Source organism: Pseudoalteromonas sp. P1-9 (assembly GCF_001399975.1).
In the GTDB taxonomy this organism is placed as follows: domain Bacteria; phylum Pseudomonadota; class Gammaproteobacteria; order Enterobacterales; family Alteromonadaceae; genus Pseudoalteromonas.
This window is the reverse complement of the sequence record NZ_LKBD01000005.1, coordinates 1-226,813: the sequence shown is the minus strand read 5'-3', so window position 1 is coordinate 226,813 and position 226,813 is coordinate 1. Positions and strand designations below refer to the sequence as shown.

Sequence of the window (226,813 nt, the reverse complement as noted above, 5' to 3'; positions counted from 1 at the left end):
AACTTACTACAGACATGCTGAAGAACTGGAAAAGAAATGGGGAGTTAATATTCGTAAAGTATCGCCTTATCACCAGACCACCTAACGTACATTACAGGTTTTTAGGTGTAACGTCATTGCTTATCAACCTATATCAATTCTTTAGTGCAATTTTCGAATTATGTTCTTAACTATATAAAGAATAAATTATTTTATAAATTACGTTTTACATGAGTGACATAAAAAAACAACGTCAATTACTCAGCATATACACAATCGCGGTTATTGTAACTGCTATTGCGCTTACATTTGTCTCACTGTATTTTTATAGTCAGGTTGATAAGCAATGGCGTTTGTATTCAACTGATGCACAGCAAGTATACTCATTACATGACAAGCTTATGCAAAAAATGGGATACGGCGGATTCATTCATAATTTTAAAAATTTAGTATTACGTAAAGACATAGACCGTTACCTGCCATTACTTAATCAAAACCTACAAGACATAAAGTTTACTTTAGAAAGGCTTAAGCAGTTTAATCAGTATACGCCTGAGTCAATTAATATCATTGGCAAAACGGTTAATGCCTACGAACAAAAGCTAAATGTCGTTTTAGTTATGGTTAGCCAAGACAAAACCAGTGAACAAATTGATGCTGTTGTTAAAGTGGATGATTTACCCGAACTTAAAGCGCTTGCACAGTTTGATAGTGAACTTAAATCTCGTTTAACAAAGGAAGGAAAATTAATTAACAACCACTTTTCTGTGGCCTATAGCGTTCATATTGCCAGTATTGTGATTTTTCTTTGTTTGTTCGCTATTTATTTTATTAAATTAATATCAGCAAATAATAAAGAACACGAACTAACAAATAAAGCTTTGGAAGGCGCGCGCGTTAAATCCGATTTTCTAGCAAATATGAGTCATGAAATTAGAACACCGCTGAATGGCATTATGGGATCATTACAATTACTACAAGGTAATTTAAAGCAAGTTAAAAACATCGACTTAGCTTCAAAGGCGCTATTCTCGTGTAGAGCTTTATTGACAATTATTAATGATATTTTGGATTTTTCTAAAATTGAAGCTAAGCGGATCAATATTGAACAGGTTGATTTTTCTTTGGTTGACGTTTTAGAAAGTTTGTCGTCAAACGTTTTACCGTTAGCGACCGAAAAACGCATTTCGTTTACCATAGAAAGAGATAAAAACATAAGTGATTTATGGATTGGCGATCCGGTTCGTGTCGGTCAAATCTTACTTAATTTAACGTCAAACGCAGTGAAATTTACAGAAACCGGTGGTGTTACGGTGTCAGTTTGCCGCAAACAATTACATAACATTAACGGCGTGAGTTTTGAGGTAACCGATACAGGGATTGGCATGAGTGAAGACGCTTTACTTCAACTTTTTGAACGATTCACCCAAGCCGAGTTGAGTATTACCCGCAAGTTTGGTGGCACCGGTTTAGGAATGGCAATTACGAAAAGCCTCGTCACTATAATGGAAGGGGAAATCAGCGCAACAAGCACCATTAACCAAGGTACGCAGGTGTCTGTATTTTTACCATTAACGCAAAGCAAAAAAATACACTGGTGTGTGAAGAACAAACAATTACCCCACCCGATTTAAATCACCTATCAATTTTAATAGCGGAAGATAACGCACTTAACACCGTTATTATCAAAGCTATGATGGAGGCAACCAATGCAACACTTCACTTTGTCACTAACGGCGCTGATGCAGTTGAACAATTTACAGCGTTATCACCCGATTTAATTTTAATGGATATTCAAATACCGAAAATGGATGGCATGGAGGCGTGTCGTCGTATAAAAAGCGAAAATGCCGATGTTCCAATCATTGCGATAACGGCGAATATGATGAAAAACGATGTATTGAACTATCACCGCATCGGCTTCAATAGCCACATCGCTAAGCCAATTGATAAAAACGTGTTGTATAAAACCTTAAAAGGCTTTGTTGATAACTCAAATGTACTGGATGACTAAGAATCGTAAGTTTCTTGTATCGCTTTGATATGCTTAATATGTTGTTCAGACGCAGCATCAATATTGTTGAATTGGCTTTCTAACATGCCAGTACTTACGCCTACTGCGATAATAAGTGCTGATGCAATCGTAACGGATACCTTGGTGGTACGAGAGGTATTAGTAAAGAAATAATAAACGAGCCAAAGCAGGAATAAGTAAACAACAATCTGCCAAGCATAATTAAAAAGGGACTGAACTAAATCCATAGTATGTACTTCTTTACTAATCGTGAAGTTATTCTACCAAGAAGCGAATTTAAATTCCTATTTATTTTTGCCCGCTTTCTTAGCTAAGAATTTCCCAAAGAGATTGAGTAACAAAACAAACAGAATTACTACAGAGAGTAACGCAAGTAATTTCATAATAAGCACTGACTATTTATTCATAGATTCTACAAAACTACCCTACTTATTTTCACTTTACTAGTTTTAGCGTTAAATACATTTGTGTGTGTAAATTAGATATAGGTATTAGAAAATAAACTATTTATGAAGTGTTAATAGCGTATTGCCAAATAAGTGGCAGTGTATAAATTAAGCAAAGTGGTTGTTTTGAAATATAGAATTCGTTTTTATGATTGTGAATTTTGGCAAAATCTCTACAATATACCCCTTTAAATGCGTCGTTAATCATCTCAATTACTATTGATTGAGGTCACTGGCTATCGTTCAGCCATATTTAGGAAGTAACATGATTTCCAAAGAAGCCACTCTTGTAAAAGAAGCGCTTATTGCTAAGGGGTTAGAAACACCTCTCAAAGACGTAGGCCTTAGTTCAGAACAAAAATATGACAAACTAAAAGGCTTATTTACAGAAGTTGTTGATACACTCGGGCTTGATCTTAATGATGATAGCCTAGCCGAAACGCCACATCGCATTGCAAAAATGTATGTGCATGAGATTTTTTCGGGGCTTGATTACGAAACCTTTCCAAAAATTGCGTTAATTGAAAATAAAATGCAAGTAGATGAAATGGTTAAAGTGAATAACATTTCACTAACGAGTACCTGTGAGCATCATTTTGTTACCATCGATGGTTACGCCAAGGTCGCTTATATTCCAAATGAAAAGATCATCGGTCTGTCTAAAATCAATCGTATTGTGCGCTTTTTTGCTAAGCGCCCTCAAGTACAAGAGCGATTAACACAGCAAATACTCATTGCTTTACAAGCCTTGCTTGAAACTGACAATGTTGCAGTATCAATTAACGCAACTCACTATTGTGTTAAAAGCCGTGGTGTAATGGATGCCACGTCTGAAACATCAACCACTGCATTAGGTGGCGATTTCAAAACCAATAGCAATACTCGCGCTGAGTTCTTAGCGAATTAATACAAAAAAAGGTGTGATTAAAAATCACACCTTTTTTAATTAAATACAATTTTACTTTAGCTTGCAGTATTAATGCTTTTCACAAACTCAGTGACTGGCATGCCATTACACGTAAGTGCTTTAACATTCTTGCTTCGCTTCGCAACCGCTTTAACACCAAGCTTAGCCGCTTTTGCACATAATTGCGTCTCGTCACTATCATCTACTAAATTAAACTCTTGCGTTGAGTTTTGATTTTCTTTTTGCGTTTTCGCAAAGGTTTTAAGTGAAACGCCATTACACGCGATATCTGAATAATGTTCACTGATAAATACGCCCTGCTCTTTTGCAAATGCTTTAGCAGCTTGAAATCCATTCGTTTTGGCTACATTACATACAGAAGTATAGAATGTATCTTTAGACACATCGTTGCTTGCAAAGGCAAATGACGACATAGTGAGAGTAAGTACTGAAATTAACTTAAGCATAATATAGCTCCTAAATGAATTTTGAGCGAATTATATACACTAAATTTAGTTTAACAATGGAAAATATAGCTAAAACCAAACTGTCTACAAATTAAACTAACTCAGTGATCATTAAGCTCACATCATTAACAAGCTGTTTTCATATTAACGATGAAATTAGCAAGCTAAAGGTGACCAATTTGCAAAAAGTATTTAAGTTAACCATTTTGATGATAAGCGTCTGGTGTTTAAATGTTGCAGCCAGTAGTTATTGTGATAACACTCGCTCTGCCTCACATACTCAGAAAAATACAGTTACGGTAATGAGCGCCAACATCGCCCACGGGCGCGGTACCAATTTCTCTCAGATAACCAGCTCAATTGAGCAGATTAAAACAAATTTAAACGCGATTGCGACAAGGGTGGATCAAATTAATCCCGATATTGTCGCTTTTCAAGAAATCGACAAGGCGTCTTGGTGGAGCGGTCAATTTAGTCATGTTGATTACTTATTAAAACGAACAAATTTTCAAAATTACGTCGCTACGAGTCATGTAAACTCCTGGTGGGGAGACTATGGAACCGCACTTTTTTCTAAACTTCCGCTTATAAATTGTGATGGCATTACGTTTGCCCCAAGTTGGCCTACAACTAATAAGGGCTTTAGTTACGCTAAGGTTAATTTAAATAAGCAAACTCAAGATATCATTCTGGTTTCTTTGCATTTAGATTTCTCGAGAGCATCAGTACGTAATAAGCAAATTAAGGAACTTCTTACCAAACTTAAAAATTTGGACGCCCCAATTATAATTATGGGCGACTTTAATACCGATTGGCGTTGGCAAAATTCAATCGTTAAAACCTTATCAGATAACTATGGCTTACGTATTTATAACGCACAGTCAAATATACTAAATACCTTTGGTACAAAAAGACTGGATTGGATAATGGTATCTAAACACTTTACTTTTAAGTCATATTTCAATGTTGAAGGCACTTTATCTGATCATGCCTTTGTTGTTGCGGAGCTTGAATTCAATGACCTATAAAATATTTGCCCATAGAGCTATGCCGCTTGAGGTAAAATTTTTAATAAACGAGATAAAACAAAGCAATTGTTCGTTTATACGCAATGGCGTTCCCCATTCAGCGAAACGTGCCGCTGAGCACCTAACATTAAAATATAATAATGGAAAATCATACGCACAAAACGGCAAATCCTTTATTAAAAACCTCGCAACTAAAAGCGCGTGGACGGGTATAGCCTATAAGATAAAATGTCCTAATAAAGAAGCTGTTAACAGTAATGAGTGGTTAAATAGTAAACAGATCGATTTTAAAAAATCAACGCAAAACCGCTAAATTACTTGCATTGGCAGTATATTACTGTATAGTGCACCAACTCCGGCAAGCGCTGTGTTTTGGGACTTTATCAGCCAATCGTCGGAATGAACGCTAAATTACGCGTTAACTGTGTGACGAGGTAAAGACCAAACATAACTAAAATAGCTAACGCTATTTGGGTGCTATATGCTGCCATGTATATTTCTACATTTTGGCCTCTACCTCCGTGTATCTTATTTAGGCGAAAGCCGCAAAAAAGTTGAGTAGTAGATGTCAAACGACAAAATTTTATTCGAAGAACTAAACCTTCCTACCCCTATTCTAAGTGCAATTACAGAACTTGGTTTTGTAGAGCCAACTCCAATCCAACAACAGTCAATTCCGGCATTATTAGCAGGTAAAGATGTACTAGGTGAAGCGCAAACAGGTACAGGTAAAACTGCAGCATTTGGTTTACCACTACTAGCACGCCTAGATGCAAACCTAAACGCACCACAAATGTTAGTGGTATGTCCTACACGTGAGCTTGCTATTCAGGTAGCAGAAGCAATTACAGATTTCGCTAAAAACATTCGCGGCTTAAATATTGCGACTGTTTACGGTGGCCAATCTTATACTATCCAAAACCGCGATCTAAAACGTGGCCCACAAATTGTTGTAGGTACACCAGGTCGTATGATGGACCACATTGAAAAAGGTCGTTTAAACCTAGACAACCTAAAAGCATGTGTATTAGATGAAGCAGACGAAATGCTTAACATGGGTTTCTTAGACGATATCGAATGGATCTTAGACCATGTGCCAGAAGATACGCAGATGGCGTTCTTCTCTGCAACTATGCCAGCACCTATTAAAAAAATTACGTCTCAGTTCTTAACTGATCCTGTTCACGTTAAAATTGCTGTTGAAAAACAAGCAAAAGCTAACATCACACAACGTGCATGGCGTGTAGGTGCTATTGGTAAAACAGCGGGTCTAGAGCGTATTGCAGAAGTTGTTGATTACGATGCAATGATTGTATTCGTACGTACTCGTAACGACACACTAACGCTAGCCGAGCACCTTGTAAACAAAGGCTTCAAGGCAGCAGCACTAAATGGTGATATGCAGCAGCAAGACCGTGAACGCATCGTTGACCAACTTAAAAATGGTCGTATTCACATTCTAATTGCAACCGATGTTGTAGCGCGTGGTCTTGACGTACCACGTATCAGCCACGTAATTAACTACGACTTACCATTTGATAGTGAATCATATGTTCACCGTATTGGTCGTACTGGTCGTGCCGGTCGTGAAGGTGAAGCGATTTTATTTGCATCACACCGTGAAATGCGCCTTCTTAACCGTCTAGAACGTGCAACTGAAGGTCAGATCACGCCATTCGAAATGCCTGATGCAAGCCAATTAAGCAAACACCGCATTGAAAAAACAAAAGAAAAGCTACTAAGCGTTGCAGCAAGCCCGAACCTTGAAAAATACACTGAGGTACTTGCAAAGTTCACTGAAGAAAGTGAAATTACAACGGAACAATTAGCAGCTGCAATGTTGTATCAACTACAGCAAAAACTACCACTATTCCCACAAGCGGATCCGGTAGATAAGCGTGGCGCACGTGATGGTCGTCGTGAAGGTGGCCGTGAGCGCGGCGGCAGAGATGGTCGTCGTGAAGGCGGTCGTGAACGTCGTAATCCAGGTGATTTCGCTACCTATAAATTTGCAGTTGGTCGTGCACAAGGTGTTAAACCAAGTGACATCGTTGGCGCAATTGCGAATGAAGTACGTATTAATTCTCGAGAAATCGGTAATATCAAACTGTTTGATAACCACTGTCACGTTGAATTACCAAAAACGTTGCCTAGCCAAGGTTTTGAAAAATTAAAGAACGTGACAATTCGTCGTCATAAAATTAACCCAAGCATTGTTGAAGGTGCAAACGCTCAATATGATTCTGAAAATCGTGGTAAGCGTCCACCTCGTAAACGTGAGCGTAGCAACGACGATCGTTCTATTAAAACATTTAAAAAGAAAAGCAGACCAAGAAGAGATGAGCGTTCAATGCCAACGTTTAACTAATTAAGGTTAGCTCCAAAAAAAGCCATGCATTGCATGGCTTTTTTGTTATTAATCACTTACAAATTTCAACAACATAAAACGTGAAATAAACTATTTAGACGCTCATACTGTATATGAATTTAATTTAATAAATATGGCTGTTAGGTGAAATTTGCGTTTAGTATTTCATGCTTCAATTATTACATGTGCACTGGTACTTTTGCCTGCTTGTAGCAGCATAACCAGCGGGCAGCTATTTTCTAACTACACTGAACAACTCACCCCTGCGCGTAACGCATTACAGAGCGCGAAAATACAACAGGCTGCGAGTTTGTTACCAGCACATGCAGCAAATAACGTATCTCATACGCTAGGTCAGCTTGAAAACGCTAGGGTGTTACAACTCACTGAAAATTACGCAGACAGTAAAGTCGCATTTGAAAAGGCCCTACTTCAAATTGATAAACAAAATTTTGCGGCAGATATTGAAATCAGTGAAGGATTGCAAACAACAGCTTCGTTCTTAACTAATGACAATGTAAGAGACTACCGCGTGCCCTACTTTGAACAAACTATGGTGCACACATTACAATCGCTTAACTATGTCGCTTTAAAAAATATAGAAGGTGCGTTGGTAGAAGTTAGACGCGCTAATTTAGTACAGCAACAGGCACTTAAAAAAAACCAAAACGAATTAGAAAAAGCAGCAGCAAAAACATCGTTAGATTTAAACGACCTATACAGCCGCTATCCAACTATGGACGATATGATTGGCTCGGTTAAAAATGGCTTTCAAAATGCGTTTACGTTTTATTTGTCAGGGTTTTTATACGAAGCTACGGGTGAATACAATGCAGCTTATATCGATTACAAACGTGCAATCGATATTTATCCTGAAAACACCTATTTACAGCAAGATATTTTGCGTTTAGCTAAGTACCTTGGCTTTGATGACGAATATAACTATTTCAAAGCGCGATTTAATGCTGAGGCGCTAACAAAGAATAACCAAGTGCCAGTGCTTGTGTTAATAGAGCAAGGCTTAATTCCTGAAAAAAAAGAAGCCCGTATCGATTTGCCAATATTTACATCTCGCGATGATATTCGTTTTTATAGTGTTGCATTACCAAGTTATGCAAATAACCATGAATACGCAGCACCTTTATCTATTAATATTGGCGAACAAACATTACAAAGCGAAACAATCGTTAAATTGACAGCCCTTGCGGCAAAAGATTTAAAGGAGCGTATGCCCGGAATCGTTGCAAGGCAAATAACACGGCTAATCGCAAAAGAGCAATTTAGAAAAAGCGCCGCGCGCAATGGCGGTGATGTTGGCAATATAATCGCAACACTTTACAACCTTGCGAGCGAGCGTGCAGATACTCGCTCGTGGTTAACGCTTGCGAATAATTATCAAATTGCAAAAACGTATCTTACAAGCGGTGAGCATACGCTTTCGATAAATTTAAATGGGATAACACATCCCGTTTCGTTTTCAACAGATGGTAACAAATCCGTTTTGATTAAGGTCGTTAATCTAGGTTCGACACTAAATACAACGGTTTATACGATATAGGTGATGAATATGAAAAACATAATTGGCATTTTAATTTTATTTGCGTTGTTACAAGGTTGTGCCGGCAAGCCCGTCACATCTGGAACAGGAACCGAACAGATCACAGCAAACGATAATTGGCAGGCGCATTTAAAAGTTGATAATCCAAAACTTGCAAAACGATTAGTCATTTCAAATGTACTCACGCGTACAACCAATGGCCTGCTTGACGTAAATTTAGAATTAACCAGCAGCTATAAAAAAACGCAAAACCTGCAGTACCATTTTAATTGGTTTGATAAAGACGGCTTTGTAATTGAGCAAGGTAAAGAGCCGTGGAAGTCATTGCCACTCCACGGTCATCAAGTTGTAAATTTAGGTGCCATTGCACCAACAAAAGACGTTGTGAAATTTCGTTTGTATGTAAGCGAAATCAACGAAACAATTTATCGCTTTTAGTACATAACCTCTGTGCGAAAAATATTAAGGAATTACTATGAAAAACAGTTTACTTACATTAAGCCTATTAACAACATTAGCGATTAGTGGGTGTGCAAACCGAGAAGTGGTGACATATGGCGATGCAACAGAAGTAGAAACAGTCGACATTGGTTTTGGTTCAACCGACTTACAAAAAGTTGCGGCTGAAATGACGGATTCGCTGTTGGTTTCTGCTGCGATGAAAGAGTTTAGTCAAAATGGCAGACCTATCTTTTTCGTTGAACGTATCAAGAACAAAACCAGCGAACACATAGATACAGAATCAATTACAGACTCTATCTCAACAAAACTATTACGCTCTGGAAGCGTGCGTTTTGTTGATATGGCGCGTGTTGAAGCAGCCCGTGAGCAATTAACGTTTCAGCAAGATGGTGGCATGGTAGATCAAAGTAAGGCGATTGCTTTTGGACAGCATGTTGGCGCTGAATATATGTTATATGGCAATCTTTCAAGCATTGTAAAGTTCAACAAAGACAAACAAGATGTTTATTACAAATTCACTATGCGATTAATGGACCTTAAAACTGGCTTAGTTGAATGGGCTGATGAAACAGAGATCCGTAAAAATCGTGAGAAAAAACGTGTAGGTTGGTAATGCTATGAATATGCGCATTTTTGTCATAATTTCGATACTCGTTTTAGCTATAGTGAGTTTTCAAACCCTTGGTTATGAGCGTAATAAAGCGGTTCCCGTAGAAAAAGTGGTTTATGGCAAAGTAGAGACTGTTCGCCATATTACTGATACTGAATTGATACGTGATAAATCAGCTGGTTGGAAACACTTTGGTGGAGCACTGATTGGTGGTGTTATTGGTAACCAATTTGGTGATGGCAGCGGTCAAGTTGCCGCGACCATACTCGGATCAATCATAGGTGCGTCGATAGCTAAAAATAATGTTCCGGATTACAGCCAGCGCACTGTAAAGCTGATTGAAATGATGATTTTAACTGAAGATAAACAACGCGTTATGGTAATACAGGATTACGACAGCCAAATGCAATTTAGCAAAGGCTCATCGGTGAGGGTCGTTTATCTACAGTCAAATACTGTGCGTGTTGATACAGCTTACTGAATAAATTGAAAATATAAGATTGGAATTGCGGCGATTGCCAATACAAGAATAAAGTACAATATAATGTCTTTATGAACAGATCCTTTGCCTTGTGATTTTGCCATTATTAAACTCCTTTTAATGTGACGTTATCATAAGTATAAACTACCTGAAAAGAAAGGGTTAAATATTCTTTTTTATTTGTAGCGCGTTAGATATCGATTTGTTAATTAAGGTAATATTTAGCACCTTTACTAAACTAAGGTGCTAATTTTGTTTTTAACTTTGAGCTTAATGTTTTACTTAAGTTTAATTTTTAAATTTGGTAACGCTGCTTCCAGTTCTATTTCATGACCTAAGCGCAACACTTTAAACGTTACTTTATCGCCACCTTTGAGTGAACGCATATAATTAAGAATATTAAGATAATTTTGCTCTTCACCTGTTAACATATGTGGACCAATAGACAAAACAACATCCCCCCCTAAGATAATCGGATTATTATCGACAATTGCTGGCACGATCCCGCCTCTAAGCCCCAGCTTTTCCGCAAAACTTTGCGTTGTTACTTTTTCAACTAATAACCCTGCACGTTGCGGAATATTAAGTGCTGCAGCCATGACAGGCGTTAAAAATGTGTATTCAAAACCAAACCACACCATAGGTTGCGCGATTAAAATATCTTTAACCATTGCAGTGCTTGCAGCAAAACCAAGACCTTCGTTACCGCCAGAGCGTGATTGGATATAGCTGACAACACCAATTAATTCACCATTCTCTAAGAATAACGGGCCGCCGGAATTACCTTGGTTTATTGCTGCGTCTGTTTGAATAAACTCAATTTTATTAAATCCAGGGCGCTGATAAATGCGTTTACCACTGAAGTGCCCTACTGTTAATGTGTGTTCTAACCCATAAGGCGTGCCAATAACAAACACCTCATTACCAATTTCAGCTTTATTTGAATCTCCCAGTTTTACAAACGGGAAATCAGTTTCGTTGCTGATCAATTTAATTAATGCAATATCCGCAGCTTCAAAGCTAGCCAATACTTTCGCTTTGTAAGTACCGCGTTCTTTTACCGTGACCGTAAGTTCATCTGCACTATTTACTACGTGCGCCGCGGTTAATATTAAGCCTTGTTGATTTATCAGTGTGCCTGAGCCCAAGCTGCTTGCGGTTTTGGTCACTAATTTGTCGTCTTCCGCTCTTACTTCTTGGCTATCTGAATAAATAATAACGACAGATTTATCGAGCTTTTTATAAAGGCTACTATAATCCTTTGAAAAAGTTGAAACACTGACAAGTCCAATCAATAAAAGCACTGACTTAAGTATATTTTTAAACACGACTATTCCTTCGGGTGTAATTGAGTCATGTTATTTTTGAGTGTAATGCAGTTAAAGTAAACAACTAATTTTCAATGCGTTATTTACTAAGTACATTTATTAGAAATGAATAATAACAGAAATGGTTTATTGAAAATTAAAGTAGCGTGCTCAACATTGGTTGAGCACGTTACTTGCTCGTAACTTATAGGCTTTTAGGGTAATCGACACCTAACCACGCTTTAAATAATGCTTTTTGTTTGCGAGACGGTTTTTTAACTAAACTAATTACCTTAGCGCTACTCGCTTTTTCACTCAGTATTAATTTAGTTGAATGTAAGGTGTCACGTCTAAAATAACTGATATCAATTGATTGACCTGGCTTAAAGCGTTTCAGGTATTTATCGAATGGTTCGCTAATTCGTTTACCGTTAATCGCAACAATAATATCGCTAGTGGTTAATCCTGCTTTCCATGCGCTTCCTTCGCGCTTAACTTTATTTATAAATACTTGGCCATCTTTATAATCACCATTTAAATCAGCACTTGCGGCAAAGCTAACGTTTTTTGGATAATCAAACTTAAGGCCAACTGTGTTTAGCATGTCATCAAAATTAAGCGTTGCGGGGCTATCAATATTTTGTTGCCACCACGCGGTGTAATCGTTGCCCGATACCGCTTTTAAAATCGATTTTACATCACCGCTGGTGAATCCTTTTGGCAAAGCAAAATCTTTATAAAGCGCGCGATGAACATCGCGATAACTGACGTCACCATTACTATCTGAAATAAGTTTTACATCTAGCCCCCATGATAACAACGCACCTTCACTGTAAATATTGGTCGAAAAGTTAGTATCATGATCGCCACCTTGATTTATCCACTTATCAAAGCTGGTTTCAGATGCGGATTGAATCGCACGTCCAGGACGTGCAAGATGTTTATTAATATTTTTAGACAAACCCTTAAAGTATTCTTTCAACGTAATAATATCACCACGAATTAGCAATAAGTCGTCAAAATAACTGGTTGAGCCTTCCGCTACCCAGAGCAAATCTGTGTAATTATGGTCTGTATAATCGTAAGGCGTTAAGCCTTGTGGGCGGTACCCTTTTACATTCCAAGTGTGAACAAATTCGTGAGAAGCGGTGGTAATAAATCCTATGTAATCATCTCTTTCACGAAAAGAATCACGCTGACGTTGGATAATCGTTGAGTTGAGATGTTCTGTCGCACCTCTTGCACCACTGGTCGCATGCACCATAAATACGTAACGTTTATATGGGTAGGCGTGCCAAATATCTGAACCTGTTTTAACTAACTTTTTAAGGTCAGTAATCATTTTATCAGTGTCGTAGTTACCTTCACCCCATACAACAAGCTCATAGTCGCGACCATCTACTTGCCATTTGAATAGCTTGTTAATACCGGTTTCGATGGGTGAATCAACAAGAATATCATAATTGTCGGCGACGAATTGATGGGCGTGTTCACCATTTTCCATGCCTGATACACTGCGCCAATCACTTGGTACGTTTAAGTCCACAGTCACCTTTTGGTCACGATAGGCTTCGGAAAACATAAAAAAGCCTGACGCATCAATAAATGCATGGCTATCATCAATATGACGGGAACGCATGCCTAATTCGTTTGCATAAACTTGATAGCTGATTTTTACTTTTTGATTAGGTGTGGTGTTAATTTGCCAAGAGTTAGAATCGATTTTTTGCCAATTTAACGCGTTACCGCTTTCGTCTTGCGCGCTAAATAATCGAATACCGTTTGCCATATCCAGTAATTCATAACGGCCAGTACGCCACGAAGGTAACTTCACGATTAGTTGTTCTGAACCACTCGGAAACTCGGCGCTAACGTTACCTAAATGATGTTCACCTTGTGCAATCGTTAGTTGATAATCAACCTTGGCAAATACCGGATTTGTATAAAATAATGACGCCGTAACAAACGGGAGAAAAGCGGGAATAAAACGTTTCATAAAACCATTAAGTAAAGTAGAAAATTACGTAACCCTAGCAATTTTAACTTTTTAATACCAGCATCTGAGGCAGTCGCCTACTGTTTATGTTCTATATATAGCGATATGACTAATTGAGTAACCATGATGTAACAAAATAATTATAACCGTGAGGTGTGATTATCATTAAATTAGCAATAATCAAGCTACCACAAAATCGCTATACCTGAGAAGATTCAAAACCTTAATCCAAATCATCACAACAATAGATAAGCTAACTATTTAAATTTTATGTATTTAATCGAATAAGAACAAATTCTTAAAAAGCAACTATGCTTTAGTATAAGCATATTTTGACTCGAAATTGATAGCGCATTGAGATAAACTTCAACTGCTCAAAAGAAATAGGTAAAAATTACGGTGTCTCAGCAAGTTAGTATTCTACGCACAAAGTTAGACTCAGCAATCAAAGGGCGTAAACAACTCGAACATGCTTATAAAGTACAAGTTGACTATTTAACTCAATTCATCGCCAAACTATCGTTAGTTTGCAAAGGCTTAGACCTTGAATTAGATAATCGCTTAGCAAAGTATCGCAGTACGATTCAAAAAGGTGTTGATTACGAACAGTTAGTTCCGCTACTTGAAGAGATCTCGAAACTATTTAAAGAGCAAGCCTCTCGCGCAGAAACCAATCTAAAGGCATTACATCAAAGCGTCGACTCCGCTGGTAGAAAGCTTCAGCGCCAGAAAGGGTTGCCTGATGACTTGCGTCGTAATCTTCGCATTTTACTAACAAGTGATTTAGAAAATGTAAAAGCAACCACCGAGTTTATTCCCGTTTTAACGCGCCTTGTAGAAATTTACCATTCGGTATTAGAGAAAAAACACCAAGCTGACGGTAGTGACGCCATAGTAGAATCTGCAGAGCTTGCTCAAGAGTTACAAAATTTACTCAGTGAATTAGCGTTTGAAGGCGAAAGTGGTAAACGCATTGATTCAATAAAACAAAAAGTGTCACAGGAATTTAGTCTACCTGTTTTGCTTGATTGTTGCGTAGAAATTATCCGAATCATTGTTGAGACGATTTCACAAGAACGTGCCTCTGCACAGAAGTTCTTATTTGCAATCAACGAAACGCTAAGTTTATTGCAAGCGAGTTTAATGGAGTCGGTAAAACGCTCTAGCCAAATAAACTCGCAAATGGAAGATTTAAACGCGCAAATTCAGCACAAAATGCACACCATTAGCCAAGATGTTGACGAAGCCCAAAATATTACTACGTTAAAACAGCTTATTTCCGAAAAAATGGAATCGCTGACCGTAGATCTCGCTAATAAAGAGAAACTTGAACAACAAGAACGAGAAGAGCTAGTTACAACGTTAAAAGAAATGGGTAAGCGTGTTGATAAACTCGAGAAAGAAACCGAGCAATATCAAGAGCGTCTAGCCGAGCAACGTTTCAAGAGTTTACAAGATAGCCTGACTCAATTGCCAAATCGCGCTGCGTTTGATGAGCGATTTACTCTTGAATACAACACCTTTAAACGAGACCGTCATGATCTCTGTATTGTCGTTGCAGACATCGACCATTTTAAATCGATTAATGATAATTACGGACACAGTGCTGGCGACAAAACTTTGCAGGTAGTTGCAAAAGCACTCAAAAAAGCAATTCGTGTTACCGACTTTATCGCGCGTTTTGGCGGTGAAGAATTTGTACTTATTATGCCGCATAGCAAGTTAGAGCAAATCTCTGTACCGCTTGAAAAGTTAAGGCGGTCAGTTAAGGCGATTCCATTTAAATTTAAACAAAAATCAGTAACCATTACCATCTCGTTCGGCGCAACTCAGTTAAAAGAAGGCGATTCAATGCAAGAAGCCTTCGACCGTGCAGACGAAGCTTTGTACCAAGCGAAAAATTCAGGACGTGACCGCATTGTTCTAAAAAATTAGCTTGCTTAGTGATGATAAAAAACTATATTTAAATTAAGTGCTTATTATAATTTGCATAATTTAAATATAGTTTAGACGTACAAGGAGTCGCCTATGCAAGTACAGATCAATCCAACAGGCGCGTTAGATTTACTTTCACAATTAGAAGTTGAAGCGCTTAAACGCTCATCAACCAGCGAACTTTATCGTTTATTCCGTAATTGTTCGCTCGCGGTGCTTAATGTCGGCAGCCATACCGATTCCAGTGTTGAAATTTACGATAAATACCAAGACTTTGATATCAACTTACTGTGCCGTGAGCGCGGTATCAAAGTAGAACTTATTAATCCCCCTGAGCATGCATTTGTCGACGGTAAAATTATTACCGGTATTAACGAACATTTACTCGCAGTTATTCGCGACATTGTGTTTATTAAAGACAAATATCAAGACGGCAAAATAAACCTTACGAGTTCATCACACATTACCCATGTTGTATTCGATATGCTGCGCAATGCTCGGGTATTAAAGCCAAGTGAAGATCCCAACATGATCGTATGTTGGGGCGGGCATTCTATTAAAGAGGTTGAATACAAGTACACCAAAGAAGTTGGGTATCAACTAGGCTTACGTAATTTAAACATATGCACTGGGTGTGGACCAGGTGCAATGAAAGGCCCAATGAAAGGCGCCACAATTGGACATGCAAAACAACGTTTTACGCAAAACCGTTACTTAGGGTTAACTGAACCAAGTATTATTGCGGCCGAGCCCCCTAACCCAATTGTTAATCAGCTGGTAATTTTACCTGATATAGAAAAGCGCCTAGAGGCATTTATTCGAACTGCGCATGGTATAATTATTTTTCCGGGCGGTGCAGGCACAGCCGAAGAATTACTTTATTTATTGGGTATTTTGCTTCACCCTGATAACGCAAAACAAGCACTGCCGGTGGTGTTAACAGGCCCTGAATCGTCACGTGCTTATTTTGATGAGCTGGTTAACTTTGTAAAAGAGACCCTTGGCGAAGAAGCTCTCTCTAAATTTAAAGTGATCATTGATGACCCTGAAGCGGTTGGTAAGTATTTTAGTCAAAATATGGCTAACGTTAGAGAGTACCGTAAAGAGCGAGGCGATGCTTACCATTATAACTGGTCTTTGAAAATTGAACCTGAATTTCAATTACCGTTCGAGCCAACACACAAGAATATGGCAAACCTTAATTTAAACTTAAACCAACCGAAAGAGCAACTGGCCGCTAATTTAAGGCGTGCATTTTCTGGCATTGTTGCCGGTAACGTTAAAGATGAAGGCATTAAAGCGATTAAGCGCCATGGTGTGTTTGCACTTTCGGGCGACAAACAATTAATGACTCAAATGGATAAGCTGCTCGCCGCATTTGTAGCACAAGGAAGAATGAAACTACCTGGTGCGGTTTATACCCCCTGCTATCGTATAGAAACTTAATATTCTGAATAAAAACAGGTAAAATGGCGCTTCATTAGCGCCTTTTTTATGTTCATAATTAAGTTCATTTACAACGCGTATTAGTTTTTCTTAACGTTAAGGTATTCATGGCAACTCATTTACTACTTATTGATGCGCTTAATTTAATAAGGCGAATTTATGCTGTTGATAGTCAACAAGCAGGAAATGATGCAAGTTTGGCAGCCAAAAACACCTATTTTAGGGTCGTTAATGCGGCGCGAAAACTGTTAAAAAATACTAACGCAACGCATGCTATTGCCGTGTTTGATGGTGATACAAGCTGGCGCTATCACTATTACGCAGATTACAAACAATCACGAAAGCCAATGCCCAATGAGTTGGCCGACGCACTGCCTAAACTTTACCAAGCATTTTCAGAACTTGGCATAACGGTTTATGTACCTGAGCACGATGAAGCAGACGACGTAATCGCAACACTGGCAAGTAAAGCGTCTACCAATAAAGTGACGTCGACAATAGTCTCTACCGACAAAGGTTTTTTACCTTTACTTGGTGACTATATTCATGTGTATGACTACTTTAAAAGCGAATATATTTCGATTCAGTCTGTAATTGACAAATTTTCGTTAGCCCCCTCACAACTCACGGATTTTTGGGCGCTTAACGGCGATAAAACGAATGATATTCCGGGGGTAAGTGGAATAGGCAAGCAAGGCGCAGTCAATTTATTAACGCAATTCCCGTCAGTTGAAGACGCCCTTTTAGCGGCTGACTATCCAGATGAGTTAAAACGTGTTTTCAACAAGTTAAACGACAATCATGATGCCTATATTCGTGCTAAGCTATTGGTAAGTTTGCGTCAAGATATTCATCTTGGTTTCAGTTTGAAGGCACTACGTTTACCGAGTTCTTAGTATGAATAATAAAATTCTGAAATACATTGTCTTAGGGTTAGGAATTTATGCGATTGCCGCGGGCCTTATTATCAACTTTTATAAAGACGATCCACAAGGCATGTATTGGCAAGACAGGGAATCTTTCAACAAACGCTATCTTAGTAAATTAAAGGCCGACTCTCCTGTATTTTTAGACCAAGTATTCAACAATTTAGGTTCGCCTGACTTAACGTTTGCAAAGCGCAAAGGTGACGACGTATTTCAAATTATCTATTACCGCACGCAGCATGAACATTCTGATGGTATTACGACCAAAGATGAATGCACGGGGATGTTTTTCAAAAATGAACAACTCGTTGCGTGGGGTCCTGGCGCAGAAATTGCGTATGATAGAGTTAATTAACGAAGAATAAGTGAACATTTGAGTGGATTTAGCCCAGCAATTAATGGAGAGCGTGGATAGTTTAGACAAACTATTTAACGTTTATAATGACAAAACCCAATGGCGCTCAGCCTACCCATTACTTGTTGATGCCGCGACACGCATTGAAGAAACATTTCACGCTAATCAACACGTTTCGATAGCAACCCTTGCTGTTTATAACGCAAAGTACAGTTACGCAACTAATTTGATTAGTCGCCAGTGTATTTTAATTTGTATTTTTGCAAAGATAAGCGGTTTAAATCGTATCGCATGCGTAAAATTACTGCAAAGTGCGATATCACATTGTGTATCTATATCTAACGAGCTTAATTGTGTTGCTTCAAAAACTTCGTTAAATGCAAAACAACATGAGCGCTACAAAAATCGTTATCGCTATACCTATCAGTTTATTAAACCGCATTTAAGCAAATTACCGTTATTGCAAACGGGTCTTGTCGCTAAAATAAAACAGCAACCACACTATTCTATCGATAACCGAATTGTGCGTTTAAGTTACGTATTGGCTAAAGCGATTACCTGTGTTTATGATATGCCAGCGCGCACCTTACGTGATGCAATACACACTGTTTATTTAAAGACAACACGTACTGAAGATAAGTCACTTTTAACTGAACTTGGCCAACTATTTAATAACCCATTACCCGGAGAGGCGGTTCGAAACGAAGGACTCGAATTACGTGTATTAGGACAAGTATCAAACAATAAATTGCTTTGTTACCACACCGATAGTAAGTCATTTAAAGAAGTAAAAACCAGTGCACGTGTAGTCAAGCATCGCGTTGCCGCGACGAATCAAATTGAATCGCTTATTGGTTTGTGGCAAAATTTGCCGGAGCTAGTGAAGTTCGTCAACGCACCTCATATTAATGAATACTTTACTACGCATGATTTACATGTAATTCGAAAAGCGGCGCATTTTAGTATTGGAAAATTACTTGGCGAGCTTGCAAAAAATCCAAATGCCAACAAGTTAGTGCTTAATTTAGCACAGCGATTTTCACACAATCCTATATCAGATATTAGGCACGCCATTGCACTGGTAGGCATCGAGCAACTACCTGACTTATTAGAAAATCAGCAGTTATTGCAACGTTTACGTAGTTTAGGAAAGCTCAATTGGCATTACGTTGAAAACCGTGTTTCTGTGTTGATTGCGTTTATTGAAAGCTACAAAATAATCGACCCGCATTTTCCATGTCAAAAAGTCATCAATTACGCATTAAAGTACATTGCATTTACGTTCAAACTGTTTCCGCATGGCATAGTTTTGCCGATAAACACCACTACGCCCAAACACAGCATTACAGATATTAACTCTTTAGTTAATTTCTATGCGTTACATAACCAAGAATTACCTGAGCAGGTAAAATCAAATCCATTTTTTGAAATTAGCCAAAGCGGGTATCAGTTAAGTGAAGGTACAGAGGTACACAGTGCGTGTTTTGTCCACTTAGTACTTTGTAATTTGGTTTACTTAGGCCAAACGTTAGAACAACAACCGGCGCACGTAAAGCAGCAGATGATTTATGCTCAACAACAACTTCAAATAGAAAATTTAGATAATTATTTAACCAAGTTATTAGACTTTAGTCCTGTTAACATGGTTTTATAATTACAAATACCGTCATTTTTACGCCTTTTGTGGATTAATCTGCTAAAAATTGCTATAAATAGCCGTTGAATAATAATATGAGCAAGCATTAATAACTAACCAGTTGGCATTACGATGCTATGCTTGTTCGTGACAATCTCACGTACACAGTTACCCAGCCGGGTAGCTCGATTCAGTTAAAGGAAAATTTAATGTCTAAGCAAACCATTACGGTTATTAAAGGCGATGGTATTGGTCCAAGCATCATTGATTCAGCGCTTGAGATCCTAAATGCAGTTGGTTGCGATTATGAGTATGAATTTGTTGATGCGGGTCTAGCTGCACTAGAAAAGACAGGTGAGCTTTTACCACAAGCTACCCTTGATGCGATCGAACGCAACAAAATCACTTTAAAAGGTCCGCTAACGACACCTGTAGGTGAAGGCTTTACGTCAATTAACGTTACATTACGTAAAAAGTTTAACTTGTACGCTAACGTTCGCCCAGTTAAGTCATTTGAAGGTACTAAAGCGCGTTACGACGACATTGATATCATCACAATCCGTGAAAATACACAGGGTATGTACTCTGGTCTTGGCCAAGTTGTATCTGAAGATGGAACTGAAGCAGAGGCAATGTCAAAGATCACACGTGAAGGTGCTGAGAAAATCGTTACTTTCGCTTACGAACTAGCAAAACGTGAAGGTCGTAAAAAAGTAACTGCTGTACACAAAGCAAACATTCTGAAATCGACATCGGGCCTTTTCTTGAAAGTAGCGCGTGAAGTTGCTGAGCGTTATCCTGAAATTGAATCTGCTGAAATGATTGTAGATGCGACATGTATGAAGCTAGTAATGAACCCAGAAGAATTCGACGTAATGGTTACAACTAACCTATTCGGTGACATCCTTTCTGATTTATGTGCTGGCCTTGTTGGTGGTTTAGGTATGGCACCAGGTGCAAATATTGGTAAAGATGCTGCTATTTTTGAAGCGGTACACGGTAGTGCACCAGATATCGCTGGTAAAAACCTTGCTAACCCAACATCTGTGATTCTTGCGTCTATTCAAATGCTAGAATATTTAGGTGAAGCAGAAAAAGCTGAGCGTATTCGTAAAGCCATTGCTCACGTAATTAAAACAGGTGACCGTACTACTCGCGACTTAGGTGGTAGCCACGGTACGACTGACTTTACCCAAGCAGTTATCGAAGCATTATAATTTATAAAAAGGTGACGTAAGTCACCTTTTTTTATCGCATTTTCTTGCCTTTTACTTTCGTCATTTTAGACTACTACTCGCTGACAATCAGTAAACGAGGACACAATGAAACTAATCAAATCAGCATTAGCTATCGCGCTAGGTTTATCTACAAGCGCTGCCTTTGCTAATGACACACTAACACTAGAAGATTTAACAAAAATCCAATCAGTTGGCCAAACTGCAATTAGCCCAGATGGCGATGCAGTTGCATTTACACGCTCTGTGCCACGTGAAATTTATGTAGAAAAAGATGGTTTTAACTACAGCGAACTTTATCTTACTGACGCGAAAGGTAATGAGCGCCCTTTCATTACTGGTAAAGTAAATATCTCAAGTCTTGAGTATTCTGCTGACGGTAAGTTTGTTTACTTCTTAGCAAAATTTAAAGAAGACAAATTTAAAACCCTTTACCGTATACCGGTAAATGGTGGTCAGTGGCAAAAAGTAATTGCCTTAAAAGGCACGTCAATTTCGTCTTATGATCTAAGCCCAGATAACCAACACGTAGCGATTATTGCAAAGCCGGCTAAACCAAAAACAGACAAAGAATTAGCAAAATTAGGCTTTAAAGCAGAAACTTATGAGCTTGGTTTAACAACAGCAGAGTTAATGGTTGTTGATTTAGCTGTTAACGAAAAGCCAATCGCCCTTGAAGGGTTAGGAATTGACCAATACGTAAGCGATGTTAACTGGTCAAGTGATGCTAAAAAGCTACTAGTTAAAACACAGCCTTCAGCGCTTATCGACGATAAGTACATGAAATCAACATGGCATATCTTTGATCTTTCAAGCAAAAAAGTAGTTACGTCATTTGCAACTGAAGGAAAACTAGGTGCTGCAGAGTTTTCACCTAATGGTAAGTATGTTGCAATTCTTGGTGCACAAGACAAGCACGACCCAGCAACAGGCCGCTTATATTTGGCGGATGCAGAATCAGGTAAAATTGAAAACTGGTTACCTAATTTTGAAGGCCATATCAGCGATTTCGAATGGGCAAATAAATCAAATACTTTGCACTTCGTAGCGCAAATTGATACTGAGAGCTTTATCGCAACAATTAAACCGGGCTCAAGCAAATACAAAACTAAGCTTAAACGCGGTAAATTGATTGCTGGCCGTTTATCCATTTCAGATTCAGATAAGACAGTTGCGTTTGCTGGTCACTCACGTAAACACCCGACTGAAGCGTTTATGTTACGTGGTAAAAAAGATATTCGCGTATCAAATTCAAACGCCTGGTTAAGCGACAAGCGTCTAGCTAAACAAGAAACTATCTCGTTCAAAGCAGAAGATGGTACACGTTTAGATGGCGTACTTGTTTATCCGTTAGATTACCAAGAAGGTACTCGTTATCCGCTTATTATGTCGGTTCACGGTGGCCCTGAAAGTCACGACAAAGATGGATGGGTAACTAACTACTCGCGTCCTGGTCAAGTAGCTGCTGCACGTGGTTACGCAGTACTTTACCCTAACTACCGCGGTTCAACAGGCAAAGGCGTTGACTACTCTAAACTTGGTCAAAATGACTATGCAGGCGAAGAGTTCAACGATCTTGTTCGTTTTAAGCAACACCTTGTCGATAAAGGCTTAGTTGATACTAAACGAGTTGGTATTACAGGTGGTTCATACGGTGGTTATGCATCAGCATGGGCTGCTACAAAACTCACTGAACATTTTGCAACATCGGTAATGTTTGTTGGTGTAACTAACCAATTATCAAAGTTTGGTACTACCGACATTTCGAACGAAATGCACCTCGTACACGCGCGTTCTTACCCTTGGGACAAATGGCAATGGTATTTAGAGCGTTCGCCTATTTATTGGGCTGGTCAATCTAAAACACCATTACTGATCATGCACGGTAAAGACGATCCTCGTGTTCACCCAGCACAATCAATGGAACTTTACCGTTATATGAAAGTACAAGGTAAAGACGTACGCTTAATTTACTACCCAGGCGAAGGTCATGGTAACAAGCGTATGGCTGCTAAATATGATTACAGCCTACGTTTAATGCGTTGGATGGATAACTACTTGTTAAATGGTAAAACTGAAATGCCAGACTACAAGATTGACCACGCAGCAAATTTAAAAGCGAAAAAAGAAGAAAATAAATAATTATTTTCCTATTTGAATAAAGGCCCTATTTGGGTCTTTTTTTATGAGCAAAACACCGAAATAAATTAACGTAATCATTCAGCAATAACAAGTTATTGTATACACTTTAAAAAGATTGCATTTTCAATTCACCAGCAATAAAAGATAACTACAAAAATCACATTTTTAATTTTAATACCGATAATAATGAATTATTTATGTCAATTGAAGAATTCACCGTTGACAACAGTTAACAAAAATAATACAAATACGTTAATCAATTTTTAGAGCAAATTTAAATGACATTATTTCTTCTACTAACAGTCTTCGTCCTGGTCTTAATTAAGTCGCCAGCGGGGAGCTATTAGTTAATTTTGTCATACTGAATTTAATAAGCCCCCGCAACTAGCGGGGGTTTTTTTTATCTACTGCACAGAGGAATGAGGATGGACAGTAATAAAATGTCGGGTGCCGAGCTTGTTGTTAAAGCGTTAAAAGCACTTAAGGTTAAATATATTTTTGGGTATCCCGGTGGTAGCGTATTAGATATTTACGATGCCCTATTTGCCGAGAACGAACTTGATCATATTTTAGTTCGTCACGAGCAAGCTGCCACACATATGGCCGATGGTTTTGCGCGAGCAACAGGTGAAGTCGGCGTTGTACTCGCCACATCGGGACCTGGTGCAACTAATTGCGTTACTGGCATTGCAACTGCTTACATGGATTCAATTCCAATGGTGGTATTATCTGGCCAAGTACCAACCAATTTAATTGGTGATGACGCCTTTCAAGAAACCGATATAGTCGGTTGTTCACGTCCAATCGTAAAACATAGCTTTAACTGTCGTGATACAGAAAAGATCCCAGAAACCCTAGCAAAAGCGTTTTATCTTGCTGCGTCAGGTCGACCTGGTCCCGTTGTTGTGGAACTGCCAAAAGATATATTGAATCCGGCACTTGCATTTGATTACATGATGCCAGATGACATATCGATGCGTTCTTACAGCCCCAATACCAAAGGTCATCCAAAGCAAATCAAAAAAGCAGCATCAGCTATTTTAAATGCTAAACGCCTTGTTATTTACTCTGGTGGCGGCGTTGTATTATCTGACACATCCGAGCAATTAACAGAGCTAGTTGAAAGCTTGAATGCACCTTGTACTAACACCCTAATGGGATTAGGTGGTATTTCAGGCACGCATCCTAACTTTATAGGTATGCTTGGCATGCACGGTAATTTAGAAGCAAACAAAGCAATGGCAAATGCCGATGTTATTCTTGCTTTGGGTGTACGCTTTGATGATCGCGTGACAAATAATGTTAAAAAGTTTTGCCCCAACGCAACGATTGTTCAAGTTGATGTTGACCCGACTTCTATCTCTAAAACCATTCACTGTCATATACCGGTTGTTGGCGATCTTGCGACTGTATTTGCACAACTGCAAAGTGCAATTAATAAAAGCGACGTTCAAATTGACCGCGCTGCGCAAGAAGATTGGTGGCGAAAAATTAATAATTGGCGCGAACAGCGTTGCTTAAGTTTTGAAGCTGACTCTAAGAAAATTAAACCACAAGCAGCAATTAAAGCGCTCTACGAAGTAACCAAGGGTGACGCGTATATTAGTTCAGATGTGGGCCAGCACCAAATGTTCGCCGCGCAACACTATCCTTTTGCAAAACCACGCCAGTGGATTAACTCTGGTGGCCTAGGCACTATGGGCTTTGGTTTCCCTGCGGCCATGGGTGTAAAACTCGCTTTTCCTGAAAAAGAATCAGTGTGTGTTACTGGTGATGGGTCTATTCAAATGAATATTCAAGAATTATCAACCTGTATGCAATATGGCTTGCCCGTAAAAATTGTGTCTTTAAATAACCGTTCACTTGGCATGGTACGCCAATGGCAAGACATGATTTATTCAGGTCGTCATTCGTGTTCTTACATGGAATCCCTGCCTGATTTTGTAAAACTCGCAGAGAGCTATGGTCATATTGGTATACGCATTGACCACCCGAGCGAGCTTAATGAAAAGTTAAAAGAAGCATTTTCCCATAAAGACAAACTGGTATTTATCGACATCAACGTAGATGAAAATGAACACGTGTATCCAATGCAAATTCGTCATGGGTCAGTTGATGAGATGTGGCTGAAAAAAGGAGTAAAAGCATAATGCGTCATATTTTAAGCATTCTTTTAGAAAATGAACCAGGCGCCCTATCACGTATTGTCGGTTTGTTTTCGCAGCGCGCCTACAACATTGACAGCTTAACTGTGGGTCCAACTGATGATGATTCATTATCACGCATCACAATTACCACCACAGGTAATGACCGAATTCTTGAGCAAATCACTAAACAAGTTAATAAATTAGTTGATGTACATAAAGTGATAGACCTGAGTGATGCTAGTCATATTGAACGAGAGTTATTGTTAGTTAAAGTAATGGCTCATGAAGAGAAAACACGTGCGGCCGTAACCCGTGTGGTTGATATTTTCGGTGCCTCTATTTTAGATATGGGTAAAACAACCTACACACTGCAGTTAGTTGGCGCAGTTGATAAGCTCGCATCCTTTATTGATACCTTAAAGAATGAAACTGAGGTGATTGAAGTCGTGCGCTCTGGAGCCGTTGGTTTAAGTCGTGGCGACAAAGCGTTAAGACCAAAGTAGTCATAAAGCGTTTTTAGACAACTACACCTAATGCTAACGAGGTTGGATTAGCCAATGTAAATAACGATGTTGCAGGTTCAGCCTTATTAGCGTGTTTCTACCCTGCACCATTTTATCGAATAATTACCAAATGGGTTTAAGCCACAGAGTTGAATAACAAACAATAAAAAAGGAGCTAAATGCTCCTTTTTAAAGTTATTGGGATGATAACTTTTACAAATTAGTTAACGCTGTCTTTAAGACCTTTACCTGCTTTGAAAGTAGGGATGTTAGCTGCAGCGATTTGAATTTCTTCACCAGTTTGTGGGTTACGGCCAGTGCGCGCAGCACGTGCTTTAACAGAGAAAGTACCGAAACCAACTAGCGCTACAGAGTTACCGTCTTTTAATGATGTAGACACTGCACCAGTGAATGCGTCTAATGCGCGAGCTGCTGCTGCTTTAGAAATTTCTGCATCCGCAGCGATTTTTTCAACTAATTGTGCTTTGTTCATTATAGATTCCTATCTTTATTATTTTGCCTTTGCAGACCCTATAGTTATGCATTTTTTCTGGCTTGGCAATACGTATTTGTCATTTTTTAAACAAATTCACCAAAAAAATTGATTTTAAGTTAGTAATTTAATGATCTTGTTGCTTAAACAGCTTGTTGCTTAGACTTTACAAGCAATTGCGTGGCGATAAAACAAAGCCACAGGCTTACAACCGGTGAAAGTAAAAGGTTTAGAAGGTCTACATAGTTTGCTAAAAAGTAACTTAAATCCATTTTTATCATCCCAGATAGTGAGTATTTATTACTTAGTCGCAGCGAGATCAAAAAAGGTTGAAAAATTAATTATATTTTTAAAACGTAGAGATGACTCGAACAGATTTGAGCTCTTTATGCCGCGTTATAAAATAAAAAACCCGCTAGCCCAGCGGGTTTTTGCTTTTCATAAACTCATAAATACTCGGGATATAAACTTAAAATCATCTTTTAGGCTTTAAGTTAGAATCATCATGCCAAAATTAAACTGAACATTAAGTGAACCAAGTAAAACACGCTAGAATCCGTATTGCCTGAGTGTTAAATTGTAAAAAACAGACAAACGATATCGCAATGGATTTCAAACAGAAAATAAATGCAAAACGACCGTTCAATCAAACAAACAATACAAAAACCGCACTTGAGAGCGATCGTGGACGTATTATAAATAGCGCAGGACTACGACGATTACAGCAAAAAACACAAGTATTCCCTCTTGAACGCAATGCTGCGGTCCGTTCGCGTCTTACCCATTCTCTCGAAGTGCAACAAAATGGCCGGTTTATTGTACAGACCATATTTAATACACTGAGCGAAGCCCAGCTAACCCAATATGGGTTGAAGCCTCTTGAACGAGAGTTAGAAAGTTTAGTTGAAATGGCGTGCTTGATGCACGATATCGGTAATCCAGCGTTTGGTCATTTTGGTGAAGCCGCGATAAATGCTTGGTTTAGTAAATACTTAAAATCTCACCCGCTTTCGAAAGACACTTTTTCTAAAACTATTGGTGAAGATCACCCTCTTTCACCTACGCAAGCGATACTACACGAACTTTGTCATTACGAAGGTAATGCGCAAGCGATACGAAATGTTCACAGCTTATTTGCGCTAAACCTAACCTATTGTCAAACAGCGAGTATCTTAAAATATACTCGCTGTGGCACATTACCCAAACAGCAGGTGCCAGCAAACAAACAGTATTTAATGAAAAAGGTTGGCTATTACTTCAGTGAAAGTGAGTTTATTGAAACCTTATGTAATGAACTTGGCATGAAGTTAGGCCATCGCCATCCTGCCAGTTACATTATGGAAGCAGCTGACGATATTGCTTATTGTCTAGCCGACATAGAAGACGCTGTTGAAAAAGGCTTAATTACCATCCCTTTTTTAATTGACGTCTTAAACACTGAATACCGCCATGTACTATCACTGTTTAATATTGATGACGATGAGCTGGGCTCGTTTATGCAGCGTAAATGCGAACATGCTTACGATTACGCTAAAAAAGAAGCCTACAACATTGAGAATAATTTCTTCATACGCCTGCGAGTCAACTTACTTCACCCGTTAGTAAAACACAGTGCTATTCGTTTTTGCGATAATATTGAACAAATTTTCCATGGTAGCTTTGATGCCTCTCTACTTGAAGATAATAGCTATCAACATGCGATTACGAAAGCCCTTAAGTCAGTCGCGTTTAAATATGTGTTTTGTCATCACGAAGTGCAGCAGCTTGAATTACAAGGACACAAGATTATTACTACGTTGCTTAATGAATATGCGTGTTTGCTCGACTATTCCCGTAACGACTTTAATAAACTACTCGCTGGTGAATTTAATTTTTCGGTTGAATCGCGCTTACTAAACCGAATTTCATCGAAATATCTGTCCGTATATAAAAAATCGGTCGATGCATTGGATGCGTTGAAACAAAACGATCCAATCTACGAGTTTTATTATCGTGCGCGTTTAATACAAGATTTTATCGGCAATATGACTGACCAATTTGCCTATGATACGTACCGAAAACTTATGGTAATTGAGTAGATTTAAACTTAAATTGCGTCGCAAAAAGCGAAAACCTCATAAATCAGCCTTAGTATTCAATAAAAATCAATGAATTAACTAAGGCACGTTCATTGCTCAGATAAAGAAAACGATTATTTGAGTACCTGATATGGCGCAATTTAGTCTCAACGTAGCAAAATCTATTGGAAACGAAATTGGCGAATGGTTTCAAGCAAACATCGCCGACTTTAACACTAGTCTCGCTTCAACCTGTCATTCGACACATCTGTTCGACATTTATATTTGGGGTGATGTTGCTTATCGAAATCAAGACAGGCAAATAACCGCTGATCTACTGAATGGACTAAAAAAGTGTTATACCGGTCGCTCTTGGGTGCTCGTTAACAAAGAAACCCGTATTGTTTACGCAGCGAGTGATGAATTTGGTACTTTCCCGTTACTGGTGTATCAGCATCAACAACATACCATTATTGCAAGCTCGCGAACTGCATTAATCAATTGCTTAGAAGATCAGGTTGAATTTAATCAGACAGCCTTACGTAACCTGCTTGCACTGGGGCAGCTTTTTAACAACGATTGTATAATTAAGCACACCCAACATTTTACAGGTGAATCTCTGATTAAGGTTAACCTTAACAACCACACGCTTGAGAAACAAAAAATACAGGCGCAATATGCTAAATGTTTTAACAAAAACACCAAATATAGCCATGCAAAAGATGCGTTTATTGAAGCAGTAAGAAATTGCTTCAAAAACGATAGTAATCCATTAGTATCTTTGTCAGGCGGTCTGGATTCACGCGCTATATTATCTGCGTGTGAGGTTTTGAACTTGAAACCCGAAGGACTGTGTTATGGCGAAGTTAATAGTACGGATGTTCAGTATGCGATTAAGCTTGCTAATGCATGTAATTTGAAACTGTTCCATTCAAAAAATTCAACAACCCATTTTGATAGACAAACGATAAAAAGAATTACCAAGGCAAGCATTGGCGAAGTCCCGTTTCACCATGCGCATGCATTAATCGACAAGCAACTATTAGATCAAACCCAAGGTCGAACAATTATAACCGGTACTGGCGCAGAAACGTATCGTGCGTTTTATTACGACCGAGGCATGCCAGGTTTTCGTTTCTTCGGTCAGAACTCACTTAACAAATATACAGTGCCCCGCATCACGCGTTACATCAGTGAAGAATTAACAAAACAAACGTGGCCAATTGCTCAACTGCTTTTAAAAGACAGTGTCAGTATTGAAAAAACGGTTAATAATTTTATCAAAGAGCACATCTGCGAGTATGTCGATGCGGCGAAGCAAGCAGATCAGTTTTACTTGAAAGCCCGTTGCCAACGAATGGTTGTCGCTGGGCAGCAATTACTCGACAGTTACTATAATCGCACGCACCCATTTTTAAATGATGAGGTCGTGTGTACGATGTTGAATCTACCTGCCAAGTACAAATTACACAGTGCTTTTCATCGCAAACTAATATCTGATTTATCGCCGAAACTTGCTGCACTACCTTGGGACAAAACCAATAAACCGTTAAACCAGGGTTTAACACTTGGACAAAAATACCCAGGCTTAGTCAGCCGTCTAGGTTTGAACGGGCATTTTGGTAAGCAATCTAAACCTATGTATCAATATGATTATTCGGAAGTTAGTCAAAGCGTATTATTAGCAACCGTTGATTTACTTGGACTTGATGACAACGACAAGGCGGCGCTAATTTCACAAATAAGGCAATATAAGCTTGAGAACTATATAATTGGTTTTGGTCTAGTTTGGCTTAATTGCGTCGACAAAGCGCAAATATTGAAAGCAAGTTAGATGCTACACTTTTTCACAAATTGACAAGCTTATGACAAACCTTGGCCCGAGCTTACTGATATATTATCGCTCGACTGTTTACCACCCCGACCAAAGGTAAATAATTAAACCCTAAAGGCCCAGCTTATAAAGATTCCGAATTACTCAAAGATTGGGCCTTTTTTTGAGTTCCTCTTGTAAGAAACATTACTTCACATAGCTTTGGCGAAAAATGTTAGCGTTTAACGCATTAGCAGCGCTTTGAACTTTAACACTTAGTAAGTATGATGTGTTCTTTGCATCTCAACTAAACAAAAGCGCAATAAATGGCAAATCACTTAACATGTGTAACGCTCGGTTATCATAGTTAGGTAACTTATAAAATTGAAAAAAAACCCGGGATTGCGTAAGGTTAAACAAAACGCCTTTGCAATTTTCACAATGTGTAAGTGTTATTTCATCCAAGTTTTTATCAACAAGTGTATTTGAACATTGCGGGCAACCGTGTTTACTTGCCGTACCTATAGTTGTATTTAAATGTGTTGAAAAAGCACTAAAGGTAAATGTTCCCTTACCATCAAGTGCAGCATAGTACTTTTCAGGTAACCATGAGTAGCCGCATTTACAACCAAAGCCTATTTCCCCATAGCCTTTCCACACCTGAAAATCACATTCTTTACACACACAACGCATTTTTTACTCCTACTCTTTTGATTTAGAAGCGTATTAGAAGCACAATAAATCCGCTTAATTTATGTGTTAAAGGGTGAATTTCGGTGTTGATTGGCTAAGTAGGATGTACATGGGTGTTAAGGTAAGTCCGCTTATATAAACCAAAACCCTAAAGATAAATTTATGGGGTCTCAGCAATTTTTGCGCGTATTAAAAGGATTGAGAGTAGTGTTAGAAAAATAACTATTAACTTACTATCAAGCCCAAGTATCAATATGCTCCTCATCATCTTCACTTGTGTGGTTTTCTTTTGTCGCGTCTTCTTTTTGTTTTTTAAGTTCTGACAGAGTTGCCTCATTCTTTTTAAGGCGTACTTTTGTAGTCTTATTATCGCTCACGCCAACGACATATAAGGTAGATTTGTCCACTGGGTGCACAGTATTAATACGCGGCAAAAATGGGGTTAAGATATCCATAGTTTACTCCTCAAACTTACCTATATATCGGCGAGGTTACAGTTTGCTTTAATATTAACGGTTTAAGCAGTTTAAAGTGATACCATGAGGCTCCAAAAACATGGCTTCTTTCTCAAAATCCGCTTGTAATAAAGGTTGTTCTTGCCACCAATTTTGCTCAAATGTTACATCTATTGCGTGCTCTAAAAACCTGATCTGGTCAATTTTAACAAAATCACATTGACGCTTTTGCGTAAACAACAGTGCTAATCTAAAAATAGAAATCGCCTGCATAAGTTCTTTAAAATCTGTGTTTGATTCAAGCTGTTCAGATTCAAATTTTAATTTCTTTCGATGATTTCGTGCCAATAACGTTAACAGCTGCTGTTCTTCTTGGCTAAAACCAGGCAGTAAACTATTCGCGATTATGTAAGCAGAATGCTTACGAATATTAGAAGAACTTATGCTTAACCCTACTTCATGTATATCTGCAGCAAAAAAAACAATTTGCTGAAGTTGTGTGCTTACATTCCAGCCTTTGTTTGCATATTCAAACAGCCAAGTAAGCATGGTTTTAACACGAGTTGATTGATTTTTATCACAATCAAAACGCTGTGCGAAATTGTCAATACTTTGCTGCTTTAAGTTATGATTATCGCGGCTATCAATTAACTCGTGTAATACACCTTCGCGTAGCGAGAAATCACAATACGATAACGACTTTATATTGAGTAACTCAAAGCACGCAATTGCAATCGCGACAGCCGAACTAATGATCCCTTTACGCTCATCACTCAATCCTGGTAATTCGATATGTTCAATATCACCAAACGAAATCAATTTTTGTTTGATTACGTTTAAGTCAAACAAAGTGATTTGACCATGTTCTGAGTCATTAACGAGTGTGTGCTGCACAATGCTCAAAATTGCTTTAAAACTACCCGATGTGCCAATAGCGCACTGCCAATTTGTATTTTGATAGGCATTAAGAATAGGCTCAATTTCTTGGCTCGCTGCTACAATGGCACGGCTAAAACTATTTTGTGAAATCGTATTGTCTGCAAAGAACATTTGCTGAAATGTTACACATCCCATACTTCGGCTTGCAAGCTGATACGTATTTGCTCCTTTACCAACAATAAATTCGGTACTGCCACCACCAATATCAATTACCAATCTTGTATCGCTATCAGCACGATAATTAGCAACGCCTTGGTAAATTAAACGTGCTTCTTCCAATCCAGAAATTACATCAATATTAAACGGAATGATTTTTTTCGCACGTTGGATAAAGTGATATTTATTTTTTGCTTTTCGTACCGTGTACGTTGCAACGATTTTTACGTGATTAGCATTAAATCCTTGTAGCGTTGTTGCAAATTCTTTTAGTGCTGCTTCAGCACGAATTATCGCGTCATCGCTTAAATTGCCGGTTTCACCTAACCCTTCTGCTAAATGAACTTTTAGTTTTTCTTTGTGTAAGATTTCTAAACGGCCACTTATTTGCCTTGCAACAATCAACTGGAAACTATTCGAACCAATATCTAACGCAGCAATTGTTGCAGTGCTTTTCATTAAGAGTTTTCTCGCTTTTTCAGGTAATCATAAATTGCAATTTGAGAACGAAGTTTCATTTTATTGCCTCTACGAACGTAATGATTTCGTTGGCTAGAGTCAATTAACCGCGCTTTAGCACGGTCTTTAAATTGTAATTCAAGAATATCAATTATTATTTGTTTTAACGCATTATCGTAAATTGGCGTCGCTACTTCAATTCGATGGTCAAGGTTTCGCGTCATCCAATCTGCCGACGAAATATAGACCTTTTCATCACCAGAATTATGAAAAACCATGACTCGAGGGTGCTCTAAAAATCGGTCGATGATACTGATAATGCGAATGTTGTCTGAAATCCCTTTAATATTAGGAATTAAACTGCACATGCCGCGAACAATAATTCGAATTTGCACGCCAAATGTAGAAGCCTCGTAAAGCTTGTCGACCAAGCCAGTATCAACTAAGTTATTTACCTTGAGTGTAATTGCAGCGGGTTGCTTTAATTTTGCTTGGTGTATTTCGCTGTCGATCAATTGATAAATTTTTTCACGTGCATTTACCGGAGAGACCATTAAATGTTCGAAGTTAAACGACTTATAACTGTATTCAATAAAACGGAAAACATCGGTTGCTTCACGAGTTAGGTCAAAATGTTTAGTAAACAAGCTAAAGTCAGTGTAAATATTTGCTGTTTTTTCGTGAAAATTACCAGTACCAATGTGTGCATACTTTTCAATCACACCTTTTTCTTTACGGTACACCAAACATAATTTTGAATGTACTTTTAAACTTGGAATACCAAATATTACTTTAACGCCCGCTTCTTTTAGCAACCGAGACCATTCAATATTATTTTCTTCGTCAAAGCGCGCTTTTAGCTCCACCATCACAGTGACTTTTTTACCATTTCTCGCAGCATTTAGTAACGCACTGATCACCCGCGAATGTTTTGCAACTCGGTAAATGTTGATCTTAATTTGCGTCACTTTAGGGTCGTAACTTGCTTGCCTTAAAAATTCAGTGAGATGATTAAAGGTATGATAGGGATAATAAAGTAAGATATCACCAAGACTAATCGCCTTAAAAACATTGTCTTGCTGGCTAAATTCTTTGTTTTTTAATGCCGGTAATGGACGGTTTTCAAGGTATTTACGCCCAACATTTGGAAAACCGATAAAATCCTTAAAATTACGATATCGTGCCGAACCAATAGTCGAATCATATTGTTTAACACCCAACTTTTTACACAAAATTCGGAGCATTGCTTCGGGCATATCATCGTCATATACCAATCGCGTAGGTTCAGAGTTTAAACGTTGTTTTAGCCCTTTAGACATTTTATCAAGTAAACCTTCGTCTACTTCGTCGTCAAGGTTATACTCAGCATCGCGTGTTAGTTTAAACGCGTAGCCTGAGATGTCATCAAACTTATAAAGCCCAGTAAAAATATCGCGCAAAAAGTATTTTATTAAGTCATCTATTACAACAATGTGCTTGTCTTTTTTGTTACGTTTGCTAGGTAAAATAACAAAGCGATTAATTGTTTGTGGCACTTCAAGTGCTGCATATTGCTCTCGTTCACCATTAAGCGAAACCAATATATAAACACACGAATCATTTAGGTGGATTTTCTTCTCTGGGGCATCACTCACTTTAATCGGCGTCATATGGTCAAGCACGTTATTTATAAAATACTCGCTCAACCATGCGCGTGCAGCCTCATCTAGCTGTTCTGGCTTTGAGATGTAAATATTATAACGCGCTAAATCAATTAAAATTTGTTGGTAAATATCGTCAAACTTCTCGTTGAGCTTGAGTACTTTCTCTTGAATTTCAGCAAGTAACTGAATATGCGTGGAAGGAAGTTTTTTAACTTCATCGAGTAAAATTCTGCGTTTAACATCGGCAACACGCACTTTAAAAAATTCATCAAGATTATTAGAGAATATGCCTAAGAATCGAATGCGTTCAATAATAGGGTTAGTTTGATCTTTTGCCTCTTGTAACACGCGTTCGTTGAAAGACAACCAACTTAATTCTTTTTCAAAATATAACGGCGTAGCCGAGATATTAGATTCCATTTCCATGTAAAACTAATTTATGCAATTAACTTATAGACTAGTTTATGTATTTTTTATTGCACAATTATTACGTATTAACAGTAACTTAAAAATCGCGTCAAGCGGGTCCAATAGAATCAATTTATAATGGCATAGGTTTACATAAGACTTTTTTATCATTTGCACAGCGCGCGCACTTTTTACATACAAAGCGAGGTGTATTAACTAACGCCGCTAGCTTTTCTAGCTTTTGCTCAATTTCTTTGCGCTTCCATTCACACAAAGTTTTACTCACATCTAACCTCAATTAACTAATCTAACGCTGTTGTTGAAACGGCTATTTTATTACCAGACCAAACAAACTAAGTCCAAATTGCACTTTACGCTAAGCCCTAGTAATAAATTAAACACTATTTTATAAAACAAGCGTAATTTGACCTAATACTTTTATTTTTAATTAGGGAGTTTCTGTTGCATTTAAAATGCTCATATTACTTTAATTATCTTTCAACATTAATGTATTAGCTATTGAGTACATTAAAATTACAGTGCTGATAATTTTCCCCTTGATAAGCTGCTTTCTTAATCAAATCTGATACTAATTATTCGACTAATTTTGTCGTCAGGTTAAACGTAAACCGTCAAACAAGACAAAACACCCGATTGACCAACTTAATCTCTAAAACACCCTAAAAATTACAATTTAACTTGTATATACAGGCCTATACAAGCTAATTTTAAAGCGCCAACCAAAAAGGTTAAAGTATTGTTTTTATTAACATGTTATTTTTTGAAATATAGTATTCACAATTAAGATGCTATTTTTTATTGCAAAGCATTAAAATTCATGTTTTTCTATAAATACAAAAGCCAAACAGGCTTATTATTTAAAAGGTTTATATCATGCTAAATACACTGAACACTATTCATCACCATCATACAACGGAGTAGCTTTCAGGTATTTCGCTGGAGGGCTATTCCGAAAATATGTCCTCTGGTAATCAACAAGAATGAGCCCGAGGACAACCTCGGGCTTTTTTGTAGCCCAAATTAAATTTAACGCATTATTAGAATTAAATATTGGGAATGAGAAAATGAGTGATAACAACCGTCTACGCATTGCGATTCAAAAATCAGGGCGTTTATCAAAAGACTGCCAAGACCTACTTAAACAACTGGGTGTAAAACTAAACTTACGTGAACAACGCCTAATTGCACACGCTACAAACATGCCAATTGACGTATTGCGAGTACGTGATGACGATATCCCTGGATTAGTAATGGACGGCGTTTGTGACTTAGGTATCGTCGGCGAAAACGTTCTTGTTGAAAGCCAAGCAGAACGCGCTGCACAAAGCCTAAATGCCGAGGTGACTAAACTTGCAAAACTCGATTTTGGTTATTGCCGCCTCGCACTAGCTTGGCCACAAGAGTTAGGTCAGTTGCCGTTGAGTTGGTTTGAAGGCAAAAAGATTGCGACTACCTATCCTGAAATCTTAAAGCAATATCTTAAAAATCAAGGGATCAATGCATCGACTGTGCTACTTTCAGGATCAGTTGAAGTAGCGCCGCGTGCAGGCCTTGCCGATGCGATTTGTGATTTGGTTTCAACCGGTGCGACACTCGAAGCAAATGGTCTTTTGCAAGGGGAAACCATATTAGAATCAAATGCTTGCTTAATTCAAAATCCTTCAATGGAAAGCCAGCAAAAGCAAGCATTACTTGATACTTTGCTACCTCGTTTAAAAGCGGTTCGCCAAGCTAAAGAAAGTAAATATATTATGCTTCACGCACCTAAAGCGGGATTAGCCGAAATTTGCGAACTATTACCTGGCACGGGTAAACCAACCGTATTATCACTTGCTGGCACTGACGATTTAGTTGCATTGCACATGGTTTCTAGCGAAACGCTTTTCTGGGAAACCATGGAAGCGTTAAAAGAAAAAGGTGCAAGCTCGATTCTTGTGATGCCAATCGAAAAGATGATGGAGTAAACCGTGAACGTTTGGTCACAACTTTCCGCTGCACAACAAGACGCTTTATTGGCGCGCCCTGCTCAACAAGATCAGAGCGCCCTGCAAGCGCGTGTTCAAACCATTATCGAAACCGTCAGAGAAAAAGGCGATAAAGCGCTACTGGATTTTAATCAGCAGTTCGATAATAACCAAAGTGAACAGCTTATTGTGCCACAAAGCGAAATTGATAATTCACAATCGCTACTAAGTGCTGAGTTAAAAACGGCTATTGATATTGCGTTTAACAACATTACTAAATTTCACCAAGCACAATTACCCGTTACGAAAAGCATTGAAACCCAACCCGGTGTGTGTTGCGAGCTGCGTTATCAGCCAATTCAATCCGTTGGGATTTATGTACCGGGTGGTACTGCTCCCCTGCCTTCGTCAGTATTAATGCAAGGTGCCCTTGCAAAATTAAGTGGCGCTCAAACGATTTTGTTAGCAACACCGGTTAAAGGCGATATGGCGATTAATCCTGCCATTTTGTATGCCGCAAAACTGTGTGGGGTGACAACGCTTATTAAATCAGGGGGTGCGGGTGTTATCGCAGCAATGGCGTTCGGAACAGGATCCGTGCCCAAAGTAAATAAAATATTTGGCCCGGGTAACAGCTATGTGACTATGGCGAAACAGTTAGTTGCTCAGCAAGCACAAGGCGTTGCAATTGATATGCCGGCAGGCCCATCGGAAGTGCTTGTGATCGCTGATAAAGGCGCAAACCCCGCCTTTGTTGCTGCAGATTTACTATCACAGGCCGAACACGGTGAAGATTCTCAAGTGGTTTTAGTATCAAACTGCGAAACGTTAATCAACGAAACCAAACGTGAGATTGATGCGCAATTAAGTACGCTTTCGCGTAAGGCGATAGCTCAAAAAGCATTGTTAAACTCGCCGTTCATCTTGGTTGATAGCATTGAACGAGCAATTGAAGTATCGAATCAATATGGACCTGAACACTTAATCGTACAAACTCGCAATGCTGCAGATATTGTAGATAAATTCTATAACGTTGGTTCATTGTTTGTTGGCGATTATACGCCAGAATCAGCTGGCGACTATGCGTCTGGTACAAATCACGTGTTACCAACGTACGGTTATAGCCAAGTTTATTCGGCGCTCAACTTAATGGATTTCTTTAGAACCTATACAGTGCAAACCATTTCAAAGTCTGGATTAGCACAACTTGCAAACAGTATCTTGCCGCTAGCTGAAGCTGAAGGATTAGATGCACACGCAAATGCGGTGTCAATCAGGTTACAGGAGGCCAAATTATGAGCCGTGAATTTGCCCCCGAATATATTCGATCACTAAAAGCGTATAGCTCAGCAAAAAGCGAAAAGCTAACGGGTTCAACCTGGTTAAATGCCAATGAAAGCCCTTATGCAAAAGAGTATGCACTAAATTTAGATAACTTAAATCGTTACCCAGACCCGCAACCTGAAAACGTCATCAACGCATACGCGCGCTATAGCAATCTTTCGTACGAAAACATTTTGATGACACGAGGCGCAGATGAAGGCATTGAGTTATTGGTGCGTACATTTTGTCAAAATGGTAAAGACAGCATCGCACAATTTTTACCGACTTACGGCATGTATAAGGTAACCGCAGAAAGTGCCAATGTTGAGTTAGTAGATTTAAACCAAGCGCTTTTAATAAATGCATCACAGTCTCAACTTTTAGATAGTGTTGGTAACGCCAAGTTGGTATTTGTCTGTAATCCAAATAACCCAACAGGCGACGTGCTTCCACTGTCTCGAATCGAAGAGATTGTAAAAGCGTGTGAAGGTAAAGCTATTGTCGTCGTTGATGAAGCGTATATTGAATTTTGTGAAGAATTTACAGCTGCTGGGTTAATCGAAAAGTATCAAAACCTGGTGGTTTTAAGAACCTTATCAAAGGCATTTGCATTAGCAGGTTTACGCACCGGATTTGTGTTAAGCAATCCAGAGCTAATTAATACCATGCGCAAAGTACTAGCGCCGTACCCTGTCTCAAGTGTGGTTGCCGCAATTGCAGAACAAGCGCTTACAAGCTGCAACATCAGTAGCGTTAGACGCCAAGTGTCTATTATAAACAACAATCGTGCAACACTTATTAATCAGTTATCTGCGTGTAAACACGTGCGTAAGGTACTTCCGAGTTTTGCAAACTTTGTCACAATCCAGCTGAGCGATAAAGCACACATCGCAACGGCAATGGAAAGTGGCTTAATTATGCGCCCTTTTACACTTTATGGCGAAGATAACTGGCTACGCATCAGTATTGGATCAGAACAAGAGCTTAACGTTGTGTTCAACTGGCTAGTAGAAATAAACGGATAATAATTATGGCAGTTCCTTACTTATTTATAGATAGAGACGGTACTTTAGTAGAAGAGCCAGCTATCGATAAACAACTTGATACACTTGAAAAGTTAGTTTTTGAGCCAGGCGTTATACCTGCGCTACTACAACTGCAAGCTGCGGGTTATAAACTGGTTATGGTATCTAACCAAGATGGCTTAGGTACCGATAGTTTCCCACAAGCCGACTTTGACGCACCGCACGATAAAATGATGCAGGTTTTTAGCGCATCAAACATCACTTTTGATGAGGTATTAATTTGCCCCCACTTTGACGATGAAAATTGCACCTGTAGAAAGCCAAAAACCGGATTACTAAAAAATCTGATGCAATCGGGTGTTGTCGATTTAGCTAATTCCTATGTTATTGGCGATCGCCAAACCGACATTCAACTTGCTGAAAACCTGTGTTGTGAAGGTATTTTGTATACAGGCAACTGGCCTGAGATTGTAACTAAACTCACCACGCGTAATCGTATAGGTGAAGTTAATCGCGACACGAGCGAAACCCAAATTTCAGTTAGTGTAAACCTTGATTCGGGCAAACAAGGGGAAGTACAAACAGGGCTGGGCTTTTTTGACCATATGCTCGATCAGATTCGTACCCACAGCAATATCGGCCTTAACATAAACGCGTCTGGTGATTTACACATTGATGAACATCACCTTGTTGAAGACGTTGGTATTGCACTTGGTCAGGCACTTAAACAAGCACTGAGTACCAAAACACAAATTGGCCGCTATGGGTTTTCGTTGCCAATGGATGAGTGTAAAGCAGACGCGCAGATTGATTTATCGGGTCGTGCATCGTTCGTACTAAATGCCAATTTCTCACGTGAAAAAGTGGGCGATATGGATGTACAAATGGTCGAGCACTTTTTCAAAAGCCTTACTGATAATGCGGCAATTAGCTTAATCTTAAGTGTGTCAAAGGGTAATTGTCATCACCAAGTTGAGGGCTTATTTAAAGCGTTTTCACGTGCACTGCGTATGGCTATTGCAAAAGATGTTACACAAACCACTGCCAGTTCTAAAGGATGTTTATGATAGCCATAATTAATACCGGTTGTGCAAACATTAATTCGGTTCGATTTGCGTTTGAGCGTTTAGGCGCTCAGGTTGAAATTATCACAGAACCCGAAAAACTGAACGATTTTCCTCGTGCAGTGCTGCCCGGTGTAGGTCATGCGTCTGTTGCGATGAAACGCTTAATTGATAACAACTGGCAAGATGCTATAAGCAATTACAAAAAGCCTTTATTAGGTATTTGTTTGGGTATGCAGTTAATGTGTGATGAGACTGAAGAAGGTGATGTGAAGACCCTTGGGCTCATTCCTGGAAAATTAAGTGCGCTCAAAAGTAAGAGCCTAACCTTACCGCATATGGGCTGGAATAATTTAGATTTAAAATCAGACCACCCTATTTTAGCGGGTATCAATGCCAACGACCAAGTGTATTACGTGCACAGTTTTGCGCATGTACCAAATCAATACACAGTGGCATCAAGCAATTATAGTACTGAATTTTCGGCTATTATTGCCAAAGATAATTTCATTGGCATGCAATTTCACCCAGAAAAATCAGCCCGCGTTGGTGAACGTTTACTGAAAAACTTTTTAGCGTTATAGGAACAATCATGATTATTCCCGCATTAGATATTTTACAAAATCGCATTGTTAGACTATACCAAGGCAAGTACGACACGGCACAATTTTATGATTTTGACTTTAAACAACGGTTAACAGAATACGCAAATTCAGGCGCTGAACGAATTCACATTGTTGATCTTGAAGGCGCCCGTGATCCGGACAAAAAGCAATGGCAGTTCATTCAAGAAGCATCAAACGAGCTCAAACTACCCTTTCAAATCGGCGGCGGCATTCGAAGCGAGTCAGACATATCCACTTGGCTGAACGCAGGCGTACATCAAGTGGTGATTGGCTCCAAAGCAGTGACGAACAAGAGCCAAGTAAAGAATTGGATAAATACATTCGGCGCAGCTAAATTCGTAATCGCGCTTGATGTTAACAAAGACGGCAACACGTGGCGCCCTGCTACCCACGGTTGGCTTGAAAAATCACCTTACGACCTGTTTGAGTTTATAGAATTCTATAAAGAATTGGGCGTAAAAGACTTTTTGTGCACAGACATTAGCAAAGACGGCACGATGACCGGCCCTTCATTTAAGCTATACCAAGACATTCTTACACAGTTTGACGATATTCGCGTGCAAGCATCAGGTGGTGTTAGTTCTCTTGAGGATATTAAGCAGTTAAAAGCCCTCGGTGTCGGTGGTGTGATTTTAGGAAAATCATTACTCGATAATGCGTTTAGCGCAAAGGAGGCTGTAACGTGTTATCAAAACGCATAATTCCTTGTTTAGACGTTAAAAATAATCAAGTCGTAAAAGGCGTTAAATTCAAAGAGCACGAAATCGTCGGCGATATTTTGCAACTTGCCGAGGCGTACTCGCAAGCAGGTGCCGATGAGCTCGTTTTCTATGAAATTACAGCGAGCGTTGAAAAGCGTTTACTTGATGTAACTTGGGTGGAGCAAATTGCCCGTTATATCAATATCCCTTTTTGCGTTGCGGGCGGGATTAAATCGGTCGCTGATGCTGCAAAAGTACTCGAAATGGGCGCGGATAAGATCAGCATTAATAGCCCTGCAATAGCAAGGCCCGAGCTTATTAAAGAGTTACATGATGAGTTTGGTAAACAGTGTGTTGTGGTTGGTATCGACAGTTTTTATGATAAAACCACAGGCGAATACCTAGTATATCAACTAACGGGCGATCCTAGCGCATCAAGCCAAACACGCTATAAGACCCAAGAATGGGTTAAACAAGTGCAAGACTTAGGCGCGGGCGAAATTGTGCTCAACTGCATGAACCAAGACGGCGTAAGAAAGGGTTATGACAATCAGCAATTAAGTGAAATACGTGCGATTTGTGATGTCCCTTTAATTTCCTCTGGCGGCGCGGGTAAAATTCAAGATTTTGCCGATGTATTTTTACAAAGTAATGTCGATGGCGCACTGGCGGCATCGGTTTTTCACAAAGGCTTAATTGATATAACCGAGCTAAAACAAAACCTGAATCAACAGACAATTCCGGTGCGACTATGAAATTAGATTTAAGCAATATTTCAGCTCTCGATTTTGAAAAAAGTGAGCTTATTCCCGCGATTGTACAGGATGTGCAATCAGGGCAAATTTTAATGCAGGGTTTTTGTAATCTAGCTGCAGTTCAAACGACTTTAGAAATTGGCAAAGTAACGTTTTATAGCCGTTCAAAACAGCGTTTATGGACAAAAGGTGAAAGCTCTGAAAACTATCTGGAATTGGTATCAATTCATACTGATTGTGATCAAGATTCATTATTAATACTGGCAAAACCAAAAGGTCCAACTTGTCATTTAGGTACACAAAGTTGTTTTGGCGATGCAAGTACCGATTTAAGCTTTTTAGGTACGCTCAATAGTGTTATTGCAAAGCGAAAAAATGACGACCCAAGCGAGAGTTACACCGCAAGTTTATTTGCAAAAGAGTTGAGCCGAAGTTGCCAAAAGGTTGGCGAAGAAGGAGTTGAAGTCGCCTTAGCAGCAATGAAAAATGACAACGAAGAGTTACTCAATGAATCGGCAGATTTACTGTATCACTTGTTAGTTCTATTACAGCGACAAAAGCTAGATATTAGCCAAGTTATTAATGTGTTAAAAAATAGACATAAATAAGTTCTACTCATTAACCAAGGTTGCAATAGCAACCTTGGGCATCCGTTAAATAGTGGCGCCTAATGCGTTATTCTCGGTATTGTCAATGATGTACTGCTCGACAAGTCCTTCGCCTTCGCTACAAAACATTCCTGTTGCATAAGGACCAAGATAGGTTAACTTACCATTATGGTTAATTACTGCGACCGCTGGTACCGAAGGTATATTAAAACGAGTATCACTATTAAGCGTGATGACATGATTTTTATAGCCTTGTTCCGATGCTCGTTTTTTCACAGACGTAACATGGCTTTCTGCAACATACTCACAAAAACAATTATCCATTGTAAAATGCACTACCGTCCCACTGCTAGTACCTACGGTTTCTTCAATAAGCGATGTAAAGCGATGGTCAAATTCGGTGTCCATCGCGTTACTTAAAAGCAAGCCGTTTAGATCAAATTGCTTTGCTTTTAATGTCGACAAGTACAACACACTGCTGGTTAAAATAATTGACCATATTACTAACAAAACCCAGTGTAATTTAGAGCTCAAAGCGTGATAACTCGCGGTTTAAGTTTTCAATATCGTGTTTCATCTCTTTAAAACGTTGGCCAGACTCAGTAGTATTGTGTTTCAACTGCTCAGAATTATGTGATAAGCGCTGTGTCGACTCAGAAATGCTCGCAGAGACCGTTGCTTGTTCATTTGCAGCACTCGCGACAGAAGCCATGTTATTAACCATACTTTCAATATTTTCAACTACGCCCATCATCATATTTGATGCGTCTTTTGCTTGTTCAACCGTATCTTCTGCTTGAACTAAGCACTTGTCCATTTGTTCAACCGAAGACGATGCCTCATTAATTAACGCTGCGGTAATTTCACTTATCTGCTCTGCGTTTTGACGCGTTTTCATAGCAAGTTGTCTTACTTCATCTGCAACAACGGCAAATCCACGGCCATGCTCTCCAGCCCTAGCTGATTCAATTGCTGCATTTAGGGCTAATAAATTGGTCTGATCTGAAATAGATTTAATTGCATTCATCACTTCTTCAATTTGATTACACTTTAACGCCAGCTCACCAATTGTTTGAGATGTTGCCGACAAATCGCCCTTAAGCCCCTCAATATTTTGTGCAGAGCTATCAATGATTTGCTTTGTTTTATCAGTACGGGTAAATGCATCGCTTGCACTTTCATTCGCTTCACTGGCCTGGCTTGCAACATTAGCATTTGCGACTGTCATTTCTTCGGTTGCAGTAGCTATTAAGTTAATTTGACTGACGTTTTCATCAGTCGCACGGTCGACATCATTGCTTAAATCCAACACAGCTTCAGAACGTTGCAAAACACTTTCACTCACCGTTTTAGTTTGTTTGATAAAGCCGCTTAGTGAGGTCATTAACTTATGATAATCAGAACCATCTGATTGCTTGTTGGTAAATGCAGTTAAGTCAAATTTATCCTCGTTACTCAATACGTCATGAATAGATTCTGATAATTTATAAGCACTTACGGCCTCTCTATGCGTTAATTTAGCAACATACATCAATATGCCGCCTTCGGTTACCGCAAAAAGCGCATGAATGATTAAAACGTAAAACGCTAAATGGCCTTGTTCAAATATGTAAATAGAGGCGCCTTGCGACTGCACAATAAAAAACAGAATATGATGAACGGCTATAAATAATACGCTCGACAAAATTACCTGCCAATCGCGATAGAAACTTAAAAATGCCAGCATTACAAATATTTCAAAGTGTAATTCCGTTAGCCCCATTGTCTGCTGAATATGAAGCGCAGCAAATAACTGAACCGCAACACCAACGGCATGACGAGTAACTGATGCAAACGGTGCGGTAGTAATTAAAAATAAGGGTAAGGCCAGAATTAGCAGGCCAATTGCGATACCTTCAAACCAAGTATCGGTAAAAAAAGCGATAATTAACGTAATAACAAACTGACCAATTAATACCGCAGAGAAGATCCGGTTTGCTTTTTCAATCCAAGGATAATTCATTTAAACTTCCAAATAGTGCTCATACATAAACGGTAATACAACATCAGTTGTACGGTTTGTAATGCCTGTTGGCTCATTTTCCTATGTCACAATTTTAAATCTAAATTAAAAATTAGTATTTGATTTGGCTTTTGTTTATTGCAAATTTAACAATTAATTTTAAGCTTGATTAAATGCTACGCAATACACATTTTGAAAATTGATAAATCACAATATTGCATACGTTAAGCATAGATTTTCTTTTTAAGTCTCGCTATGCTGATGGCAAATTATTAGGGATAGCATTATGTTTCGTAAAATTTCTGCTGCATCACTGTTTTTGGCTTTAGTAGGCTGTGGTTCAACACTCACACCAACACAAACAGCCTACGTTGATAACTTAACGCCATGTGAAAAAATTCAAGGTTTAGTTGATGGTTTTGAAAATCAATTCGAGCCGCTAAAAGCGACACGTGTTCAAACTAAGTTTGGCGATGTGTGGACACCAAAGTACCATTTGCTCGGCAATAGTTGTCAAATTCTCGGTATGAATAACGAAAGAGTGTCTTACAAGTGCGCAAAGCAATACGATAACGAATCACAGAGCCGTGAAGCGTTTGACTTAGCCGTAAATCAAGTAGCGCAATGTTTGGGCAGTCAATGGCAAGCAAATAACACTGCACAAAATCAAAGCCAACGAACTACATTTAAAAACGCAAAGCACGATGCCGTAATTAGCATTCAAAGCGGACAAACAAACGCTAAGTATAATAAAACGTGGCAAACATCCTTTGAAGTTGGCGGTTTAATCAAAAAATAAGTGCATATATTCATTATATAATGCCAATAAAAAAGGCTCACAGTTGTGAGCCTTTTTTATATTTTTACTTAGCTAACCTAATAGGCTAAGTTACTAAGCTAGATTACTTAGTTAAGTCATCAAAAAACTTCTTAACACCATCAAAGAATCCTTGCTCTTTTGGACGATGGCGCGAGCTATCACCGCCCATGCTATCATCTAATTCACGTAATAACTCTTTTTGACGCTCGTTTAGGTTAACCGGTGTCTCAATAATTACTTTACAGATTAAATCACCAACCACACCGCCGCGAACAGACTTAACGCCTTTACCACGCATACGGAACATTTTATCCGTCTGACATTCTGAAGGAATTTTCAGTTTTGCACGACCGTCTAGCGTTGGTACTTCAATTTCGCCACCAAGTGCTGCTGTAGTAAAGCTAAGTGGTACTTCACAATATAGATTGCTGCCGTCACGCACAAAAATTGGGTGTTCACGAACAGAAACCTGCACGTATAAATCACCTGCTGGTGCACCGTGTTGCCCAGCTTCACCTTCGCCAGCTAGACGAATACGGTCGCCAGTATCAACACCTGCCGGAATTTTCACAGACAAGGTCTTGGTTTTTTCTACGCGGCCCTGACCATGACACTTATTACATGGATCTGAGATAATTTGACCGCTACCATTACATGTAGGACATGTTTGCTGAACGGCAAAGAAGCCTTGGCGCATTTGTACTTGGCCATGACCATGACAGGTACCACATGTTTGTGGCTTAGAGCCTTTCTTCGCGCCAGAGCCATCACACGGTTCACATGAAACCCAAGTTGGCACTTTAATTTCAACGTCTTTACCGCGAACAGCCTCTTCTAGACTTAAATCTAGATTATAGCGTAAGTCAGCACCACGTTGTTGGCGAGATTGACGTCGACCACCGCCGCCGCCACCAAAAATATCGCCGAATACATCACCAAAGATATCGCCAAAATCTGCACCGCCGCCAAAGCCACCGTGACCGCCGCCACCGCCTTGTTCAAAGGCTGCGTGACCAAATTGATCGTATGTTTGACGTTTTTGACTGTCGCCAAGTATTTCGTATGCTTCTTTTACTTCTTTAAACTTAGCTTCTAAGTCTTTGTCGCCTGCGGTACGATCTGGGTGATACTTCATAGCAAGGCGTTTGTATGCCTTTTTAATATCACGATCGCTAGCGTCTTTTGCAACGCCTAGTACTTCATAATAATCGCGTTTTGACATAATTACTGCTTTCCCCGTTAGTTGGCTAACTGCATTTGCATTGCCCCAGCGGGGTCTTTAGCCTCAAAATTCATAAAACCTTTAGATACACTAAGGGCGCGTCTGAGTCGAAACCCGCGCGCCCTCTTTAAAGTAAATTACTTTTTATCGTCTTTTACTTCTTCAAACTCAGCGTCAACAACGTCGTCGTCTTGCTGTGCTTGTTGCTGTTGGCCCGCGTCGCCGCCAGCTTGTTGCGCTTGTGCATTTGCTTGCGCAATTTCCATTAGTTTTTGCGATTTTTCGATAAGCGCTTGCGTTTTCGCTTCGATTTCAGCTTTGTCATCGCCTTTCACTGCTGTTTCTAGCTCTGAAAGTGCTGCTTCAATCGCTGCTTTATCGTCAGCTGGTAATGCGTCACCTGCTTCTTCGATTTGCTTGCGTGTACCGTGAACCATTGCGTCACCTTGGTTACGCGCTTGTACTAGTTCTTCAAACTTCTTATCTTCTTCTGCGTTTGCTTCCGCGTCACGTACCATTGCATCGATTTCATCGTCGCTTAGACCTGAAGATGCTTGGATTGTGATCTTCTGCTCTTTACCCGTGTCTTTATCTTTCGCAGATACATGTAAGATACCATCAGCATCAACGTCAAACGTTACTTCAATTTGTGGTGCGCCACGCTGTGCAGGGCGAATACCTTCTAGGTTGAATTGACCTAGTGATTTGTTCGCGCTTGATTGCTTACGCTCACCTTGAAGTACGTGAATTGTTACCGCGCTTTGGTTGTCTTCAGCAGTTGAGAACACTTGTGATTTCTTAGTTGGAATCGTTGTGTTCTTTTCGATTAATGCAGTCATTACCTGACCCATTGTCTCGATACCTAGCGAAAGAGGAATAACGTCTAGCAATAGTACGTCTTTAACGTCACCCGCTAAAACACCACCTTGAACCGCAGCACCCATAGCTACTGCTTCATCAGGGTTTACATCTTTACGTGGCTCTTTACCGAAGAAATCAGTAACCGCTTTTTGTACTAGTGGCATACGTGTTTGACCACCCACTAGAATTACATCGTTAACATCGCTAACTGAAAGATCTGCGTCAGCTAGTGCCTTTTTAAGCGGCTCTAGTGATTGTGTTACTAGATCTTCAACAAGCGATTCTAACTTAGCACGCGTTAGTTTAACGTTCATATGCTTAGGACCTGACGCATCAGCAGTTACATACGGAAGGTTAACTTCTGTTTGTTGCGCGCTTGATAGTTCGATCTTCGCTTTTTCCGCAGCTTCTTTAACACGCTGCATCGCAAGTGGATCAGTCTTTAAGTTGATGCCTTGGTCTTTCTTAAATTCTTCAACTAGGTAGTTGATAACGCGGTTATCGAAATCTTCACCACCTAAGTGCGTATCACCATTTGTTGCTAGTACTTCAAACGTGTGCTCGCCTTCTACTTCATCAATTTCGATGATAGAAATATCGAATGTACCACCACCTAAATCGTAAACAGCAACGACGTTATCGCCTTGCTTCTTATCCATGCCGTATGCAAGTGCAGCAGCAGTTGGTTCGTTGATAATACGTTTAACATCAAGGCCCGCGATACGACCCGCGTCTTTTGTCGCTTGACGCTGTGCATCATTAAAGTATGCCGGTACTGTGATTACTGCGCCAGTTACCGCTTCACCTAAGAAATCTTCTGCTGTTTTCTTCATTTTCTTAAGAACTTCAGCTGAGATTTGTGGTGCAGCGCGTTTTTCGCCTTTTGCTTCTACCCATGCATCGCCATTGTCTGCTTTAACAATTTTGAATGGCATGATGTCGATATCACGTTGTACTTCTTCGTCTTCAAAACGACGACCAATTAAACGCTTAATTGCGAATAATGTATTTGTTGGGTTTGTTACCGCTTGACGCTTTGCAGGCTGACCTACAAGCGTTTCACCTTCATCTGTATATGCGATAATTGATGGGGTTGTACGTTCACCCTCTGCATTTTCAATTACGCGTGGCTTATCGCCGTCTAATACTGCAACACATGAGTTTGTTGTGCCTAAGTCGATACCAATAATCTTACCCATGGAACCTCTCCTACTTCTTTAATTCTGTATCAAAAAATGATTAATTCGTTTAGATGGTTACTTAATAGGGGTGAGGTAATGACAATTCAACTGTAAAACGTAAATTTTTTTAAAATTTTGAAATTTTTTTTGCAATGATGGATTTTAATACAATAAGTGGTCATACCACTGTATTTTTGATATAAACAAGCGAGTTACAATAACAAATGAAATCCTTATGCATTTTGATCAATTATTAGACCAAGTTAATTTACGTCTTACCCAGTTAACTTTTCCAGCAAACTGGTGCCAAGGCCGCACAGCCTTCGGTGGTATTTCAGCTGCAATGCTTTATACAGCAATGCGTACATTAATTAATGAAGAACGTACGTTACTGTCTCTCAGCACTAATTTTGTTGGCCCGCTAATAGCCGATGCGCCATTTAATATTGAACTGTCGTTATTACGTGAAGGTAAAAATGCCTCACAAATTGAAGCGCGAATTATTCAAGACGACAAAGTAGCGGTGATTGCGCTAGGATGCTTTGCAATAAAACGTGATTCAAATGTGATTGTTGAAAATAAAGCGACATGCCCGTTAGCACCGGTTAATGAACAAAACCTTATTCCTTATATAGAAGGCATAACTCCCCAATTTTTCCAACATATGAGTTTTAATATTCAAAAAGGTGCTATGCCGTTTTCAAATGCATCAAATGGCGAACTTGCCGGGTGGATGCGTTTAAAAGAAACACCGAAGGACTTAACTGTTGCACATATATTGGCGCTGACGGATGCGTGGCCGCCTGCACAATTACAAATGTATGCAAACGTTGCCCCTGCCAGTTCAATGTCTTGGTATATTGAGTTTTTACCTCACCAGCCATTAACAGCTGACGCTTGGCTTGGTTTTGATGCGTTTACCCATCATAGTCGCGATGGGTATGCCTGTGAAGAAGCAAATATTTATAATCAGGCGGGTGAATTGTTAGCTATGAGTCGTCAAACCGTCGCCCTGTTTGATTAAGCTGACAACCATTAATTAAGCGCTCATTTTATGAGCGCTTAATTATCACCAGTGCTCACCTAATGTAACGCAAATAATCTAATTTGCATTGCTCAGCAAATAAAACACAATAAACACATTTAAAACTAATTTACAGCTTCAAACCCTGTTTTTATTTTAGCTATCGTATCGTCGCTAATTTTAGTATTACATGCGAAGTATAAACTCGTTGCTTCTTGTTTAAATTTGAACACCTTGCTTAATTCAGGAGTAGTTTTGTCAATTTCGCGCTGCGTTTTGTATTGCATTTCGTTCAATACAATAAGATCAAGTACGTGCTTACGCTGCTTCATAATGTGAAACAATCTATCGACATTCTCAATCACTAATAATTGCGCACCTAATTTAAACCCATGTTGTGTTAAATAATGGTGGCTAAAATTGTTCTCTATTACCGCGGTTTTATATTCTTTTGCGGCCAGGATTGACTCGAATTTAATTTGCTTTTCAGGTAATGCATAAAAATACGCCGTAAAGTAGCTTAATTTAGCAACCCACTTAAAATGAGGCTCACGCATTGGTAAACGAGCAAGCGAAAAGATACACGCATTTGGGTCGCGTAGCACCCCGTTATAAGCGAGTGACCAGCCAAGTACATTTAGCTCATAATCAATATTTGCAGCACTTAACGCACGGTGCACCTTATCAAAGTTGGGCCCAACAAATTTACCGTGCTCATTGTAATATTGAAAGCCACTTAAATTTTCAGTGAATACCGTCAGTTTACCGAACGCACTAATAGGCATTAAGCATAACAAAACATACAGTGCGGCTAATCGGTTTACCATCTTTACCTTTTTGATAAATCACGGGGTTTCATACTGTTAAGTGTAAACCCTGTTATTGACTTTAGAAACTATAAGAGCAAAAAAGGTGCCATTTGGCACCTTTTTTAATTTACTTACTGTTCATCGCATCGATTAACAAGGCTGAAATTTTTGCTCCCTCTCGCAATGTACTTTCAGAGGCTTGTTTACCACTGTGTGATGCATCGGTAAACGGTGCAATTTCCATCATATCTGCGCCCGTAATTGGGAACTCTTTAGCAAGTGCATTTAAAATTAGCATTGCTTCATCTGGCGTCATACCATCGTATTCAGGTGTTCCCGTTGCCGCTGCAAATGTTGCATCAAGGGCATCAATATCAAAACTAACGTAAAGCTCGTCGACATTATCTGCTTTTAACTGTGCAGTTACTTGGTCAACGATTGCTTGTGCACCCTGTTCTCTAATCTCGTGCGCCCAATGTTGTTTAACACCAAATGTAGATTCCCAATGTGTTTTATCTTTACCACTTGAGCGAATACCAAACTGAATTAAATGATGTGGCGCCGGTAAAAACTCGAGAATGTGTGTACACCAAGAGCCAAAACATAAATCAATGCCTAAACGCTCAACAAGTAGGTCGGTGTGTGCATCAAAGTGAATAATTGCAGTGCGTTTACCCTGTGCACGTTTTGCCTTTAAGTACGACTTAGTTAATGGGTAACTAATTGAGTGGTCGCCACCAATACCAAAAATCCCTTTATCTGGAAAATTGGTATAAAAATCATCACACACATCTTCGGTAATTGATAATGGGCTCACGTGATAATCGCTGCTTTCATCTTGATAAAGCGCTTTTTGGCAGTTTGAAATCGTACCATCGTTTAAGTATTTATCATGTAGCAAGTGCGGAATAACACGTACGTCACCTAAATCGAATGTTTTCGCACTTGGCTGTTGTTCCATTAAGGTGCTGCGTAAAAATAGCGGCCCCCAATTTGCACCGCGTAAAATACCGCCGCCGCAATCTGAGCTGATGCCTAACGTTACTGCGCTATATTCACTTTGTTCAATAGTTTGCAGGCTATCACGCCACAGCGCATCGATGTTTTCGGTCTGACCATAGATTGACTGGTGCAGCGCTTCTTTTCGCTCTTTTGCCGTGTTAACGGTGAAAACACCGTTACCCGGTGGGCATAAGCAATTTGTTACTTTTTCAATAAATGCGTTTTTAGAGTCGCTCATATTCAGCTCCGAACAAAGCATAATCAGTCATATAATTATGCATAAATTAAAAATTTATTGCTGGAAATACCATTTGCTACCAAATACGCTCATTACAAAACTTAGCAAGGTATCATTTAATGGTCATTAATTTTTAACTCGTTGTATTTGTTAAAAATTGGTTTATTCGATAAATCCAACAATAATCTACGTGCCCCTTTCTTAGAGGCTTTGCCTTTGAATGTCAAATCAACTACCAGAAACAACCCGTAATCTCCTGAAGATTTATTCAAGCTAACTGCATAGCTTTTCATATAATTATCAAGTTCTAATTTGTAACTAAATGATTTATAATGTGTTCGCTTAACAATTACATACAATCAGGAAACGTTTAATGGACCTAAACACAGCGCCGCAAACTCGCCGTTCGCAAGTTCAATTCGCAGGTCAAACTGGCCAATTTTTTTCAATCTGGATAGTTAATATAGTGCTTACTGTACTCACCCTCGGCATTTATTCTGCTTGGGCTAAAGTCAGAACACATCGCTACTTTTACAGTAATACCAGTGTCGATGGACACCAATTTACCTATCTTGCTAATCCAATCCAAATTTTAATCGGCCGTATTATTGCCGTCGTATTATTTGCTATATACGTTGGTAGCGTACAATTTGTTCCAATTCTTGGCTTATTTATTATGCTAATCGCATTATTTTTAATGCCTTGGGTTATTAACCGAAGCATGCGATTTCAACACCGTATGACAAGCTATCGAAATGTACGTTTTGGTTTTAACGGCAGCTATGGCGAAGCGTTTCTTGTTTTCATTATTTTCCCAATTTTATCGGTATTTACCTTATACCTGTTAGTGCCTTGGGTGATGAAGAAAATTAATTCCTATATTTTAAACAACATTACTTATGGTGATCGCAAGGTTGAAGCAACGCTGTCTACAACCGATTACTATGTTGCCGCACTGTTAGTTGTTGCAGTGTCAATTGGTGCCATGTTTGGTTTCGCAATTGTTATCGGTATCGGCGCCGCTATTTTTGGTGCTACTGTTGATATGGCTAATTTAGATTCAGCAGGCATGAGTACTGCTGCATTTGTAATTGCGCCAATTACTGCGCTGTTGTATATCGGTATGTTTGCGCTTATTACCGGTATTTATCAAGCACGTATTCGTGCACACAACTTTGCTAACAGCGAAATCAAAGACGTTGCTAAATTTGAATCAACAATTACTGAGATGCAATTTGCACGTTTGGTATTTTTTAACTTAATCGCGATTGGTTTGTCACTTGGGTTAGCTTACCCGTGGGCAAAAATTCGTGCTGCACGTTATTTAGCAAACGGTACGTTTGTAGAAATCCATGAAAACGCAGATAATGTGATTGATGATATGACCAGTGATCAATCCGCTATTGGCGAAGAAATCGCAGAAGTATTCGACTTAGATATTGCCATCACCTGATGAATCAACTAGTCGATGGTAAACTCTATCAAGCTGGCAGCACACGCTCGTGTGCTGTTAAGCTGGTAGTAACAGAATCTCATATCAGTATCATTCAAGACGGTGTTGAATATGGAGCCCATAATTTAAGCTCTATTTCGTTGAGTGATGCAATTCCCGGGGTCGCAACCGAAGTTCGCTTTGAAAATGGCGACATGTTTATTCCCAATGACAAATCTTGGCGTGTTCAACGCCAAACAGGTTCACTGCTTAGCACGTTAGAAAGTCATAAAATCAGTGTGTTTGCCAGTATCATTTTAGCGCCGCTACTCATTTATTGGCTTATTATGGTTGCTATGCCCGCGCTTGCCAGTAAAAGTGTTGATTGGTTGCCACCAAGTGTGCCGAACTACATGGGCGAGCAAAGTTTTACGATTTTAGAAAAGGCGTTTCTTGAGCCATCTGAACTTGATAAGCCCACACAACAGCATATCGAACTGCTGTTTTCAAATGCCACAACGGCTTTGAATTTAGACAAACAGCGCTATCAAATATTTACATACCAAAGCGCGTATTTTGGTGCGAACGCACTTGCGCTACCTGACGGTACCGTAATCGTAACCGACGACCTTATTACGCAATTACGTGAATATGATGAAAACAAATTAGATAGCATGTTAATGGCTATTATTTTACATGAAATTGGTCATGTTGAAGGTAAACACGGTATGCGTTTAGTCGCGCAGTCTTTATCAAATGCCATTGTGTTTGCACTGTTATTTGGCGATCTCGAAACCGTAGGCGAGCTATTTGTTGGTGCCAGCTCAACCTTAGTGCAAGCAAGCTTTTCACGCGATATGGAAAGTGAAGCCGATGATTTTGCACTTCAACATTTAGCTGAGTTAGGTTACTCACCCAGTGCCTTTGCCGATGCCATGGACAGTTTTGATGCAAACGGCTCAGGTGATTTTCTTAAGTACCTAAGTTCGCACCCTGCTATAAAAGAGCGAATTGAAAAGGCCAAACGCTTTAAATAATAGCTACTGCATAAATGTGTGGTGGTATCGGTATACCCAGTTACCAATATTCTCTAACGGCAATTATTTTACCGTTGGAGAATTCAAATAAACTCACAATATTATTACTTGAACGCGTATACCACTTACCATTAACACGTTGTTGCCAACTGCTCTTTTGCTTAACAAATGCTGCATTTAACGCGAACTCGATATGTGTTATCTGAGTTTTCACATTACGCGTGCGCGTTTGCTTCACCCGTTCGTTAAGTGCACTCATCCACTGCTCTTTGTCTAAATGAATTTGGAAACTTGGTTGATAATATTCGAATTGCGTTGCTGTTAACTGAGATAAGCTAACGATTGTACTTTGCTTATCAATTGAATCGTTAAGCGTAATAAACTGTGTTATTTGGGCACGCATCATATCTTCAGAGGTTGGTTCTACTGAGGCATAGCAAAATTGCGTAGAAAGTAATAACAAGACGATTACGTACCAGTTTCCCAATTGATTACATTCCCAAATTGATTTACTGTTAAAAATTATACAATAAACAACTTAAACGTTAAGTCAAAGGTTTTGCGATGGCGAAAGAATATCATTCACTTGCAGCATTTTACCCATTTTATTTATCGCAACACACTAACGTTCTGTGTAGAAGACTGCATTTTTGCGGTTCGTTAATTGGTCTTTTTTGTTTGCTTTTTGCTGTGCTAAACCAAAACTATTGGTTGATCTTAGCCGGTATTGGCGTTGGCTATCTGTTCGCTTGGATTGGACACTTTGTATTTGAAAAAAACAGGCCAGCCACATTTCAATACCCACTTTATAGTTTTGTATGCGACTGGCTTATGTTTCGCGACATACTGTTGCGACGAATTCCTTGGTAAATGAATTACTTGAGTGTGTTGATGTTTTCGTTTTAATTTAAACTTAATAACTGTTTTATCACGTTAATAGGCAGTACTTTTTCAACTTCTGTCGCTAGTTTCTCTATCTGATTATCTTTTTCACTTTCATAGTCAAATCCAGTTGCACCGGTTAACCCCGCCCACTCGAGGAGTTGTGATAAAAAACGTGGGTTGTCTAGTACACCGTGTAAATACGTCGCTTTTATTTGCCCATCTTGTGATTCATAGCCATCGAATTCACCGTTTGCGAGTTTAAACAATCGTTTTACCGTTGCGGTTTCAATTGTTTTACCTGCATGAATTTCATAGCCTGAAATAGCACTTCCACTCGTTAAGCAATGTGCTTTTGTTTGACTTAACGTTTTCGCGTCTTGTAAGGTGGTTTCGATCGGCAAGTAGTTTAGGCCAACCATTTCATTTATATTAGACTCAATATGTTGAGGATCATAAAGTCGTTGCCCTAACATTTGCATACCACCACAAATCGCAAATACTTTGCCGCCATAGCGTAAATGACGCGCGATAAATTGCTGCCATTGGTTATCGATAATGAACGTCAGATCAGCCATCACACTTTTTGAACCGGGTAAAATAAGTAAGTCACACTTATCTACTGCGTTTGGCGTACGGGCATATCTTAGATTGACGTTTGGATGCAATCTTAACACATCAAAATCCGTATGATTTGATATGCGAGGGTAAACCACTACCGTAATATTAATTGAATTATTTGTGCTTAATATTTGATTAAAATCCAGTGCATCTTCCGGCTCTATATATAACTCAGGTATATAAGGAATTGTAGCAAGTACCGGAATACCTAATTTGTTTCCAAGCCATTGGTTGCCAGGTAACAATAAGTTTATATCTCCTCTGAATTTATTAATTACAAATCCAACCACTCTGGCTTTTTCTGTATCAGATAACAGTTCATAGGTGCCAACAAGGTGCGCGAATACGCCTCCTTTGTCGATATCGGCAACGATAATTACCGGACAATCTGCCGCTTCTGCAAAGCCCATATTAGCAATATCACGGTCGCGTAGATTAATCTCTGCAGGCGAACCTGCCCCTTCAACAATCACTGCGTCAAACTGCTGCGATAATCGTTGATGTGAATCGAACACGGCACCAAGTAATTGTGGCTTCATTTGATGATAATCAACCGCATCTGAATTACCAATTGCTTTGCCATGCACAATAACTTGCGCGCCGATATCAGAATTTGGTTTTAACAACACCGGATTCATGTCCACATGTGGTTCTATTCTAGCTGCATCAGCCTGAACAGCCTGCGCACGACCAATTTCGCCACCTTCTGCGGTAACCGCGCTATTAAGCGCCATATTTTGCGGCTTAAATGGCGCTACTTTGATATTATGGTTGGCTAAAATACGACAAAGCGCCACGACCAGCACACTTTTCCCTGCGTCTGAGGTTGTGCCTTGAACCATCAATGTGTGCTTGGCTTTCATATAATTCTCTACATATTTTTTGCTGCACACTAACAAATTAACGGACCATTGTCCTTTACAATTTTGCACGCTAATTCAAACTGTTATTAATATTTGCCAAGTTAGAGCATACAGGATGAAAAAAGTATTCCACTTAGGATTAGATAAAGCACAAGTTGAAGGTGCTAAACTCGCTATCGTACCCGGTGATCCAGCACGTGCAGAGCGCATTGCGAACGAGCTTGAGAACCCTATCGCACTTGCAAAAACACGTGAATATCATGTATTTTTAGCCTATATCAAACAGCAGCCGGTAATCGTATGTTCTACTGGTATTGGTGGCCCAAGTACATCAATCGCAGTTGAAGAACTCGCACAGCTAGGAATTAAAACGTTTTTACGCGTTGGTACAACGGGCGCAATTCAGCCAAACATTAACGAAGGCGACTTATTAATTAGCCATGCATCTGTTCGTTTAGATGGTGCAAGCCAACATTTTGCACCAATTCAATACCCAGCCGTTGCCGATTTTTTTGCAACTAATGCGATGGTAAGCGCGTGTGACGAATTAGGTGCTACCTATCACTTGGGTATAACGGCTTCATCAGATACCTTCTACCCGGGACAAGAGCGCTACGATACTTACTCAGGCTATGTTACAAAAGCGTTTCAAGGTAGCTTTGATGAGTGGCAAAAACTTGGCGTTATGAACTACGAAATGGAATCAGCTACATTATTTACTATGTGCTCTGCGCTAGGCCTAAAGGCTGCCTGTGTTGCCGGTGTACTAGTTAATAGAACGAAAAGTGAAATTCCTGATGTTGACCATCAAGCTGTGGAAAAGAAAGCCGTTAGCGCTGTAATTAAAGCCGCTGAGTTATTGGTTTAGTTTCAAATTACTACACCATAAAATTGAGGAAGTGGTTATACTTCCTCAATTGTTACCTTAACATTACTACCGAGACTCATCACTACCGCATTAGCAACACCTATTTGATTTGCTTTCCCTTTTGTTTGCTTAATCACTATTTCGCTTATTCCTTGTAATCCGCTTTCTCGATTATGTAACTGCACTTGATTGAGTGCTGCTTGTAAAGGCGACAAGCTCGGACTGTACGCTGCATTTTCAAGGTAAACGCCAAAGTATTTGTGACCATTCACATTCTGTATTTGACACGCAGAAAAATTACCAGAATATGGTGCATAGCTTTGCTTAACATACTTATTTAAGTCGCTACATGGTGTTAATGATTGACTAAACAATGGCGCTTGGTTGTCTAAATCGCTTGGACCGAACGCATCTGGCAAATATTGCTGTATGGTTTTCTCAACACCGTGCACATTTATTAACGGTTGTTTATCTAATTGAATTTCATTAATAAACTGACGACAATAGCCACAAGGAGATGCGTTAATTACGAGCTTTTCAATTGCGTCAACCCCATGTAACAGTGCGTTATGAATAGCACTTTGTTCAGCATGAACGACCAAACTCAAGGCTTGATGGGAAAATTCTAAATTTGCACCGAAAAATAAGCGCCCTTCACCGCCGCCCTCGATCGCTAGGGCTGCCACTTTAAACTGTGAAACCGGTGCAATTGCGTATTCAGACACCCACTTTAATAATGCGTCAAAGAATGCTTGCTCGCTATCGAACTGAGACTTAAGTGAAATAAGTTCTTGATGAGTTAAGTAAGACTTGTTGTTGGTATATTTCAATAACACCGTTTCAAAATTGTTATTCGCTTGCATATTTAATGAAAACTCAAAAAATGGCGGTTCACACTACTGGTATTGTAAATGGAATACTAAGGTCAATTGTCCGCTTTTCAAAATTAATCGAAAAATACTTTGTTCGCTCGCGCTAACAATCACACATTTTTAACCTGCTAGAGGGTATAAATAATGAAACGAGTAAATGCACACACTTTGACCGAACTCAATGATTATAAAGATTTATTTTTCAAGATATGCTAAAGTTCGCGGGTAAAATAAAAACTGGTAACGGCGCGCTCATAATCTATACTTGCTTAGTGTTAACGTATGGAATTTGCGAAAGCCGTGCAGGATAAAAAGTGCAAATGATGAAAACTCTCTCCCGCGTTGCGTTATTCACAACTGGGTTTATTGTCGCTATATATTTAGTATTAGCCTTGTCACTCACACAAGGTGGTGCATTATCACATCATGAGGATTCCCCCGTAAATACGGTCGTGCTTAACCCTAACGACCTAGATGCAAATCAGCCCAGTATTTTCTCTTCTTTATTTAGTTATATTGACATTATTAGCAGTAATGATGAGTTGTATGTGCAGCTCGAAAGTACAGAAAAACATGTAGTTGCCGTGCCGCTTAGTAAAATGTTCAGTGACATGTTGTTATTTTCCAATCTACCACTGCTCATTTTATTAGGCTTTGCAATCTTAATGCCGTTCGCCATCACCTCCAAAAAGCAAAAATCACTAAATAAAGCGATTTCAATTCTTAATAACAAAACCGATAACCTGCTTAGCGCTTTTAATCTGGATTTACCAAAGTATGAAACTGAGAGTAACCTAGCACGCCTAAACCATTCTATTAGCTCACTCACCGACGCCGTTGAACGTTATAAAAAAGACACCGAAACCAGTATATTTCAAGATAAGCTGACTGGACTAGCAGACCGACACGCGTATTTAGGGCATTTAAAAGAGCAGCTAACTTATGCAGAGCAAGCCACCAAAAAACAAGCATTACTGTTTATTGATCTCGATGGATTTAAACAAGTTAACGACTCCTTTGGTCATAGTTTTGGCGATGAAGTACTTATTCAAGTAGCCGAGCGTTTGCGCACGATAGTGAGAAATCACAACCTATCATCTCAACACCCAATCAATGGTATAGAACAAAATTTATCGCGCTTAGGCGGTGATGAGTTTTCAATATTTATCAGTGATTTACTTGAACCATCACTGGCTGTTAACGTTGCCCAGAATGTATTACATGAAATTGAACGTGATTTTGTGTTGGGAAATAAAGTAGTAAAAATTGGCGCGAGCATTGGCATTGCCATCTACCCTGATAGCGCTTCAAGTCCTTTTGCACTTTTACAAATGGCCGATGTCGCAATGTATCGCGCCAAAACTGACGGACGAGGTATCTTCCGCGTTTACTCACCTGAAATGGGCAGTAAAATGCGACGCTATCATTACTTGCTTGAAGAAATGCGCCTCGCGTTAGGAAGTAATAACTTTTCGTTATCATTTCAACCAATTGTACATGTTGATGATTGCAGCATTGATTATTTCGAATGTTTAGTCAGATGGCATCACCCAGTTGAAGGTACAATAACACCGACAGAATTTATCCCGATTGCTGAAGAGTCTAATTTAATTCTCGAACTTGGCGACTGGATTTTATTTGAAGCGTGCCGCCAGATGTCAGCATGGTACAACGCGGGTATGACTAAGGTACGCATTTCTGTCAATATATCAGGCGTGCAGTTAAAACACCGTAAACTCTATGATTGGGTGATAGAAACCATCGAAAAAGCCGGATTACCGCCAAAAGCCCTGATGTTGGAAATCACTGAGTCGTGCTTTATAGAAGCATCACGTGAAACCACCGAAAGTCTACAAAAACTAAGACAAAAAGGCATTACCATCGCAATAGATGACTTTGGTACGGGCTTTAGTTCACTGTGCACTCTCGCTGAATTACCTGTCGATGTTATTAAAATTGATAAATTATTCATTGATCAGGCGAATGATAATCCGAAATATAATAAAATACTTAATTCTATTAGTGAGCTAGGTAAAGATCTCAACCTTAAAGTGGTAGCAGAAGGGGTTGAATGTGCCGAGCAATTTGAACTCGTAAGAAAAATGGGTATTCAATGTGTGCAAGGCTATTTAGTATCCAAGCCAGAAACTTCGAATAACGTTGGCACCAAAGTATTACGTACTAATTTAAATCATATCGCTGCAACAGGTACCAATATATGGCTACCAGAAAACAAACCAATGCCGCGACATAAACTTCATTCCGTAAAGTAGGGAAATCAAAAAATGAAACACATATTAAAAATAATCACGATCTGCCTCGCGTTTACAAGCTGTTTAGTTAAAGCCGATTTGCAACAGGCTATTGATGCAGCAAATGAAGGGGATTTTGAAACGGCACTATTTCATTTTAATTACTTAGTCGAAAATAATTATGGCCCTGCCATGTATCACTTAGGGCAAATGCACGAGTTTGGTTACGGCTTACCACGTAATCCAAAAAAAGCTGCAGAGTTATATGCTAAGGGCGTAAAACTTGGTGAAGCCGACGCGATGTTTGCACTTGCAACCTTATACCAAGACGGCAAAGGCGTTAAAAAAGATCTGCAAAAAGCCGTTTCTTTGTACGAGAGTTCAGCAAAAAAAGGGCTAGCCGCAGCGCAATTTAATTTAGGCGTCATGTATGCCAACGGCACCGGTGTTATCCAAGACTTTTATGCTGCGAAAGAGTGGTACACAAAAGCAGCCGCCCAAAACTATGCGGCGGCGCAATTTAATCTCGCACTACTTTATTTTGAAGGCCAAGGTGTGGATAAAAATATTGAAATGTCGTTCATTTGGAACACAGTCGCTGAATTTAATGGCCATAAAGATGCCAGCCACAGTCGTAAACTTGATGAGCGAAAAATGTCACCATCACAAGTAAAAGAAGCATCTGAAAAAGCGAATGAGCTGTATCAAAAAATCCTTGCAGGCAAATACTACGGTGACGACCGTCGTATCTAATTGCAATTTATCACAAGTACAGGCATGGTTCTTAATTTAAGGACCGCCTGTGCTTAACTTCATACTTTTCCTCATTATTTGTGCATTAATTGCACTTATTATTAAATCTTCAGTTCAAAATGCTAAACGCGCCACGATGAACATTGAGTCACAACACGCGTTTTTATCAGAAAACAAAAAACGTAGCGAAGTCATTGAAACTGCGTCAGGCCTGCAATATGAAGTGCTCACACCATGTGATTCAGGTGAACAGCCCACAATGCAATCAAAGGTGACTTGTCATTATCACGGTACATTACTTGATGGTACGGTATTCGATTCTTCGGTTGTACGTAACACCCCCCTATCTTTTAAACTAAACCAAGTGATCCCAGGTTGGACTGAAGTGCTACAACAAATGAAGTGTGGCGAAAAGGTAAAAGCCTTTATTCCTTATAACTTAGCGTATGGTAAACGCGCTGTTGGAAAAATTCCGCCAGCGTCATTATTAGTATTTGAAATTGAACTTATCGCGATAGACTAATAGGCGTATTTACACTGAGACTTAAAGCGCTACACGCCGTAATAGGCGATTAATCGAAGTGCAATCCCGGGTTCATCGTCAAAATCGTAGCGCTCTCTAAATTCAACAAATGGTTCCGCTTCAAAAAATAACCAATGCTCGAAAAAACGCGTTCGCCAGCGATAAGATGCATAATAGCTTCGCTCACCGCTGAAACTATCTTTTAGCCACACACCCGTTACACCCGCTTGGTCGTTGCTAAAAGTATGACTGTGGAATATACCTAGCGACACACGATTACTCGGTTCACTTTCAACATAACGAGTGTTAAATGCGACGTTTAAAGTCTGATCGCTTTCTATTTGCCTATCAAGTCGTGTATTAACACGCGCTCCCCACCCATCTTCAAGGTAGTATTCAATGCTTGGCGAAACGGTAAAGTGCCATTTTTCAATTTTTTGCTGATATTTAAGGCGGCTTTGTGCATAAAGATTTGAGCGGCTAACACCGATTCTATGCTCAATGTTTAACCGCTTTTTTTGCAACATATACCAGTTTAATGCTGCGTTGACATGGTTATCTTGATCTTGACCTGAGGTACTTTGAAAAGGCAGTCGGTCTTCTTCTGCTTCGTCATTATCGATAATAACGCTTAGCTTGTTTTCTAAATTAGGTAAATCGAGTGACACTTTAAATTGATTATCAGAGTCCGATAAGTCTCTTGCTCTTGGCGCAAAACCTAGTGAAACATAGCCCTTAGCTGTGGCACGTGTTTTTTCACTTCCTTCACTTACCAATAATTGATCAAGCCACTGCGCCGAATTTTGCATATGGGTATTAAGCTGGCTTTGTAAAAACGTTGCGCTATCCGTAACCGTTTTTTTAACTTCCAATGTTAATGGTGGTTTTGCTGACTTTTCTGAGGAGTTAGAGATACTCGCTTGAGACAGGAAAGGGACTACTAATAACGTCAGAATAGATAATCGACTACAAGAATTTAATAACACTCCCTCTCCTTATTGGGACGTTAGCTTATCGCCTCTTTTGGTGCCTTAAAGTACTTATAAAGACCAATTAGTGACGCTGCTATCCAAAACAATTCAATTACAAAACTTGCTAAATTAAAATTATAACAGAGGCTTATAAGTAATAAAATTGCACCAGATAGATTCATCATGTTGTAACCGATACCCGTTGGTTTTACTTTCTCTAACTGTAATAAAAAGAACGCACCGACGACAAGAAACGTACCGGTCATACCGATAATATCAAAAATTATTGAGATCAATTGAAAACTCCAAGCTTTAGCGCCCAAATTTGCTGGCCCTTTCCGTGGGGAGGGCGATTTTCATCCATGAAACAGCTTGTAGTTGAGGCAAATCCTCAAACCGAATAATTTTATCTTACCGGTGAGCCGTTACCATGACATATGTCCCCTATTAATGCTTATCTACATCAATCTATTCTGGCCTTACCACCAATGATTTTATACGCAGCTGCCCCGCGGATAATTTGCTCACGGGCAAACATTTGATGACAGTTTGGGCAGTGGCATGCATTTTCACAGTAATCTACTGCTACTCGCTCTTTAAAACACTTAACTAACGCGCCTTTACCATTTTTGTGATATTTAAATAGCTTAGCGCCACAACCAGCACACACTATTTTAACTACGCGCTCAGGTAACTTTTTGTTCGGTTTAGCCATAATGTTCTGTTTTAGTCAGTTGTGGTTTTTTTTGCAGTTTACGCTGTAAGGTTCTGCGGTGCATACCGAGTTGTCGTGCTGTTTCAGATACGTTTCCATTATTGGTTTTTAAGACCTGATTAATGTGTTCCCATTCTAATTGCTCGCTCGAAATGGGTGTTTCATCAAAGGCTATTTCGGCTTTTTCACCTGTTAAAGCAGCAACAACGGATTTAGTATCAGCAGGTTTTGCTAAATAATCATTAGCGCCTAGTCGTATCGCTTCTACCGCAGTTGCAATGCTGGCAAAGCCAGTTAGCAATACAATTTTACAGTTAGGTAACAACGCCCTCAGCGGTTTAATTAATGGCAGACTAATTTGCGCGCCAAGTTTCATATCAAGCAGGATGTATTCTGGCAAGTACTGTCTTGCCTTAATCAACACCTCGTCAGCATAAGTGACGTGCTCTACACTAAATCCGTGTTTAGTCATACGCCTGGCAAGTGTTTGACCGTATGCATTATCGTCTTCAACGATTAGTAATTTCATAGTAATGGCAACCTTACACTTACTTTTGCGCCAACATCTTGATTATTTGCAATAATCAATTTACCGCCCAATTTGTTTACAGTGGTATTAGATAAAAAGAGCGCTATGCCCATGCCTTTTTGACTTTTGATTGTTTCGTGTCCTAATGAATCAAGTAGATCTAAATCAAAGCCAGCGCCTGCGTCTTCAATGTCTATATTCAATTGACCGTCTATTTCATCGACATTGATTTCGATTTGATTACTTTGATTTTGTCTATTCGCATCGACAGCGTTTTGCACTAAGTTGATCAGTGCTGAAAGTAACAAACTATCCGAGCTGATTTTACTTGACGTTGAGGCTAAATTCGTTAACACAATTCGCTGCTCTGGAAAGTGCAATAAACACGCATCATAAAACTCACTAATCACCGTATTAACACATTTTTCGTTAATTTTGTTTTCTTTAATTTGGCTTGCGTAATCACGAAAATAAGCCAATTGTTCAGTGCATTGAGTCAGTGGCTGCGCCATTTCATTTATAAGTGAATTGTTTTCACCGATTTCATCGAGTAAATCTTCATAAATCATTTGTAGGTTGGCAATGGGTGTTGCCAAATGGTGTGTAACTTGTGCAGCAGCCGTACCCAGAGCCATTAATTGTTCACTACGTAACGTTTCTTCGCGCTGAATTGCCATCTGGCGCTCTTTATTGGCATTGGCTTTCACCAAGGCACTAATTGTGGTGGTAACAACCAGCGCTGATAACACAAAATTAATCCACATTCCTAGAAAATGCTCTTGCATATCCATATGATGCATCGCGTGTTTTGGCATATTAAACACTAATAATGTATAAAAGCTGACAGCGGTAAGCGAGCACACAGCAAGCCAACGAAGCGGCAAACACACAGCTGCGATGATAAGCGGAAGTAACAATAACGAAACAAACGCGTTGGTCGCCCCGCCACTATAAAGTAATAGCAAACTCAAAAACGAAATATCAGCCAATATTTGCAATGCCAACGCAAAATTGGTCGCATTAAGACGCGAAAAATAAACAATACTTGCTAAATGGAACAAGGTTTCAAACGCAATAACGAGAAGTAGCACACCCACGTAATCATTTTTGCTAACAGAAAAATGCAGCACAATAACGCTAATAAGCTGAATAGCAATAGACACCGTTCGTAAGAATAACAATCGGCTGATCGGTTTTCGATAAGCTAAGGCCGGTTCAGCACTAAGAAATTTAGCAAGCAAAGTCATAACTAACTCGTTTAAACAAAGACAAAACGCACTGTATCTGGTATAACCAGTTCAACACACTAAGAAATCACAATAAGGGTTGCTAATGAAGTATGCCAAAATTACTGGTTGGGGAAAATGCATTCCGCCAGTAAAACTGACAAATGATGATCTAAGCCAAATTATGGACACCAACGATGAATGGATCACCACACGTACAGGAATTAAGGAAAGGCGCATCTCCCATCAAAGTACCGCAGAACTTGCGACTATCGCAGCAAAAAATGCGCTGGATTGTGCTGGCATACAAAACGCAGACGAAATAGATTTAGTACTTTTAGCAACCTGCTCTCCGTCTACCATGGTTGCAAACACGGCATCAGAAGTTCAAAAAAACCTTAATGCAACGGGTGCCGCTGCGTGTGATGTAAATGCGGCATGCTCAGGCTTTTTGTACGCATTACAAAACGCAACCGCACAAATTCAATCAGGCATGATTAAAAAAGCGGTTGTCATAGGCGCTGAACGTATGACTTGGTATGTTAATTGGCAACGTCGCGATAGCGGTGTACTTTTTGGTGATGGCGCCGGTGCTGTGGTGCTTGAGGCAAGCGATGATAAAACAGGCCTTCTTGGCACTAAGACAGGTTGCGACAGCGAAGATAGAGAAATTCTACACATTACAAATTCAGGTACCAACACCGATAAGTATCAGCCAGTTGGCCCGTCTGATCTATTATTCGAAGGTCGCGAAATATTTAAGCGAGCGGTAAAAGGTATGACGACTGCAGTTGATGATGTATTAACGCAAGTTGGTAGCGAGATTTCTGACATTGATGTACTTATTCCACACCAAGCAAACCTACGCATCATTCAAGCGATTCAATCTAAAGTGAATTTACCCGATGACGCAGTAATGGTGAACATTGATAAATACGGCAATACCTCAGCCGCGACAATTCCTATTGCGATTTGTGAAGCAGTTGAAAATGGCCTGATTAAAGAAAACAGCCGCGTAATTTCTGCTGCGTTTGGTGCGGGCCTAACATGGGCTGCAAGTTTTATTCAATGGGGTGAGCGCGTTACGCCAATTATTCCAGCAAGTCATACGTTAACACCTTGCGATAAAAGCGGCATAGAAATAATCGCCAATGCGGTAAAACACTGTCAATAGCCTTTCTTTAAGCCCGTGTTTATACGGGCTTTTTTATTTGCAAAATTCCCTTTTAACACTACGCTTTAAAGAGTGATATATGCGCCATACCAAGGGTAATGGAGTGCAATTTAGCGATTGTTTAAAGGGTATTACTATGCATGAGCAAACTTCCAATATTGAAAAAAGACGCTCATTACGGCTCGACATGGAAAAAGAACTCATTGGATTAGAGTGGCAGTGTGAAGATGGTAAAATAATAAAACGCCAAGCAATGTGCATTGATGTTTCGAACGGTGGATTAAAAGTGAATATCGACCGACCTATAATTACAAATCAACCCGTTAAGGTAACGTTTCGCGACAAGTTAGGTGCCTCAAACCAATTTTATGCAAGGGTATTGCGAGAGACTGAAGTTCACGATTGGTATGATGTGGCCATGTTATTTGTCGAACAAGGAGAGGATAAATGATTATTCTTGTTGGCGGTGAAAAAGGCGGTAGCGGTAAAAGCTGTCTTGCTCAAAATGTTGCCGTATACCTTACCCTGCAAAATTATACCGTTTTGATTGTAGATTGTGACCCTCAGCGAACCTCATCAGATTGGATCCAAGCTCGTAATACCAATCCTCATTTGCCACTGATTAATTGCGTGCAACTGTACGGTAAAATACGTAATGATCTTCTTAGTCTTGAAAACCATTATGATTATGTTATCGTCGATTGTGGTGGGCAAGATAACTTAGCACTTCGCGCTGCGATGTCGGTAGCTGATCACACACTCATTCCACTCAGGCCAAAACGCAGGGATTTAAAAACAGTTCCCCATATGGAAGATATACTTACAACGTGCAAAATGGTTAACCCAAAACTTAACGCAGCGTTTGTTATTACTCAGTGCCCTTCGTTGCCTAATCAAGCCTCACGTATTTTAGAAGCGAAAGAAGTGTGTGCGTCATATGGTATACCAGTACTTAATTCAATAACCCACAGTAGAAACATCTACGATGACAGTGAAGAAAACGGTAAATCAGTGATTGAAATTGAACCTGATGGTAAAGCTGCGCTTGAAATTAAAGCCATTGTTGATGAGTTATTAACGATGGAAGTGGTTCACGGCCATGAGTTTAATTGATTTAAAAAAAGGAAATGGCAACAACCGAAAGAAGAAAATTTCGGTTGATGAGTTTATTGAGCAAGCAAACCTGTATGCACAAGGTAAAGATGCAACCCTTGATAAATCACGACACATAAAAAAAGGGCGAAAGTACAAAAATGCTACTTTCACCCTTTCTCCTGATAACATTAAACAACTCGATACGCTGTCAAAGCAATCAGGGTTATCTAAATCTTATATTCTGCGCTTATTAATTGCAGAACTTGCCGAAGGTGATGATCTAACGATTGATTCACTGTTAGATCATATCAACGCCAAGTGATCTCGGTTTAGCTGTACTTATTTTGTAAATACTTTAGAATCGCGCGTACACCAAATGCCTCGCCACCAACAGGTCGACCCGGTAACTTACGGATATTCCACGCCATTACATCAAAATGTACCCATGAAATATCTTGTTCGACAAATTCCTGTAAATAAAGTGCAGCGGTGATCGCACCACCAAATGGCCCTGACGCGCAGTTTGTCATATCTGCAACCGTGCTGTTTAACAAATCTTTATAGGCTTTATGTAATGGTAAATGCCATACTGGATCTTGTACGTCGTCTGCAGCTAATCCTAGCCCCTCAACAAGTGATTTATCATCACTGAAAAAGCCCGGTAATTCTGTACCTAGCGCAATACGGCACGCACCAGTAAGCGTTGCAAAATCAATGAGTGTATCTGGCTTTTCTGTTACCGCTTCTGCGAGTGCGTCACATAACACTAAGCGCCCTTCTGCATCGGTATTGTCAATTTCAACGGTAATACCTTTACGTGTTTTAATAACATCACCAGGGCGTAATGCATTATCTGATACCGCATTTTCAACCGCAGGGATCATTACACGTAAATTAATTGGTAAGTTAAACGCCATAATCATATGCGCTAAACCAAGAACGTGTGCAGCGCCACCCATGTCTTTTTTCATTAAACGCATGCCTGATGCCGGTTTTAAATCTAACCCGCCTGAATCGAAACACACGCCTTTACCCACTAAAGTTACTTTCGGCGCATTTTTATCACCCCAACGTAAATCAAGTAAGCGTGGTTTGTTTGCACTTGCTCGGCCTACAGCGTGGATTGTTGGGTAATTTTGCTCTAATAGTTCATCACCAACGATTTGAGAAAACTCGCCGGAAAATTCATCAGCCATATCAGACATTATTTCTGCAAGGTGTTGTGGCATCATGTCGCCTGCAGGCATGTTCACGAGATCGCGAACAATTGAAACACCTTTTACATACGTAGTAACTTCATCAAACAAGACTTTATCAGCAATTGCGAGTTTTACGCTTACTGGTTTAGATTCTTTGTACGGTGTGAAGTCATACGCACCTAACGCAAAGCTGGTTGCTACTAACTTGTTTGTGTTTGCGTCATTATTAAGTAAATAGGTACCGGCTGGTAACTGCGAAGCGAGGTCGCCACATGACCAAAGTTCGTTAGTATCGTTACAAAAGAACACGGCTTCGCTTAATGTGCCACTTTCAAAATTTGGCACTAACAACAAACCACACCCTTCAAAGCTGAGTGATTTAAGCCAGTTTTTAGTTACGTCAGATTGTTTTTCTTGCCACGCGTCAAATTCTGCACTTGATTTAATGCTAAGCGGGATCCCTTCAGATTTATTAACAAGGGCTTGAGTCATAATTTGGCCTTTATAATTTGCACACTTTGGTTATAGCATAACAAACTATGGTTCGCGTTGTCTTACATTAACGATAGAATTTAATAGGACAGCGCCTGTTATTTCAGCACAATATAGGCGATTTTAAAATTATTTATTATCAGTTTTGTTAAAAGCACTGGGCAATACTTCAACACCAACAAGTTTTCCGAGTTTTACAATTAATGGAATGGTAATAGGCGCAAACGGTAAAATTGCAAAAATACCTAAACCAACGCCTTTAAGTACATCAAGAAACTGTTGATTTGCTTGCTTTAGTTCTGCTTTATTTGCTTTGCCTTGGGTGTAGTTTCGGTAGGTGATCAGCATATCGATGGTTTCTTGCTTTTCTTGTGCAAGCGCATGCTTAACTTGCAACATCTGACGGCGCACTTTTAAGCGACTTCGTTGCTGTTTGATTTTAAGCACCCGAACTGGGGCTTTATGGAAATATTTCATCGTACGCATAATTACATTTTCGCACAACAATCAGAAAAGGTATAAGCGAAATCTGTAAAAAGTTGTTTGTATTGAAAAATCAGGAATAAGCGGAACGCACCTTAAGAACGGCGAGTAGACTGCTTTAGTCGCCTCACCGTTTTTGACTGCTACGATGCGTTTGTTAGGCTTATTTAAATCGATTAAACCAATTTAATGTATCTAAGTAAGTTTCTTTTTTAGCAAACGGCGACGTTAGAATATTTATGTGGTCATAATCAATTTTATGGTTGTAGCGTTTACCATACATCTTAAGTACTTGTTCACCGCTTCCACTCTCTTTGATAAACGCCTCTATATCTATTTTTTGTGCGAGCGCTTTGTCATTTACTGCACCAATATGTAAAACAGGCGGAAGCGCTATGTCTTCAAGTGCATTCCCGTAATCGAACTGATCAAATGGACATACCCAAGGATTTTTCTTAACCCATTCAACCCCTTCTTTATGTGACAAACGAGTTTCATCATCCGAGCCAAACTTAAAGCGTTTTGCAGGTAGATAGCCATATCTTTTAATTAGCAAAGGAGAAATTAAGTACCACACTAAATTCGCTTGAATATATTTTGATGGGTGACGGTTATATATGGTTCGTTTGGAAGCAAAATAAACACACGCTTTTAAATCATCTAGGTAAGTTGGGAAACGTGCCAGAACAGAGTTAAGTAATACCCCACCCCATGAATGTGCACAAAAATAAGCAATAGCCTGTTTAGAATAGTCTTTAATGTACTCCAACATCGCTGGGATTTCTTCAACAATAGAATCCCTTTGCCCTGTGCTGCTATGTTTGGAGATTTTTGGTTCACTTAACCCGCGGCCACGCAAGTCTGCAACAAAACAATTAAAACCAGCGTCTGCTAAGAACGGCGCTAATCCTTTGTTTGATTGGGTATAAAAAATGCGACCATTTTCAACAGCACCATGCATAAAAAAGACAATAGGGCCGTTTTGGTCTTTATAAATTTGACGCAAATGGACTTTGTCACCATTTTTCAAAGGAACGAAATGTGAGGCTTGTGTAATCATAAGTATTGCCTTTAATCTGGTCGTACTAGAACGACACTAAAAACAAATATGAATAAATACAAGCGTTCAAAGGCTAGCATGTTAAAATCAGCGTTATGTAACACTTTTGAATTGCCCCATAACGATGGAAAAAAAACATCATCCGCGAAATATCCACCTCAATGGTTATAATTTAGCGAAGCTAGCGAAATTTAGCCCGACACTTACGCCTTACTTAATCAAAAATGAATTTGGTAACACGACGATTGATTTTTGCGATTCAAAAGCGGTAAAGGCACTTAACCAGGCGCTTTTAGTTGTAGATTACCAGTTACTTGTATGGGATATTCCAGATACAAACTTATGCCCTGCCGTACCTGGCCGTGCTGATTTAATTCACACGCTGGCAGATTTACTCGCCGAACAAAATAACGGTGATGTACCAACTGGGAAAAATACGCACTTACTCGATATTGGTACGGGCGCATCACTTATCTACCCTATTTTAGCCAACAAGATTTATGGTTGGAAAGCGGTAGCGACCGATATCGATTTAAACTCCATTAAACAAGCTAAGAACTTAGCGCAGTTTAATAAACTGCCCGTTAAATTACGCCAGCAAAAATCAACTGACAACATATTCCACGGTGTGATTAACGCAAACGACTTTTTTGATATCACCTGCTGCAACCCACCATTTCATAGTTCATTAGATAACGCTGAAAAAGCTAACCAAAGAAAGTGGAAAAACCTCTCACACGAGAACAAAGGGTTTAATTTCTCGGGTCAAAAAGCTGAATTGTGGTGTGAAGGCGGCGAAATAGCGTTTCTTACCACAATGATTAATCAAAGCGTTGACTATCAAGACCAAGTAGGTTGGTTTACATCGCTTGTATCAAAAAAAGAGAACTTGCCAAAGCTTAAATCGCAATTATCTCGCTTTACTAATTCAGAGGTTAAAGTAATGCCATTAGCCCACGGCCAAAAAGTAATGCATGTATTGTGTTGGCGTTTTAACAACTCACCTACCTAACCGTATTGGGGTAAAACAAAAAAGGCTTGCGATACATTCACAAGCCTTTTGGTTTAATAAATTAAGATAGTTAATGCTAGTTCGGGATTGCTACTTGATTTTCAAGCCCTTCAAAATAGTGCTTTCTGCACACAGACACATATCGGTCGTTACCACCAATTTCAACCTGCTCACCTTGGGTGATCGGTACACCCTGTTCATTGGTACGAAGCACCATATTGGCTTTTCGCCCACAATGACACACGGTTTTTAATTCAATTAACTTATCTGCCCAAGCCAGTAAATACTGGGCTCCAACAAATAATTCGCCGAGAAAGTCGGTGCGTAATCCATAACACAAGACTGGAATATTTAGCCTATCAACAACAATACACAGTTCTTCTACTTGTTTTTTAGTTAAAAACTGGGCCTCATCAATAAGTACACAATCAACCTTTTTAACAGCATGCTGCGTGGCAATTTCGTCGGATAAATTAGATTCAGGCGAAAACAAAGATGCATCTGCAGCTAAGCCAATACGTGAACTTACTTTCCCTTCACCATAGCGTGTATCAATTGCTGCGGTGTAAATTAATGGCTCCATTCCACGTTCTTTGTAGTTAAAAGCAGATTGTAATAACGTGGTTGATTTACCTGCGTTCATTGCAGAGTAATAAAAGTACAGCTGAGCCATGAATTATCCGAGAGAGCAAAAACGCTAATGCTATCTGAACTAGCATTATTTCGCTAGTTCAAAATCATAAATGACTGCTTTTAAAGAGTGACTATTTAAAGCTTAATCGCTACCGAAGAGGTCCCGTGTATAGACTTTGTCAGCAACATCCTTCAAACATGGCTCCATTCTATTTGATACGATTACATCCGATATTTTTTTAAACTCTTCCAGGTCTTTAATGACACGTGAGTTAAAAAAGGATTCTTCTTGCATCACAGGTTCATACACCACCACTTCGATTCCTTTGGCTTTAATGCGTTTCATAATGCCTTGTACCGAAGACGCCCTGAAATTATCGGAACCGCTTTTCATAATCAAACGATGTATACCGACTACTTTTGGTTGCTTGTTAATAATTGAAAATGCGATGTGGTCTTTTCGTACAGTGTTAGATTCAACGATTGAATTAATCAGTGTGTTTGGTACATCTTCAAAATTTGCGCGAAGCTGCTTGGTGTCCTTTGGTAAACAATAACCGCCATAACCAAACGATGGGTTGTTATAATGGTTGCCTATTCGAGGGTCTAAACTTACGCCTTCAATAATTTCCCTCGTATCTAATCCGTGACTTTCAGCGTAAGTATCAAGTTCATTAAAATAAGACACACGCATTGCTAAGTAAGTGTTAGAGAATAGCTTAACTGCCTCTGCTTCTGTAGAACCCGTTAAAAGAATATTTATGTCCTCTTTCAACGCGCCCTGCGCCAATAATTCAGCGAATTTTTGTGCCCGTTCTGATTTTTCACCAACAATAATGCGTGACGGGTGTAAATTATCAAATAATGCTTTACCTTCACGTAAGAATTCAGGCGAAAATATAATATTGCTAGTACATAACTTTTGCTTAATACGTTTAGTAAAACCAACCGGCACAGTTGACTTTATTACCATTATTGCTGAAGGATTAACTTTGTTAACTTCATGAATAACCGCCTCTACAGACGACGTATTAAATTTGTTTGTAACCTCATCATAATCCGTAGGTGTAGCGATAATAACGTAATCTGCATTTTTAAACGCCTTGTTACTGTCGCTTGTCGCAACTAAATCTAATTTTTTATTTGCAAGGAAATGCTCTATTTCAGGATCTGCAATGGGAGATTGCTTTTGATTGACCAGGTCAACTTTCGTATCGATAATATCATAAGCGATTACTGAGTTATGTTGTGCTAATAAAACCGCGTTTGATAGTCCAACGTAGCCAGTACCTGCGATCGTAATATTCATTGTTATCCTTTAATGCCCAATTCGTGTCGTTTCCACTGTAGTAAAGATCAAGACGTGTATTGCGCGTAAAATTTATTACCCTAATTTTAATTACGAAATGTCAATCACGCAAACACGTTTCGATTAAAATACAATAAGATAGTTAACGTATTATGTTGCCTCACCACCAAATAAACAAAAAAGGCTTAACAATCTTGCTAAGCCTTTTTTAATAAACAAACCGAATTATTCAGCGCGGCCCATAAATTTTTGCTCAGAGGTGTTAATTTTTACTTTATCACCCGCTGAAATATGCTCTGGCACTTGAATAATTAAACCCGTTGTCATTGTTGCAGGTTTTGTACGAGCACTTGCTGAAGCACCTTTAATAGAAGGGGATGTATCTTCAATTACCAGCTCTACACTTGACGGTAAATCAATCGATACCGGGCTACCTTCAACCACTACGACCAATAAACCTTTGGTATTTTCATCGATAAACAAAAGTTGTTCTGCAATTGACTCTTTGTTTAAGTTGTATGGCGTGTAATCTTCTTCATCCATAAACACGTATTCGTCACCATCAACGTACGAAAATACCGCTGGGCGACGATTTAAATCAGCAAAGTTTAACATTTCATCTGCTTTAAATGTTTCATCAACTTTACCGCCATTTACAACATCGTACATACGCATACGGTATAAACTGCCGCCTGCGCGCCCCTGAGGTACTGAACGTTCAATGTCACGTACAATCATCACTCGACCGTTATAATCAATGGCTGCATGCTTTTTAATTTCACTTGCTTTAGGCATTTCTAATTCTCATTGTGTCAATTTATGCAGACCCTACAAAAATATGGTCTGTTAGTAAATACATAATGATGAAAATCAAACTTGTATTTTTTGTTAACTTGATTTTTAATTATTTGCCCCAACGTATCTAAAGCACAATAATAAAGTTGTTAGAGGACACTATGCAGTTAGTTTCGTTAGATGCCAACGACCAACATGTAATTAGTCTATTTGCTGAAATAGACCGCCTTATGAATTCACTCTACCCAATTGCAAGTGACCAATCTTTAGATTTATCTGAATTAAACCAACCCAATGTACACGCGATTGGTTTGTTAACAGACGAAGGTATTATCGCCTGCGGTGCGATTGTAAAGAAGTTTGAATCAAGCCTGTATGGCGAAATTAAGCGTGTTTATGTTAAACCAACGCACCGTGGTAAAGGCTTATCTCGTCGCATTATGCAAAACTTAATGTACTGGGCCGGCCAAGCGCAGATCCCATTACTACGTTTGGAAACGGGTAGTAAACAAACAGAATCAATCAACCTATATGAAAGCCTTGGTTTTGAACGTTGCGAATGTTTCGGTCGTTATCGTGATAACCCGCTCAGTGTTTTTATGGAATTACCGTTATCAACGGCGAGCTAACTACAAGTTGATTATTGGCCACAGACACAATAAGAAAACACTCAGAATATGGAAGATATTTAACAGGACGTTTTTATGAAAACTATTTCGTTTTTATTATTAGCCACATCGCTGTTGTGCCCATATGTCTCTGCCGCAAGCGCAAGCCCTCTTTGGAGACCCGCTAACAGCGACTTTAAGCAACAATATGATTGGCTCAAAACCACCTCAGGCGAGTGGATAAAAGGCGACTTAATTACCTTATATGACGAAGACATCGAATTTGATTCAGATGAATTCGGCATACAAACAATCGATATCGATGATGTTGCTGAGCTTTATACCAAAGGCAATCAAAGTATTCGTTTGAGCGATGGCACGGTGTTAACTGGCAGGCTTGTAATTCAAGACAAACAGCTAACGCTAACCAATGGTCAGAAAAAGCAACAAATTGCAGTAAATAATCTTTTATCAATCGCTTCTGCAGATGGTAATGAGCTTGATTATTGGGACGGCGAGATTAACTTTGGCACTAATTTTCGCCGAGGTAATTCTGAACAATCTGACTACACGTTAAGCGGTGAAGCTCAAAGACGTACCGCTACAACGCGTTTATCTGGCGAGTTTGTTAGTAATTTTAGCGAAAGAGTAAGTCAAGATACCGGTAAAAAAGAACAGACCACCAACGACCAAAGACTCTCAAGTAGTTTCGATTGGTTCTTCTCTCCCAAAACCTTCATTCGCGTCGCCGATTATGAATATTTCGCTGATGAACTTGGCAACATAGACAATCGTCATACATTAGGTTTCGGTGTAGGTTATGAGGTACTTGATATTGGTAATTTTGTTTGGGAAATCAGTGCAGGCCCCAGCTATCAATCAACTAATTACATTACAGTTGAAGCTGGTGAAGACGATACAGAAACATCTGGTGTATTAAACTTAGGTACCGCCATTCAGTGGGATATAACCAAAGACATTGAGTTTGACGCCGACTACCAAGTAAAAGTTGTAAGTGAAGAGGCTGGTGAATATATTCATCGCCTTAAAGCTGGCTTTGAGGTAGACCTAATTGGCGACTTTGATTTAGACCTCACATTCTATTTAGACCGTATTGAAAACCCTAAACCGACCGACACATCAACCCCAGATAAAAACGACTATCGATTTGTTGTTAGCCTAGGGTACGAGTTTTAGTCAGCGCTTAACAAATTGATACATTAAGCTTTACTTAATAAATGGGGTTAAGCCGCGCTTTTTTTTACACTAGTTGCCCCAAAAAATGTTAGGAAAATCATGAAAAAAGTTTTGATAACAGGTGCAACAGGCCTACTTGGCAGAGCACTGATGCGTATATTTAATGACAACGGCTTTAATGTAATCGGCGCAGGATTCAGTCGTGCACAAAGCCCAATCGTTAAGTTAGATTTAACGCAGCATATGGCAGTAACGAAATTTCTTGATGAAACTAAACCCGATATTATTATTCACGCGGCGGCTGAGCGAAAACCAGATGTATGCGAAAACAACCACGCTCATACCAAAGCCCTCAACCTTTCAGTAACTGAGCATTTATCTAAAGAAGCTACTCGTATTAACGCACAATTCTTTTTTATCAGTACTGACTACGTATTTGACGGAAAAGCGCCGCCATATAGCGAAACTGATACGCTAAACCCGCTTAATTTTTATGGTGAAACTAAAGCACAGGGGGAACAAATAGTTTTAAACACGTGTAAAACACATACCGTTATTCGTGTGCCAGTGCTTTATGGGCAAGTTGAAACCTTGAGCGAGTCGGCAATTACGGTTATTGCACAGCAAGTTAAACAACAATCAAATAATTCGCACGACAATTGGGCTATTCGTTATCCCACCCATGTTGACGACATTGCCTTAACGCTTGTTGATTTATGCAAAATCACTAACACAGATAACGGTGGCATATTCCACGTTTCGGATAATCAAGCATACACCAAGTATCAGATAGCATGTATTGCAGCAACGCAACTTGAAATCGATGAAGCAACACTTTCGCCAATAAACGAACCAAGTCAAGTTGCAAGCAGACCACATAACTGTGCCCTGCAAGATAGTCGACTAAAACAACTCAATATCTGTCATGGCCGGTCATTTGAACAAGCCTTTATTGCGTGTATACAACCCTTAGTAACTCATTGACCAAATGGGTGTTTAATCGAAAGCTTAGTGAGCTCGTGTCGAATTGGGGCGAGCTGTGTTGCATAGATTACTAGCGCGTGTAAGCCAACTTCTAGACGGGAAAATAGGTTTTTTTGCCTATTGCAAAGCGCGTTATCTTTTTCAGCAAAACTCATAATAAAATCATCTACATTGTTAATAATCACGTGAAATGGTAACCAAACCAAGTGTGAATTTTTAGCACTATAGCCTTTTAATAAACTAACTGGATTGTGTCCACCGCCTGACGTTGATATTCCAATGGCTAACGCAGGCTTATGACCGAGCGGAAAGCCAGATGCAGAGCCATAAGCACTGAGCAGTAAAAAAATTATGTAGCACCGGCGGCAACATACCGTCCCACTCCGGTGCTACAATCACAATGCCATCACTTGAATATAATTTTTCAAGAAGTAGCGCTTTTTGCTTATTAAGTACTCCATCATTATGCGTTTCGTAATGATGTAGTAGTTGCGTCATTTCGCTTAAATCTACTAAATTAAATTCAATGTCTAATCGTGCAAAGTGTTCGCTTATCTTGGTTGCTAACTGCAAACTATTTGAATGTGGTCGACCGCTTCTACTGACAATCACTATTTTCATATTCACGCAAACGCAAAATGAATAAAACATACACACTAGATTGGGATTTATAAATGATAACTTGTTAAAATGCAGCTGTTTAAGTTTATTATTTTCGCCTATTATCGTTATGCCATTATCTTACCGCCTGCAATCCATCGCCAATAAAATCAAAAATCCGTATCACCATATTTGGGATACATGTTGTGATCACGGCTACTTAGGCATGGCTTTACTCTCAAGTAATCCATCTAGCACCATACACTTTGTTGATATTTCAGCGCACATTATGAAAGGCGTGAAAAATGGGCTCAGTACGCAGGCTGACTCTCAGCAGTTGCCTTATAAAAATTGGCACTGCCATACAATGAGTGTTAACGATCTCCCACTTGATCAATACCCAGGTCGTCACCTAATAATTATTGCGGGAGTGGGCGGTGATTTAGCGGCGGAGTTTATTCAACAATTAACGGCGCGCTTTAGTAATGTAGCGCTCGAATTTATCATTTGCCCAGTGCATCATACGTTTACACTTCGTCAGCAATTAATTGCATTAAACTACACATTAATAGATGAATCGCTTATTTCTGAAAACAAACGGTTTTACGAAATTCTGCACGTAACACGCAATAAAAACCAAGGTATAGCAATATCGCCTATTGGCGACAAACTATGGCATAGCACTAAACAATGCGAAAAATCGCAGTACCTCAATCGCTTAATCACACACTATCAAAAGGTAAGCCGAAATAGTTCAGACGCACTGCGCGCATTATATGCGTACCAAGCATTAGCAAATAAACTTAAATGCAATTAATCGATTAAATTAGCGCGTACGTATATCAACCCGTTTACCTGTTAAGTACAATGCAGGTAAATTTTATCCTTAGGTTTAACATGGCTAAGAAAATTCAATACACATATAACCAGCAGCAAAAGTTAATTAACTTCGCACAAGACAAATATAATTCTATGTTTGAGGCAATCGCCGCGGCAGAAGGGTTCGATATTGCGGAGTATTCCAAAATGGAGCATCAAGTAACTTTGTACGCAAAAGACAAAGCGGCAATTCGTAACTTTAGAGATGAATACTTTAGAAAGCTGGGTGTCACTAACATCACATTTATTAAAGAGTAATTATGAATACACTCATCGTTTGCGCCATTATTGCCGCCTTACTTCCCTATTTAGCAAAAGCACCTGTCGCAATTGCAATGAACAAGCTCGATGGCTATGACAATCGCCATCCACGCGCACAACAAAGTAAGCTTACAGGATTTGGTGCACGCGCATTAGCGGCACATCAAAACAGCTTTGAGTCATTACTTATTTTTACTATTGCATTAGTTGTTGTTTTTGCCTCTAACACCATCACGGCTACAACCGAAACGCTGGCAATTATTTATTTAATTGCGCGGGTTTTATACTGTGTGTGTTACTACGTAAATTGGCATGTGTTACGTTCAAGCGTATGGCTTATTGGCCTAGTTTGCCCAATTGCAATGATGATAGCGAGTATTCAACCAAGCTAACAAGGTGAGATAAAGTACGCTCAGGTTTTTAAGTAGTTTTATCGGCTAACGCGATATCAGAGTAAAATTTCCCAAACTGATATCGCGTAATGTCGCGTAACTAAGCGAATGCTATTTGCGATTATTCACCCAGTTTTACACCGGCATCGTCCAACAATTTTAAGAATGCTGGTAACACTTGTAAGTTTTCAAACGCAACTTCGTTTACTAGCTCGTTCTTTAAATTCGGCGATAGCTTAAGCGCCATATGCAAATCATCCATTGAATCACTTAAACGATTTTCTTGTGCATAGGCACACGCACGCTGCCAATAGGCGTAACCATAATCTTCTTCTTCTTCAATTGCTTGATTACAAAGAGCAATCGCTTTAACTGTTTTACCTTGCTCCAATAATGCATCAGCTTTATAGGTAATCGCTTCTACATCATCAGGTTTACGCTTTAAAATTTCATCGTAAATTTCAATTTTCGAATTAACATCGCTTTCTAATGCTGCACGCATCCATAGCGAATGTACTTCGTTGGTAATGGTAATTTTCCGATGGTTATTAATAATCTCTTCTGAGCGCTCTTTTAATTCACTTTCGAGTACACCTAAACGGCTTTCATACTCATCGGTAATACTTTTAACCCGTTCATTAACAATGCTTTCTACTTTATTTTTTACGTCGCGCAACGAGTTCCAACCAACCAAAATCAAAATTGTCGCGGTTGCAGTAATAATAAACATCACATTGTTTATGGTGTCATTGGTATAATCAAGCGCTCTGTCTGCTGCACTTAATTCCGTATGGGTAATTTGTTTTGTTGTGTCTTCACGCAGCTTTTGCTGGTCTTGTCGTAACGATTTCAGCTCGTCTAATACGTAACGCTCCAAAAGCGGGCGATACAGCGGTTCGTTGAGCTCTTTTATTGCCTTTTCTTGCTGTTGCTCTGTCATTGGTTTTGATTCATTTGCAAACGCCCCAAAGCACAAAATTGTAAAAATGAACAGTAAGATAAATTTTAATTTCATTAAGTTAGCCTTATTAATTTGAGCCACTAATATATAACAATTCAGTTATAAGCTACACCCATGTTTTATAACTTTCATTGTGTTTTCAATACTAATTACTTGTTTGTTTTGCTACAGTTTTGCCAATTTACATCACCAAGGTTTAGGAACCCATATGACCATTCAACGCATGCAAACAAAACAGCGCATGAGCCGCATCGTAATTCACAATAAAACAGTCTATTTATGTGGTCAGGTATGCGCAGATGCCACTAAAGATATTAAAGAACAAACGCAAACCATGCTCGATAAAGTGGATGAATTACTTATTGAATCAGGTAGCAGTCGCGAACATATGTTAAGTGCAACTGTTTACATTAAAGACATGCAGTATTTCAAAGAAATGAACGAAGTATGGGATGCATGGGTGCCAGAAGGTCATGCACCTGCAAGAGCTTGCGTTGAAGCAGCAATGGCGCGCCCTGAGTTATTAGTGGAAGTATCTGTTATCGCGGCGCAAAAAGACTAATTTAACTAAATTCCACTTATTAATAACCACAGCCACAAGGTTGTGGCTATTCATTTTTTATTACGCACTATATTGCTTTGTAAACTTTTCCAGCTTCAATACCGCATTGATGGGGCTTAGTATTTTCAAAAACGACGGGTAACGTTTGTCCACATGGTTTTTGGTTATAGTGTGGTGGTAAATTTGGCCCGCATGTTTGCACATCAAAATGTAAATGTGGCCCACCCGATTGCCCAGTGTTACCACTTTTAGCAATGATCTGACCTTGTTTTACCTGCTCACCTTCTTCTACCAAAGCGCCTAAATGAGTTAGGTGAAAATAACGCGCAACAGTGCCATCAGCATGCTTAATAAAGACAAAATTCTCAGCTAAATCTTTCCCGTTCCAATCTTCAAATTGCTCGCGAACGGCTACAACCTCACCCGCTCTAGCTGCAACAATTGTTGTACCGATAGGCATATTAAAATCAACTGCATACAACCCTACGCCACCATTACTTGCTCGGTAATGGCCGGTTGCAACTTCTACTTTATAGGATTCACCTTTTTGAAATGGCAAGATGTATTTCGATTTTGCTTGTTCGTCAAATACCGAACAGTCTACGGCTTGTTCCGCACATGCCGACAAAGATAGCGTTAAAAAAATTGCGTGTACTAATTTGTTCAATGTAATTCTCCCTTTTGACTTTATTTGTCGCAGCACACCATCAAAAAGGTTTAAACGTAATTTTTCTTTTTAACGCAAATAACTAATCAAGTACGCTTTTCGTCAATATTCCTTTATCTATCAGTTTTTGCAGCAGTGCTTTCGTTCGTTTTCTGCACTCATCTCGCACTAATCGCACGGCAGGGGTGATCGATTGTCTACTTGGGCAAATAAGCCACAACTCGGTACTTTTATGGGGGAATTTAGGCATTAATGTCACCGCTCTTCCCTCAACCAGATCGTCGGCAATATCTATTGCTGATTTAACGGCAAGGCCTTTGCCTTTTAAACACCATCGTCTCACCAAATCTCCGTCGTTAGCCGCACGTCGACCTTTCATTTTTACTTTTATTACCTTGTCGTTATCTAAAAACTCCCAAGTGTCGTTGATGCGATCTTGTAGCTGATAAAAAAGCCCTTGATGCGCTTGTAAATCAGACGGTTTAATTGGTTCGCCATTTTGGCTTAAATATTCAGGAGTTGCACACAGTAGCTTTGGGATATTACAAATTTTAAAACCATATAAGTTTGTATCGCTTGGCTTGCCATAACGAAGCGCCAGATCAACTGAGTCACGATAAAAATCAATATTGCTGTCACTAATATGACTGCGCAAACGTAAATGTGGGTAACTATCAAGCAGCTCATCTAGCCAAGGTATTACAATGTTTCGCCCTAAATCGGACGATAAAGCAACGCGTAATTCGCCCTCAATGTCTTTATTATCAACTTTAATGTTTTGCTTTGCGATAGAGAGTAGATTTATTGCTTCTTGGCATTGTGGTAAAAAGCGCTCACCGGCGTTTGACAGCCTCAAATGACGGGTAGTACGAACAAACAGTTCGACACCAAGCTCAGCCTCAACACGTTTTAACGCTGCACTAGCTGTTGCCGCTTGCATATCAAGGGATACTGCCGCAGCAGAAATACTGTTAAGTTCAGCAATTTTTAAAATGAGTTTTAAATCGGCTATTAACATATTAACTAATATTTTTTGATAATGATTCAAACATTACCGTGTTTTTATTTAAATAATCAAGTTTTACAATAGGCTCAAGTTTAACAGCACCTTGTTTGTTAGGAGCAATCAATGACACACCCAATTATTACTGATCTAAATCGTCGTTATACAAGTAAACGCTATGATGCGAGTAAAAGAATTTCACAATCAGACTTAGATATTATTTTAGAAGCCATTCGCTTATCACCATCGTCAATTAACTCACAGCCTTGGAAAATAATTGTGATTAGTTCTGATGAAGCGAAACAGCGCATGCATCAAAAATTTGTTAACAAGTTCCAGTTTAATCAGCCGCACATCAAGGCAGCGTCTCATACGTTGCTATTCGCTTATAACCCTAAATACGCCCACAGCGATTATGAAAAGGTGATTGATACTGATATAAAAAATGGCCGTACATTAGCTGAAAATAAAGAACAAGCATTCGGTGCGTTTGCATTTGTTGATTTAAATACGGATGAACATGGTAACAACGCACATTGGACTAAGGCGCAAACTTACATTGCACTGGGTAATACAATGCACACAGTTGCGCGTTTAGGTATTGATTCAACACCAATGGAAGGCGTTGATAAAGAAATGATCAGCGAATTATTTGCCGATGAGTTAAACGGTTACGTGTGTGAAGTTGCGCTTGCGATTGGTTACCATGAAGAAAGCGAAGATTACAACGCCACTTTACCAAAATCACGTTTAACAAAAGACCAACTAATTACGATTTTGTAATCGAATAATCGTCGTAACGTTATCAATAAAAGCGCACGTTTATAAAAGTGCGCTTTTATGTAATTTTGATCTTGTTATCTCAATAAGCAAATGAATTTTATAATAAAATTGTTACATCCATTAACAATGAGGTGGTTGGAGGTTTGACCAGACCTAATTTTGTCATATATGGTAGCTATGATAATAAAAAAAACAAAAGGTCACCTTATGAGTCACAACTTCTCACGCCGAAATTTTTTAAAAGCCTCGATGTATAGTCTTGGCGCCGCGACAATCGCGATGTCACTTACTGGTTGTAATAGCGACGACGATAACAAGCTTGCTAAAAACGATTTTGCGATTAATTTTAATCATGGTGTTGCCAGCGGCGACCCACTTAGTGATGCAATAATCCTTTGGACACGCGTAACCCCAAGTGGCGCACCGCAAGGGGTTAATTTAACACTGCAAATCGCTGATGACGAAAATTTTGACATTAACCGAGTGCAACAAACTGTAGTTGCATTGGCATCAAACGACTACACAGTAAAAATTGACTTTGCAGGCCTTAACGCAGGTAGCAAATACTATTATCGTTTTGTTACCGAAAATGAAGTATCACCAACAGGTCAATTCAAAACCCTGCCACAAGGTTCGGTTGATTCGGTTAAATTTGCTGTAATGTCGTGTGCAAACTACCCTGCAGGTTATTTCCACGCTTACGCTGAAGCGGCCAAGTTAACGGATATTGACGCAGTATTACACCTTGGCGACTACATTTACGAATACGGTATGGGCGGCTATGCCACAGAAAATGCACAAGCGCTTGGCCGTGAACTAGCTGACGATAATGCGGGCGAAATTATCACCCTAGAAGACTACCGCAAACGTTACGCACTTTATCGCAGTGATACATCATTACAACAGCTTCATGCCAATAGCCCATTTATTGCGGTATGGGATGATCATGAAGTTGCCAACGATTCATTTAAAAACGGTGCGGAAAACCACAACGATGGTGAAGGTGATTTTACGGCACGTAAGCTTGCCGCATTACAAGCCTATTTTGAATGGATGCCAATTCGTCCTTACGTAAAGGGGCAAACTGAAAGTTTGTATCGCCAATTTGAATATGGTGATCTGGTATCGCTTTATATGCTAGATACTCGTCATGAAAGTCGCGCAAAACCGTTAGATTATGCAAACTACATTGATCCAGTAACAGGTCAAATTGATAGTAACCGCTTTATCTTAGATTTAATCGAACCAACACAAAAGCTAATTGGTACTGACCAATTAATTTGGCTGCAAGATGGCATGATTAACTCAAACGCAACATGGCAAGTGCTTGGACAGCAAGTATTAATGAATCGTATGCATATTCCAGCAGAGTTACTTGCAGAACTGGCTAACCCGAGTGCACAAACAGCTCAAACACTAACAGAACTTGCGCAAATCAAAGGTCGATTACTGGCAGGCGATCCTACCCTAACAGAAATGGAAAAAGCCCGCGTTACGACTTTGGCACCATACAATTTAGATGCATGGGATGGCTACCCAGTTGAACGCGAGTTAATTTTACAAACGGCCAATGAATTTAATAAGAATTTAATTGCGCTTGCGGGTGATACTCACAACGCGTGGGGTGGACAGCTAAAAGATGGGAAAGGTAATGTGTGTGGCTATGAGTTTGCAACAAGCTCTGTAAGCTCGCCAGGACTTGAATACTACCTACAATTACCGGAGCAAATGGCATTACAATTTGCGGAAGCGCTTAAATTGTTAGTAGACGACCTTGAATATGCCAATATCCATCAGCGTGGTTTTATGACAGTAACATTTACCGCTGAAAAAGCGCATAGCGAATGGCATTTACTATCAAGCGTACACCAAAATGATTATCAAATGAGTTCACAAATGACTGAAGTACTCGCTAAATAGTTAGTGATTAAGTTCATTTATAAATTCATCATTTAATATTGTCAGGCGATTAAGTTTTTGTAACAATTCAGCTTTATCGCCTTTTTCAACGTTGCAACACAATAGATTGTGTAACTCCAGCTGTAACCCTTCAAAACGTGTGATAAGGGATGACAGCTCGTCATTTTGCTCAACATTCACAGTATCAACATGATTGCTGTCACTTAATAACATGGTTAATTCTTCACGGCTTAATTGCATATTCATCTTAGTTTTCCTAAAACGCTTTGTATTTACACACTTTCAAAATAAAAATTAGCAGGTTAAAAGTTAACCTTAAATGAACTTACTTATTGCAATTGCGATTTTGGTGTAAAAGGCGTAGTGAGCGTGGCTATTTGTGATTTTGAAATTACCGGAAAATCTTCTCGTGTTTGATATCGACGGTAAAGCGACGTAAAAATACCTGAGCGAGATAATCTATCGAGCGATTGCAAAAACTGTTTGGCTTGCTGATCACTCGCATATTGCTCGTTTTCACGACAGCACATTTGATACTGCTTGATTAGTGACACTAAATCGGGTTTATCTTGCGCTTTCAACTGAGATTCAGCTTCAATAAAAAATGCAACACCGGTCCAATAAACCCGCTGATACGCATTACGTTGCCACATATTTTCACTTACGCTATTTAATTGGCCTTTATTTTGTTTAGTATTAAGTTTACCACGCTGTAATCCCGCACTGATGCGGTGGATAAATTCATCACCACTTATCAGTTGATTGTGTAACATAACGCGATTTTGTAAGTAAGTCGCCAACCCCTCAGCTAGCCAAAAGTCTTTGTAATCAAAGAGCGGATGATAGAGATGAGAGAGTTCATGATACAAGGTCCAATCACGTTTTAAGCTTGTAAGCGACGCATAACGGTAAAAGTGAAGCTCAACGGTATCAACACCACCTCTATTAATACGCGCCCAGGGTACGGGTTCGGTGGCAAAATAACGGGGATTTAAATCAAAATAGTAATGCGCTTGCCTCGGTAAACCCAACACACGCTTATTCGCATTAATGCCAAAGTTTAACCACGCTTTTACCTTTGTTTGGTGAGACACTGAAAGTGATGACAAATTTTTATACGTGACCTGTGTATCTGCGTTATGGAGCGTGACAGTTTCTGCGCTGTGTGCACTAAACGCAAAAATGAATAAAACCGCTTTATATAAGCTTATGGTTCGCTTAAACTTATTGTTTTCTGCTCTCATCAACATTAATCTTGGCCTGAATAAAGTCAGCGTGGGTAACATACATTAGACCGGCGATTTTACGAATAACATGATCTTCTTGCCCATCAATTTGACCATCAGCAAATGCCACTTGCCATAGCAGCTCTATAATCTCAATACGTTCAATATCGCTAGTATGTTCGTTCACTACGTTAACAAACGAATATAGATCAATGGCTTGTTCAACCAATTGCTTTGCTTTTGTTAACAAACGGCTCGCGGCATCAAGTTCTAACTCGCAATAATGAATCAATGTATTTTGAATATTCTCTAACTCTTCAGTGAGCACGTTGCCGTCTGCACGCATTACCTCTACCAGTAAGGCCGCCAAGCCCGTTTCAAAGTCGATTGCAGCGCGCTCTACCGCGGTGTCGTTAAATTTAGATAGTAAAGATTTTAAATGGGCTATCAATGTACATACTCCTAAACCAGTTTTATAAAGCGAAATTACAAACACTAAAACACATTATGTGTTTTGACACTTAATATTGAAAAAAGTTATCCCATAAATTATCTAATTGCGTTTTGGCATGTTTAAGAGGCAACGCGGTATACCCGTCTTTTTGTTTTGAAACGAGTTTAAAACGTTCTAATTTAGCTAATGCATCGCTAATTTCAAAATCTAAGGTACATTGGTAATTATGTTCAAACCAGCTTTCAATTGCGTTGTCTAATTCGTCTGCGCTTTGCGGTTTGCCAGCGTTAAGTAAAAAGCTATATGCGATAATCGCTTCTTTGCAGTCCTCTTCTTCTGCCGCGTCGACTAAGGTATGAAATACGCCAGCATTATTGTCTAAGTTTTTAAAATAAAGGTTATCTGATAACGCTTTCATAAACTTAATTTTTCTGTTTTTAAATTTAGTCCATTCTTTAAAAATGAAGCTGCCAAATACCGCTAAACCAAGCCCAAGACTGATTAAATGTTGCTGACTAAACTCCACGCCTTCACTTCGAAGTCCTAACCAATACGATAACAGCGCAACCAGCAAAATAATCGACGTGCCCAATTTTGTCACCAAAACAACGGCGCCACCAACAGCGGCTGATGCACTTATGATCACTTTATCTATTGGCCTCATGCGCACTTCGCTGTTAGGAAACAACATTTCTAAATCAGCTTTTGGTACGTTTTGAAAGAGCTTAATAATGGTTGAACCAGGCTCAAATCCTAATGGCGTTTTTTTAGCGTGTTGAAAGTATTCCTCGTCTTTAAAACGGATAAACACCGCAACTCGTTCATAATTGGTAAAGCGAATAGCTTGTTTCTTAAGCCCCCACCAAGTGCGTAACGTTTCGTCTTTTTGAGAGGCGCCGCGGCGATAAAAAACGACTTCAGCAAAATCATCAAACGCCACCTCAAGTCTTACTTTAAAAAGTGATTCTTCGCTTAGCACGTCTTTTAAATCTTGGTCGGTGATCCGCTCAAAATTCGCCGCGTTAAGAATATCACTAAAGGCCTGCGCGAAACGTTTTTGGCACGCGAGTTTATCGTTTTCAGATAATGGCGTTAAATTACGCGTGTCTGCGTTCGGGTCAAACGGTGCATAATTATCTTTCAGTAACTCCAAACGTTTATGGTATTCAAAATGAATAATGCTAGAAAAGAGTTCTGCAAACTCGTTAAATGATGCGTGTTCTTCAGTTGGTAATAGTGTTTGACACATGCTCACAACATCAGACTTACGAAACGGTATATAACGCTCTAATGACATGGTTTTAGATAGCTAGATTAGTATATTTAAACTTTACCTGGTAACGCCCATTAAACCAATTGCCAAAGCACAAAAAAGGCCCTTAAAACTCGGGCCTTTTATAAACACTGCACAATTAGCAAATGCTTTATCGTTTTTCTTTTACCACAGCAACAAGTAATGCGGGTAAGAATGTCAACGTAAGTATTGTAGAAACCAAAATACCACTCATTACAATCACACCTACCCCGCGGTAAAGCTCTGTGCCATCCCCAGGGATTAACACAAGCGGCGCTAAGCCAAATAAAGTAGTAGCAGTAGACATAAGAATGGGCATTAAGCGTTTTTCCAGTGCTTGTTCAACTGCCTGCTTTACACTTAACCCCTGTTCAATAACAAAACGGCGGGTTTGATCAACAATAAGAATTGGATTGTTAACCACAGTGCCAAGTAAAATTAAAAAGCCTAACATGGTGATCATATCAAACGGTTGGTGATAACTACTTAAACCAATACTACCTAACACGCTATTTACCCCATTCACAAGCACAAGGCCTAATAGGCCGCCAGCCATGCCTAATGGTACTGTTGCCAAAATAAATAACGGATAGCGCCAATGTGTAAATATGGCTACCAATAACAAGTAACTCAGTGCCAAGGCAATAATAAAGTTACTTGAAAGTGCCTCTTTAGTTGCTTCTAATTGGTCAGCCGCGCCACTAATATTCACTTTGATACCTTGTGCGATTTTACCTTGCTGCCAAAGGGCTGGTAACAACTCATTGCGCACTAATTGTTCCGCTGTTTCTAACGCAACATCTCGCGGCGGGATAATGTACACAGTCACAGTACGATTACCGTCAACACGACGAATTGAGTTACTGTTATTTGAATTGGTTAAATCAGCCAAAGCGTGAAGCGGTAAAATATTACCCGAAGGCGTTACTATTGGAGAGCTGGCAAGCTCCGCCATATTTTGGCGATTGCCAGCACCGCTAAACAAAAACATGTCAATTTTGTCATCGTTTAGAATAAACTCGTCAACATAGGCACCATCGCTCATAGCCGCGATTGCATAGCCAAAATCACTGTTATTAATGCCTAATTCGGCTAAGCGCTGCCAACGCGGTTTAATTTCAACTAGCGGCTGTTCAAGCGCTAACGAGCCGGGATCTGAGTTTATTTGCGGCTTATCAAACACCACATTGGCTTGCTCATAAACGGCTTCTGCCGCGCCGTATAAATCAATAATATTACTGCCCGCAATATCTACTGCAACTGCACGCGTGCCGCCATCATTACTTGATATAATTGAACCTCGCGAACTAAATGCACGCATGTTCGGATAAGAGCGGAATTTATCGGTTACCGCTTCCATCATTTGATTAATATGGTCTGGATTAACTGGTGCACTTAAGAACCAAATACGCCCTACTGATACCGACATTGAGTAATAATCAAGCGGTGGCATCGCCTCTTTACCGGCAAGAAAATCGGCGCTATCGGCGTGAATATACCCATCAAAATATTCCCGTAATTCTTTACCAATTTTTTGCATTTCAGACAAGTTGTAACTTGGCGGCGCAATCATCATAGAAAACGCTTTTGGTTCTTCTCCTTCAGGCAAATATTCTGCCGCAGGCATAAACCAAAGTGCACTACCCAAAATACCTACAGCGAAAATGGCAACGGCAATACGCGCGCGTTTTGTTGATTTGCTGAGCCATGCTGCCGGTTTTAGCCACTTGTTTGACAGTTGCAGCTGCTTACCTTCACTGAGTTCTTGTTTTTTACCAATATTGGCAATAGCCGTAGGAACAATAAATATCGCAACCAACATTGAGGCGATAATGGCACCTGAAATCGCGATAGCGATATCAGAATAAAGCTGACCGGCTTCTTGTTGCACAAATAAAATCGGCGCAAATACCATAACGGTTGTTGCGGTTGATGCAAGTACCGCTGGCCATACTTCTTTAACCCCGTTAATTGCGGCGTCGCGTTTACTGGTACCATTTACCTTTGCTTGCACAATCGCCTCTAACACTACAATGGTATTATCCACCGTCATACCAATTGCGAATGCCACACCAGCAAGGGAAATAACATTAATGGTTCGACCAAATAAACTAAGCGCTAAAAACGCGGCGATGGTACAAAGTGGAATACCAATAATACCCACCAATGTGGCACGACCTGAACGCAAGAAAAAATACATGACTAAGGTTGCAAGCAAGCCTCCTAGCGCCAAATTTACCCAAACATTTTGTAATGAGCTGCGCACGTATTTCACGTCATCACTCATCAATTTTAACTCTAAGCCATTTTGACTTAACAGTTGCTGATTTAGCTCAGCGACAATCGGTAACATCGCGTCTTTAATTGCTAGTACATTTGAGCCACTTTCGCGGCGCACCGATAAACTTAATGTGCGTTCGCCATCGGAAAAAGACATGCCACGTGTTTCAAAATGGTCAAGCGTTACGCTAGCCACTTCTTTGAGCAGAATATTTGCCCCATTTTTACGTGCAATAATCAGGTTTTCTAACTCGTTTAAGCTTTCAAAGCGCGAAACTACACGCAACAAATAACGGCTTGTGCCTGATTCAATATCACCTGCTGAGGCATCTTTGTTACGACTACGAATTGCGGTTCTTAATTCTGGTAAACTAATTCCGCGCTGTGCTAATCGGTGTGCGTTGACTTTAATTTGAATTTGCCTTTGCGCACCGCCGCCAACTCGCACTTCTGATACACCAGAGACACTTTCCATGCGCGGTCGCACATAGTCGTCAGCAAAATCGCGTAACAAATCGACATCTAACTCAAGTGGGTTACCCGCCAGAGGTTTAAGCGTAAAGTACATAAACGCATTGCCAGAAAACGAGCTTGAAAACAGTCGTGGTTGGTCAACGTTTTCGGGGTATGCAGGAACTTGACTGAGCGCGTTGTTAACACGAATAAGCGCATCGTTGGCATCAACACCAAATGGAAACTCCAATTCAATGCTGGCAGAGCCCATTTCGCTGTAAGACACCATACGTGACAGGTTAGCAAGCCCACGTAAATAACGTTCTTGTTCGATAATGATTTCTTTTTCTACATCCTGTGGAGTCGCACCAGGCCAACCGGTTTGCACAGTAATGGTTCTGACTTCAAGATCGGGGATCATTTGCACCGGAATGTTAAGCGCGGTTACTAATCCCAATATGCTGGTGATCAATACACAAACCGCAACTAACGTGCCGCGTTTTACTGCCGCTGTGATCATTGCGCACTTCCCTTAACTGAGCTTACCGTTACTTTTAAGCCATCGCTGAGTGCTTCAACACCACTCATAACAAATGCATGATTACTTGGTGCATTCGTTACGGCAATGCGTTCTGCTTGTTCTGCAATTACATTAACGATATGACGTTTGGCTACGTTGTTGGTGACAGAAAACACGCTGTATCCGCCATCCGGATGGTGCTTTAATGCTGTTTTTGGCAACCATAGTTTTTCTTGTGCTGATTGCTGTAGTGCAATGGTTGCCGTTGCTGAAATACCCGGAATGAGTGCGATTGATTTATCGATATCTATAAACACTTTAAAGGTACGTGATAATTCGCTTGTTGCGCCAACGACATTAGAAATTCCGGCTTTAAATTGGCTTGCGTGTTGCAAATCCGGTGTGATGTTAGCAACTAAATTCGTTTGCTTAAAATTAGCGTAATATTCTTGTGGAATTTCAAGTTCAAGTCGCAGTTTGTCGTTTGCAACTAGCGAAAAAACAGTGGCTTGTGGCGTTACCCATTCACCCACCTCCGCAAAACGGTTCATAATGACACCTGAAAATGGTGCACGAAGCGTATGTCGATTTACAATTTCTTTTCGCTCAGCAAGCAACGCCTTAGCTTGAGACACAGCAGCTAACGCTTTAGCACGTGTTGCTTTGCGCTCAGCAATTAATGTTTTTGCAACCACCTGCTGCTTTGACAGTTTAATTACTTCTTGATACAAACGCAGTGCTTCTTGATAAGCTATTTCGTTTGCCTCTAAGCTTGCTAACGCTTGCTGATACTGGGCTTTTGCAATACTACTGTTTAATTCAAGTAATATGTCACCAGCGCTTACGTGGTCGCCAGCTTCTACAAATAGTTTTGCCACAACGCCTTGTTGTAATACAGTGACCTTGGCATCTTGTTTTGATTTAATCGTGCCCGACAGCGCTAGTTGCTCTGAGAATTGATTTACTTGGGGATAAATTAAATCAACGGCAATTTCCTTTGCTGTTAGCAACGAAGTGTTAAAAGATAAAACGATAAAGGCTAAGGCTAACCTTACGCGCACAACACACATAGCTATCTCACTTTATGTTAATAATAATTATTTCTATTTATTTTAAACATCTACGCCCAAAAACGCACCTGTTTGCGACTAAATACACAATTTTACGTCTGAACGTATTACATTTGCTTAGAATTTAAACTTTTTAGGCGGACATTTAAAAAGAATACAAACACTACAATGACTTACCTTTGGTTAAATGGTAAAAATCTGATGCAACAATAGACAGTAACAAGCAACACGCTTTAGTATTAACAGCCATACAGTTACAAACATAGCCAACTATGACCATAAAACTAAACGAGCACGATAAACAACAGTGCATTAGCAAATTGCAAGATTATTTTGATAAAGAACTTGACGTTGAACTAGGCCAATTTGATGCCGATTTTCTATTAGACTTTATTGCAAAGGAACTAGGTGCCGCCTTTTACAACCAAGGTATTTACGATGCACAAACCTTATTGCAAAGTAAAATTGATACCCTAAATGATGGTTTTAGCGAACTTGAAAAGCCTATTCGTTAATTAAATTCATATGCAATTGTTGTGATAAAAAATTACAATTCTATTCAAATTCAATCGTTAAACTTACTATGATCATTTCAAACCACCAGCACGATATAAAAACTGCAACAGGTGTTATGCGCACTTATCGTTATTCTCCTGTTGAATCTGGCAACTACCCTTGCATCATTTTTTATTCCGAGATTTTTCAAAAAACTGCGCCAATAGCGCGTTCTGCAGCCATTTTAGCGAGCCATGGGTTTCATGTATTAGTGCCTGAGGTTTTTCACGAGCTAAACCCAATCGGTACCGTACTTGCCTACGATGACGCGGGTAAAGATAAAGGTAATCACGATAAATGGAATAAACCGCTTGAATCGCATGATAGTGATACAATTGCTTTAATTGAATTTGCAAAAGCATTACCCAATTGTACTGGTAATGTTGGCGCAATGGGCGTGTGTATTGGCGGCCACCTCGCCTACCGCGCAGCATTAAACCCTAATATTAAAGCTGCATTTTGTTTGTATGCGACTGATATTCATAGTGATACATTGCCAGCGAAAGAAGGCAATAATTCGCTAGAACGTATGTCAGATATTAACGGTGAAATTCACTTTATCTTTGGTAAGCAAGACCCACACGTACCAGTGGATGGACGTATAAAAATTTATCAAGCATGCCAACAAACTGGTATCAATTTTCAATGGCAAGAAGTTAACGCACAACACGCGTTTATGCGCGATGAAGGTGAACGTTACGACGCCGCACTTGCAATACAAATGTATCAACAAGCCGTTGCACTATTTCAGCGTAAATTAGTGTAATTATTAACAAGGTTAGATTAATGTAGTAATCAGGTTTACATTGCTACATTATTAACCTTAGTTTAACCTTTTCTTACAGACCCTTACACTTTTAGACGAAGACTTACAGAAGTAATATTTACCACGTTAAATTCTAGGCCTACACTCCTGCTACGTACTAATAGCAGGAACGCTAATTGTGAATACTTTAGTCTCTGTGACATCACAAAAAACAAATAATGCAGTAATAAAATGGAATTTATACTACATAATCGCAATCATCGCTGTCTGTCTTATTGTTAATGTCAGCATTCGCTTAGATTATTATTTCTTACAAGGTATTCCTGAACTTTCGTTTACCGAAACCTTGCAAGGCTTAGCACTTGTTTGTATCAATCTGTGCTTTTACAAAATGATAAAGGCACCAAACGTTGGTGCCGGTAGCTTACTTGTATTTGGCTTTTTTACCGCCCTGTTAATACGAGAGTGTGACTTTTGGTTTGATAAAATTACCCATGGTTTTTGGTTTTACCCTGCCATGATTACAACACTTGTTACGTTAGTTTTGTTTTCAAAGCGCGGAAAAAGTGGCTTTACCGAGTTCGTTAACTTGCTGAGCGTACCTGCCATGAACAAGGTAATCGTAGGTGTGATTGTATTGATTATTTTTAGTCGTATTTTTGGTACTGGTAGCTTTTGGCGCGATGTTGTAAGCCAAGACGCCTTCGTTGTAAAAACCATTATTCAAGAGGGTTTAGAGCTACTGTGCTATTGTTTTATTACAATTGGCGCATGGGAAACTAAGCAACAAGTTAATACCCTAAACAATAACGAATGTGGTGCGCTCTAACGCACCACATTTAGTTTAAAAGCTAAAATCTACGCCTGCGAAAATGCTTCTGCCTACCTCAGCGTAACCATAATCGAAAGCGTCTTGATCAATCCGTTTATCGAATAAATTGGTAATACCAACTCTAAAAGCAATTGTTTGCGATAGTGCAAAGCGGCTTCCTAAGTCAACCATGACATAGCCATCTGCTGGTGTTTTCTGCCATGTTGGTGCCATTTCAATATACTGCTCACCAATATAATTGAGATTGACATAGGTACTGAGTGACTCAATAACTTGCCAATTTAATTTTGTATTTGCTTGGTGTTTTGGCGTTTTAATTAACGGTTGGTTGTCACTTTTGTTTAACACAGTAGCGCAAAGGTGCCGTTACTGTGTTAAATAACAGCCTTTAAAGGATTGTGCACAAGGTAAGGTTTCGATTGTCGAATGTGTGATAGAAAACTGTTTAGCTAACATGTCTTTGATTGACTGCAAATCATCATTACTCAGTGTAATGCTTGCCTCAAGATGAAGGGTCGTATCGTCCAACTGCCACACGTGCAAATGTTCAACTGCAGACACATTATCTTGTTCTAGGATTGCTGAATACACACTATCTACATCCACATCAGCGTGAGTACCTTGCATCAAGATAATAACACTTTGCTTCGCATAATCAGCGCCGTGGTAAAGCACGTACACAGAAATTAAGATAGTGGCGATTAAATCGATAACATACCATTGATATAAGATAATTAATGTGCCTGAAATGATTACAACAAGTGACGCTAAAGCGTCTGATAAATTATGAATAAACGCCGCTTTTAAATTTAAGTTGTCCTTTGCGCCTGCTTTGTATGTAAGCCACGCAGTTGCAACGTCAATCACCAACGCAATTGCCGCGATGTAAACAACAACCCAGCCATCAACCGGCGATGGATTTAAAAATTGACTAAACGCTTCAAAAATTAGGTAACAGCCAACTAATATTAAAATAGTGCTATTGACCAAAGCGCCAAGGATCTCTGCGCGTTTATAGCCAAATGACATTACGCTAGTGGCTGGTTTTCTTGCGATTCGCCGCGCAATAATCGCAATAACAATGGCACCTGCGTCACTTAAGTTATGAAGTGCATCAGCAACAAGTGCCATACTACCAGACAAAATGCCACCAATAATCTGCGCCACGGTCAGTAATACATTAATCACAACGGCAAGTGACAATTTGTTATCGCCGCTATTATGATGATGGTGATGTGAATGCGACATCGAATTTCCTTATGCTATTTGGCGGTATTGTTAATTGCACCCACGTATAAAACGACGTTTGATGTTTTGTTCCCACGCAATCTCGATTTAAAGTCTATCGTAATTAAATCATGCCGTCTCTCTCAAAACATGGACTTACCCTAACAAGCGATAATTAAAATTCAAACAACCTTATTCACTTAATAAGTCAAAGTTTTACGTATAGTAACACGCCATTCTCGGGCGTTTTTGTGAGATTGGTTTATACTTTAGCGATTAGCAAAAGTAATAATAAGTTGTTATGCAAAGAGCGTGGTGGTCATTGTTGTTATTGGTAGTGAGTTGTCAGTGTTTCAGTGCACAAACACCACCTGTGGAATGCAAGACCCCGCTTTCGCTATCGATCACTAACGACTGGTATCCCTATGTTAAGTTTTCTAAGTTTGATAGCACCACAGGTGTCGATGTAGAACTGCTGAAAAAAGTGCTCGAGCAAATGGGCTGTGAGCTTACCGTAATTCGCTTTCCTGAGCGTAGAACCCTATTTGAACTCACTATCGGTAATTTTGATATTGGCCTTGGCGCCAGTAAAACGCCCGAACGGGAACGGGACTTCTACTTTTCAAAAACCTACCGCCTAGAACGAAACCGATTTGCCTATCGACAAAACGACCACAGCGTTAAGCAAAGCAAAAGTTTTAAATCAATTATTAAACAGCGTAAGCTGATCGGCGTTAACTTGGCCGGTTGGTACGGTGACGAACTAGAGCGTGCAAAACAAGCGTATAACGGCTTTGTTTTTTCAGAAACAACAATTAAACGCTTGGAGATGTTAGTTAAAAACCGTGTCGATATTGTGATTGATGACGACGTTGTACTTTGCAGCGAAATATCAAGACAAAACCATCCTCAGGTGGTTATCCATCCTTTACTCCTGTCACAAGCAAGTATTCATTTTATCTTTAACAAACAGAGCGTTTCACCTACTTTTATGGCGCGCTTTGATACTGCACTAACTAAGGTGTTAGCTAATGGCGAGCTTGAAGTTTTGTTCTCGCATTATATATCACCAAGTTGTGCTGAGCACCTTATCTAATTTTCATAACCAACTGTCACTTTAAAATAAAGCGCGCTATCGCTATGTTGTGCCATAAGATAGTGCTAAAATGCCGCCAATTTTGATTCGATGAAAAATATATAATGCTTAGTTCAAACAACATCACCATGCAATTTGGTGCAAAGCCACTTTTTGAAAATATTTCAGTTAAGTTTGGCGACGGTAATCGCTATGGTTTAATCGGCGCTAATGGCTGCGGTAAATCAACCTTTATGAAAATTTTAAGCGGTGAGCTAGAACCAAGTGCTGGTAATATTTCATACGACCCAAATGAGCGCATTGCAAAACTAAATCAGGACCAGTTTGCTTACGAGCAATTTACCGTTGTTGATACCGTAATTATGGGCCACAAAGAGCTGTGGGATATCAAAAAAGAGCGTGACCGCATTTATTCTTTGCCTGAAATGAGTGAAGAAGAAGGCATGTTGGTTGCTGATCTTGAAACCCAATTTGCCGAAATGGACGGTTATTCAGCCGAAGCGAAAGCCGGTGAATTACTGTTAGGTGTTGGTATTCCAACCGAGCAACATTATGGTTTGATGTCGGAAGTTGCACCAGGTTGGAAATTGCGTGTGCTACTTGCACAAGTACTGTTTGCCGAGCCAGATATCATGTTACTTGATGAACCGACCAACAACTTGGATATCTATACCATCAAGTGGTTAGAGGATATTTTGAATCAACGTGACTGCACTATGATTATTATTTCCCACGACCGCCATTTCTTGAACTCAGTATGTACTCATATGGCTGATATCGACTACGGTGAATTACGTATTTACCCGGGTAATTACGATGAGTACATGTTTGCAGCAACACAAGCCCGCGAGCGTTTATTATCAGATAACGCCAAGAAAAAAGCACAAATTGCCGAACTACAACAGTTCGTATCTCGCTTCTCAGCTAACGCATCAAAAGCAAAGCAAGCGACATCTCGTGCTAAGCAAATTGATAAAATCCAATTAGAAGAAGTAAAAGCGTCAAGCCGTCAAAATCCATTTATTCGTTTTGAACAGTCAAAACAATTATTTAGAAATGCACTTGAGCTTGAAAGCCTGACACAAGGTTACGACGATACATTATTCAGTGATTTATCTGCGCTTGTTGAAGTAGGTGAAAAAGTAGCGATTATTGGTGAAAACGGCGTCGGTAAAACCACGCTATTACACACCCTAGCGAATCGCCTGCCTGCGAAAAGTGGCAGCCTTAAGTGGTCTGAAAATGTAAACATTGGCTACTACGCGCAAGATCATGCAGATGACTTTGCGACCGATATGGATCTGTTTCAATGGATGGAACAATGGCAACAAGAAGGTGATGACGAGCAAGTAGTACGTGGTTATTTAGGCCGTTTACTGTTTTCTCAAAACGACATCAAAAAATCAGTTAAAGTAATTTCTGGTGGTGAACAAGGTCGCATGCTATTTGGTAAATTAATGATGCATAAGCCAAATATCTTATTAATGGATGAACCAACAAACCACATGGATATGGAATCGATCGAATCACTCAACCTTGCGTTAGAACAATACCAAGGTACTTTGTTTTTCGTATCCCATGACCGCCAATTTGTATCGTCGCTTGCAACCCGTATTTGGGAAATAAAAGACGGTAATGTAATTGATTTCCAAGGTACTTATGACGAATACCTTGCAAAAAAGGCAGCTGACGAAGCAAAATAACCCAGTTTAGCTTAACCAATTACATTCTTACAAAGGCGCTATTTATTAGCGCCTTTTTTATTAGCTACGCCAAACAACGCGAACACTTTCAAAAAACAACGCTGTCATAAAAAATTCATATACTAATTTTGAACACAATAAAATCAACATCCAGAATAAGTCTCATTGATTTTAAACAGTTTCATTTAAATGTTACGTATCTTTAAGCTGCCTTTACTTTTGCTTTATGACAGTTTTATTGCAGTTAACGTAATCCTTTCGTATCTTATTCTTGTTCAAGGTGAACACATGTTTATATATTTTAAGGAAATTTCATGACTCGTAAGTTAACACTCTCGTTGCTTGCAGCATCAACCCTCAGCCTTGTCGGCTGCGGTGGCTCATCAACTTCACACGAACCAGCGCCAATCGTACCTAATTCTGGCGAACTTAATATTGGATTTTTAGGACTTCCTGACGGTGCGTCTGCTGATGTGTTGGTTGAAGGCCCCAACGGTTATTCCAATACCGTTAGTACTAGTACCTTACTTACGCAACTGGCCCCTGGTACCTACACACTTTCAAGCGTTGCCCAATCCATAAACAATAAACGTTATCTCGGCATAAACGAATCGATATCGCTGAACGTTTCAAATGGTTTGGTTTCAAATGCGATTTATGAATTTGGCTATGCAACGCAAACCATAGGTACGGTAAGTGGTTTTGGTAGTTTGTATGTCAATGGTGTTCGTTACAATACCGATAATGCCGACTTTACAATTAATGGCCAACCAGGCTCAGAAGATACAATCCGTTTAGGTGATCGCGTTGTGCTTTCAGGTTTAACCAATAACCAAGGCCGTTTTATTGCAAATAGTGTTAACTACGAAGCAACAGCGACGGGTCAAATTCAGCACATTGACTATGCTAATGAGACAATAACAGTACACGGTCAAACATTTGTCTTAACCGGTGAATCTAACTTAGAAGAGCTTACCTTTGATGCGTTAAAACAAGGTCATTTTGTCGAAATCAGTGCCGTATATTCAGAACAACATGGCTTTTTAATCTCCAAGCTAGAGCGTAAAGACGATGAAGACACGCTTTCACTTACCGCAAAAGTTACAGCGCTGGATAGTGCTAATAACACCTTAACAATCAATGACACAACTTTTGATACATCAAACGTAACTGTACCCCCAGAACTTACTGTTGGAGATATTGTCGAAATTGAGTTTAACCAGCTAAATGATGTTAACGTTATTACTGACATCGAAATTGAGCACTATGATCAACAAGATGGTGTGTCTGTTATTTTAGACGGTCCAATAGTCAATGTTACAGATAGCAGTATTACAATCGCCAACACACAAGTATTGATCAACGACGACACGGATTTTGAAAATATATCATTAGCGCAACTTGTAAATGGTACACGTGTCGTTGTTGAAGCAATCATTATTGATAATCAACATATTGCTGAAGAAATCGCACTGTATGTTAGCGCAGACAGCGATATTGAAGGTGTAATCACCGATATTGACCAGGCATTAAATACCATTACGGTAAATGAGCGCGAATACACAATCACACCGTTTACCCTCTTTGATGATGAATCAAGTGCCGACGATAAACAACTGACACTGTCAAGCTTAGCGATAGGCGATTTTGTTGAAATCGATTTTTATAACGATGATAACGGCAACGCCTTTGTGACTAAGTTAGAGCGTGAAGAGCAATCTGAAAACGACGATGACATTTCGATTTCAGGCAAGGTAACCAATATTAACCTTGATACAAATACCTTTAACGTTTCGGGTATTACAGTGTTTGTAAATGCATCGTCGGAGCTAGAAAACCGTTTTGGCAATGATGTGTCTGTTCAAGACTTTATGGCATCACTTAGCGATTACGATAAATTGGAACTAGAGGTATTCAAGACATCGGAAGATGGTTACTTAGTACTAGAAGCAAAATACCAAGATAGTTACGACGATAGCTTTGACATTGAAGGTTCAATTACAGAGTTCAATAGTATTCAAGATTTTAACGTAAACGGTTTTCAAATCATTACCGATGAAAACACGCAATTTTCACATCCACTAGATATGTTTCAAAACGGTGTCGAAGTTGAAATCGATGCAGTACAGCGAGACGGCAACACCCTGCTAGCACTTGCTGTTGAACTTGAGGATGAGAATGATACACGCGAAATCGAAGGTGAAATCACCTCGATTCAAAATGATACAATTACTGTTAACGACACCGCTATTTTGCTAACCGCCGATACCCAGTTTGAAAATGGTACACGTGAGCAGTTAAGAGAAGGCGTGATGGTTGAAATTGACGCGTTCATTAACAGCCAAGGTCAGCTTGTTGCGACTGAAATAGAATTTGAACAACAAGACGACATTGAATTAAACGGTTCAATCACAGAAATAGTAAGCGATTTTCAATTTAAAGTTAACGACACCCTTGTTTACTTTGATGCCAATACGCAATTTGAAAATGGAAATCAAAGTAAACTCGCGCTCGATGTACTCGTAGAAGTTGATGCGATTGAAACCGCAATTGGTTTGTATGCCGCTGAAATCGAGTTTAAAGCAAACGAAGAATTTGAAATTGAAGGTGAAATTCAAAACCTAACCGACACTCAATTTACATTAAGTGACGTTGTTATCCACTACTCAAGCGATACCCAGTTTGAATTAGAAGGTAATCAACTTGAAAATGGCTTAAGTGTTGAAGTGGCTGGCACAATAGATAAAAAGGGCCAATATATCGCATGGCGAATTGCCTTTGATGACTAGTCACTCATAGATATCACACACTTAAAGAGTACGTTCTTAAAATGAACGTACTCTTTGTTACTTTAATTTAACTCGCTGGCAAGATTGAAATAATTTTACTTTCGTTTTTATTTCGGTCATTTATGGTTAAGTAAATTGTGCCATTTGGAGCGGTAACCACATCACGAATACGCCCTAAACCTTTCAGAATAATCTCATCTTCAATTACCTGATTATTTTCAATACGTAAGCGATGCAATTGCTTTTTCGCTAGGCTGCCAACAAACAAGTCGCCCTGCCAATTTTTAAACACATTTCCGGTATAGAAGTTAATACCAGCAACCGCAATTGATGGCGTCCAATGGTGAATTGGCGACTGCATACCTGGTAATTCTGTGTGTTCGGTGATTGGCGTACCGTTATAATTCATGCCAAACGTTACTTTTGGCCAACCGTAGTTCACACCTTTGGTGATTAAATTCAGTTCATCGCCACCGCGTGGGCCGTGCTCTGTTGACCATAAATGTCCAGTTGTTTGATTAATGGTTAAACCTTGTGGGTTACGATTACCATACGTCCAGATTGTTTGTTGGGCGCCCTTTTCATTGTAAAACGGGTTATCTTTTGGAATGCGTCCATCTTTAAATATGCGGTGTATTTTGCCGTTCTGCGTTGTAATGCTTTGCGCGTCATTTTGATGGCCTTCATCACCGTTAGTAAAGAACAAGTAGTCACCTTGAATAGCGAAACGCGAGCCAAAGTGCCAGCCGCGATTTTTACGGTTGTCTGGCTTTGCCTCAAACAAGGTTTGCTCTGAAACCCATTTACCCTCGCTTATCTTGCCGCGCACAATTTTAGTAAAGGCAATCTCGTCACCGTTATCGTTTTTTCCAGCAGCTTGGCTAAACGACAAATAAATCCACCCGTTTTGGCTATATTGTGGGTCGGGATAGACATCAAGTAAGCCACCTTGACGGTTATGCCATACCTCAGGAATGCCAATTACTTGCGTTTTTTTGCCGGTTTTCGACATCATCCACAGTTCACCCTGGCGAAGCGTATACAGTAAACTGCCGTCCGGTAAAAAGTCCATCGCCCAGATTATTCCTTCACTGGTCAGAACTTCTTGTGTCTTACCGGTTTGATGTTTTGTGGTGAATACTTTACCAAGAGATGATTCAGGCGCTTTTTGCCTTTCTACTTTAGCCCCCGCTTCGCGAATATATACAACAAGCGTTCGTACTTGTTCATCGCTTAACGTTCCACCAAATGCTGGCATGCCAACTTTTGATATACCATTTTTAATAGCATTGGTTAATGCTTTATCTGTGCCATCTGTTAGCCATGTGTTATCAACTAGCGAAGGCGCCATTGCGCCCATCAGCGTTTCGCCATGGCAAGACGCACAAGTAGATTTAAACAATTCTTCAACTTTTGCCTGTGATGGCAAACTTGCAATGCTTGCTAACATCGCTCCTAAAATCGGTAACTTATTCATTTTTTGATACATATTATTATTTCACGGTAGATCGAATGCACGGTAAGTACAGTATAATGTGCCGAGATTCTGTTTTCAGTCAAGATGCGTTTAAAGGTTTATTTCGTGCGAGAAGTGTTTAAAAAGTCGTTAGTTGTTTCATTATTAAGTGTTCATTTTACATCATTGGCCGCGCAAAATAGTCAGAGTTTTGCCGATATTGAAACCATAGTAACAACCGCGTCGCGCGCCAAGAAACGTCATTTTGATCTGATTGGCAATACCAGCATTATCGACAAAGGTGCAGTTGCTAACATTAACGCAGAGCACTTAAATCAAGTGTTAAGTTTAGCGTCGGGAGTATGGTTAAGTCGTGGTAATGGACAAGAATCATTGCTTTCGTTGCGTTCGCCTGTGTTAACAGGTGCAGGTTCTTGCGCTGAATTCTTGATGTTAGAAAATAACATTAGCCTACGTGCCCCCGGATTTTGCAATGTTAATCAATTATTCGATAGCCATTTTGAAATAAGCGACCGCATCGAAGTAGTAAAAGGCAATAATTCTGCACGTTATGGTTCAAACGCAATCCATGGCGTAATCAACATTAATAATACGCTCTACGCTAGCGAGAATCAGCTTGCACTAGACGTAGGCAATGATAATTTTTATCGGCTAAATGCAACGGCAAGTAACGATTTTGACGATGTGCAGTTAGGTGTTGGTGTAACCGTAAGTAGCGATGGCGGTTATCAGTCTAGCTCGGGTTATCAACAGCAAAAACTATCAACCTCAGCACAACACCAGTTCGGCAATTGGCAAACAACACACCATTTTAGTGTAACTAACCTCGAGCAAGATACCGCAGGTTATTTACAACAAGGCGAAAATGCATATAGAGATAAATCGCTGTTAAAAATTAATGAATTTCCAGATGCCTATCGTGACAGTATTTCTATGCATTACAGCATGCAAAATAATGCTGAAATAAACAATGCCCTTTGGCAATTAACGCCCTATCTACGATACACAGATATGACGTTTTTAATGCACTTTTTACCCGGTACTCCCATTGAGAAGAACGATCACCATAGCATTGGACTCCAGTTATCTCGCTATGCGGAAGTTACGGATGTCTTGTCGCTTAAATTAGGTAGCGACCTCGATTTTACTCAAGGTTCGTTACAACAATATCAAACAAACGACACCATATCAGATTCGGCATTTTTAAGGGCGGTACTGCCTAAAGGACAACATTACGATTACACGGTTAATGCAAAAAATTACGCGCTTTATGGTCAGCTTGATTATCAAATAGCTGATGATCAGAACGCTTTTTTAGCACTTAGACATGATATTACCGAATACGATTACAATAACGCCTTAAGCACAGGTAATTTAAAAGATGACGGCACTGCGTGTGGCTTTGGCGGTTGTCGATACACTCGCCCCGCTAATCAGACCAATCGTTTTAACGATACAAGCTACAGTCTTGGCTATTCTTTAACGCTAAACGACAATACGATTGTATTTGCTAAACTAGACAACAGTTTTAGAGCACCACACACCGCCGAGCTTTATCGCCTGCAGAATAATCAGCAACAAAATGACATAACCAGTGTCGACGCAAACCAGCAAGAGCTTGGCCTGCGTTTTCAAACAGAAACGATATTCGGTGAGCTTGCGTTTTATCATCTAACTAAGAAAAACGCGATTTATCAAGACTCAGACAGACATTACCTCAATGGTTTATCGACTCAGCATCAAGGACTCGAGTTTGACCTCACCTGGCGCCTTAGCGACACATTTAAAACACGCTTGAATTCAAGTTACGCAAAACACACCTATGAAAATAATCCAACGAATGGGCAGCAGCTAAAAGGCAATGAGATAGATACCTCTCCTCGCTTAATTGCAAACCTCATTATTGATTGGCTAATAGCGCAAAACATTACAAGTCAGTTTGAACTAAGGCACCTTGACGGCTATTACTTAGACGATAAAAACACGCACACATACAGCGGGCATACTGTTTCGAATTTACGTGCTAAATGGCAAATCAACAGCAATTTTTCTCTCGCATTTGCCATACTTAATGTATTTGATACACGTTACGCCGAACGAGCCGACTATGCGTTTGGGAATCACCGTTATTTTATTGGCGAGCCACGCAATACCAGTGCGACCTTGCGTTATCAGTTTTAATTTAAAATCGTGTTGTAAGGATAAACTCAAATAAACAGTTAAGCGTATTAAACTTAGTAACCGATAGCTGCGTATAATGTTAGGTATTAATCGGAGAGCACGATGACACGCAAAGAGGTTAAAGTACCTAGTTCACGCTTAAGCAGAGCAAGCAAATTTGGTGGTTTACTAGCAAAAGTTGCAACCAATGTTGCCTACAATGGCACCAAGCAATTATTTAGTGGCAACAAGCCATCAGTGTCAGATCTCGTTTTAACGCCTAGTAACTTACAAAAGCTAACAAATGAGCTCGCCGCAATGCGTGGTGCTGCAATGAAGTTAGGTCAACTCCTTTCGATGGATGCAGGTGAGCTTATTCCACCTGAGTTAAGCCATATTTTAGCAAAACTACGAGACAATGCGTATGCTATGCCACACAAGCAGTTAGTCACTGTGCTTCGTGACGCTTGGGGTGATAATTGGGTTGATAATTTTGCTTATTTCAATCTTAAACCCTTTGCCTGCGCATCTATTGGGCAAGTGCATATTGCCAATGACGATAGCGGAAAAAAACTCGCGATAAAATTACAATATCCGGGGGTAAGTAACGCCATAAAGAGTGATGTGGATAACCTAGGGCGTATTTTAAAGCTCTCAGGCCTTATCCCAAAACAGGTTGATCTCAACACGTTACTTGAAAAAACAGCCGAGCAGTTAATCAATGAAGCAAACTATCAACTTGAGGCAAGCTACATAGAAACGTTTAGCGATAAACTCGACAATACACAGTTTGCTTTACCTAACGTTTCCCCTTTAAGTACACAAACCATTTTAGTAATGAGTTTTATTGAAGGTATGCCGATTGAACAAGCGGCGACACTGCCAGAAGAAACTCGAAATCACATCGTAAAGAGCTTATTTTCGCTGTTTTTTGTTGAATTATTTGAGTTGAAGCTGATGCAAACCGACCCAAATTTTGCCAATTATGTGTTTAATAACGAAACACAAACCATAGGCTTACTGGATTTTGGTGCTACCCGAGAGATTTCACCGACTATATCTAATGGATATTTATCGCTTTTTACAGCGCTAAGTAACCAAGACAGCACTCAAATCGAAGACGCAGCCCGTACCATTGGCTTTTTTAAGCAAGATATCGACACTACATACCTTGAGCAAATACTGGCGCTTTTTGACATCGCGTCAATGCCATTACGATTTGATGGCGAGTACAACTTTGCAACTTGTACTATTGCAACACAGTTACGCACTCAAAGCGTTACAATTAATAAACGTAAAGACCAATGGCACACACCACCTGTTGATGCCCTGTTTATCCATCGTAAAATCGCAGGGTTGTATTTAATAGCGAAGCGTTTAAACGCAAAAGTAAACGTCAAACAGCTGTTTGATAAATACGCGTAAGAAGCCAAAAAACAAATTTAAAGAATCAATAAGCACTATAGCTTAAAGCGGTTTAGTGCATCACTTACTTTATGGCCGAGCTCATTTATCTGACGAATATTTTCACTTAGTGCCGTTAGTTCATCACTATTTTGTTCTGCACTGTGCTCTACTTCCTGCATACGCGTAACGATGTCTTGCGCCATGGCACTTTGCTGTGCACTTGATTGATCTATTTGATTACTTTTGTCTGCCAAACGCGTCAACCCTTGCTCAATTAAATCGACTGCGGCTGTAAGCGCTGCGCTTCGCTCAGTACACGTCAGTGCAGCCTCTTGCCCTTGGTTAATTGCACGCTGTGCATCGCTGGTACCGCTTTGCAGTGCGGTTATCATCTGTGCAATTTCTTTTGTTGAATCTTGCGTACGCGATGCTAACAATCTGACTTCATCGGCCACCACAGCAAAACCTCGTCCCTGCTCACCGGCACGAGCCGCTTCAATGGCCGCGTTAAGCGCTAGTAAATTGGTTTGTTCTGATATCGCTACAATCGTGTCCAGAATACTGCCAATATTACTCGATTGATTTGAAAGCTCTGCCATAAGCTCAACTGATGTATTTAAATTTGAAGCAAGTAGTTGTATTTGTTCTCGATTTTGCGTTGCCAAATTAAGCACCGCATCGCTTTGCTCACTGGCTTGATCAATGTCTTCAGTACTTTCTTTGGTCTGTGTGTTTACTGTATTAGCGCTGATATGCACGTCTTGTGCAAGTGCGGTGGTGTGCTTTGCCCGTTCAATTTGTTTTTCGGCATTTTGCGAGACAGTAGCACTTCTTTCAAACGAATTTTCGAGACGAGACTCGAGTAACTCTACCTGCGCGAAAATATCGGTGATCAGCTCTTTTAAATTATCAATAACCCGATTCAATTTATCGCTTACTTCACCAAACTCATCATCGTTAATTTTGCGCGCATGACGCGAGAAATCACCATCAGCCACGTTTGTAAGTGTTTTATTTACATAAGCTAGCGGTATTATAATCGCGCGTATTGTCAAGGTCGCAATAATCGCAGCAACCAATAGAAAAACACCAGCAATGACCATAAGTAACAACTGATTTTCATCTATTTTTTCATCTGCTAATTGTTGATAACGGTTCACTAGTTCACTGGCACTTTGTTTTATGGTGTGAATTGAACTGTTAATTTCTTCAGAAAGCGCTTCTACGCGATTGTAGTCTTGTTCAAACTGTTCTGATTTAGCGAGCTGTAGCGCCTGTTGTTGATACAAATGTGCCGGATTATCAACGTTACTGTTAAATACAGCCAAGTTTTGTTCAAAACGCGTTTGAAAATCACCGCTTTCAATATCTGTGAGCTGTTGATTGAGAAAATTGTAGTTGTCTTTAATGTTTGCCAGTAAAAACCGCGTATCGTTTTGATGTTTAACTTGCGTTTCACTGTCTAAAGTTTGACTAAGTGCATTGGTTACTTCAGTTAAATTAAACAACATATCATCAATGCGGATCGCGGTGCCCATCACTTCATCTAACAGACGCGAACTTAATCCTGTTAATGTTTCTAGGTCATATAATAAATCGGAGCTTTGTGAAATAAGCGCGAGCTGCTTTTCAATCAAAGTTTTGTTTGTTTTTTTAGCATTTAAATAGGCAATTTTGTTATCAGTTAAACTTTCAGAGGCATCAATCAATGCAAGTGACTGGTTATTTAGTTTTTCAAGGTCAATGCTGTAATCTGCAATGCGACTTGAAAGTGTTTGTTGTAGTTGATTTTTAAGTGATTGATTTTGTGCTCTGAATTTTTCTATAACATTTAATTTGTTGGCACCGTAAATTGCGTTAGCGTTTTTTGTGTAGTTGAGAATAAGCGTTTGAATGTCATCGGCACTGCGTTGTACTGGTAAAGCCTGCTCTTTAATATTTAAGTAAGCACGCTCAATATTCGACAAAGACATATAAAAAAACAGGCAAACACCCGTAAGCAAAATGCCCACTGATGCAAAGCCAAAAGTAATTTTTTGTTTTACTGTAAAAACCATTAAAACGCCCTACTACTTTAATAACTCGGTTTAAGTATAACGTAATATTTATAAAGTGATTTTGTTTTGAAATGAAACGAAAATACGCCAACTAATGTTGGCGTATTTTGACATCATTAAATTGATGGACGAAATAACTTCTGAGGTGTTTGTAACACTAATAAGCGACTTTGATCTTTCAGTACCATATTGTTTAAACGATAAGACGAATAACGTGCCTGAGTGGTAAATGGTAGCGATAGTGAATCGTCACCGTTTAACTCTTTTGCCATTTCAACCGTGGCTATATCGTAAAAACGCACCCCATCGTTACTACCTTGTAACGTTGCTTGTAAACTAAAACGCCCCGCATCATTTACCATCAATGGTACCTTAGCTTCAATATGCGATTGCGACGCACTAAATGTCACATTAGGTAACGCCTTTGCTGTTTGTTTAAAATTAACAAATGGAATTTTAAGCGAACGCTTAACTGGCATATTAGCGCGCTGGGCATCAATTTGAAGTTCAAGCTCATACAGGCCGTTGATTGCACCAAAATATGCCAGTGCTTTATCAAAGTTAAAGTGGTTATTGCTAATATCCACCGTTACTTTTTCATTTGTTGGACTAATCAGCTTAGCTGACATCGTTTTGATTTGAATTGCGTTATCAGTAAACGAAAGCGATTGATATCCAAGTTTATTTGCTCTTTGAGTAGAGCGGTTACTCGCTGCAACGGCAAGAACAACATCACTGTGCTTTTCCTTTACATGCACTAAGTATTTCGCATCATCAATCAGGTATTGATTTGTTTTTAGCGTTAGTTGTTGCAAAGCGTGTTGCGACTTTACCTTTAGCGCTACACTGCCATCAGTAAAACCTGCATCGTTCATTTCTTTTTGCGCAAACACTTGCTCTACCTGTGCACGATTGCCCTTTGTTAACACTTTAGAATTGGGCGTTAGCGACAATGCACTAACATCAAGCGGTTCAATAAATTGTGTGTTTGCCACATCAAATTTAGGCGCCACGCGAACAAAACTATTCTGTGCAGAAAATGGTAGCTCGACACCTTGCTTGAGCGCTTTGCCGGATATTGTCATCCAATATTCATCGCTTTTTAATACTTGTTGTAACTGCTGCTCAACAGCTGGTTGTAGTTTTTTAAACTGATAGACAACCGGTTCAGCATAGAGTGAAAACGCCGATAGTAAACTTGCACAAAGCGTTAATACAGTAAAATGTTTCATAATTAGATCTCCTTAATTCGATTGCGTAGTAGGCCATCTAAATTGAAACATTTACGACGACTTTGATGATGACTTAAAGGCTCACTGCCACGTGTTTTATTTTTATCTTTAAACCACACACTGCCCGCAAGCGATTGCGAACTACATTCCAAGAATCCGTCAGAGCAATCATCTAACCAGTTTTGTGTAACCTCAAGCGCCACTTGATATTGATAGCCTCCACAGTAACTATCACCATCCCAAATTGCCGAATCAACATCACTACCTACAACTGCCTCAAATGCAGAACTAAGTGCCGGTCGATTAGGCGTACCATATAACCAATTTTGATTGTAATGTGCCATCCAACCAACTTGCTGCTGTTTCACCGCGTCACTGTCGTAACCTAAGATCCAGCCAAGGGTTGTTTCAAATGAATTACCTGCGGTTACCGCATCGGCTAAAGGTGTACCACCAGACGACGGTGCAAGCGCGATTGTCTTTTTGACCGTATTTATAATAGTGACAAAACGGCTATCCCAGGTTGGATTAGATAAAATCCAACGCACGACATTACCGCCATTTGAGTGCGTAATGAGTGTTAAAGACGTAATGTTTTTACTATTTATAAAGTTAGTCAGCTGCTCTGCCAAACAGCCAGATGCTCGCGTATCCCACATATACCGATCGAAATCGCAATTGATCACCGTGTAATTGTTTGTGTTACTTACCCCTTGCCTCACTGAGTTTACAAATTCACCTGTCCAGTAGTCATTATATGCATCTGTTTGACTTCCAGTCCCATGAATAAAGGCCAGTCCATGACTTGCCCAAAGAGGCGTGCTTGCGTACAACAACACCGCATAAGCTATTATTTTCGTTATTTTCATACTGTGTGTTCCTAATTATTGTTTGTGATCGGAGGAGTGACCTCCGATCTCAAAATAGCCAATTTAGGTACAATTACAACATTTTTTTACACTTTATTAACAATCGGTATGGTTAAGCCGATTGTTATTACATAAATATGAAAGCTGGGTTATATATTCATAACCATTTGATATAGCTAAACGAATCGTTTGTATGAAATTTGACGTGGAAAACACACTGTTTTATTTAGAAAAGACGCTAAATCCACTAACTATCTTTAACGGAATCCATTACAACATGTGTCGTTATGGTCGCGACCTGCTCGATATCACCTAACACATTGGTGTGAAATTGCTTATAACTTTTCAAATCTTTGGTTTCTACTCTTAGAATATACTCAAACGCACCGGTTACGTTGTGGCATTCAAGCACTTCTTTTGAAAACGTTATTGCCTCTTCAAATTGCGTTTGTGCTGTTTTGGTATGCACCGACAAGCCCACTGTAATAAACGCTTTAAAGCCAATGCCTAGTTGTTCGGTGTCAATGGTGGCTTTATAACCTGTGATAATCTTTGCCCGCTCAAGCTCTTGTACACGGCGTAAACATGCCGATGGCGATAATCCGATGCGCTCTGCTAATTGAATATTGGTTAAACTACTGTCGCGTGATAATTCAAACAATATTTGTTCGTTAAACTTATCCATATTTAAACTTTATTGTGCCATTTTATATTTACAGACAATATAAAACAGCAAATTGTGCAATAAGTAAATTACTCTATTAAAAAGAAGTACATTATGAATACTGAATTACTTATTGCATTAATAACATTTTGTTTTGTTTCATCTATCACCCCAGGCCCGAATAACTTAATGTTGCTAAGCTCAGGGTTAAATTTTGGTCTACGCCGTTCGATTTCGCATTTGTCGGGTATTGCCATTGGTTTTAGTGTAATGGTGCTATTGGTGGGGATTGGCGTAAGTCAGTTATTTCAATCCTTACCTGCAAGTCACACCGTATTAAAATGGGTAAGCATCGTCTATTTAGGTTACCTTGCATACAAAATCGCTAATAACCATACTATTGATGAAGTCGCATCTGATGCGAAACCATTTACCTTTATGCAAGCTGCACTTTTTCAATGGGTCAATCCTAAAGCGTGGACAATGGCGTTAAGTGTTAATGCGGTGTATGCGAGCGATCAAAGCATACAATCTGTGATATTCGTAAGTGTGGTATTTTTACTTATTAACTTACCATCCATTTGCTGTTGGTTAGTACTAGGAAAAAGTTTAAAACAACTTATCGCCTCACCTATTAAAATACGTTTGTTTAATTGGCTTATGGCAGCATTATTGGTTGTATCGGTTATACCAATGCTTTAACCCCCTAGTTACTAGAGGTGTATTGGCGCTTTTTAGCATAATACATTCAAACTAATGAAGAAATAACAGCAGCACAAACGGGTGAGTTGGGCTTTGCTGACAGCGTTTTCTTTGCGTCTAGCTTTGATAATTAAAGCGATAACCGCTCTACTTAATTTCTAAAACAAACTAGTTTGGAGATAGCCATTAACAAGAAACACACCTTAATAATTTACGGTACATGTATCAACATTGTGTTTATCGCAATAGTGAAAACCTAAATAAGTAAATTCTTGCTTAGGTTTCATTTTGTGTTTTAAATACTGATACAAGTATTCCGCGCCCTGTTTTCCCATATCAAACGGCTTTTGACCAATATTGACGGTAGAAAGACCCTTAGATAAAGCACTTAATTGCAACTCTTCGGTATCAGCAGAAACAATAACAATATCACCAGATTCAATTCGTGATTTAAACTGGCTCAGCTGCTCGATATAGCGCGGATTAAACTGGGCGAACCCTGCAACTGCAATAAAAACAGGTGGCGAGTCTAGTTTGATTTTGCCTACTAATTGGCTGAGTGCTAGGCCTCGTTTACCCAAACTGTAAACCGGGCATAATTCATGTTCTTGCCATTGGTAGCCATCATTCAAACGCTGTAAACTTTGGCCACTTAATGCATGACGCACACCTTTAATTCGCTGATTTAAATTTGGCGTAGATGGATGCCCAGACTGCAAACACACTGTGTTTGTATGTTTAATGTTATTTTTAACATATTCGCCTAGAGCTATACCAAAATCGAAATTATTAGTACCAACATACGCTAAACGATAATCATGATGTTGCGGTAACAAATCTGAGTCAAAGGTAATTACTGGAATATCAAGCTCAAATGCTCGCTTGAGAGCACCATTTACCAAGTAGTCTGAGTCAGTCACTGAAATCAGTAACGCATTTACTCCGCTTTCGATAAGACGGTTAATTTTAAGCGTTTGACCACGAATATCTTGAAAATCATCAGCCCCTTCGTAAATACATCGTAAATCTGGGTAATTTTTAGCAACAGACTCACATCCTTTAAATGATTGGATATAAAAACTATCATTTTTGGTTTTACCGATAACACCAATAGTGTAATTGGCAACACAGGTAAAACTAAGAAAAACCAAACATAAGTTGAATAAAAACAACCACCAAAATCCGCTATTTTGTGCTTTATTCCACATGGAGACGACTACAATAAATTTAAATTACTTATTCAGTATAGAAGCATCGTTGATTTAAATTAAACAGTTATTTACGAATTTTTTAACTTTCATTTATTTTTGACTAATAACCAATCAAAAACAGGGTTAAAAAGCGCAAAAATAAAACAGCAATGATAAAGGGTTTCAAAAAATGAGCCGAAGTATGGCAAACAAGCATTACCTGCTCTTTGTAATGCACTCAATTTATTAGAACGTGTTGTTCATCTTTCAACTTAATTAAGCGTAATTTAATGCCATAAAAAGATTGATCTATATCAATGATGGGATTAGTATATTCTGAAGTTTCAGAAATTATTGAACGTTTAGAATGTTGCTAACACCAAAAATTGAAAGTTTTGTAATGCATTGCGGCGAAATGGGCAGCCGTTGGGGTTTTAACCGTACTATCGGGCAAATCATGGGCTTATTACTAATGAGTGAAGAACCACTAAGTGCAGTGTCGTTATCAGAAACCTTAAATATCTCTCGCGGTAACGTTAGTATGGCAATCAAAGAGTTACAGTCATGGCACTTAGTATCGGTAATTCATAAACCTGGTGACCGAAAAGATTACTACGCACCCGCAGGCGATATCTGGGAATTAGCAAACCGAGTATTTGAAGAGCGCAGAAAAAGAGAGATGGACCCAACCCTATCTCTTTTGCGCGCTTCAATCATCGACGAGCCAGCTAATGCAGAAGAAGCGTATGCTCAGGAAAAAATGTCTGAGCTACATGACTTGCTTGAAACCATCACTGTTTGGGCAAGTGAGTTACAAAGTATGAGTCCCGATAAGCTGACAACGCTTATGAAGCTCGGCTCTGGTGTTGTTAAAGTACTCGATTTTAAAGATAAAGTTTTGAAAAGCGGTAATAGTAATTAACCGCTTTTTTTGTGCGCACTGAAAAAGTGCATATGTCGTCGTGTTGCTATTTAATTTTTGTTTTATTGAATTTCGGAAGACGTATAGCAATTAATAAACAAGGTACTACAAGGCTTAATTACCCCTTTGTTGTTCGTATGCAATGGCAAATATTGCCTAACCAGTACACGGTAAAATTTGCTAACGAAATCGGTGTTTCAAAAAACATTTAATAAATAGCACGTCTATTCTTTGGGGGTCGTTTATGTTGGATACGTTAATGCTTTCACGCATACAGTTTGCTGCCAACATTAGTTTTCACATTTTATTTCCCACTATAACCATCGCAATGTGTTGGTTTTTAGTTTTCTTTAAAGTCAGGTTTGATATGACAGGCAATCCCGTGTGGATGCGCGCATATCGATTCTGGGTAAAAATCTTTGCTCTTTCTTTTGCGCTTGGGGTTGTAAGCGGTATTACCATGTCGTTTCAGTTTGGTACCAATTGGCCCGGTTTTATGGAAAAAGTCGGAAACATCGCGGGGCCGTTATTAGGCTACGAAGTATTAACTGCATTTTTCCTAGAGGCGACATTTTTAGGCATTATGCTGTTTGGCATTAAACGCGTGCCACCAAAAGTACATACTTTAGCCTGTATCGTGGTAGCAATCGGTACCACGCTTTCGGCGTTTTGGATCTTAAGTTTAAATTCATGGATGCAAACACCAACTGGTTTCGAGATGCGCGATGGCATCGCCTACCCAACCGACTGGTTTGCTGTAATTTTTAACCCAAGTTTCCCTTACCGTTTAGCGCATATGCTGTTAGCGTCGGGCTTAACAGCAAGCTTTATGATAATAGGTGTGAGTTGCTATCGTTTGCTTAAAGGAGACGATAAACAAGCACCAAAATTAACATTAAAAGTAGCCCTAGTTGTAGCCGCAATTTTATCTCCATTACAAGCGTTTGTGGGGGATTTACATGGTCTTAATACGCTTCAACATCAACCACAAAAAATAGCGGCAATGGAAGGCGTTTGGCAAACCGAAAAAGGGGCTCCTTTACTGCTATTTGCAATTCCTGATGAAGAAAACAGAACGAATCATTTTGAAATTGGCATTCCTAACATGGCAAGTTTTATTCTTACCCATGAGCTTGATGGTGAAATTAAAGGGCTTGATGAATTTAAAGGTGAGCATCCGCCAGTTAAACCTGTATTTTTTGGCTTTAGAATAATGGTTGGCCTAGGTTTACTGATGATCGCTATCTCTTGGTTTGCAACCTTTACCCTCAAAAAGCGCGGCCAACTACCGTCTTGGTTAATGCGTGTTTTTGTTGGCTTAACATTTTCAGGTTGGTTAGCTACATTAGCCGGCTGGTATGTAACTGAAATCGGCAGACAGCCTTACCTTGTTAGCGGTGTGCTAAAAGTATCTGACGCAGCAACACAAATCGCGCCTGCAAATGTTGGCTTTAGCTTAGCACTCTATTTAACAACCTATGCCATTTTGCTAGTCGCTTATCTGCATACAGTATTTTTGATGGCGCGCCGCGCCGTTGAAATTGAAGAGTTTGATATGAGCGAAAAGCCAATTAAACAATTACCGAGTAAAGGGGATAACGCATATGTTTGATCAAGCAACTCTGGCAATTATTTTTGTATCCCTAATGGGCCTTGCAACATTAATGTACGCTGTTTTGGACGGTTACGATTTAGGTGTAGGGATTTTACTGCCGTTAGACGATGAAACCTCGGCAGATACCATGATTGCGTCGATAGGACCGTTTTGGGATGCTAATGAAACTTGGCTAGTATTAGCGATTGGCCTTTTACTCATTGCGTTTCCAACTGCACACAGCATTGTCTTTCAAGCGCTATATATCCCGTGTACATTTATGTTGATTGGGTTAATTATGCGCGGTGTGGCATTTGATTTTAGAGCCAAGGCCATTGTTGCCCATAAACGTAAATGGGATACCGTGTTTAAATCTGGCTCTTTGTTCGCATCGTTAGCGCAAGGTTACATGCTCGGTTTATATGTTATGGGCTTTTCAAACTCCTTTGAAGCGCATGGTTTTGCTCTACTAAGTGCAATTGGTGTTTCAGCGGCTTATACCTTTATTGGCAGTGCATGGCTGGTGATGAAAACCGAAGGCGATTTACAACAAAAAGCCGTAGCGCATTGTAAATCAACGGTTGTTATTACGTTTGTTGGTATATTGCTGGTATCACTGGTTAACTTACTTATTTCACCAGAGATCTATCAAAAATGGTTCGACTTTCCGTATGCACTGATCTTAATTCCCATTCCGATTATTTGTGCAAGCTTCTTTGTACTATGTTGGTTTGTATTAAAGCGCTTAGCTAAACAGCCAAATATTGGTGCAGCCCTACCATTCTTTTTTGCGCTATTGATTTTTACCCTATCATTTTTTGGCTTAGCATTTAGCTTTTTCCCAGAGATTGTGCCGGGTAAATTAACAATTTGGGAAGCTGTTGCAGCGCCTGAAGCGCTTAACTTTATGTTGTGGGGGGCGTTAATTGTAGTGCCAACTATTTTGGCTTATACCGCATTTTCTTACAGAGTGTTTTGGGGAAAGGTGGACGAACTTCGCTACTATTAATTTCAATTCAATTATTTAAATAAGTGTGTAGCGACTAGGCTACACACTTATAATAAATCTATTAGAAATATAGGCTTTCAACCGTTTCACCGGCAATTTTAACGTCACACTTGTCGCCTGACTTTGAATTAGATGACTGAATAGCACCCGCTACCGCACCAAATACACCACCTTTTTCATTCAGCACAGAGCTAAAGTAACAATAGCTAGAAACATTAACTTCTTGATAACTCGTGTTTAAGTTAAGTGTTGGCGTGTATGGAGGAAAACGACCTTTCATCACCGGATCGCCATTTACCGTTAGTTGTACTTCATTTCGCTTAGTATCGTACTGGCCACCAAAAACGTAAGTCTTACCTTGGTACGCTATGGTTTTTTCTTGTGCTTGGATTGGCGGTGTTGAACCACAACCAACAAGTGTAAGTGAAGAAAGTGCAACAAGTGAAAAGGTGAGTGTTCTTAACATAATAGAATTTCCGTATAAAAATAAGACAAAAATTACTCTACGTTAAAGAATATCTAGTTTCAAGAAAATGAATGTTAAGATTTGAAATGGTTTGGATTGTTTCTATTTAAACAAATAAGCCAACCTTACTGGTTGGCTTATTTAGTAATTGAACGATATTACGTTAACTAAGTATGTTTTCTTATTGATTAACTTGCTGATGTATCAAGTGGTTCAAAGCTTTTTACAAGATCGTCAACCGCTTTCATCTGACTTAAGTAACCTTCGAGTTTAGCAAGTGGTAATGCACATGGACCATCACATTTGGCAAGGTTCGGATCTGGGTGAGCTTCAATAAATAGGCCTGCTAGACCGAGTGCCATACCGCTTCGTGCAAGTTCTGCAGCTTGTGCGCGACGGCCATCAGCTGAATCGGCACGTCCACCCGGACGCTGCAGCGCATGGGTTGCGTCAAAAATAACAGGGGCTTGGTGCTTCATATCATCCATACCCAGCATATCAACGACTAGGTTGTTATAGCCAAAGCTTGAACCTCGCTCACATAAGATTACTTGGTCGTTACCCGCTTCGTTAATCTTTTTAATAATGTGTCGCATTTCATGAGGTGCTAAAAACTGCGGTTTTTTCACATTAATAACTGCGCCAGTTTTCGCCATCGCTACTACTAAGTCGGTTTGACGTGCTAAAAATGCAGGTAACTGAATTACATCTACAACTTCAGCGACGGGTGCCGCTTGATACGGTTCGTGTACATCAGTAATCACTGGTACATTAAAGGTATTTTTGATCTCTTCAAAAATCTTTAACCCTTCTTCCAAACCTGGACCACGATAAGAGTTAATTGATGATCGGTTTGCTTTATCAAATGACGCTTTGAACACATAAGGAATGTTTAATTTTGTTGTCACTTCAACATAATGCTCAGCGATTTGCATTGCTAAGTCACGTGATTCAAGCACATTCATACCACCAAATAGTACAAACGGCTTGTCGTTAGCAACTTCACAGTTACCCACTTTAATAATTTGTGTATTCATTTAAATTCCTAACAGAATAATTAACTACCGACCAGCTGCAGCACTTGGCCACAGAACCACGCAGCATATGTTCCAAGTGCGTAACCAAGTACAGCCAGTAACACACCAACAGGTGCTAATGCCGGGTGAAATGCAGATGCAACCACAGGCGCTGATGCAGCACCGCCAATATTCGCCTTACTGCCCACGGCAACATAAAACACCGGCGCTTTAATAATCTTGGCAACAACAAATAATAGAATAACGTGAATTGCCATCCAAATTAGGCCAATAATAACGTATTTTGGTGCTTCAAATACTTTGCCGATATCCATATGTAAGCCAATGGTCGCCACTAAAATATATAAAAATGCGCCGCCTACTTTTGATGCGCCTACGGCTTCAAATTGACGTGCTTTTGTAAACGATAAGCTTAGTCCAATTGTGGTTACAACAAAGATAATCCAAAACAATTTTGAATGTAGCGAGAACTTTTCAAGTGCTGGGTAGTTTGCTTGGAAAAAAGGCACTGCTGTGTCTGCAATTAAGTGTGCAAAGCCTGTCGCACCAAAACCAAATGCCACTAAAATCATTAGATCACGCAGTTCTGGTTTGCGTGAATTTTTCTTTTCAAACTGCGATACCGTATCGATTAGTTTATCGATAGATGAAGTATCTGCACCTGTGTGCTTATCAATCTCTTTATGACGGGCCGCTAAGTATAAAAGTCCTGCCATCCAAATATTCGCCACTACGATATCTACAGTTACCATAATGGTAAAAATATCGCCGTTAGCCTGATAGATTTCTTTCATCGCTACCATATTTGCACCGCCGCCGATCCAACTACCAGCTAGTGCCGCCATGCCGCGCCAAAGCTCCCCTGCACCATCAACACCTAGCAGTTCTGGCATAAAGGTGGCCGCCACTAATAACGCGATTGGCCCGCCAATAACAACACCAACAGTACCAGTTAAAAACATAATAATGGCTTTTGGTCCGAGCGCTGCAACAGCTTTTAAGTCAATACTCAGTGTTAGTAATACTAAACAGGCAGGTAATAGGTAATATTTTGCAACCGTATACACGCTATTGCCTTCACCGTCGACAATGCCAAATGTATTTAATAGCGATGGTAAAAAATAACACATCAATAATGCTGGAACGTACTTATAAAATTTTGCCCAAAATCCGGTTTTAAGATTAGAGGTATAAAACACAAAACCTAAGATTATGGCCAACATACCCATAACGACGGCATCGTTGGTGAACATCACGCTGTGAGAGTCCATGAAGTTGCTTCCTGTATTAAGTTATTTTTAGTGGATTGTTCTAAAGTGCGAGTCCATTTCTTCAATTTGGCTTTGCAGCACATCAATTGATGGGTCATCCGGGCACTCTTCTATAAACTTTTCAAAGTCTTTAATGGCGAGTTCATCACAGTTCAAATTATGTAATAAATAACCGCGATCGCGTAACTCGTAAGGATCACTATCGGTAAGAACCATCAGTTTTTCAACACATTTAAACGCTTCGCCGTAGCGTTTTTCACTGATAAATGCCCATTTTTGATGGGCCAAAAATAGCTTCACAACATCATCTTCAAACAATTGTTGAAATGCATTATCTAGGCTATTTTCATCGTCATTTTCTGGTTTGATATACCAGCGTTGCCCACCTGAGCACGGGTCGATTAAATACCCTTCTCCTTGGCTTACTTCTAGCAATACTTGAATGTCGTTTTCAAATACCAACATTTCAACATCAAAACCAAGTTGTTCCATCACGTAGGTTAAGATCATGCCAAGCGATATAGTGCTGCCAGTGCGATAATTAAGTGCATAGGCGACACTATTAAGCAGACTCATCGGCACTTTTTGGCTCGTACCGCTAAAGGCAAAGTCGCTGTAAAAACTATCGAGTAGCGAAGTTAGGTTTTGCTCTATGGTGTTTTCAGACTTTTGCGTTTTTACCGCCATCAGAACCAGTTCAGATAATTTATCCCGACAAAGGGCGTAATCGAACTTAGTCAGCCACGATGACTCATGATTTAAACATGTAAAGACGGGCGCTTCTATTGCCGCTGTATATTCTTCCTCAGAGATATCAAACATCAATATCCTTCGGTCTCTCTATAACTAAAAATTAATGCCAGTTTATCGTGTTTTAAAATGAATACCAATGAAGATCGGCGAATAGATAAAGAATAGAGACTAACTTAATGTTCTGTATCAATAATCATTGAATAGATATAGCACACTTGTATGAACATAAAAGCAAAATAGAAAAGAAAAAGGCTGAATAATCAGCCCTTAAAAAAGAAATGGTGTTTTAAATCTCGCTAAATAAAAAATGGCGAAAATAACGGTTGTAGCAAGCAATAAGAGCGATATTTGCCCTTTTATATGTTTTTGCCTCGCCATAAATACCCCTACAACAATATACGCTACCACAAGTACGATTTTCTCAAGTAACCAAGGTTGATTATGAGGACTCATACCAAGTGTCACTGCCAGCGCTACCGCTGAGATAAGCAACAAGGTATCAATACTATGGCTACCGATAAACAGTATTTTATTTTCAGCAAGTTGTAACTGCTTGATGCGAGCAAATGCACGCGTATAAAAAAGCACAACACTCAGTACAGCTAACAACATATGTGTATGCTTTAACGCAATATATTCCATTTTACTACCCTGGATAATTATTAAGAATTTGTTCGAATCTATCGATGTTACTGAGTAATACATCAACTAACTTAGGCTCAAAATGCAGCCCACGTTGATTTTGCAATTCAGTCGTAACTTGCTCTACGCTCCAAGCTTCTTTATAACAGCGCTTATGGCGAAGTGCATCATAGACATCAGCTAACGCGACAATACGGCCATAAACATGAATTTCTTCACCTTTTAGGCCGTGAGGATAACCTGTCCCATCCCATTTTTCATGATGGTCGCGGGCTAAAATCGCTCCTGCTTGAATAATATCCCGACGAGATCCCGCTAAAATATTGTGTCCTTTCATGGCATGAGTTTGCATCACTTTCCATTCTTGCTCATCCAATTTACTTGATTTATGCAAAATGGTGTCGGGAATACCAACTTTACCAACATCATGAAGAGGTGCAGCATAACGCAGTACATCGGCCTCTTCGTCGCTCAGGCCATAACCTTTTGCAAGTTCATAACTAATGAGTGATACACGCTTTACATGATTTCCGGTTTCAGAGGAACGCTGTTCAACGGCTTCACTTAAGCGATAAACCAGTTCTCTTTGCGTATCTTCAATTTCTGATTGCAGTTGCACATTTTCGTAGGCAATTTGTACATTTTGCGAGAAAATTTCAATTAAATCTTTATGTGTCTCAGTCAGACTGCGTGGAATACCCGATACATAGAGCATTGAGTTATGGTTAAACCGGCTAGAACAATAGGCAAAAAGGTAATCTTCTTCATAAACAATGGTTTTGTTACTGAGTGCTTTCTTACACGCTAACAATTGCTTTTCAGATAGCACCTGGTTAACTGGCTTACCTTCGCTTTTTTCAAATTCACCTTGTCCTGCAAACACAATCAGGTCTTGCTGTTTTTCATCAGGACTACTTGCAACAAGTGAAGTTGCATACATCGCTTCATCAACTGACCCTAAAATCGAGGTAAGTTGTTGCATTACGCCATGAATAAAGGTGTCCATAGAATGAGATGAAAAGATATCGCGTGAAGCGGTGATGATTTTCTCAAGACCTTGGCGAGAGTGCTCTATTGATAAAATATCGCGATAAGAGCGTAAACTCGACATAACAACCGTAAATAGTTTTTGTGCTGTTAATTCGGTTTTAGATTTGTAGTCATTAATATCATAGTTAACAATGACCTGACGCTCCGGCGCTTGCCCTGGTTGGCCGGTTCGTAAAATAATTCGCACATGGTTATTTTTAGCGGTTTCGCGAATAAACTGCGCAACTCTTAAACCCGCGTCATCGGTTTCCATAACCACATCGAGCAACACAATGGCTGCATCTGGATGCGCTACAATTTTTTCTTCTGCTTCTTTACCTGAATAGGCGCTAATAAATTCAAGTCGTTTATCTTGAAATGAGAAATCGCTCAACGCGAGTTTCGTTACCGCATGCACTTCCGGTTCGTCATCAACAATAATAACTTTCCAAGTACCGTGGTTATTTACTTGCTTCGGTGCTTGCTCTGACTCATCAGAAAATAAAAAATCACTCGCCATTCTATCCTTACCCCTTATAACCACTTCACACTCGCGTTAATACCAACTCACTAAATAGCTAATCAGGATCCCACTGCGCTAAAGTTACACGGTCGTTGCCGCCTAAATCTTTTACTGTTGAAATATCTTTATATGCCATTTTTGCAAAAAAATCACGTACTAACTGGCCCTGATCATAACCATGTTCTAATAATAACCAGCCTTTTTTCTGCAAATAGTTACGTCCGGTTTCAATGATATGCTCAATATCGGCCATCCCCTTTTTCGTTGCGACTAACGCCGATAAAGGTTCGAATCGTACGTCGCCTTCGAGCAAATGAGGATCTTGTTCATCAATATAAGGCGGATTTGATACGATGACGTCAAACAATTGTGCATCGAGCGCGCTAAACCAATCGCTTTGGACAATGGTCGCATTTGTAATTGCTAGATTTTGTTGATTTTGCTTTGCCAACGCAACGGCATCTTGTTGGAAATCGCAGCCAATCACCTGCCACAAGGGGAGCTCACTTGCCAGTGACAAGGCGATTGCACCGGTGCCGGTACCAAGGTCAAGTAATCTACCTTGCTTGTTTATTGCTTTATCAAGCGCACATTCAACTAATGTTTCGGTATCAGGTCTTGGAATAAGCGTTGCAGGACTCACCTTAAAATTTAGGCTCCAGAACTCGCGATATTCAGTAATATGCGCAACAGGTGAACCCGTTTTGCGTTTTTCAATTGCTGACAAAAAGGAAGCTTGTTGTTCATCGGTCAGTAATTTTTCAGGCCACGTAAAAAGGTATGTACGCGATTGTGAAATGCAATCTAACAGTAATACTTCTGCGTCAAGTTTGGGGGAGTCTGATGTGTCAGTTAAAGCACTTGCGCCAACGGCAAGTGCTTGTTGTATCGAATAATTACTCATCGCCCATCGCTGCAAGCAAGTCTGCTTGATGCTCAAGAACAAGTGGGTCAACAATGGCACCTAAATCGCCTTCAACCACTTCGTTTAGCTTATAAAGTGTCAAATTGATACGGTGATCGGTAACGCGACCTTGCGGGTAGTTATATGTACGAATACGCTCAGAACGGTCGCCACTACCTACGAGGTTACGACGCTCAGAGGCTTCTTCTGCCATGCGTTTTTCATCTTCAGCTTGCTGTAAACGCGACGCAAGCACGCTCAGTGCTTTGGCTTTGTTTTTATGCTGTGAACGCTCGTCCTGACATTCTACAACAACACCAGTTGGAATATGGGTAATACGAATCGCTGAGTCGGTTTTGTTAACGTGCTGACCACCGGCACCTGATGCGCGGAAGGTATCAATTTTAAGATCAGACGAATTGATTTCAATTGCTTCTGCTTCTGGTACTTCTGCCATAACCGCAACCGTACATGCAGAGGTATGCACTCGGCCTTGCGATTCTGTTTCTGGAACACGCTGTACGCGGTGTGCGCCTGATTCAAATTTCAGTTTGCCATACACACCTTCACCAGAAATATTCGCAATAACTTCTTTAAACCCGCCGTGTTCGCCTTCGTTCGTGCTAACAACGTCAACTTTCCACTTTTGTGTTTCAGCATAACGGCTGTACATACGGAATAAGTCACCAGCAAAGATTGCCGCTTCGTCACCACCGGTACCGGCGCGCACTTCAAGAAACACATTGTTATTGTCACGAGGGTCTTTCGGTAACATAAGCACTTGTAGTTCGTCTTCTAACGCTTCGATATTTGCTTTGGCTTCTTTGAATTCTTCTTGCGCCATTTCACGCATATCGGGATCGTTATCTTTAAGCATTTCTTCGGCTGTCGCGACGTCATCTTCTGCCTGACGGTACGCATTAAAAGCCTTAGTCACATCTTCAAGTTCAGAATATTCTTTTGAAAGCGAACGGAAACGGTCTTGATCAGAGATCACATCCGGATCACTTAATAATGCTTGTACTTCTTCGTAACGCTCAACCAGCGTTTCTAATTTTCTGTAAACGGATTCTTTCATCTAAGCTTGACGCCTGTTAATTATCTAAATCTAAAACTTTTTTGATTTGTGCAAGCTTGGCAATATCATCTTGCTCAGCAGCTTGCTTAATCGCTTTGGTTGGTGAATGAATAATTCGATTTGCTAGTTTATTAGCTAATTCATTCAGCACTTTTTCTGGGTCTTTACCTGATTTTAACTGACCTTGCGCCTTTTGTACTAACTCTAATTTTATTTGTTCAATATTTTTGCGGTAAGTACGAATAATGTCGACTGAATCGAGCGCATTTCGCCATGTTACAAATTCATTGGCTTTTACAACAATTATCTCTTCGGCTTCAGCAGCCGCTCGCTCACGTGATTCCATATTCTGATTAACAATTTCTTGTAAATCATCAACAGAATACAAATATGCATCATCAAGATCAGCTACTTGCGCTTCGATATCACGCGGTACGGCAATATCAACAAGCAGCATCGGCTTATAACGACGCGCCTTTAACGCCTGTTCGACCATACCTTTACCGATAATTGGTAATGTACTCGCTGTAGAACTGATCACAATATCGGCATCGATTAAACTCTCGGGTACGCGCGATAACGGCACAACATGTGCGTTGAATTCATCTGCTAAATTTTGAGCGCGTGATAAAGTACGGTTTGCCACTGTCATATGCTGACAACCGTTTTGATACAAATGCCTTGCGACAAGTTCTATGGTTTCGCCCGCGCCAATTAACAATACTTTGGTTGGTTCTAAATTGCCGTAAATGTGTTTAGCTAAATTAACCGCTGCGTAGGCAACTGAAACCGCACTCGCGCCGATATCAGTTTCTGTGCGCACTTGTTTAGCAACTGAGAAACACTTTTGAAAAAGACGCTCAAGTAAGGCATTCACCACACCTGCTTGTTTTGCCTTAGCATAAGCTTGTTTAATTTGGCCAAGAATTTGTGGCTCACCCAACACTAATGAATCTAATCCAACCGATACACGCATTAAATGCTGAATAGCATTAAAGTCTTGATGCTGATATACGTGTTCCGCTAATTCGCTTTTATTGAGTTGGTGAAAATCAGCCAACCAATCAATAAGCACTTGGGGTTGTTGATTTTCAACGATACAATAGAGTTCGGTGCGATTACAGGTAGACACAACCACAGCTTCGTTTACGCCATTCTGTTGGCAAAGTTTAGCAAGGGCAACGTCGATTTGTTCAGGAGAAAACGCCACGCGTTCTCTTAATTCAACAGATGCGGTTTTATGATTAATGCCTAAAGCAACTATGGTCATTATGTCTACAATTTGTTTTTAGCACGTTTTAAAGCGATTAATTTTACGTAAATCAAGTCAATAAAAAAAGTAAGGATTTAAGATTTGATGCAATTACGCATGATATTTGTCATATTTTTGGTTTTTTTAACAGGCTGTGCAAGTCAATATTACGACAATGCAACAGTTAAAGAGAATTGGCAAAGGGAATTACTGCAAAAACAGTCTTGGCAGGTAAAAGGCAAATTGGCGATCATTCAACCAGAAAAACGTCAAAGTGCTAATTTATTTTGGGCCACTACCCAAGAAAAAGATGTGCTTAATCTCACATCATTTGTTGGTACCTCAGTCCTTTCACTTGAAAAGACTCAGACTCATGCCACTTTAGAATTAGATGGCGAAACCCATGTTGGCAAAAATGCACAGCAATTAGTGTATTGGTTAACGGGGATGAATCTTCCATTTTTAGATGACCCTAATTGGTTAAAAGGATTGCCTAATACCCAAACATTTCTTGCTGATGAGCTTAATCGCGTTGGCAATGCCACGCTTATTGATTCACAAGGCAAGCAATGGCAAATAACCTACAGCAACTACCAAAAACATGGTGGATATTGGTTGCCCTATTCCATTTCACTCACTCACGACACCGTTAAACTAAAATTAAAAGTATATACATGGCAGATTTAACAACGCTTTCGCTTATCGCACCCGCAAAACTAAATTTATTTCTACATATTAATGGACGCTTACCGAACGGTTACCACGAACTTGAAACCTTGTTTGTGTTTTTAGATTATGGCGATCGTTTACATTTTAAACGCACAGACGACGGCGCGATTACGCTAAAAACCCAAATAGACGGACTGCCAGACGAAGAAAATTTAATTTATAAAGCCGCAAACGCATTAAAACTTGAAACAAATACTGCGTTTGGTGCAGAGATTTCATTCGATAAACACCTGCCAAGTGGTGGCGGTGTGGGTGGTGGCTCATCCGACGCCGCAACGACATTGCTTGCCCTAAACGCCCTATGGGAACTAGGGCTACCACTTGAAAAATTAGCGAACATTGGCGTTGCGCTGGGTGCCGATGTGCCCGTATTTATTAACGGCCAGGCCGCTATAGCACAGGGCATCGGAGAAAAATTAGCCCCCGTAAATTTACCTGAAACCTGGTATTTAGTGGTCCACCCAAATGTACATATTAGTACAGGCGTAATCTTTAATAATGCCAATTTACCGCGTAACACACCAAAATTATCAGGCGACTGGCAAAGCTCTCAACATCGCAATGACTGCGAAGAGTTGGTGAAAAAGCACTATCCCGAGGTTGAAAAGACCCTTAACTGGTTGTTAAAATATGGCCCGTCAAGAATGACAGGTACCGGAGCATGCTGTTTTGTCAGTTTTGAAACGCAGCACGCAGCCCTTGAAGCTTTAAAATCGCTCCCTGAAACTTGGCAAGGCTTTGTAGCAAGAAGTACGAACATATCTCCAGCACATTCGGAGTTACGTACTAAACTAAATTAATTATTGGTAACTACTGTTACCCAAAAAAGTGCCTGAGGAAACCTACCGTGCCAGACATGAAGCTCTTCGCTGGTAACGCAACGCCTGAGTTAGCTCAAAAAGTTGCAAAACGCTTATACATTGATCTTGGTGACGCTGAAGTTGGTCGTTTTAGTGACGGCGAAATTAGCGTTCAAATCAACGAAAACGTACGTGGTTCTGACGTTTTCATCGTACAATCTACTTGTGCGCCTACAAATGACAACTTAATGGAATTAATCGTAATGGTTGACGCACTTCGCCGTGCATCAGCTGGCCGTATCACAGCGGTTATCCCATATTTCGGTTATTCTCGCCAAGATCGTCGCGTACGCAGTGCTCGTGTTCCAATCACAGCGAAAGTAGTTGCTGACTTCCTTTCAAGCGTTGGTGTTGACCGTGTGTTAACTGTTGACCTACACGCTGAACAAATTCAAGGTTTCTTCGACGTACCAGTTGATAATGTTTTCGGTAGCCCAATTCTACTTGAAGATATGAAAGAGAAAAACTTTGACGATGTTGTGGTTGTATCGCCTGATATCGGTGGTGTTGTACGTGCACGTGCAATTGCAAAACTACTTGATGACACTGACCTTGCAATTATCGATAAGCGTCGCCCACGCGCTAACGTGTCGCAAGTAATGCACATTATTGGTGATGTAGAAGGCCGTGACTGTATCATTGTTGACGATATGATCGATACTGGTGGCACGCTTTGTAAAGCTGCAGAAGCATTAAAAGAACATGGCGCTCGCCGCGTGTTTGCTTATGCGACACACCCTGTACTTTCAGGTGCAGCAGCAGAAAACATTAAAAACTCTGTAATTGACGAAGTTATCGTAACTGACTCAGTACCACTTACAGATGAATTAAAAGCTATCGACAAGATTAAAGTGTTAACGCTTGCTGATATGCTTGCAGAAACAATTCGTCGCGTAAGCAACGAAGAATCAATCTCTGCATTATTTGAGCACTAAAATCAGCTTAAATAAATGATAAAAACGCAGGCCTAGCCTGCGTTTTTTGTTTTTAAAATTACACTCATTTCGTCCACGTATATCTGTTTATAACTTACACATTTAATTTACAGTGCGCTTTAAGCACTCGCTTTACACACCCAAAATCCATTAAAATATCAACGCGCGTCAACTAACAGATTAATATCTAATAAATTTTTATCAATAATGAATAATTTACAGTGTGCGTTAAATTTTCTACCTATACTTAGTTAAATTTATCTTAAACTTAATTCGTCAGATCTGATAAGAGTAGTGTTTATGTTTACTAAGTTAAAACTGGTTCAACAATTATCTATTTCATTTGGCGCCATGATAGGACTAATGGTATTACTCGCCACTATTTCATTTTTTGGATTGCGCAGTGGTTACAATGATTTTGTCGAATATCGCGGGCTCGCACGCGACAGTAATTTAGCTGGGTTAGTGCAAGCTAATTTATTATCCATTCGTTTAAATGCCCTTAAATTTCTAAAAGAGCAAAGTAGTGAAAACATTGCCGAGTTTAATAAACGCGCAAAGCTACTCAATGAACAACTCGACATTGCAAGAACCGAAATTGTTGAGCCCGGTCGGGCTAAACTTATTGATCAGTCTTTTGATAAGGTAATGGCTTACGAGCAAGGGTTTTCAGACGTTGTAGATTTATATGCCAAACGTGATGACATTGTGAAAAATCAACTTGATGCAAACGGTGCAATCATTCGAAAAAATATTAGTGAAATTATTCGAACCGCCTACGAAGATGGCGATACAGATGTCACTTACTTTGCCGCCATTGTTCAAGAACAGCTTTTATTAGGCCGTTTATACACAAGCAAATTTCTAGTTTCAAACACCCGAGATGACTATTTACGCGCGACCGCGGAGTTTAAAGAAGTAATGAAATCGGTAAAAGTACTTGAGGACAATATTCAATCACCTAAAAGAATCGCACTGCTAAATGAAGCGGCTACTCGTCTAACTGCTTATCAGCAAGGCATTGACAATGTTAATGACGTAATCAACAAACGCAATAACATCATTACCAATGTATTGAATAAAGTCGGCCCCGAAATTGCCGAGGCCTATGAAGAAGTAAAGCTATCCGTTAAAAATGACCAAGACTCACTTGGCCCTAAAGTTCAAAGTCGCAGTGAAACTACCACAACCACAATTATTGTCGTCTCAATAGCTGTTGTCGCTGTGGGTGTATTTTTCAGTTGGTTTATCTCCATCACCATTCGTAAACCTATTGGCGGCGAACCAAAAGACATTGAATATATCGCAAACCGAATTGCTGATGGCGATTTAACTATTTCTTTTACAAAATCAGGCAACGAAACGGGTATTTATAAGGCCATGGGCGAGATGGTTGGTACGCTTAGACATATTATTGATAGCCTAAAACACGCAACTACCGAGCTAATGCGCTCAACAAAAATATTGGACGAAAACACTGCGAGTTCAATGCAGGGTGCAGAACATCAAATGGAGCAACTAAATCAAGCCGTGCTTTCGATGAATGAAATGGCCGCCACAGTTGCCGATATCACACAAAGTGCCCAACTGGCGGCCGATGCAGCGACTAATGCCGACAACCAAACTCATACTGGTAAGCAAGTGGTTGATAATACGCGTAATGCGATAAACGACTTAGTTGATAACACCGAGCTTGTAAGTAATTCAATTAGAAACCTTGAAAATGAAACCGAATCAGTTGGGTCAATTTTAGATGTGATCCGAGCAATTGCAGATCAAACAAATTTATTGGCGCTTAACGCTGCCATTGAAGCTGCACGCGCAGGCGAACAAGGTCGAGGCTTTGCTGTGGTCGCTGACGAAGTACGAAGCCTTGCGAGCCGCACACAAAAGAGCACCGAAGAAATTCAAGCAATGATCCATAAACTTCAAAGCGAAGCTAAGTCGTCCGTTGATCAAATGAATGCAAACTTAGAGAGTGCGCGCGTTACAACAGAAAAAGCTAACGAAACCAATGAAGCGCTTGACTCAATCTCTAGTTCCGTTGGCACAATCCGCGATATGAATATGCAAATCGCCGGGGCGTCAGAAGAGCAGAATGTGGTCACTCAGCAAATCACCGACAGTGTAGGTCAAGTAAATGAAATGGCTGTGCAAACCGTTGCTGGTGCCGAAAAAGCAGCTGAAACAGCACGCGGATTAGTTGACATTGCTGCTAATTTAGAGGGGCTCGTTAACCGCTTTAAAGTGTAAAAAAACACTTAGGCAGTACAACACTGTTGTACTTTTCACTGTGTATAAAAGGCACTTTTTGCGCTTTTTAGTCGTTGCTAACTAACCTTTTTTTACACGCTCTGAGCCGTTATAAAAAGATAAAGACTGCAGGAATAGCAATGCCCGCTAAAATAAAAAGGCCATGTTTACCAAATGGTCCGTATTTCCCTCGGACCATAAAAAGAGAACTCATTGCCAAAAACAACAACATAGCGGCAAAAATATCAGATACAATAATCCATGATTGATGTGTTTCGTTCAGGTGCAACCGATTAAGTGCTTGAAAAATCGCTCTAGGCCTTATTTGTTCAACAGTAAGCGTACTAGTATTTAAATTTAAGCTAATATTCGCGTCATCATGTAAAAAAACCTTAAATTGATTTGGCGATTGCCAATAAGACGCCTTGACGTCTAATTGTGTATTAGCGAATGTTAAAACTTGCTTAATTAAAGCCTGATCGTTATTTATATTCCAATCAATATCGTGTGCGTTTATCTTGGTAGTATGTACTGCGTAGTTCGGATTCCAATCATTTTTATGATTAACTGCGATACCTGAAACCGCATAAATCAAAATAAAGCCAATACAAAAATAACCAACATCGCGATGTAAACTGCGATTTAATCTAAACCAGTTAATTTGATTAAGCTTACTTTTGAACATCGTTATCAATAATCTCAACACCTGTCGGCGACAGTTGGTAAATTACATTTGGCTCAGTTACTGAATCGGGATTAAACTCTTTACCTGCTTTTTGAGCACGATGAGCGAGTAATCGTTTTGTTTGATCAAGGCTAAGTTCTATTTTTTCAAGCGTACCCGTTGCAAGCGCTTTGTTTCCTTTCGCCGTCATCGGGAACACCATGTGTCCATCTTCTACTTTTATACGTAAATTTTGAAAGCGTTTATCTGATGCAAGAGTCATCCAGCAGCCTCGCTTTTCGCATACGCCGACAATGGTCCCTTCAATGGTAATTGGCGAACTTAAATAATTATCTGGGTTTGCCATCACAGATGATATTTTAATTAGTTTGTCGCTATCAACCTCTTCGCCAAACGTAAGCGTTTCGGCAAGCGCTTGAACTTGCACCAGCATAAGTGCAACAACCAATGTTATTTTTGTAAAAAACGGCATAAGAATTCCTTTTCAAGGTTTACTAGTTAACTGGAATCTAATCTTAAGTATTAAATCTATCGTCATTTTTATCAAAAAACGTCAGTGTATCAACTAGTTTCTTTTTAATGGGTAATATTTAGAGAATGATGTCAACAAACGACGTATCAACAACATTTTGAAATTTATGTGTTCATATAAGTAAAAATGCGCCTATCAAAACGTGATAGACGCATCGTTAAAGCCTGCTAGCTATTCTTTTAATTTCTTAAACTTAACCGCCTGGCTTTGTACTCGTTTATACATTTTAGTAAGCGATTTATCGTGCGCTCGGCGTTCACGTAAAGATGCTGTATTAAATTGGTTTTCTTTACGTAACTTTTGGTAATTTAAAAAGCGTCGCTCTGTTAAACTGCCATCGTTAATTGCTTGCTGTATCGCACATTTTGGCTCATTGCTATGTGAGCAGTTAACAAACTTACAACTTGATGCCAAGGCTTCTATTTCGCTAAAGGTTTGCTCTAGCCCCGCGGTTACATCGCTAAGCTGAAGTTCTCGCATTCCCGGCGTATCGATTAATACTGCGCCTGACGCTAACTTTAGTAAGTATCGCCCAGAAGTAGTATGACGGCCTTTGCTATCTTGCTCACGAATGGCAATTGTTTTCTGCTGCGTTTGCGCCAACGTATTACTTAATGTTGACTTTCCTACACCAGAAGACCCCAACAGCACGATGCTAGTTTGTGGTTTTAACCAATCTGACAATTGATTAACCAGTGTAACATCGTGGCAATCAATGACTTCGACCCGTAACATTGAGCTAAGGTTTTGAACTTGCTCACGCTTTTCAAGGCCGTCATTTGCAAGATCGGCTTTAGTTAGCATTACCACAGGTTCGCAGCCGGCCTCATTGACGAGCGCCAAATAACGTTCGATGCGATTGAGGCTAAAGTCATCGTTCAATGAACACAACACAAACGCAACGTCGACATTTGCCGTAATTGCCTGTTTTTCTAGTTTGCTGCCGGCAGCGCGTCTAGCAAAATACGATTTACGTTCAAAAACGCGATTTACGTCATGTTTTTCATTAAGTAACAACCAATCGCCAACAACACACTGCGATACCTTTTCAGTTAGTGGTAATTGAAATGTGTCGCTACCAGAATCAACCACTAGTCGATTTCGATGTTGTTCAACAACCCTAACAGGAACGCTGTTGTACCATTCGTCGATATCAAGTTGTTGTTGAAAAAAGCTTTGCCATCCAAGTAAGTTTAATTGATTAATATTTAACATTTTTGCCCTTAAATAAAAGAAAATAAGGGGCTTTTAACCCCGGTCATAAAAACCGGGTGTATTAATTATGCGTTACACCCGGTTGGGTTAACTACAATCATCAAAATCTCCTGTTTACGTTATTTACTGTGTAATTTACGACATTAATCTACTTAATGCGTTAGTTATCTACTGATACACGTGTTTGATATGCTTTTGTACCATACAAAGGCACTGTCGACAAACTGTGCTTAAAACTACCTGACGTTTCTTTCGTTGAATACGACAAGTACATTAAGGTTTGATTTTCTTTATCTAAGATTCGTCTTATCTTCATCGATTTAAAGAAAACGCTTTTCGATTTTTTGAAAATCACTTCACCTGAGTCTGAGCTATCTATTTGCGCTATCATCGCCTGAGTGATTGGCCCTGTTTGACGACACGCTATTGAGCTATCACTTGGATCTGAAAAGCTTAAGTTAGCTTCAACAGAGGCAACATGACATGTTACCCCTGTTACTATTGGGTCTTGAAAATGATTTAGTTTAATGTCTTTAAGCGTAAACACACCGAGCGACACATCACCTACCTCACTTGAATCACAACCAACTAGTAACCCAAGTAACAGTGCTAAACCCATTGCCTTTTTCATTTGTTTATTCCCTGCTTAACGCGTTTATTCATATCTTAACGCATCAATTGGGTTGAGTCTTGCCGCTTTTATCGCAGGCACTAAACCAAAAATAACACCAATTGCTGAGGTAAAACCAAATGACAATAATATCGCCCACATTGGAATATATGCCGCAGGCATACCTGGTACAATCGCTGATATGGCAGCAGCAGCGCCATAACCTGTTATAAGGCCAATTACGCCACCAAATAAACTGAGTACCACGGCTTCTACTAAAAATTGCAGCATAATAAAGCCCGGCGTCGCGCCAAGTGCCTTTAGCGTGCCAATAATACGGGTGCGCTCAGTTACAGACACCAGCATAATATTCATTACACCAATACCGCCAACTAACAAGCTAATGCCCACAATACCTGCTGTAATTGCCGTTGCACTGCCCGTAAACTTATCAATATTCTCACGCGCTTTTTCAGCGGTTTCGAACTCAAAATCGTCGTGATCATCTGGGCCTAGCTTATGATTTTGACGCAAGATACGTTTCATTTGAGCCAAGGTTTGTGCTTCGTCCACATCTGGCTTTAAGCGGAACATAATTTGAAAATATGGTTTACGCGCATTGCCTTCTAAAATTTGCATAGTACTGATTGGGATATTGATATAATCATCCTGATCGAATCCCAAAAAGCTGCCTTGCTTCTCTGCAACCCCAATAATACGAAACCATTCACCACCGAGTTTAATGTATTCACCCACTGGGTTTTCAGGTAGCTTAAGCTTTTCAATCAGTGTTTCACCAATAAAGGCGACGCGACGGCGTTTATCGTCATCTTGTGGGCGAATATAGCGGCCCATTTCAGGATAAATGCGATAGGCCTTTTGATAGTTTGATTCTGTGCCAACTACCCGCGTATTGTGACTTTCGCCTTTGTACTCTACCGCGCCTTGAAAACGAAACGCCATCATTTGCGCAGTGATAGTATCGAACCCTTGTACTTTACCTTTTAGCGTTTCAAAATCACGCACTGTTAAATACGAACGTTTACCAAGCATTTCTTGCTGCGGTGTAGTGTACGGCTTAATACTAGTCACATCCGGTGCCATATCAGCCAATTGGTCGTTAATTTGCTTGGTAAAGCCTTGCATCACAGCAACAACCGTAATAACTGCTGCAACGCCAATGATTATACCTAAACACGTGAGTGCACTTCGCATCGCATTAGCGCGAATAGCCTGAAGCGCGGCTTTGGTTCCCTCTATAATCGCGAGAAATGATTTAAACATACGCTTTCTCCTCGCAATTTCGTGTATCCGATACCACCTTCCCATCAACCAAACGCAATACACGCTGGCAATGTTCTGCAATTTCTTGCTCGTGAGTCACTAAAATAATGGTATGCCCGTCATTATGTAGCTCATCAAACAAACTCATAATTTCATTGGTTGTTTTGCTGTCCAAATTACCTGTCGGTTCATCTCCGAGCAGAATATCTGGCTTTGTTACCAGCGCTCTTGCTATTGCCACACGTTGACGTTGACCACCTGAAAGTTGTGATGGTAAATGGTGTAATTTATCACCTAGGCCAACTTTCTCAAGCGCCTGCGTTGCCAGCTTTTGCCGCTCTTTTGCTGAGATAAAACGGTATATCAACGGCTGCATTACATTGCTTAGTGCACTGGCGCGAGGAATCAGGTTAAAACTTTGAAAAATAAAGCCAACACTTTTATTTCTCTGGCCTGCAAGCTCAGTTTCAGTCATTTTTTTTACTGGCTTGCCTTGCAACACGTACTCGCCGCTACTTGCGACATCCAAACAGCCAATTATATTCATTAGGGTCGATTTACCAGAACCCGATGGACCGATAATCGCAAGATACTCATTTTCTTCAATGTTTACGCTTACATTATCCAAAGCCAGAAAGCTTTGTTCACCCATTTTGTATTCTTTGCAAATATTACTAAGTGCGATCACTGACATCTTTAGCATCCTTATCAGCTGTTTTCAGCTTTACCTTATCGCCCTCTTTTAGTTTGCTAACTGCGCGCGCAGGCCCTACTACAACGGTTTGCTTTTCTTTAAGACCACTTTCAATTGCCTGTTCAATATCTGATGAAACACCGAGCTCAACCGTTTTCTTAGTCACTGTTTTATCATCGTTTAATACCCAGACGTAGTGACTTTCATCTTCGCTGTGTACTGCTTCAATTGGAATTTTAATGGCGTCTTTGCCAATGGCAGTCGCAATTTCTGCGCGGCAACTCATGCCTGCGTACAAAGTACGTTCATCGTCGTTTAATAGTACTTTCACTTTAAATGAACGTCCTTGCGAACCAACAAATTGCTTTGCTGACGTACCAATATGAATGACTTTGCCAACAAATGGTTTATTCGGGTAGGCCGCAGCGTAAATTTCTGCCTCTTGGTTTAACTTTATGCTCGCGATATCTGTTTCGTCTACTTTTAGCTCAGCGAGGATTTTGCTTGGGTCGGCCAATAACATCAGATCTGAACCAACAATATTGGTGGTACCTGCAATCACAGTTTCGCCTTCTTTAATATCAACCGACGCTAATAAACCACTCATTGTTGCTCTAAAGACACTTTTACTTAAACGGTCTTCAGCAATTGACAGTGACGCTTTAGCTTGATTTAGCGATTCTTTACGCGCCGATACATCAATTTCAGCCAGCTCTTTCGCATTTTTAATGTTATCGTAAACTTCTTGCTGCGATAGTCCTACATCGAAGAGTTCTTTTTGACGGTTAAGTTGAGAGATTAAATTCTTAAGACTTGTTTGCGCACGCTCAATATCAATTTCGCTTTGTCTTACTAACGCTTGATAACGGTCCACTTCGGCTTCAAAAGCTTCGGTATCAAGCTGCATTAACATGTCGCCTTTCTCTACACGCTGCCCTTCTTCTACAAATACTTTTTCAACGCGCCCGGTTACTTCTGAGCGCAATTGCACTTGGGTGTTAAAAACCAAGGTACCCGACGCTAAAATTGAATCTTTAATTTTACCTTTTTCAGTGGGCGTGGTTTTAATCTCTGGTAACTTACCATCGCCCTTGATTTGTTGGCTCACAATCATGGCGACAAATGCCGCCATAGCGATTACTACGATAATAATTTTTTTCATATTCAACCCCAAAGCGAAGCAGCACCTTAAAGTGCTGCAATAATTGCCCAAATACCATAAATTAAAATGCTTGGTAGTAATGCAAATAGCATTGCTTTGTTGTTGTTAAAGTTAGTCCATGACTTTAAACCAATATACGTCAGTGCCAGAGACCAAATTGAGAAAATATTGATACTCTCCAATAGTCCCGTAAATGCGTGGTTAGCATCAAAGCCAAAAATAAGTTGGTTTAGTGAAGAGAATGTAAGTACTGTTGCAGGAATTTCACCACTTGAGGCAGTTAACACCAATGCCATAGTGCCAATCGCTGCGAAAATTGTTGGTAAGCTTGTAAAAGCGGTGAATCCAAACCAATCACCAAATGTCATATGACACTCTGGGTCTTGTTTCCCAATCAAATAGTAGTACAAAGCAAAAATACAGAAGATAGTTGGAATGCCAATTAACACACCGACTGCAGAGAAAATCCACATCATAGGAAACTGCTGTGCGGTCATCGCTTCTGCTTGTTCAAGTTCTGCAGGGTTGTAGTCGCCACTTTGTTCCATCGTAGCAATTTGTTGTTCAACAAAATATGCTTGGTCAACAGAGTTAAAGTAAATAACTTGTGCCGAGATACCAAACACAAATAATAATATCATCGCAAGCCATGACCAACCTTTTGCATCTTTTAGGCCGTTAAACGCCTTGGTAGGGGCTAAAAATGTATCGCCAATCGCGCTAATTGCATTTTCTGATTTCATAGTTTTACTCGTTTTTAGTTGTTTTGATACACAAACCATAACAACCTGAAACACTTTGAAAAACTAAAAGTGATAAACGGTAAAATACGATTTTAAGCGGTAAAATATGCCTAACTACGTAAACGATGTCACGCCGTGAAAACAACTATTGCATAAAATAACGACAAATGCACTGGAGCGTAACACGTCCGCTAATCGAAATGCGAATGCCTTTGCTCATTTGAATCGCAAAACCCAAGTTCGCATTTATGGCTTTCAAAGTAACTTAAGTTTTCTTCTGCCCACTCATAATCCTGCGTTGCAGGATCTTTTCGCCCTTCATCACGTGCTTTTTGATATGCCAAAACTGAAACTAACAGTTCCATAAGCGCCTCCGATATCAAAGAATAGGAATTTAGTATTAATTACGCTTTAGATAATAAATTGGATCAAAAACTGTTAATTTTTCCAATACAGCGTAAAAGGCCCTAAATACTTGACTCAAGCATAAGACATCGTTAGCCTTTGCCGCTTTTTAAGGGCGCTATTATGAATAAATCCCAACTTGTTGAACACATCGCAAAAAACAACGACATGTCAAAAACCACCGCTAAACGTGTTGTTGATAGTTTGGTGACTACAATCACACAATCATTATCAGAAGGTGACTTAGTACAGTTACCGGGGTTTGGCAGTTTTTCATTGAGTTATCATCCAGAAAAGCAAGGGCGTAACCCACAAACAGGAGAGGAGATCACCATAGCCGGACAAAACAAAGTTGCGTTTAAAGCAGGCTCAAAATTAAAAAGCGCGATGAACGAATAACTTTTACTAAGCTGACCGAGTACCTAATCTTGAAATCAATTGTAAACTGGTAGCGCTTTAAGCGCCGCCAGTCCTCTTAACAATCAACACGCTAACAAAATATTACGTGCCTATCGGTCGACGGTCTTTTATTTCTATTTCGCTCAGCTCCTTGCGTAAATGATCAAGCACTTGATTTATAAAACGGTGATTGATAAAAATATCGACCGAACTTTTTGCTGTACGCAAAAATACATGTGTATTGGTCGCTTCAATTGCACGAATTTCATCAACCGACACCGTAACGGCAAGGCCTTTAATAAGCCGTGCAATCGGCGTATCGCGCACAATCAGCTTGCTATCTTGATGCTCAATTAAATGCTCAACGCTATTGAGTCGTTTTGAATACGTAAGCCAAAGCATAAAAAGCCACATAAAAAAGCAAATTATGATCAATACAATCATTGAGGCGCCTCTTCAGACACTAATTTAAATCGTGTAAATAGCCAGCCTAACGCAACTAACGACAAACCTAAACCAATAAACGAAATTGCACGATACAGTCCATCTAAATGCGCCATATCAAATAGAAAGGCTTTTAAAATAACCACAAGTAAAATTGCAAACCCCGCTTGATAAACCACAGACTTGGCAATATGCTGCCCGAACAAAATAAATCCTGCCGCGATAATTAACCACACAACCGAATAACTGTAAATCTCAGCTTGACTCGTTGGTAATGAAAGCCGTATTTGTTCGGTTTGAAAATAACTGCGCACAACGCCGTTAATAAATAAAAAGCTAAACCCTGCAGCTATTAGCAACAGCACTTTGTTTTCATTTAGTTTTAACTGCTTTGGCACAATATCAAAGTAATACACAAAACCAATTATTACCGCAGGCACAGCCCACATCACTAACAACCAATTAAACAAGAAGATATCACCAATCAAAATAGCTTCTAAGAACGGATTATACTGCGTGTTCAAAGTTAAATGACACAAACCACTTGCCGCAGCCATTGCACAACCAGCATACAAGTATAAAGAGCGCGAACTAATTTTGAATCGCCACCAATAGACCACTGCTAATATCAACCAGTTCATGGATAAAACGCAAAGTTCTGCGAAATTTAAGTTACTAAAATCAGGATAATGACCGACCAAGAAATAGCTGGTTTCGGTCGTTACAAATAACGCTATTAAATGCAGTAATGCACCTTCATACCACTTTTTAAGTTCAGAGTTGAAATGTAACCGATAAGCATAAAAAACCATGGCAAACATCATGGGCAATACTACTAAACTCCAATGCACGCCAAACACGAGTTCGTTACTGTATTGCTGAGTCCAAGGAGCGAGAGTGATACGCATAAGCACTAATGACAGCGCTAATTTACTCAGCCACAACGGCAACTCAACTTTAAAACGTTGTTGCCCATAAGCGATTAACAAGAGTTGTGCACAAATTGCCAATGATAACGTACTAGCATTCAACCACATGGTAAACACTAACGCTAAAAAACTGTTCGCAGTAAGCCAAAACGTGATTGTTGCTAGCGCATGATGCGCTTTGGTTATTTGCCATAGCGCATAGCCCGCCATCACCATCAGATATACCGTCCAAAGTGGATATAAGGTTGTTTCAACTGTTTGCGGCGTTACTATGTACGACACGGCAAACACAAACAAAGGCGCAATGCCTAACAATAAACTAAAACTGGCACGCTTTATAAATAATTTTTGCATTGCCACGCTATACACAAAATACGCGACACCCACCAATTGCGCATATAAAAATACACTGCTAAAAACCAGCATAGGGTCATCAAGCTGATGCACGATAGGATAGCTTACTATCGCAAAACAACTGAAGATTAACGATACAAACGGCCAAGAATCAAATGCACTGTGCCTTAGTGGCAAATACATGCAAAGTGCACTTAATAACACACTTACAATCAATAAACTGCTACTAAAGCCGTGCAAACTATAAAACAGTACTAGCAGTAGTATGTTAAGCACTAAGGCTAATTGCTCTTTGCGCGGCATTAATAGTACTTTTGTTGCTAATGGCGTTAAGTTTTTATTAGTTAAGCGCCAACCTAGCACACTGGATAATACATACAGGTAAAATGCAATTGCCATCGTCGCTGCAATTACCCAAATATCGCTTTTATCTGCAATCGCAACACTAATGGTAAGCCATACAAAATGACCGACAAAACTTTGCCACCACAGCCACTCTCGTTTGACTTTATTGGCAACCCAAATGGCTGCTATTGATACAACGTTAACGTACATTAATAAGGCAAACACATTGTTGCTACCAGTGTTAACCAAAGCCGGCACTGTATATGCGCCAATAATACCTATCACCGCAAGCAATGGGCCAAACCGTAATGCGAGCGCTGTGGCGATTAAAGAAATTGCTGCAAGTGCAGCAAAGGCAACAACAGGGGAGATAAAATGATAATAACTAAAGGTGGCAAGTACCAATGCAAACCCAGTAATAATGCCCCCACTGGCAAGCGCTGCACTAGTATTCGTAACATGATTGCTGGCACCGTGTTTGCGATACAAATATTCCGCCAATATTACTAATGCCAAAGCAAACACGCCACCCAAAATTAAGCGCAGCGTAATTGAGATAAGTCCCGATTCAATTGAGTACTTGGCGAGAAAAATACCACCGAGCGCTAAAATACCAGCACCAATCCAAAGCAAACCATTATTTGCTAAAAATTGCTCTAATCGCTGCGCTAAGCTTACAGTCTCTAATGGTTTAGGTCTTGGTTTTTCGTTTAACGAGGTTTCTGCTTGCTCTTGGTGAGTTGCCAGCGCTACGCTCACATTGCTTATGCTATCCACATGTGGTGTTTGCGGTTGTGAATCGTCGGCAGCTTGGGTGCTACTTTCTGCGCTTTGTTCGACAACAGATTCTTGCGATGACTTTACAGATGTTGCGTGTAGCGTATTATTTTCGCTCAACTTTTTAACGAGCGATTTTAAATGTAATACTGCGAGCGTTAATTCCTTTATTTTTGCGTCTGCGCTGCGTAATTTTAAAAAGCTGTACCAGGCAACGATTAACCCGCCTAACATAAACACAGCAAACACCAGCGCAAAAAGTCCTAATAGAGTTTCCATACTTTTTACGATAAATTAAAACAATCTTGCACTAATGTACCTTGAATGGCTGACGAAATGAATAACTATAAAAATAAAACCGTTTTAATAACAGGTGCTTCGAAAGGTGTTGGCGCTGAAACTGCAAAGCAATTTGCCAAACTTGGCGCTAACGTTGCGCTGGTCGCTAGAAACAAAGCGCCACTTGAAGCACTTGCAGCTGAAATCAATCAATACGGTCATGCCGCAGTATTTCCCTGTGATATTGGCGAGATACAAAGCCTTGAAACCTTAGTAACTAACGTAGTCGACACCTTTGGCGCAATTGATGTACTTGTAAATAACGCGGGGCTACACCATCGTGGCGACTTTGAAAAACTAGCGCCAGCTCAGGTTTCAAATATGGTAAATGTAAATTTGAATGCGCCGCTGACACTTACCCACCTTTGTTTAAATCAGCTTAAACAATCAAATAGTGGTGCTGTAATTATGGTAGGTTCGTTAGCGGGACGCGCGCCATTACAAGGTGCCGCGGTTTATTCAGCAACAAAAGCTGCACTAAGGGCATTTAGTTATGCACTTCACGATGAACTTAAGCCTCACCAGGTTAAAGTGGCGGTAGTATCACCAGGTCCAATTGATACTGGCTTTATAATGGATGAGATCGATCACGTTGAAGACATTGTATATTCACAGCCAATGAGCAGCGCATTGGAGGTTGCAAATGAGATTATCGCATTATCGATAAACGACAATGAAGAAAGCGCTATGCCATGGTTTAGCGGCAAGCTAACCACCCTTGCCTATCTATTTCCCAAATTGCGACGTGCCCTGCGTCCCTACCTTTATAAAAAGGGCGCAAAAGCAAAGTTAAAATACAAAAACCAACGCTAACTATCAAAAGGTGAATCGTCGCTTATTTGGTGTTTTACCTCAAATAACTCACAAAAATGAACCATTGCGATTCTTGCAATTAGCGTATCAAACTTAATACTCGTATTTGGTTTAAATACTGCGGTGACACTACTTATTATGTCAATATTTTGATAACGTGATGACAGTTTTAAGAAAAAGGTATTTCACAATGAAACGATTATTTATCCTTCTTTGTTTTATCGCATTCAGTGCCGTTGCTAACGATAAAGCCTATGAACAAAGTGCAAACAATTGGCTTGAACTGATTGATAGCGGCAATTACCAAGCATCTTGGCAAGACACCAGTGACCGCTTTAAAAATCAAGTAAGTGAAGCACAGTGGCAACTTGCTCTTGAACAAGTACGCACGCCATTAGGTAAAGTAATACAACGAAGTCCGCTTGATAGTACCCGTCATACGAGTCTGCCAGGCATGCCGGATGGCACGTATCAAGTAATGCAATTTAGTACGCAATATGAAAATAAACGTGAAAGTATTGAAACTTTGTCTATGACACTGATTGATGGAAAGTGGCAAGCAATCGGTTACTTTATTAAATAAGTCACTTACAAACTGCATTTTCTAATCACGCTTAGCTAACACATTCAATGGATAGCAAACTATGTTGCTATCCAATTTTAAAGAAGTTCACTTCATCAACCATACGTTTGGTTTCTTCATTCAGCACGGCTGCAGAGCTGGCAATTTGTTCCACCATTGCGGCGTTTTGCTGCGTACTTTCTTCAATATTCGTGACAGCAATATTTATTTCGTTAAAGCTTGCTGTTTGTCGTTTATTTGCCTCGGCAATCTCTTCCATTTTTTCGTTAGCATTGTTAATAGAATTTGCGATACCAACAAGCGCTTCACTTGATTGTTCAACATGTAGGTTACCATGTGACACTTGCTCAACACTCGATGTGATTAAAGACTTTATTTCGTTTGCTGACTGGGCGCTGCGCTGTGCGAGGCTCCTTACTTCGCTCGCTACCACACTAAAACCGCGACCGTGCTCGCCTGCTCGTGCAGCTTCTACAGCGGCATTCAATGCGAGTAAGTTAGTTTGAAACGCAATTTCATCAATAACGCCAATAATGTTTTTAATACGATCGCTTGATGCGCTCACTTGTTGCATCGTTTCTTTCGCCTCAAGCGCAATAACCTGCCCGTTTTGCGCACTAGTTTGCATCGTTAGCATAAGTTTCTCAGTATCCAGTAAGTTAGATTGCGCTACTTTTGCTGACTCATGTACTCGTTGTACGCTCACACTCGTTTCTTCTACCGCGCTTGCTTGGGATTCTGTGCGGCGTCTCAAATCTTCATTTGCATGCGCAATTTCATGAACACTATTTGACACAGACTGCGCTAGATTAAGTAAATTTGATAACAGCGAGTTCAACTTACCAACTGAGGTATTCGCATTATCTTTCAAACGTTTAAATTGACCATCATAGTGTGTTGTAACACTCGCCCTTAGATCTCCTGCAACCAAACTTTCAAATAGTTGGCCTAAGTCGTTCAGTACTCGACTAACAACCGATATGATTTCATTTACGCCATCACTCAGCTGTAAAAAGCAACCTTGTTTATTGGCGCTATCAATGCGTTTATCTAGATTACCTACTTGTAACGCACCGATAACATCTTGAACTTCTACTTCAATAACTTGGCTTAGCTGCTCAAGTGATTTATTTATATTCGTTTTTAGGGTGTTGAATTCACCGGTATAATCACCATTTACATGTATATGTAGATTGCCATTCGCTAGCGCATTCGCAACCGAGTTGAGCTCACTGATAACATTTTGATTAAGCGCTACTAAGTTGTTTAACGATTCACTCAACGACAAGAAAAATCCTGATTTATCTTCAGTATTAATACGCGTGGTCAATTCGCCCGATAAACAACTTTGCACTATTTCAGTAATTTCATTCTCAATGATGTGATTAAGTGTAGAAATGGTTTTATTGGCATTAAGTTGTAAGCGTGCGTACGCACCTTCGTATTCCCCGTCTATTGTTACTGCCAAATTGCCCTGAGACAAATTTGCAAAAACATTATCGACTTCATCTATCACATTGCGGTTAATCTGTTGTAATTTATTAATGCTTTGCGTGAGGGTTAAGAAACCGCCTTGTTTATTTTTCTCATTAATAGAGACGTCTAACTCGCCTAAAGTTGCACAATCCACCAGCTGTTGGATATCTTTTTCAATAATTTGCTGTAGCGTATCGCGACAGTTGATAGCCGAATCCAGTAAAACCGCAAACTCCCCTTGTAGTTGATGAGTATATTGATTGCTTAGATTGCCACACGCTAAATCGTTAACAACGTTTGATATTGCACTAAACGACCGATTGCAGGTATTAACCGTGCTATTTACATCGTCTTTTAGTTGCCCTAGCTGCCCTTGTAAATTCTCGCTAATGGAATTTGAAAAGTCGCCCTGTTTTACCGCCGACATCACTTTTCGTATTTCCCCAACACCTATACCTACCTGTTTGCTTGCTGTTTCAATTTGCGACACCACTTTTGCCAAGTCGCCGTTGTATTTGCCACTGTAATTAATTTGGTTGTATCGGCCATTAGCCAAGGCATTACTCATATCGCCTATCTCACTAAAAGCATTGCTCAAATTTTCAAGTAACGCATTAACATTTTTAGCGGTATTACCAATTTCGTCTCGCTGATTAATCGCAATTCGTAAACTGTAATCGTTGTCTTGTTGTATTTGCTGAATGGTTTGTTGAATTATGTTCAGCGCTTTTTTAAATGAGTTCGCAATCACAAAACCAATAATCAAACTGACCAGTAAAAATGCAAGCGCTGTATAAAACGCATTTTGTAATGTCTGCTCTGTGCTATTTAAATTTTGTTTTGCGCTATTTGCTATTTCAGTTGCCAACGACTTAATAAGCTCATTAACCAATTTTATTTCGTCCGTAGCTCTAACAAACCAGGTTTTTGCATCAACATGTGGCAATATAACGGCAGTAGCAAGTCGCTTACCAATGGCGCTTTTTTGTTTACCTGTAATGTTACGCTCAGCCTTTATGTCGCTCACATCATTTCGAAGCGCCGAATACACGTCCGCGGATAGATACGGCTTCATATTCAATACAATAGCATTCAAATCATCCATCGATTGCGCGCTCAAAGCGTCTTGACTAAGTAGCAGCAATAAAGATTTTTTATCGTTCCTAATTGCAACATTATTGATAAATATGGCAGTCATTGCTTTTACGTTTATCACTTGAGGGTCAGTTTTTAGCGCCTCAAAACGCTGCAAATACTTGTTATTGGAATAATGGGTAAATTGCTTTTCACGCTTTCGTATTTCGGCTATAAAGCGACTTACTGCCTGTGCGCGCTGCGGCGTGTAATCACCTTTTGCAAATACCCCATTTAAGGCGCCACGCACTTGTCCTAAATGCTCTTTTAGCCAAATTAACTGAATTGACGATTTAAATTTAGCTGACAGCTCTGGGTCAGTAATATAAACCGATAGCTTTTCAGTGAGCGTAATTGCATGTGCATTAATCGTTGAGTAAAAATCAAAAAAGCCAGAGTCAGGTGAAAGTGCATCCACATTAGTTCTTATTTCGGTACGTTTAGAAAACAGCTGTTGTAGTTGCTGCAACACATCCAAGGAGTGCTTGTTCAGTGATAAGGATTGTATTTTATCGATATTCAATAAGAGTGCATCTGCTGCACTATCGGCATTTTTACGTTGCGACTGCAATGCTTGTTTACCTTGAGTGCCACCGGAGCCCAAGTACCCAGCGCTTAACCCACGCTCTACTGCAAAGTTATGCGCCACATTGTTAAGTAATTGGGTTAACTCAATGACCTCATTTATGTGAGTTTGCGCCGCAACTTGTACTTCACTGCTTTTGTTTAACTGGTAAATTAAAAACCCGCTAAGCACACTTGGTATAAGCAAAATAAGAAAGAGCTTAAGAACAATCGGTAGGTTTTTTAGCATTGTGTGCCTCCCTAAATTTGGCAAGCAAAGCGATTAAATGATACGACTCCTCTTTCACAATAGTTTAATTTCAGCAAAACAAAATTTATTAATACAAATAAATTAGTTATCTATTCGCAACCGATAACTAAGGGTAATTAAAAAAGCGCGTAAAACGCGCCTTTAGATAAATTACTGTCGTTATTAACGACCAATTACATTAGAAACAAACAAGTGCACAGTTAATTTTTTTTACGGCGACGATTACTACGTTGACCTAAAATACGCTTTTTATCTCGCTGTTTGCGAGATTTTGCGGTATTTTTTCTATTGTCTTTTGGCTCTCGGGTTAAATCCGGTTCAAACCCCGTTAACCATTGTGGGGTTAAACGTTCATCCAGTAATACTTCAATTTCTTCCAATAACCAATTTTCGTCTAGGCTAACCAATGAAATTGCAGTTCCTGCTTTCCCTGCACGTCCGGTTCTGCCAATACGGTGTACGTAATCCTCCGCGATATACGGCAACTCAGCATTAATCACATAATCCAAACTCGGAATATCGATTCCACGCGCCGCGACATCGGTTGCCACTAAAACACGTAACTCGCCGGCGCGAAACTGCTCAAGCGCTTTATTTCGCGCCCCTTGAGATTTGTCACCATGAATCGCCTTTGTTGGTAAGCCGTCTTTATTAAGTTCTTTCGCAAGTTCATCGGCATAATGTTTGGTACGCGTAAAAACCAATACTTGGTGCCAGTTGTTTTTACCTATGGTGTAAGCGATTAACTCGCGCTTTCGTTCATCGTCAACAGCATAAAATAATTGCTCAACTTTGGTTGCCGCCGTGTTGGGCGCATCTACCCCGATGCGTTTTGGTTCATTTAGCCATTGCGATACATTATTGAGTACTTGCTCATCAACCGTGGCTGAAAACAGCAAGGTTTGTCGCGTTAAAGGTACATGACGCATAATGCGCTTTATTTCACCCATAAAACCCATATCCAGCATGCGATCGGCTTCATCGAATACTAAATACGCTAAATCTGACAGCGAAAGCGTGCCTTTAATCAAATGATCGAGCAAACGGCCTGGCGTTGCTACAACAATTTGCGCGCCTTGTTTAAGTTGTTTTTCTTGTGGGCCAATATTTGCGCCACCATACAAGCACGCCACACTTAACCCACAGTTTTCGCTGTACTGAGTACTCGCTTTTGCAACTTGTTGCGCAAGCTCTCGTGTTGGCACTAAGATTAAGGCACTTACCGTATTGGATATCGACTGACGAGATAACAGCTTATCGATAATGGGTAACATAAACGCTGCGGTTTTACCGGTTCCTGTTTGCGCGTGCGCAATGATATCGTGGCCGGCCATAATTTCTGGAATAGCCAATGATTGAATAGGTGTTGCCGTGTGATAATCCAATCGCGTTAAGGTTTCGGATAAGTGAGAATTTAGGTTAAATGCTGAAAATGACATGACGTTACAAGTGAAAAACACATGTGTAAAATTATACCATTAATCGTTGTGAAAAAGGCTAACCCACTAGCCTATTTGCCTAAAATCTAACAAAAAAATAAACATACACATATCACCTGAAATTTAAGCTACTGATTTTCAATAACTTTCGTTTTGGCTTAATTATTGCCATAGTTAATAAAAACACCAAACGAGAATTCCTATGATAAAAAATAAATTTCTATGGTGCGTTACTGCGTTGGTAGCATTGTTACAAGCTGCTGTTTTATGCTGGCATTACTTCAATCCTGAGATTGTATTTATTGGTGTATTGGATGCGCCTTACCTACTTGATGTGCCATCTTGGTTTTCACTGGTTGTCATGCCTATCTTTTCATTGTGTTGTTTACTTTTAATGCGAAAACGCCTTCAAAGCACGACCATTAATCGTGGTAAAGCAACCACCTACGCACTAATTGGATTTGTATTTTCATTCAACTACGGTGCTACGCTTGCTGGCAGCTACTATTGGGCAATGGAGTTATACACCGCAACTTTAATTATTGGCATCGCAGTAATTGCCTGTGTCGTAAAATCATATCGTGCAGAATGTGTTTTTGGTTTTGCTTTAAGCCTTAGTTTTGTAATTGGTGCACTTCAAGCCATATTATTTACGTTAGCGACTGCCACAGTATGCTGGCTGCTTTACAGATGCCGTAAACTGCCATTACACTTCACCCAAGATAATTCATTTACATAATTATAAAAATATTAATGAATCCAAGGTATAAGTTGGCGCTCTACGCTACGATTTCGCTGCTTGTTGGTTGCGCATCAAATAGCATAACAACAAATAACCTAAACGCAGAAGGTGCTAGCCTAAAGCAAGGTCGCTATATTAATCGTTACCCCGGTAATAAAACATATCCCTACAGCTGTGAAGAAAATTGCTACCCCCCTACTGACAATATCGACTGCGAAAGTGATATGGAGCAATGCCAATACATTGGTAAAAACCCAAAACTAACAACACACTCAGGCTATAAAATTCATTGGCTTGGTCATACAAGCTTTGAAGTTACAACACCATCAGGCAAACGATTTTTGTTTGATCCGGTATTTGGTGAATTTGATTGGCCAGTGAATTTGGCGTTTCAGATGGCAAATGGCTTTGAGCGTCAATCGCCCAAAAGCAAAGTGCAAAACCTAAGCGATATCGATGCGGTGTTGTATTCCCACTTACATTATGATCATTTTAATAAGCACGATATTGCGTTAATTGGTAATAAACCTAAATATTTAGTGCCGCTAAACTTTGCCAATCACTTTGACGACAACCACTACACCATTCACGAAATGGATTGGTTTACAACGCATCTCGTTGGGCAAACCAAAGCCGACTTTGTGCGAGCCCATCATTTTAATAGTCGAATTTGGGTGCCATTTTTATACAACGACGATAATCAGGCGCTTTGGGGCGGTTGGGTATTAGAAGAAAACGGCAACACTTTATTTTTTGCCGGCGACACAGGTTATTCAGATCATTTTAAAGATATTCAGCGTCAATATGGTGATATTGATGTATGTTTACTACCAATCGCCTCTTATTTTCACCAAGAGCACGAGGCTTGGTATCGCTATGTACATACACGACCTGAGGACGCTGTAGCGGCGGCAAACGACCTTAACTGCAAAGTGACCATACCTTGGAGTTATGGCAATGCCAGCTGGCAAATGGGCGACCACAGCTCTCACTCCGCTCTTTTTAGGCTGTTACACACTTTAAAAATCATTGAAACAGACAGTCAATTTTACATTATGAATGAAGGCGAAAGGTTGTCTTTGTAACACTCACTGCTGTAATAAAGTGTGTTAGTTTTATGGTTTTTTTAAGGCTATAAATACCAAAAAAAAGATGCCTTTAGCTGCCATGTTGGTATTTTTACTACTATTTTTAAGTTTTTCAGCAAATGCCCAAATTACAGTAAACCAAGATCCAATTGCATTAACGCAATTTGATACACACTTTTATATTGATGGATCTCGTACGCAAAGTATCGCTGATATACAAAATGTGCCGTTTTCCAGAGCGACCAACCGCCTTACGTTTGGTACAAATGCAAAAACAACTTGGGTTCGATTTGCTTTGCACAACTCCTCGGCTTCAGAAAAACAACTTTTTTTGCATGTGCCAGAGGCTTACCACACCCAGCAGTTAACCCTTTATCTAATTAGAGATAGCAACACACAAATACGCCATTCTATTGACCTAGAAAACAATCAAGCCCATGAAATGTTATATGGTGGAACCGCAGTGTTTCCTTTAATACTTTCACCTAATGAGCGGTATCAGGTTTACTTTAAAAGTGATGTATTCTCACACCAATGGTTTACGCTTGCGCTATACGATGAAACCCAATCAAAACATGCTCTTGTGAGCGAAAATCATGATATTGCCATCATGGTTGGCATGCTGTTGGCGCTGATGTTTTACAACGTCATACTGTTTTTATCATCACGTAAAACAGAAAACATTTTCTATGCGCTGTATTTAGTCTCGGGTACAACGTGGATTGCCCTTTCCTATGGTTTTTTAGCAACCTTATTTGGCATTTATGGCAAAGCCATGATGCATCTGCACCTTTCGCTACTTACCATGCCAAGCTTTCTGATCCTATTTATGGTCAGTATTTTTGAAACCAAACGCCTTTACCCGACTGAGCACAAAGCACTTATGTTTGTATTACTGCTACTGGTATCTGATTTAGTGTTTGGTGTATTTGATATTATTACAGCATTAAAACCAGCAAGCACATTAGCCGCAATAATGATTGTGGTGACGTTAAGTGTCTCTCTTTCTATTTTAAAAAAAGGAAACCCGTTGGCAAAATACTTCTTATTTGGTCACGGTTTGTTTTTTACCTTTAACCTATTAGCCATCGGCTATTACAAAGGTCTATTACCAAACACCTATGTAACAAGTCACGGTGTCGGCATTGGCATTATGCTCGAGTCCTTTGTGTTAGCGTTTATTATTTCGTACCGGATTAGAGTGTTAGAGCGTATTGAAAAACAACAAGCTGCGCTGCAGGTGCAGGCTAACACCGACCCGCTAACACAACTTTACAATCGACGTTACTTTGACCAAGCGACCGAAGCAGTATTAGCTGACGCTACACAAAACTATCCTGTTAGTATTGCCATCGCTGACATTGATTTTTTTAAGAAGTTTAACGATAAATACGGACACCAAGTCGGTGATGAAGTGCTTGTGGTCTTTGCCGATATATTGCAAAAATTCACGCCCGATAATGCCATCGTCGCACGACTTGGGGGTGAAGAATTTATCATTGCCCTGCCAAATCATAGCGAAAAGCAAGCATTTGACTTAATTAATAAGGTACGGATGCAAATCGAAAACACCACCATTAGCTCGTATACCCATGATGCCTTATCAATAACGGCAAGCTTTGGTGTGTGTGAAATTGAGTCGTTACTTAAACCAAGCATTATTAATGCTGACAAAGCTCTTTACCGAGCAAAAGAAAATGGACGAAACCTAGTGATGCCTTTTAGCACGCTAAACGAACCTAGATTATCTTTGCAAACACAATAACTTAAGCAGTATAAACATATTTATTTACAAAACAGCGCGTTGTTAAACGTGTTCTATTTGCTATCTTGACGTATTTTCGTTAAAAACAAGCTAAGTTTTGCAATTTTTAACGCAAAATAGAAATATTTAACGCTAAGGGAAATCTTAATGAAAAAATCAATTCTTGCGGTTGCACTTGCAACTGCGTTTCTTGGTGGTTGTGGCGACCAGCAAGCTGATACCGCTAAAGTAGAAAAAGAACAACAAGCGAAAGCACCTGTAGCCACAGAAACAGCTGCGCAAACTAAAGCAGAGCTTGGCAGCTTTGGCGTCGATCTTACAGCACGCAATTTAGACGTAAAACCAGGTGACGACTTTTTTATGTACGCAAGTGGCACATGGTATGACAACTATGTAATGCCAGCGGATAAAACGCGCTTTGGTGCATTTACTGCACTTGCTGAACGCAGTGAAAAACAAGTTAAAGAAATCATCGATGATATTACAAGTCGTAAAGACTTAAACGCAGAAGAGCAAATGATTGCTGATTTCTACAATGCGTATATGGATGTTGAAACAATCAACAAAAAAGGCATTACGCCAATCCAAGGTTTACTTGATGAAATTGGTTCAGTTAAAAACACGGATGACTTAACGCGTATCTTTGGTAATGCATGGCTAACAAGTGTGTCATCACCGATTGGCGGTGGTATGTGGTTTAATCGTTTAGACCCAAATCAATATGAAATGTCGATGGGCGCTGGCGGTTTAGGTTTACCAGATCGTTCATATTACCTTGAAGACAGCGAGCGTTTTGCTAAGACACGTGACGCATACGTTGCGCACATTGCAAGTGCACTTAAATTTGCCGGCGTTGATAATACCAACGAGCGCGCAAAAGCAATTTTAGCGCTTGAAACTAAAATCGCTGAAGGTCATTGGCCACGTGAAAAACGTCGTAATCGCGATTTAACACTAAACCAAATTAAGCGCACTGACCTTGCAAAAGAATATCCTGGTTTTAACTGGGATCTGTATTTTGAGCAAACAGGTTATAAAGTGCCGCAGCTAAATATGGCTCAGCCAGAACCAATCAAAGCCATGATTACTCTGATTAATGGTGAAGAAATTAACGTTTGGAAAGATTACCTAACGTTTCATGCGATCCGTGGTAATGCAAGCCTACTTTCTGAAGAAATCTATGCAAATAATTTCGAATTCTTCGGTAAAGAGTTAAGTGGTCAACAAGAACCGCGTCCACGTTGGAAGCGTGCAATTGGTGCAATGTCAGGCACTGAATCAATGGGCTTTGCAATTGGTAAAGTATACGTAAAACGTTACTTCCCAGAGTCATCAAAAGCGCAAATGGCTGAGCTTGTAGAAAACCTTCGCACTGCACTTGGTGAGCGTATCGATGGTTTAGACTGGATGGGCGCCGAAACTAAGGTTAACGCAAAAGCGAAACTTGCTGCGTTTAACCCTAAAATTGGTTACCCAGATGTATGGCAAGAGTTCGACGGCCTGAAAATCGCTAAAGATGATTTAATGGGCAATGTGCGTAACACGCGTCAATTCTTCCGTGCAGAAAGTGCAGCAAAAGAGCTTGAAAAAACAGATCGTAATCGTTGGGGCATGACACCACAGCGCGTAAACGCATACTACAACAGCTCGTTTAATGAGATTGTATTCCCAGCAGCTATCTTACAGCCGCCATTCTTTGATCCAAACGCGGACGCAGCAGTTAACTATGGTGCGATTGGCGCGGTAATTGGTCACGAAATGGGTCACGGTTTTGATGATCAGGGTTCGAAATCTGATGCTAATGGTATTCAACGTAACTGGTGGACTGATTCAGACCGTTCTGCCTTTGAAGCAAAAGCAGACAAATTAGCTGATCAATACAGCAAGTACGAACCAATTCCAGATAACTTTGTAAACGGTCGTAACAGCTTAGGTGAAAACATCGGTGATGTGGGCGGCCTTGCAATGGCTTATCACGCGTATAAATTAAGCCTTAACGGTAAAGAAGCCGAAGTAATTGATGGCTTAACAGGCGATCAGCGTTTCTTCTTAGCATGGGCACAAGTGTGGAAAGAAAAACGCACAGAGCAAAGCATGCTTAACCAATTACGCGCCGGTACTCACGCACCAGGTCGTTTCCGTGCGCTTGCGCCACGTAACCATGATGCATGGTACAAAGCGTTTGACGTAAAAGAAGGTGATGCTCTTTACCTTAAACCAGAAGAGCGTGTTCGCATCTGGTAATCAAAAAAGAACGTATAAGAGCCCGGTTTAAACCGGGCTTTTTTTAACACCACATGTTAATTTAAAAACGGCTGGATACTGTTATTTATCTTTATTCTATACCGCCTTTATTACCATTATTTTTGTATATAGCGTAATCACTTAGCATTAAGCGTTCATCAACTTAGCGTGACTGTCATAAATCACACATTCTTTTGATCTATTTCCGCTATTTGTCAATATTTTAGCCACTTAGACCTCTGTACTATGCAACTTGTTAAATATTTGTGCTAATGTTCGCGCGCTTTTTAACAAACGCTGCAATTTTAATACAAGGCTTCACTCATGAATAACAAGCTGTTTTTGTGTCTACTGTTATTCAGCTTTATGCTGTTTACTCCGACTTCAATGGCCGCCTCCACGGTCGGCTCTCCTCTTGATTTAACTGCGAGCACACTGGGCTACATCTGTATCGCAATTTTCGTTTTAGCATACGCATTTGTGATGCTTGAAGAAAAGTTACATATGCGTAAGTCCAAACCGGTACTGGTTGCTGCAGGTTTAATTTGGATTTTAATTGGTAGTTATTACGTTAATAATGACTTGCCAGGGATCACTGAAGCTGCGTTTAGACACAACTTGCTTGAATTTGCCGAGTTAATGTTGTTCCTATTAGTTGCTATGACCTACATTAATGCACTTGAAGAACGTAGAGTATTTGATGCATTGCGCGCGTGGATGATCCGTAAAGGCTTTAGTTATCCTGTGTTATTTTGGTTAACTGGTTGGTTATCATTCTTTATCTCACCAATCGCAGACAACTTAACCACCGCACTACTCATGTGTGCTGTGGTAATGAAAGTGGCTGAAGGCGACAAGAAGTTTATTAATTTATGCTGTATTAACATTGTTATTGCAGCCAATGCAGGTGGCGCATTTAGTCCATTTGGCGATATTACAACACTTATGGTGTGGCAAGCAGGCAAAGTCGAATTCCTTGAATTCTTTGCGTTATTCTTACCGTCAGTAGTTAATTACCTTGTACCAGCTGCGATTATGAGCTTCTTTGTTGAACGTAAACAGCCAGCTGCAGCGCAAGTAGATGTTGAATTAAAGCGCGGTGCAATCCGCATCTTATGCCTATTTTTACTTACCGTAACCACCGCTGTATTGTGTCATAGCCTACTTCACTTACCACCAGTACTTGGCATGATGATGGGCCTAGGTTATTTACAATTCTTTGGTTATTTCCTACGCATGACATTACCAGGCTCTCTTGCACGTAAAAAAGCGCTTGCTGAAAGTAAAGGCGATGAAAGACGCTTAAAATCATTGGGTAGCGTAGTACCGTTTGATGTATTTGCTAAAGTATCACGCGCAGAATGGGACACCTTATTATTCTTCTACGGCATCGTAGTGTGTGTTGGCGGTCTTGGTTTCTTAGGCTATTTAACATTAATGTCTGAAGCGCTATACGGCGGTATGTCAGCAACGACGGCAAACGTATTACTGGGGATGATTTCTGCGGTTATCGATAACATTCCAGTCATGTTTGCGGTACTTGCCATGTCGCCTGAATTATCACACGGTCAGTGGTTATTAATTACGCTTACAGCAGGCGTGGGCGGTAGCTTGTTATCAATTGGTTCTGCGGCGGGTGTGGCATTAATGGGTCAGGCGCGTGGTTACTATACCTTCTTTGGTCATTTAAAATGGGCACCGGTGATTGCGCTTGGTTATGCTGCAAGTATTTTGGTGCATTTATGGGTTAACTCTGAGTTATTTACTATTTACACCTAACACAAATTAAGGGAAGCAAATGCTTCCCTTTTTTATTAGCACGCTAATTTCTCAGTAAATACACTTTCTAAAAACTGCAGTAATATTTTTATTTTTGGTAAGTTTATACGGTTTTTAGGATAAATCGCATACATATCTGACGACGCTAATTGCCAATCAGGTAATACCTTAACCAAACGCCCAGAGTTTACATCATCTTGACACATATAATTGGGTAAGGCGGTTATCCCTAGCCCGTCAACGCATGCTTGCTTAACAACACTAAAGTCATCAGTAATCAATTTGGGTGAAAAACTAATTTCATGTGTCTGAGGTTGGTTTAATAGTGTAATGCCCGACACGCTGAAACTGCTGCTCATTACGAGCCAATTTAATGTGTCTAGAGATTTAATGTCGGGTTCATTTGCTAATGCATTTAAGTATTTTGCACTTGCGTATAATCCTCGAGTAGCGCATCCCAGCTTTTTAGCTATTAGGTTTGAATCGTCAAGCTTGCCAATTCGAACTAACATATCAAATCCACCTTCAACTAAATCGACGCGTTGATTGGTTAAATTAAGTTGCAATGAAAGCTCAGGATATTGAGATAAAAATTCTGTGATCTTGGGCCTTAGAATCTCTTGCCCTATCGACACGGATGCGCCAAGTTTTATTTCGCCTGAAACCGTATTGAGTGCATTATCAACCACCGCATTGGCTAGTGCTGCTTCTTCATAAATACGTTTGCAGTGCGCTATGTAGTGCTTGCCCGCTTCTGTTAATTTTTGCGAGCGCGTTGTTCTTTCAAGTAAGGTAATACCTAACGTTAACTCTAGTTTTGCTATTTTCCGACTGACGTTAGCTTTTGGCATTGCTAACCTTTGTGCTGCTGCGGTAAAGCTACCGCTTTCTACCACAGCAAGAAACACCATCATATCATTTAAGTTAAGCATTGATTCTAATTGTTGTTATAAATGAATTTATCTTAATCATAAACAGGTATTTTTAAAACAATAATTTCACTCTACTATGTATCTATCAAAGCAAAAAATGAATAGGAAATACCATGCAAGTATTAACACGTAACGAATTACCACTTGGTGGTTTTGCTGGTTTAGTTGAGCACCGTTTTGTCACGGATAGTCGATTATTCGGTTCACGTAAATCGCCGTTAACATTCGAAGGACTGGGTCAATTTGTTTATTTGGCTGATGCCAAATTTAACCCATTTGGTGAAACCACAATGCACCCCCATAAAGAGATAGACGTCATCACTATCATGCTTGATGGGCAAGTTACCCACGAAGGTTCATTAGAGCACGGTAAAAGTTTGCAAGCGGGTGATGCGCAAGTACAGCGCGCTGGCGGTGAAGGCTTTTCACACAATGAAATAAACCCAAATTCGTCAACTAATCGTTTATTGCAATTATGGGCGTTGCCAGAAACATTAGGCGAACCTGCAGCGTATAAATACTATCAAACAAATAAACATGGCATTACCCATATTTACGGTGGTGATAAAACTCAAAACACTACGTTTGATAGTAAAACTCATATTTATATCGTTAAACTCGCCACTGGCGAAAGCTACCGTGTTGACACAGAAACATTAGCATATGTGTATAAGGGTAACCTTGATGTTGAAACCACGGAGCGACAAATAGTGGCAACTGATGGCACGCTTGTACGTACTAAACACGCGACCTTTAGCGCACAAACACCAAGCGAGTTTGTGGTGATAAGTCACATTGGCTAATTAAAAAGCCAATGCCAGTAGCGGCACATTTGATACAAACACAATTGCCGATGTAAGTGTTAGCACTTTAATTTGTGTTGAAAGCATTCTCATTGAAGGAAAAAGCAAAGTCGCTGCTACTGCAACAAACGGTAAACCAAGTGTGGTACCAAGAATAAACGCAATTTGCTTGCTGGGAACATCAAATGCGCCATGGTTTATTGTGGCGTAATGGGCAAGATACGCATTTGCAATAATTAAAACGGTTAATAACGACACCATTATCCAATCGAGCTTACGCTGAAAGGTGGGGTTAACCAACGAGTGTGAAGTATTGGTTTGAGCTGACGTATTCATAAGTCATCCTTGATAAGTTAGGTAGCAACTGGCTTAATATTGCGTGACTCCATTTACAATAATTTAATATAAGCAAAGGGTGTACCTAATTTCAAGGAAATACGTCACTTAAAACGGAATGCGTTATTGTGTTTATAAGTACGCCGTGTTGTGTCGCTTTTGCATTAGCGCAACAAATCCTTATGCAACGCTAATGTTAAGCTAATAAACGTTTGGAAAACCGGGTTATTTAAAGATTTTATTCGCCCATTTGGTTAAACCAGCCGTTACACTACCAAAGTTGTCACCATTTAACATTGGAATATCACCCAAAGCCTGTTGTAATGCCTGTTTTAATAATGGCGATTGTGCACTGCCGCCAGTAAGGTAAATCACATCTGGGCGGGTACCGGCAGCACAAATTGCGTCGTTAGCAAGATTCACCATTTGCTTTAAGCTGTCATTAATCGCGTCGCTCAAATCATGATGTTCAATTAACTGCATTAGATCAGATTCAACAAACGAAAGATCTGCATGATGCGTGCTCTTTTCCGATAAACCAATCTTCGCCAACTCCCCTTGCCTAACGACTTGGTGAGATTGTTTATTCTCAAGCACTTTAATTAAACGCGAAAGTAAATTTGGCTGCTCTACATCACGTAATAAACGCGTTAATTCGCGATAATTTGAATCGCTGTAAAACTCACTTTGCAAATGAATATCGTTGATTTTACACGCCTGCCAATAAAGTGGATGTGGCATAGGTAAACCCGATTTCATTTGTGTTCCTAAGCCAAATTGTGGCATCAACTTATGAAAACTTAGCGCAATATCTAAATCGTTTCCGCCGATACGTTTACCTGTATGCGAAAGAAAGTCGTTGCTGCGGTCATGGTTTTCGCGAAACGATGGACCCATTTGCACGAATGAGCAATCCGACGTACCACCGCCAATATCAACCACCAACACTTTGGTATTTTCAGTTAGAGACGTTTCAAAGTCGATGCCAGCAGCCAGTGGCTCATACAAAAATTCTACGTGTTTAAACCCTGCTCGCTGTGCTGCTTTGGTTAATATACTAATCGCTTGTTGATTGCTTTCTTCTCCGCCAACGGCTTGAAAGTTAACTGGGCGACCAATTACCGTATGCGATAAACTATGTTTTAAATGCTTTTCGGCACGGGTTTTAATTGCCATAATCATGGCTGTAGCAATGTCTTCAAAAAATGCGATTTGCTCAGGTTTTAATCCGGTTGCACCGAAAAATGATTTAGGAGATTTAACGTAAAAACCTTCTTCGGGGAATTCTATATACTCATCGATGGCTTCTCGCCCAATGTAAATTCCGCTTTCATTATTTGCTAAATCAAGATCGCTGCGAATAGCAGGAATACCAGACAACAGTCCTTTTCGTTGGCTAACGTACGCGTCAGCCAGGTCGCCCTTAGCTAAATTTTTAGCTACATAGTCAACAATTAAACTGTTGTGCTGTGCATATAAAGTGGATGGTAAATACGGTTTACCATTCTCTAGCGGTACAAGCTTAGGAACACCTTGCTCTAAAACACCCATAGCGCAATTTGAACTACCATAATCAAAACCAACAATCATCGCATACTCCTAAGCAAAAAAAGGTCGCGCAGATTAGCACAGTGCGTTAGCAAGTACCATGGTTTTAAAAGTCGATTGTGTGTCATTCAATACAAAGTCGCGCTAAAGCAGTTAAATAGGACATTAATTTTTAACATGTGCTTATTTCTTAATACATTTAAATAGTGAACGTATCACTTAAAACTCATTTATACGGCAAATAACAAGTTGAAAATGCTTACTATACTATTAGTTAAATTACTAAAAGAGTTAAGCTATTTGTCCTTTCGCGATTATGGTTAAATATTTTCTGCTTATAATTATCAGCATTGCCTTCACATTGGCGCTAGTTGCAATGTCGTCGCTTTCAGCCACTTATTATTGGCTTGATTTAGTGACAAGTTTTATTCCACATCTATTGATGCTGAGCTTTGGCTTATCGTTGATACTGATTTTTATCAAGCCAAAATTAGCAACTAGTATCGCTGTGATTACACTCACCACTCTATTAATAAATCTACCAATCACTCTTTCATTTAATAACTACAGCGACCCTAGCATTTCGGTTAGCCAACTTAACATTAATTATTACAATGCTGAGATTGAAGGCGTTTACAACATACTTGGCAATGAACGTAACAATATAACAGCACTATTTGAAGTGAACGATACCGACCGCGCGCGCTTTATCGAACTGCGTGGAGATCACTTTGATTATGGGTCTGCCGAAATTGAAGGGTTTCCAGACGGTATCGGTGTCATTACTAAATTCCCAATTTTGCAACGTATCACTCACTCAGTTTTTGAAAACAGCGTACGGGGTGTTATTGTTGAACTGCATTTAGCCGTAGGACATGAAAAGTTGCGTGTATTTGCGCTGCACCCACCCTCGCCGCGTAATCAAAAATTGTGGCATAAACGCAATATGATGTTGTTGTACTTAACAAACCTACTAAACCAACCCCATGACATTAAACACACATTAGTAGTAGGTGATTTTAATACCGGGCCGTTGTCACAACACTTTACGCGTGTTGATCGTTTCAACACTTGCTATCAATTAGCTGGCCATTATGCATCTTGGTCACCTGTTAAATTACCGCAACCGTTGTATTCGATTTTTGGACTTACCATTGACCACTGCTTATTAAGTGACTCACTATTACTCGACACATTTACCACCCAATATATCCCAGGTAGCGACCATGCTATGTTGAAATATAACATTGTATTACCAAAGCAATAAAAATACCTTGAGATATGGCAGACTATGCTAAACTCCGCGGCGATTTATTAAGTGAGAATACTATGAACCGCCGCAAAAAAATTTATGAAAAGCTGAAAAAGAAAGACAAGAAAGCAAACGAAAAGCTGAATAAAAATAATAAGCCAAAATACATCTCGAAAGCAGAGCGTGAAAAGCAGGCGCAATCAGCACCTGACAACAATCAGTCAGAAGACTAAATAGTAAAAAAACTGTTTATGCTTGGCTATATAAACAGCAGGCACATAAATTTATTTACGTGAGGGTTATTACGTTAGGCGCACCGAATATCGATACAAAGAAATCATACATTAAATAAGAATTTAATCGGTTTATTTAGATTTAACTACGTTATATATTAATAATGAGAATAATAGTTAAATTATGCCAAACACTAAAAACATTTAATTGTTATATAATTGAATGTAAGACCGTTTTTAACCGAAAAGTAGGTTATTAAACACATAACGCATGGAGTGGGTACGAGTTTGTATCGAATAGCTATTTGTAATGTTTGTTTAATACTTTGCTCGTTTTCGCTGTATACAGCGGCAAGTGCAAAGCTCAATGTGGTTACCGAAGAGTGGCGACCATATAATTATACAAATGAGCACGGTGAAGTGGTTGGTCGCGCGACTGAGCGCGTCAAAGCTATTCTCGACAGTATTGATATTGAGTACCAAATTACGTCTTACCCTTGGGCGCGTTCTATGATTTTAACCGCTAACGACGAAAACACCCTTATTTATACCATTCTTAAAACAAAAGAGCGCGAAAACTTGTTTCAATGGGTTTGTCCGCTTATTGGTCCAGTTAAAGTTAATTTTTACAAGTTAGCGAAGCGCAAAGAAATAAATATAACCACACTTGAACACGCCAAGCGCTATGTTACATCCATCGAAAAGGGCGAATCTGATCATGAGTATTTGCTTGCAAACGGATTCAAAAATGGTGTTAACCTCGATGTAACGAGTGATCCTTACGCAGGTGCACGAAAGTTTTTTGCAGGACGTGTCGACTTGGTATTACAAACGGAGTGGGAAATGTCAGAGAATCTGCGTCATTTTAATCATACAGAGTCCGAAATCGAAAAGCTGATTGAGGTAACTAAGGCAAGTGACGCCGAAGGATGCTTAGCGTTTAGTAATAAAACAGATAAAGCATTAGTAGAGAAAGTTAGAAATGCATTAAAAGCGTACAATCAAAAACACGGCTTATAATTACAACTTACCGCAACAGCAATCCCCTTTCCCGGCAATACACATTTGTTAACACTTATTGTGGTGAGTTTATAGTAAAGCGCTTTTAAATTTGATAAATATATCAATTATATAGAAAGCCCATAAAGCAAATTATTTTAACTTCAAAAGGGTTTGACCTTGCAATACGTTGAAATTTTCACACTCGTTATGTTTGCTGTGCTCTTTAGCATTGGGTACAAGAAAAATAACCGCAATATGATGTTAACTGCTTCATTATGTTTATTAATTGGTTTTGCTATCGAACCATTTGTAATCGGATTTGAGCAGGGCTTAGCACATGCGCGAAATTAAAAAATTAACAGTATCACAATAAAAGGACATTAAAATGAGACTTAAACTGACTCCCCTCCTAGTAATCAATCTGTTTTTTGTTACATACTCGATGAGTGCAAGCGCAGAAGACTGCTCTGTAAAACTCAGCGCTAAAGAACAAACGCGTTGTTTAGAACGAAAAATTGTTAAATTAGAAAAAGTGATTGAAACATTAAGCAAACAATCAAGTTTGCTGCCAAAAAACACCATTGTTGAACTTGATGCGACACAATGCCCACTTGGTTGGACTAAATATCAATCACATCAAAATAACATAGACAATCGTTCTGTTGCGCCAACAACCACTAAATGCAAAAAATCCTAGCGCGTCCTAATTGGTGACTATGAAAGCATTTACTTATATCGCAATTTGTCTGTGCGTTGTGACTGCGCTTACTTTGATTTTGTTCGCAGATAACACAACGCCTGAAATAACAAGTACCTCACTTAAAACGCAGCATAGCAGCGAGCGCGATGAACATGAAACAATCACCGAACCTCAGCCTATTGTTAGCACCTTATCAACACAATCACAGCGCACAAACCAAGGCCATTTAATTGAAATAACCAAACCTCAATGGCGTTTTAAAGATGGCATAAAGAGCCAGTTAAGCGCATTAAAGTTACGCGCAAAATCTGGGGACGCTGAAGCGAGTTATCTTCTTGCCCGTAATTTCCGTTACTGTTTATTCGCACCATTAAATGAGCAAATGTTTGAAGATAAGCTTGAGCAAGCCTACCAATTTACAGACAGCACCGTGGCAATTGAGCGAGTGCGTGAACAGTTTACCTATTGCCAGGGGCTTGAGTCAGAAAATTTAAATGCCTTTTACACTTACTTAGAAACTGCAGCAACTCAAGGATTTGTGCCTGCGCAGGAAACATTAGGTCGCGTCAGCGAAAAACTTTACATGCAAACGCAAGGCTATGCGTCATTATCGCGCGATGACTATATTGCGACGCGCAATGCATTTACGACACAAAAACTTGCATTGTTAGAGCAAGCAGGTAAAAAAGGCAGTATTGATGCATTAATTCAATTGTCGAATCTGCATCACTCACAAAAAGCGGGGAAACTTGGTCATGTTAAGTCATTTGCTCTAAACCAATTGATCACCCAGTTTACCAACAATGACGAAATTTATAATCGCTTCTCTTGGTTCGTTAACAGACAGTACGATAAGCTCACTGCTGAAGAACATGATAAAGCGAGTGAACTGCTCGAGCAGTGGTCAACGGATATTTATAAAAACGGTGCGCTCTATCATTAGCGGTTTTTTTTAAGTCAAACTCTAAGCCATTAGATAGCTTAACGAAAATAATCCTTAAAGTCGCTCGTTATTTAAAGATGTGTGACATCATCACACATCTTTATAACAAATTAAGTAGGACTACTTAGTGACTTTGCGTACTCTAAAGTTGCGCCCTTTCATTTTACCTTCGCTAATGGTTTTTACAGCCGCATTGGCAATTTTTCGTGTTACCGCGACATACGATGTCATAGCCGTTACTTTGATTTTACCAATGTGTTCACCGGTAATTGCACTGTTCGATGTAAGCGCCCCCAGAATATCGCCCGGGCGAAGTTTTGCTTTTTTACCACCATCGATTTGCAGCGTAATATTTGGCGCGCGCTCAATCGCGTTTGCAAATACCTCATCGCCTGGTAAATCAGTTGGCGTGGCTTCAATCTTCAAATAGTCTTCTAACGCATTCACTTTATGGGATTCTTTATAACTCATAAGCGAACAGGCAATACCTTTATTACCAGCACGGCCTGTACGGCCAATGCGGTGAACATGCACCTCAGGGTCGTGAGCAATGTGGTAATTCACCACCATATCAACATGATCAACATCAATACCGCGGGCCGCAACATCGGTTGCAACCAAAATGGTTAAACTCTTGTTAGCAAAGCGCACTAAAGTACGGTCGCGATCTTTTTGTTCTAAATCACCATGTAATGCAGCACTATCAAAGCCAAATTGGCTTAGGTCATCGCACACACTTTGACATTCATTTTTTGTATTACAAAACACCACCGCAGATTTTGGCTGAAACTTAAGTAATAGGCGATTAACCGCATCTAAACGTGCGTCATTATTTTCAACTTCATAAAAATATTGGCTAATTGAACTGTGATCATGTGTTGCCTCTACCACGATTTTTTCAGGATTAACCATTACATGCTGTGCTAACTGCTCAATTTTAGCCGGATAAGTCGCACTAAATAGTAAATTTTGTCTTGCTGTTGGTAGGTGTTCAATAATGCAATTAAGCGACTCTTCAAAGCCCATTTCAAGCATACGGTCAGCTTCATCAAGCACAAAGGTATTTACTTCGTCTAGGTTTAAACGCCCTTTTCGTAAATGTTCTTCAATACGACCTGGCGTACCTACAACGATGTGGGCGCCATGTTCGAGTGAGCCAATCTGCGGTCCCATCGGTGCGCCACCACATAACGCAAGCACTTTAATATTATGAATAGCACGCGCGAGCTTCCGTATCTCTACCGCTACTTGGTCGGCAAGTTCACGTGTTGGGCACACAACCACTGCTTGCACGCGAAAACGTTTCACATTTAAGTTATGCAACAAGCCAAGTGAAAACGCCGCGGTTTTACCCGAACCTGTTTTGCCCTGCCCAATCACATCTTTACCCTCAAGAATAAGCGGCAAGGTTTGCGCCTGAATATCGGTCATTGTGGTATAACCTAAACTGGTTAAGTTTTCTAAAAGCGCGGGCGATAACGCCGTAGTTGAAAAACAAGAAGTTGAAGACAAAGCGAACACTCAAATATTGCAAAAAGAGAAGTATATCACAGCATGCCATCACTGTTAGTCGCAAACTTTGCTTGCTATAGTGTCACAAACAATTAAATGAACTAATCACTTTGAAAAAAATCGCGCTCTTTGTAGATATTCAAAATATCTACTACACCACACGTCAAGCCTATCAACGCCAATTTAATTACCGCGAGTTATGGCAACAATTATCTAATCAAGGGGAGATTGTACTCGCCAATGCATACGCAATCGCGCGCCAAGACGACCAACAGCATAAATTTCAAAAAGCACTTAAGCACATTGGCTTTGACGTAAAACTCAAACCCTTTATCCAACGCGCTGATGGCTCTGCAAAAGGCGATTGGGATGTGGGTATTACCATTGATGTTTTAGAACATGCGCCAAATGTTGATGTTGTGTGTTTACTCTCTGGCGATGGGGATTTCGATTTATTACTGCAAAAAATTGCATCTAAACATGGCATTGAAACTTGGGTATATGGCGTTGAAAAGCTCACTGCGCAATCACTTATATACAGTGCCAGTCGTTTTCAACCAATTAAAGAGGGGCTTTTACTGAAATAGGCTCTATAGACCTTTCAACTTCGTTTTTGCAGCAGTTTGATTGGGGTTGATACAAGGCTGAGGCTTTGTGGCATCGTTATTCTATGTAAGCCAGCCAATAACACAGTACAAGATGCAATCAAGCGCTGCCGAACGATTCTTTTGAGCGCGCTTTTCTCATTGTTGCTTTATTGATGCAAATAAGGTCGTTAGCAAGACACGGAAGGGTAGTTCGATATTCGCTTTGATTGCAAGCCCACACATCGAGCGCCGTGATAAAAGCACGCTCAAAAGCACAAAATAGAACAGCAAAGATCAACAGACCCTAGCTTATTTCTTATTTTTAGGGTGTTTTACGCGGCGATAATAATTTTTGTGCTCTACCTTTATTTTGTTGAATATCACACTATTTACTTTGCTTTTTGTATACACCAACTGATCTAACTCATTTTCAAGCTCTGTAACGGTATGTTTTTGAACATCTACGATTAAGTTAATGGTATTTACATGTTTACTGATCAGCATAATGTCTGAAGCAAAAAAAAGTGGCGGACAATTCAGAATAACGCGGTCGTACTTTTTACTCAGCGCCTTCAGCATGTTTTCAAAGCGGCTCAAAGATAAAAATAACTGTGGCTTTTTAGGTAAAATACCACTGGCAAACACGTCAGCTTTAAGGGTAGGATCTTTTATAACGCACTGCTCGAATGTATGGATTTTTGCTAGAAAATTTGTGAGTCCTGGCTGGCTCGGTTCATAACCCAGCTTTACTGTTATCGAATGCTCTCTCAGATCGGCATCGATAACAATCACATCTTCCACTTCAGAAATAGACTTAGCCAGTAATAATGCAAAATTTGATTTACCCTCACCTGGCTCAAGCGAGCTAATTGCAATAATTTTATCTTGTTCATTGCCATCACTGAGCAACATTCTCGTACGAATAGAACGGATACATTCTTCAAATAATCGATAGTCTCCCTCATTTTCATTGCTAAATATAAGCCCGCGTTTATAGCGGCGAAAGCGACTCACAACGGGCAATTCACCCAGCACATCTAAATCGTATGCACGTACTAATTGGTAATATTTTTTATGACTGTTACCGAGGATCTTAGCGATAAAAATAACAAGTAAAGATAATGCTAAGCCAATAAATAATACGACAGCTGCAAGTAAAATACGCTTGGGTCTAACCGGTTTTTCTGGCTCTAAGGCAGGATCAACAATAATAATACTGCTTGCGTGGTTAATATCTTTAAATAATTCGACTTCCTTTTGTTTGGCCGTTATTGACTCTAAAAGTTGCGTTGTCGCCGAGACGCTGCGCTTAATTTTTTCGAATGCTAAGTTTTTTAATATGGCTTGTTCTAATTGCTGCTCTGCCGCAATGCGGTTTAAATCCAAACTTTTAATGGATTGATTTATTTCGCTTAGTTTATGCTTCAGCCCATCCGATAATTTTTCAAACTCCAATGCAAGTTGCTGTCGAGTACCTTCAATTTCGGTTACTTTTGCTTTGTATTTAGGGTGTTTTTCAAGGTAACGAAGCTTTATTTGCGAAAGTTCAGTTTCAAGTTTGGCTTGCTGCTTGGACAATATTTTAAGGGTTTCTACGTCACTCCATTGCGAAATAACCAATGCGCTATCTGGGTTTGCATGATTTGCTAATGTGTTGATCACTCTTGCTAACTTTTCAGCTTCTAAAGTTAACGCTCTTTTTTGCTCATGTAATTGAGATATATCTTGTTTTGCTAGACTGACAAAACTCACAATATCAACAATATTGTTATTTTGGCGAAAGTCATTTAGTTTACTTTCTTCTTCATCAAGCTTGTCTTTTACCTCTTGGATTTTGGTTCGGATCCACTCATCACTCTTATCTGCATGGGGTTGCATCAAAGATAATTCGTATTCAATAAAGCTCGTGGCGATCAGATTCACAACAAAAGCAGCAAAATTTGCATCAGTGTGTTCAAATGACAACTCAAGCATATGCGTATTGGGGACTGGTTGAATACTCAATACTTTCAGAAACTCTTTTTCATCATTAAGTACTTTGTCATATTGAAGCCCACTATATTGCTGCTTAATTTTATCAATGAGTACATTTGCAAATTGAATGGATTTAATGAGTTTTATGGTCGTATCAAGCTCTTCTTGGATGCCTATTTGACCCGTCACAAGTGTTTGCAGTGGATTATCGGTTCGCTCAGCTTTTACCATAATGGTGGTAGACGCACGGTAAACATCTGGCAATTTAGATATAAATAGCAGCCCCAGTAAGAACACACAGCCCGTCATGAAAATGATCACCCATTTTTTGACCCAAAGTAAACCTAGTAAGTCGCCTACATTAATACTTGTATCTAGATTATTTGACGAAACATTTGTTGGCTTATTCATTTAAAAGAAACTCTTTTCAACCTTAATCACATCACCAGGTTGCACAATACTGTCAGCTGAGGCTTTGAAAATATTGGATTTTTCACCCCGTTGAATGGTCCATTGTTCACGCGATGCCCTATCTTTTAATCCACCAGCTAAAACAATTGCCTGCTCTAAAGTGATGTTGGGCTGATACGGATAACTGCCGGGTTTTCGCACTTCACCATAAATGAAAAAAGGGCGATAATTTATGATTCTAACGGAGACGTTGGGCGATACTAAATACCCATCTTTTAATTGCTGCTCAATGAAATGCTTTGCTTCTTGTTGTGTTAACCCCTTGAGACTCAAACTCCCTAATAATGGGAAATCAATACTGCCCTGTTGTGATATTTGACCTTCAAAATACAAGTCACTTTCCAAGTATACTGATACTCTTATGGTGTCACCCGGCCCAAAGCGGAAGATTTGCTCATTTGCATAGGATGTAACACTGAATAAAAAAGAGAAAATGAGCGCTAATAATAACTTGTTAACTACCATAAATACTCCATTGCAACTTGCGCGCTCTGTTGGGTGACATGCTTATCAAGCAAGCTTGTGTTGATACGTTCAAGTGCCAGTGATGTATCCACATCAAACCCTTCATATGGTCGCCACTGCCAATCGAATGATGCCACCTGGCGTTTGTGAAACCCATCTGATTGATCAAACGTTTGGTCAATTTGTGCAAGTGATAAACGAATATAGTGTGCATTACTTAATTGGTACTGCAATGAAATATCATTCTCTGTAGTTAACTGAGTAAGGGATTGTTGAGAAAGTGACACTTCGGAATGTTGCTCTGATAGGAATGTTAGTTCAAGCTCATCAGATAAGCGCCATTTGTCGCTGAGCAACCAATAATAGCCATCACTTGCGGTATCGCCCGTTCGCTCAAAGTATCCAACAACAATATTAAACTGATGTGAACCACCTAAACGAGTATATAACCCAAAGCCTAATTCTACCAACGAAGATGATAAGTCATCACGTTGTTCATCTTTGTAGGTACCATCTGCTAATGCGTAGCTATCTTCAGAAATTTTATGTCCATAACGCGCTGACATAACTTTCGACTCTGTTTGTGACAACGTTAAGTCTTCAAACGCTTGCTGGTATTGTTTCGTTGCGATCTCAATATTCAAATATTGCTTTTCAGGGGCACGCCCTAAACCTAAATTCAATGCAGCAGAGTGCGCTTGCTCGTCAACATAATCTGCAAACTCTGGTAAAAATTCGGCATTTTCTTCACCTTTTATTTTCTGCACTTGATAGGCATTTGCTTTAAACGTAATGTCTGATTGCTCTGATAAAAATATATTTAATGCTGGCGTGAATTTGTAATCAAAATGGTTTAGGGAAGATTCAGAAAAATAATTTTTTTGCGTTAACTCTAAAGGGATATGAATACCAAAGCCTTCAAATAACGCGACTCTGTCATAACCCAATTGCAGCACTGATGAAAACGATGACTGTGGGTTACTCTCTTGATAGTAAAGGTTGTCGGTAACTTTAGTTGCAACAGATACAGCTACGTCATTCTTAGATTGGTGCCAGTCATTTGCTTTTACGATAACAGGCATCATTAACACGAAAGCAAGTGACAAGGAAAATAGCGGTTTTTGGGTCATTGAATACTCTTTACTGCAAAAATAGTGTAATCAAAACTTTATTGAGATTGTTTCAACGCATCCCAGCAATTTTCAACCAAAATACACGAGATTAACAAAAAATCAATATTTTTATTCTGAATCAACTATATGTACATATAGTTACATTTTTACATGCGCACAAGCTCAAACCCCAAAAAACCAATACTAAAATCGTACCTTTCTATTTTTTTTGTTAACAATATTTTTAATATAGTGAATAAAAAGTTACTGGAACTTACGTTGTGTTTCCAATATGATGACATCAAATTTAATACTTTAGTAATAGTTGAAGGAGATAATAAAAGGGATTTTACAAAGGAGTTATTAGTCGTCACGGAATGTCATTATTTAGGTCATGTGGTAGGTAGTATGTCATTCGATATAATAACAAAAAACTTAGAAGCTGCTAATGAACCCAATGAGGTTCTGCAAAATAAGAAAAAAAATCTCACTAAATATAAAAACACATATTTCATTTATTGCCCTAGGAGGCATATTGAAAACATTTTAACAACGGCTAATAATTTACCTTTCAATTGTATTTTTAACGATTTTCAGCTTAATAACTTCGACGGTAAAACCATCTTATTTTATGGCATGGAAGATCTTTGTGCATCGCAAAAAGATTTTTTATTACATGCTGCATCGCAAGGCGCCCGTGTTGAGCAACTCACCGCTTTTTTAGACAAACAACTTGGTTATACGGAAGTGTCACTTCTCAGCACACAATATTTTATCAATGAAGAAGCTATCGGGATGTTGTGGTGTAAAAAGTCACAATTCATAAAGTCTTTTATGGATAAACTGATTGCACTATTGCTACTCGCTTTTACATTTCCGGTCATGCTGTTAGCTGCACTTGCCATTCGCCTTGAAAGTAAAGGCCCCACTTTCTACCGCCAACTCCGTGTTGGACAATACAATCGAGAATATAACGTATATAAATTCCGCTCGATGCGTATCGATGCAGAAAAAAATGGGCCTCAATGGGCGAAAAGTAATGATGATCGCATAACGCGAGTGGGTCGCTTTATTAGGGCCACTCGCATTGATGAGTTACCTCAGCTTTTCAATGTATTAAATGGTGATATGTCAATGGTAGGCCCTCGCCCTGAACGCGAAGTGTTTATTAAAGATCTTGAACAACACATCCCCTATTATCGTTTTCGACATGCCATTAAACCGGGCATTACGGGTCATGCCCAAGTGTGTTATCAATATGGCTCCTCCATTGACGATGCAATCTGGAAGCATAAATATGATGTGCATTATATTAAACATCAGAGCCTATGGTTTGATATAAAAATCATGCTTAAAACAATCCCGACGGTACTTTTTGGCATGGGGAGATAAGGGCTTGAAGGCACTCACAACCATGTACCATAACAGCTTTGACCTATCCAAGCTGCTCGATATCCTTTATCGTTTGGTGCCAGCAGTTATTCTTTTTACATTTATTAAAAGCTTAGATCTGATTGAGCACGCGAATGTGCGAAATGTTTTACTGGATATTTTATTATATTCACCGCTTTTACTGCCATTTTTCCGATTGGGAGTGCCAGTTTATCTGCAGCAAAACCTCAACCCAAGTATAAAACGGCAGCACCTTGTAAATGTGTTTTTAATTCAGGTCAGTTTATTAGTTGCTGCGCAAGTGATGCTGTTAGTTAACCGCCATGCGTATATTATTTTATTGGTTTCAATAACCGCAGCGATGTTGTTTAACATTGGCAGTTATATGATTAGACAAGGTAATCGCAATGGGTTCTTCTTGCAAAATGGCCTGTTGAATTTTTGTTTACTGTCGCTAGTGTGTTTATTTGTCATGGTAGGTGATTACCAAAGTGCAAAATTTCATATTGCTGCTATTTGCTTATTTTTAGCCTGTGTGGTGTTCTTTTTTATCTCACCCGATGAATTCAGTTATAACTGGAAACAAATCCCTAATTTAAAAATCTATATTTTAGATAGCTTAAGTACATTCTTCATTCCACTGGTTACCCTGCTTGCAGTAAAACTGTGTACCGATTCGCAGACAGATTACTTAATTCTTATCAAAATCAGTGCTTTTATTTCGGGTACATTAGGTGCTCTCATATTGCTTCGTGTTCATCACTTAGACACTAAAGATAGCAAGACTTTGCTGATCCACTATAACAAGATAAAGCAGAGCCAATTTAAGATTCTGTTTTTGCTTTCCATTTTCGGTTCCTTTGCAGCGTATATTTTTATCCCAAATCTTTTGTTTTATTTCATTCTCTTTATGTTGTTTGAAGCCATCTTACTGAAGTTTGGTCAAATGAACATTCTACTGAATTATAAAGGGCTTCATACCAAAGCGTTAAAAGCAACTGCGGTTTCTGCATTCTGTTGTCTTGTTTTGTATTTCTTATTTGACGCAATTACACTGGTATACCCTGATGCTTCAGCATTGATTTTTTACGCACTCGCAATTGCTTTATTTCATGGTAGTTGTCGGTACTTTCTGCTAAGGCATTGTAATGACTAGCTATCTCTATGCATTATCCATTAGTCTAGCGACTGTGCCACTCCCGTTTGTAGGGTTAAAACTGTTTTTTCCCTTCGCGCTTTTGCTTGCGTTAGTATCTACAAAGACCTATGACATCTATAAAATTATCAATACACTGTTAGTCGCGCTGCTGCTATCTATTTGTGCTTTTATATACAAAGACGACCCCGTTAAGATTTTGATTATTGTGTACTGTGCTTTGTCTATCAGTTTTTTATTGTTCGATTTTGACGTTCACGAAAAACATTGGCTATCTGTCGCTTATCTACTAATCATGTTTTTCATTCTGTCTATCTTAAGTATTCAGTTCTTAGGCTATGACATCATTGCCAAAATAATATATGGCGAATCACGTCATGAGATAGGTGCATTTGAATTAATTAGTTTTAGGGGATCTGGTGTTTACCAAGAACCGTCGACTTATGCGTACCATTTAATCGCGATAGTGTGCTTGTTACACCTTGCAAATTCAAAAGACTATTTTTTGCAAAAATGCATTATTCTTATTTTTGCACTACTTAGCTTTTCTGCAGCTGCTGCAGTTGCTTTACTCATGTTGGCTTACCTACTCATTTATGCACCCATTCGCTTTAATTTAAAGCTTTCGCTGTTACTGCTTTTATCTCCGGCGATAGTTTACTTAGGGTATATCGTTGTCACTTTCTTACAATACAAAGTTGGTCATTACGCAACAACGGGTTTTGACGAAGTAACACGTTTTCAAGCCATATCTTTATTTAGCGCCACCACGCCAATACTCGGTTTAACTGCAGAACAATTAAATAACTTAGTGATATTTGATATGGGGCCATTAATTTCTAGTGTATTGATTTTTGGTCTGCTTGCGATTCCAGTGGTGTTTGTCTTACTTTTTTGCTGTATAAAAAACCCACCAAGTTTCTGCTTGCTATTGACCAAGATACCACTAACCGATCCGTTACTGTGGTGTGTAGTTAGTCGTATTTTTAAACAGAACAAAACAGGTAAATTATGAAGCTCTCTGTAAACATCGATGCTTTGGAGAAAGAGCGCTTTGCCCGCCATGTATTACACAATCAGTGTGATTTTTATTATCACGAAGATAAACGTTCGATATTTGGAAAATGTAAATTTAGTCATGCAAAGCACGTGTTTATTTGGGGTCGTCGCCCTCCTGACATCGAGGCGTTTAAATTAGCAAGCAGGAGTGCTGACACCATTGTTATTCTTCAGCACGCTAAAAACCCAAGAAGAGAGCAGGTACCTCTAAGTTATTATAAACAAAACTATAAAAAACTCGTTTATTGGCTCTCCTCTATTGGCCGTTTAAAACTGTCTCGCTGGTATTTGGCACACAAAGCTCACCAACCTAAAGTGTTGCTGTTTTATTTTACCGAGGCCTATAAAACGGAGTGGCAACAGCATTTTACTGAACAACATAATGTCGAGTACATTTTATGTAATGCGCCTGATGTGAGCAGCTTTGGTGCTAAAACTGACGCCAAAGTATGCGCCACTCCTGTGCCCTGCTTTTACGTGGATGAACCGCTGACAAAAACACTGGGGATTTCTGAACAACAAGAGATTACTTTGTTGGTTGAGCTGCAACAGCTAATTGGCGACACTATCTATGTTAAATTACACCCACGCTCAAACATTGATAAGTTTAACCACCTAAACTTATTTAAAGTTGTCGATTGTATTTATCAAAATGCCTCTACCGTAGCGGGATATCGCTCAGGATTACTCGACTATCGATTTAAAAACCATACATGGTTAACATTGCAAAAGGATCTATCGTGGCAAAAAAAGTTAAAAAAGCACACACCCCACAGCCAAAAAGATTATGCGACCCAAGTTAAAGAGTACCTTTTAAAATATGATATATAACGTTCTTTGGAGTGATAAAAGTTTTGGTGGGGCCGAAATATATGTACGAAAAATGCAGAGCGAGTTTTCAATTCCTTTTATTACATTAAAAGATAAATCAGTGTGGCAATTAATCTGTTTCCTGTTCACATTACTGCGCCCGAGTAATCAATATATTTTCCATGACACAAGAGCCTCTTTATTTTCTGCTTTAAGATTTTTTTATAGAAAAGATATATGTGTGCTTCACGGGCCAGGAAAGTACTCAAAATTAATTTTTTTACTGCACAAGCTATTTAACAGCTACTGTTATCGCGTAATTTTAGTTAATAGCAATATTTTTTCTGCAAACGCGTGCAATGCATTTCATATCATTGAAAATGAGTCCGCATTAGACACATACTCAAACCCATCATCAACAGATCTGGTTTACTTTGGAAGACTTGAAAAATCGAAAGGTGTTGACGTACTTTGTCAGCTTTGGCAAAAACATGCACACCTTGGGTCTTTACATATTGTGGGCGATGGCAGTTTATTTGACACGTTAAAAACCCAATACCCAAATATTCATTTTTATGGTGCGCTTAATCATGACCAACTTAAAATGGTGATTAGCAATGTAGCTTTTTATGTTAGTTGCAGCATTCGTGAAGGAAAATCACTTTCACTTATGGAAGCAATGAGTACTGGCCTCATCCCCATTGTGTGTGACATTCAAAGCCAACATTTTTTAAAGCAAGATTTAGATCTGCCCTTGTTACACGAAGATTTCGCCAACTTTGATTCTGTCATATCAACATGGTTAAATCAAAAAGACGAACCAAAGAAGATCACCATGCAAAAAGTAAAAAACTACTCTAAAACCCACTTTCAGGGTAATTGGGCAAATCAATGGCGTGAAGTTTTAAAGCCAACAGGAAAACCGTACTAATGGCACTGTCTTTAAAGCAGTATGTGGAACGGCGAAATGGTGTGCCACTCGGTGCATCTGGCTCATTAACTAACATGCTCAAAAATGCCCTCGGTGCGAAAAATTTTTCACAATTTTGGCTTTATTGGAATCCGATTTGGGGCTATTACCTTGCAACAAAAATCCAAAAACCATTGACACGTTTTCTGCCACATTGGTTTGCTTTAATCGCCACGTTTACGGCCAGTGGTTTGCTTCACGATGTCGCTGTGATGTTACTCAAACAAAAACTGTTTATAGTCTGCACTCCTTGGTTCTCATTAATGGGTATAGCAGCGGTATTGAGCAAGAATAAGGTTCTTAACCTTTCAAGGTTTCCTTGGATAGTCAAAGCAGGTGCCAATTGCAGCATCATTATTGTGTGCTTTATTTGTTCCCGCTATTTATCAGAATTTGTGTAACAAAATACTTCTAACTAGTTATTTTAGTTTGTTTTTGCATTAAGGAGCGTTAGATTAGCTAGACAAATTTCATACAATTGAGGTTAATAATGCGTGTAGTTATAGGAATATTTTTAATCGTTGCAAGCATTCAAAATGCACTTGCCGAAACGAAACAAATGGATTTAAAAGAGTTTGCTAATAACTATTATAAAACCATGGTGGCTACCCAATCACCCACCGCCACAAGTAAAGAACTAGAAGATTATTTAGCTTTATTAACCGATGATATCGGTCATTCGCACCTACCTTATGTCACTGACGACTCTCGCCTACCAGATGGTAAACAAGCTATGCGAAAAGGCATGACATTTTATTTAGGCGCACATACCGAGTTTAAATCAGAGTTGTTAGATGTGTTTACCTTTAATACTTCCGCTGTTGCCATTCGTTATACAACTTCAGCAAAAGGCATACATCCACAGAACAAGCAACCGCTTGAGTATTCAAATGTAATGATGGAAGTGCTCGAAATTGAAGATGGTAAAGTTGCGGTTATTCGCAAATATCACGAGTAAAATAGCGCTGGGTAAAGCCGAAATACTGATAGTACTTCGGCTTTTTTTATTTAAGCCGTCTGTAACGACCGCTTTAATAAGGCCTTACAGGCTTTTCCTTGCTTGCCTCCTTTTTTATTATTCTTATAGTAACTAATGGCTTGGTTGACATCCGTACTTAAGCCAAACTCAATTTCTAGCTCATTAAGCAACTCTAACAAGCCTCCCATATCGCGTGGCGCATCTGCAGGGTCGTGGGTTAAGAGCTTAGGTATAAGCTGACAAATAAATCGGCCGTGCTTAGGGGAAATTGTGGCGATTTCTTTAAACATTTTAGTCCAGCGACCAACAGTGATATAGCCACTGGGTAGTAAGAAAGCAGCTTCTTTTGCTAGCACATCAAGATCAAGCCGCTCGTCTGCAATAGCTTGTATTGTTGCCTCGAGCACAACTCCTTTTTGACATGCTTCTACCGCCGCAAATCCAATACTCAATAAAAGTGCGGCAACAGGCGTAATCTGTACATCACCTTTTAGTAGTGGTTCAAAGTAACATTTGAAATACCAAGATGAATTTTCATCGGGTGAAAAAGACATAGTAGCCTGAGCAAAAAATGCATCTAGGTCGTAAGGCCATACTGTAGCTGACCAACGCACACTCAAGTCACTTTCTCCAATCACGTCATAAGTGGTGTCATTCACATTAGAAAGATTTACTAAAGCGTTAGCTGGGCGCTTTTGGTGTGTTAAGGTTGAAATATGTTCTATGTTAAAATGTTCAATATTATCCTGATTTGTTTTACAAATTAACTTGTACCAATTCCACTTTTTATCAAAGAGTTCTAACTTAAAGACATGCTCAGCCTTTTCAAAGCCATCAGGCCCGTAATAACCAAACTTGTCAGTTAGTGCGTTTGTTACGTCTTGATCTTGCCTAATTCGAGAAGCAGCGAGCCAAAGTGCGCATTCGTTACCCAGTTCTATAGTATGGCCTAAAGCAAACTTAACACAATTTACAAATTCATCACTATGTTCGAGTAACTCTGGTTTAATTGCAATGCGTTTATCAAGTCTTAATAAGGCCAAAGCCTGTTCTGTAATATCACAAAATACATTGTTTTTCTTGTTTGATAAGAACCTATCAATAAGGACATTCGGATTGATAAACCCTCTGCCATGGGTGGGGAACGCCAATAAGCAGGCAGCAGACTCGTTTATAGAAAGTTTACAGGCGGTTTTGCTGTGCTCTAACAAAACGTCAAACCAGCCAATGATTGAATAACGCTCAGGCTGAAAGTGTTTCGCTTGGCTAATATAATCCATATTTTCTAAATAACTTTTAGTTACAGCAGCCATTAGATATTGTTCTTCTGATACTCTGCTTTGATAGAAATATTTAACATCACATTTTTGCCAAACTTTATTCGCTCTACTTAATAATGCTTGCCCTTTTGCTTGTTTAATATTGGGCTCAATGTCAGCAAAGCGAACCACGCCATCTAACGCGCGTTCTAAGGATATTGGGTCTTCTTGGCACTCAATTAAATGGGTTAATAGCTCTAATAACTCATTAAAAGAGGCAACTGGCATAATTGGTTCAAACGGATCATAATCTGATTCAAATACTATTTGCTCAACCGGTACTTCTTGTTCCTCCTCTAACCAATCGCTTAGTCGATGCTTTTGGCTTGCTGCAACCATCTCAACATTAGCGCCAATAGCATCACTTAGTAGTGCATCATTTTTGTCACCAAAGGTTTCAATTAAATCAATTGCTAATTTATGCACATCTGCGTGTTCGTGCAACAATGCAACTGCTGCTAAAAGCGCAATTTGATTTTGATAAGGCGCGTGTTGCTTTGCAATTTGATTAAGTAGTTTTAAAGCGGTTAACACTGTGCCTTTTGCTTTAGCATACAATACAGGCTCAACATTTTGCATAAAGAGTTCTACATCAAGCTGCTTGTTTTTTGCTAAGGTATTAAGTGCTTTTAACGCAAACGTCACTGTGGGTGGTATTTGGCTACCAAGCAAATGGCAGTAACGAGATTCAAGATTTTTGCGCTCTTCAATACTCGGTTTAAGTTGTTCATGAAAACGTGAAAACCAACCTGCACGCTTTTGTATAAAGTCTTGGTCTAGGGCGTTGAGTGAACAAATAAGCAGCTTCTCTCGCGGTAACACGCCTTTTTGCTCTTGTTCAAGAAAAAAGCTGGACCAACTTGGGCCACCATAGATTTCACACCCAGCTAAATTACAGTCACTGGTACCTTCAACTTCAAATAGCTTCCAGATGTCAACTTGGGCAAGTTCAGAGTCTTTTGTGAACTCTTTGTCAATGTTAAAATCAGGACCAAAACCCTGTATTAATTTAATATAAAAGTGCTCACTGGTTGGCTTATTGCAATAACCTTTTTGATATAAAGCGTTAAGCTCATAAAAGCTAATGCGAGATCGCTCTGATAGACTTGCTACCCAAGTATCAACCCACTGTAACGGCTTGTTAAATTCAGTGATCACTAATTCACAAAAAGCACCATCATCAGGATTCACTTGCCAACCAAGTTTTTCAATAGAATTTAACGGTAACACGCCATATACACAAATTCTTGCAGCATACAATTGGTTTTCAATATCCTTCCTTTGTTGTGTTGTTGAGAGTGAACTAAACCGTATTTCCCGGTCCTTATCAGTGAGCTCTTTGAAAATTTTTGATAAAGATGTACGTAATTTTTGTAATGTTTCTGAGTCGCATGCGTTAATTAAGCTAATACATGCTTTGTAATCACCCGTGTTAATATGTTCTGCTAATTGGTCAAATTGAGTCATTTCCCTGTTCCTCTAAAATCATTAAGGTGGCAAGAATATGTTTGCATGGCCCTCTGTCTCCTTTGTATTTTCCATACCACGGGCATGTACACTTTTCCTGCTCGGACGTAATTTCGACCCTATGCGTTATCTTATTACTTTGCACGTTAGCATAGAGGTATGTGTCTGTTTTTTCTGTAATAAGTACAGCGCTTTTGTCGACAAGCTTTGCTGCAGATTTAAATCTAGGATTAAGTTGATCAACCAAATCCAAATCAAAACGTAACACCCGGTGGAAGAAACACTGTTTGTTTACGTCAAAGCCAACCAGTCCGCGCGTTGCTAAAATTGACAGTGCTTGTTGTATATCATCTTTGCTGACACCGAGTTGTTGGCTCATCACTTCTATACTAATTTGGCTTTGCCAATTAAGCTCAGCTTTAATATTGGCAAGCAAGGCATCGTTGTTAAATGCGACTAAGGCTTTTAATAAATTCCCCTCGCCTGAGAACCCCCGCCATGGCTCAGCACTTAATACATATGTCAGTGCCAGATCACCAATATGTAATACCCAGCAAGATAGAGATTGAGAGTTGGTGCTATATATTTCTAACTTATTGCAAATAGGTAATAACTCTGCAATTAAGTTTAGTCGTTCAATCCCTTTTAACTTAATGCCATGTTTTTGAGTTTGATGCGCGATACGTATCGATTTACCATGCCTTGTTAACCAGACATACTCTTTGTTTTTATTGCGTGGTAACTGTCTAAAAAGCTTAATGGCTTCGACACGACTTAATTCACCAAACTTAGTTGCGTCCACTTGCATGGCCTGCACTTCTGAAAACCCTTTAATCCAGCGCACAGGTAACGTTACTTTTTTTTCAAATACAGTCGATTTACTCGATTCAAGGGAAAAACCGTTTTGAGATACGTTAAACGTTAAGTTATCTGATTTTCTAACGTGTGAAAGCGCCGCTCTCATCTCTTGGCCAAAATCTACATTGGTTGTGCCTGTCGTAACTTTACTCGCGCTAAAACAGGTGTTTGGTATATCAAGTCGCGCATAAGCACTACAGCAGCTAGAAAATACCTCGAATCGCAGTTGGTTATGCGCTGCCGTTACCACTGGATCAGCCTCACGTAATATACGCGCTAACATTGCTGGAGGAATATAAAAGCGTGCACCGACAACCTTGCTTAAAAAGCGTAAACACCTTGCAGTTTCATATGCTTTGGTAATGTTACCGTCAAAAAATATTGAGGTGTTTTTACTGTCATTTGATGCAGCTAATTGTAAAACTTGTTGCTCGTCATTTACGACCAAGCGAGAATGTGTGCGATAGGTATTCGCAAAAGATACCGAAGACATAATACGTTCCTTGTAAAATCATCTTTTAAGTGTGCATTAAAGGCAGATTTTAGGCAATAAAAAAGCGCGTATAACACGCGCTTTTTCAATAAGTTAGATTTAAATTAACTTTATACAACCTTTACAGGCACAACTTGCTCAGAACCAAATTTGGTGGTGAGTTCTTCTTCAAGTGGTGTAAACGCTGTTAAGTCAATACCTTCAACTGCTGCTGAGTATTCAGCCATAGTTGGGAAACGACCAAGAATTGAAGATAGTACTACTAATGGTGTTGAACCAAGTAGTGACTCACCTTTCTTCTCTGATGTATCAGCTACTACACGGCCTTGGAAAAGACGTGTTGATGTTGCGATTACAGTGTCACCCGGCTCAGCTTTTTCTTGGTTACCCATACATAAGTTACAGCCTGGGCGTTCTAGATACAGGATGTTTTCGTACTTAGTACGTGCAGCTGTTTTCGGATTTGCATCGTCAAACTCAAAACCTGCGTACTTAGCAAGTACTTCCCAATCACCTTCTGCTTTAAGCTCATCAACAATGTTGTATGTTGGTGGCGCAACAACTAGTGGCGCTTTAAATTCGATTGAACCGTTTTGCTTTTCTAGGTTACGTAGCATTTGCGCGATGATCTGCATGTCACCTTTGTGAACCATACACGAACCAACGAAACCAAGGTCAACTGGCTTGCCATCGTAGAAAGAAACTGGACGAATAACATCGTGCGTGTAACGCTTAGAAACGTCATCGTTATTTACGTCTGGGTCAGCGATCATTGGCTCAACGATTTCATCAAGATTAACTACTACTTCTGCGTAGTACTTAGCGTTGTCATCAGGTGCAAGTGCTGGTTGTTCACCAAACTTAATACCTGCGATACGCTCGTCAGCTAGGTCGATAAGGCCTTGAAGCGTCTTCGCTTCGTTTTCCATACCCTTGTTGATCATGATCTGGATACGGCTCTTAGCAAGTTCAATTGACTTGATAAGTGTCTCGTCGTTTGAAATACAGATTGACGCTTTCGCTTTCATTTCTGCAGTCCAGTCAGTGAACGTGAACGCTTGGTCAGCCATTAGCGTACCAATGTGAACTTCGATGATACGACCTTGGAACACGTTCTCGCCGCCAAATTGCTTAAGCATTTGTGCTTGCGTTGCGTGTACCACGTCACGGAAGTCCATGTGCTTAGCCATTTTGCCTTTAAACGTTACTTTAACTGAATCAGGAATTGGCATTGCTGATTCACCGGTTGCTAAAGCAATTGCTACAGTACCTGAATCCGCACCGAACGCGACACCTTTAGACATACGCGTGTGAGAGTCACCACCGATGATGATTGCACGGTCGTCCACAGTAATATCGTTTAATACTTTGTGGATTACGTCAGTCATTGAGTGGTAAATGCCTTTCGGATCACGTGCAGTGATAAGGCCAAACTTGTTCATGAACGCCATTAATTTAGGAATGTTTGCTTGCGCTTTTGCATCCCAAACTGATGCTGTGTGACAACCAGATTGATATGCACCATCTACAAGTGGTGAAATCGTTGAAGCAGCCATAGCTTCAAGTTCCTGGCATGTCATAGGACCCGTTGTATCTTGCGAACCTACGATGTTAACTTTAACACGTACGTTTGAGCCTGCGTGAAGTGGCGTTTCAGATTGAACACCTACCGCATTACGGTTAAAGATTTTCTCAACAGCAGTAAGGCCTTGGCCTTCGTGTGAGATTTCTTTTGAAGGTGCGTAAACTGCTGGTGCATCAACACCTAGCGTTTCTGCTGCTAACGTTTGAAGTTTCTTACCGAATACAACCGCGTAAGAACCACCTGCACGCATGAATTCTACTTTCTGTGGAGTGAATGCAGATGACACATCTACAAGCTCTTTGTCACCGTTGTATAGCTTCTTCGCTTGAGTATCAATTGTTAATACAGTACCCGTTGCAACAGAGTAAGCTTCTTCTAGTACTGCATCGCCATTTGCGTCTGTAACTGTTTTACCGTCAGCGTCAACTTTCTTAACCCAGTTTTTAAGGTCAAGACCGATACCACCAGTTACGTCAACTGTAGTAAGGAAGATAGGCGCAATACCGTTAGTACCCGCAACAACTGGTGCAATGTTAATAAATGGAACGTATGGGCTCGCTTGCTCACCTGCCCAAAGTGCAACGTTGTTCACACCAGACATACGTGAAGAACCAACACCCATAGTACCTTTTTCTGCGATAAGCATTACTTTCGCGTTAGGGTGCTTTTCTTTAAGCGCAACGATTTCTTGTTGTGCTTCAGGTGTAATCATACATTGGCCGTGTAATTCACGGTCAGCACGTGAGTGCGCTTGGTTACCTGGAGAAAGTAAATCTGTTGAGATATCACCTTCACCTGCAATGTAAGTTACAACTTCAATCTTCTCTGGAATGTTAGGAAGTTTTGTGAAGAACTCAGCATTTGCATAGCTTTCTAGGATTTCTTTAGCAACTGCGTTGCCTGCTTTGAACGCTTCTTGTAAACGCGTTGTATCTGCATCGTATAGGAATACTTGTGTTTTAAGTACTTCAGCAGCTTGTTTTGCCACTGCTTCATCGTTACCGAGTGCAAGATCAAGTAATACTGCGATTGATGGACCACCTTTCATGTGTGAAAGTAGTTCAAACGCAAAGTCAGCTGAAATTTCAGCAACACTTTCTTCACCAAGAATGATTTCTTTTAAGAATTGCGCTTTAACGCCTGCCGCTGGTGTAGTACCAGGGAGTGTGTTGTAGATGAAGAATTTTAATGAATCTTCACGGTGCTCATTTGTTGTATCTTTAATTTGAGCCATGATCTCAGATAGTAGCTCTGCACTATCAATTGGCTTTGGGCTTAAACCAAGGTCTTTTTTACGAACCTCAATTTCTTCCATGTATTCTGTGTACAAACTCATAAAAAACTCTCGACGTGTTTTTGAAAAGATATGAACTAAGTATTTTACATGATTTTTACTCACTCACTAAACTGTCGAGTCTAAAAAACATGAAAAACTCAGTAAATTAATACTAATTGATAACCTTACTGGTCATAATCGTGAAGTCGTCAATAACTCATTGATAATAGTTATTATTACCAAACAAAAACCTAACCACTTTGCAACCAATTAAAGCACGTTAATGGGATTACGCAACAGTCTGTTTTATCTGTCGGCTTCACTTTATATATTCATTTTCTGGCATTGTAACACGAGGATATCGCAAGCAGGATTTAGCCAAATAATACCCACTATAAATGATACTTATATTAGGGTGGAAAAATATAATTTAGGTTGATATTTGAACGCAAAAAAGCGTTAAATAGCGATTTACCACCAGATCCGTTCGATATTTATATCTTTCATGGTTCTACTACCAAGTAATATTTGGTGCTTATTTGTTATGTCCATACTGTGAATATTAAAATCGAGCTTACTGACATCGGCTTCTTTATCACCAGCTTTAAAACGATAAACCGTTTTAATTCGGTCAGTTGCGTAAAAGTAATCATCTACGGAGCTAAATCGCATATTTAAATCGACAATAATATTGTCAGGCAATGTAACTAATTCTTTAGTATCTAGATTAACTAAGCCTTTATCAGTTGCGGCATAAGGCACACCGTTATTACTATTAAATAGTGACAAAGAGTTTACTGATAATATGGTTTGCTGTTCCTCTGTTATAAAGTCATAACGTTTTACCCGTGCGTCATCGCCTTTTTTTACATATAACAAAGTGTTACTGTTTTCGCCCCATATAATCGACAATAGTTCTTTATGTGTTAAAAAATCAACGCTGCGTAATTTACCCGAATCTACATTTAAAATTTCAATGCGGTTATTGCGCTGAAACAACAAATGCTTGCTATTGGGACTTAACTTCAACTTTGATAATGCGGTTGCTTTATCTTCAAAATGGGTTAATTGCTTAACGCCTAATTTGTTTCCACGCCATACCTGCGGTATGCCACTTCGTTTAGAAATAAAATAGGATTGCTGGCGCGTATTATCGTACTGAATAAAATATGAGTGATGGTTTGATTCATAAATATTGTACGCATCCTGCCCTCGGCTAAAGTCATCAACTTGTTTAAAGCCATAATGCTGAGTGTTTCCCGTTGTGTAATAGAGATCTGTCTTATCTTTGTGACTTATATAGTAAGGCCGCACAAAATCAGGTAGCGACAGGCGTTCAATAATATTGGATGAGTTGATATCGATCGTTACAATTTCATCGTAATCAATAAATCGTAACGTTTTTATATCGACCCAATCTAATGCAAATGAATACGTTGCTGACTTATTTTGATATAGCCTTTTTGACTCTAGTGTATCTAATGAGTGCAAAAACACTTGCACACGCTTATTTTTCTCAAAAATTAAATAGGCTAACCACTTTCCGTCTTGTGACAGCTTTGGCATCGCTGGGCCAAACAAATCAGGGCGTGCCGGAACCAATGCGTGTGATGTCTTGGTTTCTGTATCGTACTTTAACAAGGCTTTTGTTTTTAGGTCGTTATTACTCGATGTGTAATACAAATACCGCCCTTGTTTATCGAGCGCTGCGTAGCCATCTGTTTGGTAATTACAATCTGATAGATGCGTAAATTCCGAGCGCGCCGTAAAACCCGATACATCTGCCAACAGAAATTCGCATTTACCCAAGCTTACGTCTAAAGCCTGCACAATTAAACTGTGCTGCTGATTTTGCCACGCTAATGCAGAAATCATCATTGTTGGGTGAACCAGCATAATTTCTTGCTTATTCGCCATCCGTCTAATATGGACTTTTCGCTCTTTTGTATCTGGATAAGAGCGAGTGTAAGCCATGAACGCTTTATCAAAACTAAATAACGGAAGCATTTCAGCACCGTTATCGTTTGTTACAAGCTCAGTAGTAAAATCTACCTTCGCTACATAATCACTACTGTGCTCTGGCCAAAAATACCAACAAAGTTGCCCAACAACCAACAATAATACGCCAATAATAAGCAACGTATTTGGACGGGCGCTCGTTTGTTTTGATTGACCTTTTTCCACAATCTCAGTGTTTTGGCTTTCAATTACCTTTGGCTGGAGTTGTAAGCTGTACCCTTTACGATAATGGGTTTTGATTAGCGGCGCTTCAAGCTCAGAATGCTGGAGTTGTTTTCTCAATTCAGACATTGCACGATTTATCGCATTGTCGTCAACAAATGATTGCTGCCAAACATTATCAACCAACATTTGGCGAGAAATAATTTGCTTTGGATGTGCAATAAAATACCGCAATAACTTAACAAGAAGTGGGTCTAATTCCGTTTTAATATCACCATTTGAAAGCAAACATAAATCGCTATCAAAAAGCCAAGGTCCTAACTGATAAATCACGTTGGTCGCAGTTAACAAAAAATAAACGCGATATTAGCATAACTCACTTTATTTTCTATAAGTAATATTATTTATTTAAAAAACAACCAGATAAGGATTCATTTAAAGCATTGAATTTTATATGTAATTTTCAGTTAAACCTTATCTTTCATAATATAATAGTTTGATAAGAGACAAAAATTAATTTTATCGGCATCATGGCCCAACAAACGTAATTTATGTAAAGCGGAATCAACCAATGTCACTTATTGCACTTATTTTTTCAGCACAATTAGCAATGCCTGAGCTTAATCACAATGAAGTGTTACAAGCTTCAAATGCAAACCACTACACACAAACAAAACAGACGAATACACAACAAGTAAAAAAGAAGCAAGTTGAAAAGAAAAAAGACACTGGTAGCCTTTTTTCAGTGTCTTTTAAGATTAGGTTTTAACAAATTTTAATATCTAGATTTGACACAATTAAGCTATCTTGTTTTCGACATTAATTCATTGACATCTAGGTTCGAGTATAAGTTTGTTTAACATTGGGTAATTTTGAATTTACTTTGCCAAACAAATTATATTTAACGAATGTACAAAACAACTAAGCCCATAAGTTTCAATTACACTAAGCATTTTTAATTAACGGTACACAAACAGTATAAGTTGACGCCCCCTCTGCAATAACAGCAATATAAATCGAATTTTCATTTAAACTTGTGTATTCAAGTCAATTTCTTACCTTTCACTACCTGAAATCAGCTAAACAAAAAAACTAACAAGTTAGACCCAAACATACCTTCATTAATATAAAATTAATTAGACCCTAATAACTTATCCTAATTTGTAATTAACAAGCCCAATATTTTAATTGACATTAACCTTTGCTGAATTAGAATAACGCCATTCGAATTTCATTCGAATGGCGTTACCAAAGAAAATAAGCGAGAGGTTTAGTAATGGCACCAGCACCAAAATATAGCCTGCAAGAACAGGAAAGAATGATTTTAAATGCCGCAGAACAGTGCATTAACGAGTCGTCAGTTACTGACTTTACGATGGCTAAGGTCGCGCGTTTGGCAGGTCTTTCAATGGGCTCTGTATATAAGTTCGTGCAGAGCAAAGAAGATATTGTGCTTGCCCTTGCCTATCAATCATTTGATCACGTATCAAAGGTATTTGAACGTGTGCTTAGCTTGCCTTTATCAACGCCAGAAAAAATGCTCGCGGTATGCTTAATATCCCCTAAAGCCATGCAACGCTTTGAATTTGATTACGAACTGCAATCTTATTCAACCAATAAAGCGGTTATTCAACGCGCTTCTAGTCGTTGGACTGAAAAAATGATCGACGCCTGTAACTGTTGTGAACAAGGTTTTAAATTAGCCCTTTCCGATGGCATCAGTGCGGGCGAGCTGCAAAATGTGCCTAACCTAAGCGAAGTGATTGAAGAAATACTCATTAGTGGCTGGGCTATAACTGTTGGCTTTGAACAAGTACAACGGGTTAAACAAACGCAGGAAATTGTCGAAGGTACAGACTCATTACTTGAGCCATTACCGCTTAATCATCCTATTATTAGAAGCACAGTGCGTTTGCTTAATAGTTACCCATGGAAGAAACCCATCGATGATGACTCACTTGTCACCATTGAAAACGAATTAAAGAAATTAACATTGCGTTAATGCAATACAAACGGAGAAAGTATGAAAATTAAACGCTGGCTCGCAGCCATTATCCTTATACTTGTTATTGTCTCGGGACTAGGTTTTGCCAAGTTTAGTCAAATTCAAGCAATGATTGCCTTTGCCGAATCATTTCCTGAACCTTCCGCATCGGTTAAAAGTACCTATGCACAGCCAACTCAGCATATTAAAACCGTAAAAGTTATTGGCCAAGTGCAAGCACCGAATACACTAACCGTAAGCAATGAATATGCTGGCAATATTACCAAAGTAGGTTTTAAACCGGGTGATATAGTTGAAAAAGATCAGTTACTTATAAAACTAGATACCAGTATCGAAGAAGCCAACTTAAGTGCTGCTAAAGCACGTCTTACACTTGCAGAATCAACCCTATCGCGTGTTGAAAAGTTGTTATCGCAAAAGCGTATTAGCCAAGATGAAGTGGATAAAGCGCTGGCAAATGTTAATGTTGCTAACGCTGAAGTAGCTAATTTAACGTCAGTTATTAATAAAAAGAACATTAAAGCGCCGTTTGCTGGTCGCGTTGGTTTAACGCAATATCAAGTCGGCCAATTACTTGATGCCAATAGCCAAATCACTACTTTGGTTGGCTTAAATGATAATATTTGGATTGATTTTGCTGTGCCACAAACGCTACCACGCTTAGCCATTGGTGATGCCCTGCGCGTTGCACCGGTAAAGCAGCAAAAGTCAGACACCACGTTAACGGCTGAGCTTATTGCTATTGCGCCGAATATCGACGTAAATTCACGCCAGCAAAGCTATCGCGCCATTGTTAACAACCAAAATAAGCAGTTACATCACAACCAAATGGTGAGTGTGTTTGTACCAATTGAAGTGATTGACGCAGTAGCAGTACCGACCAATGCGGTAACACGCAGCCACTTCGGTGATTTTGTTTATAAATTAGAGAAAGACGATAAACAAAATTGGCGTGCCAAGCCAATAAAAGTAGAGCTAGGCGACAAAATCCAAGACCAACAATTAATCTTAAGTGGTTTAAATGCTGGTGAGTTTATTGCCAGTGAAGGTGCGTTTAAACTAAAAGAAAATCTCTTGGTTTACACCACAGAAACGGCAGAAAATACAACGCACACTGGAGGCTTGTAATGAGTTCATTACACGAAAACAAGCCCTCCTTTATGGACATATTTGTCAATCGACCCGTATTGGCAATCGTACTGTCAGTATTAATTGTGCTTGCGGGTATTAACGCCGCGCAAAAAATCTCGGTACAACAATACCCGAAAATTGAAAGTGCCTCGTTAGTCATTAATACCGTTTACACCGGTGCATCAGCCGATGTTGTAAAGGGCTATGTTACCGAGCCTATCGAGCGTGTAACCTCTACGGTTCCAGGCGTAGATTACGTTGATTCAATTACCACAGCTGGCCTTAGTAAAGTAACTGCGTGGCTTGAGTTAAACCACAATACGACAGATGCCTTAGCAGAGCTCACGACTAAATTAAACCAAATCAAATTTGAACTACCAACGGGCGCTGAAGATCCGGCAATTCAAATTGTACGTGCCGATAGCCCGTACGCGGTGTTTTACCTGGATGTGCAATCGCAAGGTTTACCGCGTAGCGAAGTAAGTGACTACCTAACCCGTAATATTGTGCCGCAAATGAGCGATATTGATGGCGTGCAAAAAGTAACCCTAGAAGGCGGTCGCGATCCAGCTATGCGTATTTGGCTTGATACCGATAAGCTCGCTGTTTACAACATCAGTGCGGTTGATGTGTTTCAAGCACTGCAAGCTAACAACACCATTGCAACATTAGGCTACAGTGAAAACAACCGCCAACGCATTGATTTAATGGCTAATACATCGCTAAAAAGCGTTGCTGATTTTGAAAACCTCATCGTAAAAGAAAGTGACGGAGTGCAACTTCGTCTTGGTACTATCGCCAATGTCGAAATTGGCGAAGCCGAAGGCATGGTAACAGCGCGTTTAGATGATCACGATACGGTATTTTTAGCAGTTTGGGCGCTACCAGGCGCTAACGAAATTGTGATTGGCGATGCACTTTATAAAAAGTTAGATCAAATCAATGAGGTATTGCCAAACGGTATGCACATTGAAATTGGCTACGATGGCACGCTCTACATGCGTGATTCAATTAAAGAAATTTTTACCACGCTGGGTGAAACGGTTTTACTTGTTGGCATTGTGGTTCTCGCGATGATGGGCTCATTTAGAACGGCTATGGTGCCGCTTATCACCATTCCTATTTCAATTTTAGGTGCGATTGCTGTTATTTATGTAGTTGGGTTTTCACTTAACCTGCTGACAATTCTTGCAATTGTGTTATCAGTTGGCCTTGTTGTGGACGATGCCATTGTGGTCGTTGAAAACGTAGCCCGCCATATGCGAGAAGGCAGACCTCGCTGGCAAGCTGCACTCATTAGTTCACGTCAATTACTTGTGCCAGTAATTGCCATGACCTTAACGCTTGCGGCAGTGTACGCACCCATTGGCTTTTTAACTGGTTTAACGGGCTTCTTATTTAGAGAGTTTGCGCTTACCCTTGCCATTGCTGTACTTATTTCCGGTGTTGTTGCAGTAACTTTATCGCCCATTATGAGTGCGTGGGTTAACGCTGAAGGCGGTAAAGAAAGTAAACTAACGAAAAAAGTAAATAGCTACTTTGATAAGTTACAAAATTTCTACTTTAACGCATTAGACACCCTATTTAACTGGCGCGCACAAGTATTCTTCGTCGCTATTGTGTTTTCATTGTTGTCGGCACCTTTCTATCTTTTATCACAAAAAGAACTCGCGCCAATTGAAGACCAAAGCAGTATACAAGTGGTTGTTGAAGCGCCGCCGGAGTCTTCTCAAGCTTATACTTCAAGCAAAATGAATGATACCGCTGAGGTGATGAATGCAACGGAAGGTGGTCAGTTTACCTGGCAAATTATTACTGCCGCGGCCGGTTTTGGTGGTGTTGAACTTGCGCCATATGAAGAGCGCGAAAACTCGGTACACGACTTACTGTTTGACCTTTACGGTCGACTTGGCAGTGTAACGGGCTTAAGCTTGTTCCCAATTCTGCCAGCGTCATTGCCTACCGCAGGACAGTTTGACGTTGAAGTGGTATTGCGCGCGAATGATGACCCAGAAACTATGAAGCAATACGCCGACGAGATTATTGCAAAAGCAAACGCCAGCGGCAACTTTATGTTTATTAATACCGACCTAAAAATCGATTTACCGCAAGCAGAACTAGAAATCGACCGCGAATTAATCGCCGATTTAGGGTTAAATTTACAATCGGTGAATGATCAGCTGAGCATTTTAATGTCGAACAATTTTGTAAACTATTTTAATAAAGACGGCAAAGCCTATCGCGTGATCCCAATTGTTGGCGATAATGAGCGCTATAACCCTGAAAATATTCTCGATATGAAAATACGCACAGGTAGTGGCGAGCTTATTCCTGTGTCGTCATTTGCAACATTACGCACGTTTACCAGCCCGCGCGTATTGGGCTCGTTTAACCAACAAAGTTCATTTAGAATTTTAGCGGGTGTTTTGCCTCATATCACCAAGGAGCAAGGTTTAAGCACTATTGAACAAATTGCAGCTGACGTTTTACCAAAGCATTATTCTATTGATTATGCAGGTGAATCACGCCAACTTCGTAAAGAAGGTAATACTATGGTTGGCGTACTATTAGTATCAATGATTGTGGTTTACTTCCTGCTGACGATTCAATTTAATAGCTTCCGTGACCCGTTAGTTGTATTGCTTGGCTGCGCGCCTTTAGCACTTGCAGGCGCACTAATGTTGCCATTTTTATCATTAACTACGGTGAATATTTATAGCCAAATAGGCCTTATTACCTTGATAGGATTGATTGCAAAGAACGGTATTTTAATTGTTGAATTCGCGAATCATTTACAGCTTGAAGGTAAATCTAAACTAGACGCTGTAAAAGGCGCTGCCGCTACACGTTTACGCCCAATTTTAATGACCACAGGTGCAACCGTACTCGGTCATTTCCCATTGGTATTAGTAACGGGCGCAGGCGCTGAAGCGCGCAATAGCATTGGTATTATTTTGGTTGCCGGAATGTTGATTGGTACCTTCTTTACCTTAATGGTGCTACCGCTACTTTATGAAAAAATAGCAAAAGATCACCGCGGCGAAATGGAAACAGAAGAAGCCTTATCTCATACGCAATTTCAAACCGCTTTGTAAATTCAGATTTGCGCGTTAACAACTCAAGGTTGTTGGTGCGCATAATGTTCGCCCTATAATTACGATATTAATAACGATATACTGATTAAATAATTGCTTTTTCATCCAAACCAAAGGTAGCCAATGAGTCTTACTATCCGCAACGCCACTGCTAACGATATTAATACAATTCTGCATTTTATTAGGGAGTTAGCAATATATGAAAAGGCAGAACACGAAGTATTGGCAACGACCGAGACCATCAAACAGAGCATGTTTTCTGAGCACTCTGGTGTTTACGGTTTAATTTGCGAATTAGACGGTCACGCCATTGGCTTTGCCGTATTCTTTTACAACTATTCAACCTGGCTTGCAAAACCAGGCTTATATCTTGAAGATTTGTACGTATCACCTGAATACCGCGGCAAAGGCGCGGGCATCGCGTTACTTCAAAATTTAGCACAAATTGCTGTTGAAAAAGGGTGTGGCCGCTTTGAATGGAGTTGCTTAGATTGGAATACCCCATCGCGTGACTTTTATGAATCACTTGGCGCCGAGCCTCAGCATGAGTGGATTGGCTATCGTATGAGTGGTGAAACGTTAGAAAAATTTGCTGAAAACGGAAAATCTTAAAATAAAAGCGTTACGCATGAATAGATAAGAGTGAAAGCGACTTAAATATGCCGCTTCCACTTTAACAAGCCAGCTGTTATTACGTTACAATAAGCTGGCTTTTTTCTTATCCTTTACTGCAATCAACCAATAGGTAACGCCAAGCGCAAGTACTAAGCCTGCAGTGCTCTAAATGTATTCAGGGGCCAATTTTGTAAAGTCGAGTACAATTACTTTTCGCGCTATCGCCATTAATGCTGTCGCGATTACCAAGTTAACGTGAATTACATCGTCACGCAGATACATAACAATGTTGATAAAGATTTCAATTGCAATCAATACAGCCAAAAACGCGCTAAACACTGCGAGAATGTCACTAATTGATAGCAAGAAATAAGGCAGTGAACTCAATTTCATATACATCACGTAGACAACATCTAACACCCCCCAAATAATGAGCAACATCATTAAAATTGCGAGTATTTTTACGCAAAAGCGAATAACAGTATGGCTAAAATGGATCGCTTTATCATCATAACTTGCTTCATCAAAGCCACTATCATGCTTTTCCATTGCACCTCCTTAATGTGGTAAAATTTAACAATGATAAATTATTGAACTTTAAACGTTTATTCGCGTTCCTCAATAGCACTGACAGAATTAATATCAAGGCGCATATTCACCCCAACTTGCTCAACAAACTGGGTATCGTGACTCACTAATATAAACGCGCCTGGATAGTTTTTTAACGAAATCGCCAATGCAGCTTTCGCAGCGATGTCCAAATGATTATCAGGTTCATCAAGTAGCAATAACGCGTCTTTTCGTGCATGGCTTACGCATAGCATCGCTAGTTTCATTTTTTCGCCGCCACTTAGTGATTCGACTGGTAAAAAAGCGCTATCGCCTCGAAACCCAGCAGACGCGAGCAAGGTACGCGCGGTTCGTTCACTTATCTGAGTTGTCAAAGCCACAATAGCACTTAGTACATCACTGTATTGATCGAGCCAGCGACAATTTTGTTCAAGATAAATCACATCGCAATTACGATTAACTGTTAGGTTCGCCTTGCTCAGGTTTGCTATGTTTTTAAGTAAGGTAGATTTTCCCGAACCATTACGGCCTTGAAGCCAAACACGACTTGTTTGTTTAATGGTGGCGTTCAGTGGTGGATGATGATTAAACTCACATTGCCAGTTGTTTATATTAACCAGTACCTTATTTTTATGAGTGTTTATATCGGCCATGTGGAATGTGACTGGTTCGTTTAATACCTGATCATCGCATACCGCACGCAACATTTTATTTGATGTATCAATACGCGCTTTTTGCAATTTCACTTGCCGACTATGGGATTTGGACGCAGCTTCTTTTTTACTATCGAGTAATACTTTAGGCTGACTGCCCGATGTTCTTTTTTGCTTGCCCTGGGCCGCACGCTGACTTGCTTTTTCTAAGCTTAGCTGTGCAATGCGCTTAAATTGCGTTTGCTCGCGTTTAATGTGCTCTTGTTTCGCTCTTAGTGCTTTTTGCTCCGCATTAAACTGTGCTTTAAATTGATGATAGCCAACACCGTATTCATTTACCGTACCATTAATTACGTGCAATGTACGTGTGCTGTGATCCAATAGATTTTCATCGTGACTTGCCATAACCACAATCCCCCCAAAGGCTGTTATCTGGCCGCTTAACCATCTTCTGGCATTTAGGTCAAGGTGATTGGTTGGCTCATCCAACAATATAATGTCTGCATCACTGTTAAAGCACCGATGTAGCATTAAACGAGCTAGCTGCCCATAGCTTAATTTATTACACGATATGAACGGGTCTTTTGGTAATGCAAGTGACGTTAACAGTGCTATTGTATCTCGTTCGCAATGCCAATCATCTTGTAACGTTTGATAGTCGTTAACGTCGATGCTACCCGCCTTGATGCGCGACAACGCCTTTAGTTTATCGGCAACACCTAAATAGCCTGCAACCGAGCAATTTGGCATGTCATTGAGCTGTGAAAAAGTAGCGGTTTTGCCAGAGACTTTAATCGTGTTATTGCAGCCTTCAAGCTTTGCTAATGCGTTTATAAGTGTCGACTTACCGCTACCGTTGTTACCCACTAAGCCGTAAACGCCACTTGTTAGTTGCAGTGATACATTTTTTAAAATGCTTTTTTGCGCTACGCTGTATGAAAAATTTGAAATTGAAATTTGTGGCATAAGACCATCCTTTTACCCAAGTAAAAGGGATCAGCATCACCTGCGAGAAACGTCTAAGCATTATTGCACTTAGCGTCAATATTGATTTTCAGTGAAAAATTGGCAAAGCAACGCCTACTAATCCCTAACATTAAACAGAAAGTTAAAATTGTTTGGGGAGTTAGTTGTTCATGTCGGCGTTTGCTCCAATAAGAAAAGTAGGTTTACTTTGCCCTAAAACGACAAAACGCGCAAGTAGTCAGCAACACGAAACGAAAAAGCGCAGAAAATAACGTTATTATCAGCCATCAACACATTGATATTTAAACAATGCACAGGTATATTGCGCGATTATTACACAGGGAATTATCTAACTCCCTAATAGACCTTTCAAAAATAAACTGAAGTTAAGCCTACTTAACCAAAAAACGATATAAATTAATAAAGTACAACACGAATTACGAATAGTTTAAGTTTTAAAGGATTTAAAATGCGATATTGGTTTTTTGTTTTAATCATCGTGTATACGTGTTCGCTTGGGGCAAAAGAAACGCTTAGAATTGGTGTTCAGCTAGAAGGCCAAAAACATGTCGAACAATTTATTGCGGGTCGCGAAATTAGTAGCATAGATGATTACTCAGGTGAGTTTGCGTATCGCGATGTGGTTGAGCAAGTATTATTGTTACAAGCACTTCACTTTGGTGGATTTCGTGGCAACATTGAATTAGTACAAGCAGATCACTATAAACGACGCTTGCGCCTGCTTGAACAAGGACTGCTTGATTTAAGCGTTACCGGAGTTTGGCTAAGCGACGCTCTGCTCATTAAAGATAACCTGTATATTTCACGGCCGTTATTACGTGATGGTGAAGCCGAGGCAGGTTTTTATGTACATCAAAACAATACACGCGCACGTCAGGTCAATGACAAATTTGGCTTACAGCGCTTAAACGCAATTTCCAATAAAAACTGGCAAATTGATTGGCGAATAATGTCGGCAATTGGTTTCGCTCATTTAGATAGCGTAAGCCAATTTACACAAATGACCGATATGATTATGAAAGGCCGAAGTGATGTTATGCTTGCGACATTTTACAACACCGACGATCTGAGTTTTTCACAAGACAATGAAACCTTTGTACCAATTCATGGATTGAAAGTTAAGCTCCCCGGTAGCAGGCATTTTGTTGTGTCAAAAGCCGCGGGCAACTCAGAAATATTTGCCTATGTGCAACGGGGCTTAAAAGAATTACGAAGCCGCGGTTTAATCAATAAAGCGTATCGACAAAGCGGCTACATAAATGAAAAAGTGAACGATTGGATGGTGATTCGTTAACCGTACTATGCAACAAGTTTACATTTATAGATTGGTTACTGCGGAATTAACCAGGTGATCATAATTCGTGCCCCCATTCCATCAGGTCCATTTTCTGGGCCTTTTGCCCAGTAATGCAAGCCTGCACCAAGGCTAAATACATTATCTCCCAAAGTGAACACTTGACTGGCAACCAAATTGATTGGTACTGACTCTACATCATTTTCCCAGTCGATTGTTGCTTCACTGTTTAAGAATACCGAGGTGCACTTGGCCACGTATAACCAATAAACGGTTGAATAAAAGTTGCATTTACATCAGTCTGACCTTGGTCCTTATCTGCACCAAAACCCCAAATATGATTTGCCAATGCACCAAAAGTCCAACCATCACTTTGTTTAAGCAGCACCGCCGTTGGGCCTATTCCCCAATTATCGCTACCAAACATAGGCTCAGAGGCACTCGGAAACATTAAAACAGGCCCTGCCCCCCAAATCCAGCCGCTATCGGTTTGTTGTTTAGGTGAAAAGAAAAAACTTTGTACTATATCGCCAATGCCTTCTTCACGAAACGAGCCAAAGTCTTGGCTTACGATGGGAATAATTGTGCGAGAGATTAAATTCCAATTATCGTTTACATCGTACGGTACAACAGGCTGAACATTGGTTAACCAACGATCACCTTGCTCGTCCTGACCAATATTCGGGTCGTAGTTAAACTGCACTGGCACACTGATCATATCGGCAACAGGGTTTTGTAATTTTTTGGCGATATCAGCGGAATTGTTTGCTGTGACAGTAAATGAGCTTAGTACAAGCAACGTACTTAGAATGCGATATCTCATGCGCTTCATCCTTAAAGACTAAAATTCGTTTTAGTTTACTATTTAAACACTTACACTAACGCAGTTTGTCTTTAAGAGATAGATTTTTCGGAGATTTGTTTCCATTTGCTGTACCAGCGCACAACTTCATTGATGGGTTTTGGCCGACAGATAAAAAACCCCTGTAACAAAATACCAATTTCACTTTGGCGCAAGTATTCTAAGTCTTCAATATCTTCGACGCCTTCTGCAACTAGCTCTACCTTTTGCTCTTTCGCAATATCAATAAGCGACTTAACAATCACCTGAGAAAATTTATCATCACGAATGCTCGAAATAAAACATCTGTCTATTTTAATCTCGGTAAACGGCAAGGTTCTTAACTGGTTTAAATTGGTAAATCCCGTACCAAAATCATCAAGCGCAATACCATAACCATGCATGCGCAGGCGGTTTAACGTTTCCAGTTGTTCGGGCGTACGTAACGCGTATTCTTCGGTCACTTCAATAATAAATTGGCTTGGCTCTAATCCGTTAACACACAATATGGTCGCCATTTGCTCGGCGCAAAATGCATCCTGCATTTGTTTGGGTGATAAATTAATTGCCAGTTTAAAATCGTGATCAAAAATCACCTGCAATTCGCAATAATGGCGTGCGGCTTTTTCAACAAGCTGAAAAGTAATAATATTTTCGATACCAAGAGATACTGCTGTAGGCAAAAAATGTTGCGGTAGAATGGCGTCTATACGACCAGGTTTTACGATTCTTGCAAGGATTTCTAAACTGTCTACACGGTTAGTTTGGCTATTAATTTTAGGCTGGTAGTAAGGTTCTATTTGCTGGTTTTCAATGGCTTCTATCAGTTCTTGTTCAGAGAGGTATTGCAAGGTTTGCATTTTAACAACATTGAGTGTTTTTAGCCGGTCTAACACCATTTCAATTTGTTTAACGCTAACTGGCTTTGACAAATTACCAATAAGCCGAACTTTATGAATTTTAGCAAGGTCGGCGGCCAACGAGATAACACGTTCATCCATTTCTGAAACAATTGCCACTCCACCATTAAAGCCAATTTCGCCTAACTGCCTAATAAACGCCATACCGTCTAATTCAGGCATATTTAAATCAGTTAATACGCAGTGATAAGCTGAACTATCTTTTTTGATTTCGTCAAATGCAAGACGCGCGGAAGAAAAAGTCTCGGTATTTTGATAACCGAGTCCATTGAGCATTGCTTTTAACGTTAACAACATGGTTTTCGAATCGTCAACAATCGCAATTTTAATTAAATTTTTATGCATGTCGCATTCCTTGCAAGTAAGAACATCTTTGACGCCAGCCCTTTCCCTTTTAAGTCTAGTAACAAACTGAAAGATTACAAAAATTTAATCGTTAAATTGACATCAAATAGTATGTCATTTTGCGTTTAGTTTATTCATTAAAAATGATTAACAAAACCGAAACATTACATTAATTTGATCTAGTTAAATTTTTAACCCGTACAAGATCTCGCCAGTTAATTATCAAAAAAAAGGATAAACAAGGTGAGAAATTTATTAAAAATAGCACTTTTAGTGTCATCAACGCTTGTAGTAACTGGGTGTAACGACGATGACGACGATCATAAAGTGGAAACGCCAACGACACCAGTTGCCACACCAACAACAGTGGTCGACGTTGCTGTGAGCGACGGCAACTTTACAACGCTAGTCGCCGCACTTGAAGCAACAGGGCTTGACGAAACGCTTGCAAATACTGAATCCAACTTTACCGTATTTGCGCCTACCGACGCTGCATTTGCGCTGTTACCTGAGGGCACTGTTGAAGCACTGTTAGCCGATACAGACACGCTTTCTGATATTCTCACATACCACGTTATTGCAGACAAAGTCGATGCGGCAACGGCAGTATCAAGTGCAGGATCAAAAGTAACCATGGTTAACGGTGATTCGGTCGGTTTATCGCTCGACGGTGATAATTTGCTGGTCAACACAGTAACTGTTACAGCAACCGACATAATGGCAGACAACGGTATAGTTCACGTTATTGATGCTGTGTTAATGCCCCCAACAGATAAAGGTATGCCAACGGCAAATATTGTTGAGACCGCTGTTGCAGCAGGTACTTTCAATACGCTCGTTGCTGCTTTACAAGCAACTAATTTAGATACAGTGCTCGCTGATGAGTCTAAAATGTATACGGTATTTGCGCCAACTGACGATGCATTTGCAATGCTTGGTGAAGAAACCATCAATACATTACTTGCAAATACCGACGTGTTAAGCAGTATTCTTTTGCAGCATGTTGTTATGGGTGAAGTTGACTCTGTTACTGCATTTACCCTAAACGGGATGGAAGCTGAAACAGCTTCTGGTGCTAAATTGCCTGTATCAATCAACTCAGAAACTGATTCATTGATGTTCGGTGGTGCTAAAATTGTTACCAAAGACATCTACACCACTAACGGGATTATTCACGTAATTGATGCTGTTATTGTGGGTGATGTAAGTGTACCTGAGCCTGTCGGCAATATTGTTGATGTCGCCTCACAAGCAGGTTCATTCAACACATTATTAATCGCCGCGGCTGCCGCGGATCTTGCTGAGGTACTTGCAGACGAATCTGCAACTTACACCGTTTTTGCACCAACAGATGCTGCATTTGCACAACTTCCTGAAAGTACACTAAATGCCCTACTCGCCGATACAGAAGCGCTGAAAAATGTATTGCTCTACCACGTTATTGCTGATGCGAAAGTAATGTCGGATGGCGCAGTAGCTGTTGCGAATGGTGAAAATAATAAGGTGACTATGGCAAACACTCAAATGGCCGCCTTATCACTTTCAGGCTCTGATTTGTACATAAATGCGTCTAAAGTATCTGCTGCCAATGTTGAAGCAAGTAATGGCGTAATTCACGTGGTTGACCAAGTGATTTTACCACCATCAATGAAAGGCGAACCGACTCAGAACATCGTTGAGGTTGCCGTATCCAATCCTGACTTTTCAACCCTAGTGACCGCGTTACAAGCTGCAAATTTAGTCGATGCGCTAGCTGATGAAACTAAGTCTTACACGGTATTTGCACCAACTAATGCTGCGTTTGATAAAATCCCAGACGATGCGTTAACAGCATTACTTGCCGACAATACGGCTTTAACAAATGTGTTGTTGCAACATGTTGTGGCTACTGAGATAGATTCTGTTTCTGCGTATGCAGCAAATGGTAAAGCAGTAGACACTCTTGCAAATAATGATGTATCAGTGGATTTAATTAATTACACCGAATCAACTAATTCGGCGTCAGATGAAGTTGCCTATGATGCTGCAGGTCAAATGCTAGTCGGCGGTAATGGCTCTGCCAAAGCAGGTTACACGCTCTATGTGTTCGATAATGACCTTGGTCAAACTAGCAGTACATGTGTTGATGCGTGTGCAGATGCATGGCCGCCAGTAATGGTTACTGATGAGATGGTTGATAATATTCAAGGCTTAAGCGTTATTACACGTGCTGACGGTACTAAACAAGCAGCCTTTATGGGTCGCCCGCTATATTTTTATGCACAAGATATGGCACCTGGTGACACCAAAGGTGATGCAGTTAACAATGTTTGGTGGAAAGTGTCATTGCCACAAGTTGCGCTGCAAGTGCAAGGGGCTAACGTGGTGACTACCGATATTTACACTACTAACGGTGTTATCCATGTGATTGATACCGTTATAACTGAAACCTTAAACTAAACACTCCCTTCGTGTTAAAGGGGCGTTTGAAGCCCCTTTTTTTACGCATTCTTACAGGCGTTGATTTTACGTGATACGTCGCTTTGGAATTCGTCACTTAAAAACGTAGTTGCCGGTACCGGTTTGGCAAAGTAAAAACCTTGAAGGTTATAACAGCCTAAGCGTTTTAACACGCTGACCTGCGTAAGCTCTTCAACCCCTTCGGCGATACAGTAACTGCCTAAATTTTTCGCTAAATCCGCAATAGTTTGTACGATCGCTTGGTTTGTGCGGCTGGATAACATTTGACGAATAAAACTCTGATCTATCTTAATCACATCAATTGGAAATTGGTTGATATAAGTTAACGACGAATACCCTGTGCCAAAATCATCCAAATACAATTTAAAGCCTGCTTTTTGTAAGCGCTCTAGTTGCTCAAGGGCGTTCACCGTGTCTTCAATCAAAATACCTTCGGTAATTTCTAAGCGAATTTGACGTGGCGATACGTTGTTGTCAGCTAAAATGGTGACAAATCGCTCAACCAAATTAGGCTGGGTAATATGTAACGCTGATAAGTTAATTGATAGATAGCGGTTCTCATTACTTGCTAACCATGACGCTAACTCTGTTGTCGCTGTTTCAAGGGCTATTTCAGTAATCGCGACAATTTGCCCAATTTGTTCCGCCAACGGAATAAACACACCCGGTGAAATCATTTCGCCGTCTTTAAACCAGCGTAATAACAACTCTACACCCACTACTTTTTGTGATTGTGTATTAACAATAGGTTGATAGAAGTTAGTCAGTTGGCGGTTTTGTACCGCATTAACTAATTCGTTTTCAAGCAACATACGGTTGCGCGCTTCTTTATTAAGCTGCTCGGTGTAAAAACGGTAACAATTACGACCACTGTTTTTCGCGTGGATCATCGCGATGTCTGCTTTTTGTATTAATTCTTCAGTCGTTTCTGCGTCAAACGGATAAAATGAAATACCAATTGAAGAACTAATATTGACCGTATTACCATCAATTTTATAGGGTTGTGCTAATGTGTTGTTGAGGTCATTCGCATAATGGCTAATTTCTTGTGGTGACACGACATCTTCAAACAAAATGATGAATTCATCACCACTTTGTCGGCCTACACTATGTTGTTCACCAACGACTGATGTCATACGCTCGGAAACTTTAACTAAAAGCTTGTCACCAATGCTATGACCAAGTGAATCGTTGACTTGTTTAAAGCGATCTAAATCAATGAATAACACCGCAACGACTTTATTTTGCGCGTGCAGTAATGCTTGCTCGATGCGGTCATTGATTAAACTCCGATTAGCTAATTGCGTTAGATGGTCGTAATTTGCCATCTGTTTTAATTTTTGCTCGGCTTCTTTTTGTTGTGTTAAGTCTGATACAACCACAACATAGTTGCTTACATTCTCATCTCCGATAGCTGAAATAGACAGCGCAACTTCAATGGTTTCATTCTCAAATACCCAAGTTTCCTCTCGGCGTAAGTGTTCACCGACCTTGAGGCTGGCCAATTGCTCAACGTAAAATGCTTGACGCTGCTCATCAAATAACGCCAATAAGGTATCTTGTGTCGCATCTTCCGAATGCCCTGAAAAACGTTTATTAAACGCTTCGTTTGACGCCACTAATTTAAACTTACTATCTAAAATAATTAGCCATTCGTTCATTTTACGCAGAGCTTCACCGTAGAGGCGCGCTTGGATTTCTTTATTTTTGGTTTCGCTAATATTGGTGTAAGTCCCTGCATACACGGGGTTTTCTTCATTTTTGCTTTCTTTAGAGCGCTTGCCTAAATCACGATACCACACCCATTCACCACTTTTGGCGCGCATGCGATACGTCACATCCCACAAATTGGTTTCACCACTTGAAAATGCCCGCCATTTTGCTTCTAAACGAATACGATCTTCAGGATGGATTAGTGACATATGGTCATGAAGAGTGGTAAGCGTTTCACGCTCATAACCTAAGTCAGAAACAATGCGGTCTTGATCCAATTGCTGGTTATGACTGTTATACACCCACACACCGCTGTTACTAGCCTCAAGCGCCAAGCGTGCGCGCTGCTTTGCCGCCATAGATTCATCATGGAGCTGTTGTAGCCTATGTTGCTGTTTAACGCGCTTTATATAGATAAACGTAAAACTACCAAGAAACAGAATAACATAGCCAACAATGGCATATGGCGATGTCCAGGGATTGTGCTTGACATAAAATGAAAACGTTTCAGGCTTGCCAAGTTGCCCATCTTTTAACGAGTAGGCTGCGACGTTGAAGGTATAATCACCTGGCAACAGGCGAGTAAACTCAATGTTATTTTTACCGTACTGTTCATAAACGACACTGCTTGGCCCTTGTAAATCGACACGGTACTTAATTTGCTTTTGATTGGCAAAGTCAAAGTTAGAAAAGTGAAATTTCAGGCCAAAATCATCATGTTCAAGCGATAATTGTTGCTCCATTAAACCTGACAAAGTAAGTTTCTCATCACGAGATTTTAGCTCAACATCAAGCAACCTTACCGGTTTGTCGTTTCGGCTTTTTTCAATTTCTTCGGCGTTAAACAAAATAATGCCCGCAGGTGTAGTAAACGCAATACGGTCATCTTTTAATTTATGTGGTGCATTGTAAACTTCATCACTGATCAATCCCTGTTCATGAGTAAACTGATTGATCGCATCAAGTTCTTTATCATATTTAATTAATCCACTTTGCGAACTAAACCACAATGCGCCGTTATCACTTTGCGTGACACTGAATAACCGATTATCCGGCAAACCATCGGCAAAGGTAATTTCTTTTTGTTGTTGGTATTTATCATCAAGGGCCACTATGCCGTGAGCGTTATAAGCAATCCAAATTGTATTATCTGCGTCTCGTGTCCAGTCAGATACAAACTTAAAATCGTGTACTTGATAATTCTCGAGTTGATGAATTAAATCAAATGTATCTTCTTGATAGTTATATTGATAAATCGCACCACCAACACTATAAAGCACGCCAGACTCATCAACGAAGCTTTTCATAAAGCCAATTGATAAATCAGGATCAAAGTGTTTATCAAGATTCTTAAGAGAGATGAGGGTATTTTTCTGTGTATCTAAAATAAAATGCCCTTTGTAACTAACAAATATCAAACGATGTTGGTCTAGTGGGTGAACACCGTAAGGATATAGCTCAGTGAACTCTTTATTTACCTCTGCAGATAAGTTGGTCGGCACAACAACTTCTTTTTCAGTATCAAAAAGTGTCAACCCTTCACTGTGTACCAGCCAAATTTTTCCATCACCTGCGTCAAAAATATACTGAATAAAATGCTTTCCCCATTTATTTTTGAGGTTATCTTCAACGAAGAAATGTTTAGTCTCTTTTGTTTCAGTATTTAGTTTTGTCAGGCCATTTTCAGTTGCAACCCAAAGCGTACCTGCTTGCAATTCAATAAAGTCGGTTACTGAAGAGTTAGACAAGTTGATACCAGACGCTTTGCTGTAACTTGAAAATTTTTGCAAATCGGGGGGCCAGTAATAAACCCCCTTTGACTCAGACGCTAACCATAACAACCCACTGTCGTCTTGGAATATGTCTTTGATTGCATCATTGCTGACGAGAGGGTGACGTTTTGAATATTGTGCCAGCAGATTTAACTCAAGTGACATTGGGTCGAAGCGGTATAGTCCTTTTTCTGAAGCGATATAAAACGCGTCTGCATTTCTTACTACACCCCAAATATTTAAATCGGCAATAAGCTGCATGGGTTTAGCATCTTTTTCATCGAGTTTAAGTGCAAACAACCCTTGAACCGTGCCAATCAATAAACCTAAACGATGATCCCACGCTAAGTATTTTACATTGTTGTTATCATAGGTATCTTGTATGTTAGAGGGCTTATGGTGCGTTAACCCTGCACCACCTGTCTCGATATGATAGACATAAAGGCCTTTCGATGTACCAAAATAGATGTATTCCCCTTTGTAAAACAAGGTACGAATAATGTCTTGATTTTCATTCAATGAAAACAGAATTTTAAATTGTTTACTTGCAACACTATACGAAACTAAATGACGACCAATTGCTAATATCAAGTCACCATTTACTTCAATAACACTCTCTAAACTTAAGTACTCATCTTTAGTTTCAACTAATTTTCCATCATAAAAACGTGTTGCTTCGAGTGTTAGAGGATCAACAAAATACGCGCCTGTGTAATACGTGCTAACAATTAAGTTACCGTTTTCTAGTAAATGGAGTGCAATAATGCCATCGTTTACAAATACGTTGTCAGGACCCGTTATTTTTTCAAATTCATAACCATCAAAACGATTCAAGCCATAATCTGTGGCAACCCATAGATAGCCATAGTTATCTTGCAGCGTTTGGTTGACATAGCTTTGCGATAACCCTTCTTCAACGGAATAATTTTTCAGATAGCGGCTATATTCCGCAGCAAACGCATTGCTGGATGCAAAGAGTAAGACAAGAACAAAAGAAAAGACTTTATGAAACAAAAAATTAAACCCTAGTCACATGAATCCGTTCAGAATATGAGAAGTAAACCAACGAGCCATCACTGCTGTCGTTTCATTAATACAGTGTAAAACACAAAGCATATTCAAAGAAGAAAAAATTGATCTTATTCAAAACAACTTCTTAACATTAAAAAACGAACTTTAAAGCAAAGCCAAACCCGTAACAAGCTGAAATAGCTAATTATTAACGATAAAACGCATAATACGGAATAGTCCTTTTGTCGTATCAAAGTACTTTAAAGCTAATCTGTACTTATTAAGCTAGATCTTGCCTTGGCAATATAACTTTGTATTTGCCTTTCATTTATAATAGCCCGTATTGGCCCAAGTGCGTGTATTTTGGCCATAAAATACAACAAAACATGCATATTTAACCTATAGCCAAGTAAACCCAGTTTAAATTGTGCAATTCTTCACCTGTTTTAGTGCTTTTAAATCGCTAACTTTACGCTACGACAGGCTATGTTAAGGCGCTCTGACTTACACATTACTCAAGCAATAAATAGTTATTTTTAAGCGCTTTTATACAGGTACTGTAGCCAAGCGCAATCATCTCAGCGGCTTTATCAAACTCCAATGTGCCACAGGCATTACGGCTAATCTCAACCAGTACATCAGGCGGATATGCCGCTAATTTAGCTGCAGCTAAGTGAGACTGCATGGCATCAAATGCTTTATCTGCTACTTCGTACGCCCCCAGTTTATTCACCTCTTTTTCTTCTTTATCAAATCGCAATGAATCTATAAAACGTGAAATTGGGAATGTATCATCGTGAATTTCGACTTTTTCGATGGGTTCTGGTGGTGTTGCTTTTTCACTGCCTAAATTAACCGCTATTTTATAATCACTGTCATCAATAAACGTAGGAGCAATCGGCACAGGATTTAACACCCCACCATCAATTAGAATTCTATTATTGGTTTCAATCGGTGTAAAAAACAAAGGAAGTGAAATCGATGCGCGGATCGCGTCGAATAATGAGCCTGAATTTAGCCATACTTCTTTACCGTTTAAAATATCAGACGCAACAGCCGTGTAGCTAATTGGTAACTCGGTAATCGTAATATCCCCTACCATTTCCTTTAAGGTGTTAATTATTTTGTCGCCCTTTACAAGCCCATTATTGCCCCACGCTAAATCAAGCAATGACACAATATCGTATTTGTCTATTTCTAAAATCCATGTCTCAAATTCAGGCAACTTACCTGCTGCATAAATACCACCGATTAAAGCACCAATTGAACACCCTGATATGGAACAAATCTCAAAGTTGTGCTGTTCTAACGCTTTAATTACGCCTATATGCGCAAGCCCACGTGCACCACCACTGCCTAAAATAAGTGAAATGCGTTTTTTCATCTATTTATCTAATTTTACTGAGTTTTTACTATTAGTACATAAGATTACATACCGATACAATAAGATCAGCTAAACTTATTAGCTGGGTTAAAAATCGATACCGTCACATCAACTCATTATGGAATAAGCGCATGAATACACTGCTGTCTAACGTATCAGTTCGTATCAGTATCAATATCTTTGGAATTCGGATTAATAACCGAGCATAAAATTGTATACAATTTAAATCTCGGTTATTATGCCTGTCATTTCTATCGTTCAAAATGAGTTAGCGATGTCATTAAACCCCCTTGCAGAGCAATACGTAAAGCTAGTACTGGCAATTGGCCTTCATCACCCACATTATGTTGACGCTTACTATGGCCCAAGTGACTGGCAACCAACTATTAAAGAGCCGCTTGAAGCTATTCAACAGCAGGTTACAAAACTTGTAGATACCTTAAAACGAACAACACCAAATGAAAGCGAAACACTCAGACATACATTTTTATTAAAGCAAAGTGAATCAATACTAACTTTTATAAATGTAATTTCGGGCAACGCACCAAAATTCGATGATGAGTCGCTTGCGTTATACGATGCCATTTCGCCCAATAAGACGGAGACTGAGTTTGATAACGTCCTACTAGAGCTTGAAAACCTGGTACCAGGCGACGGTAGTTTAAGCGAACGCATGGTGGCATTTAACGCACAATTTGAAATTCCCAAAAATAAGCTCGATGACGTATTTAAAGCCGCAGTATCGCGTTCACGGGAGATTACCAAGCAATTTATTCCACTTGCAGATAATGAAAATTTTCAGCTGGAATATGTAACTAACCAAATTTGGAGTGGCTATAACTGGTATAAAGGCGATAACTTCAGCCTGATTCAAATGAATACCGACTTCCCGATTTATATTTCACGTGCCGTCGATTTAGCCGCCCATGAAGGCTATCCCGGTCACCATGTGTTTAACTCACTAATGGAAAAGCACCTAGTGAACGAAAAAGGCTGGATGGAATATTGTGTTTATCCATTATTTTCCCCTATGTCACTGCTTGCCGAAGGCTCGGCTAACTATGGCATTGAAGTGGTTTTTCCAAAACCTGAACGCATGGTATTTGAAAAAGAAGTACTCTTCGTGCTTGCCGGTCTCGATGTCTCACAAGCTGAGCGCTACTATCAAGTACAAGCGCTACTGCAAAAACTCTCTTATGCTGACAACATGGTTGCTAAACGCTTACTTGATGGTGAAATATCAGAGCAACACGCAGTCGAGTTATTAGTTAAATACACCTTAGTGAGTGAAGCGCGTGCAACACAGCGCTTAGGATTTATTAAAGCAAACCGTGCCTATGTGCTTAATTACAACCTCGGCCAAGATATTGTTAAAGCCTACATTGAAAAACATGCCAATATGCAAGATAAAAACTCTGTTTGGCAGGTGTTTACCGATTTACTAGCAAATCCAAGGCCCGCGAGTTTATTGGTATAACTCATTCAATAAGGCCTTTTTTGCTGTTTAACTTGGGCGTAAGCCTCTTCAAAAAATTCCTAACTAGCAGTTGCAACTATTATTCTTTGTAACTGCTTTATTTTATCTCATTTAAAATCAATGTAATAAAAATTTTTAGTTAACTTCTTATCCCAAGTTCAGGTTAAATAAAAAACTCAGTCAATTTTCTATTTTTCACACAAGCGTAACCGATTTGTAAAAAACCCTCGTTAGACTGTTTTTCAGTTTCTGGTCTAGACCACAATAATTTACTAACTGAGAAGCCTTAACATGAAAAATATATCGCGTATTGCCGCCAGTATACTGCTGATAACAAGCCCCCAAATTCTTGCCGCAGAAGCAAAACTGACAGGCGTTGTAAAAGATCAACATGCAACACTACCAGGTGCCATGGTGAAAGTAGTTGGAACTAATAACAGTGCCGTTACCGACTTTAATGGCCGCTTTGAACTGCCTAAATTAACACCAGGTACGTATCAACTGGAAGTTAATTACATGGGTTACCAAACAAAGTTACTGAGCGTTTCTGTTAAAGATGATGAAATGAAAGTACTTGAAACCATTGTCCTCAATGCTAACAACACCAACAATGAAATTGAAGAAGTGGTTGCGATTGGTCAAATCCAACGTGGCGAAATGGCCGCAACTAACAGCCAAAAAAATGCCAGCAATATTATCAATGTGATATCCAGTGACGGCATTGGCAAATTACCAGACCGAAATGCGGCAGAAGCAGTACAGCGTATTCCGGGTATTTCCATTGAGCGCGACCAAGGTGAAGGCCGTTTTGTTGCTGTACGCGGTTTACCATCACAATGGAGCTCAGCATCAATAAATGGCAATCGCTTACCAACCGCTGAAGAAGAAACCACCAGCCGCGCTACCGCATTTGATTTTTTCCCAAGTGAACTCATTGAATTTGTTGAAGTATCAAAAGCCATTACACCGGATATGGAAGGTGATGCAATTGGTGGTAACGTTAATTTCATCACCAAAAAAGCCCCTGACGAATTTACCTTAAATACCAATATCGCGCTGGGTGCAAATGAACTTGCCGAAGGCACTAACTACTCTGCTAGTGTGCTATATGGCGACCGTGTAGCCGATGACAAACTCGGTTATCTAATTAATGCCACTGCTTGGAAACGTGATTGGGCGACGGATAACTTTGAACCTCGTCGTGGAAATGATGGTATTGGTATTCGTCGTTTAGAGCTTCGAGACTACACAGGTACACGCGAAACCTACGGTTTAAATGGCTCTTTAGAGTACACCTTAGATCAGGGTAAAATCAGTGCTAGCGCAATGTACGGTACCTTAATCGACGATGAAACCCATTACAAACATCGTATGCGTTTTGACAAAAACCGCGTTGAAGTGCAGCACATTCGCAATGAACTTATCACCGAAATGCGTGGCGGTGAACTTGCTGGTGAACATTATTTTGGTTTTGATAAAACACTTTCTTGGTCACTGTCGAGTTACGAAAATGAGTTCCGCTACGGCGATATGCCAAATGGCGAAGACAACAGTTACTTTGTTGTGCGTTTTGACCAAAAGAACGTTGGCTATGTTGGCCTTGAAGACCGTGGCACAGGTAAAAACTATGCCTACAACGAAGTGGACGGCGGCAGTGACCCATGGAATGCCATCAGTAACCACTTGCCAAATGGCTTTCAAATGTCACCAAGCGATACCAAGCTTGCATGGGTAGAGCTCTACAAAGTTTTCGTTAATGAAAAAGACAAAATCGTTTTCAGCAGTGATTTTGACTGGCAACTAGATAACAGCTTATTACTTAAATTCGGTGTAAAGTACCGTGATAAAGAACGCGTTGCCGAATTTGCTGATGAATTTTACGCATGGGATAGTGAGAACTATGGTGATGCACCTACGCTTGCTGACTTTTCGTTAAGCGACCAACCAGGTCGAAATGATTACTTAAACGAACTCAGCATTGATTACGCAAGCCAGTTCTCTCAAGTGGCTTCCACGGATGCGTTAGCACAGTTTTGGACACAAAACCGCAATAAATTTAAGCTCGATGCCGGTGAATCAGCACTTATTTCAAACGGTGGCGCACTTGGTCGTAACTTTGATGTAAACGAGCAACACGCCAGTATTTATGGTATGGCAACATGGCAAGCTAATGAACAAATCGAAGTACTCGGTGGCCTGCGTTTAACCCAAACCGATACCGAAGTATCGGGCTTTACCTATCTTGCCGATCAAGACAAAGTGGTTGAAAGTAAGGCCGAGAATGATTATCTCTCTGTGCTGCCCTCGCTTCATATCACATATAAAATGAGTGATATGACCAATTGGCGTTTAGCACTCACGCGCACCTTTGCCCGTCCGGATTTTGGTTCATTATCGCCAGGTGCAACTTACCTAGAAGCAGATAACCAACTATTTTCAGGTAACCCTGAACTGGATCCAACCTATTCAAACAACATTGATGTCATGTTTGAACATTACTTTGACCGCCTTGGTTTAGTGTCAGCCGGTGTGTTCTATAAAGATATTAAAGATCCTATTTTCCAAAGCAGTTCCATTGGCAATTACAACGGCCGTGAAGGCGTTAATTTAATTCGCCCAGAAAATGGCGACAACGCATCGTTAGTGGGATTAGAACTTGCGTTTAATCGTGATTTTGGCTTTATCGCACCAAGCCTTGAGAACTTTGGGGTAATGGCAAATGCGACTTTTATGGATTCAGAAATGACCATCCCAGAGCGCGATGACGTTGTTAGCATCCCTCGCCAAGCCGATGAATTATTTAACATTACCCTTTACTACGATAACACCTTCTTTGCTGCGCGTTTAGCTGTGAACCACAAAGGCGAATACATTGAAGAGCACGGCAGTGATAAACAAAGCGACAGTTACTACGGTGACTATACCAGCGTTGATTTCACTACCTCGTATCAAATTAATGACGATGCCATGGTTTACCTTGAGCTTAATAACTTAACGAACGAACCCTTAATGTATTACCAAGGTCAGCAAGGTCGCCCATTGCAAGTTGAATATTACGGTATTCGCGGCATGCTCGGCCTTAATTATCGTTTCTAACGAATGTTTTTAACGCGAACGAGCGAACAGGGGTAAGGGTGCATCACAATGCAAACTTAACCCCTTTGATTACACATTAAGTTCACAGAACACTATCACAATGGGTTCCCGAAACAATTGCCCTAAATTAACACTGATTTGTTGATAGTACCGAGGTTGCAAAGCACCTGCTTTGCACCCTTTTTCAAACGCAGTCGAGACGTATTATGTTGTTTAAAAATGCTAACTGGTTACAAAAGACACAAGGCCCCGCGTTCGTATTATTCGCAGCCTCCGCTGCCTTTATGACTTATTTTTGTATGTACGCATTTCGAAAGCCATTTGCTGCATCAAGCTATCTTGCATTTGAGCAAGAAAACTGGCTTGTAAGCTTTAAAGTTGCGCTGGTATTAAGCCAAGTATTTGGTTACATGCTAGCAAAATTTATCGGCGTAAAAGTGATTTCCGAAATGCACTCTAATCAGCGAGCCAAAGCCATAATTTTAATGATCTTAGGCGCAGAGCTCTCGCTGGTGTTATTTGCACTATTGCCTATTGGCCTTAACATTATTTGCTTATTTTTTAACGGTTTATCTCTTGGCATGATTTGGGGGGTCGTCTTTAGTTATTTAGAAGGTAGACGCACCACCGAAATCCTCGGTGCCATTTTAAGTATCACCTTTATTTTATCATCCGGTGTTGTGAAAACCGTTGGCCGCTATATTACCAACAACCTAGGTGTCTCTGAGTTATGGATGCCAGCCCTAACTGGCCTAATCTTTTTACCCTTATTACTGCTCAGTGTAGTGTGTTTAAACGCCATTCCAAAACCAGATACAAACGATATTGCAGCAAGACAAAAACGAACACCAATGGATGGCAAAGCACGGTTTAACTTCTTTAAACAATATTGGTTTGGTATTACAGCGCTCGTTTTAAGCTTTTTACTTTTCACAGGCTTTCGAGACTTTTTAGATAATTTTCAAGCAGAACTCTGGATGGCGTTAGGTTATGGCGAAGAGCCTACCATTTTTGCTTACGCAGGCATTCGCATTTCATTTATCGTGCTGATTGCCCTTGCCATGATGGTACTGATTAAAAACAACAAAACCGCGTTTTTAGTCAATCATGGTTTTATCTTATTTGGCACATTGTTACTCGGTGCCAGTACCTATAGCTTCGAATTGGGCCTATTAGATGCTAAAGCATGGATGGTACTACTTGGCGCAGGGCTTTATATCGCGTATATCCCCTACAACTGCTTTTTATTCGACCGCATGATTGCCGCCGTGGGCGGTGTTGCCAATGTGGGTTTTCTACTCTATTTAGCTGATTCAGCTGGGTATATCGGCTCGGTCAGTATTTTGCTGTATCGCACCTTTGCCGAGCCAGAGTTGTCATGGCTGAGCTACTTTATTGCTACCAGTTACTGGATCTGTGCAATTGCAAGCGTATTGGTCATCAGTTCACTTTGCTACTTCAGCATTATTTTATCTAACAAATACACCTCTAAACGAGCACTTAATGCTAAGTCGCTCGCACCAACTCATTAAGGACTATTTATGAAACAAGTAGAAGCGCTTATTCTCGACTGGGCAGGCACGGTTGTTGACTATGGCTCAATTGCACCCACTACCATCTTTGTTGAAGCGTTTAAATCGGCTTATGATTTTGACATCACGCTCGAAGAAGCACGAATTCCAATGGGCATGGGTAAATGGGATCACATCGAATCACTTGGCAAGCTCGACAGTGTTAATCGCCGTTGGTGTGAACAGTTTGGTACGGCAATGACAACCGAGCAAATTGATCATATTTACCAAACCTTTATGCCGCTGCAAAAAGCCAAAGTTGCGGATCGTTCAGCCCCTATCGAAGGCGTGCTACCAGTGATACAACGCTTACAAGCAAAAGGAGTTAAAATCGGCAGCTGTTCAGGCTACCCGCGCGAAGTAATGACCGAACTTGAAATTGCCGCAGCTGAACACGGTTATCGCCCTGATTACTGCGTGGCAAGTGACGAGTTAACAGCGGGCTCTCGCCCCGGTCCTTGGATGACTTTGGAAAATGTTAACAAGCTAGCAATTAATTCTGTCAATCACTGTGTAAAAGTGGATGACTCAATTCCCGGTATTTTAGAAGGGTTAAATGCGGGCATGTGGACAGTCGGTGTGGCACTTACGGGCAACGCTGTGGGCAAAAGTGAAGAAGAGTGGCAAGCATTATCAGCAAGTGAGCAAAGCAATTTATCACGCGAAGCATATGCCCAATTATCAAGTGCCGGTGCTCATTTCGTGATTAATAGCTTAGCCGATATTGAACCGGTACTTTTTGAGATTAATGCACGCTTAGCAAGAGGCGAACACCCTTAATGACGTATCAACCTTTTTGGTTTGATCAAGCTATGGCTGAAGAAACAACCTCTGTTTCTTCAGCCAGTATTGATGAAAACCCTTATGACATTGCAATTATTGGTGGTGGATTTACCGGACTTTGGACGGCAATCACTATAAAACAACGCGCACCAAACACGCGTATTGTGATCCTTGATAAAGATTTATGTGGCCAAGGTGCTTCAGGTCGCAATGGCGGCGCCATGCTGACGTGGTCAACTAAGTATTTAAGTTTGAAAAAACGCTTTGGTGAGTCACAAGCCAAGTGGCTAGTGCAACAATCTGAAAACGCCGTTCATGCAATATCCCAATTTGCCACAGAACATAATATTGACTGTGATTTGCGTGTCGATGGCTGTTATATCACCGCGTCTAATGCCGCGCAACAAGGTGTGCTTATACCCTGTCTTAGTGCCCTTGACGGTGTTTCGCTTAATCAATGGCAGGTAGTAAATAAAGAGCAGCTGAAACACACTGGCTCAGGTCAAAATCAACACGCGGTCTTTTCACCTCACGCTGGTAGTGTGCAACCGGCTAAGCTGGTTCGCGGGCTACGCCGTATTGCCATTGAAATGGGCATAGTGATAAGTGAATCCACCCGTTATGTTTCCCACACAAAGGAAAACGCACCACAAAACGAGACTATTACCGTTTGTTATAAAGACAAAAATTTATCAATAAAGTCTCTTAAAACTGAAAAGTTGTTATTTGCCGTTAATGCCTGGTTACCAAGGCTAATGCCGCAATTTTCGCGAAATGTCGTGCTGGTATCATCCGATATGGTGATTACTAAGCCGATGCCAGACAAGCTTAAAACATTAAACCTTAACCATGGTGCAGCAGTTATCGATTCGCGTATCTTTGTGAACTATTACCGCACAACATCCGATGGCCGTTTAATGCTCGGTAAAGGCGGTAACTATTTTAGTTTTGCCAATAAAATGAGTGATAAATTCAATGCACCCAGCCAATATCAAGCTGAGTTAGAGAATTCTCTTAATTATTTCTTTGGCGATCATGGCCTTGAAATTGACCGCACCTGGACAGGTCCATCGGATCGCAGCGTAAGCGGCTTTCCATTTTTCCAAGAAACCGATAAGAATGTAGTAGTTGCCGCAGGTTACTCGGGGAATGGTGTGGTGCAATCGTATTTAGGCGGGCAAATCCTCGCGTCTATGCTATTAAATACGAACGATGAATGGCAAACGTGTGGCCTTGTAAACCAAAATCTTGAATGTTTTCCCGTCGAGCCCTTTCGAACACTTGGCGCTTATATCATTCGCAACGGCATAAGGCGAAAAGAGCGCGCGGAGGATAACAATTTAGCACCATCTAAAATCGATAAATACTTAGCTAAGCTTTCCGGCGCAGCTGCAAAGGCAGATACAAATTAACGCGCAATTCATATGCTTGACATATTTCTAAGGCCTAATAGCATAGGCCTCGTTTTCTGCAGATTTTAAAAGCCACTTTCTATGTTGCTATATCAAAAAATACAAAAGTATATTCAAACACATATCGCCAGTGGCGAGCTTGCTATTGGTGATAAACTACCATCTGAGCGCACGCTGCAAGAACACTTCAATTCAACCCGTATTACTGTGCGTGAAGCATTAAACCGCCTTGAAGCAGAAGGCTTAATTTACAGCCAAAAACGCCGCGGCTGGTTTGTTACATCCAACAAACTTAAGTGGCGACCCGCAACTAAAGTTAATTTTTATCAATTAGCGCAAGAGCAAGGCTTTACGCCAAACACCCATGTATTGACTATCGAGAAACAAGAAAATATGTTGCTTAATCAGCAGTTTAGTGGTGATACGTTATATAAAATCGAGCGTGTTCGCAGCCTTGATGGCCGACCAATTATGTTTGAACAGATCAATTGCGATGCCAGCCGTTTTGATGATCTAGAATCACAACCGCTCAATGGCTCAATCACCACTATTATGACCTCACATTATCATGTGGATATTAACAATGAAGAATGCGTAATAAGTGTTACTGTTCTGCCAGATGATGTTGCTAAAAGCCTTGAAAAAAATAGCGGTGCGCCGTGTTTAAAAGTGATTCGTCAGCGTTATGAAACAAGTGGTATTTTAATCGACTACAACATTGAATATTGGCTGCATGATGCCATTGAAATGATAGTGATTGGCCAATAAAAACTGACTCGTTGGGCTGAGCTTGTTCTCATTTTTATGTTTAATTTTAAGCGCTAACATTTTAACTATGGAGGATTTTAACTAAACTCAGAGCATTAGTTATACAGCGGCAGAATTAATGAATATCAGTTACCAAGAAGCAGTGGGTGTTAGTTCCACCATCGAGATTATTGCCTGTATCTTCGCGCTATTTATTTTGCGCTCAGTGATCAAAGACAACAAAGAAACCCCCTACCTTTTTGGTTACTTTATTAGTTCGTTACTGTTTTTTTATTTTTTAAATAAACCACCTTTACACATTGCAAATACTGATTGGTATCTTGAAGACTTAATAGGCACCATCACTTCCTTATTATTTGGCTTAACTATTTGTAAAAAAAGTGAGAGTGATAAACTTAGTCTCTTACTGCTTGTTTCGTTTGCAGTATTTACCTGTAGCATACTGTTTATTGAAAACCATGTGTTTTATACCATGCTATTTTCAGCCTACTGCCTTTGTATTGCACTTATAAGCTTAGTTAAGGTCAAAAACCCCAATCAAGCAGACAAAGGGTTAGTGATCTTTCTTGTAATTTCACTGCTAGTAATATTTTATGAACTATCTAGCATTCCTAAAGGTATTAGTCGCCGCGAATACTTTGAAACAGACTTTTATTATTTGCTAGTTTACTTTTCATCACTTATTTTGGTTCTCACGGTATTTATTTTCACAAGTCAACTGATTAACCTCACATTAAAATATAAAGCTTTAGCGACACAAGACGCGCTTACCGGTCTATATAATCGCACTGCGGTTTACAATCTTGTTAATAATCAATTGGCATTAGCCAAACGCAATAAGCAAACATGTTCGGTGTTAATGTTAGATATCGATCACTTCAAGCAAGTAAATGATCAACATGGTCACCAACAAGGAGATGATGCAATTAAGCTCGTTGCTGAGCAAATACAACACTGCACACGCGAATACGACATTAGCTGCCGTTATGGTGGTGAAGAGTTTTTTATTTTTCTAACCTATTCTGATGAGAATGTTGGCTTTCAAATTGCTGAGCGCATTCGTAAAGCGGTAACCGAACAGTCAAAAGATAAACTATATGGACCTTTAACCATTAGTGTTGGATTAACACAATTTAAAGAAACGTTATCTGTAGATGAAAATATCGACATCGCTGATAAAGCTCTTTATGCCTCAAAACAAGCAGGACGCAATCAAACAACCTTAAGCTAACAAGCAAAAAGGTAATAGTGTTTGGCTATTACCTTTTATCTAATGAAGCCATTTTTTATGATTCTAACCAAAATCGACTGCGCTTTATTGCACTAAGTAATCGCGTTATATCGTCAGGGTAAATTTCGCCAATATTACCAATGCGGAAACAATCAGCGTCCGATACTTTACCCGGATAAATCACAAACCCTTGCTCTTTTAACGCACTGTAAAACAAAGCAAAATTGTATTTATTACTGGTTGGTGAATAGAACGAGGTGATAATCGGCGAATGCAGCTCTTTCGCTAGCAAGGTCTCAAATCCAAGTGCGTGCATACCATCAACTAAACGCTGTTGATTTGTTTTGTAGCGGTTAAAGCGCGCTTTGACACCGCCTTCCTCTTCTAATTCCAAAAGCGCCTGATAAAACGCTCTTACCACATGGGTCGGCGACGTGAAACGCCACTTTCCATTGTGGTCTTCCATGGTTTTCCACTGCGCGTACAAATCTAAGCTAAGTGAACGTGCTATACCTTGGCATTGTGCAATAATCGCCTTTTTAACAATCACAAAACTAAAACCCGGTACACCTTGAATACATTTATTAGCAGAGCTAATAAGCACATCTATGTTAAGTTCAGCCATATCTAACTCAATACCACCAAAGCTGCTCATTGCATCTAATATAAAGGTTTTATCATACTTTTTAGCAAGAGCGCCCATTTCTGCAACCGGGTTGAGCATACCCGTGGTGGTTTCGCAGTGCACCATTGCAATGTGAGTAATATCACTGTGCGCTTGTAACTGCTCTTCAACCTCTGCCATATTTGGTAACTGAGTTTCATTTAAATTAAGCACTATTGCATTGATATTTAGGTAATTTGCTATTTCAGCGATGCGTTTTCCATAAGCGCCATTATTGATAATAAGCAGTTTATCTGTGTTTTTAATTAAACTGCCAAGTGCTGATTCAACGCTTGCCGTGCCACTTCCTTGCATTAATACACAGGTATAATCGTGAGTGTTACTCGCAAGGGCCGTGAGTTTCGTACGGATCGCCTCTACAATCTCAATGTTATAGTCGTCATCCCAGGTACACCAATCTTTAAGCATTGCCTGCTTTACTGTCTCGCTGGTTGAAAGAGGGCCCGGCGTCAATAACAAGTATTCATTCATTTCATCTTTTCCAATCTGGTATAGTCCAGATTATTTAAGCATAAAAATGACCTTGAATTATGAAACTTCAATGACAAATAACGGTTCGAGGTAAACCTTAAGTAAGCGCTATTCGGCTTTTAGTGCTACAAACTGCCCATTAGTAAGTGATAAAAGATCACTTGGTTTAAGTTCAATCTCCAAACCGCGACGGCCGGCGCTTACATAAATAGTGGAGTGTTCTTTTGCAGAGTCATCAAGCAGGGTTTTAAGACGTTTCTTTTGTCCAAGTGGACTTACGCCGCCAAGTACATAACCGGTTGAACGCTCAACATCGAGCGGTTCGGCCATTTTTGCTTTTTTTGCTTTACTCGCCTTGGCCACAGCTTTTAGATTTAATTTTTGATCGACAGGAATAATCGCTACAACCAGATCGCCATTATCTAAGCTTGCTACCAGCGTTTTAAACACAGTGGCCGAACATACGCCAAGTTTCTCACTGGCTTCTAACCCAAAAGACGCAACACTGCTGTCGTGTTCATACTGGTGTACAGAGAAATCTATTTTCGCTTTTTCTGCTGTTTTAATTGCTGGCGTCATGATTTTGCTCATAAAACTAAGATGTTATAAGCAGCTTACATAAGCCAATTCAAAAGCAAAAGCCCTTTTAACGCGAAAATAGTGCGACCGTAAAAGTATTCATGTCCAACAAAAAATAGTTCAGGTCGCACTAGGGAGGGTTGATACGGGGTTATCCAGTGAATCTAGCGAATTCTTGTGGACTTAATTCGCCATTATTATCACGGTCTAAATGTGTAAATTGTTCAAGTAGTGCGTGATTGCGTTTCGCCTCGTCTACGCTGATTGTGCCGCTGTTGTCAGAATCGAACAAAGCAAACTCTTCATCTGCAACAGCTTTTACGGTGGCAAATAACATTACATACATTGAGATTGCGATAACTAAGGCTTTTTTCATTTCATTTCACTACTTGATTTAATAAAAAAAGTTGGACTCACTCGGCATACTGATTGACAAGGAGTTAAGTGAGCCCAACTGTAAAACGGGATATTTAAGAAGCTTTAAACTTATGACGCTTTAAACTTCGAAAATTCCTCTTTGCTTAACTCGCCACTGTTGTCTACATCTAAGTCAGCAAATTGGTGAACTAGCGATACGTTTTGCATTGCTTCGTCTTTGCTGATAGAGCCGTTACCATCTGTATCAAGTGTTGCGAAATCGTCTGCTGCAACTACTGAGAATGAACTTGCGATAACAAATACTGACATTACTAATTTTTTCATTTTAAATTCCTTCATCTTTACTTTGGTTTTTTTACTTAACGTTGGAAAGTAGCGCACTTCCCCTGGTACGGATTAGCCTTTAAATGCTACAAACTCGTCTTTGCTTAGCTCGCCGTTACCATCAACATCCAGTGTTTTAAATTGCTCTGAAAGTGCTTCATTTTGTGCCGCTTCCTGCTGGCTGATTGCACCATTGCTATCACTATCAAGTGTTGCAAAATCGTCTGCTGCAACTGCTGAGAATGAACTTGCGATAACAAATACTGACATTACTAATTTTTTCATTTGGAACTTCCTTTCATTTTAACTTTGAATATCTAAACTGATTGGAAAGTAGCGCACTTCCCTATTATTAAGTGGTAAGGCGTTTGTTAGCCTTCAAATGCCGCAAATTCGTCTTTGCTGATTTGCGCATCTTCGTTTGTGTCTAATTCTTCAAATACTTCAGCTACTTTGCTGTTTGCACCTGCTTCAACTTCAGAAATGAAGCCATCTTTGTTAAGGTCAAGCTCATCAAATAATGTGTTTGCTTGTGTATTAAATGCTGCTACACCAAGTACTGCTGTTAAATATGCAATTGCTCTAATCTTCATGGGTATTTCTCCCTATAATTGGATGTCTGTTAAATTTTTGCTTAACGCAAAATACATTTGTTAAGCTAGTCCCGTTCTATGCTTTCGCATTGTCGCTAAGACTATTACAAACATGATGCCAACTTTTAAAAAAGCATATAAAACAAGCAGATAGGATATTTCCGAGTCATTTCGCTCGAAAATCAGCAGTTTATTTGTTGCTAAATTGCAACAACAAAACGAGAAACATATTTTTATCTCTATAAAACAAACAGTTATATTGTCGCAATTTTGCAACAACTAATTTAATTTCTACTTTTAATCGAGCAAAAGCTGTTCGGTTCAGCCTGTATTTGCAAAGGTTTTTTTTAGTGAAACAATTTTTTTCTCAGTCGTTACAAAAACAAGCGTTAGTTGCCATGTTAGTGGGCGTGCTTCCGATCGTATTGCTTACACTGTGGTATGCCACTAGCATCTCAAAACATCAGCAAGAGACACTTCGAATCTATGATGAAAATCAGGAGCTTATACTCGAATACAATTATATTAAAGCAGACGTAAATGGCATTGAAAAGGCGCTCAAGAACAACCAACTTTTAAAGAGTGAACAATTACAAATTAGTATCGAACAAAAGTGGCAAACCACGCAAAATCGCATCGAAATACTCAAATTAAAACTCGCGAAAAGTGATTTTGTTGCTAAATTGCAACAAGCGACATTATTGGACCCAAAAAGCGCTGATGAATTTGCGCAACTGGTGGCGCAACTTAAACAACTTGATGCCAACTTTGATGACACACTTGATAACCGTCTCGCAAATAAAATTGAACAGTTTAAGTCGTTACAAACCGAGTTTGTTGTTGGCCTGATTGTGTTACTGCCGATATTAGTGATTATTAGTTCGTTTTTAATCTTTCGCATTTGTCGTCAACTCAATCAGGTTGAAACCGTATTATCTGATGTAGGTAAGGGGCAGTTAGATCAACCGATAAAATTATCAGGTAGCCATGAGCTGCAACAACTTGGCAGACGACTAGACTGGCTTCGCTTGGCACTAAAACGCGTGCAACAACAAAAGGAAACCTTTTTACGCCATGTCACTCACGAACTAAAAACACCGCTAGCCTCAATTAATGAAGGCAGCAGCTTATTAAACAGCGGGTTACTTGGCGAGGTAAGTGATAAACAAGGTAGAATTTTAACCATAATGCAGCAATCGGTAGAGAAGCTTGCGCGCATGATTGATGATTTACTTAATTACAGTGCAGCAAGCCACCCAGACGGATTACAACAGGTTACCTCTTTCAACACACTAGAAGAAGAAATTAACCGTCACTTAAGTGATACTATTGCGAATAAAGACATCGCTATATGTTGGCACATTAGCGCTACAAATAAGGTACCGCACTTACCGTGTAAATTGATCCTTACGCAACTAGTCAGCAATGCGCTAAATCATGCAACGAGCACAGTAGATATTTACATTAGACAAAATCATAATACCATTGAACTCAACGTGGCGGACGACGGACCAGGCATTAATCAAGAAGAAGCACACTTACTTTTTCAGCCTTTTTACCAAAGCGAACACAATAAAAACAAGCAAGGTTCTGGGTTAGGGCTTGCCATTGTGTCAGAATGCGTCAATCAATTAAAAGGCGATATCACATGGCAAGAAACAGACTCAGGTGCAAACATACTAATTACATTCCCAAGCCAATGAAGATATTTAAACTCTTTACACATTTAAGTGCTGCACTGTTTATTGTCGCGTGTACCAGTACACCACCTGTGCAAAATAACAACGAACACACTCAGTCGACAACAAATACAAATAAAGTGGCAGAACAAACGCACCAACCGATTACCGCGGTAATAAGCGCATTGCTTGCAAATTGTACTCATGCGCCAATCCGCCAAACTCTTGAAAATGAGGCGTTACAAACATTTATTGGTGATTACTGTACAACAACCTCTACCAACAAACAGTTAAAACTGATTGAGGACATTAAAGGCAACGCGTTATGGCCAAATGATTACATGGTTTGGTTTGATTCGTTAACTTGGCATACGGAAAACTTACGAAAACAAAAGATCACTAACTTTTATTCAGATTCAAAAGCTCAAAAACACGAGCAACAATTGCTCGAGCTGCAAAGGCAATTAATTGAACTTAAACAAAAGCTAGTCGACATTGAAAAACAACGCCTTGAAACCTCTCTTTCAGAAAACAGAACACAATAAAGGACACCTATGAAACATTTGGCTAGCGCTGCCAATTTATTACTGGTTGACGATGACACTGCGCTTGCAGAACTGCTTGCGATTCGCCTTGAAGGCAACGGATATAATGTCACTGTGGCTGAGAATGGTAATCAAGCACTTGCCCTGTTAAAGCAAACCGCCATTGATTTAGTGATCACCGATTTTAAAATGGCGAATATGGATGGCTTTGCTCTTAATCAAGAAATCAAAAAATTTTACACTGGCATGCCAGTGATTATGATGACGGCGCATGGCTCTATTCCCGATGCGGTAGATGCTATGCACCAAGGGTTTGTTAGCTTTTTAACAAAACCTATCGATAGCCAACAAATGCTTGATGTGATTGAAAAAACGCTTGCCGGTAAAGTAAGCCAAAACAGCAGCGTTGAGCCAGATAACTTTCATGGCCTCATTTACCAAAGTGAAAAAATGCACCAATTAGTGCAGCAAATAAAAGCGCTGGCAAACAGTAAGGTCAATATCCTTATTCAAGGTCAAAGCGGTAGCGGTAAAGAAGTCGCAGCAAAAGCCATTCACTTAGCCAGTAATCAAGCCAACGGCCCTTTTATTGCTATTAACTGTGGTGCAATGCCAGGTCACTTGCTTGAATCAGAGTTATTTGGTCATAAAAAAGGAGCCTTCACAGGCGCAGTAAGCGATAAAGAAGGCCTAGTGCAAGCGGCCAATGGCGGTACCTTATTTTTAGATGAAATTGGCGATATGCCGCTTGATTTGCAAGTCAAATTATTACGGGTGTTACAAGAGAAAAAAGTTCGTCCAGTTGGTAGCCAAGTTGAACAAGAAGTCGATATTCGTGTAGTCTCAGCAAGCCATAAAAATATCGTGCAAGCGGTCAAAGATAATCAATTCCGTGAAGACTTGTATTATCGCTTAAATGTGGTTTCAATTACCTTACCGAGCTTAAAAGAACGCTTAGATGATATACCCCTGCTCGCCACGCGATTTTTAGCCAAACTCACCGACGATGCCAAACAGTTTAATCCACAAAGTATCACGCGCATGCTAAGTTACGATTGGCCGGGTAATGTGCGTCAACTACACAATATCGTTGAACACTGTATTGCAATTAGCGCTGGAAATATTATTACCGAAGATGTTGTTGCAAACGCATTGCCTGATTCAGACGAAACGCATAACGCCTTTGTTGGTTTAAATGAAGCCAAACGTCAGTTTGAATATGACTATATTCAAAAGGTGTTAGCACTGTCTGGTGGCAATGTGTCAGAAGCTGCAAAACTGGCACAACGAAACCGCTCAGACTTTTACAAATTAATGAAAAAACACGAAATCAGCAACGAGTGATCATACAGTAGCGTCATAGCTTTCCATTACACTTTGGCGTTATCACCGTTTTTGGATTGGTTTAAGTCTGCCAGTAAAATGAGGCTTAAACCAATTATCGCAATATTCGTTGTAACTGGATTAAATGCTTCAATCAGTAACGCCGGTTGCAAAATCACAACAAACAGCAATAAACCACATAACGCTAAGATATTGAAAAATAAAAGCAGTTTTGAACGATAAAAAACAAAAATAAGCAGACCGAACAACACTTCCCCGACCCCTGCAGCTTTCGTGATGAAGTAAGAGGCTTCATCAGAAAACCCGATACTCGCCGTCATTAATTTTTCAAGTGGCGCAATATGCACTAGTTTTGGAAAAATTCCGTGATACAACCAACTAAAACTCACGATATAACGAGAAATTTGAACTGATGACACCGAGTCTCGTCCTTGATTTACAGCATTAATATTGACGTCATCCTAACATCAAAACACCCAGCAACGTTTTAAAGATTGCAAAAAACACCAATTTAAATCGCTTACGATGTATTACAACCATAAAAAACACCCAAACAACGACGCGCCGTTTGGGTGTTAGCCCCAAGCCTTACAGCATTTTTCGCAAAATGAGTTTAAGCGCGTCCAAGCATACGCAATAAGGTGACATCTTTACTCAACAAGTGATGTTTAAGCGCGTTTACAGTAGATGCCTTGTGCCGGTGTCATCTACTGTAAACCCCGATTACAATGAATGAGGCTCAATAAATTAGCCCGCTAGCGCGCCGCTAAACGTGTCCGATTTAATCACATGCTGACCATTAATACACATCATATGAAATACGGGCAAAGCCCTTACACCTTGAAAACTAACACTCTTAGTTAGACGCAAGTAACTGACGAGGGGGTTGATTGTAACTAAGCGTTATGACATTTGATGCCAAATCATACGATGACAGGTATTTCGCTATGCTCGTAAACGTGGTGGTATAAATTTTCGTACCATGATCATCGGTCGACACACCATCTATAAATAAGTTTCCCATTGCCAATTTTGCACGGTTTACTCTAATACGCTGCGGCTTAAAATACGCTTTGGTGTTCGCTTTTAATTGCTGTTTATCTGTAGTTTGATAAATCGCTGAGTTAATCAGATCTAATAAATGCTCGTTGCAATTTTGATATTTTGTTGTGTAAGGGTTTGATATAAGTGAGTAATTGCTATTGTGCAAAGTAACATTATTACCGTCAACAACGGCTTCAATTAGTCGAGATTGTAGGTCGTTGTCAGGAATAATAATACCCGCAGTAAGCTCTGGCACACCCCAAAAAAAATCCACAGGATAATCGGTCACTAAACTGCTTTTGTCTTTATCGTTTGGCTCTTGATACAAGTTATAAATAGCATACCCTTTTGCAGTGTCGCCGTCATCAAGGGCAATTTCAGAATAAATCGCTAATGCCGAATGGGTGAAATTGACACCTTTTGGTAAATCTTTTTTCGCTTGCCCCATGCGCGCAATAATAAATGCACGCGCACCTTTTTTAGCTGCATAGTGCTCAACTTGTTTAGCAAACGCGGTTACATCCTCAACCGGAAACGTTTGCTTTTGTTGTTGCTGGCTGCCTGCAATGGCAGCCTTCGATAACAACAAGCAACTAATTAATGTATATGTCCATTTCATAATGTTTCTCCCTTAATACTATTTAACCCGGAAATAACTAACAGGTGCTGCTAGAAAGTCATTTGTTATCCCGAATTCAGATAACTTAATTACTGCTTGCACTTTTTCTTCATTGCATGTGCAGGTGAACGGTCTACTGTGATAGTCACCTCGGTAATTTCAAGCGGTGCATCTGGTTTTTTGCTAAGTGATTTTGCAGTGCGCATTGCTTTATCGCCCGCAGTCATACTCACCATGCCAACACTGCCAGCGGCAATTAAAGGTATCGCTACTACACCGCTCGCAACTTGTGCTGAGCCTTTTGCTGAATGGACCGTTGCTAGCGATGAGTGTTTGCTCGCCTCACTAAAGTTATCTGATGCTGCATTTACGTGATACGGCATTGCCGCGAAAAGTACTGAACTGATTACAATTGATTTAATAAACTTCATGTTAATTCCTCTTGGGTGGTTCCGTTTACGCTTTTTAAATTAGGAGAAAGAATTATTTATGTAAACCAAAATGGTTGAAGTATGAAATTTAAAGACTTAAAGTATCAAAAAATAATACCAAGGATGATTATGAGCCAAATTAAAAGCGTCACCTTAACGCTTAAACAACTGCTTAAACAACACAAACTCACCTACCGCGATGTTGCAGTGCATCTAGGTTTAAGTGAAGCAAATGTAAAGCGTGTTTTTGCTAGTAATAACTTTTCGCTAACGCGGCTTGAACAAATTTGCCAACTGCTCAATATTAGCCTTACTGATTTGTTTTCATTAACTGAGAAACAGCAAAGCCAATTATCACAATTAAACTTAGAACAAGAACAACAGCTGGTTGATGACCCTAAACTGTTACTTGTCGCGGTATGTATTCGCGATGGCTGGCAATTTGATGAAATTATTGAGCAATACGACATAGATCAATTCGAAGCGATCCGTTTGATGGCTAAGTTAGACAAACTCAAAATTATTCAGCTATTGCCCAATAATCATTACAAATCGCTTATCGCACAAGATTTTCGTTGGCAAAAAAATGGACCATTAGAGCGCTTTATGGAAAACGAAGTCATGACTAAGTTTATGGCTAACAAATTCGATAACATTGATGCATCTCGCTTTTATTTACGCGGCCGTTATTCACAAACTTCCATCGATTACATTAAGAAGAAACTAGAGCAGCTGACTAAAGAAGCAGCGCAACTCAATATTGAAGATGCCGATCTTGCCCTTGATAAACGCAAACACATGGGCATATTGTTTGCGATGCGGCCATGGGAGCCGTCGTTATTCGAACAGTTTAGACGCGCAAAAAGCTAACTTAGTAGCATAAATTAATACCATTAAGCATAAAATAAGCAACTTTAAAAAGCAAAGTTTACTTATTTGTAATTATCCCGATACTTGTGTGTAACTTAATTCACAAGCATGGAAAAATATTATGGATAATTTAAAACCAACCAGCGCATTTAAATTAAGCGCGATCGCAAGTTTAGTGATTGGCATGGGTGCGTATTTAATTGGCTTATACAATGCAACCTTACTGTTGAACGAAAAAGGTTATTACCTAATTATTTTGCTTTACAGTTTATTCGCTGCAGTGTCGTTACAAAAAGTTGTACGTGATAAACAACAAGGTTTACCTATATCAAAGCCGTACACAATGATTTGTTGGATATCACTGGCAATTGCTATTGCATTACTCGCGATTGGCCTGTTTAACGCCGATATGTTACTCAGTGAAAAGGGCTTTTTTGCCATGGCGTATACCTTATCGCTGTTTTCAGCCATCACAGTACAAAAGAATATTCGCGATATGTTAGCGTTCAAATAGGATGAAGAGCCCGCTCCACTGCCTGAAATAATTGAATAATAGTAATTAAAAGGGAAGCGTGCTTTGATCTTCCCCTGAAATTCTAGACACCTAGCTTACCGAATTATATCGGATCTCAAACTCTTCAGGGGACTGATGGCCTAGATGGC

Annotated in this window: 205 protein-coding genes; 109 read left to right on the top strand and 96 right to left on the bottom strand. The window is 39.8% G+C overall.

Going from position 1 to position 226,813, the window contains the following annotated elements; translation table 11 throughout:
- Positions 1-209 precede the first annotated feature (209 nt).
- Entirely contained in the window at positions 210-1,613 is a 1,404-nt protein-coding gene (locus AN214_RS05845) for a HAMP domain-containing sensor histidine kinase (RefSeq protein ID WP_054978841.1), read from the top strand.
- Positions 1,577-1,993, top strand: coding sequence for a response regulator (locus AN214_RS05840; RefSeq protein WP_054978840.1), 417 nt, complete (start codon positions 1,577-1,579; stop codon positions 1,991-1,993). Before AN214_RS05845 ends, AN214_RS05840 begins: the two co-directional genes overlap by 37 nt.
- On the opposite strand, the gene AN214_RS05835 is transcribed toward AN214_RS05840, so the two are convergent.
- Entirely contained in the window at positions 1,990-2,241 is a 252-nt protein-coding gene (locus AN214_RS05835) for a hypothetical protein (RefSeq protein WP_054978839.1), read from the bottom strand. The genes AN214_RS05840 and AN214_RS05835 overlap by 4 nt on opposite strands.
- Before the next feature lie 484 nt (positions 2,242-2,725).
- Here AN214_RS05835 and folE point away from each other — a divergent pair, with 484 nt between their 5' ends.
- Positions 2,726-3,367: a GTP cyclohydrolase I FolE gene (folE, locus tag AN214_RS05830; RefSeq protein ID WP_054978838.1), complete on the top strand. Its 642-nt coding sequence runs from the start codon at positions 2,726-2,728 to the stop codon at positions 3,365-3,367.
- A gap of 56 nt (positions 3,368-3,423) precedes the next feature.
- Here the strand turns inward: folE and AN214_RS05825 are convergent, their stop codons facing one another.
- Positions 3,424-3,834: a DUF3718 domain-containing protein gene (locus AN214_RS05825; RefSeq protein ID WP_054978837.1), complete on the bottom strand. Its 411-nt coding sequence runs from the start codon at positions 3,832-3,834 to the stop codon at positions 3,424-3,426.
- A 179-nt stretch (positions 3,835-4,013) separates the two neighbouring features.
- Between AN214_RS05825 and AN214_RS05820 the strand changes: the two genes are divergently transcribed.
- From AN214_RS05820 to AN214_RS05790, 7 genes are all read left to right on the top strand, one after another.
- Positions 4,014-4,862 (top strand): endonuclease/exonuclease/phosphatase family protein, encoded by an 849-nt coding sequence (locus tag AN214_RS05820; protein WP_152960718.1) that lies wholly within the window; start codon positions 4,014-4,016, stop codon positions 4,860-4,862.
- Entirely contained in the window at positions 4,852-5,175 is a 324-nt protein-coding gene (locus AN214_RS05815; RefSeq protein ID WP_235576713.1) for a DUF5329 family protein, read from the top strand. Before AN214_RS05820 ends, AN214_RS05815 begins: the two co-directional genes overlap by 11 nt.
- A gap of 252 nt (positions 5,176-5,427) precedes the next feature.
- On the top strand, positions 5,428-7,230 hold the full coding sequence (locus tag AN214_RS05810; protein ID WP_054978834.1) for a DEAD/DEAH box helicase: 1,803 nt from the start codon (positions 5,428-5,430) through the stop codon (positions 7,228-7,230).
- A 151-nt stretch (positions 7,231-7,381) separates the two neighbouring features.
- A complete protein-coding gene (locus AN214_RS05805) occupies positions 7,382-8,788 on the top strand; it encodes a COG3014 family protein (RefSeq protein WP_054978833.1) in 1,407 nt (468 codons plus the stop codon).
- A 9-nt stretch (positions 8,789-8,797) separates the two neighbouring features.
- Entirely contained in the window at positions 8,798-9,226 is a 429-nt protein-coding gene (locus AN214_RS05800) for a YcfL family protein (RefSeq protein WP_054978832.1), read from the top strand.
- Positions 9,227-9,263: 37 nt separating this feature from the next.
- Positions 9,264-9,863: a penicillin-binding protein activator LpoB gene (gene lpoB / locus AN214_RS05795; RefSeq protein ID WP_010559160.1), complete on the top strand. Its 600-nt coding sequence runs from the start codon at positions 9,264-9,266 to the stop codon at positions 9,861-9,863.
- Between the two features lie 10 nt (positions 9,864-9,873).
- A complete protein-coding gene (locus tag AN214_RS05790; RefSeq protein WP_054978853.1) occupies positions 9,874-10,341 on the top strand; it encodes a glycine zipper 2TM domain-containing protein in 468 nt (155 codons plus the stop codon).
- Positions 10,342-10,619: 278 nt separating this feature from the next.
- Here AN214_RS05790 and AN214_RS05785 read toward each other — a convergent pair whose 3' ends face one another.
- Both AN214_RS05785 and AN214_RS05780 read right to left on the bottom strand, forming a co-directional pair.
- Positions 10,620-11,669 carry a S1C family serine protease gene (locus AN214_RS05785; RefSeq protein ID WP_054978831.1) on the bottom strand — a complete coding sequence of 350 codons (1,050 nt, stop codon included), beginning with the start codon at positions 11,667-11,669 and terminating at the stop codon, positions 10,620-10,622.
- A 184-nt stretch (positions 11,670-11,853) separates the two neighbouring features.
- Positions 11,854-13,644, bottom strand: coding sequence for a M61 family metallopeptidase (locus AN214_RS05780; RefSeq protein WP_054978830.1), 1,791 nt, complete (start codon positions 13,642-13,644; stop codon positions 11,854-11,856).
- 399 nt (positions 13,645-14,043) lie between these two features.
- On the opposite strand from AN214_RS05780, the gene AN214_RS05775 reads away from it, so the two are divergent.
- From AN214_RS05775 to ilvN, 9 genes are all read left to right on the top strand, one after another.
- Positions 14,044-15,579, top strand: coding sequence for a GGDEF domain-containing protein (locus AN214_RS05775; protein WP_054978829.1), 1,536 nt, complete (start codon positions 14,044-14,046; stop codon positions 15,577-15,579).
- A 93-nt stretch (positions 15,580-15,672) separates the two neighbouring features.
- Positions 15,673-17,025 (top strand): nucleotide 5'-monophosphate nucleosidase PpnN, encoded by a 1,353-nt coding sequence (ppnN, locus tag AN214_RS05770; RefSeq protein ID WP_054978828.1) that lies wholly within the window; start codon positions 15,673-15,675, stop codon positions 17,023-17,025.
- A 107-nt stretch (positions 17,026-17,132) separates the two neighbouring features.
- Entirely contained in the window at positions 17,133-17,921 is a 789-nt protein-coding gene (gene xni, locus AN214_RS05765; protein ID WP_054978827.1) for a flap endonuclease Xni, read from the top strand.
- A 1-nt stretch (position 17,922) separates the two neighbouring features.
- Positions 17,923-18,306, top strand: a complete 384-nt coding sequence (locus AN214_RS05760) for a DUF3192 domain-containing protein (RefSeq protein ID WP_010559153.1) — start codon at positions 17,923-17,925, stop codon at positions 18,304-18,306.
- A gap of 52 nt (positions 18,307-18,358) precedes the next feature.
- Positions 18,359-19,960, top strand: a complete 1,602-nt coding sequence (locus AN214_RS05755; RefSeq protein WP_161805662.1) for a hypothetical protein — start codon at positions 18,359-18,361, stop codon at positions 19,958-19,960.
- A 191-nt stretch (positions 19,961-20,151) separates the two neighbouring features.
- On the top strand, positions 20,152-21,159 hold the full coding sequence (locus AN214_RS05750; protein WP_010559151.1) for an isocitrate dehydrogenase: 1,008 nt from the start codon (positions 20,152-20,154) through the stop codon (positions 21,157-21,159).
- A gap of 105 nt (positions 21,160-21,264) precedes the next feature.
- Entirely contained in the window at positions 21,265-23,319 is a 2,055-nt protein-coding gene (locus AN214_RS05745; protein ID WP_054978825.1) for a S9 family peptidase, read from the top strand.
- Positions 23,320-23,744: 425 nt separating this feature from the next.
- On the top strand, positions 23,745-25,469 hold the full coding sequence (locus AN214_RS05740) for an acetolactate synthase 3 large subunit (protein WP_054978824.1): 1,725 nt from the start codon (positions 23,745-23,747) through the stop codon (positions 25,467-25,469).
- Positions 25,469-25,969, top strand: a complete 501-nt coding sequence (gene ilvN / locus AN214_RS05735) for an acetolactate synthase small subunit (RefSeq protein ID WP_010559148.1) — start codon at positions 25,469-25,471, stop codon at positions 25,967-25,969. The genes AN214_RS05740 and ilvN overlap by 1 nt, the downstream gene beginning before the upstream one ends.
- Before the next feature lie 220 nt (positions 25,970-26,189).
- Here the strand turns inward: ilvN and AN214_RS05730 are convergent, their stop codons facing one another.
- A complete protein-coding gene (locus AN214_RS05730; protein WP_010559147.1) occupies positions 26,190-26,462 on the bottom strand; it encodes an HU family DNA-binding protein in 273 nt (90 codons plus the stop codon).
- Positions 26,463-27,067: 605 nt separating this feature from the next.
- Between AN214_RS05730 and dgt the strand changes: the two genes are divergently transcribed.
- Positions 27,068-28,540 (top strand): dGTPase, encoded by a 1,473-nt coding sequence (gene dgt / locus AN214_RS05725; RefSeq protein WP_054978823.1) that lies wholly within the window; start codon positions 27,068-27,070, stop codon positions 28,538-28,540.
- Positions 28,541-28,670: 130 nt separating this feature from the next.
- Complete coding sequence (locus AN214_RS05720; protein ID WP_054978822.1) at positions 28,671-30,353, top strand: hypothetical protein; 1,683 nt, start codon at positions 28,671-28,673, stop codon at positions 30,351-30,353.
- Between the two features lie 282 nt (positions 30,354-30,635).
- Here the strand turns inward: AN214_RS05720 and AN214_RS05715 are convergent, their stop codons facing one another.
- The 4 genes from AN214_RS05715 to ppk1 all read right to left on the bottom strand — a co-directional run bounded on the left by AN214_RS05715 (position 30,636) and on the right by ppk1 (position 35,103).
- Positions 30,636-31,025 (bottom strand): zf-TFIIB domain-containing protein, encoded by a 390-nt coding sequence (locus AN214_RS05715; protein ID WP_054978821.1) that lies wholly within the window; start codon positions 31,023-31,025, stop codon positions 30,636-30,638.
- Between the two features lie 236 nt (positions 31,026-31,261).
- Positions 31,262-31,480 carry a hypothetical protein gene (locus AN214_RS05710; RefSeq protein WP_054978820.1) on the bottom strand — a complete coding sequence of 73 codons (219 nt, stop codon included), beginning with the start codon at positions 31,478-31,480 and terminating at the stop codon, positions 31,262-31,264.
- A gap of 54 nt (positions 31,481-31,534) precedes the next feature.
- On the bottom strand, positions 31,535-33,034 hold the full coding sequence (locus AN214_RS05705; RefSeq protein ID WP_054978819.1) for a Ppx/GppA phosphatase family protein: 1,500 nt from the start codon (positions 33,032-33,034) through the stop codon (positions 31,535-31,537).
- Entirely contained in the window at positions 33,034-35,103 is a 2,070-nt protein-coding gene (gene ppk1, locus AN214_RS05700; RefSeq protein ID WP_054978818.1) for a polyphosphate kinase 1, read from the bottom strand. Before ppk1 ends, AN214_RS05705 begins: the two co-directional genes overlap by 1 nt.
- Before the next feature lie 1,067 nt (positions 35,104-36,170).
- Here ppk1 and hisG point away from each other — a divergent pair.
- From hisG to hisIE, 8 genes are read left to right on the top strand one after another with little or no spacing between them, the layout of a single operon-like run.
- The gene (hisG, locus tag AN214_RS05695; protein ID WP_054978852.1) at positions 36,171-37,070 is read left to right on the top strand and encodes an ATP phosphoribosyltransferase; all 900 of its coding nucleotides are present in this window, start codon (positions 36,171-36,173) and stop codon (positions 37,068-37,070) included.
- Between the two features lie 3 nt (positions 37,071-37,073).
- A complete protein-coding gene (gene hisD / locus AN214_RS05690) occupies positions 37,074-38,369 on the top strand; it encodes a histidinol dehydrogenase (protein WP_054978817.1) in 1,296 nt (431 codons plus the stop codon).
- Positions 38,366-39,418: a histidinol-phosphate transaminase gene (gene hisC / locus AN214_RS05685; protein ID WP_054978816.1), complete on the top strand. Its 1,053-nt coding sequence runs from the start codon at positions 38,366-38,368 to the stop codon at positions 39,416-39,418. The genes hisD and hisC overlap by 4 nt, the downstream gene beginning before the upstream one ends.
- Positions 39,419-39,423: 5 nt before the next feature.
- Positions 39,424-40,485 carry a bifunctional histidinol-phosphatase/imidazoleglycerol-phosphate dehydratase HisB gene (gene hisB / locus AN214_RS05680; RefSeq protein ID WP_054978815.1) on the top strand — a complete coding sequence of 354 codons (1,062 nt, stop codon included), beginning with the start codon at positions 39,424-39,426 and terminating at the stop codon, positions 40,483-40,485.
- A complete protein-coding gene (gene hisH, locus AN214_RS05675) occupies positions 40,482-41,066 on the top strand; it encodes an imidazole glycerol phosphate synthase subunit HisH (RefSeq protein ID WP_054978814.1) in 585 nt (194 codons plus the stop codon). The genes hisB and hisH overlap by 4 nt, the downstream gene beginning before the upstream one ends.
- A gap of 8 nt (positions 41,067-41,074) precedes the next feature.
- Positions 41,075-41,809 carry a 1-(5-phosphoribosyl)-5-[(5-phosphoribosylamino)methylideneamino]imidazole-4-carboxamide isomerase gene (gene hisA / locus AN214_RS05670; RefSeq protein ID WP_054978813.1) on the top strand — a complete coding sequence of 245 codons (735 nt, stop codon included), beginning with the start codon at positions 41,075-41,077 and terminating at the stop codon, positions 41,807-41,809.
- A complete protein-coding gene (gene hisF, locus AN214_RS05665) occupies positions 41,791-42,564 on the top strand; it encodes an imidazole glycerol phosphate synthase subunit HisF (RefSeq protein WP_054978812.1) in 774 nt (257 codons plus the stop codon). The genes hisA and hisF overlap by 19 nt, the downstream gene beginning before the upstream one ends.
- On the top strand, positions 42,561-43,172 hold the full coding sequence (gene hisIE / locus AN214_RS05660) for a bifunctional phosphoribosyl-AMP cyclohydrolase/phosphoribosyl-ATP diphosphatase HisIE (RefSeq protein WP_054978811.1): 612 nt from the start codon (positions 42,561-42,563) through the stop codon (positions 43,170-43,172). The genes hisF and hisIE overlap by 4 nt, the downstream gene beginning before the upstream one ends.
- Positions 43,173-43,217: 45 nt before the next feature.
- Here hisIE and AN214_RS05655 read toward each other — a convergent pair whose 3' ends face one another.
- Positions 43,218-43,637, bottom strand: a complete 420-nt coding sequence (locus tag AN214_RS05655) for a DUF6436 domain-containing protein (protein ID WP_152960715.1) — start codon at positions 43,635-43,637, stop codon at positions 43,218-43,220.
- Between the two features lie 58 nt (positions 43,638-43,695).
- Entirely contained in the window at positions 43,696-45,174 is a 1,479-nt protein-coding gene (locus AN214_RS05650; protein ID WP_054978809.1) for a methyl-accepting chemotaxis protein, read from the bottom strand.
- Positions 45,175-45,460: 286 nt separating this feature from the next.
- Here AN214_RS05650 and AN214_RS05645 point away from each other — a divergent pair, with 286 nt between their 5' ends.
- Positions 45,461-45,973, top strand: a complete 513-nt coding sequence (locus tag AN214_RS05645; protein ID WP_054978808.1) for a hypothetical protein — start codon at positions 45,461-45,463, stop codon at positions 45,971-45,973.
- Between the two features lie 103 nt (positions 45,974-46,076).
- Here the strand turns inward: AN214_RS05645 and dnaJ are convergent, their stop codons facing one another.
- Positions 46,077-47,216, bottom strand: a complete 1,140-nt coding sequence (gene dnaJ, locus AN214_RS05640) for a molecular chaperone DnaJ (protein WP_054978807.1) — start codon at positions 47,214-47,216, stop codon at positions 46,077-46,079.
- 137 nt (positions 47,217-47,353) lie between these two features.
- Positions 47,354-49,276, bottom strand: a complete 1,923-nt coding sequence (dnaK, locus tag AN214_RS05635) for a molecular chaperone DnaK (RefSeq protein WP_054978806.1) — start codon at positions 49,274-49,276, stop codon at positions 47,354-47,356.
- 217 nt (positions 49,277-49,493) lie between these two features.
- On the opposite strand from dnaK, the gene AN214_RS05630 reads away from it, so the two are divergent.
- Positions 49,494-50,282, top strand: coding sequence for an acyl-CoA thioesterase II (locus AN214_RS05630; RefSeq protein ID WP_054978805.1), 789 nt, complete (start codon positions 49,494-49,496; stop codon positions 50,280-50,282).
- A gap of 125 nt (positions 50,283-50,407) precedes the next feature.
- On the opposite strand, the gene AN214_RS05625 is transcribed toward AN214_RS05630, so the two are convergent.
- The gene (locus tag AN214_RS05625; protein ID WP_054978804.1) at positions 50,408-51,109 is read right to left on the bottom strand and encodes a hypothetical protein; all 702 of its coding nucleotides are present in this window, start codon (positions 51,107-51,109) and stop codon (positions 50,408-50,410) included.
- A gap of 109 nt (positions 51,110-51,218) precedes the next feature.
- The gene (locus tag AN214_RS05620; protein ID WP_054978803.1) at positions 51,219-52,331 is read right to left on the bottom strand and encodes an arginase family protein; all 1,113 of its coding nucleotides are present in this window, start codon (positions 52,329-52,331) and stop codon (positions 51,219-51,221) included.
- A gap of 373 nt (positions 52,332-52,704) precedes the next feature.
- Here AN214_RS05620 and AN214_RS05610 point away from each other — a divergent pair, with 373 nt between their 5' ends.
- Positions 52,705-53,784: a YjgN family protein gene (locus AN214_RS05610; RefSeq protein ID WP_054978801.1), complete on the top strand. Its 1,080-nt coding sequence runs from the start codon at positions 52,705-52,707 to the stop codon at positions 53,782-53,784.
- Positions 53,784-54,800 carry a M48 family metallopeptidase gene (locus AN214_RS05605; protein ID WP_054978800.1) on the top strand — a complete coding sequence of 339 codons (1,017 nt, stop codon included), beginning with the start codon at positions 53,784-53,786 and terminating at the stop codon, positions 54,798-54,800. Before AN214_RS05610 ends, AN214_RS05605 begins: the two co-directional genes overlap by 1 nt.
- A 40-nt stretch (positions 54,801-54,840) precedes the next feature.
- On the opposite strand, the gene AN214_RS05600 is transcribed toward AN214_RS05605, so the two are convergent.
- Positions 54,841-55,287 (bottom strand): hypothetical protein, encoded by a 447-nt coding sequence (locus tag AN214_RS05600; protein ID WP_152960714.1) that lies wholly within the window; start codon positions 55,285-55,287, stop codon positions 54,841-54,843.
- Between the two features lie 77 nt (positions 55,288-55,364).
- On the opposite strand from AN214_RS05600, the gene AN214_RS05595 reads away from it, so the two are divergent.
- Complete coding sequence (locus AN214_RS05595; RefSeq protein WP_054978798.1) at positions 55,365-55,670, top strand: DUF962 domain-containing protein; 306 nt, start codon at positions 55,365-55,367, stop codon at positions 55,668-55,670.
- A 32-nt stretch (positions 55,671-55,702) separates the two neighbouring features.
- Here the strand turns inward: AN214_RS05595 and AN214_RS05590 are convergent, their stop codons facing one another.
- Entirely contained in the window at positions 55,703-57,166 is a 1,464-nt protein-coding gene (locus AN214_RS05590; RefSeq protein WP_054978797.1) for a cobyric acid synthase, read from the bottom strand.
- 115 nt (positions 57,167-57,281) lie between these two features.
- On the opposite strand from AN214_RS05590, the gene udp reads away from it, so the two are divergent.
- Positions 57,282-58,034, top strand: coding sequence for a uridine phosphorylase (gene udp, locus AN214_RS05585; protein WP_054978796.1), 753 nt, complete (start codon positions 57,282-57,284; stop codon positions 58,032-58,034).
- Positions 58,035-58,069: 35 nt separating this feature from the next.
- On the opposite strand, the gene cdd is transcribed toward udp, so the two are convergent.
- Positions 58,070-58,897: a cytidine deaminase gene (gene cdd, locus AN214_RS05580; protein ID WP_054978795.1), complete on the bottom strand. Its 828-nt coding sequence runs from the start codon at positions 58,895-58,897 to the stop codon at positions 58,070-58,072.
- Between the two features lie 332 nt (positions 58,898-59,229).
- Here cdd and AN214_RS05575 point away from each other — a divergent pair, with 332 nt between their 5' ends.
- The 3 genes from AN214_RS05575 to AN214_RS05565 are packed head-to-tail and all read left to right on the top strand — an operon-like array spanning position 59,230 to position 62,434.
- Entirely contained in the window at positions 59,230-61,179 is a 1,950-nt protein-coding gene (locus tag AN214_RS05575; RefSeq protein WP_082428499.1) for a bifunctional diguanylate cyclase/phosphodiesterase, read from the top strand.
- Positions 61,180-61,191: 12 nt separating this feature from the next.
- Entirely contained in the window at positions 61,192-61,911 is a 720-nt protein-coding gene (locus tag AN214_RS05570; protein WP_054978794.1) for a tetratricopeptide repeat protein, read from the top strand.
- Positions 61,912-61,960: 49 nt separating this feature from the next.
- Positions 61,961-62,434: an FKBP-type peptidyl-prolyl cis-trans isomerase gene (locus AN214_RS05565; protein WP_054978793.1), complete on the top strand. Its 474-nt coding sequence runs from the start codon at positions 61,961-61,963 to the stop codon at positions 62,432-62,434.
- A gap of 29 nt (positions 62,435-62,463) precedes the next feature.
- Here AN214_RS05565 and AN214_RS05560 read toward each other — a convergent pair whose 3' ends face one another.
- The 5 genes from AN214_RS05560 to AN214_RS05540 all read right to left on the bottom strand — a co-directional run bounded on the left by AN214_RS05560 (position 62,464) and on the right by AN214_RS05540 (position 65,896).
- A complete protein-coding gene (locus AN214_RS05560; RefSeq protein WP_152960713.1) occupies positions 62,464-63,420 on the bottom strand; it encodes a hypothetical protein in 957 nt (318 codons plus the stop codon).
- Positions 63,421-63,440: 20 nt separating this feature from the next.
- The gene (locus AN214_RS05555) at positions 63,441-63,701 is read right to left on the bottom strand and encodes a CBU_0592 family membrane protein (RefSeq protein ID WP_054978850.1); all 261 of its coding nucleotides are present in this window, start codon (positions 63,699-63,701) and stop codon (positions 63,441-63,443) included.
- 167 nt (positions 63,702-63,868) lie between these two features.
- On the bottom strand, positions 63,869-64,120 hold the full coding sequence (locus AN214_RS05550) for a hypothetical protein (protein WP_054978791.1): 252 nt from the start codon (positions 64,118-64,120) through the stop codon (positions 63,869-63,871).
- A complete protein-coding gene (locus AN214_RS05545; RefSeq protein WP_054978790.1) occupies positions 64,113-64,649 on the bottom strand; it encodes a response regulator transcription factor in 537 nt (178 codons plus the stop codon). Before AN214_RS05545 ends, AN214_RS05550 begins: the two co-directional genes overlap by 8 nt.
- Positions 64,646-65,896, bottom strand: a complete 1,251-nt coding sequence (locus tag AN214_RS05540; RefSeq protein ID WP_054978789.1) for a HAMP domain-containing sensor histidine kinase — start codon at positions 65,894-65,896, stop codon at positions 64,646-64,648. The genes AN214_RS05545 and AN214_RS05540 overlap by 4 nt, the downstream gene beginning before the upstream one ends.
- 85 nt (positions 65,897-65,981) lie before the next feature.
- Here AN214_RS05540 and AN214_RS05535 point away from each other — a divergent pair, with 85 nt between their 5' ends.
- From AN214_RS05535 to AN214_RS05520, 4 genes are all read left to right on the top strand, one after another.
- Positions 65,982-67,049: a ketoacyl-ACP synthase III gene (locus AN214_RS05535; protein WP_054978788.1), complete on the top strand. Its 1,068-nt coding sequence runs from the start codon at positions 65,982-65,984 to the stop codon at positions 67,047-67,049.
- A gap of 79 nt (positions 67,050-67,128) precedes the next feature.
- On the top strand, positions 67,129-67,500 hold the full coding sequence (locus AN214_RS05530) for a PilZ domain-containing protein (protein WP_054978787.1): 372 nt from the start codon (positions 67,129-67,131) through the stop codon (positions 67,498-67,500).
- Positions 67,497-68,162 carry an AAA family ATPase gene (locus tag AN214_RS05525; protein ID WP_054978786.1) on the top strand — a complete coding sequence of 222 codons (666 nt, stop codon included), beginning with the start codon at positions 67,497-67,499 and terminating at the stop codon, positions 68,160-68,162. Before AN214_RS05530 ends, AN214_RS05525 begins: the two co-directional genes overlap by 4 nt.
- Positions 68,149-68,466 (top strand): CopG family transcriptional regulator, encoded by a 318-nt coding sequence (locus tag AN214_RS05520; protein WP_054978785.1) that lies wholly within the window; start codon positions 68,149-68,151, stop codon positions 68,464-68,466. Before AN214_RS05525 ends, AN214_RS05520 begins: the two co-directional genes overlap by 14 nt.
- Positions 68,467-68,473: 7 nt before the next feature.
- On the opposite strand, the gene AN214_RS05515 is transcribed toward AN214_RS05520, so the two are convergent.
- The 3 genes from AN214_RS05515 to AN214_RS05505 form a co-directional block, all read right to left on the bottom strand.
- A complete protein-coding gene (locus AN214_RS05515) occupies positions 68,474-69,835 on the bottom strand; it encodes a M17 family metallopeptidase (protein WP_054978784.1) in 1,362 nt (453 codons plus the stop codon).
- Positions 69,836-69,964: 129 nt separating this feature from the next.
- Positions 69,965-70,321 carry a hypothetical protein gene (locus tag AN214_RS05510; protein WP_054978783.1) on the bottom strand — a complete coding sequence of 119 codons (357 nt, stop codon included), beginning with the start codon at positions 70,319-70,321 and terminating at the stop codon, positions 69,965-69,967.
- 160 nt (positions 70,322-70,481) lie between these two features.
- The gene (locus tag AN214_RS05505) at positions 70,482-71,378 is read right to left on the bottom strand and encodes an alpha/beta fold hydrolase (RefSeq protein ID WP_054978782.1); all 897 of its coding nucleotides are present in this window, start codon (positions 71,376-71,378) and stop codon (positions 70,482-70,484) included.
- Between the two features lie 124 nt (positions 71,379-71,502).
- Here AN214_RS05505 and rlmF point away from each other — a divergent pair, with 124 nt between their 5' ends.
- Positions 71,503-72,390 (top strand): 23S rRNA (adenine(1618)-N(6))-methyltransferase RlmF, encoded by an 888-nt coding sequence (gene rlmF / locus AN214_RS05500; RefSeq protein ID WP_054978781.1) that lies wholly within the window; start codon positions 71,503-71,505, stop codon positions 72,388-72,390.
- Positions 72,391-72,466: 76 nt separating this feature from the next.
- Here the strand turns inward: rlmF and AN214_RS05495 are convergent, their stop codons facing one another.
- The 3 genes from AN214_RS05495 to yeiP all read right to left on the bottom strand — a co-directional run bounded on the left by AN214_RS05495 (position 72,467) and on the right by yeiP (position 75,127).
- Positions 72,467-73,063, bottom strand: a complete 597-nt coding sequence (locus AN214_RS05495) for a thymidine kinase (RefSeq protein WP_010559099.1) — start codon at positions 73,061-73,063, stop codon at positions 72,467-72,469.
- A 102-nt stretch (positions 73,064-73,165) separates the two neighbouring features.
- On the bottom strand, positions 73,166-74,332 hold the full coding sequence (locus tag AN214_RS05490) for a nucleotide sugar dehydrogenase (protein WP_054978780.1): 1,167 nt from the start codon (positions 74,330-74,332) through the stop codon (positions 73,166-73,168).
- Between the two features lie 225 nt (positions 74,333-74,557).
- A complete protein-coding gene (gene yeiP / locus AN214_RS05485; protein WP_010559097.1) occupies positions 74,558-75,127 on the bottom strand; it encodes an elongation factor P-like protein YeiP in 570 nt (189 codons plus the stop codon).
- Positions 75,128-75,288: 161 nt separating this feature from the next.
- Between yeiP and AN214_RS05480 the strand changes: the two genes are divergently transcribed.
- The 3 genes from AN214_RS05480 (at position 75,289) to AN214_RS05470 (ending at position 77,916) form a co-directional block, all read left to right on the top strand.
- Entirely contained in the window at positions 75,289-75,756 is a 468-nt protein-coding gene (locus AN214_RS05480) for a GNAT family N-acetyltransferase (RefSeq protein ID WP_054978779.1), read from the top strand.
- A 75-nt stretch (positions 75,757-75,831) separates the two neighbouring features.
- A complete protein-coding gene (locus AN214_RS05475) occupies positions 75,832-76,932 on the top strand; it encodes a YdiY family protein (protein ID WP_054978778.1) in 1,101 nt (366 codons plus the stop codon).
- A 99-nt stretch (positions 76,933-77,031) separates the two neighbouring features.
- Positions 77,032-77,916: an SDR family oxidoreductase gene (locus tag AN214_RS05470; RefSeq protein WP_054978777.1), complete on the top strand. Its 885-nt coding sequence runs from the start codon at positions 77,032-77,034 to the stop codon at positions 77,914-77,916.
- Between the two features lie 294 nt (positions 77,917-78,210).
- On the opposite strand, the gene AN214_RS05460 is transcribed toward AN214_RS05470, so the two are convergent.
- Positions 78,211-78,537: an NAD(P)H-dependent oxidoreductase gene (locus tag AN214_RS05460; protein WP_054978775.1), complete on the bottom strand. Its 327-nt coding sequence runs from the start codon at positions 78,535-78,537 to the stop codon at positions 78,211-78,213.
- Between the two features lie 109 nt (positions 78,538-78,646).
- On the opposite strand from AN214_RS05460, the gene AN214_RS05455 reads away from it, so the two are divergent.
- The 3 genes from AN214_RS05455 (at position 78,647) to AN214_RS05445 (ending at position 80,048) form a co-directional block, all read left to right on the top strand.
- Positions 78,647-79,333: a tRNA (adenine(22)-N(1))-methyltransferase TrmK gene (locus AN214_RS05455; RefSeq protein ID WP_054978774.1), complete on the top strand. Its 687-nt coding sequence runs from the start codon at positions 78,647-78,649 to the stop codon at positions 79,331-79,333.
- 80 nt (positions 79,334-79,413) lie between these two features.
- Positions 79,414-79,653, top strand: coding sequence for a DUF2960 family protein (locus AN214_RS05450; RefSeq protein WP_054978849.1), 240 nt, complete (start codon positions 79,414-79,416; stop codon positions 79,651-79,653).
- A 2-nt stretch (positions 79,654-79,655) separates the two neighbouring features.
- On the top strand, positions 79,656-80,048 hold the full coding sequence (locus AN214_RS05445) for an MAPEG family protein (RefSeq protein WP_054978773.1): 393 nt from the start codon (positions 79,656-79,658) through the stop codon (positions 80,046-80,048).
- Between the two features lie 121 nt (positions 80,049-80,169).
- On the opposite strand, the gene AN214_RS05440 is transcribed toward AN214_RS05445, so the two are convergent.
- Positions 80,170-81,063, bottom strand: coding sequence for a tetratricopeptide repeat protein (locus AN214_RS05440; RefSeq protein WP_054978772.1), 894 nt, complete (start codon positions 81,061-81,063; stop codon positions 80,170-80,172).
- Positions 81,064-81,217: 154 nt separating this feature from the next.
- Here AN214_RS05440 and AN214_RS05435 point away from each other — a divergent pair, with 154 nt between their 5' ends.
- On the top strand, positions 81,218-81,571 hold the full coding sequence (locus AN214_RS05435; protein WP_054978771.1) for a RidA family protein: 354 nt from the start codon (positions 81,218-81,220) through the stop codon (positions 81,569-81,571).
- Between the two features lie 67 nt (positions 81,572-81,638).
- Here the strand turns inward: AN214_RS05435 and AN214_RS05430 are convergent, their stop codons facing one another.
- Positions 81,639-82,238 carry a M23 family metallopeptidase gene (locus AN214_RS05430; RefSeq protein ID WP_054978770.1) on the bottom strand — a complete coding sequence of 200 codons (600 nt, stop codon included), beginning with the start codon at positions 82,236-82,238 and terminating at the stop codon, positions 81,639-81,641.
- Between the two features lie 82 nt (positions 82,239-82,320).
- Complete coding sequence (locus AN214_RS05425) at positions 82,321-83,256, bottom strand: LysR family transcriptional regulator (RefSeq protein WP_054978769.1); 936 nt, start codon at positions 83,254-83,256, stop codon at positions 82,321-82,323.
- Positions 83,257-83,367: 111 nt separating this feature from the next.
- On the opposite strand from AN214_RS05425, the gene AN214_RS05420 reads away from it, so the two are divergent.
- Together AN214_RS05420 and AN214_RS05415 are read left to right on the top strand one after the other, a co-directional pair.
- Positions 83,368-84,024, top strand: a complete 657-nt coding sequence (locus AN214_RS05420) for a nitroreductase family protein (RefSeq protein WP_054978768.1) — start codon at positions 83,368-83,370, stop codon at positions 84,022-84,024.
- A 207-nt stretch (positions 84,025-84,231) separates the two neighbouring features.
- On the top strand, positions 84,232-85,944 hold the full coding sequence (locus AN214_RS05415) for an alkaline phosphatase (RefSeq protein ID WP_054978848.1): 1,713 nt from the start codon (positions 84,232-84,234) through the stop codon (positions 85,942-85,944).
- Here AN214_RS05415 and AN214_RS05410 read toward each other — a convergent pair whose 3' ends face one another.
- The 6 genes from AN214_RS05410 to AN214_RS05385 all read right to left on the bottom strand — a co-directional run bounded on the left by AN214_RS05410 (position 85,945) and on the right by AN214_RS05385 (position 93,241).
- On the bottom strand, positions 85,945-86,190 hold the full coding sequence (locus AN214_RS05410; RefSeq protein ID WP_054978767.1) for a hypothetical protein: 246 nt from the start codon (positions 86,188-86,190) through the stop codon (positions 85,945-85,947).
- Between the two features lie 83 nt (positions 86,191-86,273).
- Positions 86,274-87,194, bottom strand: a complete 921-nt coding sequence (locus AN214_RS05405; protein ID WP_054978766.1) for a hypothetical protein — start codon at positions 87,192-87,194, stop codon at positions 86,274-86,276.
- The gene (locus tag AN214_RS05400) at positions 87,169-87,621 is read right to left on the bottom strand and encodes a TerB family tellurite resistance protein (protein WP_054978765.1); all 453 of its coding nucleotides are present in this window, start codon (positions 87,619-87,621) and stop codon (positions 87,169-87,171) included. Before AN214_RS05400 ends, AN214_RS05405 begins: the two co-directional genes overlap by 26 nt.
- Before the next feature lie 70 nt (positions 87,622-87,691).
- Positions 87,692-88,921: a TMEM143 family protein gene (locus AN214_RS05395; RefSeq protein WP_054978764.1), complete on the bottom strand. Its 1,230-nt coding sequence runs from the start codon at positions 88,919-88,921 to the stop codon at positions 87,692-87,694.
- A 127-nt stretch (positions 88,922-89,048) separates the two neighbouring features.
- Entirely contained in the window at positions 89,049-92,171 is a 3,123-nt protein-coding gene (locus AN214_RS05390; protein ID WP_054978763.1) for an efflux RND transporter permease subunit, read from the bottom strand.
- The gene (locus AN214_RS05385) at positions 92,168-93,241 is read right to left on the bottom strand and encodes an efflux RND transporter periplasmic adaptor subunit (protein WP_054978762.1); all 1,074 of its coding nucleotides are present in this window, start codon (positions 93,239-93,241) and stop codon (positions 92,168-92,170) included. The genes AN214_RS05390 and AN214_RS05385 overlap by 4 nt, the downstream gene beginning before the upstream one ends.
- A gap of 272 nt (positions 93,242-93,513) precedes the next feature.
- Between AN214_RS05385 and AN214_RS05380 the strand changes: the two genes are divergently transcribed.
- The 3 genes from AN214_RS05380 to AN214_RS05370 all read left to right on the top strand — a co-directional run bounded on the left by AN214_RS05380 (position 93,514) and on the right by AN214_RS05370 (position 95,391).
- Positions 93,514-93,756 (top strand): DUF2164 domain-containing protein, encoded by a 243-nt coding sequence (locus AN214_RS05380; protein WP_054978761.1) that lies wholly within the window; start codon positions 93,514-93,516, stop codon positions 93,754-93,756.
- A gap of 68 nt (positions 93,757-93,824) precedes the next feature.
- Positions 93,825-94,562 carry a dienelactone hydrolase family protein gene (locus AN214_RS05375; protein WP_054978760.1) on the top strand — a complete coding sequence of 246 codons (738 nt, stop codon included), beginning with the start codon at positions 93,825-93,827 and terminating at the stop codon, positions 94,560-94,562.
- 178 nt (positions 94,563-94,740) lie between these two features.
- Positions 94,741-95,391, top strand: coding sequence for a hypothetical protein (locus AN214_RS05370; RefSeq protein ID WP_152960712.1), 651 nt, complete (start codon positions 94,741-94,743; stop codon positions 95,389-95,391).
- A 15-nt stretch (positions 95,392-95,406) separates the two neighbouring features.
- On the opposite strand, the gene AN214_RS05365 is transcribed toward AN214_RS05370, so the two are convergent.
- Both AN214_RS05365 and AN214_RS05360 read right to left on the bottom strand, forming a co-directional pair.
- A complete protein-coding gene (locus AN214_RS05365; RefSeq protein ID WP_054978758.1) occupies positions 95,407-95,742 on the bottom strand; it encodes a TonB-dependent receptor in 336 nt (111 codons plus the stop codon).
- Between the two features lie 18 nt (positions 95,743-95,760).
- Positions 95,761-96,642 carry a cation diffusion facilitator family transporter gene (locus AN214_RS05360; protein ID WP_054978757.1) on the bottom strand — a complete coding sequence of 294 codons (882 nt, stop codon included), beginning with the start codon at positions 96,640-96,642 and terminating at the stop codon, positions 95,761-95,763.
- A gap of 280 nt (positions 96,643-96,922) precedes the next feature.
- Between AN214_RS05360 and AN214_RS05355 the strand changes: the two genes are divergently transcribed.
- The 3 genes from AN214_RS05355 (at position 96,923) to AN214_RS05345 (ending at position 102,209) form a co-directional block, all read left to right on the top strand.
- Positions 96,923-97,717: an ABC transporter substrate-binding protein gene (locus AN214_RS05355; RefSeq protein WP_054978756.1), complete on the top strand. Its 795-nt coding sequence runs from the start codon at positions 96,923-96,925 to the stop codon at positions 97,715-97,717.
- Between the two features lie 104 nt (positions 97,718-97,821).
- Positions 97,822-99,420, top strand: coding sequence for an ABC-F family ATPase (locus tag AN214_RS05350; protein ID WP_054978755.1), 1,599 nt, complete (start codon positions 97,822-97,824; stop codon positions 99,418-99,420).
- A gap of 314 nt (positions 99,421-99,734) precedes the next feature.
- Positions 99,735-102,209 carry a DUF5666 domain-containing protein gene (locus tag AN214_RS05345; protein WP_054978754.1) on the top strand — a complete coding sequence of 825 codons (2,475 nt, stop codon included), beginning with the start codon at positions 99,735-99,737 and terminating at the stop codon, positions 102,207-102,209.
- Positions 102,210-102,276: 67 nt separating this feature from the next.
- Here the strand turns inward: AN214_RS05345 and AN214_RS05340 are convergent, their stop codons facing one another.
- A complete protein-coding gene (locus tag AN214_RS05340) occupies positions 102,277-103,686 on the bottom strand; it encodes a PQQ-dependent sugar dehydrogenase (RefSeq protein WP_235576711.1) in 1,410 nt (469 codons plus the stop codon).
- Positions 103,687-103,791: 105 nt separating this feature from the next.
- On the opposite strand from AN214_RS05340, the gene AN214_RS05335 reads away from it, so the two are divergent.
- Complete coding sequence (locus AN214_RS05335) at positions 103,792-105,867, top strand: TonB-dependent receptor (protein WP_054978847.1); 2,076 nt, start codon at positions 103,792-103,794, stop codon at positions 105,865-105,867.
- Positions 105,868-105,969: 102 nt separating this feature from the next.
- Positions 105,970-107,271 carry an AarF/ABC1/UbiB kinase family protein gene (locus AN214_RS05330; protein WP_054978752.1) on the top strand — a complete coding sequence of 434 codons (1,302 nt, stop codon included), beginning with the start codon at positions 105,970-105,972 and terminating at the stop codon, positions 107,269-107,271.
- A 35-nt stretch (positions 107,272-107,306) separates the two neighbouring features.
- Here AN214_RS05330 and AN214_RS05325 read toward each other — a convergent pair whose 3' ends face one another.
- The 4 genes from AN214_RS05325 to AN214_RS05310 all read right to left on the bottom strand — a co-directional run bounded on the left by AN214_RS05325 (position 107,307) and on the right by AN214_RS05310 (position 112,096).
- On the bottom strand, positions 107,307-109,310 hold the full coding sequence (locus tag AN214_RS05325; RefSeq protein ID WP_054978751.1) for a methyl-accepting chemotaxis protein: 2,004 nt from the start codon (positions 109,308-109,310) through the stop codon (positions 107,307-107,309).
- Between the two features lie 116 nt (positions 109,311-109,426).
- Positions 109,427-110,542: a DUF4785 domain-containing protein gene (locus tag AN214_RS05320; protein WP_054978750.1), complete on the bottom strand. Its 1,116-nt coding sequence runs from the start codon at positions 110,540-110,542 to the stop codon at positions 109,427-109,429.
- Positions 110,543-110,544: 2 nt separating this feature from the next.
- Positions 110,545-111,411 (bottom strand): hypothetical protein, encoded by an 867-nt coding sequence (locus tag AN214_RS05315; protein WP_054978749.1) that lies wholly within the window; start codon positions 111,409-111,411, stop codon positions 110,545-110,547.
- A 247-nt stretch (positions 111,412-111,658) separates the two neighbouring features.
- A complete protein-coding gene (locus AN214_RS05310; RefSeq protein WP_054978748.1) occupies positions 111,659-112,096 on the bottom strand; it encodes an Lrp/AsnC family transcriptional regulator in 438 nt (145 codons plus the stop codon).
- A 93-nt stretch (positions 112,097-112,189) separates the two neighbouring features.
- Here AN214_RS05310 and AN214_RS05305 point away from each other — a divergent pair, with 93 nt between their 5' ends.
- Entirely contained in the window at positions 112,190-112,777 is a 588-nt protein-coding gene (locus AN214_RS05305; protein WP_054978747.1) for a LysE family translocator, read from the top strand.
- Between the two features lie 203 nt (positions 112,778-112,980).
- Here AN214_RS05305 and AN214_RS05300 read toward each other — a convergent pair whose 3' ends face one another.
- Positions 112,981-113,985, bottom strand: coding sequence for a substrate-binding domain-containing protein (locus AN214_RS05300; protein ID WP_054978746.1), 1,005 nt, complete (start codon positions 113,983-113,985; stop codon positions 112,981-112,983).
- 349 nt (positions 113,986-114,334) lie between these two features.
- On the opposite strand from AN214_RS05300, the gene AN214_RS05295 reads away from it, so the two are divergent.
- The 3 genes from AN214_RS05295 (at position 114,335) to cydB (ending at position 117,492) form a co-directional block, all read left to right on the top strand.
- Positions 114,335-114,889: a GbsR/MarR family transcriptional regulator gene (locus AN214_RS05295; RefSeq protein ID WP_054978745.1), complete on the top strand. Its 555-nt coding sequence runs from the start codon at positions 114,335-114,337 to the stop codon at positions 114,887-114,889.
- Positions 114,890-115,133: 244 nt separating this feature from the next.
- On the top strand, positions 115,134-116,501 hold the full coding sequence (locus AN214_RS05290) for a cytochrome ubiquinol oxidase subunit I (RefSeq protein ID WP_054978744.1): 1,368 nt from the start codon (positions 115,134-115,136) through the stop codon (positions 116,499-116,501).
- Positions 116,494-117,492, top strand: coding sequence for a cytochrome d ubiquinol oxidase subunit II (gene cydB, locus AN214_RS05285; protein WP_054978743.1), 999 nt, complete (start codon positions 116,494-116,496; stop codon positions 117,490-117,492). Before AN214_RS05290 ends, cydB begins: the two co-directional genes overlap by 8 nt.
- Before the next feature lie 61 nt (positions 117,493-117,553).
- Here the strand turns inward: cydB and AN214_RS05280 are convergent, their stop codons facing one another.
- From AN214_RS05280 to hemA, 9 genes are all read right to left on the bottom strand, one after another.
- Entirely contained in the window at positions 117,554-117,958 is a 405-nt protein-coding gene (locus AN214_RS05280; RefSeq protein ID WP_054978742.1) for a hypothetical protein, read from the bottom strand.
- A gap of 188 nt (positions 117,959-118,146) precedes the next feature.
- On the bottom strand, positions 118,147-118,995 hold the full coding sequence (gene kdsA, locus AN214_RS05275; RefSeq protein ID WP_054978741.1) for a 3-deoxy-8-phosphooctulonate synthase: 849 nt from the start codon (positions 118,993-118,995) through the stop codon (positions 118,147-118,149).
- A gap of 20 nt (positions 118,996-119,015) precedes the next feature.
- On the bottom strand, positions 119,016-120,266 hold the full coding sequence (locus AN214_RS05270; RefSeq protein WP_054978740.1) for a DUF819 domain-containing protein: 1,251 nt from the start codon (positions 120,264-120,266) through the stop codon (positions 119,016-119,018).
- Between the two features lie 27 nt (positions 120,267-120,293).
- The gene (locus AN214_RS05265; protein ID WP_054978739.1) at positions 120,294-121,088 is read right to left on the bottom strand and encodes a tetratricopeptide repeat protein; all 795 of its coding nucleotides are present in this window, start codon (positions 121,086-121,088) and stop codon (positions 120,294-120,296) included.
- 198 nt (positions 121,089-121,286) lie between these two features.
- The gene (locus AN214_RS05260; protein ID WP_054978738.1) at positions 121,287-121,661 is read right to left on the bottom strand and encodes a SirB2 family protein; all 375 of its coding nucleotides are present in this window, start codon (positions 121,659-121,661) and stop codon (positions 121,287-121,289) included.
- A gap of 4 nt (positions 121,662-121,665) precedes the next feature.
- The gene (locus tag AN214_RS05255) at positions 121,666-123,210 is read right to left on the bottom strand and encodes a DUF3369 domain-containing protein (protein WP_054978737.1); all 1,545 of its coding nucleotides are present in this window, start codon (positions 123,208-123,210) and stop codon (positions 121,666-121,668) included.
- 58 nt (positions 123,211-123,268) lie between these two features.
- The gene (gene prmC / locus AN214_RS05250) at positions 123,269-124,117 is read right to left on the bottom strand and encodes a peptide chain release factor N(5)-glutamine methyltransferase (RefSeq protein WP_054978736.1); all 849 of its coding nucleotides are present in this window, start codon (positions 124,115-124,117) and stop codon (positions 123,269-123,271) included.
- Positions 124,110-125,195 carry a peptide chain release factor 1 gene (gene prfA, locus AN214_RS05245; protein WP_010559037.1) on the bottom strand — a complete coding sequence of 362 codons (1,086 nt, stop codon included), beginning with the start codon at positions 125,193-125,195 and terminating at the stop codon, positions 124,110-124,112. The genes prmC and prfA overlap by 8 nt, the downstream gene beginning before the upstream one ends.
- Positions 125,196-125,211: 16 nt before the next feature.
- Positions 125,212-126,465: a glutamyl-tRNA reductase gene (hemA, locus tag AN214_RS05240; protein WP_054978735.1), complete on the bottom strand. Its 1,254-nt coding sequence runs from the start codon at positions 126,463-126,465 to the stop codon at positions 125,212-125,214.
- An 87-nt stretch (positions 126,466-126,552) separates the two neighbouring features.
- Here hemA and lolB point away from each other — a divergent pair, with 87 nt between their 5' ends.
- The 4 genes from lolB (at position 126,553) to AN214_RS05220 (ending at position 131,224) form a co-directional block, all read left to right on the top strand.
- Entirely contained in the window at positions 126,553-127,134 is a 582-nt protein-coding gene (gene lolB / locus AN214_RS05235) for a lipoprotein insertase outer membrane protein LolB (RefSeq protein ID WP_054978734.1), read from the top strand.
- A complete protein-coding gene (ispE, locus tag AN214_RS05230) occupies positions 127,122-127,976 on the top strand; it encodes a 4-(cytidine 5'-diphospho)-2-C-methyl-D-erythritol kinase (RefSeq protein ID WP_054978733.1) in 855 nt (284 codons plus the stop codon). Before lolB ends, ispE begins: the two co-directional genes overlap by 13 nt.
- A gap of 47 nt (positions 127,977-128,023) precedes the next feature.
- Positions 128,024-128,971, top strand: coding sequence for a ribose-phosphate pyrophosphokinase (locus AN214_RS05225; RefSeq protein WP_054978732.1), 948 nt, complete (start codon positions 128,024-128,026; stop codon positions 128,969-128,971).
- 300 nt (positions 128,972-129,271) lie between these two features.
- Complete coding sequence (locus AN214_RS05220; protein ID WP_054978731.1) at positions 129,272-131,224, top strand: methyl-accepting chemotaxis protein; 1,953 nt, start codon at positions 129,272-129,274, stop codon at positions 131,222-131,224.
- A 109-nt stretch (positions 131,225-131,333) separates the two neighbouring features.
- Here AN214_RS05220 and AN214_RS05215 read toward each other — a convergent pair whose 3' ends face one another.
- The 9 genes from AN214_RS05215 to AN214_RS22660 all read right to left on the bottom strand — a co-directional run bounded on the left by AN214_RS05215 (position 131,334) and on the right by AN214_RS22660 (position 138,514).
- A complete protein-coding gene (locus tag AN214_RS05215) occupies positions 131,334-131,909 on the bottom strand; it encodes a PepSY-associated TM helix domain-containing protein (RefSeq protein ID WP_054978730.1) in 576 nt (191 codons plus the stop codon).
- Complete coding sequence (locus AN214_RS05210) at positions 131,896-132,381, bottom strand: DUF4920 domain-containing protein (protein WP_054978729.1); 486 nt, start codon at positions 132,379-132,381, stop codon at positions 131,896-131,898. Before AN214_RS05210 ends, AN214_RS05215 begins: the two co-directional genes overlap by 14 nt.
- A gap of 231 nt (positions 132,382-132,612) precedes the next feature.
- Positions 132,613-133,656, bottom strand: a complete 1,044-nt coding sequence (gene rsgA, locus AN214_RS05205) for a ribosome small subunit-dependent GTPase A (RefSeq protein WP_054978728.1) — start codon at positions 133,654-133,656, stop codon at positions 132,613-132,615.
- Between the two features lie 160 nt (positions 133,657-133,816).
- Positions 133,817-134,287, bottom strand: a complete 471-nt coding sequence (locus tag AN214_RS05200) for a CreA family protein (RefSeq protein WP_054978727.1) — start codon at positions 134,285-134,287, stop codon at positions 133,817-133,819.
- A gap of 24 nt (positions 134,288-134,311) precedes the next feature.
- A complete protein-coding gene (locus tag AN214_RS05195; RefSeq protein WP_010559027.1) occupies positions 134,312-135,550 on the bottom strand; it encodes an ABC transporter permease in 1,239 nt (412 codons plus the stop codon).
- Positions 135,543-136,244 carry an ABC transporter ATP-binding protein gene (locus AN214_RS05190; RefSeq protein WP_054978726.1) on the bottom strand — a complete coding sequence of 234 codons (702 nt, stop codon included), beginning with the start codon at positions 136,242-136,244 and terminating at the stop codon, positions 135,543-135,545. Before AN214_RS05190 ends, AN214_RS05195 begins: the two co-directional genes overlap by 8 nt.
- Positions 136,225-137,406: an efflux RND transporter periplasmic adaptor subunit gene (locus AN214_RS05185; RefSeq protein ID WP_054978725.1), complete on the bottom strand. Its 1,182-nt coding sequence runs from the start codon at positions 137,404-137,406 to the stop codon at positions 136,225-136,227. Before AN214_RS05185 ends, AN214_RS05190 begins: the two co-directional genes overlap by 20 nt.
- Positions 137,407-137,432: 26 nt before the next feature.
- Complete coding sequence (locus AN214_RS05180; RefSeq protein WP_054978724.1) at positions 137,433-138,149, bottom strand: YIP1 family protein; 717 nt, start codon at positions 138,147-138,149, stop codon at positions 137,433-137,435.
- Positions 138,150-138,340: 191 nt separating this feature from the next.
- Entirely contained in the window at positions 138,341-138,514 is a 174-nt protein-coding gene (locus tag AN214_RS22660; RefSeq protein ID WP_161805660.1) for a hypothetical protein, read from the bottom strand.
- A 163-nt stretch (positions 138,515-138,677) separates the two neighbouring features.
- Here AN214_RS22660 and AN214_RS05175 point away from each other — a divergent pair, with 163 nt between their 5' ends.
- Positions 138,678-138,953, top strand: a complete 276-nt coding sequence (locus AN214_RS05175; RefSeq protein WP_054978723.1) for an HU family DNA-binding protein — start codon at positions 138,678-138,680, stop codon at positions 138,951-138,953.
- A 102-nt stretch (positions 138,954-139,055) separates the two neighbouring features.
- Here AN214_RS05175 and AN214_RS05170 read toward each other — a convergent pair whose 3' ends face one another.
- Positions 139,056-139,397, bottom strand: a complete 342-nt coding sequence (locus AN214_RS05170) for a hypothetical protein (RefSeq protein ID WP_054978722.1) — start codon at positions 139,395-139,397, stop codon at positions 139,056-139,058.
- Positions 139,394-142,081 (bottom strand): DUF2339 domain-containing protein, encoded by a 2,688-nt coding sequence (locus AN214_RS05165; protein ID WP_054978721.1) that lies wholly within the window; start codon positions 142,079-142,081, stop codon positions 139,394-139,396. The genes AN214_RS05170 and AN214_RS05165 overlap by 4 nt, the downstream gene beginning before the upstream one ends.
- 57 nt (positions 142,082-142,138) lie before the next feature.
- On the opposite strand from AN214_RS05165, the gene AN214_RS05160 reads away from it, so the two are divergent.
- On the top strand, positions 142,139-142,954 hold the full coding sequence (locus AN214_RS05160; protein WP_235576710.1) for an SDR family oxidoreductase: 816 nt from the start codon (positions 142,139-142,141) through the stop codon (positions 142,952-142,954).
- A 190-nt stretch (positions 142,955-143,144) separates the two neighbouring features.
- On the top strand, positions 143,145-143,537 hold the full coding sequence (locus AN214_RS05155; protein WP_054978719.1) for a DUF4019 domain-containing protein: 393 nt from the start codon (positions 143,145-143,147) through the stop codon (positions 143,535-143,537).
- 67 nt (positions 143,538-143,604) lie between these two features.
- Here AN214_RS05155 and AN214_RS05150 read toward each other — a convergent pair whose 3' ends face one another.
- Both AN214_RS05150 and AN214_RS05145 read right to left on the bottom strand, forming a co-directional pair.
- Positions 143,605-146,961 (bottom strand): methyl-accepting chemotaxis protein, encoded by a 3,357-nt coding sequence (locus AN214_RS05150; RefSeq protein WP_054978718.1) that lies wholly within the window; start codon positions 146,959-146,961, stop codon positions 143,605-143,607.
- Between the two features lie 221 nt (positions 146,962-147,182).
- Positions 147,183-148,421: a DEAD/DEAH box helicase gene (locus tag AN214_RS05145; protein WP_054978717.1), complete on the bottom strand. Its 1,239-nt coding sequence runs from the start codon at positions 148,419-148,421 to the stop codon at positions 147,183-147,185.
- Between the two features lie 202 nt (positions 148,422-148,623).
- Here AN214_RS05145 and AN214_RS05140 point away from each other — a divergent pair, with 202 nt between their 5' ends.
- The 5 genes from AN214_RS05140 to nhaD all read left to right on the top strand — a co-directional run bounded on the left by AN214_RS05140 (position 148,624) and on the right by nhaD (position 156,039).
- Positions 148,624-149,160, top strand: a complete 537-nt coding sequence (locus tag AN214_RS05140) for a hypothetical protein (RefSeq protein ID WP_054978716.1) — start codon at positions 148,624-148,626, stop codon at positions 149,158-149,160.
- A gap of 14 nt (positions 149,161-149,174) precedes the next feature.
- Positions 149,175-150,248, top strand: coding sequence for an MBL fold metallo-hydrolase (locus AN214_RS05135; protein ID WP_054978715.1), 1,074 nt, complete (start codon positions 149,175-149,177; stop codon positions 150,246-150,248).
- A gap of 67 nt (positions 150,249-150,315) precedes the next feature.
- Positions 150,316-152,016 carry a diguanylate cyclase gene (locus AN214_RS05130; protein WP_054978714.1) on the top strand — a complete coding sequence of 567 codons (1,701 nt, stop codon included), beginning with the start codon at positions 150,316-150,318 and terminating at the stop codon, positions 152,014-152,016.
- Positions 152,017-152,163: 147 nt separating this feature from the next.
- Entirely contained in the window at positions 152,164-154,260 is a 2,097-nt protein-coding gene (locus tag AN214_RS05125; protein WP_054978713.1) for a M13 family metallopeptidase, read from the top strand.
- 366 nt (positions 154,261-154,626) lie between these two features.
- Positions 154,627-156,039: a sodium:proton antiporter NhaD gene (nhaD, locus tag AN214_RS05120; protein WP_040642663.1), complete on the top strand. Its 1,413-nt coding sequence runs from the start codon at positions 154,627-154,629 to the stop codon at positions 156,037-156,039.
- Positions 156,040-156,074: 35 nt separating this feature from the next.
- Here nhaD and AN214_RS05115 read toward each other — a convergent pair whose 3' ends face one another.
- On the bottom strand, positions 156,075-156,971 hold the full coding sequence (locus tag AN214_RS05115; protein ID WP_054978712.1) for a LysR family transcriptional regulator: 897 nt from the start codon (positions 156,969-156,971) through the stop codon (positions 156,075-156,077).
- Positions 156,972-157,084: 113 nt separating this feature from the next.
- Between AN214_RS05115 and AN214_RS05110 the strand changes: the two genes are divergently transcribed.
- Positions 157,085-157,774, top strand: a complete 690-nt coding sequence (locus AN214_RS05110) for a pirin family protein (protein ID WP_054978711.1) — start codon at positions 157,085-157,087, stop codon at positions 157,772-157,774.
- Here AN214_RS05110 and AN214_RS05105 read toward each other — a convergent pair whose 3' ends face one another.
- Complete coding sequence (locus AN214_RS05105; RefSeq protein ID WP_054978710.1) at positions 157,775-158,110, bottom strand: hypothetical protein; 336 nt, start codon at positions 158,108-158,110, stop codon at positions 157,775-157,777.
- A 225-nt stretch (positions 158,111-158,335) separates the two neighbouring features.
- Complete coding sequence (gene yegD, locus AN214_RS05100; RefSeq protein ID WP_054978709.1) at positions 158,336-159,700, bottom strand: molecular chaperone; 1,365 nt, start codon at positions 159,698-159,700, stop codon at positions 158,336-158,338.
- Between the two features lie 334 nt (positions 159,701-160,034).
- Here yegD and AN214_RS05095 point away from each other — a divergent pair, with 334 nt between their 5' ends.
- The 5 genes from AN214_RS05095 to AN214_RS05075 all read left to right on the top strand — a co-directional run bounded on the left by AN214_RS05095 (position 160,035) and on the right by AN214_RS05075 (position 163,788).
- Positions 160,035-160,925 (top strand): endonuclease/exonuclease/phosphatase family protein, encoded by an 891-nt coding sequence (locus AN214_RS05095; protein WP_152960710.1) that lies wholly within the window; start codon positions 160,035-160,037, stop codon positions 160,923-160,925.
- A 62-nt stretch (positions 160,926-160,987) separates the two neighbouring features.
- A complete protein-coding gene (locus AN214_RS05090; protein WP_082428501.1) occupies positions 160,988-161,143 on the top strand; it encodes a DUF2986 domain-containing protein in 156 nt (51 codons plus the stop codon).
- A gap of 288 nt (positions 161,144-161,431) precedes the next feature.
- A complete protein-coding gene (locus tag AN214_RS05085) occupies positions 161,432-162,163 on the top strand; it encodes an ABC transporter substrate-binding protein (protein WP_054978846.1) in 732 nt (243 codons plus the stop codon).
- Between the two features lie 367 nt (positions 162,164-162,530).
- Positions 162,531-162,842 carry a hypothetical protein gene (locus AN214_RS05080; RefSeq protein ID WP_152960709.1) on the top strand — a complete coding sequence of 104 codons (312 nt, stop codon included), beginning with the start codon at positions 162,531-162,533 and terminating at the stop codon, positions 162,840-162,842.
- Positions 162,843-162,861: 19 nt separating this feature from the next.
- A complete protein-coding gene (locus AN214_RS05075) occupies positions 162,862-163,788 on the top strand; it encodes a hypothetical protein (protein ID WP_054978705.1) in 927 nt (308 codons plus the stop codon).
- 120 nt (positions 163,789-163,908) lie between these two features.
- On the opposite strand, the gene dbpA is transcribed toward AN214_RS05075, so the two are convergent.
- Positions 163,909-165,309, bottom strand: a complete 1,401-nt coding sequence (dbpA, locus tag AN214_RS05070) for an ATP-dependent RNA helicase DbpA (RefSeq protein WP_082428495.1) — start codon at positions 165,307-165,309, stop codon at positions 163,909-163,911.
- Positions 165,310-165,410: 101 nt separating this feature from the next.
- Here dbpA and AN214_RS05065 point away from each other — a divergent pair, with 101 nt between their 5' ends.
- Complete coding sequence (locus AN214_RS05065; protein WP_054978704.1) at positions 165,411-165,887, top strand: NYN domain-containing protein; 477 nt, start codon at positions 165,411-165,413, stop codon at positions 165,885-165,887.
- A 309-nt stretch (positions 165,888-166,196) separates the two neighbouring features.
- On the opposite strand, the gene AN214_RS05060 is transcribed toward AN214_RS05065, so the two are convergent.
- Genes AN214_RS05060 through AN214_RS05050 form a run of 3 tightly spaced genes read right to left on the bottom strand, consistent with a single transcriptional unit; the run spans position 166,197 to position 169,927 of the window.
- Positions 166,197-168,272 carry a polysaccharide biosynthesis tyrosine autokinase gene (locus tag AN214_RS05060; RefSeq protein ID WP_054978703.1) on the bottom strand — a complete coding sequence of 692 codons (2,076 nt, stop codon included), beginning with the start codon at positions 168,270-168,272 and terminating at the stop codon, positions 166,197-166,199.
- Positions 168,273-168,797, bottom strand: a complete 525-nt coding sequence (locus AN214_RS05055) for a polysaccharide biosynthesis/export family protein (protein ID WP_054978702.1) — start codon at positions 168,795-168,797, stop codon at positions 168,273-168,275. It lies immediately after the preceding gene.
- Positions 168,791-169,927 (bottom strand): hypothetical protein, encoded by a 1,137-nt coding sequence (locus AN214_RS05050; protein WP_054978701.1) that lies wholly within the window; start codon positions 169,925-169,927, stop codon positions 168,791-168,793. The genes AN214_RS05055 and AN214_RS05050 overlap by 7 nt, the downstream gene beginning before the upstream one ends.
- 234 nt (positions 169,928-170,161) lie before the next feature.
- On the opposite strand from AN214_RS05050, the gene AN214_RS05045 reads away from it, so the two are divergent.
- The 7 genes from AN214_RS05045 (at position 170,162) to AN214_RS05015 (ending at position 176,254) form a co-directional block, all read left to right on the top strand.
- Positions 170,162-171,301, top strand: a complete 1,140-nt coding sequence (locus AN214_RS05045; protein WP_235576709.1) for a sugar transferase — start codon at positions 170,162-170,164, stop codon at positions 171,299-171,301.
- A 4-nt stretch (positions 171,302-171,305) separates the two neighbouring features.
- Complete coding sequence (locus AN214_RS05040; protein WP_152960708.1) at positions 171,306-172,457, top strand: hypothetical protein; 1,152 nt, start codon at positions 171,306-171,308, stop codon at positions 172,455-172,457.
- Entirely contained in the window at positions 172,450-173,472 is a 1,023-nt protein-coding gene (locus AN214_RS05035; protein ID WP_054978699.1) for a hypothetical protein, read from the top strand. The genes AN214_RS05040 and AN214_RS05035 overlap by 8 nt, the downstream gene beginning before the upstream one ends.
- Complete coding sequence (locus AN214_RS05030) at positions 173,469-174,347, top strand: polysialyltransferase family glycosyltransferase (protein WP_054978698.1); 879 nt, start codon at positions 173,469-173,471, stop codon at positions 174,345-174,347. The genes AN214_RS05035 and AN214_RS05030 overlap by 4 nt, the downstream gene beginning before the upstream one ends.
- Before the next feature lie 220 nt (positions 174,348-174,567).
- Positions 174,568-175,257, top strand: coding sequence for a glycosyltransferase (locus AN214_RS05025; RefSeq protein ID WP_161805659.1), 690 nt, complete (start codon positions 174,568-174,570; stop codon positions 175,255-175,257).
- Positions 175,257-175,697, top strand: coding sequence for an MBOAT family O-acyltransferase (locus AN214_RS05020; protein ID WP_054978696.1), 441 nt, complete (start codon positions 175,257-175,259; stop codon positions 175,695-175,697). The genes AN214_RS05025 and AN214_RS05020 overlap by 1 nt, the downstream gene beginning before the upstream one ends.
- Before the next feature lie 89 nt (positions 175,698-175,786).
- The gene (locus AN214_RS05015) at positions 175,787-176,254 is read left to right on the top strand and encodes a nuclear transport factor 2 family protein (protein WP_054978695.1); all 468 of its coding nucleotides are present in this window, start codon (positions 175,787-175,789) and stop codon (positions 176,252-176,254) included.
- A gap of 50 nt (positions 176,255-176,304) precedes the next feature.
- On the opposite strand, the gene AN214_RS05010 is transcribed toward AN214_RS05015, so the two are convergent.
- The 4 genes from AN214_RS05010 to AN214_RS04995 form a co-directional block, all read right to left on the bottom strand.
- Positions 176,305-179,061, bottom strand: coding sequence for a DUF6493 family protein (locus AN214_RS05010; RefSeq protein WP_054978694.1), 2,757 nt, complete (start codon positions 179,059-179,061; stop codon positions 176,305-176,307).
- Complete coding sequence (locus AN214_RS05005; RefSeq protein ID WP_054978693.1) at positions 179,048-180,412, bottom strand: SWIM zinc finger family protein; 1,365 nt, start codon at positions 180,410-180,412, stop codon at positions 179,048-179,050. The genes AN214_RS05010 and AN214_RS05005 overlap by 14 nt, the downstream gene beginning before the upstream one ends.
- A 110-nt stretch (positions 180,413-180,522) precedes the next feature.
- A complete protein-coding gene (locus AN214_RS05000) occupies positions 180,523-183,333 on the bottom strand; it encodes a bifunctional aconitate hydratase 2/2-methylisocitrate dehydratase (protein ID WP_082428494.1) in 2,811 nt (936 codons plus the stop codon).
- A 411-nt stretch (positions 183,334-183,744) separates the two neighbouring features.
- Entirely contained in the window at positions 183,745-185,787 is a 2,043-nt protein-coding gene (locus AN214_RS04995; protein ID WP_054978691.1) for a winged helix-turn-helix domain-containing protein, read from the bottom strand.
- A gap of 238 nt (positions 185,788-186,025) precedes the next feature.
- On the opposite strand from AN214_RS04995, the gene AN214_RS04990 reads away from it, so the two are divergent.
- From AN214_RS04990 to AN214_RS04970, 5 genes are all read left to right on the top strand, one after another.
- Positions 186,026-186,223 carry a hypothetical protein gene (locus AN214_RS04990; RefSeq protein WP_054978690.1) on the top strand — a complete coding sequence of 66 codons (198 nt, stop codon included), beginning with the start codon at positions 186,026-186,028 and terminating at the stop codon, positions 186,221-186,223.
- Between the two features lie 507 nt (positions 186,224-186,730).
- Entirely contained in the window at positions 186,731-187,456 is a 726-nt protein-coding gene (locus AN214_RS04985; RefSeq protein ID WP_010558955.1) for a TetR/AcrR family transcriptional regulator, read from the top strand.
- A 21-nt stretch (positions 187,457-187,477) separates the two neighbouring features.
- A complete protein-coding gene (locus AN214_RS04980) occupies positions 187,478-188,587 on the top strand; it encodes an efflux RND transporter periplasmic adaptor subunit (protein ID WP_054978689.1) in 1,110 nt (369 codons plus the stop codon).
- Entirely contained in the window at positions 188,587-191,685 is a 3,099-nt protein-coding gene (locus AN214_RS04975) for an efflux RND transporter permease subunit (RefSeq protein WP_054978688.1), read from the top strand. The genes AN214_RS04980 and AN214_RS04975 overlap by 1 nt, the downstream gene beginning before the upstream one ends.
- 123 nt (positions 191,686-191,808) lie before the next feature.
- A complete protein-coding gene (locus AN214_RS04970) occupies positions 191,809-192,297 on the top strand; it encodes a GNAT family N-acetyltransferase (RefSeq protein ID WP_054978687.1) in 489 nt (162 codons plus the stop codon).
- A 168-nt stretch (positions 192,298-192,465) separates the two neighbouring features.
- On the opposite strand, the gene AN214_RS04965 is transcribed toward AN214_RS04970, so the two are convergent.
- Positions 192,466-192,849, bottom strand: coding sequence for a phosphate-starvation-inducible PsiE family protein (locus tag AN214_RS04965; protein ID WP_054978686.1), 384 nt, complete (start codon positions 192,847-192,849; stop codon positions 192,466-192,468).
- 56 nt (positions 192,850-192,905) lie between these two features.
- Positions 192,906-194,489, bottom strand: coding sequence for an ATP-binding cassette domain-containing protein (locus AN214_RS04960; RefSeq protein WP_054978685.1), 1,584 nt, complete (start codon positions 194,487-194,489; stop codon positions 192,906-192,908).
- Between the two features lie 469 nt (positions 194,490-194,958).
- On the opposite strand from AN214_RS04960, the gene AN214_RS04955 reads away from it, so the two are divergent.
- Positions 194,959-195,804 carry a hypothetical protein gene (locus tag AN214_RS04955; RefSeq protein WP_054978684.1) on the top strand — a complete coding sequence of 282 codons (846 nt, stop codon included), beginning with the start codon at positions 194,959-194,961 and terminating at the stop codon, positions 195,802-195,804.
- A 35-nt stretch (positions 195,805-195,839) separates the two neighbouring features.
- Here the strand turns inward: AN214_RS04955 and AN214_RS22850 are convergent, their stop codons facing one another.
- The 3 genes from AN214_RS22850 to AN214_RS04945 all read right to left on the bottom strand — a co-directional run bounded on the left by AN214_RS22850 (position 195,840) and on the right by AN214_RS04945 (position 197,910).
- Positions 195,840-196,061 (bottom strand): hypothetical protein, encoded by a 222-nt coding sequence (locus tag AN214_RS22850; protein WP_200911112.1) that lies wholly within the window; start codon positions 196,059-196,061, stop codon positions 195,840-195,842.
- The gene (locus AN214_RS04950; RefSeq protein WP_200911111.1) at positions 196,034-196,627 is read right to left on the bottom strand and encodes a transporter; all 594 of its coding nucleotides are present in this window, start codon (positions 196,625-196,627) and stop codon (positions 196,034-196,036) included. The genes AN214_RS22850 and AN214_RS04950 overlap by 28 nt, the downstream gene beginning before the upstream one ends.
- A 71-nt stretch (positions 196,628-196,698) precedes the next feature.
- Complete coding sequence (locus AN214_RS04945; RefSeq protein ID WP_054978683.1) at positions 196,699-197,910, bottom strand: EAL domain-containing protein; 1,212 nt, start codon at positions 197,908-197,910, stop codon at positions 196,699-196,701.
- 243 nt (positions 197,911-198,153) lie between these two features.
- Here AN214_RS04945 and AN214_RS04940 point away from each other — a divergent pair, with 243 nt between their 5' ends.
- Complete coding sequence (locus AN214_RS04940) at positions 198,154-200,349, top strand: fasciclin domain-containing protein (protein ID WP_152960707.1); 2,196 nt, start codon at positions 198,154-198,156, stop codon at positions 200,347-200,349.
- A 41-nt stretch (positions 200,350-200,390) separates the two neighbouring features.
- Here the strand turns inward: AN214_RS04940 and AN214_RS04935 are convergent, their stop codons facing one another.
- Both AN214_RS04935 and AN214_RS04930 read right to left on the bottom strand, forming a co-directional pair.
- Entirely contained in the window at positions 200,391-204,869 is a 4,479-nt protein-coding gene (locus AN214_RS04935) for an EAL domain-containing protein (RefSeq protein WP_054978681.1), read from the bottom strand.
- A 508-nt stretch (positions 204,870-205,377) separates the two neighbouring features.
- Entirely contained in the window at positions 205,378-206,250 is an 873-nt protein-coding gene (locus AN214_RS04930; protein WP_054978680.1) for a patatin-like phospholipase family protein, read from the bottom strand.
- 274 nt (positions 206,251-206,524) lie between these two features.
- Here AN214_RS04930 and AN214_RS04925 point away from each other — a divergent pair, with 274 nt between their 5' ends.
- The 7 genes from AN214_RS04925 (at position 206,525) to AN214_RS04895 (ending at position 216,588) form a co-directional block, all read left to right on the top strand.
- Positions 206,525-207,727, top strand: coding sequence for a hypothetical protein (locus AN214_RS04925; protein WP_054978843.1), 1,203 nt, complete (start codon positions 206,525-206,527; stop codon positions 207,725-207,727).
- Between the two features lie 291 nt (positions 207,728-208,018).
- A complete protein-coding gene (locus AN214_RS04920) occupies positions 208,019-210,823 on the top strand; it encodes a TonB-dependent receptor (RefSeq protein ID WP_054978679.1) in 2,805 nt (934 codons plus the stop codon).
- A gap of 206 nt (positions 210,824-211,029) precedes the next feature.
- On the top strand, positions 211,030-212,355 hold the full coding sequence (locus AN214_RS04915; protein WP_054978678.1) for a DUF5690 family protein: 1,326 nt from the start codon (positions 211,030-211,032) through the stop codon (positions 212,353-212,355).
- 9 nt (positions 212,356-212,364) lie between these two features.
- Positions 212,365-213,174 (top strand): phosphonoacetaldehyde hydrolase, encoded by an 810-nt coding sequence (gene phnX, locus AN214_RS04910; protein WP_054978677.1) that lies wholly within the window; start codon positions 212,365-212,367, stop codon positions 213,172-213,174.
- Positions 213,174-214,589 (top strand): FAD-dependent oxidoreductase, encoded by a 1,416-nt coding sequence (locus tag AN214_RS04905; protein ID WP_054978676.1) that lies wholly within the window; start codon positions 213,174-213,176, stop codon positions 214,587-214,589. The genes phnX and AN214_RS04905 overlap by 1 nt, the downstream gene beginning before the upstream one ends.
- Positions 214,590-214,670: 81 nt before the next feature.
- Positions 214,671-215,357, top strand: coding sequence for a UTRA domain-containing protein (locus AN214_RS04900; protein ID WP_054978675.1), 687 nt, complete (start codon positions 214,671-214,673; stop codon positions 215,355-215,357).
- 118 nt (positions 215,358-215,475) lie between these two features.
- Positions 215,476-216,588: a GGDEF domain-containing protein gene (locus tag AN214_RS04895; protein WP_054978674.1), complete on the top strand. Its 1,113-nt coding sequence runs from the start codon at positions 215,476-215,478 to the stop codon at positions 216,586-216,588.
- Positions 216,589-216,643: 55 nt separating this feature from the next.
- On the opposite strand, the gene phnW is transcribed toward AN214_RS04895, so the two are convergent.
- The 6 genes from phnW to AN214_RS04865 form a co-directional block, all read right to left on the bottom strand.
- Complete coding sequence (phnW, locus tag AN214_RS04890) at positions 216,644-217,744, bottom strand: 2-aminoethylphosphonate--pyruvate transaminase (RefSeq protein ID WP_054978673.1); 1,101 nt, start codon at positions 217,742-217,744, stop codon at positions 216,644-216,646.
- 108 nt (positions 217,745-217,852) lie between these two features.
- The gene (gene ybaK, locus AN214_RS04885; protein ID WP_054978672.1) at positions 217,853-218,323 is read right to left on the bottom strand and encodes a Cys-tRNA(Pro) deacylase; all 471 of its coding nucleotides are present in this window, start codon (positions 218,321-218,323) and stop codon (positions 217,853-217,855) included.
- Between the two features lie 151 nt (positions 218,324-218,474).
- On the bottom strand, positions 218,475-218,699 hold the full coding sequence (locus AN214_RS04880; protein ID WP_010558932.1) for an EF-hand domain-containing protein: 225 nt from the start codon (positions 218,697-218,699) through the stop codon (positions 218,475-218,477).
- Between the two features lie 110 nt (positions 218,700-218,809).
- On the bottom strand, positions 218,810-219,025 hold the full coding sequence (locus tag AN214_RS04875) for a calmodulin (protein WP_010558931.1): 216 nt from the start codon (positions 219,023-219,025) through the stop codon (positions 218,810-218,812).
- A 72-nt stretch (positions 219,026-219,097) separates the two neighbouring features.
- Positions 219,098-219,310 (bottom strand): calmodulin, encoded by a 213-nt coding sequence (locus AN214_RS04870; protein ID WP_054978671.1) that lies wholly within the window; start codon positions 219,308-219,310, stop codon positions 219,098-219,100.
- Between the two features lie 86 nt (positions 219,311-219,396).
- The gene (locus AN214_RS04865; protein ID WP_054978670.1) at positions 219,397-219,618 is read right to left on the bottom strand and encodes an EF-hand domain-containing protein; all 222 of its coding nucleotides are present in this window, start codon (positions 219,616-219,618) and stop codon (positions 219,397-219,399) included.
- 350 nt (positions 219,619-219,968) lie between these two features.
- On the opposite strand from AN214_RS04865, the gene AN214_RS04860 reads away from it, so the two are divergent.
- Genes AN214_RS04860 through AN214_RS04850 form a run of 3 tightly spaced genes read left to right on the top strand, consistent with a single transcriptional unit; the run spans position 219,969 to position 223,186 of the window.
- Positions 219,969-221,321, top strand: coding sequence for a sensor histidine kinase KdpD (locus tag AN214_RS04860; protein ID WP_054978669.1), 1,353 nt, complete (start codon positions 219,969-219,971; stop codon positions 221,319-221,321).
- Positions 221,318-221,842 (top strand): hypothetical protein, encoded by a 525-nt coding sequence (locus AN214_RS04855; protein WP_054978668.1) that lies wholly within the window; start codon positions 221,318-221,320, stop codon positions 221,840-221,842. Before AN214_RS04860 ends, AN214_RS04855 begins: the two co-directional genes overlap by 4 nt.
- Positions 221,843-221,851: 9 nt before the next feature.
- Positions 221,852-223,186 carry a sigma-54 dependent transcriptional regulator gene (locus AN214_RS04850; protein ID WP_054978667.1) on the top strand — a complete coding sequence of 445 codons (1,335 nt, stop codon included), beginning with the start codon at positions 221,852-221,854 and terminating at the stop codon, positions 223,184-223,186.
- Between the two features lie 26 nt (positions 223,187-223,212).
- Here AN214_RS04850 and AN214_RS04845 read toward each other — a convergent pair whose 3' ends face one another.
- The 3 genes from AN214_RS04845 to AN214_RS04835 all read right to left on the bottom strand — a co-directional run bounded on the left by AN214_RS04845 (position 223,213) and on the right by AN214_RS04835 (position 225,280).
- Positions 223,213-223,605 (bottom strand): DoxX-like family protein, encoded by a 393-nt coding sequence (locus AN214_RS04845; RefSeq protein WP_082428492.1) that lies wholly within the window; start codon positions 223,603-223,605, stop codon positions 223,213-223,215.
- A gap of 437 nt (positions 223,606-224,042) precedes the next feature.
- Complete coding sequence (locus AN214_RS04840) at positions 224,043-224,849, bottom strand: DUF2145 domain-containing protein (RefSeq protein WP_054978665.1); 807 nt, start codon at positions 224,847-224,849, stop codon at positions 224,043-224,045.
- Positions 224,850-224,938: 89 nt separating this feature from the next.
- Positions 224,939-225,280, bottom strand: a complete 342-nt coding sequence (locus AN214_RS04835) for a hypothetical protein (RefSeq protein ID WP_054978664.1) — start codon at positions 225,278-225,280, stop codon at positions 224,939-224,941.
- A 129-nt stretch (positions 225,281-225,409) separates the two neighbouring features.
- Between AN214_RS04835 and AN214_RS04830 the strand changes: the two genes are divergently transcribed.
- Positions 225,410-226,150, top strand: a complete 741-nt coding sequence (locus AN214_RS04830; protein ID WP_054978842.1) for a helix-turn-helix transcriptional regulator — start codon at positions 225,410-225,412, stop codon at positions 226,148-226,150.
- A gap of 121 nt (positions 226,151-226,271) precedes the next feature.
- Entirely contained in the window at positions 226,272-226,664 is a 393-nt protein-coding gene (gene yiaA / locus AN214_RS04825; RefSeq protein WP_054978663.1) for an inner membrane protein YiaA, read from the top strand.
- Positions 226,665-226,813: the final 149 nt, after the last annotated feature.

What these genes read in the sequence shown, in the direction of transcription:
- AN214_RS05125 (WP_054978713.1), top strand. Translation starts at nt 152,164, where the DNA reads ATGAAAAAATCAATTCTTGCGGTTGCACTTGCAACTGCGTTTCTTGGT.
- AN214_RS05520 (WP_054978785.1), top strand. Translation starts at nt 68,149, where the DNA reads ATGAGTTTAATTGATTTAAAAAAAGGAAATGGCAACAACCGAAAGAAG.
- AN214_RS05165 (WP_054978721.1), bottom strand. Translation starts at nt 142,081, where the DNA reads ATGGAAACTCTATTAGGACTTTTTGCGCTGGTGTTTGCTGTGTTTATG.
- AN214_RS22660 (WP_161805660.1), bottom strand. Translation starts at nt 138,514, where the DNA reads ATGGAACTGTTAGTTTCAGTTTTGGCATATCAAAAAGCACGTGATGAA.
- prfA (WP_010559037.1), bottom strand. Translation starts at nt 125,195, where the DNA reads ATGAAAGAATCCGTTTACAGAAAATTAGAAACGCTGGTTGAGCGTTAC.
- AN214_RS05730 (WP_010559147.1), bottom strand. Translation starts at nt 26,462, where the DNA reads ATGAACAAAGCACAATTAGTTGAAAAAATCGCTGCGGATGCAGAAATT.
- AN214_RS05835 (WP_054978839.1), bottom strand. Translation starts at nt 2,241, where the DNA reads ATGGATTTAGTTCAGTCCCTTTTTAATTATGCTTGGCAGATTGTTGTT.
- AN214_RS05415 (WP_054978848.1), top strand. Translation starts at nt 84,232, where the DNA reads ATGAGTCACAACTTCTCACGCCGAAATTTTTTAAAAGCCTCGATGTAT.
- AN214_RS05525 (WP_054978786.1), top strand. Translation starts at nt 67,497, where the DNA reads ATGATTATTCTTGTTGGCGGTGAAAAAGGCGGTAGCGGTAAAAGCTGT.
- AN214_RS05645 (WP_054978808.1), top strand. Translation starts at nt 45,461, where the DNA reads ATGTTTCGTAAAATTTCTGCTGCATCACTGTTTTTGGCTTTAGTAGGC.
- ppnN (WP_054978828.1), top strand. Translation starts at nt 15,673, where the DNA reads ATGCAAGTACAGATCAATCCAACAGGCGCGTTAGATTTACTTTCACAA.
- AN214_RS05000 (WP_082428494.1), bottom strand. Translation starts at nt 183,333, where the DNA reads ATGAGTTTGTACACAGAATACATGGAAGAAATTGAGGTTCGTAAAAAA.
- AN214_RS05390 (WP_054978763.1), bottom strand. Translation starts at nt 92,171, where the DNA reads ATGATCACAGCGGCAGTAAAACGCGGCACGTTAGTTGCGGTTTGTGTA.
- AN214_RS05175 (WP_054978723.1), top strand. Translation starts at nt 138,678, where the DNA reads ATGAATAAATCCCAACTTGTTGAACACATCGCAAAAAACAACGACATG.
- AN214_RS05420 (WP_054978768.1), top strand. Translation starts at nt 83,368, where the DNA reads ATGACACACCCAATTATTACTGATCTAAATCGTCGTTATACAAGTAAA.
- AN214_RS05305 (WP_054978747.1), top strand. Translation starts at nt 112,190, where the DNA reads ATGAATACTGAATTACTTATTGCATTAATAACATTTTGTTTTGTTTCA.
- AN214_RS05405 (WP_054978766.1), bottom strand. Translation starts at nt 87,194, where the DNA reads ATGTTGATGAGAGCAGAAAACAATAAGTTTAAGCGAACCATAAGCTTA.
- AN214_RS05340 (WP_235576711.1), bottom strand. Translation starts at nt 103,686, where the DNA reads ATGAATAAGTTACCGATTTTAGGAGCGATGTTAGCAAGCATTGCAAGT.
- AN214_RS05215 (WP_054978730.1), bottom strand. Translation starts at nt 131,909, where the DNA reads ATGTTCAAAAGTAAGCTTAATCAAATTAACTGGTTTAGATTAAATCGC.
- AN214_RS05470 (WP_054978777.1), top strand. Translation starts at nt 77,032, where the DNA reads ATGAAAAAAGTTTTGATAACAGGTGCAACAGGCCTACTTGGCAGAGCA.
- AN214_RS05480 (WP_054978779.1), top strand. Translation starts at nt 75,289, where the DNA reads ATGCAGTTAGTTTCGTTAGATGCCAACGACCAACATGTAATTAGTCTA.
- AN214_RS04905 (WP_054978676.1), top strand. Translation starts at nt 213,174, where the DNA reads ATGACGTATCAACCTTTTTGGTTTGATCAAGCTATGGCTGAAGAAACA.
- AN214_RS04865 (WP_054978670.1), bottom strand. Translation starts at nt 219,618, where the DNA reads ATGAAGATTAGAGCAATTGCATATTTAACAGCAGTACTTGGTGTAGCA.
- AN214_RS05505 (WP_054978782.1), bottom strand. Translation starts at nt 71,378, where the DNA reads ATGATTACACAAGCCTCACATTTCGTTCCTTTGAAAAATGGTGACAAA.
- AN214_RS05625 (WP_054978804.1), bottom strand. Translation starts at nt 51,109, where the DNA reads ATGGTAAACCGATTAGCCGCACTGTATGTTTTGTTATGCTTAATGCCT.
- AN214_RS05280 (WP_054978742.1), bottom strand. Translation starts at nt 117,958, where the DNA reads ATGTTAAGAACACTCACCTTTTCACTTGTTGCACTTTCTTCACTTACA.
- AN214_RS05170 (WP_054978722.1), bottom strand. Translation starts at nt 139,397, where the DNA reads ATGATTGTATTGATCATAATTTGCTTTTTTATGTGGCTTTTTATGCTT.
- AN214_RS05115 (WP_054978712.1), bottom strand. Translation starts at nt 156,971, where the DNA reads ATGCTTAACTTAAATGATATGATGGTGTTTCTTGCTGTGGTAGAAAGC.
- AN214_RS05210 (WP_054978729.1), bottom strand. Translation starts at nt 132,381, where the DNA reads ATGCCGTTTTTTACAAAAATAACATTGGTTGTTGCACTTATGCTGGTG.
- AN214_RS04950 (WP_200911111.1), bottom strand. Translation starts at nt 196,627, where the DNA reads ATGAGATATCGCATTCTAAGTACGTTGCTTGTACTAAGCTCATTTACT.
- hemA (WP_054978735.1), bottom strand. Translation starts at nt 126,465, where the DNA reads ATGACCATAGTTGCTTTAGGCATTAATCATAAAACCGCATCTGTTGAA.
- AN214_RS04945 (WP_054978683.1), bottom strand. Translation starts at nt 197,910, where the DNA reads ATGCATAAAAATTTAATTAAAATTGCGATTGTTGACGATTCGAAAACC.
- AN214_RS05445 (WP_054978773.1), top strand. Translation starts at nt 79,656, where the DNA reads ATGAATACACTCATCGTTTGCGCCATTATTGCCGCCTTACTTCCCTAT.
- AN214_RS05455 (WP_054978774.1), top strand. Translation starts at nt 78,647, where the DNA reads ATGCCATTATCTTACCGCCTGCAATCCATCGCCAATAAAATCAAAAAT.
- AN214_RS05590 (WP_054978797.1), bottom strand. Translation starts at nt 57,166, where the DNA reads ATGAAAGCCAAGCACACATTGATGGTTCAAGGCACAACCTCAGACGCA.
- AN214_RS05410 (WP_054978767.1), bottom strand. Translation starts at nt 86,190, where the DNA reads ATGAATATGCAATTAAGCCGTGAAGAATTAACCATGTTATTAAGTGAC.
- AN214_RS04920 (WP_054978679.1), top strand. Translation starts at nt 208,019, where the DNA reads ATGAAAAATATATCGCGTATTGCCGCCAGTATACTGCTGATAACAAGC.
- AN214_RS05650 (WP_054978809.1), bottom strand. Translation starts at nt 45,174, where the DNA reads ATGAATTATCCTTGGATTGAAAAAGCAAACCGGATCTTCTCTGCGGTA.
- dnaK (WP_054978806.1), bottom strand. Translation starts at nt 49,276, where the DNA reads ATGGGTAAGATTATTGGTATCGACTTAGGCACAACAAACTCATGTGTT.
- AN214_RS05090 (WP_082428501.1), top strand. Translation starts at nt 160,988, where the DNA reads ATGAACCGCCGCAAAAAAATTTATGAAAAGCTGAAAAAGAAAGACAAG.
- AN214_RS05535 (WP_054978788.1), top strand. Translation starts at nt 65,982, where the DNA reads ATGAAGTATGCCAAAATTACTGGTTGGGGAAAATGCATTCCGCCAGTA.
- hisIE (WP_054978811.1), top strand. Translation starts at nt 42,561, where the DNA reads ATGAAATTAGATTTAAGCAATATTTCAGCTCTCGATTTTGAAAAAAGT.
- AN214_RS05260 (WP_054978738.1), bottom strand. Translation starts at nt 121,661, where the DNA reads ATGGAATATATTGCGTTAAAGCATACACATATGTTGTTAGCTGTACTG.
- yegD (WP_054978709.1), bottom strand. Translation starts at nt 159,700, where the DNA reads ATGATTGTTGGTTTTGATTATGGTAGTTCAAATTGCGCTATGGGTGTT.
- cydB (WP_054978743.1), top strand. Translation starts at nt 116,494, where the DNA reads ATGTTTGATCAAGCAACTCTGGCAATTATTTTTGTATCCCTAATGGGC.
- AN214_RS05010 (WP_054978694.1), bottom strand. Translation starts at nt 179,061, where the DNA reads ATGACTCAATTTGACCAATTAGCAGAACATATTAACACGGGTGATTAC.
- folE (WP_054978838.1), top strand. Translation starts at nt 2,726, where the DNA reads ATGATTTCCAAAGAAGCCACTCTTGTAAAAGAAGCGCTTATTGCTAAG.
- AN214_RS04830 (WP_054978842.1), top strand. Translation starts at nt 225,410, where the DNA reads ATGAGCCAAATTAAAAGCGTCACCTTAACGCTTAAACAACTGCTTAAA.
- AN214_RS04930 (WP_054978680.1), bottom strand. Translation starts at nt 206,250, where the DNA reads ATGAAAAAACGCATTTCACTTATTTTAGGCAGTGGTGGTGCACGTGGG.
- AN214_RS05375 (WP_054978760.1), top strand. Translation starts at nt 93,825, where the DNA reads ATGATCATTTCAAACCACCAGCACGATATAAAAACTGCAACAGGTGTT.
- udp (WP_054978796.1), top strand. Translation starts at nt 57,282, where the DNA reads ATGAAAAAAGTATTCCACTTAGGATTAGATAAAGCACAAGTTGAAGGT.
- AN214_RS05355 (WP_054978756.1), top strand. Translation starts at nt 96,923, where the DNA reads ATGCAAAGAGCGTGGTGGTCATTGTTGTTATTGGTAGTGAGTTGTCAG.
- AN214_RS04985 (WP_010558955.1), top strand. Translation starts at nt 186,731, where the DNA reads ATGGCACCAGCACCAAAATATAGCCTGCAAGAACAGGAAAGAATGATT.
- AN214_RS04980 (WP_054978689.1), top strand. Translation starts at nt 187,478, where the DNA reads ATGAAAATTAAACGCTGGCTCGCAGCCATTATCCTTATACTTGTTATT.
- phnX (WP_054978677.1), top strand. Translation starts at nt 212,365, where the DNA reads ATGAAACAAGTAGAAGCGCTTATTCTCGACTGGGCAGGCACGGTTGTT.
- AN214_RS05440 (WP_054978772.1), bottom strand. Translation starts at nt 81,063, where the DNA reads ATGAAATTAAAATTTATCTTACTGTTCATTTTTACAATTTTGTGCTTT.
- AN214_RS05180 (WP_054978724.1), bottom strand. Translation starts at nt 138,149, where the DNA reads ATGAAATCAGAAAATGCAATTAGCGCGATTGGCGATACATTTTTAGCC.
- AN214_RS05270 (WP_054978740.1), bottom strand. Translation starts at nt 120,266, where the DNA reads ATGGACTCTCACAGCGTGATGTTCACCAACGATGCCGTCGTTATGGGT.
- AN214_RS05620 (WP_054978803.1), bottom strand. Translation starts at nt 52,331, where the DNA reads ATGAGCGACTCTAAAAACGCATTTATTGAAAAAGTAACAAATTGCTTA.
- AN214_RS05060 (WP_054978703.1), bottom strand. Translation starts at nt 168,272, where the DNA reads ATGAATAAGCCAACAAATGTTTCGTCAAATAATCTAGATACAAGTATT.
- AN214_RS04880 (WP_010558932.1), bottom strand. Translation starts at nt 218,699, where the DNA reads ATGAAAAAAGCCTTAGTTATCGCAATCTCAATGTATGTAATGTTATTT.
- AN214_RS05020 (WP_054978696.1), top strand. Translation starts at nt 175,257, where the DNA reads ATGGCACTGTCTTTAAAGCAGTATGTGGAACGGCGAAATGGTGTGCCA.
- AN214_RS05495 (WP_010559099.1), bottom strand. Translation starts at nt 73,063, where the DNA reads ATGGCTCAGCTGTACTTTTATTACTCTGCAATGAACGCAGGTAAATCA.
- AN214_RS04925 (WP_054978843.1), top strand. Translation starts at nt 206,525, where the DNA reads ATGTCATTAAACCCCCTTGCAGAGCAATACGTAAAGCTAGTACTGGCA.
- AN214_RS05460 (WP_054978775.1), bottom strand. Translation starts at nt 78,537, where the DNA reads ATGAAAATAGTGATTGTCAGTAGAAGCGGTCGACCACATTCAAATAGT.
- AN214_RS04850 (WP_054978667.1), top strand. Translation starts at nt 221,852, where the DNA reads ATGAAACATTTGGCTAGCGCTGCCAATTTATTACTGGTTGACGATGAC.
- AN214_RS05075 (WP_054978705.1), top strand. Translation starts at nt 162,862, where the DNA reads ATGAAAGCATTTACTTATATCGCAATTTGTCTGTGCGTTGTGACTGCG.
- AN214_RS05350 (WP_054978755.1), top strand. Translation starts at nt 97,822, where the DNA reads ATGCTTAGTTCAAACAACATCACCATGCAATTTGGTGCAAAGCCACTT.
- AN214_RS05800 (WP_054978832.1), top strand. Translation starts at nt 8,798, where the DNA reads ATGAAAAACATAATTGGCATTTTAATTTTATTTGCGTTGTTACAAGGT.
- dgt (WP_054978823.1), top strand. Translation starts at nt 27,068, where the DNA reads ATGGATTTCAAACAGAAAATAAATGCAAAACGACCGTTCAATCAAACA.
- prmC (WP_054978736.1), bottom strand. Translation starts at nt 124,117, where the DNA reads ATGAGTAATTATTCGATACAACAAGCACTTGCCGTTGGCGCAAGTGCT.
- AN214_RS04990 (WP_054978690.1), top strand. Translation starts at nt 186,026, where the DNA reads ATGTCACTTATTGCACTTATTTTTTCAGCACAATTAGCAATGCCTGAG.
- AN214_RS05760 (WP_010559153.1), top strand. Translation starts at nt 17,923, where the DNA reads ATGAATAATAAAATTCTGAAATACATTGTCTTAGGGTTAGGAATTTAT.
- AN214_RS05715 (WP_054978821.1), bottom strand. Translation starts at nt 31,025, where the DNA reads ATGCGTTGTGTGTGTAAAGAATGTGATTTTCAGGTGTGGAAAGGCTAT.
- AN214_RS04960 (WP_054978685.1), bottom strand. Translation starts at nt 194,489, where the DNA reads ATGCCACAAATTTCAATTTCAAATTTTTCATACAGCGTAGCGCAAAAA.
- AN214_RS05055 (WP_054978702.1), bottom strand. Translation starts at nt 168,797, where the DNA reads ATGGTAGTTAACAAGTTATTATTAGCGCTCATTTTCTCTTTTTTATTC.
- AN214_RS05570 (WP_054978794.1), top strand. Translation starts at nt 61,192, where the DNA reads ATGAAACACATATTAAAAATAATCACGATCTGCCTCGCGTTTACAAGC.
- AN214_RS05740 (WP_054978824.1), top strand. Translation starts at nt 23,745, where the DNA reads ATGGACAGTAATAAAATGTCGGGTGCCGAGCTTGTTGTTAAAGCGTTA.
- yiaA (WP_054978663.1), top strand. Translation starts at nt 226,272, where the DNA reads ATGGATAATTTAAAACCAACCAGCGCATTTAAATTAAGCGCGATCGCA.
- AN214_RS05300 (WP_054978746.1), bottom strand. Translation starts at nt 113,985, where the DNA reads ATGTGGAATAAAGCACAAAATAGCGGATTTTGGTGGTTGTTTTTATTC.
- AN214_RS05815 (WP_235576713.1), top strand. Translation starts at nt 4,852, where the DNA reads ATGACCTATAAAATATTTGCCCATAGAGCTATGCCGCTTGAGGTAAAA.
- AN214_RS05515 (WP_054978784.1), bottom strand. Translation starts at nt 69,835, where the DNA reads ATGACTCAAGCCCTTGTTAATAAATCTGAAGGGATCCCGCTTAGCATT.
- ispE (WP_054978733.1), top strand. Translation starts at nt 127,122, where the DNA reads ATGGCAGATTTAACAACGCTTTCGCTTATCGCACCCGCAAAACTAAAT.
- AN214_RS05295 (WP_054978745.1), top strand. Translation starts at nt 114,335, where the DNA reads ATGTTGCTAACACCAAAAATTGAAAGTTTTGTAATGCATTGCGGCGAA.
- kdsA (WP_054978741.1), bottom strand. Translation starts at nt 118,995, where the DNA reads ATGAATACACAAATTATTAAAGTGGGTAACTGTGAAGTTGCTAACGAC.
- AN214_RS05195 (WP_010559027.1), bottom strand. Translation starts at nt 135,550, where the DNA reads ATGTTTAAATCATTTCTCGCGATTATAGAGGGAACCAAAGCCGCGCTT.
- AN214_RS04975 (WP_054978688.1), top strand. Translation starts at nt 188,587, where the DNA reads ATGAGTTCATTACACGAAAACAAGCCCTCCTTTATGGACATATTTGTC.
- AN214_RS05710 (WP_054978820.1), bottom strand. Translation starts at nt 31,480, where the DNA reads ATGGATATCTTAACCCCATTTTTGCCGCGTATTAATACTGTGCACCCA.
- AN214_RS05545 (WP_054978790.1), bottom strand. Translation starts at nt 64,649, where the DNA reads ATGAAATTACTAATCGTTGAAGACGATAATGCATACGGTCAAACACTT.
- hisC (WP_054978816.1), top strand. Translation starts at nt 38,366, where the DNA reads ATGAGCCGTGAATTTGCCCCCGAATATATTCGATCACTAAAAGCGTAT.
- hisB (WP_054978815.1), top strand. Translation starts at nt 39,424, where the DNA reads ATGGCAGTTCCTTACTTATTTATAGATAGAGACGGTACTTTAGTAGAA.
- lpoB (WP_010559160.1), top strand. Translation starts at nt 9,264, where the DNA reads ATGAAAAACAGTTTACTTACATTAAGCCTATTAACAACATTAGCGATT.
- hisH (WP_054978814.1), top strand. Translation starts at nt 40,482, where the DNA reads ATGATAGCCATAATTAATACCGGTTGTGCAAACATTAATTCGGTTCGA.
- AN214_RS05380 (WP_054978761.1), top strand. Translation starts at nt 93,514, where the DNA reads ATGACCATAAAACTAAACGAGCACGATAAACAACAGTGCATTAGCAAA.
- AN214_RS04875 (WP_010558931.1), bottom strand. Translation starts at nt 219,025, where the DNA reads ATGAAAAAATTAGTAATGTCAGTATTTGTTATCGCAAGTTCATTCTCA.
- AN214_RS04835 (WP_054978664.1), bottom strand. Translation starts at nt 225,280, where the DNA reads ATGAAGTTTATTAAATCAATTGTAATCAGTTCAGTACTTTTCGCGGCA.
- AN214_RS05810 (WP_054978834.1), top strand. Translation starts at nt 5,428, where the DNA reads ATGTCAAACGACAAAATTTTATTCGAAGAACTAAACCTTCCTACCCCT.
- AN214_RS05610 (WP_054978801.1), top strand. Translation starts at nt 52,705, where the DNA reads ATGGACCTAAACACAGCGCCGCAAACTCGCCGTTCGCAAGTTCAATTC.
- rlmF (WP_054978781.1), top strand. Translation starts at nt 71,503, where the DNA reads ATGGAAAAAAAACATCATCCGCGAAATATCCACCTCAATGGTTATAAT.
- AN214_RS05130 (WP_054978714.1), top strand. Translation starts at nt 150,316, where the DNA reads ATGCCTTTAGCTGCCATGTTGGTATTTTTACTACTATTTTTAAGTTTT.
- AN214_RS05310 (WP_054978748.1), bottom strand. Translation starts at nt 112,096, where the DNA reads ATGGATAAGTTTAACGAACAAATATTGTTTGAATTATCACGCGACAGT.
- AN214_RS05325 (WP_054978751.1), bottom strand. Translation starts at nt 109,310, where the DNA reads ATGGTTTTTACAGTAAAACAAAAAATTACTTTTGGCTTTGCATCAGTG.
- AN214_RS05200 (WP_054978727.1), bottom strand. Translation starts at nt 134,287, where the DNA reads ATGAAAAAGGCAATGGGTTTAGCACTGTTACTTGGGTTACTAGTTGGT.
- ilvN (WP_010559148.1), top strand. Translation starts at nt 25,469, where the DNA reads ATGCGTCATATTTTAAGCATTCTTTTAGAAAATGAACCAGGCGCCCTA.
- AN214_RS05780 (WP_054978830.1), bottom strand. Translation starts at nt 13,644, where the DNA reads ATGAAACGTTTTATTCCCGCTTTTCTCCCGTTTGTTACGGCGTCATTA.
- xni (WP_054978827.1), top strand. Translation starts at nt 17,133, where the DNA reads ATGGCAACTCATTTACTACTTATTGATGCGCTTAATTTAATAAGGCGA.
- AN214_RS05575 (WP_082428499.1), top strand. Translation starts at nt 59,230, where the DNA reads ATGAAAACTCTCTCCCGCGTTGCGTTATTCACAACTGGGTTTATTGTC.
- AN214_RS05150 (WP_054978718.1), bottom strand. Translation starts at nt 146,961, where the DNA reads ATGCTAAAAAACCTACCGATTGTTCTTAAGCTCTTTCTTATTTTGCTT.
- AN214_RS05220 (WP_054978731.1), top strand. Translation starts at nt 129,272, where the DNA reads ATGTTTACTAAGTTAAAACTGGTTCAACAATTATCTATTTCATTTGGC.
- AN214_RS05315 (WP_054978749.1), bottom strand. Translation starts at nt 111,411, where the DNA reads ATGAAAATAACGAAAATAATAGCTTATGCGGTGTTGTTGTACGCAAGC.
- AN214_RS05435 (WP_054978771.1), top strand. Translation starts at nt 81,218, where the DNA reads ATGACCATTCAACGCATGCAAACAAAACAGCGCATGAGCCGCATCGTA.
- AN214_RS05450 (WP_054978849.1), top strand. Translation starts at nt 79,414, where the DNA reads ATGGCTAAGAAAATTCAATACACATATAACCAGCAGCAAAAGTTAATT.
- AN214_RS05510 (WP_054978783.1), bottom strand. Translation starts at nt 70,321, where the DNA reads ATGCGTACGATGAAATATTTCCATAAAGCCCCAGTTCGGGTGCTTAAA.
- AN214_RS05530 (WP_054978787.1), top strand. Translation starts at nt 67,129, where the DNA reads ATGCGCCATACCAAGGGTAATGGAGTGCAATTTAGCGATTGTTTAAAG.
- AN214_RS04955 (WP_054978684.1), top strand. Translation starts at nt 194,959, where the DNA reads ATGCGATATTGGTTTTTTGTTTTAATCATCGTGTATACGTGTTCGCTT.
- AN214_RS05395 (WP_054978764.1), bottom strand. Translation starts at nt 88,921, where the DNA reads ATGTCATTAGAGCGTTATATACCGTTTCGTAAGTCTGATGTTGTGAGC.
- AN214_RS05745 (WP_054978825.1), top strand. Translation starts at nt 21,265, where the DNA reads ATGAAACTAATCAAATCAGCATTAGCTATCGCGCTAGGTTTATCTACA.
- phnW (WP_054978673.1), bottom strand. Translation starts at nt 217,744, where the DNA reads ATGAATGAATACTTGTTATTGACGCCGGGCCCTCTTTCAACCAGCGAG.
- AN214_RS04855 (WP_054978668.1), top strand. Translation starts at nt 221,318, where the DNA reads ATGAAGATATTTAAACTCTTTACACATTTAAGTGCTGCACTGTTTATT.
- AN214_RS05135 (WP_054978715.1), top strand. Translation starts at nt 149,175, where the DNA reads ATGAATCCAAGGTATAAGTTGGCGCTCTACGCTACGATTTCGCTGCTT.
- AN214_RS04840 (WP_054978665.1), bottom strand. Translation starts at nt 224,849, where the DNA reads ATGAAATGGACATATACATTAATTAGTTGCTTGTTGTTATCGAAGGCT.
- AN214_RS05720 (WP_054978822.1), top strand. Translation starts at nt 28,671, where the DNA reads ATGGCGCAATTTAGTCTCAACGTAGCAAAATCTATTGGAAACGAAATT.
- AN214_RS05145 (WP_054978717.1), bottom strand. Translation starts at nt 148,421, where the DNA reads ATGTCATTTTCAGCATTTAACCTAAATTCTCACTTATCCGAAACCTTA.
- AN214_RS05630 (WP_054978805.1), top strand. Translation starts at nt 49,494, where the DNA reads ATGCATTTTGATCAATTATTAGACCAAGTTAATTTACGTCTTACCCAG.
- AN214_RS05385 (WP_054978762.1), bottom strand. Translation starts at nt 93,241, where the DNA reads ATGTGTGTTGTGCGCGTAAGGTTAGCCTTAGCCTTTATCGTTTTATCT.
- cdd (WP_054978795.1), bottom strand. Translation starts at nt 58,897, where the DNA reads ATGCAAGCGAATAACAATTTTGAAACGGTGTTATTGAAATATACCAAC.
- AN214_RS05110 (WP_054978711.1), top strand. Translation starts at nt 157,085, where the DNA reads ATGCAAGTATTAACACGTAACGAATTACCACTTGGTGGTTTTGCTGGT.
- AN214_RS05095 (WP_152960710.1), top strand. Translation starts at nt 160,035, where the DNA reads ATGTCGTCGCTTTCAGCCACTTATTATTGGCTTGATTTAGTGACAAGT.
- AN214_RS05030 (WP_054978698.1), top strand. Translation starts at nt 173,469, where the DNA reads ATGAAGCTCTCTGTAAACATCGATGCTTTGGAGAAAGAGCGCTTTGCC.
- dnaJ (WP_054978807.1), bottom strand. Translation starts at nt 47,216, where the DNA reads ATGTCAAAACGCGATTATTATGAAGTACTAGGCGTTGCAAAAGACGCT.
- rsgA (WP_054978728.1), bottom strand. Translation starts at nt 133,656, where the DNA reads ATGTTAAATATTAATCAATTAAACTTACTTGGATGGCAAAGCTTTTTT.
- AN214_RS05490 (WP_054978780.1), bottom strand. Translation starts at nt 74,332, where the DNA reads ATGAATATTACGATCGCAGGTACTGGCTACGTTGGACTATCAAACGCG.
- AN214_RS05845 (WP_054978841.1), top strand. Translation starts at nt 210, where the DNA reads ATGAGTGACATAAAAAAACAACGTCAATTACTCAGCATATACACAATC.
- hisG (WP_054978852.1), top strand. Translation starts at nt 36,171, where the DNA reads ATGAGTGATAACAACCGTCTACGCATTGCGATTCAAAAATCAGGGCGT.
- AN214_RS05155 (WP_054978719.1), top strand. Translation starts at nt 143,145, where the DNA reads ATGAAACGATTATTTATCCTTCTTTGTTTTATCGCATTCAGTGCCGTT.
- AN214_RS04895 (WP_054978674.1), top strand. Translation starts at nt 215,476, where the DNA reads ATGAATATCAGTTACCAAGAAGCAGTGGGTGTTAGTTCCACCATCGAG.
- AN214_RS05425 (WP_054978769.1), bottom strand. Translation starts at nt 83,256, where the DNA reads ATGTTAATAGCCGATTTAAAACTCATTTTAAAAATTGCTGAACTTAAC.
- AN214_RS05605 (WP_054978800.1), top strand. Translation starts at nt 53,784, where the DNA reads ATGAATCAACTAGTCGATGGTAAACTCTATCAAGCTGGCAGCACACGC.
- AN214_RS05345 (WP_054978754.1), top strand. Translation starts at nt 99,735, where the DNA reads ATGACTCGTAAGTTAACACTCTCGTTGCTTGCAGCATCAACCCTCAGC.
- AN214_RS04965 (WP_054978686.1), bottom strand. Translation starts at nt 192,849, where the DNA reads ATGGAAAAGCATGATAGTGGCTTTGATGAAGCAAGTTATGATGATAAA.
- AN214_RS05595 (WP_054978798.1), top strand. Translation starts at nt 55,365, where the DNA reads ATGGCGAAAGAATATCATTCACTTGCAGCATTTTACCCATTTTATTTA.
- AN214_RS05290 (WP_054978744.1), top strand. Translation starts at nt 115,134, where the DNA reads ATGTTGGATACGTTAATGCTTTCACGCATACAGTTTGCTGCCAACATT.
- lolB (WP_054978734.1), top strand. Translation starts at nt 126,553, where the DNA reads ATGCAATTACGCATGATATTTGTCATATTTTTGGTTTTTTTAACAGGC.
- AN214_RS05160 (WP_235576710.1), top strand. Translation starts at nt 142,139, where the DNA reads ATGAATAACTATAAAAATAAAACCGTTTTAATAACAGGTGCTTCGAAA.
- AN214_RS04900 (WP_054978675.1), top strand. Translation starts at nt 214,671, where the DNA reads ATGTTGCTATATCAAAAAATACAAAAGTATATTCAAACACATATCGCC.
- AN214_RS05190 (WP_054978726.1), bottom strand. Translation starts at nt 136,244, where the DNA reads ATGTCAGTGATCGCACTTAGTAATATTTGCAAAGAATACAAAATGGGT.
- AN214_RS05750 (WP_010559151.1), top strand. Translation starts at nt 20,152, where the DNA reads ATGTCTAAGCAAACCATTACGGTTATTAAAGGCGATGGTATTGGTCCA.
- AN214_RS05105 (WP_054978710.1), bottom strand. Translation starts at nt 158,110, where the DNA reads ATGAATACGTCAGCTCAAACCAATACTTCACACTCGTTGGTTAACCCC.
- yeiP (WP_010559097.1), bottom strand. Translation starts at nt 75,127, where the DNA reads ATGCCTAAAGCAAGTGAAATTAAAAAGCATGCAGCCATTGATTATAAC.
- AN214_RS05360 (WP_054978757.1), bottom strand. Translation starts at nt 96,642, where the DNA reads ATGTCGCATTCACATCACCATCATCATAATAGCGGCGATAACAAATTG.
- AN214_RS05705 (WP_054978819.1), bottom strand. Translation starts at nt 33,034, where the DNA reads ATGAAAAGCACTGCAACAATTGCTGCGTTAGATATTGGTTCGAATAGT.
- ybaK (WP_054978672.1), bottom strand. Translation starts at nt 218,323, where the DNA reads ATGACGCCAGCAATTAAAACAGCAGAAAAAGCGAAAATAGATTTCTCT.
- AN214_RS05330 (WP_054978752.1), top strand. Translation starts at nt 105,970, where the DNA reads ATGACACGCAAAGAGGTTAAAGTACCTAGTTCACGCTTAAGCAGAGCA.
- AN214_RS04915 (WP_054978678.1), top strand. Translation starts at nt 211,030, where the DNA reads ATGTTGTTTAAAAATGCTAACTGGTTACAAAAGACACAAGGCCCCGCG.
- AN214_RS05185 (WP_054978725.1), bottom strand. Translation starts at nt 137,406, where the DNA reads ATGAAAAAAATTATTATCGTAGTAATCGCTATGGCGGCATTTGTCGCC.
- AN214_RS05255 (WP_054978737.1), bottom strand. Translation starts at nt 123,210, where the DNA reads ATGGCGAGTGATTTTTTATTTTCTGATGAGTCAGAGCAAGCACCGAAG.
- nhaD (WP_040642663.1), top strand. Translation starts at nt 154,627, where the DNA reads ATGCTGTTTACTCCGACTTCAATGGCCGCCTCCACGGTCGGCTCTCCT.
- AN214_RS05540 (WP_054978789.1), bottom strand. Translation starts at nt 65,896, where the DNA reads ATGACTTTGCTTGCTAAATTTCTTAGTGCTGAACCGGCCTTAGCTTAT.
- AN214_RS05005 (WP_054978693.1), bottom strand. Translation starts at nt 180,412, where the DNA reads ATGTCTTCGGTATCTTTTGCGAATACCTATCGCACACATTCTCGCTTG.
- AN214_RS04870 (WP_054978671.1), bottom strand. Translation starts at nt 219,310, where the DNA reads ATGAAAAAATTAGTAATGTCAGTATTTGTTATCGCAAGTTCATTCTCA.
- AN214_RS05550 (WP_054978791.1), bottom strand. Translation starts at nt 64,120, where the DNA reads ATGGCTAAACCGAACAAAAAGTTACCTGAGCGCGTAGTTAAAATAGTG.
- AN214_RS05015 (WP_054978695.1), top strand. Translation starts at nt 175,787, where the DNA reads ATGCGTGTAGTTATAGGAATATTTTTAATCGTTGCAAGCATTCAAAAT.
- AN214_RS04970 (WP_054978687.1), top strand. Translation starts at nt 191,809, where the DNA reads ATGAGTCTTACTATCCGCAACGCCACTGCTAACGATATTAATACAATT.
- AN214_RS05790 (WP_054978853.1), top strand. Translation starts at nt 9,874, where the DNA reads ATGCGCATTTTTGTCATAATTTCGATACTCGTTTTAGCTATAGTGAGT.
- AN214_RS05320 (WP_054978750.1), bottom strand. Translation starts at nt 110,542, where the DNA reads ATGAAACATTTTACTGTATTAACGCTTTGTGCAAGTTTACTATCGGCG.
- AN214_RS05080 (WP_152960709.1), top strand. Translation starts at nt 162,531, where the DNA reads ATGAGACTTAAACTGACTCCCCTCCTAGTAATCAATCTGTTTTTTGTT.
- AN214_RS05265 (WP_054978739.1), bottom strand. Translation starts at nt 121,088, where the DNA reads ATGTTTGATATCTCTGAGGAAGAATATACAGCGGCAATAGAAGCGCCC.
- AN214_RS05050 (WP_054978701.1), bottom strand. Translation starts at nt 169,927, where the DNA reads ATGACCCAAAAACCGCTATTTTCCTTGTCACTTGCTTTCGTGTTAATG.
- hisA (WP_054978813.1), top strand. Translation starts at nt 41,075, where the DNA reads ATGATTATTCCCGCATTAGATATTTTACAAAATCGCATTGTTAGACTA.
- AN214_RS05140 (WP_054978716.1), top strand. Translation starts at nt 148,624, where the DNA reads ATGATAAAAAATAAATTTCTATGGTGCGTTACTGCGTTGGTAGCATTG.
- AN214_RS05035 (WP_054978699.1), top strand. Translation starts at nt 172,450, where the DNA reads ATGACTAGCTATCTCTATGCATTATCCATTAGTCTAGCGACTGTGCCA.
- ppk1 (WP_054978818.1), bottom strand. Translation starts at nt 35,103, where the DNA reads ATGGAAATGGAATCTAATATCTCGGCTACGCCGTTATATTTTGAAAAA.
- AN214_RS05825 (WP_054978837.1), bottom strand. Translation starts at nt 3,834, where the DNA reads ATGCTTAAGTTAATTTCAGTACTTACTCTCACTATGTCGTCATTTGCC.
- AN214_RS05475 (WP_054978778.1), top strand. Translation starts at nt 75,832, where the DNA reads ATGAAAACTATTTCGTTTTTATTATTAGCCACATCGCTGTTGTGCCCA.